The sequence below is a fragment of the Streptomyces sp. NBC_00464 genome (genome assembly GCF_036013915.1).
Lineage (GTDB): Bacteria > Actinomycetota > Actinomycetes > Streptomycetales > Streptomycetaceae > Streptomyces.
Window position 1 is genome coordinate 2977151 of the sequence record NZ_CP107899.1, and the last position, 226383, is coordinate 3203533.

Annotated in this window: 217 protein-coding genes (2 of these 217 only partly in view); 109 read left to right on the forward strand and 108 right to left on the reverse strand. The window is 71.5% G+C overall.

The window, feature by feature from the left end; genetic code table 11:
* The 3 genes from mqnC to OG912_RS13090 form a co-directional block, all read right to left on the reverse strand.
* Nucleotides 1-115, reverse strand: partial view of a cyclic dehypoxanthinyl futalosine synthase gene (mqnC, locus tag OG912_RS13080; protein WP_326738017.1) — the start only. It extends 1085 nt beyond the left edge of the window; the window shows 115 of its 1200 coding nt (coding positions 1-115); the start codon lies at nt 113-115; its stop codon lies off the left edge, out of view.
* Between the two features lie 72 nt (nt 116-187).
* On the reverse strand, nt 188-1879 hold the full coding sequence (locus tag OG912_RS13085) for a serine/threonine-protein kinase (RefSeq protein WP_327709474.1): 1692 nt from the start codon (nt 1877-1879) through the stop codon (nt 188-190).
* 383 nt (nt 1880-2262) lie between these two features.
* Nucleotides 2263-3141, reverse strand: a complete 879-nt coding sequence (locus OG912_RS13090; protein ID WP_327709475.1) for a menaquinone biosynthetic enzyme MqnA/MqnD family protein — start codon at nt 3139-3141, stop codon at nt 2263-2265.
* Between the two features lie 376 nt (nt 3142-3517).
* Here OG912_RS13090 and OG912_RS13095 point away from each other — a divergent pair, with 376 nt between their 5' ends.
* Complete coding sequence (locus OG912_RS13095; protein WP_003967102.1) at nt 3518-3721, forward strand: cold-shock protein; 204 nt, start codon at nt 3518-3520, stop codon at nt 3719-3721.
* A gap of 175 nt (nt 3722-3896) precedes the next feature.
* Here OG912_RS13095 and OG912_RS13100 read toward each other — a convergent pair whose 3' ends face one another.
* Nucleotides 3897-4925 carry a CU044_5270 family protein gene (locus OG912_RS13100; RefSeq protein ID WP_327709476.1) on the reverse strand — a complete coding sequence of 343 codons (1029 nt, stop codon included), beginning with the start codon at nt 4923-4925 and terminating at the stop codon, nt 3897-3899.
* The gene (locus tag OG912_RS13105; protein ID WP_327709477.1) at nt 4922-5560 is read right to left on the reverse strand and encodes an RNA polymerase sigma factor; all 639 of its coding nucleotides are present in this window, start codon (nt 5558-5560) and stop codon (nt 4922-4924) included. Before OG912_RS13105 ends, OG912_RS13100 begins: the two co-directional genes overlap by 4 nt.
* Before the next feature lie 125 nt (nt 5561-5685).
* On the opposite strand from OG912_RS13105, the gene OG912_RS13110 reads away from it, so the two are divergent.
* Nucleotides 5686-6513, forward strand: coding sequence for a MerR family transcriptional regulator (locus OG912_RS13110; protein WP_327709478.1), 828 nt, complete (start codon nt 5686-5688; stop codon nt 6511-6513).
* 52 nt (nt 6514-6565) lie between these two features.
* Here OG912_RS13110 and OG912_RS13115 read toward each other — a convergent pair whose 3' ends face one another.
* Nucleotides 6566-7798, reverse strand: coding sequence for an amidohydrolase family protein (locus OG912_RS13115; protein WP_326738011.1), 1233 nt, complete (start codon nt 7796-7798; stop codon nt 6566-6568).
* A gap of 233 nt (nt 7799-8031) precedes the next feature.
* On the opposite strand from OG912_RS13115, the gene OG912_RS13120 reads away from it, so the two are divergent.
* The 3 genes from OG912_RS13120 (at nt 8032) to OG912_RS13130 (ending at nt 11764) form a co-directional block, all read left to right on the forward strand.
* On the forward strand, nt 8032-10992 hold the full coding sequence (locus OG912_RS13120) for an AfsR/SARP family transcriptional regulator (protein ID WP_327709479.1): 2961 nt from the start codon (nt 8032-8034) through the stop codon (nt 10990-10992).
* 210 nt (nt 10993-11202) lie between these two features.
* Entirely contained in the window at nt 11203-11391 is a 189-nt protein-coding gene (locus tag OG912_RS13125) for a hypothetical protein (protein ID WP_327709480.1), read from the forward strand.
* A 205-nt stretch (nt 11392-11596) separates the two neighbouring features.
* The gene (locus OG912_RS13130; RefSeq protein WP_327709481.1) at nt 11597-11764 is read left to right on the forward strand and encodes a hypothetical protein; all 168 of its coding nucleotides are present in this window, start codon (nt 11597-11599) and stop codon (nt 11762-11764) included.
* Between the two features lie 60 nt (nt 11765-11824).
* On the opposite strand, the gene OG912_RS13135 is transcribed toward OG912_RS13130, so the two are convergent.
* Complete coding sequence (locus tag OG912_RS13135) at nt 11825-12220, reverse strand: PIN domain-containing protein (protein ID WP_326738007.1); 396 nt, start codon at nt 12218-12220, stop codon at nt 11825-11827.
* Nucleotides 12220-12495: a hypothetical protein gene (locus OG912_RS13140; RefSeq protein ID WP_327709482.1), complete on the reverse strand. Its 276-nt coding sequence runs from the start codon at nt 12493-12495 to the stop codon at nt 12220-12222. Before OG912_RS13140 ends, OG912_RS13135 begins: the two co-directional genes overlap by 1 nt.
* Before the next feature lie 123 nt (nt 12496-12618).
* Between OG912_RS13140 and OG912_RS13145 the strand changes: the two genes are divergently transcribed.
* A complete protein-coding gene (locus tag OG912_RS13145; protein ID WP_327709483.1) occupies nt 12619-12954 on the forward strand; it encodes a type II toxin-antitoxin system Phd/YefM family antitoxin in 336 nt (111 codons plus the stop codon).
* Nucleotides 12954-13367, forward strand: a complete 414-nt coding sequence (locus tag OG912_RS13150) for a type II toxin-antitoxin system VapC family toxin (RefSeq protein WP_327709484.1) — start codon at nt 12954-12956, stop codon at nt 13365-13367. The genes OG912_RS13145 and OG912_RS13150 overlap by 1 nt, the downstream gene beginning before the upstream one ends.
* Before the next feature lie 5 nt (nt 13368-13372).
* On the opposite strand, the gene OG912_RS13155 is transcribed toward OG912_RS13150, so the two are convergent.
* Nucleotides 13373-14932: a FadD3 family acyl-CoA ligase gene (locus OG912_RS13155; protein WP_327709485.1), complete on the reverse strand. Its 1560-nt coding sequence runs from the start codon at nt 14930-14932 to the stop codon at nt 13373-13375.
* Between the two features lie 116 nt (nt 14933-15048).
* On the opposite strand from OG912_RS13155, the gene OG912_RS13160 reads away from it, so the two are divergent.
* From OG912_RS13160 to OG912_RS13170, 3 genes are read left to right on the forward strand one after another with little or no spacing between them, the layout of a single operon-like run.
* On the forward strand, nt 15049-16197 hold the full coding sequence (locus tag OG912_RS13160) for a lipid-transfer protein (protein ID WP_327709486.1): 1149 nt from the start codon (nt 15049-15051) through the stop codon (nt 16195-16197).
* Between the two features lie 13 nt (nt 16198-16210).
* Nucleotides 16211-16651 carry a Zn-ribbon domain-containing OB-fold protein gene (locus OG912_RS13165; protein ID WP_326738001.1) on the forward strand — a complete coding sequence of 147 codons (441 nt, stop codon included), beginning with the start codon at nt 16211-16213 and terminating at the stop codon, nt 16649-16651.
* 6 nt (nt 16652-16657) lie between these two features.
* The gene (locus OG912_RS13170; protein ID WP_327709487.1) at nt 16658-17440 is read left to right on the forward strand and encodes an enoyl-CoA hydratase/isomerase family protein; all 783 of its coding nucleotides are present in this window, start codon (nt 16658-16660) and stop codon (nt 17438-17440) included.
* A gap of 15 nt (nt 17441-17455) precedes the next feature.
* Here the strand turns inward: OG912_RS13170 and OG912_RS13175 are convergent, their stop codons facing one another.
* On the reverse strand, nt 17456-18010 hold the full coding sequence (locus OG912_RS13175) for a hypothetical protein (protein ID WP_327709488.1): 555 nt from the start codon (nt 18008-18010) through the stop codon (nt 17456-17458).
* Nucleotides 18011-18262: 252 nt separating this feature from the next.
* On the opposite strand from OG912_RS13175, the gene OG912_RS13180 reads away from it, so the two are divergent.
* A complete protein-coding gene (locus tag OG912_RS13180) occupies nt 18263-18925 on the forward strand; it encodes a hypothetical protein (RefSeq protein WP_327709489.1) in 663 nt (220 codons plus the stop codon).
* Nucleotides 18926-19237: 312 nt separating this feature from the next.
* On the opposite strand, the gene OG912_RS13185 is transcribed toward OG912_RS13180, so the two are convergent.
* Nucleotides 19238-21619 carry an outer membrane protein assembly factor BamB family protein gene (locus tag OG912_RS13185; protein WP_327709490.1) on the reverse strand — a complete coding sequence of 794 codons (2382 nt, stop codon included), beginning with the start codon at nt 21617-21619 and terminating at the stop codon, nt 19238-19240.
* A gap of 179 nt (nt 21620-21798) precedes the next feature.
* Nucleotides 21799-22599 (reverse strand): VOC family protein, encoded by an 801-nt coding sequence (locus OG912_RS13190; protein WP_327709491.1) that lies wholly within the window; start codon nt 22597-22599, stop codon nt 21799-21801.
* A gap of 357 nt (nt 22600-22956) precedes the next feature.
* On the opposite strand from OG912_RS13190, the gene OG912_RS13195 reads away from it, so the two are divergent.
* On the forward strand, nt 22957-23604 hold the full coding sequence (locus OG912_RS13195) for a TetR family transcriptional regulator (RefSeq protein WP_327709492.1): 648 nt from the start codon (nt 22957-22959) through the stop codon (nt 23602-23604).
* 216 nt (nt 23605-23820) lie between these two features.
* Here OG912_RS13195 and OG912_RS13200 read toward each other — a convergent pair whose 3' ends face one another.
* A complete protein-coding gene (locus OG912_RS13200) occupies nt 23821-24327 on the reverse strand; it encodes a nitroreductase/quinone reductase family protein (RefSeq protein ID WP_327709493.1) in 507 nt (168 codons plus the stop codon).
* Nucleotides 24327-25574, reverse strand: a complete 1248-nt coding sequence (locus OG912_RS13205; protein ID WP_327709494.1) for an acyl-CoA dehydrogenase family protein — start codon at nt 25572-25574, stop codon at nt 24327-24329. Before OG912_RS13205 ends, OG912_RS13200 begins: the two co-directional genes overlap by 1 nt.
* Before the next feature lie 165 nt (nt 25575-25739).
* Here OG912_RS13205 and OG912_RS13210 point away from each other — a divergent pair, with 165 nt between their 5' ends.
* Nucleotides 25740-26918: a thiolase C-terminal domain-containing protein gene (locus tag OG912_RS13210; RefSeq protein ID WP_327709495.1), complete on the forward strand. Its 1179-nt coding sequence runs from the start codon at nt 25740-25742 to the stop codon at nt 26916-26918.
* Nucleotides 26919-26967: 49 nt separating this feature from the next.
* Nucleotides 26968-27642, forward strand: coding sequence for a pyridoxine/pyridoxamine 5'-phosphate oxidase (locus OG912_RS13215; RefSeq protein ID WP_327709496.1), 675 nt, complete (start codon nt 26968-26970; stop codon nt 27640-27642).
* Between the two features lie 24 nt (nt 27643-27666).
* On the opposite strand, the gene OG912_RS13220 is transcribed toward OG912_RS13215, so the two are convergent.
* Nucleotides 27667-27846: a ferredoxin gene (locus OG912_RS13220; RefSeq protein ID WP_326737991.1), complete on the reverse strand. Its 180-nt coding sequence runs from the start codon at nt 27844-27846 to the stop codon at nt 27667-27669.
* 29 nt (nt 27847-27875) lie between these two features.
* Nucleotides 27876-29075: a cytochrome P450 gene (locus tag OG912_RS13225; RefSeq protein ID WP_327709497.1), complete on the reverse strand. Its 1200-nt coding sequence runs from the start codon at nt 29073-29075 to the stop codon at nt 27876-27878.
* 179 nt (nt 29076-29254) lie between these two features.
* Between OG912_RS13225 and htpX the strand changes: the two genes are divergently transcribed.
* Together htpX and pspAB are read left to right on the forward strand one after the other, a co-directional pair.
* Nucleotides 29255-30166, forward strand: coding sequence for a zinc metalloprotease HtpX (gene htpX / locus OG912_RS13230; RefSeq protein WP_327709498.1), 912 nt, complete (start codon nt 29255-29257; stop codon nt 30164-30166).
* A gap of 11 nt (nt 30167-30177) precedes the next feature.
* On the forward strand, nt 30178-30762 hold the full coding sequence (pspAB, locus tag OG912_RS13235) for a PspA-associated protein PspAB (protein ID WP_327709499.1): 585 nt from the start codon (nt 30178-30180) through the stop codon (nt 30760-30762).
* A 29-nt stretch (nt 30763-30791) separates the two neighbouring features.
* On the opposite strand, the gene OG912_RS13240 is transcribed toward pspAB, so the two are convergent.
* Nucleotides 30792-31838: a Gfo/Idh/MocA family protein gene (locus OG912_RS13240; RefSeq protein WP_327709500.1), complete on the reverse strand. Its 1047-nt coding sequence runs from the start codon at nt 31836-31838 to the stop codon at nt 30792-30794.
* A 1-nt stretch (nt 31839) separates the two neighbouring features.
* Nucleotides 31840-32889, reverse strand: coding sequence for a Gfo/Idh/MocA family protein (locus tag OG912_RS13245; RefSeq protein ID WP_327709501.1), 1050 nt, complete (start codon nt 32887-32889; stop codon nt 31840-31842).
* 187 nt (nt 32890-33076) lie between these two features.
* Between OG912_RS13245 and OG912_RS13250 the strand changes: the two genes are divergently transcribed.
* Nucleotides 33077-33460 carry a hypothetical protein gene (locus OG912_RS13250; RefSeq protein WP_327709502.1) on the forward strand — a complete coding sequence of 128 codons (384 nt, stop codon included), beginning with the start codon at nt 33077-33079 and terminating at the stop codon, nt 33458-33460.
* Nucleotides 33461-33471: 11 nt separating this feature from the next.
* Here the strand turns inward: OG912_RS13250 and OG912_RS13255 are convergent, their stop codons facing one another.
* From OG912_RS13255 to OG912_RS13265, 3 genes are read right to left on the reverse strand one after another with little or no spacing between them, the layout of a single operon-like run.
* Nucleotides 33472-33906: a GNAT family N-acetyltransferase gene (locus OG912_RS13255; protein ID WP_327709503.1), complete on the reverse strand. Its 435-nt coding sequence runs from the start codon at nt 33904-33906 to the stop codon at nt 33472-33474.
* A gap of 26 nt (nt 33907-33932) precedes the next feature.
* A complete protein-coding gene (locus OG912_RS13260; protein WP_327709504.1) occupies nt 33933-34181 on the reverse strand; it encodes a DUF397 domain-containing protein in 249 nt (82 codons plus the stop codon).
* On the reverse strand, nt 34178-34993 hold the full coding sequence (locus OG912_RS13265) for a helix-turn-helix domain-containing protein (RefSeq protein WP_327709505.1): 816 nt from the start codon (nt 34991-34993) through the stop codon (nt 34178-34180). Before OG912_RS13265 ends, OG912_RS13260 begins: the two co-directional genes overlap by 4 nt.
* Before the next feature lie 84 nt (nt 34994-35077).
* Here OG912_RS13265 and OG912_RS13270 point away from each other — a divergent pair, with 84 nt between their 5' ends.
* Complete coding sequence (locus OG912_RS13270; protein ID WP_327709506.1) at nt 35078-35482, forward strand: hypothetical protein; 405 nt, start codon at nt 35078-35080, stop codon at nt 35480-35482.
* Between the two features lie 27 nt (nt 35483-35509).
* Here OG912_RS13270 and OG912_RS13275 read toward each other — a convergent pair whose 3' ends face one another.
* Nucleotides 35510-36169, reverse strand: coding sequence for a TetR/AcrR family transcriptional regulator (locus OG912_RS13275; protein ID WP_327713413.1), 660 nt, complete (start codon nt 36167-36169; stop codon nt 35510-35512).
* A 178-nt stretch (nt 36170-36347) separates the two neighbouring features.
* Between OG912_RS13275 and OG912_RS13280 the strand changes: the two genes are divergently transcribed.
* Entirely contained in the window at nt 36348-37805 is a 1458-nt protein-coding gene (locus OG912_RS13280; protein WP_327709507.1) for an MFS transporter, read from the forward strand.
* Between the two features lie 163 nt (nt 37806-37968).
* On the opposite strand, the gene OG912_RS13285 is transcribed toward OG912_RS13280, so the two are convergent.
* Complete coding sequence (locus tag OG912_RS13285; RefSeq protein WP_327709508.1) at nt 37969-38877, reverse strand: IS5 family transposase; 909 nt, start codon at nt 38875-38877, stop codon at nt 37969-37971.
* 80 nt (nt 38878-38957) lie between these two features.
* Here OG912_RS13285 and OG912_RS13290 point away from each other — a divergent pair, with 80 nt between their 5' ends.
* Nucleotides 38958-40415, forward strand: a complete 1458-nt coding sequence (locus OG912_RS13290) for a membrane-associated oxidoreductase (RefSeq protein ID WP_327709509.1) — start codon at nt 38958-38960, stop codon at nt 40413-40415.
* A 108-nt stretch (nt 40416-40523) separates the two neighbouring features.
* On the opposite strand, the gene OG912_RS13295 is transcribed toward OG912_RS13290, so the two are convergent.
* From OG912_RS13295 to OG912_RS13360, 14 genes are all read right to left on the reverse strand, one after another.
* Complete coding sequence (locus tag OG912_RS13295; protein ID WP_327709510.1) at nt 40524-41711, reverse strand: NADase-type glycan-binding domain-containing protein; 1188 nt, start codon at nt 41709-41711, stop codon at nt 40524-40526.
* A 1-nt stretch (nt 41712) separates the two neighbouring features.
* Nucleotides 41713-42276 carry a phage tail protein gene (locus tag OG912_RS13300; protein ID WP_327709511.1) on the reverse strand — a complete coding sequence of 188 codons (564 nt, stop codon included), beginning with the start codon at nt 42274-42276 and terminating at the stop codon, nt 41713-41715.
* Nucleotides 42273-44234, reverse strand: coding sequence for a putative baseplate assembly protein (locus OG912_RS13305; RefSeq protein ID WP_327709512.1), 1962 nt, complete (start codon nt 44232-44234; stop codon nt 42273-42275). The genes OG912_RS13300 and OG912_RS13305 overlap by 4 nt, the downstream gene beginning before the upstream one ends.
* Complete coding sequence (locus tag OG912_RS13310) at nt 44234-44671, reverse strand: GPW/gp25 family protein (protein ID WP_327709513.1); 438 nt, start codon at nt 44669-44671, stop codon at nt 44234-44236. The genes OG912_RS13305 and OG912_RS13310 overlap by 1 nt, the downstream gene beginning before the upstream one ends.
* Nucleotides 44668-44985: a PAAR domain-containing protein gene (locus OG912_RS13315; protein WP_326737974.1), complete on the reverse strand. Its 318-nt coding sequence runs from the start codon at nt 44983-44985 to the stop codon at nt 44668-44670. The genes OG912_RS13310 and OG912_RS13315 overlap by 4 nt, the downstream gene beginning before the upstream one ends.
* A gap of 80 nt (nt 44986-45065) precedes the next feature.
* Nucleotides 45066-46838, reverse strand: a complete 1773-nt coding sequence (locus tag OG912_RS13320) for a VgrG-related protein (protein WP_326737973.1) — start codon at nt 46836-46838, stop codon at nt 45066-45068.
* Complete coding sequence (locus tag OG912_RS13325; RefSeq protein ID WP_327709514.1) at nt 46835-47557, reverse strand: CIS tube protein; 723 nt, start codon at nt 47555-47557, stop codon at nt 46835-46837. The genes OG912_RS13320 and OG912_RS13325 overlap by 4 nt, the downstream gene beginning before the upstream one ends.
* 61 nt (nt 47558-47618) lie before the next feature.
* Entirely contained in the window at nt 47619-48044 is a 426-nt protein-coding gene (locus OG912_RS13330; protein ID WP_326737971.1) for a phage tail protein, read from the reverse strand.
* An 86-nt stretch (nt 48045-48130) separates the two neighbouring features.
* On the reverse strand, nt 48131-51073 hold the full coding sequence (locus OG912_RS13335; protein WP_327709515.1) for a hypothetical protein: 2943 nt from the start codon (nt 51071-51073) through the stop codon (nt 48131-48133).
* A 4-nt stretch (nt 51074-51077) separates the two neighbouring features.
* On the reverse strand, nt 51078-51236 hold the full coding sequence (locus tag OG912_RS13340) for a DUF6760 family protein (RefSeq protein ID WP_326737969.1): 159 nt from the start codon (nt 51234-51236) through the stop codon (nt 51078-51080).
* Complete coding sequence (locus OG912_RS13345) at nt 51236-51727, reverse strand: hypothetical protein (RefSeq protein ID WP_327709516.1); 492 nt, start codon at nt 51725-51727, stop codon at nt 51236-51238. Before OG912_RS13345 ends, OG912_RS13340 begins: the two co-directional genes overlap by 1 nt.
* Entirely contained in the window at nt 51724-52164 is a 441-nt protein-coding gene (locus OG912_RS13350) for a phage tail protein (RefSeq protein ID WP_124720830.1), read from the reverse strand. The genes OG912_RS13345 and OG912_RS13350 overlap by 4 nt, the downstream gene beginning before the upstream one ends.
* 59 nt (nt 52165-52223) lie before the next feature.
* Complete coding sequence (locus OG912_RS13355; RefSeq protein ID WP_327709517.1) at nt 52224-53750, reverse strand: phage tail sheath family protein; 1527 nt, start codon at nt 53748-53750, stop codon at nt 52224-52226.
* Nucleotides 53751-54254: 504 nt separating this feature from the next.
* A complete protein-coding gene (locus tag OG912_RS13360) occupies nt 54255-55562 on the reverse strand; it encodes a COG1470 family protein (protein ID WP_327713414.1) in 1308 nt (435 codons plus the stop codon).
* 232 nt (nt 55563-55794) lie between these two features.
* On the opposite strand from OG912_RS13360, the gene OG912_RS13365 reads away from it, so the two are divergent.
* The 5 genes from OG912_RS13365 (at nt 55795) to OG912_RS13385 (ending at nt 63624) form a co-directional block, all read left to right on the forward strand.
* The gene (locus OG912_RS13365; protein WP_327713415.1) at nt 55795-56538 is read left to right on the forward strand and encodes a helix-turn-helix transcriptional regulator; all 744 of its coding nucleotides are present in this window, start codon (nt 55795-55797) and stop codon (nt 56536-56538) included.
* A 303-nt stretch (nt 56539-56841) separates the two neighbouring features.
* Nucleotides 56842-60039, forward strand: coding sequence for a hypothetical protein (locus tag OG912_RS13370; protein WP_327709518.1), 3198 nt, complete (start codon nt 56842-56844; stop codon nt 60037-60039).
* Nucleotides 60036-60743, forward strand: coding sequence for a DUF4255 domain-containing protein (locus tag OG912_RS13375; protein WP_327709519.1), 708 nt, complete (start codon nt 60036-60038; stop codon nt 60741-60743). The genes OG912_RS13370 and OG912_RS13375 overlap by 4 nt, the downstream gene beginning before the upstream one ends.
* 65 nt (nt 60744-60808) lie before the next feature.
* Nucleotides 60809-62962: an ATP-binding protein gene (locus tag OG912_RS13380; protein ID WP_327713416.1), complete on the forward strand. Its 2154-nt coding sequence runs from the start codon at nt 60809-60811 to the stop codon at nt 62960-62962.
* Between the two features lie 71 nt (nt 62963-63033).
* Nucleotides 63034-63624, forward strand: coding sequence for a DUF1707 SHOCT-like domain-containing protein (locus tag OG912_RS13385; protein WP_327709520.1), 591 nt, complete (start codon nt 63034-63036; stop codon nt 63622-63624).
* 30 nt (nt 63625-63654) lie between these two features.
* On the opposite strand, the gene OG912_RS13390 is transcribed toward OG912_RS13385, so the two are convergent.
* A complete protein-coding gene (locus OG912_RS13390; protein ID WP_327709521.1) occupies nt 63655-64110 on the reverse strand; it encodes a Zn-ribbon domain-containing OB-fold protein in 456 nt (151 codons plus the stop codon).
* Nucleotides 64107-64559, reverse strand: coding sequence for a DoxX family protein (locus tag OG912_RS13395; RefSeq protein WP_327709522.1), 453 nt, complete (start codon nt 64557-64559; stop codon nt 64107-64109). Before OG912_RS13395 ends, OG912_RS13390 begins: the two co-directional genes overlap by 4 nt.
* Nucleotides 64560-64707: 148 nt before the next feature.
* On the opposite strand from OG912_RS13395, the gene OG912_RS13400 reads away from it, so the two are divergent.
* The 4 genes from OG912_RS13400 (at nt 64708) to OG912_RS13415 (ending at nt 70893) form a co-directional block, all read left to right on the forward strand.
* Nucleotides 64708-65895 carry a flavin-containing monooxygenase gene (locus OG912_RS13400; RefSeq protein ID WP_327709523.1) on the forward strand — a complete coding sequence of 396 codons (1188 nt, stop codon included), beginning with the start codon at nt 64708-64710 and terminating at the stop codon, nt 65893-65895.
* Nucleotides 65896-66076: 181 nt separating this feature from the next.
* Entirely contained in the window at nt 66077-67549 is a 1473-nt protein-coding gene (locus tag OG912_RS13405) for a flavin monoamine oxidase family protein (protein WP_327713417.1), read from the forward strand.
* A 184-nt stretch (nt 67550-67733) separates the two neighbouring features.
* Entirely contained in the window at nt 67734-69962 is a 2229-nt protein-coding gene (locus OG912_RS13410; protein ID WP_327709524.1) for an acetate--CoA ligase family protein, read from the forward strand.
* Nucleotides 69963-70020: 58 nt separating this feature from the next.
* A complete protein-coding gene (locus OG912_RS13415) occupies nt 70021-70893 on the forward strand; it encodes an enoyl-CoA hydratase/isomerase family protein (RefSeq protein ID WP_327709525.1) in 873 nt (290 codons plus the stop codon).
* Nucleotides 70894-71013: 120 nt separating this feature from the next.
* On the opposite strand, the gene OG912_RS13420 is transcribed toward OG912_RS13415, so the two are convergent.
* Nucleotides 71014-71301 (reverse strand): zinc-binding dehydrogenase, encoded by a 288-nt coding sequence (locus tag OG912_RS13420; RefSeq protein ID WP_327709526.1) that lies wholly within the window; start codon nt 71299-71301, stop codon nt 71014-71016.
* 4 nt (nt 71302-71305) lie between these two features.
* Here OG912_RS13420 and OG912_RS13425 point away from each other — a divergent pair, with 4 nt between their 5' ends.
* A complete protein-coding gene (locus OG912_RS13425) occupies nt 71306-71623 on the forward strand; it encodes a hypothetical protein (RefSeq protein ID WP_327709527.1) in 318 nt (105 codons plus the stop codon).
* Between the two features lie 42 nt (nt 71624-71665).
* Nucleotides 71666-72280, forward strand: coding sequence for a flavin reductase family protein (locus OG912_RS13430; protein ID WP_327713418.1), 615 nt, complete (start codon nt 71666-71668; stop codon nt 72278-72280).
* A 4-nt stretch (nt 72281-72284) separates the two neighbouring features.
* Here OG912_RS13430 and OG912_RS13435 read toward each other — a convergent pair whose 3' ends face one another.
* Entirely contained in the window at nt 72285-73601 is a 1317-nt protein-coding gene (locus tag OG912_RS13435) for an MFS transporter (RefSeq protein ID WP_327709528.1), read from the reverse strand.
* Between the two features lie 215 nt (nt 73602-73816).
* Between OG912_RS13435 and OG912_RS13440 the strand changes: the two genes are divergently transcribed.
* Nucleotides 73817-74149, forward strand: a complete 333-nt coding sequence (locus OG912_RS13440; RefSeq protein ID WP_326737954.1) for a hypothetical protein — start codon at nt 73817-73819, stop codon at nt 74147-74149.
* On the opposite strand, the gene OG912_RS13445 is transcribed toward OG912_RS13440, so the two are convergent.
* Together OG912_RS13445 and OG912_RS13450 are read right to left on the reverse strand one after the other, a co-directional pair.
* Complete coding sequence (locus tag OG912_RS13445; RefSeq protein ID WP_327709529.1) at nt 74106-74525, reverse strand: ribosomal maturation YjgA family protein; 420 nt, start codon at nt 74523-74525, stop codon at nt 74106-74108. The two genes, OG912_RS13440 and OG912_RS13445, sit on opposite strands and share 44 nt — an antisense overlap.
* On the reverse strand, nt 74522-75727 hold the full coding sequence (locus OG912_RS13450) for an MFS transporter (protein WP_327709530.1): 1206 nt from the start codon (nt 75725-75727) through the stop codon (nt 74522-74524). The genes OG912_RS13445 and OG912_RS13450 overlap by 4 nt, the downstream gene beginning before the upstream one ends.
* Before the next feature lie 143 nt (nt 75728-75870).
* Between OG912_RS13450 and OG912_RS13455 the strand changes: the two genes are divergently transcribed.
* Entirely contained in the window at nt 75871-76869 is a 999-nt protein-coding gene (locus OG912_RS13455; protein WP_327709531.1) for a GlxA family transcriptional regulator, read from the forward strand.
* Here the strand turns inward: OG912_RS13455 and OG912_RS13460 are convergent.
* Nucleotides 76866-77915: a Zn-dependent alcohol dehydrogenase gene (locus OG912_RS13460; protein WP_327709532.1), complete on the reverse strand. Its 1050-nt coding sequence runs from the start codon at nt 77913-77915 to the stop codon at nt 76866-76868. The genes OG912_RS13455 and OG912_RS13460 overlap by 4 nt on opposite strands.
* Before the next feature lie 703 nt (nt 77916-78618).
* Nucleotides 78619-79536 (reverse strand): SDR family oxidoreductase, encoded by a 918-nt coding sequence (locus tag OG912_RS13465; protein WP_326737949.1) that lies wholly within the window; start codon nt 79534-79536, stop codon nt 78619-78621.
* Between the two features lie 83 nt (nt 79537-79619).
* Between OG912_RS13465 and OG912_RS13470 the strand changes: the two genes are divergently transcribed.
* Entirely contained in the window at nt 79620-80546 is a 927-nt protein-coding gene (locus OG912_RS13470; RefSeq protein ID WP_327709533.1) for a cyclase family protein, read from the forward strand.
* Nucleotides 80547-80562: 16 nt separating this feature from the next.
* Here OG912_RS13470 and OG912_RS13475 read toward each other — a convergent pair whose 3' ends face one another.
* The 4 genes from OG912_RS13475 to OG912_RS13490 all read right to left on the reverse strand — a co-directional run bounded on the left by OG912_RS13475 (nt 80563) and on the right by OG912_RS13490 (nt 84885).
* On the reverse strand, nt 80563-81081 hold the full coding sequence (locus OG912_RS13475; RefSeq protein WP_327709534.1) for an ATP-binding protein: 519 nt from the start codon (nt 81079-81081) through the stop codon (nt 80563-80565).
* A 486-nt stretch (nt 81082-81567) separates the two neighbouring features.
* The gene (locus OG912_RS13480; RefSeq protein WP_327709535.1) at nt 81568-82515 is read right to left on the reverse strand and encodes an acyl-CoA dehydrogenase family protein; all 948 of its coding nucleotides are present in this window, start codon (nt 82513-82515) and stop codon (nt 81568-81570) included.
* Nucleotides 82516-82522: 7 nt separating this feature from the next.
* Nucleotides 82523-83680: an acyl-CoA dehydrogenase gene (locus OG912_RS13485; RefSeq protein WP_327709536.1), complete on the reverse strand. Its 1158-nt coding sequence runs from the start codon at nt 83678-83680 to the stop codon at nt 82523-82525.
* Nucleotides 83681-83691: 11 nt separating this feature from the next.
* Nucleotides 83692-84885: an amidohydrolase family protein gene (locus tag OG912_RS13490; protein WP_327709537.1), complete on the reverse strand. Its 1194-nt coding sequence runs from the start codon at nt 84883-84885 to the stop codon at nt 83692-83694.
* 144 nt (nt 84886-85029) lie between these two features.
* Between OG912_RS13490 and OG912_RS13495 the strand changes: the two genes are divergently transcribed.
* Complete coding sequence (locus OG912_RS13495) at nt 85030-86565, forward strand: class I adenylate-forming enzyme family protein (protein WP_327709538.1); 1536 nt, start codon at nt 85030-85032, stop codon at nt 86563-86565.
* 489 nt (nt 86566-87054) lie between these two features.
* Here the strand turns inward: OG912_RS13495 and OG912_RS13500 are convergent, their stop codons facing one another.
* Nucleotides 87055-87576, reverse strand: a complete 522-nt coding sequence (locus OG912_RS13500; RefSeq protein ID WP_326737943.1) for an EF-hand domain-containing protein — start codon at nt 87574-87576, stop codon at nt 87055-87057.
* 103 nt (nt 87577-87679) lie between these two features.
* The gene (locus OG912_RS13505) at nt 87680-88054 is read right to left on the reverse strand and encodes an STAS domain-containing protein (RefSeq protein ID WP_326737942.1); all 375 of its coding nucleotides are present in this window, start codon (nt 88052-88054) and stop codon (nt 87680-87682) included.
* A gap of 312 nt (nt 88055-88366) precedes the next feature.
* On the opposite strand from OG912_RS13505, the gene OG912_RS13510 reads away from it, so the two are divergent.
* Together OG912_RS13510 and OG912_RS13515 are read left to right on the forward strand one after the other, a co-directional pair.
* On the forward strand, nt 88367-88990 hold the full coding sequence (locus OG912_RS13510; protein WP_327709539.1) for an RNA polymerase sigma factor: 624 nt from the start codon (nt 88367-88369) through the stop codon (nt 88988-88990).
* Nucleotides 88991-88998: 8 nt separating this feature from the next.
* A complete protein-coding gene (locus OG912_RS13515; protein ID WP_327713419.1) occupies nt 88999-90333 on the forward strand; it encodes a zf-HC2 domain-containing protein in 1335 nt (444 codons plus the stop codon).
* A 9-nt stretch (nt 90334-90342) separates the two neighbouring features.
* Here the strand turns inward: OG912_RS13515 and purU are convergent, their stop codons facing one another.
* Nucleotides 90343-91221 (reverse strand): formyltetrahydrofolate deformylase, encoded by an 879-nt coding sequence (gene purU, locus OG912_RS13520; RefSeq protein ID WP_327709540.1) that lies wholly within the window; start codon nt 91219-91221, stop codon nt 90343-90345.
* A 28-nt stretch (nt 91222-91249) separates the two neighbouring features.
* Complete coding sequence (locus tag OG912_RS13525; RefSeq protein WP_326740718.1) at nt 91250-91696, reverse strand: SCO4402 family protein; 447 nt, start codon at nt 91694-91696, stop codon at nt 91250-91252.
* A 174-nt stretch (nt 91697-91870) separates the two neighbouring features.
* Here OG912_RS13525 and OG912_RS13530 point away from each other — a divergent pair, with 174 nt between their 5' ends.
* A complete protein-coding gene (locus OG912_RS13530; protein ID WP_327709541.1) occupies nt 91871-93151 on the forward strand; it encodes an ABC transporter substrate-binding protein in 1281 nt (426 codons plus the stop codon).
* A gap of 43 nt (nt 93152-93194) precedes the next feature.
* On the opposite strand, the gene OG912_RS13535 is transcribed toward OG912_RS13530, so the two are convergent.
* Together OG912_RS13535 and OG912_RS13540 are read right to left on the reverse strand one after the other, a co-directional pair.
* Nucleotides 93195-94703, reverse strand: coding sequence for a hypothetical protein (locus tag OG912_RS13535; RefSeq protein ID WP_443061087.1), 1509 nt, complete (start codon nt 94701-94703; stop codon nt 93195-93197).
* A 241-nt stretch (nt 94704-94944) separates the two neighbouring features.
* The gene (locus tag OG912_RS13540) at nt 94945-96327 is read right to left on the reverse strand and encodes a transcriptional regulator (protein ID WP_327709543.1); all 1383 of its coding nucleotides are present in this window, start codon (nt 96325-96327) and stop codon (nt 94945-94947) included.
* 322 nt (nt 96328-96649) lie between these two features.
* Here OG912_RS13540 and OG912_RS13545 point away from each other — a divergent pair, with 322 nt between their 5' ends.
* The 3 genes from OG912_RS13545 to OG912_RS13555 are packed head-to-tail and all read left to right on the forward strand — an operon-like array spanning nt 96650 to nt 99826.
* A complete protein-coding gene (locus tag OG912_RS13545) occupies nt 96650-97306 on the forward strand; it encodes a bifunctional DNA primase/polymerase (protein ID WP_327713420.1) in 657 nt (218 codons plus the stop codon).
* Nucleotides 97307-97346: 40 nt separating this feature from the next.
* The gene (locus tag OG912_RS13550; RefSeq protein ID WP_327709544.1) at nt 97347-98177 is read left to right on the forward strand and encodes an ABC transporter ATP-binding protein; all 831 of its coding nucleotides are present in this window, start codon (nt 97347-97349) and stop codon (nt 98175-98177) included.
* The gene (locus tag OG912_RS13555) at nt 98174-99826 is read left to right on the forward strand and encodes a transporter (protein WP_327709545.1); all 1653 of its coding nucleotides are present in this window, start codon (nt 98174-98176) and stop codon (nt 99824-99826) included. Before OG912_RS13550 ends, OG912_RS13555 begins: the two co-directional genes overlap by 4 nt.
* Before the next feature lie 33 nt (nt 99827-99859).
* Here OG912_RS13555 and OG912_RS13560 read toward each other — a convergent pair whose 3' ends face one another.
* Nucleotides 99860-100753, reverse strand: coding sequence for an alpha/beta fold hydrolase (locus tag OG912_RS13560; RefSeq protein ID WP_326740716.1), 894 nt, complete (start codon nt 100751-100753; stop codon nt 99860-99862).
* Nucleotides 100754-101548: 795 nt separating this feature from the next.
* Complete coding sequence (locus OG912_RS13565) at nt 101549-102241, reverse strand: metal-dependent transcriptional regulator (protein WP_326737933.1); 693 nt, start codon at nt 102239-102241, stop codon at nt 101549-101551.
* 205 nt (nt 102242-102446) lie between these two features.
* Here OG912_RS13565 and OG912_RS13570 point away from each other — a divergent pair, with 205 nt between their 5' ends.
* A complete protein-coding gene (locus tag OG912_RS13570) occupies nt 102447-103202 on the forward strand; it encodes an SIS domain-containing protein (RefSeq protein WP_327709546.1) in 756 nt (251 codons plus the stop codon).
* Nucleotides 103203-103267: 65 nt separating this feature from the next.
* Here the strand turns inward: OG912_RS13570 and OG912_RS13575 are convergent, their stop codons facing one another.
* Both OG912_RS13575 and pdxH read right to left on the reverse strand, forming a co-directional pair.
* Nucleotides 103268-104629, reverse strand: coding sequence for a PAS domain-containing protein (locus OG912_RS13575; protein ID WP_327709547.1), 1362 nt, complete (start codon nt 104627-104629; stop codon nt 103268-103270).
* Nucleotides 104630-105000: 371 nt separating this feature from the next.
* Nucleotides 105001-105627 carry a pyridoxamine 5'-phosphate oxidase gene (gene pdxH / locus OG912_RS13580; RefSeq protein ID WP_327713421.1) on the reverse strand — a complete coding sequence of 209 codons (627 nt, stop codon included), beginning with the start codon at nt 105625-105627 and terminating at the stop codon, nt 105001-105003.
* Nucleotides 105628-105851: 224 nt separating this feature from the next.
* Between pdxH and OG912_RS13585 the strand changes: the two genes are divergently transcribed.
* The 4 genes from OG912_RS13585 (at nt 105852) to OG912_RS13600 (ending at nt 108536) form a co-directional block, all read left to right on the forward strand.
* Nucleotides 105852-106961: a citrate synthase 2 gene (locus OG912_RS13585; protein WP_326737930.1), complete on the forward strand. Its 1110-nt coding sequence runs from the start codon at nt 105852-105854 to the stop codon at nt 106959-106961.
* Between the two features lie 55 nt (nt 106962-107016).
* Nucleotides 107017-107253 (forward strand): FitA-like ribbon-helix-helix domain-containing protein, encoded by a 237-nt coding sequence (locus OG912_RS13590; RefSeq protein WP_327709548.1) that lies wholly within the window; start codon nt 107017-107019, stop codon nt 107251-107253.
* Nucleotides 107250-107654, forward strand: coding sequence for a type II toxin-antitoxin system VapC family toxin (locus tag OG912_RS13595; protein WP_327709549.1), 405 nt, complete (start codon nt 107250-107252; stop codon nt 107652-107654). Before OG912_RS13590 ends, OG912_RS13595 begins: the two co-directional genes overlap by 4 nt.
* 222 nt (nt 107655-107876) lie before the next feature.
* Nucleotides 107877-108536 (forward strand): hypothetical protein, encoded by a 660-nt coding sequence (locus tag OG912_RS13600; protein WP_327709550.1) that lies wholly within the window; start codon nt 107877-107879, stop codon nt 108534-108536.
* A 76-nt stretch (nt 108537-108612) separates the two neighbouring features.
* On the opposite strand, the gene OG912_RS13605 is transcribed toward OG912_RS13600, so the two are convergent.
* From OG912_RS13605 to OG912_RS13615, 3 genes are read right to left on the reverse strand one after another with little or no spacing between them, the layout of a single operon-like run.
* Nucleotides 108613-109200, reverse strand: a complete 588-nt coding sequence (locus OG912_RS13605; protein ID WP_327709551.1) for a hypothetical protein — start codon at nt 109198-109200, stop codon at nt 108613-108615.
* A gap of 15 nt (nt 109201-109215) precedes the next feature.
* Nucleotides 109216-109455 carry a DUF397 domain-containing protein gene (locus OG912_RS13610; RefSeq protein WP_327709552.1) on the reverse strand — a complete coding sequence of 80 codons (240 nt, stop codon included), beginning with the start codon at nt 109453-109455 and terminating at the stop codon, nt 109216-109218.
* Nucleotides 109452-110237 carry a helix-turn-helix domain-containing protein gene (locus tag OG912_RS13615; protein ID WP_327709553.1) on the reverse strand — a complete coding sequence of 262 codons (786 nt, stop codon included), beginning with the start codon at nt 110235-110237 and terminating at the stop codon, nt 109452-109454. The genes OG912_RS13610 and OG912_RS13615 overlap by 4 nt, the downstream gene beginning before the upstream one ends.
* 498 nt (nt 110238-110735) lie before the next feature.
* Here OG912_RS13615 and OG912_RS13620 point away from each other — a divergent pair, with 498 nt between their 5' ends.
* Nucleotides 110736-111695 carry a MarR family transcriptional regulator gene (locus tag OG912_RS13620; protein WP_327709554.1) on the forward strand — a complete coding sequence of 320 codons (960 nt, stop codon included), beginning with the start codon at nt 110736-110738 and terminating at the stop codon, nt 111693-111695.
* Between the two features lie 30 nt (nt 111696-111725).
* On the opposite strand, the gene OG912_RS13625 is transcribed toward OG912_RS13620, so the two are convergent.
* Together OG912_RS13625 and OG912_RS13630 are read right to left on the reverse strand one after the other, a co-directional pair.
* Nucleotides 111726-112229: a GNAT family N-acetyltransferase gene (locus OG912_RS13625; RefSeq protein WP_327709555.1), complete on the reverse strand. Its 504-nt coding sequence runs from the start codon at nt 112227-112229 to the stop codon at nt 111726-111728.
* Nucleotides 112230-112281: 52 nt separating this feature from the next.
* On the reverse strand, nt 112282-112824 hold the full coding sequence (locus tag OG912_RS13630; protein ID WP_327709556.1) for a GNAT family N-acetyltransferase: 543 nt from the start codon (nt 112822-112824) through the stop codon (nt 112282-112284).
* A 152-nt stretch (nt 112825-112976) separates the two neighbouring features.
* On the opposite strand from OG912_RS13630, the gene OG912_RS13635 reads away from it, so the two are divergent.
* Together OG912_RS13635 and OG912_RS13640 are read left to right on the forward strand one after the other, a co-directional pair.
* A complete protein-coding gene (locus OG912_RS13635; protein WP_327709557.1) occupies nt 112977-114257 on the forward strand; it encodes an AAA family ATPase in 1281 nt (426 codons plus the stop codon).
* Nucleotides 114241-114861: an RloB family protein gene (locus OG912_RS13640; RefSeq protein ID WP_327709558.1), complete on the forward strand. Its 621-nt coding sequence runs from the start codon at nt 114241-114243 to the stop codon at nt 114859-114861. Before OG912_RS13635 ends, OG912_RS13640 begins: the two co-directional genes overlap by 17 nt.
* Before the next feature lie 9 nt (nt 114862-114870).
* Here the strand turns inward: OG912_RS13640 and OG912_RS13645 are convergent, their stop codons facing one another.
* The 10 genes from OG912_RS13645 to OG912_RS13690 form a co-directional block, all read right to left on the reverse strand.
* Nucleotides 114871-115449: a TetR/AcrR family transcriptional regulator gene (locus tag OG912_RS13645; protein ID WP_327709559.1), complete on the reverse strand. Its 579-nt coding sequence runs from the start codon at nt 115447-115449 to the stop codon at nt 114871-114873.
* A complete protein-coding gene (locus OG912_RS13650) occupies nt 115437-116171 on the reverse strand; it encodes an enoyl-CoA hydratase family protein (RefSeq protein WP_327709560.1) in 735 nt (244 codons plus the stop codon). Before OG912_RS13650 ends, OG912_RS13645 begins: the two co-directional genes overlap by 13 nt.
* A complete protein-coding gene (locus OG912_RS13655; protein WP_327713422.1) occupies nt 116168-117742 on the reverse strand; it encodes a 4-coumarate--CoA ligase family protein in 1575 nt (524 codons plus the stop codon). The genes OG912_RS13650 and OG912_RS13655 overlap by 4 nt, the downstream gene beginning before the upstream one ends.
* A gap of 348 nt (nt 117743-118090) precedes the next feature.
* Nucleotides 118091-119251: an acyl-CoA dehydrogenase family protein gene (locus OG912_RS13660; RefSeq protein WP_327709561.1), complete on the reverse strand. Its 1161-nt coding sequence runs from the start codon at nt 119249-119251 to the stop codon at nt 118091-118093.
* Nucleotides 119248-121191, reverse strand: coding sequence for an acetyl/propionyl/methylcrotonyl-CoA carboxylase subunit alpha (locus OG912_RS13665; RefSeq protein WP_327709562.1), 1944 nt, complete (start codon nt 121189-121191; stop codon nt 119248-119250). The genes OG912_RS13660 and OG912_RS13665 overlap by 4 nt, the downstream gene beginning before the upstream one ends.
* An 11-nt stretch (nt 121192-121202) precedes the next feature.
* Nucleotides 121203-122801, reverse strand: coding sequence for an acyl-CoA carboxylase subunit beta (locus OG912_RS13670; protein ID WP_327709563.1), 1599 nt, complete (start codon nt 122799-122801; stop codon nt 121203-121205).
* Nucleotides 122798-124510: an acyclic terpene utilization AtuA family protein gene (locus tag OG912_RS13675; RefSeq protein ID WP_327709564.1), complete on the reverse strand. Its 1713-nt coding sequence runs from the start codon at nt 124508-124510 to the stop codon at nt 122798-122800. Before OG912_RS13675 ends, OG912_RS13670 begins: the two co-directional genes overlap by 4 nt.
* Nucleotides 124507-125301, reverse strand: coding sequence for a TIGR03084 family metal-binding protein (locus OG912_RS13680; RefSeq protein ID WP_327709565.1), 795 nt, complete (start codon nt 125299-125301; stop codon nt 124507-124509). Before OG912_RS13680 ends, OG912_RS13675 begins: the two co-directional genes overlap by 4 nt.
* Nucleotides 125302-125476: 175 nt before the next feature.
* Nucleotides 125477-125995 carry a DinB family protein gene (locus OG912_RS13685; RefSeq protein ID WP_327709566.1) on the reverse strand — a complete coding sequence of 173 codons (519 nt, stop codon included), beginning with the start codon at nt 125993-125995 and terminating at the stop codon, nt 125477-125479.
* An 88-nt stretch (nt 125996-126083) separates the two neighbouring features.
* Nucleotides 126084-127037, reverse strand: coding sequence for an EamA family transporter (locus OG912_RS13690; protein ID WP_327709567.1), 954 nt, complete (start codon nt 127035-127037; stop codon nt 126084-126086).
* A 262-nt stretch (nt 127038-127299) separates the two neighbouring features.
* Here OG912_RS13690 and OG912_RS13695 point away from each other — a divergent pair, with 262 nt between their 5' ends.
* From OG912_RS13695 to OG912_RS13710, 4 genes are all read left to right on the forward strand, one after another.
* On the forward strand, nt 127300-128160 hold the full coding sequence (locus tag OG912_RS13695; protein ID WP_327713423.1) for a LysR family transcriptional regulator: 861 nt from the start codon (nt 127300-127302) through the stop codon (nt 128158-128160).
* 77 nt (nt 128161-128237) lie between these two features.
* Nucleotides 128238-129389, forward strand: coding sequence for a serine hydrolase domain-containing protein (locus OG912_RS13700; protein WP_327709568.1), 1152 nt, complete (start codon nt 128238-128240; stop codon nt 129387-129389).
* 85 nt (nt 129390-129474) lie between these two features.
* Nucleotides 129475-129756, forward strand: a complete 282-nt coding sequence (locus OG912_RS13705) for a type II toxin-antitoxin system Phd/YefM family antitoxin (RefSeq protein ID WP_327709569.1) — start codon at nt 129475-129477, stop codon at nt 129754-129756.
* A complete protein-coding gene (locus OG912_RS13710) occupies nt 129753-130157 on the forward strand; it encodes a type II toxin-antitoxin system VapC family toxin (protein ID WP_326737905.1) in 405 nt (134 codons plus the stop codon). The genes OG912_RS13705 and OG912_RS13710 overlap by 4 nt, the downstream gene beginning before the upstream one ends.
* Here the strand turns inward: OG912_RS13710 and OG912_RS13715 are convergent.
* Nucleotides 130154-132916, reverse strand: a complete 2763-nt coding sequence (locus tag OG912_RS13715) for an FAD-binding and (Fe-S)-binding domain-containing protein (RefSeq protein ID WP_327713424.1) — start codon at nt 132914-132916, stop codon at nt 130154-130156. The two genes, OG912_RS13710 and OG912_RS13715, sit on opposite strands and share 4 nt — an antisense overlap.
* Nucleotides 132917-133368: 452 nt before the next feature.
* On the opposite strand from OG912_RS13715, the gene OG912_RS13720 reads away from it, so the two are divergent.
* The 8 genes from OG912_RS13720 to OG912_RS13755 all read left to right on the forward strand — a co-directional run bounded on the left by OG912_RS13720 (nt 133369) and on the right by OG912_RS13755 (nt 140807).
* Nucleotides 133369-134865, forward strand: coding sequence for an ATP-binding protein (locus OG912_RS13720; RefSeq protein ID WP_327709570.1), 1497 nt, complete (start codon nt 133369-133371; stop codon nt 134863-134865).
* Complete coding sequence (locus OG912_RS13725; RefSeq protein WP_326737903.1) at nt 134862-135290, forward strand: roadblock/LC7 domain-containing protein; 429 nt, start codon at nt 134862-134864, stop codon at nt 135288-135290. Before OG912_RS13720 ends, OG912_RS13725 begins: the two co-directional genes overlap by 4 nt.
* Entirely contained in the window at nt 135287-135652 is a 366-nt protein-coding gene (locus tag OG912_RS13730; RefSeq protein WP_219573777.1) for a DUF742 domain-containing protein, read from the forward strand. Before OG912_RS13725 ends, OG912_RS13730 begins: the two co-directional genes overlap by 4 nt.
* A complete protein-coding gene (locus tag OG912_RS13735; protein WP_327709571.1) occupies nt 135633-136289 on the forward strand; it encodes a GTP-binding protein in 657 nt (218 codons plus the stop codon). Before OG912_RS13730 ends, OG912_RS13735 begins: the two co-directional genes overlap by 20 nt.
* Nucleotides 136286-137551 carry a cytochrome P450 gene (locus OG912_RS13740; RefSeq protein ID WP_327709572.1) on the forward strand — a complete coding sequence of 422 codons (1266 nt, stop codon included), beginning with the start codon at nt 136286-136288 and terminating at the stop codon, nt 137549-137551. The genes OG912_RS13735 and OG912_RS13740 overlap by 4 nt, the downstream gene beginning before the upstream one ends.
* Entirely contained in the window at nt 137548-138756 is a 1209-nt protein-coding gene (locus OG912_RS13745) for a cytochrome P450 family protein (protein WP_327709573.1), read from the forward strand. Before OG912_RS13740 ends, OG912_RS13745 begins: the two co-directional genes overlap by 4 nt.
* Nucleotides 138757-138885: 129 nt before the next feature.
* Complete coding sequence (gene serC / locus OG912_RS13750) at nt 138886-140004, forward strand: phosphoserine transaminase (RefSeq protein ID WP_326737899.1); 1119 nt, start codon at nt 138886-138888, stop codon at nt 140002-140004.
* A gap of 173 nt (nt 140005-140177) precedes the next feature.
* Nucleotides 140178-140807: a Uma2 family endonuclease gene (locus OG912_RS13755; RefSeq protein WP_327709574.1), complete on the forward strand. Its 630-nt coding sequence runs from the start codon at nt 140178-140180 to the stop codon at nt 140805-140807.
* A gap of 11 nt (nt 140808-140818) precedes the next feature.
* Here the strand turns inward: OG912_RS13755 and OG912_RS13760 are convergent, their stop codons facing one another.
* Nucleotides 140819-141334 carry a GNAT family N-acetyltransferase gene (locus OG912_RS13760; protein ID WP_327709575.1) on the reverse strand — a complete coding sequence of 172 codons (516 nt, stop codon included), beginning with the start codon at nt 141332-141334 and terminating at the stop codon, nt 140819-140821.
* A 100-nt stretch (nt 141335-141434) separates the two neighbouring features.
* Here OG912_RS13760 and OG912_RS13765 point away from each other — a divergent pair, with 100 nt between their 5' ends.
* A complete protein-coding gene (locus OG912_RS13765) occupies nt 141435-141830 on the forward strand; it encodes a PPOX class F420-dependent oxidoreductase (RefSeq protein ID WP_326737895.1) in 396 nt (131 codons plus the stop codon).
* 165 nt (nt 141831-141995) lie between these two features.
* Nucleotides 141996-146807: a CHAT domain-containing protein gene (locus OG912_RS13770; RefSeq protein WP_327709576.1), complete on the forward strand. Its 4812-nt coding sequence runs from the start codon at nt 141996-141998 to the stop codon at nt 146805-146807.
* Between the two features lie 11 nt (nt 146808-146818).
* On the opposite strand, the gene OG912_RS13775 is transcribed toward OG912_RS13770, so the two are convergent.
* From OG912_RS13775 to OG912_RS13785, 3 genes are all read right to left on the reverse strand, one after another.
* Nucleotides 146819-147037, reverse strand: coding sequence for a hypothetical protein (locus tag OG912_RS13775; protein ID WP_327709577.1), 219 nt, complete (start codon nt 147035-147037; stop codon nt 146819-146821).
* A complete protein-coding gene (locus tag OG912_RS13780) occupies nt 147037-147687 on the reverse strand; it encodes a DUF6338 family protein (protein WP_327709578.1) in 651 nt (216 codons plus the stop codon). Before OG912_RS13780 ends, OG912_RS13775 begins: the two co-directional genes overlap by 1 nt.
* A 138-nt stretch (nt 147688-147825) precedes the next feature.
* Nucleotides 147826-148827 carry a WD40 repeat domain-containing protein gene (locus tag OG912_RS13785; RefSeq protein WP_327709579.1) on the reverse strand — a complete coding sequence of 334 codons (1002 nt, stop codon included), beginning with the start codon at nt 148825-148827 and terminating at the stop codon, nt 147826-147828.
* 58 nt (nt 148828-148885) lie between these two features.
* Here OG912_RS13785 and OG912_RS13790 point away from each other — a divergent pair, with 58 nt between their 5' ends.
* A complete protein-coding gene (locus OG912_RS13790) occupies nt 148886-149641 on the forward strand; it encodes a GDSL-type esterase/lipase family protein (protein ID WP_327709580.1) in 756 nt (251 codons plus the stop codon).
* On the opposite strand, the gene OG912_RS13795 is transcribed toward OG912_RS13790, so the two are convergent.
* From OG912_RS13795 to OG912_RS13810, 4 genes are all read right to left on the reverse strand, one after another.
* The gene (locus OG912_RS13795; protein WP_327713425.1) at nt 149577-150170 is read right to left on the reverse strand and encodes a helix-turn-helix domain-containing protein; all 594 of its coding nucleotides are present in this window, start codon (nt 150168-150170) and stop codon (nt 149577-149579) included. The two genes, OG912_RS13790 and OG912_RS13795, sit on opposite strands and share 65 nt — an antisense overlap.
* Before the next feature lie 68 nt (nt 150171-150238).
* Nucleotides 150239-150898, reverse strand: a complete 660-nt coding sequence (locus tag OG912_RS13800) for a TetR/AcrR family transcriptional regulator (protein WP_327709581.1) — start codon at nt 150896-150898, stop codon at nt 150239-150241.
* Between the two features lie 93 nt (nt 150899-150991).
* Nucleotides 150992-151996 (reverse strand): hypothetical protein, encoded by a 1005-nt coding sequence (locus OG912_RS13805; RefSeq protein WP_327709582.1) that lies wholly within the window; start codon nt 151994-151996, stop codon nt 150992-150994.
* A 109-nt stretch (nt 151997-152105) separates the two neighbouring features.
* Nucleotides 152106-152531, reverse strand: a complete 426-nt coding sequence (locus OG912_RS13810) for a hypothetical protein (RefSeq protein WP_327709583.1) — start codon at nt 152529-152531, stop codon at nt 152106-152108.
* 81 nt (nt 152532-152612) lie between these two features.
* On the opposite strand from OG912_RS13810, the gene OG912_RS13815 reads away from it, so the two are divergent.
* The 7 genes from OG912_RS13815 to OG912_RS13845 all read left to right on the forward strand — a co-directional run bounded on the left by OG912_RS13815 (nt 152613) and on the right by OG912_RS13845 (nt 157943).
* Nucleotides 152613-153425, forward strand: a complete 813-nt coding sequence (locus OG912_RS13815; RefSeq protein ID WP_443060968.1) for a helix-turn-helix domain-containing protein — start codon at nt 152613-152615, stop codon at nt 153423-153425.
* Nucleotides 153422-153661, forward strand: a complete 240-nt coding sequence (locus tag OG912_RS13820; protein ID WP_327709584.1) for a DUF397 domain-containing protein — start codon at nt 153422-153424, stop codon at nt 153659-153661. The genes OG912_RS13815 and OG912_RS13820 overlap by 4 nt, the downstream gene beginning before the upstream one ends.
* Nucleotides 153662-153665: 4 nt before the next feature.
* The gene (locus OG912_RS13825; RefSeq protein ID WP_327709585.1) at nt 153666-154286 is read left to right on the forward strand and encodes a hypothetical protein; all 621 of its coding nucleotides are present in this window, start codon (nt 153666-153668) and stop codon (nt 154284-154286) included.
* A gap of 95 nt (nt 154287-154381) precedes the next feature.
* A complete protein-coding gene (locus OG912_RS13830; protein ID WP_327709586.1) occupies nt 154382-155650 on the forward strand; it encodes a DUF6357 family protein in 1269 nt (422 codons plus the stop codon).
* 129 nt (nt 155651-155779) lie between these two features.
* Nucleotides 155780-156253: a hypothetical protein gene (locus OG912_RS13835; RefSeq protein ID WP_327709587.1), complete on the forward strand. Its 474-nt coding sequence runs from the start codon at nt 155780-155782 to the stop codon at nt 156251-156253.
* A 219-nt stretch (nt 156254-156472) separates the two neighbouring features.
* Nucleotides 156473-157213: an alpha/beta hydrolase gene (locus tag OG912_RS13840; protein ID WP_327709588.1), complete on the forward strand. Its 741-nt coding sequence runs from the start codon at nt 156473-156475 to the stop codon at nt 157211-157213.
* Between the two features lie 160 nt (nt 157214-157373).
* Nucleotides 157374-157943, forward strand: coding sequence for a hypothetical protein (locus OG912_RS13845; protein ID WP_327709589.1), 570 nt, complete (start codon nt 157374-157376; stop codon nt 157941-157943).
* A 190-nt stretch (nt 157944-158133) separates the two neighbouring features.
* Here the strand turns inward: OG912_RS13845 and OG912_RS13850 are convergent, their stop codons facing one another.
* The gene (locus OG912_RS13850; protein ID WP_443061088.1) at nt 158134-159147 is read right to left on the reverse strand and encodes a DUF3533 domain-containing protein; all 1014 of its coding nucleotides are present in this window, start codon (nt 159145-159147) and stop codon (nt 158134-158136) included.
* A 421-nt stretch (nt 159148-159568) separates the two neighbouring features.
* On the opposite strand from OG912_RS13850, the gene OG912_RS13855 reads away from it, so the two are divergent.
* Complete coding sequence (locus OG912_RS13855) at nt 159569-160117, forward strand: DUF1062 domain-containing protein (protein ID WP_327709591.1); 549 nt, start codon at nt 159569-159571, stop codon at nt 160115-160117.
* Nucleotides 160118-160240: 123 nt separating this feature from the next.
* On the opposite strand, the gene OG912_RS13860 is transcribed toward OG912_RS13855, so the two are convergent.
* Nucleotides 160241-160606: a hypothetical protein gene (locus OG912_RS13860; RefSeq protein ID WP_327709592.1), complete on the reverse strand. Its 366-nt coding sequence runs from the start codon at nt 160604-160606 to the stop codon at nt 160241-160243.
* A gap of 102 nt (nt 160607-160708) precedes the next feature.
* Between OG912_RS13860 and sigJ the strand changes: the two genes are divergently transcribed.
* On the forward strand, nt 160709-161623 hold the full coding sequence (gene sigJ, locus OG912_RS13865) for an RNA polymerase sigma factor SigJ (protein WP_327709593.1): 915 nt from the start codon (nt 160709-160711) through the stop codon (nt 161621-161623).
* A gap of 111 nt (nt 161624-161734) precedes the next feature.
* The gene (locus OG912_RS13870; RefSeq protein ID WP_327709594.1) at nt 161735-162085 is read left to right on the forward strand and encodes a hypothetical protein; all 351 of its coding nucleotides are present in this window, start codon (nt 161735-161737) and stop codon (nt 162083-162085) included.
* A gap of 131 nt (nt 162086-162216) precedes the next feature.
* On the opposite strand, the gene OG912_RS13875 is transcribed toward OG912_RS13870, so the two are convergent.
* A complete protein-coding gene (locus OG912_RS13875) occupies nt 162217-162795 on the reverse strand; it encodes a dihydrofolate reductase family protein (protein WP_327709595.1) in 579 nt (192 codons plus the stop codon).
* A gap of 109 nt (nt 162796-162904) precedes the next feature.
* Nucleotides 162905-163504: a TetR-like C-terminal domain-containing protein gene (locus OG912_RS13880; protein ID WP_327709596.1), complete on the reverse strand. Its 600-nt coding sequence runs from the start codon at nt 163502-163504 to the stop codon at nt 162905-162907.
* A 102-nt stretch (nt 163505-163606) separates the two neighbouring features.
* On the opposite strand from OG912_RS13880, the gene OG912_RS13885 reads away from it, so the two are divergent.
* Nucleotides 163607-164434, forward strand: coding sequence for an SDR family oxidoreductase (locus tag OG912_RS13885; RefSeq protein ID WP_327709598.1), 828 nt, complete (start codon nt 163607-163609; stop codon nt 164432-164434).
* A gap of 100 nt (nt 164435-164534) precedes the next feature.
* Nucleotides 164535-165176 (forward strand): GNAT family N-acetyltransferase, encoded by a 642-nt coding sequence (locus OG912_RS13890; RefSeq protein WP_327709599.1) that lies wholly within the window; start codon nt 164535-164537, stop codon nt 165174-165176.
* 130 nt (nt 165177-165306) lie between these two features.
* On the opposite strand, the gene OG912_RS13895 is transcribed toward OG912_RS13890, so the two are convergent.
* Nucleotides 165307-166365: a hypothetical protein gene (locus tag OG912_RS13895; protein WP_327713427.1), complete on the reverse strand. Its 1059-nt coding sequence runs from the start codon at nt 166363-166365 to the stop codon at nt 165307-165309.
* Nucleotides 166366-166471: 106 nt separating this feature from the next.
* Nucleotides 166472-167473 carry an endonuclease/exonuclease/phosphatase family protein gene (locus tag OG912_RS13900; protein ID WP_327709600.1) on the reverse strand — a complete coding sequence of 334 codons (1002 nt, stop codon included), beginning with the start codon at nt 167471-167473 and terminating at the stop codon, nt 166472-166474.
* Nucleotides 167474-167663: 190 nt separating this feature from the next.
* On the opposite strand from OG912_RS13900, the gene OG912_RS13905 reads away from it, so the two are divergent.
* On the forward strand, nt 167664-167864 hold the full coding sequence (locus tag OG912_RS13905) for a hypothetical protein (RefSeq protein WP_327713656.1): 201 nt from the start codon (nt 167664-167666) through the stop codon (nt 167862-167864).
* 175 nt (nt 167865-168039) lie between these two features.
* The gene (locus OG912_RS13910) at nt 168040-169425 is read left to right on the forward strand and encodes a choice-of-anchor A family protein (RefSeq protein WP_327709601.1); all 1386 of its coding nucleotides are present in this window, start codon (nt 168040-168042) and stop codon (nt 169423-169425) included.
* Nucleotides 169426-169476: 51 nt separating this feature from the next.
* Here OG912_RS13910 and OG912_RS13915 read toward each other — a convergent pair whose 3' ends face one another.
* Entirely contained in the window at nt 169477-169977 is a 501-nt protein-coding gene (locus tag OG912_RS13915; RefSeq protein WP_327709602.1) for a hypothetical protein, read from the reverse strand.
* Nucleotides 169978-170165: 188 nt separating this feature from the next.
* On the opposite strand from OG912_RS13915, the gene pip reads away from it, so the two are divergent.
* The 4 genes from pip to OG912_RS13935 all read left to right on the forward strand — a co-directional run bounded on the left by pip (nt 170166) and on the right by OG912_RS13935 (nt 174338).
* Nucleotides 170166-171143, forward strand: a complete 978-nt coding sequence (gene pip / locus OG912_RS13920; RefSeq protein WP_327709603.1) for a prolyl aminopeptidase — start codon at nt 170166-170168, stop codon at nt 171141-171143.
* Between the two features lie 92 nt (nt 171144-171235).
* On the forward strand, nt 171236-171469 hold the full coding sequence (locus tag OG912_RS13925; RefSeq protein WP_443060969.1) for a peptidoglycan-binding domain-containing protein: 234 nt from the start codon (nt 171236-171238) through the stop codon (nt 171467-171469).
* A 125-nt stretch (nt 171470-171594) separates the two neighbouring features.
* A complete protein-coding gene (locus OG912_RS13930; RefSeq protein ID WP_327709604.1) occupies nt 171595-173277 on the forward strand; it encodes a serine/threonine-protein kinase in 1683 nt (560 codons plus the stop codon).
* A gap of 65 nt (nt 173278-173342) precedes the next feature.
* Nucleotides 173343-174338, forward strand: coding sequence for an aldo/keto reductase (locus OG912_RS13935; protein WP_327709606.1), 996 nt, complete (start codon nt 173343-173345; stop codon nt 174336-174338).
* A 145-nt stretch (nt 174339-174483) separates the two neighbouring features.
* Here the strand turns inward: OG912_RS13935 and thpR are convergent, their stop codons facing one another.
* Entirely contained in the window at nt 174484-175047 is a 564-nt protein-coding gene (gene thpR / locus OG912_RS13940) for an RNA 2',3'-cyclic phosphodiesterase (RefSeq protein ID WP_327709607.1), read from the reverse strand.
* Nucleotides 175048-175147: 100 nt separating this feature from the next.
* Between thpR and OG912_RS13945 the strand changes: the two genes are divergently transcribed.
* Complete coding sequence (locus OG912_RS13945; protein ID WP_327709608.1) at nt 175148-175732, forward strand: Uma2 family endonuclease; 585 nt, start codon at nt 175148-175150, stop codon at nt 175730-175732.
* An 88-nt stretch (nt 175733-175820) separates the two neighbouring features.
* Here the strand turns inward: OG912_RS13945 and OG912_RS13950 are convergent, their stop codons facing one another.
* Nucleotides 175821-177155, reverse strand: a complete 1335-nt coding sequence (locus OG912_RS13950; RefSeq protein ID WP_327709609.1) for an MFS transporter — start codon at nt 177153-177155, stop codon at nt 175821-175823.
* 95 nt (nt 177156-177250) lie between these two features.
* Nucleotides 177251-177691 carry a MarR family winged helix-turn-helix transcriptional regulator gene (locus tag OG912_RS13955; protein ID WP_219573152.1) on the reverse strand — a complete coding sequence of 147 codons (441 nt, stop codon included), beginning with the start codon at nt 177689-177691 and terminating at the stop codon, nt 177251-177253.
* A 145-nt stretch (nt 177692-177836) separates the two neighbouring features.
* Here OG912_RS13955 and OG912_RS13960 point away from each other — a divergent pair, with 145 nt between their 5' ends.
* Nucleotides 177837-178043, forward strand: coding sequence for a ribbon-helix-helix protein, CopG family (locus OG912_RS13960; RefSeq protein WP_326737854.1), 207 nt, complete (start codon nt 177837-177839; stop codon nt 178041-178043).
* A gap of 45 nt (nt 178044-178088) precedes the next feature.
* On the opposite strand, the gene OG912_RS13965 is transcribed toward OG912_RS13960, so the two are convergent.
* A complete protein-coding gene (locus OG912_RS13965; protein ID WP_326737853.1) occupies nt 178089-179537 on the reverse strand; it encodes an NCS2 family permease in 1449 nt (482 codons plus the stop codon).
* Nucleotides 179538-179723: 186 nt separating this feature from the next.
* Between OG912_RS13965 and OG912_RS13970 the strand changes: the two genes are divergently transcribed.
* Together OG912_RS13970 and OG912_RS13975 are read left to right on the forward strand one after the other, a co-directional pair.
* Nucleotides 179724-180008 (forward strand): DUF2530 domain-containing protein, encoded by a 285-nt coding sequence (locus tag OG912_RS13970; RefSeq protein WP_326737852.1) that lies wholly within the window; start codon nt 179724-179726, stop codon nt 180006-180008.
* Between the two features lie 114 nt (nt 180009-180122).
* Entirely contained in the window at nt 180123-182600 is a 2478-nt protein-coding gene (locus OG912_RS13975; RefSeq protein ID WP_327709610.1) for an HAD-IC family P-type ATPase, read from the forward strand.
* A gap of 27 nt (nt 182601-182627) precedes the next feature.
* On the opposite strand, the gene OG912_RS13980 is transcribed toward OG912_RS13975, so the two are convergent.
* The 3 genes from OG912_RS13980 to OG912_RS13990 all read right to left on the reverse strand — a co-directional run bounded on the left by OG912_RS13980 (nt 182628) and on the right by OG912_RS13990 (nt 188208).
* Nucleotides 182628-183311 (reverse strand): calcium-binding protein, encoded by a 684-nt coding sequence (locus OG912_RS13980; RefSeq protein WP_443061089.1) that lies wholly within the window; start codon nt 183309-183311, stop codon nt 182628-182630.
* 223 nt (nt 183312-183534) lie between these two features.
* Nucleotides 183535-186741 carry a sacsin N-terminal ATP-binding-like domain-containing protein gene (locus OG912_RS13985; protein ID WP_327713428.1) on the reverse strand — a complete coding sequence of 1069 codons (3207 nt, stop codon included), beginning with the start codon at nt 186739-186741 and terminating at the stop codon, nt 183535-183537.
* 531 nt (nt 186742-187272) lie between these two features.
* Nucleotides 187273-188208, reverse strand: a complete 936-nt coding sequence (locus OG912_RS13990; RefSeq protein ID WP_326737849.1) for a DUF3027 domain-containing protein — start codon at nt 188206-188208, stop codon at nt 187273-187275.
* Between the two features lie 419 nt (nt 188209-188627).
* Here OG912_RS13990 and OG912_RS13995 point away from each other — a divergent pair, with 419 nt between their 5' ends.
* From OG912_RS13995 to OG912_RS14010, 4 genes are read left to right on the forward strand one after another with little or no spacing between them, the layout of a single operon-like run.
* Nucleotides 188628-190067, forward strand: a complete 1440-nt coding sequence (locus tag OG912_RS13995; RefSeq protein WP_327709612.1) for an MFS transporter — start codon at nt 188628-188630, stop codon at nt 190065-190067.
* A gap of 27 nt (nt 190068-190094) precedes the next feature.
* A complete protein-coding gene (locus OG912_RS14000) occupies nt 190095-190574 on the forward strand; it encodes a DUF2771 domain-containing protein (protein ID WP_326737847.1) in 480 nt (159 codons plus the stop codon).
* A gap of 29 nt (nt 190575-190603) precedes the next feature.
* The gene (locus tag OG912_RS14005) at nt 190604-191308 is read left to right on the forward strand and encodes a futalosine hydrolase (protein WP_327709613.1); all 705 of its coding nucleotides are present in this window, start codon (nt 190604-190606) and stop codon (nt 191306-191308) included.
* Nucleotides 191289-192164, forward strand: a complete 876-nt coding sequence (locus OG912_RS14010) for a 1,4-dihydroxy-6-naphthoate synthase (protein ID WP_327709614.1) — start codon at nt 191289-191291, stop codon at nt 192162-192164. The genes OG912_RS14005 and OG912_RS14010 overlap by 20 nt, the downstream gene beginning before the upstream one ends.
* Here OG912_RS14010 and OG912_RS14015 read toward each other — a convergent pair.
* From OG912_RS14015 to OG912_RS14025, 3 genes are all read right to left on the reverse strand, one after another.
* Nucleotides 192077-192670, reverse strand: a complete 594-nt coding sequence (locus tag OG912_RS14015; RefSeq protein WP_327709615.1) for a hypothetical protein — start codon at nt 192668-192670, stop codon at nt 192077-192079. The two genes, OG912_RS14010 and OG912_RS14015, sit on opposite strands and share 88 nt — an antisense overlap.
* A 69-nt stretch (nt 192671-192739) precedes the next feature.
* Nucleotides 192740-193660, reverse strand: a complete 921-nt coding sequence (locus tag OG912_RS14020) for a hypothetical protein (protein WP_327709616.1) — start codon at nt 193658-193660, stop codon at nt 192740-192742.
* Between the two features lie 4 nt (nt 193661-193664).
* Complete coding sequence (locus OG912_RS14025; protein WP_327709617.1) at nt 193665-194126, reverse strand: hypothetical protein; 462 nt, start codon at nt 194124-194126, stop codon at nt 193665-193667.
* Between the two features lie 282 nt (nt 194127-194408).
* Between OG912_RS14025 and OG912_RS14030 the strand changes: the two genes are divergently transcribed.
* The 4 genes from OG912_RS14030 to OG912_RS14045 are packed head-to-tail and all read left to right on the forward strand — an operon-like array spanning nt 194409 to nt 198082.
* Nucleotides 194409-194699, forward strand: a complete 291-nt coding sequence (locus OG912_RS14030; protein ID WP_327709618.1) for a LuxR C-terminal-related transcriptional regulator — start codon at nt 194409-194411, stop codon at nt 194697-194699.
* Nucleotides 194689-196038 (forward strand): efflux RND transporter periplasmic adaptor subunit, encoded by a 1350-nt coding sequence (locus tag OG912_RS14035; RefSeq protein ID WP_327709619.1) that lies wholly within the window; start codon nt 194689-194691, stop codon nt 196036-196038. The genes OG912_RS14030 and OG912_RS14035 overlap by 11 nt, the downstream gene beginning before the upstream one ends.
* Nucleotides 196035-196802 (forward strand): ABC transporter ATP-binding protein, encoded by a 768-nt coding sequence (locus tag OG912_RS14040; RefSeq protein WP_443060970.1) that lies wholly within the window; start codon nt 196035-196037, stop codon nt 196800-196802. Before OG912_RS14035 ends, OG912_RS14040 begins: the two co-directional genes overlap by 4 nt.
* Nucleotides 196802-198082 (forward strand): ABC transporter permease, encoded by a 1281-nt coding sequence (locus OG912_RS14045; protein ID WP_327709621.1) that lies wholly within the window; start codon nt 196802-196804, stop codon nt 198080-198082. The genes OG912_RS14040 and OG912_RS14045 overlap by 1 nt, the downstream gene beginning before the upstream one ends.
* An 80-nt stretch (nt 198083-198162) precedes the next feature.
* Here OG912_RS14045 and OG912_RS14050 read toward each other — a convergent pair whose 3' ends face one another.
* Nucleotides 198163-198546: a cold-shock protein gene (locus OG912_RS14050; RefSeq protein WP_285574602.1), complete on the reverse strand. Its 384-nt coding sequence runs from the start codon at nt 198544-198546 to the stop codon at nt 198163-198165.
* A gap of 210 nt (nt 198547-198756) precedes the next feature.
* Between OG912_RS14050 and OG912_RS14055 the strand changes: the two genes are divergently transcribed.
* On the forward strand, nt 198757-198981 hold the full coding sequence (locus tag OG912_RS14055) for a hypothetical protein (RefSeq protein ID WP_326737837.1): 225 nt from the start codon (nt 198757-198759) through the stop codon (nt 198979-198981).
* A gap of 495 nt (nt 198982-199476) precedes the next feature.
* Here OG912_RS14055 and OG912_RS14060 read toward each other — a convergent pair whose 3' ends face one another.
* On the reverse strand, nt 199477-200088 hold the full coding sequence (locus OG912_RS14060) for an HAD family hydrolase (RefSeq protein ID WP_443060971.1): 612 nt from the start codon (nt 200086-200088) through the stop codon (nt 199477-199479).
* A 133-nt stretch (nt 200089-200221) separates the two neighbouring features.
* On the opposite strand from OG912_RS14060, the gene OG912_RS14065 reads away from it, so the two are divergent.
* Genes OG912_RS14065 through OG912_RS14080 form a run of 4 tightly spaced genes read left to right on the forward strand, consistent with a single transcriptional unit; the run spans nt 200222 to nt 204135 of the window.
* Entirely contained in the window at nt 200222-201232 is a 1011-nt protein-coding gene (locus OG912_RS14065) for a FecCD family ABC transporter permease (protein WP_327709622.1), read from the forward strand.
* On the forward strand, nt 201229-202299 hold the full coding sequence (locus OG912_RS14070) for a FecCD family ABC transporter permease (RefSeq protein ID WP_327709623.1): 1071 nt from the start codon (nt 201229-201231) through the stop codon (nt 202297-202299). Before OG912_RS14065 ends, OG912_RS14070 begins: the two co-directional genes overlap by 4 nt.
* Entirely contained in the window at nt 202296-203141 is an 846-nt protein-coding gene (locus OG912_RS14075; protein WP_327709624.1) for an ABC transporter ATP-binding protein, read from the forward strand. The genes OG912_RS14070 and OG912_RS14075 overlap by 4 nt, the downstream gene beginning before the upstream one ends.
* 22 nt (nt 203142-203163) lie before the next feature.
* Complete coding sequence (locus tag OG912_RS14080; protein ID WP_327709625.1) at nt 203164-204135, forward strand: ABC transporter substrate-binding protein; 972 nt, start codon at nt 203164-203166, stop codon at nt 204133-204135.
* Nucleotides 204136-204629: 494 nt separating this feature from the next.
* Here OG912_RS14080 and OG912_RS14085 read toward each other — a convergent pair whose 3' ends face one another.
* Nucleotides 204630-205691, reverse strand: coding sequence for a hypothetical protein (locus OG912_RS14085; protein WP_327709627.1), 1062 nt, complete (start codon nt 205689-205691; stop codon nt 204630-204632).
* Between the two features lie 75 nt (nt 205692-205766).
* On the opposite strand from OG912_RS14085, the gene OG912_RS14090 reads away from it, so the two are divergent.
* Both OG912_RS14090 and OG912_RS14095 read left to right on the forward strand, forming a co-directional pair.
* Complete coding sequence (locus OG912_RS14090; RefSeq protein ID WP_327709628.1) at nt 205767-208220, forward strand: helicase C-terminal domain-containing protein; 2454 nt, start codon at nt 205767-205769, stop codon at nt 208218-208220.
* 540 nt (nt 208221-208760) lie between these two features.
* Nucleotides 208761-210404, forward strand: a complete 1644-nt coding sequence (locus OG912_RS14095) for a DNA repair helicase XPB (protein ID WP_327709629.1) — start codon at nt 208761-208763, stop codon at nt 210402-210404.
* Nucleotides 210405-210431: 27 nt separating this feature from the next.
* Here OG912_RS14095 and OG912_RS14100 read toward each other — a convergent pair whose 3' ends face one another.
* Nucleotides 210432-210620: a hypothetical protein gene (locus OG912_RS14100; RefSeq protein WP_326737828.1), complete on the reverse strand. Its 189-nt coding sequence runs from the start codon at nt 210618-210620 to the stop codon at nt 210432-210434.
* Nucleotides 210621-210968: 348 nt separating this feature from the next.
* On the opposite strand from OG912_RS14100, the gene OG912_RS14105 reads away from it, so the two are divergent.
* Nucleotides 210969-213041: a HelD family protein gene (locus OG912_RS14105; protein WP_327709630.1), complete on the forward strand. Its 2073-nt coding sequence runs from the start codon at nt 210969-210971 to the stop codon at nt 213039-213041.
* Nucleotides 213042-213086: 45 nt separating this feature from the next.
* Here OG912_RS14105 and OG912_RS14110 read toward each other — a convergent pair whose 3' ends face one another.
* Both OG912_RS14110 and OG912_RS14115 read right to left on the reverse strand, forming a co-directional pair.
* The gene (locus OG912_RS14110; protein ID WP_443060972.1) at nt 213087-215738 is read right to left on the reverse strand and encodes a glycoside hydrolase family 9 protein; all 2652 of its coding nucleotides are present in this window, start codon (nt 215736-215738) and stop codon (nt 213087-213089) included.
* A 275-nt stretch (nt 215739-216013) separates the two neighbouring features.
* Entirely contained in the window at nt 216014-216703 is a 690-nt protein-coding gene (locus OG912_RS14115) for a copper homeostasis protein CutC (RefSeq protein ID WP_327709631.1), read from the reverse strand.
* A 225-nt stretch (nt 216704-216928) separates the two neighbouring features.
* Between OG912_RS14115 and OG912_RS14120 the strand changes: the two genes are divergently transcribed.
* The gene (locus tag OG912_RS14120) at nt 216929-219253 is read left to right on the forward strand and encodes a heavy metal translocating P-type ATPase (protein ID WP_443061090.1); all 2325 of its coding nucleotides are present in this window, start codon (nt 216929-216931) and stop codon (nt 219251-219253) included.
* Between the two features lie 77 nt (nt 219254-219330).
* On the opposite strand, the gene OG912_RS14125 is transcribed toward OG912_RS14120, so the two are convergent.
* Nucleotides 219331-219984: a GNAT family N-acetyltransferase gene (locus tag OG912_RS14125; RefSeq protein ID WP_327709632.1), complete on the reverse strand. Its 654-nt coding sequence runs from the start codon at nt 219982-219984 to the stop codon at nt 219331-219333.
* Between the two features lie 149 nt (nt 219985-220133).
* On the opposite strand from OG912_RS14125, the gene OG912_RS14130 reads away from it, so the two are divergent.
* Nucleotides 220134-221294, forward strand: coding sequence for a hypothetical protein (locus OG912_RS14130; RefSeq protein WP_327709634.1), 1161 nt, complete (start codon nt 220134-220136; stop codon nt 221292-221294).
* 60 nt (nt 221295-221354) lie between these two features.
* Here the strand turns inward: OG912_RS14130 and OG912_RS14135 are convergent, their stop codons facing one another.
* Nucleotides 221355-222011: a maleylpyruvate isomerase family mycothiol-dependent enzyme gene (locus OG912_RS14135; protein ID WP_327709635.1), complete on the reverse strand. Its 657-nt coding sequence runs from the start codon at nt 222009-222011 to the stop codon at nt 221355-221357.
* Between the two features lie 119 nt (nt 222012-222130).
* On the opposite strand from OG912_RS14135, the gene OG912_RS14140 reads away from it, so the two are divergent.
* The 5 genes from OG912_RS14140 to OG912_RS14160 all read left to right on the forward strand — a co-directional run.
* Entirely contained in the window at nt 222131-222589 is a 459-nt protein-coding gene (locus tag OG912_RS14140; RefSeq protein ID WP_327709636.1) for a hypothetical protein, read from the forward strand.
* Complete coding sequence (locus OG912_RS14145) at nt 222586-223374, forward strand: hypothetical protein (RefSeq protein WP_327709637.1); 789 nt, start codon at nt 222586-222588, stop codon at nt 223372-223374. The genes OG912_RS14140 and OG912_RS14145 overlap by 4 nt, the downstream gene beginning before the upstream one ends.
* 52 nt (nt 223375-223426) lie before the next feature.
* The gene (locus OG912_RS14150; RefSeq protein ID WP_327709638.1) at nt 223427-224332 is read left to right on the forward strand and encodes a transporter substrate-binding domain-containing protein; all 906 of its coding nucleotides are present in this window, start codon (nt 223427-223429) and stop codon (nt 224330-224332) included.
* 97 nt (nt 224333-224429) lie between these two features.
* Nucleotides 224430-225077, forward strand: a complete 648-nt coding sequence (locus OG912_RS14155; RefSeq protein WP_327709639.1) for an HD domain-containing protein — start codon at nt 224430-224432, stop codon at nt 225075-225077.
* 187 nt (nt 225078-225264) lie between these two features.
* Nucleotides 225265-226383, forward strand: partial view of a Cmx/CmrA family chloramphenicol efflux MFS transporter gene (locus OG912_RS14160; RefSeq protein WP_327713432.1) — the 5' portion only. Its footprint extends 123 nt past the window's final position; the window shows 1119 of its 1242 coding nt (coding positions 1-1119); it begins with the start codon at nt 225265-225267; the stop codon falls past the right edge of the window.

The window sequence follows — 226383 nt, forward strand, 5'->3', positions numbered from 1 at the left end:
CGCCCAACGCGTGCAGGGGCGCCGACCGGTAGAGGTCGAGGGCCTCCGCCGGAGTGATCCGGCCGCCTTCGGCGGCTCGGTCGAGGATGGGCTGGAGGTCGGCCTTCTCGGTCACCGGGCTGTCACCTTTCGGCGGTTTTTCAACGGATCTACGGACCGGTTCAGCGTACGCCAGCGCCGGTACGGGTCAGCGGCCGGACCGGGTCAGCGTGCCGTACGGGAGTCCGGCACCCCGCTCGTCGGACCGGAACCGCAGGGTTCCGTCGGCCGCACGGGTGAAGTGGAGGTCGGCGGGCGTGGTGGTGCACAGCCCGGCCGTGCCGGGGCGTTCGGGATCGGCGCGTTCCCTGAGCTTCAGCTCCTTGTCCGTCCCGGAGGTGAGGGTGGCGATGCTGTAGCAGCTGACGTCCACGCCGAGTCCGGTGATCGTCGTCGTCATGTGGACGACCTCGGCACCCTTCTTCCCCTTCTCGAACACCGCGGTGAGTGTGCCGTGCGGCGCCCCGGTCGTCTTCTCGGTGAGCGGCCCCCGCCACGTACCGACGAAGGCGTCCGGGACCGCGTCCACCCGGTCCGGTGAGCCGGTGGCGGAGTCCGCGGGCGCGGACGGATCGGCGGAGGCGGTGCCGCTCGGAGAGGTGGCCGCCGGGGTGTTGCCGTGCTCGGCGCTGTCGGCGCCGCTCCCGCCCGGCATCAGGTCGAAGAGGAACGCGCTGCCCACCGTCACCGCGGCAAGCGCACCGGCCACCGCGAGGGCGACGGTGCAGCTGAGCCTGCGTCCCCGGTGCTCGCCGGGTCGCGAGTCCGCGCTCATGGTGACGGCGAACCGGGGATCGGGCGTGCGCTGCCCGGGCAGTGGGGCCGGTCCGGACGCCGGGGGCGGTTCGACCGGCGGGCCGAAGACACCGAGCGGGGCGTTCGTCCCGGACGTCCCGAACGACGCGTTGGTGAACGGCACCGGCCCCGACTGCACCGGCGCCTCCTGCGGTTCCAGGTCCAGCAGGGCGACCGCCGACCGGCTGACCTCACGCACCAGCACACCGGGCAGCCAGCCCGCGGCCACCGATGACGCCGCACCGCCGGGCACCAACTGCCGGGCGAGTTCTGCCGGGGTGGGCCGGCGGGCCGGGTCCTTCGCGAGGCAGGAGGCGATGGCGTCGCGCAGCCCGCCCTCCAGGTCGCCCAGCTCGGGTTCCTCGTGCACCACCTTGTAGAGGAGTACGGCGGAGGAGTCGCCGAGGAAGGGGGCGGCCCCGGTCGCCGCGTACGCCAGCACCGCGCCCAGCGAGAAGATGTCGGCCGCGCCCGAGATGTCCAGGCCGCGGATCTGCTCCGGCGCCATGTAGCCGGGCGAGCCGACCGAGACACCGGTGGAGGTGAGGGAGGCGGTGGCGTCGATGGCCCGCGCGATGCCGAAGTCGATCAGCCGGGGGCCGTCGAGGGCGAGCAGGACGTTGGACGGCTTCACGTCCCGGTGGATCAGGCCCTGCCCGTGGACCGCGGCCAGCGCCTCGGCGAGCCCGGCGCCCAGGGTGCGTACCGCAGGCTCGGGCAGCGGCCCGTGTTCGGTGACGGCCTCCGAGAGCGGCGGCCCGGCCACGTACCCATGGGCCACCCACGGAACGGGGGCGTCCGGGTCGGCGTCCAGGACGGGTGCGGTCCACTGCCCACCGATCCGCCGCGCCGCGTCCACCTCCAGCCGGAACCGGGCACGGAACTGCTCGTCGAGTGCGAAGTGCGGGTGGACGACCTTGACCGCGACGGTCCGGCCGCCCGCACTGCGCCCCAGGTAGACGCGGCCCATGCCTCCGGCACCGAGCCGGCCGAGCAGCCGGTAGGCACCGATGCTCAGCGGTTCGCCGGCTTCGAGCGGCTGCATATACGGACTCCCCCTGTGGACCGGCCGGACCTCCGACCGAAGCCTAGGGGCGAAGGTCATCGGGTCACAGGGGAAACCATCCGCCGATTTCACCCCCAAGGGAACGAACGGCGCCATTCACCACAACAAAAGGCGTGAATGCGTCGTTCCGCGGGTCCATTGCGGAAGGGATCCGGGGGATCGGTTCGGGTGCGGTCCGGACGCCTTCCGTCAATCGGCCAATTCAGCTCGAATTCACCCGAATCGATATCCGCCTACCATCCGCGCCAGGTTCCGCACAAGGCCCCGCACAAGGGAACTGCGGGACGTCCCCGGCGGGAATGGCCGGGCATTCCCGCCGGGCCGGTACGAGTCGCACGCGGCGGGAGAGCCGGGCCCGTCTCTCAGCCGCCGAGAAGCTCGACGTTCACATCCGCCGGGAAGCCCGTCGTCGGACCGGTCCGGCGCGCGAACTCCTTGACGCCCGCCAGCTGGGCGGGCCCGAAGCGGAAGTCGAGCGTCGTGAAGTAGCGCTCCAGGACCTCCGCGTCGAAGGCCTCCCAGCGCGCGGCCTGCTCCGCGACCTTGGTGACCTCTTCCAGGGACACGTCCCGCGAGGCCAGGAACGCCTCGTGCACCTTCTGTACGGCGGTGGGCTCGGCAGCCAGGTAGTCCTTGCGCGCGGCCCAGACGGCGAAGACGAACGGCAGCCCCGTCCACTCCTTCCACATCGCACCCAGGTCATGGACCTGGAGCCCGAGCCGGGGAGCGTCGTGCAGGTTGGCGCGCAGCGCGGCGTCACCGATGAGGACGGCGGCGTCCGCCTCCTGCATCATCAGGCCGAGGTCGGGCGGGCAGGTGTAGTAGTCGGGCGTGACACCGAACCGCTCGGCGAGCAGCAGCTGCGCCAGCCGTACGGAGGTGCGGGAGGTCGAACCGAGCGCCACCCGGGCCCGGTCGAGGTCCTCCAGGGGCCGCTGCGACACGATCACGCACGACATGACGGGCCCGTCGCAGCCGACCGCGATATCGGGGAAGGCAACCAGGTCGTCGGCGTTGCGCAGGAACTCCACGAGGGTGACGGGGCCGATGTCCAGATCGCCCCTGATCAGCTGCTCGCTGAGCTTCTCCGGGGTGTCCTTCGAGAGCTCCAGGTCGAGCAGGGTTCCGGTCCGTGCGAGCCCCCAGTAGAGGGGAAGGCAGTTCAGGAACTGGATGTGGCCGACGCGCGGCCGGCTGCGACGGTCGTCGCCTGCGACGGTTGAGACGGTTGAATTGTCCACATCGCGAGGCTAGACCCGTGCCCGGCCGACGGCCTCACCGGGGCCGCGCGGCGTCGCGCCGACCCCTCTTCCGGGGGCACCGGAATGGATACGGAAGGCCTCTCGGGAAGGCTCCCCGAAGCCGCCCGGAAGCCGCTTGGAGGCCACCCGGAAGGGCCTCTCGGCGGGCTCATCCGCACGACAATCAAACATCCGGGTGAAGTGATCTTTCCCTCTACCCTTCGGCACATGCTGCGTGCTAGGCTCAACGCCAAGTTGCAGTTTGGTTTCCCTTGCAGTACAGAGCCTGCGGAGCATGTAACCCGCAGGCTTTTGTAGTTTTCAGACTTCTTTGCAGGTTCTGGAGCAGGGCAACCCTTTGGCCCAAGGAGGGCTTATGGCTACCGGAACCGTCAAGTGGTTCAACGCTGAAAAGGGCTTCGGCTTCATCGCCCAGGACGGCGGCGGCCCGGATGTCTTCGTCCACTATTCCGCGATCAACGCGTCCGGGTTCCGCTCCCTCGAGGAGAACCAGGTCGTGAACTTCGACGTCACTCAGGGACCCAAGGGTCCGCAGGCTGAGAACGTCACCCCGGCCTAGTTGCCCGGGTCGGCCGATCGCGGCCGGTAACGCAGTACCCAAGGAGCCCCGCTCCTCCGCCTCGGCGGAGGAGCGGGGCTCCTGCCTGTATACGACAGGCGCCCCCTACTTCTTGAGAGTCACTTCCCGGGCATCACTTCTTGGGTGTCACTTCTCGGGCGTCACTTCTCGGGCGTCACTTCTCGGGCGTCTCGTCGCGGCTGTCCACGACGCCGCGGTCGAGCACGGCCTGGAGCTCGGTGACGGTGCCCTTCCTGCCCAGCTCGGTGTCCTGGACCAGATACGAACGCAGCCCCAGGTAGTCGTAGCTGTTGGCGTCGAAGACCAACTCCTTGCGCTCGTGCGTCCGCTCGTCCGTACGGGCCAGCGCCACACCGGGCCGGCCGTCGCCGTCCTGCGCCTTCTCCACCATGACGACGCCGGGAATCTTCGCGGCGGCACGGTAGATCGCGGCGCCCGTCTCGGGCGGCAGGATGTTCTCGCGGATCAGGCCGCCCACGTACTCGAAGAGCCACTGGTCGGACGAGCCGGAGTACGCGGCGTCCGCACGGAGCTTCGTCAGCAGCGCGTCGGGGTCGGTGGGCAGGGCCAGGAGCGCGGCGTAGGTCTGGTTCTGCAGGTGCTCCAGGTACCCCTCCTCCCCAGCGCGCGGCGCCGACCAGATGATGTCGTCGCCCGGCTGCTTGAGCCGGCTCTGCACCTTCTCCGGGTTCTGGGACGTCCACGTCTCGCGGTAGTACGTCTTCAGCTTGAGGGGGTTGCCGACGTCGGCCTGCATGTGGGAGTAGTGCGAACGCACGTAGACGAACTGGTTCTTGCCGACGCGGGTCGCGGGGCCTTCCGCGGCGTGCTGGGCGACGTTCTCCATCAGCGCTCCGACGCCGTCCGCCGAGGCGACCTCGACCTTGACGACGGGGGCCGCGCTGAAGTGGTACCCGGTGTCGCCGCTGCCGCTCTGCCCCGGACCGGCCAGGAAGGTGAAGGCCAGCGCTCCGGCGGCGACCATGCCGACGGGCACGGCGTACCAGCCGCGGTGGCGGCGCGGCCGCGCGGACTTCGGCGCCTTTGCGGCCTGGACCTGGTGGATCTCGTTCATCAAGTGCTCCCTGAGCAGCCGTTGACGGTCGCTCGGCAGGACCGGTCCGTGCGGCTCGGGCAGCTGCGCCCGCAGCTCCTCCGCAACCTTCTTCGCGTCGGCACTCATCGGTTCCCCTCCCTTTCGTTCGACCGGACCGCGGTGGCGCGGTCACTTCGGTACTGTCCGGCTGATCCGGGTAGTTCCCTGTTTGTTGTGTTTTTTTCGAGTTTCTCTCTTTCGTCTTCGGTGAGGTCCCTCAACCGCTTCCGGGCCCGGGAGAGCCGCGAGCGGACCGTCCCGACGGGGACGCCGAGCGCGCGTGCGGCGTCCCGGTACTCCAGGCCGTCCCAGACGCAGAGCAGGAACACCTCCCGCTCCTTCGGTCTCAGCCGTCCCAGCGCGGCCTGCGCGGCGGCGAGTTGTTCCGCGTCATGGATGCGGCCCACCAGCTCGTCGGCGAAGTCCGGCACGGCGGGTCTGACCGGCATCCGGGTCAGTGCCGCGTCGTGCCTGCGGGCGGCGCGGCGGGTGTTGCGCAGGACGTTGGTCGCGATGCCGAGCAGCCAGGGCTTCAACTCCTCGTCCGATTCCCGCAGGGTCGCGCGCAGCCGCCACGCCTCCAGGAAGGTCAGCGACACGACGTCCTCCGCACCGGCCCAGTCGCCGGTCGAGCGGACCGCGTACCGGAAGACCGTCTGGGCGTAGTCGTCGAAGAGGCCGCCGAACGCGTCCGGGTCACCTGCCCGTATCCGGGCTCTCAAGGAATGCTCCACATCAGGTCCTGTCCGCAGCGGGCAGGGAGTTCCCATGACCTGGATCACATCCTCGTCCGGCCACTGCGATGCTTGACCTTGACGCCGTGTGAGGCCTTGCACTGGGAGACATCATGTTCACCATCGGAGACTTCGCCCGGTACGGGCGGGTGTCGGCCCGGATGCTGCGTCACTACGACGCGGTCGGGCTGCTGCATCCCGACCGTACCGACCCGGCCACCGGCTACCGCTACTACGGTGCCGCCCAGCTCGCCCGCCTCAACCGGATCATCGCCCTCAAGGACCTCGGCTTCACGCTCCAGCAGGTGCGGGCCGTCCTCGACGAGGAGGTGGGCCCGGAAGAGCTGCGCGGGATGCTGCGGCTGCGGCGGGCGGAGCTGGAGGCGGCGATGGCGGCGGCGGCCGCCCGGCTGGTCCAGGTCGAGGCGAGGCTCCGGTCGATCGAGAGCGAGGGACACATGTCCGTGGAAGATGTCGTGATCAAGAGCGTTCCCGCAGTACGGGTCGCGGAGCTGACCGGTGTGGCAGCCGGATACGAGCCGGAGGACATCACTCCGGTGATCGGCCCGCTGTACGAGCGGCTGTTCCCGCTGCTGGGCGAGGCCGAGGTCTCCCCGACCGGCCCCGGGATCGCCCGTTACGAGGACGCCCCGGAGGGCGGCGGCGCGATCGTCGTCCACGCCGGGGTGACGGTCTCGGCCCCGGTGGGGCCGCTGGGTGACACCGGGGTCACGGTGGTCGAGCTGCCGCCCTTCGAGGCGGCGACCATCGTCCACCGGGGCTCGATGGCCGGCATCCTGCCGACCGCCCAGGCCCTGGCCCGGGGGATCGAGGCGGGCGGCTACCGCTCGGCGGGGTACGCGCGCGAGGTCAATCTGGAGTGCCCCGCGGACGAGGACAAGTGGGTGACGGAGCTCCAGGAGCCGGTGACCCGGGCCTGACCGGAAGGGGTCGGGGCGGTCCACGCAAGGACCACCCCGGCCCCTCCCCTCTTCACGCCCCCGTGCCGGGTCCCGCCCACAGCCCGTCGTCGGTCAGCCCGAGCAGGTCGATCGCGTTACGGCGCACGATCCGGTCCACGACATCGGCGTCCAGGTGCCCCATCTGCGCCTCACCGACCTCGCGGGACTTGGGCCAAGTCGAGTCGGAGTGCGGGTAGTCCGTCTCGTACAGGACGTTCCCCACTCCGATCGAATCCAGGTTCTTCAGCCCGAAGGCGTCGTCGAAGAAGCAGCCGTAGACATGGTCGGTGAAGAGCTCCGACGGCGGCCGGTGGACCTTGTCGGCCACCCCGCCCCAGGCGCGGTTCTCCTCCCAGACGACGTCGGCGCGTTCCAGGATGTACGGAATCCAGCCGATCTGGCCCTCCGCGTACATGATCCGCAGGTTCGGGAAACGTTCGAACTTGCCGCTCATCAGCCAGTCGACCATCGAGAAGCAGCAGTTGGCGAAGGTGATGGTGGAGCCGACGGCCGGCGGGGCGTCGGCCGAGGTGGACGGCATCTTCGAGGACGAGCCGATGTGCATGGCGATCACCGTCCCCGTCTCGTCGCAGGCCCGGAGGAACGGATCCCACTCGTCCGTATGAATGGACGGCAGTCCGAGATGGGGAGGTATTTCGGAGAACGCCACGGCTCGCACCCCGCGCGCGGCGTTGCGCCGGACCTCGTCGGCGGCCAGCTGTGCGTCCCAGAGCGGGACGAGGGTGAGCGGGATGAGCCGGCCGTGCGCGTCGGGCCCGCACCACTCCTCGACCATCCAGTCGTTGTACGCGCGCACCCCCAGCAGGCCGAGTTCGCGGTCCTTCGCCTCGGTGAAGGTCTGACCGCAGAAGCGGGGGAAGGTCGGGAAACAGAGGGCGGACTGGACGTGGTTGACGTCCATGTCGGCGAGCCGCTCGGGCACCGAGAACGAACCGGGACGCATCTGCTCGTATGTGATGACTTCGAGCTTGATCTCGTCCCGGTCGTAGCCGACGGCGGTGTCGAGCCGGGTGAGCGGGCGGTGCAGGTCCTCGTACACCCACCAGTCGCCTATCGGCCCGTCGTCCCCCTTCGCACCCATCACAGGCGCGAACTTGCCGCCCATGAACGTCATTTCCTTGAGCGGCGCCCGGACGATGCGCGGTCCGGAGTCCGCGTACTTGGACGGGAGCCGGTCCCGCCAGACATGAGCGGGCTCCACCGTGTGGTCGTCCACCGAGATGATCTTCGGGAAGGTCTCCATGCGTACCACGGTAGCGTCGATCTGACGAACCGTCAGCTATCTGGACGCGACCTCGTTCCATAATCGTTGTCGAGGGCTTGTGCAGAGACTCACCCACTGCTGACGCGCCCCCCTTTCACAAGGCAGACTGTTGACGGCGATACCAACGGTATGGAGCAATCCGGATAGCCCCGACGGGATCCGGACATGTGCGACCGTGCCGGGCAGCGCACAGAGCAGGACAGGAGGCGGCAATGGGCCGTGACGACGGGCCACGGGTACGCGTTCCGGAGCAGCGCGCCCCGGAGCAGCGGCCGGCGGAGGAAGCCGGGCTGTATTTCTCCCTGCTCGGTCCGGTACGGGCCCGGCGGGGCGGCGAGACGCTGCCGTCCGGATCGCCGCAGCAGCGCGCCCTGCTGACGGCTCTGCTCCTGAGGGGCGGGCGCACCGCCACGGCTGCCGAGCTCATCGACGCCATCTGGGGCGAGGACCCGCCCTCCCAGGCCCTGGCCGCGGTACGCACCTACGCCTCGCGCCTCCGCAAGACGCTGGGCCCGCTCACCCTGGCGAGCGATTCGGGCGGGTACGCGATGCGGATCGGGCCCGAGGCGCTGGACCTGTCCGTGGCCCAGGACCGGGCGGCCGATGCGGAGAAGGCGCGGGCCTCCGGCGACCGCTGCCGGGCCCGGACCCTGCTGAACGAGGCGCTGGCCCTCTGGGACGGCGAGGCCCTGGCCTCCGTGCCGGGCCCGTACGCCGATTACCAGCGCAGCCGGCTGGAGGAGTGGCGGCTCCAGCTCACCGAGACCCGTCTCGATCTTGACCTGGAGGTCGGCTGCCACGCGGAGGCGGTCTCCGAACTGACCGCGCTCACCGCCGCGCACCCCCTGCGCGAACGGCTGCGCGAGCTCCTGATGGTGGCCCTGTACCGCAGCGGCCGCCAGGCGGAGGCCCTCGCCGTCTACGCCGACACCCGCCGACTGCTCGCCGAGGAACTGGGCGTCGACCCGCGCCCCGAACTCGCCGCGCTCCAGCAGCGGATCCTCCAGGCGGACGAGGACCTGGCCCGCCCGGCCGACGAACCCGCCCCGGCCACCGCACCGGTCCGCCCGGCGCAACTTCCGGCCACGGTCTCCGACTTCACCGGCCGCACCTCCTTCGTCCGCGAACTGGGCAACCGCCTCGCCACCGCGGAGGGCTCGGTCATGGCCGTCTCCGCCCTCGCGGGCATCGGCGGCGTCGGCAAGACGACCCTCGCCGTGCACGTCGCGCACCAGGCCCGCCCGCACTTCCCGGACGGCCAACTGTACGTCGACCTCCAGGGCGCGGGCGCCCGCGCCGCGGAGCCGGAGACGGTCCTCGGCGCGTTCCTGCGCGCCCTGGGCACGGCGGACTCGGCGATCCCCGACTCCCTCGACGAACGCGCCGCGCTCTACCGCTCCACGCTCGACGGCCGCCGCATCCTGGTCCTCCTGGACAACGCCCACGACGCGGCCCAGATCCGCCCCCTGCTCCCCGGCACGGCGGGCTGCGCGGCCCTGGTCACCAGCCGGGTCCGGATGGTCGACCTGGCGGGCGCGCACCTGGTCGACCTGGACGTGATGTCGCCCGAGGAGGCGCTCCAGCTCTTCACCCGGATCGTGGGCGACGAGCGCATCAACTCCGAGCGCGAGGCGGCCCTCGACGTGGTGGCCGCCTGCGGCTTCCTCCCCCTCGCCATCCGCATCGCGGCCTCCCGCCTGGCGGCCCGCCGCACCTGGACGGTCTCGGTCCTGGCCGCGAAGCTCGCGGACGAACGCCGCCGGCTGGACGAGCTCCAGGCGGGCGACCTGGCGGTGAAGGCCACCTTCGAACTCGGCTACGGCCAGCTGGAACCGGCCCAGGCCCGCGCCTTCCGCCTCCTGGGCCTCGCGGACGGCCCGGACATCTCCCTGGCGGCAGCGGCGGCCCTGCTGAACCTGGAGGCGCACGCGGCGGAGGACCTCCTGGAGGCCCTGGTCGACACGTCCCTCGTGGAGTCGGCGGCCCCGGGGCGCTACCGATATCACGACCTGGTGCGCCTGTACGCGCGTTCGTGCGCGGAGCGGGACGAGCGGTTGCCGGAGGAGAAGGAGCGGGCGCTGTCGCGGCTGCTGGACTTCTATCTGGCCACGGTCGCGTGCGTCAGCGCCATGGAGAAGCCGGGCGACACTCTCGTCGATCACCTCGCACCCACCTCCTACGACGGCCTGACCTTCTCCAGCCGGCGTGAAGCCCAGGACTGGCTCTACGCCGAGGCCGGAACGCTGTTGGCCTGCGCCCGCCAGTCCGCATCCGGGCCGACGCTGGCCCACGCCGTCGACCTGCTCTGGGTGGCGATCGAGCTCGCGGAGTCCGGGGCGAACTCCAAGGAGTACGAGGCAACCGTCACCACAGCCTGCAAGGCTGCGGAACTGGCCGGTGACGCCAAATCCGAGGGCAGGGCCCTCATCACTCTGGCCAATGTGCATCACGTCTCCGGCCGCTTCGACCTGGTTGACCGCGAGTGCCGACGGGCCCTGCACCTGTCGGCCGTGGCTCACGATCCCCTCCCTGCCTGCTGGGCATCGAACCTGCTGGGCATCATCGCGCTCTACGAGAACCGGCATCTGGAGGGCGAAGAGCACCTGACCCGCGCCATAGCTCACTTCCGGGATATAGAGGACCGCCCGGGGCAAGCCGCTGCTCTGTGCAATCTGTCGCGCGTTCACCTGGCCATGGGGCGAACGGACACTGCCGTATCGCTCGCCGAGCAGGGCACGGCGATGTACGACGAGATGAATCACGCGCTCAAGGGTGCCAACGGCCGCTATGCGCTGGGGCTCGCCCTTACCCAGAGCGGCCAGCTGGAGGCTGCGGCGAACAGCCTGCGGGAGGCGTACGAGGTCTTCAAGGAGAGCCGGCAGCGCCTTTACGAAGGCATGGCTCTGTTCCGTCTCGCCGAGGTCGACATCGCGGCCCGGCGCCCGGCGCAGGCCGCCGCCAACTCCGAGATCGCGCTCACCGTCCTCCGGGGCATAGGCGGGGAATGGCGGCGCGGCAACGTGCTCACGGTCCTGGGGAGGTCACTGTCCGGGATCGGGCAGACCGACCGTGCGAAGGTCTGCTGGCGCGAGGCCCTGGGCATCTTCGAGACGCTCGACTCCCCGGAGGCCGCAGATGTACGAAGCCTGCTCAATCCAGCAGAAGTCGCCTGACCGCTTCCGGTCGGGACGTTCATCGTTCGTTTATCGCCACACGGCACTCTCTGTCTAGTCGATCCGTCGCGTCGGGGGGCAGGCGGGGCGACAGACGGCCGTACCACTAATGTGAGCGGCCCCGACAGGCCCGTCCGGCAGTCCACGGGGGAACAGCCGGACGGGTCTTGCCGACCCAGCACGCCGAATCACTAACGGGAGTAGACGATCATGGCCGACGCACAGAGCAACGAGCCGATCATCAAGCCGCTCAACACCCACGCCACGAGCGAGCCTGCGAACATCCTGGGCACGGATGGTGCGCTGAAGCCGCTCAACACCCACGCCACCACGGCGCCGGAGGGTGAGGCGGAAGACAAGACCGACAACACCCACGCCACGAGCGAGCCGGCCAACTAGAGCTGCAATTCGGCGGGGTACGGGGGGAGTGGCCGCGGCGGCGCGGAGGGGGAGCCGTCGCGGCCGCTGCATGTCCGCGCCCGAACGGCCGACGCGATCGCGTCAACGTTCGATCACTTCCCGCCAGAGGGCTACCGCCATCGCCCCCCCCCTGTCACTAGCGTCACTTCACGTCCGGAAGCTCGCTCCCATCACAGGAGTCGGAATGACCCGCACGAAGAAGACGCTCGTCGCCGCCGCGTTCGCCGTGGCCCTCGGCATCGGCGGCGCGTCACCCGCACTGGCTGACACCCACGCCACCGGCGACACCCCCGTCACCACGCAGGACACCCACGCCACCGTGGTGACCCCGCAGGAGAACCACGTCGGCTGAGCCAGACAAGGCCCGAGCAGAGGGGCCCGAGCCACCCGGCTCGGGCCCCTCTGCCGTCCCCTACAGCCCTCGGACCTGAACCCCCGCCCCACACAGCTTCCCCATGTCGTCCTCGTCCGAGGTGAACACCACCACCCGCCCCCGCTGCCGCCCCGCGATCACCGCGAGCGCCGCGTCGATGGCGTACTTGTGGCCGTGCAGACCGGTGGACCTGAGGAGGCGGATCGCCTCGTCGGCGACCTCCTTGGTCACGGACTCGACCACAATCCGGGACATCGCCCAGTCCCATACGGGCTGCCGGATCCTGCCGTGATAGGCCTCGACGAGCGTCATGGAACTCGTCAGCACACGGATTCCGGACTGGTGGGCCTTGGTGAGCGTGACGGTCATCGCCCGGTCACTCAGCGCCGTCCTGGACAGTGCCTCACTGTCCAGGACATATGTCATGTCTGACATCAGGCGGCTTCCGCCCGCCCCTGAGCGCCTTGCTCCCGATCCTCGAACCACCGCTCGATATCACGCAGCTCTTTGGCCGCCGCAGCCTGCTCCTGCTCGGTGAGCGGGCCGCCATCCTTCAGCATCCGCTCCACCAGCTCCCCCAGCCGATCATGCTCGCGCTGACGCTCTATGGCGCGGGTGACATACGCGCTGAACGCCCCGGGGCCCACCTCGCTCCGGATCTCCTCCGCCAGCTCCTCCGGCAGGGTGACCGTGTACTTCTTCGTTGCCATACACATCACCATACCGAGACCAAAAAGGGCCTGCCACCAGCTTCACCCCGTGGGGTGACAAGACTCCAGCACCGTTGACGCACAACATCGCCCCCTGCCGCACATCCCCCTAACCTGTACGACATGGACAGCGAGCCGCACAGCCACGACACCCGGATCACCGTCCGCGATCTCCAGCGGAACGCCGCGGCCGTCCTCGTGCGGCTGGAACACGGGGAGACGTTCACCGTCACCCGGCACGGCCGGACCGTGGCGCGGATAGTGCCTCCGGATCCTGCCGAGGAAGCGGTCAATCAGGCCGTCGCCGACGGGCTGATCGATCTCACGGAGCTCAGCCGCGCCCGCACCGCCGCCCAGACGGCGCGCATCCGGACCGCTCCCTCGACCGCCGCCGACGTGCCGCTCACTCAAGCACTGGAAGAACTGCGTGACGCGCAGGACGACGGGGCGGGGCGCTGATGCGATTCATCTATCTGGACACCTCCGCAGCGCTCAAGCTGTTCAAGGAGGAGTCCGAGTCCGCCGCCCTCAAGGCATGGCTCTCCACTCAGGGATCCGCCACCGTCCTGACCTGCGATCTCACGCGCACGGAGGTCCGGCGCGCACTGCACGCCGCCGGTGCCGGGCCCGATGTCGCCGCGGAAGCCGAGGAATGGCTCGACGAGAGCGCCCTCGTCCGGATGCCGCCGCTTCTCTTCGACCGCGCGGGGCAGCTGTCACCCGGCAACCGGCTCCGCCCCCTGGACGCCCTGCACCTGGCCGCCGCGCAGGGGCTGGGCAAGGCGCTCCTCTCGTTCGTCGTGTACGACAAGCGGCTCGTCGAGTCCGCACGGGAACTGGGCCTGCCCGTCGCGTGCCCCGGGGCGGGCTGAGCGCGTCAGCGCCCTCGCAGCTCCCCCTTCACCACCTTGCCGCTCGCATTGCGCGGGAGCTCGCTGACGAACTCCACCGCCCTCGGCACCTTGTAGTTCGCCATCTCCCGCCGCGACCAGGCGATCAGGTCGTCCGCCGTCACCGTCGCGCCCGGCCGGCGCACCGCGTACGCCTTGCCGACCTCGCCGAGGCGGGGGTCGGGGATGCCGATCACCGCGACGTCGGCGACATCCGGGTGCAGGCCCAGGAGCTGTTCGATCTCCGCGGGGTAGGCGTTGAAGCCGCCGACGATGAACATGTCCTTGATCCGGTCCGTGATCCGGAGGTTGCCCTCCTCGTCGAGGAAGCCGACGTCGCCCGTGTGCAGCCAGCCGTCCGAGGTGACCGTGGCCGCCGTGGTCTCCGGGTCCTCGAAGTAGCCGCTCATCACGTGGAAGCCGCGGACCATGATCTCGCCGGGGGTGCCGGCGGCGGCCAGGACGCGGAGCTCCGTGCCGGGGATCGCTCGGCCCGAGGTGGAGGCGATCACCTCCGCCGGGTCGCCGCGGCGGCACATCGTGACGATGCCGCTCGCCTCGGAGAGGCCGTAGGCGGTCAGGACCGTGGCGATGTTCAGCTCCGAGCGCAGGCGTTCGACCAGTTGGAGGGGGACCACTGCCGCACCCGTCACCACCAGCCGCAACGCCGAGAGGTCGTGGGACGCGCGGGCCGGGTGGTCCAGGAGGGACTGGTGGAGTGTGGGCGGGCCGGGCAGGACCGAGATGCGTTCGGCGGCGATGTTGGCGAGGACCGTGTCGACGTTGAAGACCGGCTGCGGGACCATCGTCGCGCCCCGCATCAGGCACGCGATGATGCCCGCCTTGTAGCCGAAGGTGTGGAAGAACGGGTTCACGATCAGATAGCGGTCGCCCTCGCGCAGACCCGCGAGCTCGCTCCAGATCGCGTAGCAGCGCAGGGTCTGGGCGTGGCTGATGACGGCGCCCTTGGGGCGGCCCGTGGTGCCCGAGGTGTAGATGATGTCGGAGGGGGCGGATGAGGGAATGACGTCGGCCCGTGTCCGTACCTGCTCAGCCGATATCCCCTCCCCCGCCGCCAGGAAGTCCTTCCAGGTCATGTAGTCGTCGGCCTCGGGGGCGGTGTCGGCGAGGACCACCACCCGCTCCAGGTGCGGGAGTTCGACATCGGACCGGCGCAGGGACGCCACGTACGACGTACCGAGGAAGGTGCCCGTGACGAAGAGCAGCTTCGCGCGGCTCCGCTCCAGGACGTACGCCGCCTCCGTGCCCTTGAAGCGGGTGTTGAGCGGGACCAGGACCGCGCCGGCGGTCACCGCTCCCAGCGCGGAGACGATCCAGTCCAGGGTGTTGGGCGCCCAGACCGCGACCCGGTCCCCCGCCTCCACGCCCGATGCCATGCACGCGGCGGCGGCCCGCTCCACGCGTTCGCCGAGTTCCGTGTACGTGATCCGGGTGCGGCCCTCGACCACCGCCTCCCGGCCCCCGTACCGTTGCGCCGCCGCCCGTACCAGGTTCGGGACGGTGGACCATTCCTCGTCGCCGCGCATCTCGTGCCCTCCCGTCGAACCGGAAAACCGCAGTAGCCACCTCGTAGCTGACTATCCGTCAGATTAGCTGTAGCCTCCTCCGCTGTCAGCAGTCATGACGCTCTCGGAGGTGGCGGGTGGCGACGCTCAAGGACAAGGCAGCGATAGCCGGTATCGGGCAGACGGAGTTCGCGAAACATCTGCCCGAGTCCGAGAAGACCCTGGCGTGCCGGGCGATCACCGCGGCGCTCGACGACGCGGGAATCGCCGCGTCGGAGGTGGACGCGTTCGCCTCGTACACGATGGAGGAGACCGACGAGGTCGAGATCGCCAAGGCGATCGGGGCCGGTGACGTCACCTTCTTCAGCAAGGTGGGGTACGGGGGTGGCGGCTCCTGCGCGACCCTTGCGCATCTCGCCTCCGCCGTCGCGACCGGGCAGGCGAGCGTGGGCGTCGCCTGGCGGTCACGTAAGCGCGGGTCGGGGCCGCGGCCCTGGAAGAACACCGCTGTGCAGCTGCCCACCCCCGCCCAGTGGACCCGGCCGTACGGGCTGCTGCGGCCCGCCGACGAGATCGGGATGCTCGCCCGGCGGTACATGCACGAGTACGGGGCGACCCGCGACCACCTCTTCAACGTCGCGCTCGCCTGCCGCAACCGCGCCAACCAGAACCCCGACGCGGTGATGTACGAACGCCCGCTGACCCGCGACATGTATATGACCTCGCGCTGGATCAGCGAGCCGCTCTGCCTCTTCGACAACTGCCTGGAGACGGACGGGGCGCTGGCCTGCGTCATCGTCTCCGCCGAACGGGCCCGCGACTGCCGGCAGAAGCCCGTCTATCTCCACTCCGTCGCCCAGGGACTGCCCGCCCAGCACCACGGGATGGTCAACTACTGGAACGACGACCCGCTCACCGGCCCCGCCTGGACGGCGGCCCGACAGCTGTGGAAACAGGCCGACTTCGGGCCACAGGACGTCGATGTGGCGCAGATCTACGACGCGTTCACCCCGCTCATCCCGCTCTCCCTCGAGGGGTACGGATTCTGCGGTCGCGGCGAGGGCGCCGCGTTCACCGAGGGCGGGGCGCTGGAGAGCGGCGGGCGGCTGCCGATCAACACCGGCGGCGGCGGGCTCAGCGAGGGATACGTGCACGGCTTCAACCTCATCAACGAGGGCGTGAAGCAGCTGCGCGGCATCTCCACCGCCCAGGTCCCGGATGCGTCGACCTGCCTGGTCACCGCCGGGGAGGGCGTCCCCACGTCCGCCGTACTGCTGAGGAACTGAGGAGCTGACCGAGATGGATGGACTGCTGCTGCCCGTCGTGGACGAGGACGGCGCCCCCTTCTGGGAGTACACGGCGCGCGGAGAACTGCGCGTCCAGGCGTGCGCCGCCCCGGACTGCGGAAAGCTCCGCTTCCCGCCCCGGCCGTGCTGCCCGCACTGCCAGTCGTTCGAGAGCGAGTGGCGGGTGATGAGCGGACGCGGCCGCATCTGGTCGTACGTGCTGCCGCATCCGCCGCTGCTGCCCGCGTACGCCGACCAGGCCCCGTACAACGCCGTGATCGTCGAACTGGCCGACGCCCCGGAGATCCGGCTGGTCGGGAACGTGGTCAGCGGCCCCGACGCCCCGCTGAACTCCGTCGATCCGGCACGGCTGCGGATCGGGGCGGCGGTCAAGGCGGTCTTCTGCCCCGCCTCCCCCGACGTCACCATGGTCCGCTGGCTGCTGGAGCGGTGAGCGGACATGGCGCTGCGCACGGAGACGGACAAGGAGACCGGGGTGGCGCTGCTCACCCTGGACCGGCCGGAGAAGCACAACGCGATCGACCTGGCGACGGCCGCTGAACTGACGGCGGCCTGGCGGGCGTTCCGGTACGACGACGAAGTGCGGGCCGTCGTGATCACGGGGGCGGGAGGCCGGGCGTTCTGCACGGGTATCGACCGGGGTGTGGACGTCCCGCAGCCCTCGTCCCCGTACACGATCGACGATCCGCTGCTCGCGATCGGGCCGAAGGCCAACGACCTGTGGAAGCCGGTGATCGCGGCCGTGGAGGGGATGGCCTGCGGCGGGGCGTTCTATCTGCTGGGCGAGGCGGAGTTCGTCATCGCTTCCGAGGAGGCGACCTTCTTCGACCCGCACACCACGTACGGCATGGTCAGCGCGTACGAGGCGATCGCCATGGCGCAGCGGATGCCGTTCGGCGAGGTGGCCCGGATGTCCCTGATGGGCACGGCGGAACGGGTCACGGCCCGTCGTGCGTACGAGACCGGGCTGGTCAGCGAGGTGACCCCGCCCGGCGGCGCGGTGGCCGCGGCGCTGCGGGCGGCGGCGGTCATCGCCTCGTACCCGACGGGTGGGGTCCAGGGGACGGTACGGGCGCTCTGGTCCGCGAAGGAGTCGGCCCGGACGCAGGCCTTCGCCCATGCCCCGCACCTGATCGCGCTCGGGAACCTGGCGCCGGAGCAGCAGGCGGAGCTGTTCAGGGGGCGGGGCCGGGGAGGCGGCGGAACGTTCCGACTTCGGTGAGGGCGGTGTCGACCGTCAGTAGCTGAGCTCGGCGGTGACCGTGCACTTCTTCACGCGGGAGACCTTGCTCGGGCTGTCCATCCGGACGGAGACGGTCTTCGTCTCGCCGCTGTCCGCGTCCACGGTCGCCTCACCCGTGTCGACGGTGTTGCCGACCGCGTCGAGGAACGTCACGTCGACCTCGTACGTGTGGCTGCCGAGCGCGTTCGCGGTGAGCCGCACGGTGGAGCTGGTGACGGCCCTGCGCTTGCCCTTGCGGGGTGTCACGCAGCGGACGACGTACGCCTGCGGGGCGTCCGTCGCGGTGGCGGTGGGGGTCGGGGTGCCGTACGTGGAGCCGGAGGAGCTGCTCGACGAGCTGTAGTCGTCATCGTCGTAGTCGGAGTCGGTGTCGTGGTACGTGCCGTTGCTCTTCTTGGAGTTGGAGCACCCGCCGCCGCTGCTGCTGCTGCTCGACTTGCTCTTTCCGCTCCGGCTCTTGCCACCGCCCTTGCTGCCGCTGCTGAATCCGGTGAGCGCGAGTACCACTGCCACCAGGACCACTGTCAGCTTCACGTGTTGCCGCACCATCGGTACGTCCCCCTTGTGTTGTCCCTCTTACGTGCTGCGGGCCGGCCGGGCTGTCGGACGGCCGCGCGACACCGTAGCGCACAGCATGGCGGGCCCGGCCCGGCAGTACGGTCATGACCCTGTCACGGTCTCGTCATCATCTGTCTGGTGGCGAGGGTCATGGCCCCGGCGTAGCGTCGAGTCGAGAGCGGTGAGGATCCGCGTTGCCGGCCGGTGGCGCGTGCCTCGCACGCCCCGCGGGAGGTACCGGACATGATCCGTAACGTCCTCGGCTCGATCGTCGCTCTCCTTGGAGCGGCGGCCGCCGTGCTGAGCCCCTTCCGTGACTGGTACGACGGCCGCCTCGGGCGGTACTACGGGGTCGACGACCTGTTCACCGGCGTCACCGCGGCCCACCCCGGCGTTCTCGGATCGATCCTGCTGCCCTTCCTGTTCGCCGCGGTCCTGGCGGTCGTGGGCGTGGTGCTCCGTTTCCGGCCGCTGGTCGCGCTCGCGGGCGTGCTGGTGCTCGGGTTCACGGTGTTGTGGATGGTGCGCCAGGGGCAGGCGGAGGGAAGCCTGACGGTCGCGGGAGACGGTTCCGGGCTGCAACAGGGGGTGGCGGGCGCGGCAGGCGGTGGCGTGCTGCTTCTGCTGGGCGCGGCGCTGATGTCGGGGCGGGGGCGGCGTGACCGGCGCCCCCGGGTCGCGCAGCCGTACGCGGCGCCGGGGTCGGCGGATCCGGACACGTGGCCGCCTACGCGGGAGCCGGGGCCTTCGGTGCAGACGAGTCCGTGGCCGGAGCCGGAGGCGGACCCGTACGTGGGGCCGTCGCCCGGGTCGTCGGCGTCGTCGCGCGACACGGAGCCGACCGCGACGTACCCGGTCCAGGACCCACCGGACCGGCCGGGCAGACCGGGCCCGTCCGGAGATTGACCCCATCACCGGTTGCGTCCTCAAACGGCGACCCCTTCAAGCCCGTCCGGCGATTGAGGACAAAGCGGCAACCCACCCAAGCCCGTCCGGCGATTGAGGACAAAGCGGCAACCCACCCAAGCCCGTCCGGCGATTGAGGACAAAGCGGCAACCCACCCAAGCCCGTCCGGCGATTGAGGACAAAGCGGCAACCCGGGCGCACCCGGCCCCATCTGTACCGGCCACCCCATCACCGGTTCCGTCCTCAAACGCCGGACGGGCTGGGGTGGTCGGCCAAGCCCGAACCGCCCGCGGAACCCCGGCCGGGAAAGCCTACGCGCGGGCCCTGTTGCCCGTGCCCGTGCCCTTCAGCGCGTCCAGCGCGTACACGCAGCGGTCCTTGCTGCACGCGTAGACCACCCCGCCCTGCGCCACCGGCGAACCCGTGATCTCGCCGCCCGTGGCGAGCTTCCAGCGGAGCTGGCCGCCCACCGCGTCCAGCGTGTACAGGACGTGGTCGGCCGAGCCGAAGTGGACGCGGCCGTCGGCGACGACCGGTGCGCCCACGACCTCGCCACCCGCGGCGAAGCGCCACTTCGGGGTGCCCGTGACCGCGTCCAGCGTGTACAGCGCGCTGCCGCTGCCGACGTGCACGTTGCCCGCCACCACCAGCACCGGTTCGATCGACTGGCGGGACTCCGTGGCGATGCGCCAGCGGTCCTTGCCGGTCGAGGCGTCCAGCGCGTACACCGTGCCGAGGTAGTCCGCGAGGTACACCCCGCCACCGGTGACGGCCGGGCCGGGGGCGAAGGCGGGCGGCGAGAGGAAGACCGCCGGGGACTCGAAGTGCCAGCGCACATGGCCGGAGACGATGTCCACCGCGAGGACCCGGGTGCCGGCGGAGACGTACACATAGCCGTCCGGCGCCGGGGTCACCCGGACCGGCACCCCGCCGCAGGAGGCCGCGTCGCCGACCGGGTAGGACCAGCGTTCGGTGCCGGTACGGGCGTCGACGGCCCGCAGCCGGGCGTCCTGCCAGAGGTAGACCGTGCCGTCGTGGAGGGCCGGCCCGGCCTCCGACGTCTCGAAGTCCGTCTGCGCGCCGGTGATCTCCCAGAGCCTCTCGCCCGTGGACGCCTCCCACGCCTGGACGCCGCCGCCCCGCGTACCGGTGACGACCGTGCCGCGCTCGGCCTTCAGGGAGTACACCCACGCGTCGGTCTGCAGCCGCCACCGCTCGCTGCCGCTCGTCGCGTCCAGGGCGTAGAGCGACGGCCCGTCGGAGGCGAGGATGCTGCCGCCGTCCACCGCCATCGCCCAGGCCACGTCACGGGTCTTGAACTGGCGCCGCCCGTTGCCGGTGTCCAGCGCGTGCACCTCGAAGGAGGTGACGTACAGCAGGTCACCGACGACGACGGGGGTCCCCCACACGTCGTTCGACATCCGGAACCGCCAGGGCCGCCAGCGTCCCGGGCCTGCGGGCGCGCTGTCGGGCGCGTGCGCCGGGGCGGGCACGGGGGCGGTCGGGGCGGTGACCGCACCGTTCACCCCGACGGGCGGGCGCACCCAGCCGGTCGCCGGACCGGCCTCGGCGCCGGCAGCCGAGGCGCGTACGTCCTGGGCGCGCGGGCCCGGACCGATCGGCACGTGCACACCGGACAGCCGCACCGGACCGCCCGCCTCGGATGCCTGCGCGGGCCGGGCGGCCGTCGGGCGCCCTTCGGCGCCGCCGCGCCAGGCGTTGTCCCAGTCGGCGGCCGGCGACTGCGGGGGCGGCGCCACGGGCGCGGGCGGAGCGGGCGGCGCCACGGCGACCGCGCGTCCGCCGCCGCGGCGCTGCTCGATCATCGCGGTCGCGGAGGCCGGCAGCCAGGCCGACGCCGTACCGCTGTCGTCGCTGCCGGAGGCGAAGAGGTGCGGGGAGAGCTGGGCCTGCAGTTCGGCGGGGGTGGGCCGCATCGAGGCGTCCATCTGCATGCAGGACTCGATCAGCGACCGCAGATCGTCGGGCAGCCCGCTCACGTCCGGGCCCTCGCGCAGCAGCATGAAGACCGTCTCGACCGGGTTGGCCCCGTGGAACGGGGCATGCCCGGTCGCGGCGAAGACGAGGGTCGAGCCGAGCGAGAAGATGTCGCTCGCGCCGGTGACACTGCGCGAGTCCCGTGCCTGCTCGGGCGACATGTAGGCGGGCGTGCCCACGGCGACGTTCGTCATGGTGAGCCGGGTGTTGGAGACACCGGACGCGATCCCGAAGTCGATCACCCGGGGGCCGTCCTCGACGACGAGCACGTTGGACGGCTTCATGTCGCGGTGGACGAGCTTCGCCCCGTGGATGGACTGCAGGGCCTCCGCGATGCCCGCCGCCAGCCAGCGCACGGCCTGCGTCGGCATCGGCCCGCACTCATTCACTATCTCTTCGAGAGAAGGAGCGGGCACGTAGGCGGTGGCGAGCCAGGGCACGGCAGCCCGGGGATCGGCGTCGACCACGGCGGCCGTGTAGAAACCGCTGACGGCGCGGGCGGCCTCCACCTCGCGCGTGAAACGGACCCGGAACAGCTGGTCCTCGGCCAGTTCCGTACGGACCGTCTTGATCGCCACCCGCCGGCCGGACGCCGACCGGGCGAGATAGACCAGCCCCATGCCGCCGGCCCCGAGCCGTCCCAGCACCTCGAACGGGCCGATCCGCCTCGGGTCGTGCTGCGTCAGCTGCTCCACCACTTGCCTGCCACCTCCCCGTACGGACCTCCGTGAGGAGTGGTCCGCGAAAAACCCGCCGTGTGCAGCGTCTCATCACTGGGCACCACCCGGCGGTGCGCACCCCGATTCTTCCTGGCCGAGGCCCGGGTGGCGAACCCGGGGGCGGATCGGGGTGTCCTGTGCCACTCCGGGTCGTATCAGGACACCGGCGGCTGAAGTACGGCGAACACGGCGCCCTGGTCGTCCTGGAGGACCGACATCCGCCCGTAGGGGATGTCGAAGGGCGGCTCGGAGACCCGGCCGCCGAGCCGCTTGACGGTCTCGGCCGAGGCGTCGCAGTCCGCCACGGCGAAGTAGGTGAGGAAGTAGCTGGGCATCACGGCAGGGAACGCGTCCGTGATGACACTGCGCCCGCCGACCGCGGTGTCGGGGCCCGGTTCGGTGCCGGCCGGGGACCACATGCGGAAGTCGACGCCGGACTCCGCGGTCCCCGGATCGCCGGTGCCCGGCTCGTCGAGGTCCGCGGAGCGGAAGCCGAAGACCTCCTCGTAGAAGGCGTCGACCTTGTCCTTCTGCCGGGTGTAGACCTCGGTCCAGCAGAAGGAGCCGGGCTCGTTCTGCTTCTGGAAGCCCTTGCGCTCACCGGCCTGCCAGAGGCCGAACACCGCACCGCCGGGGTCGGCGGCCTGGGCGAGCACCCCGGCCCGGCCGGCCCGGACGGGGTCGGTGATCACCTGACCGCCGGACTCGCGGATCCGGGCGGCGGAGGCGGTGATGTCGTCGGTGGCGAAGTAGACACCCCAGGCGGTCGGCATCCGGCCGTCCTGCTTGGCGGCGAGGGCGGCGACGAGAGCGCCGTCGCTGAGCGCGTCGGCGGACGGCCCGTCGCCCGCCCGGAAGGTCCACCCGAAGAGCTCACCGTAGAAGCGCTTGCCCGCTTCCAGGTCGGGGAGCTGCACATCCACCCAGCACGGCGCGGACTGCGCGAATGCGGCCATGGGCCCGGATCCTTCCGTCGCGATGACGCTCATCCATGGAGACGCTCACCCCTGGACACTCATCTCTGGTGACGCTCGTCACACCCAACGTAGCCGCGCACGGGCACGCCCGCGCTTCAGCCCCCTTTGATACGAACATATTCTCGATACACGAGCCATGGACACGGCTGTCACGGAAAGTTATCCACCGAAGTTGTCCACAGGCTGTTGATAACACTAATCAAGCTGTGGGGAACCGGAAGGGAGACCGTGGGGCGCATCCCCTGAAATCCCCCCACTCCCCCCGCCGCGCCTGCCGCACTCCCCATTTGCAGTCGGCCGAATCGCGCTCCGATCACCCGTCGGTAAGCTGACGGCATGACAGGACAAGTACGCACCGTCGACGGCCGCGTGGCCGGTCGACGCGGACAGGCGACGCGGCAGAAGCTGCTCGACTGCCTCAGCGAGATGCTCAGCTCCTCGCCGTACCGGGACGTCAAAGTCATCGACGTCGCCCGGAAGGCGGGGACTTCACCCGCAACCTTCTACCAGTACTTCCCCGACGTCGAGGGCGCCGTCCTCGAAATCGCCGAGGAAATGGCCAAGGAGGGTGCCGGACTGACCGAACTGGTCGCCGGACGCTCCTGGGTCGGCAAAGCCGGATGGCAGACAGCCGAAGAACTCGTCGACGGATTCCTCGACTTCTGGCGGCGCAACGACGCCATCCTGCGCGTGGTCGACCTCGGCGCGGCCGAGGGCGACAAGCGGTTCTACAAGATCCGCATGAAGATCCTGAATTCCGTCACCAACTCCCTTACGGATTCGGTGAAGGAGCTCCAGGCCAAGGGCAAGGTCGACAAGGACGTCAGTCCCGCGGCCATGGCGGGCTCCCTGGTCGCGATGCTGGCCGCCGTCGCCTCGCACCAGAAGGGCTTCACCACCTGGGGCGTCAAGCAGGCCGAACTCAGGCCGAACCTCGCGCTGTTGGTGCATCTGGGCATCACCGGCAAGAAGCCGACGAAGTAGCGCCCACGCCGGAACCCCGTACTGGGTGACGCGCGGTGATCCCGGGCGCCCCAGGTCCTGTCTCACCGACGGCGGACCACGCATGTGGTCCGCCGTCGGTGTACCCGGACGGGAGACAACCGGCCCTCCGCGTCACGCGCGAAACGTCAGGCGCGAAACGTCAGGCGCGATTCGTCACGCACGATTCGTCACGCACGATTCGTCAGGCGCGATTCGTCATGCGTGCCCGTCGCGCAGCTCCGCCGGATCCAGCCGGAACAGCCGGATCTCCCGGTCGATCCGGGCCTGGTACGCGGCATAGGGCGGCCAGAACTTCAGCGCGCTCTCCCACACCCGGGCCCGCTCCTCCCCTGCCAGCAGCCGTGCCCGTACGGGAATGTCGCGACCCTTCCAGTTGATGACGGCAGCCTCCGGATGGGCCAGCAGATTCGCCGTCCAGGCCGGATGACCCGGACGGCCGAAGTTGCTGCCGACCAGGATCCAGCTGCCCGGCCCCCCGTCACCCGGCTGCGGCATGCAGGCCAGCGGGGTGGTCCTCAGCTGCCCGCTGCGCGCCCCCGGCACCGTCAGCACCACCCCCGGCAGCATCTGCGCGCTGAGCAGCACCCGGCCGCGGGTCAGCCGGTGCACCGTACGGTCCATGGCGGGCACGACATGCGGGGCGATCCGCGCGAAGACGCGGGTCGAGGACACCTTCTGGACGAGCCGGACCCCGACCGCCATCAGACCGCCACCTGTCCGGCCGGCCCACGCCCGGCCGGGCCACCGTGCGCTGCTGGGCCTTCGTGCGCCTCCTGGCCGAACAGCCCGGCCCGCTGCGCCGCGTGGTCGCGGAGCCGGTGGACGGGGCCGAGGAGCAGCTCGTCGGACGCGGCCCGCTTGAAGAACAGCTGCGCCTCGTCCTCCCAGGTGTAGCCCATGCCCCCGTGCAGCTGCACCGCCTCGGCGGTGGTGATCCGCAGCGCCTCCAGCGCCTGGGCGAGGGCGAGCCCGCCGGACTCCGGGTCCCAGGCCGCGTAGTACGCGGCGGAGCGGGCCGACCGCACGCGTACGTACAGATCCGCCAGCCGGAGTTTCACGGCCTGGAAGGAGCCGACCGCCAGGCCGGACTTCTCGCGCTCCCCGACGTAGTCGACCGTCCGCTCCAGGGCGCTCGCCGCCGCCCCGGCCGCCTCGGCGGCGAGTGCGACCGCGGCCGTGCGCCCGGTGGCCGCGAGCGCGGCGGTCACGTCCACGGTGTCGTCGGCGCCGAGGAGTTCGGCCTCGGTGTCACGCAGCTGGATCCGGGCGATCGGCCGGGTCCCGTCGAGTGAGGTCTGCCGGGTGCGGACGAGCCCTGCGGGCGGCTGCGGCCCGTCGGCCCGGACCAGGAACAGCAGGGTGCGGCTGCGCGGGAAGCCGCCCGCGTGGGCGGCGACCAGGAGCAGTCCGGCGCTGTGCCCGTCGAGCACCTGGGCGGCCTCCCCGTACAGCCGCCACCCGCCGTCGCCGCCGGCCGGCCGGGCCTGCACACCGCCCGCCCGTCCGCCGCCCGCCCAGGCTCCGCCGGTGAGATCGCCGGTGAGGCCGAGCGCGGTGGAGAGCGAGCCGCCGGGGACGGCCAGGGCCGCGGTGAGCTCGCCCGCTGCGAGGGCCGGCAGCAGGGCGGCGCGCTGCTCCCCGGTGCCGAGGGCGAGGATCAGGGGGGCGGCGAGCACGGCGGTGGCGAGCAGCGGGGACGGCAGCAGGGCGCGGCCGGTCTCCTCCAGGGCGACGGCGAGCTCGGCGGGCCCGTGGCCTCCGCCTCCGTACTCCTTCGGGAGGGCGAGTCCGGGCAGTCCGAGGTCCCGGGAGAGCCGGTGCCACAGTGCGGTGTCGTACCCGTCCGGTGTCGCCGGGGTGCCCCCGGTGTGGCCGGGGTCGTGTTCGGCCAGCAGTTCGCGCAGGGTGCGGCGGATCTCGTCCTGTTCCGCGGTGAAGGCGGCATCCATCGGCGGGCTCCTTCTCCTCGGAGGCCGACGGCCTCCGATCTGACGGGCCGTCATGCTAGGGGTGAAGCAGCGAGATTCCCAGAGTCGCGCAGGGCGACGCGGACCACAGGATCCGCGCACGGCCGCATGGTTCACCTCCCGCAGATCTGATGTACCGTCAGATTCATGCCTGCCACGCCCTCTTCCCGCCGCAAGGTCGCTGTCGTCGGCATATCCCTCGCCGACTGCGGACGCGTCGACACGGCCACGCCGTACGCCCTGCACGCCCAGGCCGCCCGCCGGGCGCTGGCCGACTCGGGACTGGAGCGGTCCGTCGTCGACGGCTTCGCCTCCGCCGGGCTCGGCACGCTCGCCCCGGTCGAGGTCGCCGAGTACCTGGGCCTGAAACCCACCTGGGTGGACTCCACCTCGGTCGGCGGATCGACCTGGGAGGTGATGGCGGCCCATGCCGCCGACGCCATCGCGGCGGGCCGCGCCAACGCCGTACTGCTGGTGTACGGGTCGACGGCCCGAGCGGACATCAAGGCGGGCCGCCGCACGTCGAACCTCTCCTTCGGGGCCCGGGGCCCGCTCCAGTTCGAGGTGCCGTACGGGCACTCGCTGATCGCCAAGTACGCGATGGCCGCCCGCCGTCACATGCACGAGTACGGCACCACCCTGGAGCAGCTCGCCGAGGTGGCGGTGCAGGCGCGGGCGAACGCGGCGGCCAACCCGGACGCGATGTTCCGCACCCCGGTCACGGTCGACGAGGTGCTGTCGGGCCCGATGATCGCCGACCCGTTCACCAAGCTGCACTGCTGCATCCGCAGCGACGGGGGCTGCGCGGTGCTGCTGGCGGCGGAGGAGTACGTACCGGACACGGCGAAGGCGCCCGTCTGGATCCTCGGCACCGGCGAGCACGTATCGCACTCCACCATGTCGGAGTGGGACGACTTCACGGTCTCCCCCGCCGCCGTCTCGGGCCGCCTCGCCTTCGAGCGGGCGGGGGTGCGGCCGGCGGACATCGACCTGGCCGAGATCTACGACGCGTTCACCTATATGACGCTGGTGACGCTGGAGGACCTGGGTTTCTGCGCGAAGGGCGAGGGCGGCTCCTTCGTGGAGAAGGGCCGCACGGGCCTCACCGGCGAGCTCCCGGTCAACACGGACGGCGGCGGCCTGTCGGCCTGCCACCCCGGGATGCGCGGACTGTTCCTGCTGGTGGAGGCGGTACGCCAGCTGCGCGGCGAGGCGGGGGCCCGGCAGGTGCGCAAGGCGGGGGGCCGGCTGCCGGAACTGGCGGTGGCGTCGGGGACGGGCGGCTGGTTCTGCTCGTCGGGGACGGTGGTGCTGGGACGGGGGTGAGGGGGGCGGGGGCTACGTTCCGTCGGCGTCCGTCCTGTGCAATGGGTCCATGAGCGACGCACAGAAGCCCTTCCTCGACCTCCTCCACGCCCAGCGTGTCTGGGACATCGAGCTCCCCGTCTTCGACCCGGCCGCGGCACCCCCCGCCCCGCTCCCCCTCTTCCACGCCTGGTTCGCCGAGGCCGTCGCCGCCGGGCAGCCCGAGCCACACACGATGACGCTGGCCACCGTCGACACGGAGGGCCTGCCCGACGTGCGCACGCTGATGCTGCACGACGCCGACGAGCGCGGCTGGCACTTCGCCACACACGCCACCAGCGCGAAGGGCCGCGAGCTCGCCGCCCTCCCGTACGCCGCCCTCGGCTTCTACTGGCCCTCGCAGGGGCGGCAGGTGCGGGTGCGGGGCCCCGTCATCGTCTGCTCCCCCGCCGAGAGCAGCGCCGATCTGCACGCCCGCTCGACCGGGGCCCTGGCCTCGGCGCTGGTGGGGCGGCAGAGCGAGGTGCTGGGCTCGACGGGGGAGCTCGACCGGGCCTCGGACGCCGCGTGGCAGCGGGCACAGGAGGAGCCGGAGACGGAGGTGGCGAGCTGGACGCGGTACGTGGTCGAGCCGCGCCAGGTCGAGTTCTTCCAGGGCGACGCCCGGCGGCGGCACGTACGGCTGCGCTACCGCCGGGCGGGTGCGGACCGTGCGGACTGGACGCGGGAGCTGCTCTGGCCCTGATATGCCCAGCGTCCGGCCCCCGGATCAGGTGATCGTGATGGCCTGTACGGGGCAGGCGCGGGCGGCCTCGCCGACCATGGGGCCGGGCTCGGCCTCCGCCAGGAGTTCGCTGAGCCCGTCGTCGTCCTGGGTGAACACCTTCGGGGCGGCGAGTGCGCACTGCCCGGCCCCGATGCACACGTCCCTGTCGATATCGATCCGCATGTCCGTCCGTCCTTCCGCTCGGGTTCCGGTCACCACGTCACGGGCAGTTCGAGGAGCCCCTGCACCGTGTCCCCCGGTTTGAACGGGATCTCCTCGACGGGCACCGCCAGCCGCAGGCCGGGCAGGCGGCTGAAGAGCGCGGGCAGCGCGATCTCCAGTTCGGCCCGCGCGAGGTTCTGGCCCAGGCACTGATGGATGCCGAACCCGAACGCGACGTGGTTGCGCGCACCGCGGCCGAGGTCCAGCTCGTCCGGCGCCGGGTAGACGGACTCGTCCCGGTTGATCACCGCGGCGGACAGCAGGACACCGTCGCCCGCCCGGAACGTCGCCCCGCCCACCTCGATGTCCTCGACGGCCACCCGTGAGAGCCCGTCGGCGATGGACAGGAAGCGGAGCAGTTCCTCGACGGCGGCCGGAATCCCGGCGCCCGAGCCGTCACGCATCAGGGCCAGCTGGTCCGGGTGCTGGAGCAGGGTGAGGGTGCCGAGCGAGATCATGTTCGCGGTCGTCTCGTGGCCGGCCACGAGCAGGATCTGGGCCAGCCGCACCAGCTCCTCCAGGTCCACCGCCCCGGTCTCCAGCTGCTTGGCGATGAGCTCGTCGAGCAGTCCCTCGCCCGGGTCGCGCCGCTTCCGCTCGATCAGGGTGCGGAAGTACTCGTTGAGCGCCTCCCGCGCCGCGTCGACGTCGGAACCCGCCGGGCCGCGCAGCAGCTTGCGGGACTGCGCCTCGAAGAACTCGTGGTCCGCGTAGGGCACGCCGAGCAGCGCGCAGATGACCATGGAGGGCACGGGCAGCGCGAAGGCGTTGACCAGCTCGGCCGGCGGCCCCTGCTCGGCCACCGCGTCGAGCAGCCGGTCGACGATCTCCTGGATGCTCGGCCGCAGCGCCGCCGCCCGCCTGACCGTGAAGCTCGGGATCAGCATCCGGCGCTGCACGTTGTGCTCCGGATCGTCGACGCCGAGCAGTTCGACGCGCCGCTGGGCCGTCGCCGCCAGCCGCGGGGCGAAGATCGGGAAGGCGGGATTCTCCCGGTCGGACGACAGCCTCGGGTCCACCAGCAGCGCCCGCGCCTCGGCGTGGCCGGTCACCAGCCACACCGTACGGCCGTCGAAGAGCCGGACGCGGGACACGGACTGCTGACCGCGGCTCGCGCTCGGATAGCCGGCCGGCGGGTGATAGGGGCAGGTGCGGTTCTGCGGGAAGGAGACGGTCTCGGTCTCTGTCATGGCGGACCTCACGAGGAGAGGGGGTGTCCTACCGATCACCCACCACTAGATGCCTCAGGCATCTAAATGGCTAGGTGATGTTCGGCCAGATCCCCCGAACCCCACCCGACTGCCCGCCCTTATCCGCTTTCGACAGCCGAGGAGCACTATGGGAGGCAGGCGAGGACTGGAGGTCACCCATGACCAAAACCCGTAGCCGGTACGCCCCCGACCACGGTCTGACCACACGCATGGTCACCACCATGTTCCTGATCGGCCTGCTGTACGTGGTCCTGGTCGGCGTCCTGCTGGCCGTGCTGCGCGGAGCCTGGCCGATCATCCTGATCATCACCGGGGGCATGTTCGTCGCCCAGTTCTGGTTCAGCGACCGCATCGCGGCCTTCAGCATGGGCGCCCGCGAGGTCACGCACGAACAGGCACCGGAGCTGCACGGCGCGATCGACCGGATCTGTGCGCTCGCCGACATGCCCAAGCCCCGGGTCGCCATCGCCGAGAGCGACGTACCGAACGCCTTCGCGACCGGCCGCAGCGAGAAGACCGCCCTCGTCTGCGCCACGACGGGTCTGCTGCGAAGACTGGAGCCGGAGGAGCTGGAGGGCGTCCTCGCCCACGAGATGTCGCACGTCGCCCACCGCGATGTCGCCGTCATGACGATCGCCTCGTTCCTCGGCGTGCTCGCGGGCATCATCACCCGCGTGGCCCTGTGGGGCGGCTTCTCCCGCAACAGCCGCAGCAACGACCCCATGGGCATCGCGATCATGCTGATCCCGCTGATCAGCGCGGTCGTCTACGCCCTGAGCTTCCTGCTGACCCGGCTCCTGTCGCGCTACCGCGAACTCTCCGCCGACCGCACGGCCGCGCTGCTCACCGGAAAGCCCTCGGCCCTCGCCTCCGCCCTCACGAAGGTGAGCGGGCAGATGGCCCGCATCCCGACGGAGGACCTGCGGAAGGCGGAGCCGTACAACGCCTTCTACTTCGCCCCCGCCTTCTCCTCCAAGGAGAGCCTGAGCCGGCTGCTCTCCTCGCACCCGACGCTGGAGCAGCGTCTGGACCAGCTGGCCCGCATCTCCGCCGACCTGTCCCGCCCGTAAGGAGTCGTCCCGTGGGTCTGCTCGACACCATCCTGGGCCGCAGCAAGCCGGTCCGCCCCGACCTCGACCAGCTCTTCGCCGTCCCGTCAGCCGCCCTCACCCTCCAGGCGGCGACCGGCTTCGTGCCGACGGGCCTGGGCTCGGTGTGCTTCGCGGGCGTGGAGGGTGCCGGTTTCGCCCGTATCCAGCAGGACGTACGAGAGCTGCTCGACGCGGACACCGTGCACGGCGGCATCCCGGTGGAGTTCAGCCGGGACACGTACGGCTACACCTGGCTGCTCGCCCGTCAGCCTCCCGACGACCTCGCCGCCCTGGTCAATGACCTGCACGCGGTCAACACCCTGCTCCAGGACGGCGGCTTCGGCCCGCAGCTGCTCTGCTCGCTGATCGGCTTCCGGGACGGGGAGGGGCGGTCGCTGGCGCTGGTCTACCTTTTCAAACGGGGAACGTTCTACCCGTTCGCCCCATTGCCGGGTGGTGGCGAGAAGCGGGACAACCAGCTGGAGTTGCAGGTCCGCGCCGCTCTCGGGGACGACCTGCGGGTGGAAAAGGACCTGGCGCGGTGGTTTCCGGTGTGGGGGGCGCCGGGGCTGTGAGACCCGGCGGCGCCCCCACTACGAAATCGTCAGGCCGCCGCCGGGGCGACCGGGGCGCCGTCCTCGCGGGCGGAGGACTGCGCGGCCTCGACCACCGCGACCGCCGCGTGGATGTCGGCCGCCGTCACGAGCGGCGTACGCCCGTAACGGATGTCGTCCCGGAACTCCTCGAACAGCCGCCGCAGCGCCGTCGTCCCGGCGGGCCCGCCGACCTGCCGGGGCACGCTGACGCCGTCCGCCCCGCGCACCGCGAAGGCCGGGGCGTCCTCGTCGGCGAGGACATGACCGTGCGAGCCGAGCACGCGCAGGCTGGACGAGACGGGGGCGGGGCCGACACCGGCGGGCGTACGGGCCACGGTGACGGTGGCCACCACCCCGTTGCGCAGCCGCAGCGAGAGGACCGCCGCGTCCTCGACGCCGTACGCGCCGTGCGGGCCGTCGAAGAGCGGCGCGTGGGGCGCGGCGCTGCTGAAGGCGACGACCTCCTCCACATCGAGGCCGGTGAGGTGGCGGATCGCCAAGGCGGGATACCACCCGAAGTTCATCAGCTCACCGCCGCCGGACAGGGCGGGGTCGCAGACGAGTTCGGGGCGCTCGACGGTGGCTCCTTCGAGTCCGCCGGCCGCCAGCCACTCCACGTCGACGGCCAGGGGCAGGCCGATCGCACCGGAGTCCACGATCCGCCGGGCCCGGACGATCTGCGGGGAGTAGAGGCGGTGCACGGCGGTGAGCAGCCCGCGTGAGCGCTCGGCGGCATCCCGCAGCCGCCGCGCGTCGCGCGAGTCGGTCGCCGCGGGCTTGTCGACGATGACGTGGCAGCCGGCGTCGAGCGCGCGCACCGCGAGGTCGACATGGCGCGTGGGCTCGCTGCACACGAGGGCGATGTCGCAGGCGGCGAGGCCCTCGTCCAGGTCGAGCAGCGGGATGCCCGTCGCCTGCGCGAGGGCCGCACTGTCCTCGGCGAAGGGGCTGTCGGCGGTGTCGGCACAGCCGATGACCTCGAACCCGGGCATGGACTTCAGCATCGGTACGTAGTCACGGGCGTGCCGGACCCCGGATGCGATGAGGACCCTCATGTCAGCAGACCTCCTTGACGTCGACGGGCCGGCCTTCGTCGGCACTGAGCTGCGCCGCGAGGGCGGCGGCGAGGGCGGCGCGTATCTGGTGGGGCGCGGTCAACGGGGCGGCGGCACCGTCGAGTACGTCGCGCAGGTGCCGGGTCTGCTCGGCCATCGCGCCGTCGATCGAGGCCGGGGCGACGGGGGACGCGGTGTGCACGCGCGGCTCGTCCTCGCTGCTGTGGTGCAGGGTGCCGGACGTGCCGGAGAGCATGAGGCGGCGGACGAAGGTGCCGCGCTGGACGAGTGCGTAACAGAGCTCGATGGTGGCGAGGGCGCCGCCGGCGAAGCGTACGAGGATCTGGAAGCTGTCGGGGGTCGGCATCCCGGCGGCCCAGGTGTTGGTGGGGCGGGCGAACACCCGGACCGGTTCGTCGTCCATGAGCCAGGTCAGCAGGTCGAGGGCGTGCACGCCGTTGTGGGCGACGTGGCCTCCGGACCGGGCCGAGTCCAGCTGCCAACCGCGCCAGCCGCCGGACCAGACGTGCCCGGTGTACCAGGTGAGGTGGGCCAGGCGGGGCGTGCCGATCGCGCCTTCGGAGACCGCCTTGGCGATCTCCAGGTGGACGGGCTGGAAGCGGGCCGTCTGGGCGACGAGCAGCGGCCGGTCCGCGGCCTTCGCGGCGGCGAGGATCCGGTCGGCGTCGGCCACGTTCAGCGCGGCGGGCTTCTCCAGCAGGACCGCCCGCCCGGCCCGGAGCGCGGCCACGGAGAGGTCGGCGTGCGACTCGGGCGAGGTGCACACGGCGGTGACGTCGACGTCGTCGGACCAGGCGGTGGCCGGGTCGGTGGACCAGGTGGCGCCCTCGGCGAGAGCGGCCAGCGCGGCGGCCCGCTCGGGGTGCCGGTCGACCACATGGGCCAGCCGGAGTCCCGGGACGCCCGCGAATGCGGTGACGTGATCCCTGGCGATGGCGCCCGCCCCGATGACGGCCACGCGGTGCTCGCCGCCTTGCCGTCCGGGGCCGCGCGGCCTCTGGTCGTCTCCGGTCACTGGGTCGGGGGACATCCGGCTCCTCGCTGCGCTTCCTGAGCTACTAGGACATCGGACATCTTATGTCTGATGTCCTGCGCTGAACACCCGGCCCTTGCTCGATGCCCGGAGGGCGCGTGGGTGACGAGGTGGCGAGGGCGCGTCGGCCTCGGGCAGGGGTAAGTGGGCCTCGCACGTTGCGAGGCCGTGCAAGGGTGCTCGGGTGTTCAATCGCCTTGAGATCAACGTGTTGCCACCGGGCCCCCGATGGGCTGCCCAGCTGTCTTTCCGGATCGACGGCGAGGAAGTGGTGGCAGCGGCGATCGGAGTGGGAGGCCGCAGCCCGTTTGCCGAGGAGGCATTGCCGGCCGCCGGCCAGGGCCCCCTCTGGGCAACCGACGAGGGACGACGTGTGGTGCTGGGTGAGCCCGAGTGCACGGGCGGATGCTGTGGCTACCTGTCCGTGTTCGTGCAGCGTCACGGCGGGATCGTGGAGTGGTCCGACTGGCAGGTGCCCGTTGATGACGCGCGCCCTCCGGCTTTTCACTTCGACGCCGATCAATACGACGCCGAACTGACGCGCGCGCGGGCAGCGTTCACCTCGTGACAGCCCGCATTTCACTGGCGGGCGGCGGCCGGCTCCTGCGGGCAGAGGTAGAACAGCTCCGGGTCGCCCTCGTCCAGGCCGTGGAGCAGGCCGGCCGGGCTCCATCCCGCGCGTTGCAGCAGCCGCTGCATCGGCTGGTTGGAGACGTTCGTCGAGGTGAACAGCTTCGGGGCACTGCACGAGGCCGCGGCGTCCGCCAACAGGCGCTCACCCACACCTCGGCCACGGGCGGCGGGCGCCACCATCAGCATCGTGACGAAGCCCTGCTCGAAGAACGTGTACTCCACCACGACGTAGCCCAACGGCCCGGACGCGTCCTCGACCACGGCCGCGAGGCCCTGCCGACACCAGTCCCGGATGTTCCGGCGCCGCGCCTCGTCGCCTTCCGCCGCAACCGAGTCGATCCGGGCCAGCGCGTCGGCATCCGCCTCGCTCGCGCGCCGCACGGCGAACGCCCCCGCGTCCACGCGCGTCAGCCGTTCGCGGCGTGGCCCAGGAACGCGGTCCAGGCGGCGGGGGCGACGGCGAAGGTGGGGCCGTCGGTGACCTTGGAGTCGCGGACGTGGACGGTGTGGGGGCAGGTGGCTACCTCCACGCAGAAGCTGTCCTCGTTGAGGCTGTAGCTGGACTTGTGCCAGTTGTAGGCGACTTCGATGCAGGCTTCGCCCTCGTTGCCGCTGTAGCTGGACTTGAACCAGGTCAGTGCGGGTCGGTGGCTCACAGTTGTCTCACCTTCGTCTCGATAATCTCTGCGGACTTCCAGGGGTTGAGCGCCTGGGCCCGCAAGATGCCGAAGAGATCGAACATGTCGCCCACCTGCTCCGGCTTCGAGATCAACTTACCGCCGCCCTGCGCCTCCACGTACAGCAGACTGCGGCCTTCCGCCGTGGACATCAACTGCATGGGTCCCATCAACCCCGCATGCGTGTGCTGAGCCGATGGCATCACCTGCACCGTCAGGTGGTTGAACCGCTCAACGCAGTCGAGTACGTGCCGCAGTTGCTCCTTCAACACCTCCGGTCCGCCAAGCGTACGGTCCAGGACCGACTCCTCGATGACGTATCCGATGCGCGGCGGCGGCGTGCGCGACAGCACCGCTTGCCGTTCCAGCCTCGCTCCGACGTGCCGGGCGATCTCGTCCTCCGTGTACGCCGGTACGCGCGACCGGTACAGCGCATGCACGTACCCCTCCGTCTGGAGCAGACCCGGGATCAGCATCGTCTCGTACGCACTGATGACCCGCGCGTTCCGTTCCAGCTTCGCCCAGTCCAGGAACTTCGCCGGGTACTTCTCCTCATCCACCAACTCGCAGCACGCCGCCAGCGCCCCGCCCGCCCCGAACACCCGGTCCGCATCGATCAGCAGGTCGCGCGAAGGGATGCGCTCCGCCCGCTCCACCGCGCCCATCAGCGACTCCGAGATCAGCAGCTGCTCCGCCGCCTCCTTCTGCGTGAGCCCCGCCCGCACCCGGTGGATTCGGATCAACTCCCCCACCAGCCGCCGCCCGTGCGTCGTCTCGCTACTCGTCCCCACAGCCGTCACCGCCCTCCCCACATCCCACCGATGTGGATCGCGTCCTCCTGGTCACGCTACGCAGTCGCCGGAATGCTCGTAGCCATGACGCAGAAGAAGCACCCCGAATGGGTACCCGCCACGGGGCTCCAACTCCACCTGACCGGGATCCACTTCGACGCGATCCGGTTGCGCGGCGTACGGGGCGAGGCGGTGCTGCACCACCTCGCCACCCTCACGGACGACGATCCGGGGCCCGTCGTGCGGGAGATCGCGGGAGGGCGGTGGACGTACTTTCTGCTCGAACCCGGCGCGAGCCAGGATTTCGACTGGCCGCCCGGCGCGACGTGCTTCGGCCCGACGGCCCGCGACCAGTACGTGGGGATTCCGGCCGCCCACGGCAACACGTACCCACTCACCTGGCGGTGCGGGCCGCCCGAGGACGGGGACTTCGTGGACGCGGAACTGCTGCACGGCGTCGTGACCGCGCAACTCGTGCCCGGGGAGTAGGCCCCGGGCCGGCGCGGGTCGGTCGGGTCAGGCTCCGGCGCCGGGTCCGGCCTGGAGGCGGAGGCCCGCCAGGGTCAGCTCCAGGCCCGCGAGGAACTGTTCCTTGTCGTCATGGCCGTCGAACTCGTCGACGATGTCGTGCATGAACGGAAACTCCTCGGCGTCGAGCTCGCGCCACATCTCGGCGTAGCGGCCGAGGAACTCCTCCCGGTTCACGGCGCCGTCGAGCACCTCCTCGGGCGGCTCCTGCCCCATGTCGGCGGCGCTGCCGACCACATCGCCCACGATCGCCGACACGGCGTGGAACCGCTGCCGCGGCGTGAGGTCGAGTCGGAGGGTCTGCTGCCCCAGCGCCTCGTAGAGCCGCAACGAGTTGCCCCGGTCGACGAGGTCCCGCATGAAGTGCGGACCCAGCCACGGCCGGTCCACGATCGCGTCGAACAGCGTGACGGCCATCACGCGCAGGTCATCGATCGGGTCGTCACTGGCGGCCTGCCCGTCGATCTCGGCCAGCACCCCGCCCAGCACATGGTCGATGGCGCGGTCGAGCAGTTCGTCCTTGCCCGAGACGTACCAGTAGATGCTGCCGACGCCGGTGCCGAGCCGGGCGGCGAGGGCGCGGAGGGTCAGTGCCGACGCGCCCGCCTCGTCGAGCAGGGCCACGGCCGCGGCGAGAACGGCCTCGATGGAGTGCGAAGCCCGCTGACGTCCTCGGGAAGGGCGATCGGCGGGTCGGGGTCGCGGGCCTGTCATGGCACTCATCCAATCACAGCTTGCCCATTTATCGAACCGTGTTCTATGCTCGAACCATGTTCCATTGTCGAACGTCGTTCGATGTTCGACACCGTCCGAGAGGAGGCCCGCTATGACTACGACCGCCACCGAGCCCGCCGCATCGCGCACCTATCCGTCGCTGCGCGCGGCATGGATCCCCCTGGCCGCGCTCTGCCTGGCCTTCTTCGTCGAGATGGTCGACAACACACTGCTCTCGATCGCACTGCCCACGATCGGCCGGGACCTCGACAGCGGCACGACGTCGTTGCAGTGGGTCACCGGCGCGTACTCGCTGACGTTCGGCGGTCTGCTGCTGACGGCAGGATCGATGGCCGACCGGCTCGGGCGCCGGCGTGTGCTGCTGGTCGGCCTCGCGGTGTTCGGTCTGCTGAGCCTGGCCGTCGTCGCGGTCAGCACCGCAGGGGAGCTCATCACCCTGCGGGCCGGCCTCGGCATAGCCGCAGCGGCGATGGCCCCCATCACCAACTCGCTGGTCTTCCGACTGTTCGACGACAAGGCGCTGCGGATGCGCGCCATGACGCTGATGATCGTCGTCGGCATGTCCGGCTTCGTCCTCGGCCCGCTGCTGGGCGGCACCGCCCTGGCTCATGTGCGGTGGCAGTGGCTCCTGCTCGTCAACGCCCCGATCGCGCTGATCGCGGCCATCGGCGTCCGTCTCGGCGTCCCGGCCGACCGGCCGCAGGACCTGACCCGCGACAGGCTCGATCTGCCGGGCGCCGCACTGAGCGTCACCACCATCGGCCTCGCCTGCTACTCGCTGACGAGCGGCGTCGAGCACGGCTGGCTCTCCACGATCACGCTCGCCTCGGTCATCGGCGCCCTCGCCGCGGGCATCGCGTTCGTATGGCACGAGCGCCGCAGTGCGGCGCCCATGCTGGATCTCCGCCTCTTCTCCAACGGCACCGTCCGTGGCGCCGCCATCGCCCAGATAGGCACGGCCATCGCGATGGCCGCCGTGATGTTCGGGCTGATCCTCCACTTCCAGTACGCCTACGGGTGGAGCCCGGTGCGGGCCGGCCTGGCGAACCTGCCGCTCATCGTGACCATGATCCTCGCGACGCCCCTCTCGGAGTGGCTCGCGAAGAGGTTCGGCCACCGCATCGCCTGCCTCGTCGGCGCGGCCTGCCTGGCCGGCTCGCTGGCCGGCCTGTCCTGGGGCGTCGACCACGGGTACGGCGCCATCGCGGCCTGCATGGTCCTGATGACCGTCGGGCTGCGCACCGTCATGACGATCTGCGCCATCGCACTCGTCGACGCGATGCCGGGCAACCGCACGTCGATCGGCACGGCGCTCAACGACACCGCCCAGGAGGTCGGAAGCAGCATCGGCACCGCGGTGGTCGGCACCCTGATCGCCGCGCTGGTCACCACCCAGCTGCCCGCAGGCACCTGGAGCGACGCCCTGGTGGCGTCGTTCTTCCACGGCGAGCGGATCACCTACGCGGTGCTGGCGGTCATCGTCGGCCTGGTCGCGGCCGGCGGTGCACTCACCCTCACCGACTCCCGCGCCACCGAGGAGCACGCCTGAGGGCTGTCCCGTAAATGATCTCCAGGTTGGTGTGCCTGTAGTCCGTCCGGCAGTGGGCCACCTGGCTATCCGGCGAGGGCGAGGTTGTACAGACGGGCGATACCGGCAAGTTCAGTCGAGCTGCCCATGGACAGCCCACACCATGGCAGTTACGGGACAACCCTTACGAGCTCGTGCACGATAAGAATCGCTGCAGGTCAGCGGCCTGCACCGGTTCGGCGTCCGAACCGTTGACCTGTGCGGATGTGGCAGCCGCTCCTATCGTGCACGAGGTCGTTAGGGTGGCGCTTGAGGCGATTGATCCCGCACTCGACCGCATGGCGCTCGCGGTAGTCGGTCGTGCCGAACGTCGGCGGGCGGCCGCCGCGGGAGCCGAGGTTCTCGCGGTTGCGGATCCGATCCGAAGGGACCGGGATCGTCGCCTTGATGCTGTGCCTGCGTAGGAAGGCTCAATTCTTACGGGAGTCGTGGCTTTGTCGGCACGGACCCGGTCCGGTCGTTTGCGTGGCCGACCTGGTCCGAGCCGGGGCACACGAATCGCCTCCAGGACCGGCTCGAACTGCGGGGAGTCACCCCGCTGACCAGTCGTGATCACAAAGGACAGCGGCTTTTGCCCCTGTTCAACTGCGCGGTGGATCTTGGTGGTCAGTCCGCCCCTGGAGCGTCCGAGCCCGTGGTCGGCCGGCTCGACGGCGATCCCTCCGGGCGGCGCCTTCTGGAGATCCCCCATGGTCGCTGCCCCAGCCGCGTGCTGGTGGGCACGGCAGACGGTGGAGTCGATGTTCACCTCCCAGGCGATCAGGCACTTCGCGTCCGCCTGCGCCTGGAGCTGGGTGACGATCCGGGCCCAGGTGCCGTCCCGCTGCCAGCGCCGGAACAGGTCATAACCTCGGTCCCACGGGCCGTACCGCTCGGGCACATCGCGCCACGGTGCACCAGTCCGGGTCCGCCACCGTATGCCGTCTATCAGCTGCCGCCGGGTCCACACCGGCGGACGGCCCGTCTTGATGCCGTGCGGCAGTAACGGCTCAAGCGGGGGCCACTGGTTGTTCGTCAGGTCACCACGATCCACAGCACGTGATCATTCACAACCAAGATCCACTTTCGCAATGGATCCCTATGCCCTCGCCCCTACGGGGTAATGTCCCGCAGGTGGAGATCGTGGAAATGACCTCGCTGGAACGTCGCCTCTGTCAGGCATTCCCTCGCGGCGAACCGATCGACCTCCGCCAGTCCCAGGACGAGAACCCCGAACAACCCAGCGCCTGGGGTCCCGAACGGACCGTCCGCGCCGAGGTCATCCGCACCCTCCTCCTCAATGGTCCGTCCGAACCCGGCGAGGTGCCCGCCCTCTACCTCACTGGTGCGCGGATCACCGGCCTCCTGAACCTTCAGCACGCAGAGATACCGCACCCCATCCGCCTGAACAACTGTCACTTCGAGCATCCGCCAGACTTCCGCGGAGCGCAGACCCGTCAGCTGGACCTCAGTGCGTCCTGCCTCCCCACCCTCATGGCCACCGCCATACGCGTCGACGACGACCTCCGGCTCACTGGCTGCTGCATTCCCGGAAGCGTGCAGTTGGGCAGCGCACAAGTCTCCGGCGGAATCTTCCTCGACCGCGCCCGCATCGGCGTCGACGGCGGGTGCGTCCTCCAGCTCAGCCATGCCTCCATTGGCAACGACATCTGGGCACCCCAACTGGTGGCCCACGGCGAGATCCGCATCGGAGCCGCCCGCATAGAAGGCGCCCTTGATCTCGAAGACGCCCACATCACTAACTCGGGAGGTGATGCCCTCAACGCCGCCCACCTGACGGTCGGAACCAGACTCAACGCGGGCGGCCTCGTGGCCGAAGGCCGCGTCAGACTCACCGCCACCAAGGTCACCGGCTGGCTCACCTTCATTGAGGCCCGGCTCCGCAACCCGGGCGGGGTCGCACTGGGCATCAGTAGCTGTGAGGCAGCAGGGTTCTCGCTCTGGGACGCGGCCCCAGTCTCAGGCCACGTCAAAATGCACTACGCCAACTTCAAGGTCATCCACGCCAAGCCCGAAGTCTGGCCCGTCACGGTACGTCTGGAGGGCCTGACATACGAGACTCTCGCCCCGCGCCTGCCGGCCGCACAACGGCTCGCCCTGCTCGAGCGGGACGAAGACGGCTTCGTGCAGCACGCCTACGAGCAACTCGCTGCCTCGTACCGCCGCGTCGGTGACGACGCCGAAGCCCGTGCAGTGCAACTCGCCAAGCAACGCCGGCACCGGACCACGCTGCCCTGGTACGGAAAACTCTGGGGCTACCTCCAGGACTCCACTGTTGGCTACGGTTTCCGCCCCATTCGTGCTGTGGCCTGGCTCCTGGCTCTTCTGCTCCTCGGCTCAGTCGCCTACGGACTGGACCATCCACCCGCGGCCGAGCGGGGCAAAGGCCCGGAGTTCAACCCGGTCATCTACGCTCTCGACCTCCTCCTGCCCATCATCGATTTCGGCCAGGAAAAGGCATTCACTCCGACCGGCCCTTACCAGTGGCTGTCGTATCTCCTGATCGCAGCAGGTTGGATCCTCGCCACAACCATTGCCGCCGGAGTGACGCGCAATCTGAACCGCCAATAGCCCGTCCTGCCTGCAAGTGAGGAGACCGTGCTGGTCGAAGTCCACAGTGATGGGCTGTGACCAGCACTTTCGCAACAGGCCCCAGGGCCCTGGACGGCGTCCAGGGCCTCAGGTGCGCTTGAAGTACTCGATCTCCCCGAGGGCGATCGGCCGTCCACCCCCCTGACCTGCCGCTTCGCGCACGACGAACTCGATGGAGACGACGTCGCTGATGCCGGTCCGTACCGTCTGCTCGCCGGGCTTGTCGGTGAGTGACCAGGCCTTCTCGTGGATCTTCCCGTCCTTCGTCCTGATGCGGAGGTCCGCCTGTGTCGGCCTGGCGCCCTTCTGGAACGCCTCGGGCTTCGTCGACACCCCGGTGTGGACCGTGACGCCGACCAGCCGGAACGGCTTCTCGAACTCGGCGGTCAGCGAGGCTCCGGCCTTCGGGGCGCCCCAGTAGGTGTTCGTCACCCCGTCCGTGGCCAGTTTCGCCGGGTGCCCGGCGGTGGCGGCGCTCGCCGTGACGCCGGTGGGGCTGATCTCCCCCGTGTCGCCGAGCTTGTCCCGTACGTCCTCGATGACATAGCGCCCGGCCGGCACGAGCAGGAAGCCCGCGATCAGGAGCCCGACGATCAGCAGGGCCAGCACGCTCCCCCGCACCAGACGCCCCGACCCTGCCCGCACCTTGCGGTCGAACGGCCACCTGGTACGCCACCAGGGCAGCGGTTCGGCCTGCTCGCCCGGGTGGAGCGGCGTCGCGCAGCGGCCGCAGAACTTGCGTCCCGGCCGGTTGAGGGCCCCGCACGACGGGCAGGGGAAGCCGTTCGTCTCCTCCTGGGCCGCCACCGGCCTGACGACGGGGCGCTGGGCGATCGGCACGCCGGGCTGTACGGCCACCACGGGCTCGGCCTCCACCGGCGGTTCCGGCCGAGCCGGTCGTACGGGGGCGGGCGCGGCCGGTCGTACGGGAGCCGGCGGGGCCGGTGGTGGTACGGGGGTCGGCGCGGGCTCGGGGTCGGGGGCCGGCTCAGGCTCGGGCGTCGCGCGGCTCGGCGGCTCCTCCGCGACCGGTGCGGGAGTGGGTGCGGCGACCGGCGTCGGGGCCGGCGCGGGGCGTGGGGACGGCACCGGGGGTGCGTCATCGCCCTCGGGCGGCCCCGTCTCCTCCGCCGGACGCGCCGGCGCATCGACCTCCGGCGCCGGGGCCGCCGTTCGGGCACGGCGCGAGGACCACCCCAGGTACGTACCGCAACTTCCGCAGAAGTCCTCGTCCTCCTCGTTGGCGGCTCCGCACGCCGGGCACGAGCGCGTCACGTCAGTCTCCTGTCTCGTCCGGTGCGCCTGGGAGGATCTCCACCCGGCAGGTGAGGTGAGCGGGGCACGATGCCTGGACGACGGCCAGGAAGCGGGCCGCGTCCACCGGCCGTCCCGCCGATGCCCGGACCCGTACCAGCAGTTCGCCGGTCGGGGCGGGAGGGAGTTGTCCCCCGGGCTCCGACGACCAAGCGGCGCCGCCGCCGTCATGGATGACGGCCTCCACGCCGAAGCAGAGCCGGAGGTGTTCGGTGAGGCCGCGGCGGGTGCCGCGCCACCGGTGGAGCTCCACGGCGCGGGCGACGGCGGCCCGGCGCAGTTCCACCGGCCAGGCGGGGTCGATGTCGGCGCCGACCCAGGACGACAGCCAGGGCAGGAAGTCGTCCGGGGTGAGCGCCGGGTCGAAGTAGGCCGGGAGGTTGTCCAGGGTGGACAGGACGGGTGCCAGGACGGTGTCCAGGCCCGCCGTGAAGCGCTGGGCGAGGTCGTCGTCCGCGTACAGCGCGGGCAGCAGCCCGCCGATCGGGTAGCGGCTGGGGAGCCCGGGGACCGCGGCCCTGGTCATGGGCGCTCACCGGCCCCGGCCGCGGTGACGACGACCTGGTGCTGGTGGGAGAAGACGAGGGCGTTCGCGGCGACGTCGATCCGTTCGGCGGCCGCTCCCCGTCGTCCTGTGAGCGGGTCGGCGGGGAACAGCCGTACCTCGTCCACCAGCCGGACTCCGCGCACGCTCTGGAGTACGGCGAAGATCTCCCCGTACTGCACGGGCCTGCCGAAGGGCCAGCCGGTGCGGTCCGCGCCGCCCCGCAGCGGGTCGATGTGGCGGAACAGCGCGTCGAGCGCCTCGGCGCGGACGCGGTCCACGTCGCCGTCGGCCGCCACCAGTTCGGCGACGACGGTGACGCCCTGGTAGGCGGGCGGTTCGACGATCAGCCGGGTGCCGACCAGCCTCCGTTCGTCGAGCCGTTCGGCGACCGCCGCCAGCACCGAGTCCGGCGGGATCAGCTGCTCGAACCGCAGCCGGCCGCCTTCGTCGGGGACCGCGTCGGGCACCACGAGAACGCGCACCGCACCGGCCTCGCCCGCGACGGCGGGCAGGCAGCGGACCCGGTGCAGCGAGGGTGCCGCCTCGCGGGCGATGACCTCGTAGTCCTCGGCCGTGACCGCCCGTTCCTGGACGCGGAGGATGTTCGGCGCGCGCACCTTGGCGTTCTCGACGCTCTCGCCGTCGACCCCGCCGCGGGCCGCCTCGCGGTTGTCGACGCCGGCGACGTACGGCACCGAGCTGCGCAGCACCCGGATGGCGCCCCGGGCCACGTTCCCGGCGGCGCCGCCGCCCGTCCGGTAGCGCGGGATGCGGAGCTGGGCGCCCTTCGGGGGCACCGCCCCGTACACGCGCATCGTGCCGTCCGCCTCGCGGACCTCCGGCGGGAAGGCGAACCGGCCGTTGACGGCGTCGATCCGCACGTGGCGGTCGCCCGGTGAGGAGGCGCCGAAGTGCTCGACCGGTGTCCAGACCTGCCAGCCCTCGGCGGAGGACACCTGGACGACCGGCGGGTCCCCGTCCAGCAGGAGCGGCACCCTGCGTACGGAGAACGTCTGGCCGGCGACGCCTTCGGAGGTGCCGAGCGGTACGTCGAGGACGGTCTCCGCGTGTTCGACGCCGGTGGTGCCGCCGACGGTGAACACCTCGGCCTCCCGGATCGTCGGCGACTCCGAGTAGAAGGGCTGTCCCGGTTCGGGCGGGGTGACCCGGCAGCGCAGCCATCCGGCCCGGACTCCGGCCGTCACCGATGCCGTGTGCCCGGCGGGGACGAACACGGTCACCTCACCGGGCTTGTTGAGCCCGCCGGTGCTGTCGGTCCCCGTCAGGCAGGGCACCCAGCGGGCGCCGTCCCACGCCTCCCACACCAGCGGCGGCTGCCGGGGGTCGACACCCACGCCCTCGACGCGGCTGTCGAGGCGTATGGCGACGATGCACCGGGGTACGGCGGTGGGCAGCCCGAACAGCAGGGCGTCGCCCGGCTCCGGGCGGGACTGGAAGCAGGGGATGTCCTTGCCCGCGCCGAGCGGTGCGGTGCGGTCGGTCTGGTCGCCGGAGGCGGGGGCGGTGACCAGCCTGATCAGTGAACTCGGCACGATCGCCAGGTCATCGGCGGTCGAGAAGACCACGGCCTCCTCGGTCTCACCGCGGGCGGTGGCGACCTCCGTACCGGCCGGGAGCCGCACCAGGTCCGGCTGGGGGGCGGACAGCCAGAAGTCGACGTCGGCGCGGGCGACCGTCGGCGGGAACAGCTGCACGCCGAGCAGGTCGAGGAAGGCGGAGTAGTTCCGGTCGGGCACCCGGTTGAGCCGGTACAGCAGCTGGTCGACCATGTACGCGAACGTCTCGATGAGCGTGACCCCGGGGTCCGACACGTTGTGGTCGGTCCACTCGGGAGAGCGCTGCTGGACGTACCGCTTGGCCTCGTCGACGAGCTGCTGGAAGCGCCGGTCGTCCAGGTTGGGGGAAGGCAGGGACATCAGGCCGCACCCGCTTCTTCGGAACTCGCCTCGGGACTACCGGAGTTCGGGATGGTGTAGAAGGGGAAGACGAGGTTGCGCAGGTCGTTGGTGGACCGCACGGTGTAGTGCACGTCGATGTAGAGGGTTCCCTCGTCGACGGTGTCGAAAGCGATCACCACGTCCCTCACCTCGATGCGGGGCTCCCAGCGCTCCAGCGACGTACGCACCTCGTGGGCTATGCGCCCGGCCGTGGCACCGTCACCCGGCGCGAAGACGTAGTCGTGGATGCCGCAGCCGAACTCGGGCCGCATCGGCCGCTCCCCCGGTGCGGTGCCGAGCACCAGACCGATGGCCTCCTCGATCTCCTGGTCCCGCTCGACCATGCCGATGCCGCCCGTGGCGCCGACCCGCAGCGGGAAGCCCCAGCCGCGGCCGATGAATCCGGACCCGCTCATACCGGGCCTCCGATCAGGACGTTCGGCGCACCCATGATGATCTTGGCGCCGCAGCTGGTGGTGTCGCCCATGCGGGCGGCCGGCAGTCCGCCGATCAGGACCGCACCACCGGCCAGGGCGGCCGGGTTCGGCATGACGACGTTGCCCGGCCCGAGCAGGGCGTGCGGCGGGATGGCACACACGTGCAGGCTGCCGGTGACGGCGGCCGGCTTGCCGCCGATCAGCACGGTGACGACAGCCACCGCACCCGGTGGCGGGGTGCCGATGACGCCGCCGTGGACGGTGGGGTCGCCCGAGCGGGCTGCGGGGGGCATGGCTGCTGTTCTCCTTGCTGGGCCGGGGAGTTGTGTCGGGGAGTTGTGTCGGGGAGTTGTGTCGATGAGGGGTTCGGGTGTCAGTTGATCCGGATGAGCCTGGCCTTGAGCACGGCGAGCAGTCCGCCGTCCACGGTTACCCCGGTCTTGCCGTTGATGGTCACCGAGGCCCCCTTCACGTTCACGTTCCCCGTACCGGCGTCGAGCGTGATCCCGGACCGGCCCAGGGAGAGGGAGCTCAGCACCCGGGAGGTGCCGCGGGCGAACACCTTCAGCGCGATCTCCCCCTTCCGCTCGTCCAGGGTGACCTCCAGCTGCTTGTCACCGGTGGCCAGCCGCACTCCGGACGGGCCGCGCGGGGCGTCGAGCAGTTCGATCCGGTTGCCCGAACGGGACACCAGGGAGCGGCGGTTGACCTTGCCGCTGGTCGCATCGACGAGCGGGACGTCATGGGGCGAGGGCTTGTCGACGCCGTTGTAGAGGCCGCCCAGCACATAGGGGCTGTCCAGCAGGCCCTGCTCGAAGCCGACCAGTACCTCGTCGTTGACCTCGGGGCTGAACACCCCGCCGCCGCCCTGGCCGCCCCACTGCACCGTACGGACCCAGTCGGACACATAGGTGTCGTCGAGCCAGGGGAACTTCAGCTTGACCGAGCCGCGTTCGCCCTTGCCCTTGCCCTCGCGGATGTCGGTGACCACGCCGATCGCGAGGCCCGGGATGCGGGGGCCGCGCGGGGGCGCGTCGCCGCCGCCCGTGAGCCCGGTCAGGGAGCGGTCGGGGGCGGCGCTGACCAGCACGGTCGTGCGGTATCCGCCGTGCGGGTCGAGGACGTGGTGGGCCGCCGTCGCCGTGTAGCGGCCGGCGAACGCCGGTCCGACGTTGCCGAGGGCGACGGGTTCACCGGCCCGCAGCCGGGGGTTGCCCTCGGCGACCGCCTCGATCTCCCCGAAGCCGGAGCTGACCCGTGCGGCCACCGCCCCGGCGACCGAACCGGCCTCGGCCTGGGTCCGGTACGGGGTGTCGGCGACCGTCATCCTGGCCTTCGGGCCGAACGCCCCGGCCGCGACGGACGGGCTCATCCCGGGGACCACCGTGGTGGAGCGGACGGACGGCTCGCGTGCCACGAGACGGGTCTTGGTCTCCACGTCCCAGCCGCGCACCTCGACGCTGTCCGCCCCGTCCGCGCCGGTCAGCACGGCACGCAGGGCCAGCAGATTGCGTCCGTACTCCAGCACCATCGGATGACGGGTGGCGGAGGTCGAGGGAGAGGGCGCCGAGGCCGCCGGCTTCGGCTTCACGAACTGCAACAGCCCCTTCTCGTCCACCCGCACGTGTGCGCCGCTCTCGCCCGCGAGGTACTGGAGGAAGTCCCAGTCCGAGACGTTGGGCTGGGTGAGCTGCTTGTACATGACGGGCGCCGCCTCGACCTTCCCGCAGGTGAGTCCGGCACCGGCGGCGACCTTGCGGACGATGTCGGCGGCCTTCATGTTGCGGAACGCCACCACTTTCCGCCCGCGCTGGAGCCGGTGGGCCTTGGAGAAGGCGCGGACGACGGTGAAGGAGCCGGTGGTGTCGCTGTCGAGTTCGAGCGCGGTGACCTCACCGGTGAACAGCCGCTCGCGGGCCCGCTCCTGGACCGTGACCACCGAGATCTTCAACGGTGTGCCGATGGTGATCCCGGTGGCGGTGAGCAGCGTGTGGTACGGATCCCGGTACGTCAGCACGGCGGTGTCCGGCAGGCCGACGTTCTCGTCGACCGCGCAGCTCACCAGCTGGGCGGCCCAGGCCTGGGGGAGTTCGGCGGGCGCCTCGACGATCGGGTCGGCGGCGAAGGAACGGGCGGGTGCGGTCACCGGGTGCCCTCCGGGGCGTGGTCTTCGAGGCCGGGCACGAGGAGTTCGGTACCGGGGGCCAGTTGCATGGGGTCGTCGATGTCGTTGGCCTCGGCGATCGTGCGCCACGCGGTGGCGTCACCGTATTCGCGCCAGGCGAGCAGCGGCAGGCTGTCACCGGCCACGACCCGGTGGGTACGGCGTGCCTCCCGCGAGCCGGACGTGGGGTTCTGTCCGGCCGGGTCGACGCTCGCCTCCTCGATCGAGAGGGAGCAGGTGGCGCGCAGCGGCTTCCCGTCGACGTCGAACAGCGTGTACGAGACGGAGAGGCTGGACAGCACCCCGTCGAATGACGTCGTCTTCGACGTTCCCCAGTCGAAGCGCACCCAGGGGCTCGACGGCTTCTTGCGGCCGAGGCTGCTCGGGGTGGGTACACAGGCCGTCATCAGCTGCTCGACGGCTTTCTCCACCGAGTTGTCGTGGGTGGCGGTGGCGTCCAGGAAGACGTCGAGGGACAGCGACCGGGGCCCGCTGCCCACGAATTCGGGCAGCGCGGAGGCGCCGGCCGTCCGGGAGGGCGTACGCCGCCACTCGGTGCTCTTGGACAGGGAGAGCGTCGCCGGGTTGAACTGCAGCGTGAGCCGGGCGAGGGTGCCGGCCGGTTTGGCGCCCACGTCCGACGGCGGCTCCATGATGGTCAGCTGGGCACGGGCACGGCTCGTGCGGGCGGCTGATGGCATGGTGTCCCTCCTTCCTGCTCGTCTGTCTCCTGGGCTCGGGCGCGGGTGGACGGGCGGTCCATCAGGACGGCACCAGGCCCTCGTGCGCGATCTCCAGGGTCTCGATCGCCGCCTCGGAGCTGGACGGGTCGAAGGAGGGTCCCTGCCAGCGCACCGGGACGATGCCCTGGACCTGCCAGCTGATGATCCGGCTGAGGTCCGGACGGAGTGCGACGATCTCGCCGTCCTTGCGTTCCACCCGCTGCGTCGTCTCGTTCAGCCAGCGCGCGATCTTCAGCGTGTCGGCGGTGACGGGGCGGGTCAGCGTGATGTTGGTCCAGGTGATCCGCCCCGGCAGCTGCCAGGTGAAGCCGTTGTTGCCGCCCTCGGCGTACTGCTCCAACTCCACCTCGGCGCCCAGCCCCGAGCAGGTGTGGAAGGCCCCGAGGTCGCTTCCTCCGATGGCGAGTTTGAAGAACACGCTCGTCGCGAAGATGTTGTCCGTCATGTGCTTCTCGTCTTCTCTGCTGTCCGTGGGGTGGCGCGTCTTCTTCTCTGCTGTCTGCGGGTGGCCTGGCGGGCGGGGTGCCGGCTTCAGCGGCGGCCGTCGTGCGGCCGTCCGGAGCGTTCCCGGCCTCTGCGCAGGTCCGCCCGGATGAGCCTGCTGACCGGGTCGAGCAGCCGGCGGGCGAGGTCCTCGATGTCCACGCCACCGGCCCCCTCGTTCGTTCGCGGCGCACCGGCGGCGGCCGGTGCCGCTTCGGCGGGGGTACGGGAGGGCTTCGGCTGGACCACCCGCACGGGGACTCCGGCGAGCCCCGCTTCGGCCACCGCACGCTGGACCGCCTGGGCCCGTGCGTCCGGGGCGCGGTGGCCGGGGGCGGGGCTCCGGGGCACGGGTGCGGGACCTCCCTGGGCTCCGCCGGGCCGGACCGGTGCGGGGCGTGACACGCGCACGGCGAGGTCCTGCGGTGCGCCGGACGGGGCGTCGGTGGCCGGCGCCGGGCCGGTGGCGGGTGCGCCGGTCTCGGGCGCCACCGGCATCTGGAGGCGCTGCACGGGCACGGCGACGCCCCCGGGCCGGGCGGACCCGGGCGGGTGCGGGCGCACCACCGGGACGGGCGGGGCGGGCGTGGCGGGCGTGCGCGTGGCAGATGGGGCGGACGGTGCGGGCATGACGGACTGCTGTGCGGGCGAAGGCAGTTCAGGGGTACGCGCGCCGGGTTGACCGGGTCGTTCCCGTCCGGGCAGGGGCGGCCCGGACGGGGTGGCGCCGCGTGCCGAGCGCTGGACCAGCCGCGTGAGGGAGCGTGCGGCGGGCCCTCCGGTGTTCCCGGCCTTCGCACCTTCTCCCGGTACGTCTCCTTGCGGGGCAGCACGGCGGGCGGGGGACCCGGCCACCTGCGCTCGGACTCCCGTGGAGGGTGCGCCGGACGGCGAGGAGCCGGGCACGGACCGCTGGACGGTGGCGGGGTGGGCCGGGGCGGCCTGCCGACTTTCCGGCCGGGCGCCGCCACCGGCCGGGGGCTGCCCGTCGGAGACCTGCGGCCGGGCATCCCGCCGCCAGGTCGCCGCCACGACGGGCCGTGTGGTGGTGGCCGATACCGGCGCCGTGAAGCCCTCGGCCGCTCCGGTACGCACGGTCAGCGTCCGCCCGGCGAGCAGGGCGCGCGACCGCTGGACCGCCACCTTCCCTGATTCACCGACCGGCCCCGGTGCCTGCCCCTGGGGGCCGCGCGAGGTGATCCGCCGGACGCGTACGGGGGCGGGCGGAGTGGCCGGGGCCGTGGAGGAGGGCGGGGTGACGGTGGTCGTGGAGGAGGGCGGGGTGACGGTGGTCGTGGACGTGCGGGTGGGGTCCGCGGCGCGTTGGACGGCTGCCGGCTGCGCGGAGGGCGATGCGGGTCCGGCGCCCGGGTGGGCCGGTGCGCGCAGGGGCATCGCGGAGGGCGGCGGCGAGGAGGGCGTGGACGCCCTGCGCTCTCCGGCAGGCGGGCCGCCCGGCAGCGGGCCCGTGGTTCCGGGCCGCGCGCGACGGGGGTCGCCGAGCAGCGGGGCGTCGTTCGCGGTGCCCGCGGTGCCCGCGGTCGGCGGGAGCGAGGAGAGGGGCGCACCGAGCCCGCCCCTGGTGCGGGCCTGCGAACCCGGGCCGCGGGGCGCGGAGGCGGGCGGCCGGGGCGCGGAGGCGGGGCCGTCGCCGGATGCGGGCGTCTCCGTGCGGCGCGTGGAGGGTGCGGGTGCGCGCTGGACGGCGGGCGGAGGACCGGGTGTGCCGGGCCGGGGGGCGGCGGGCCCGGATGCCGGGGCGGCACCGGGGAACGGACGCTGACGATCCGCCGGCTGCCCGCTCTGTCGCCGCTGCCCCGGCTGTCGGCCCACCTCGGTCGAAGGCTTCGGCGGGGCAGGGAAAGCGGTCGCGGGGGAAGCGGTGGCCGGGGAAGCGGGCGCGGCCGTTTCCGGTGTCTGCCGCTGGACCACGGGCAGGGCCGGGTCCTGCGGCGCGGTCGATCCGGAGGGCGCGCCCGACGCCGGGCCGGGTGCGACGAACGGAGCCGCACCGGGGGGCAGTTGCCGCAGGGGCCTGCCCAGGGCGGGGCGTACGGGAGGCGCGGCAGGCGCCTCCGGGGCACGCTCGGGCGCGACGGTGGGCAGGCGCTCACCGGGGGCCGCGCGGCCGGTGTCCGTCCGGCCGGGCGTGGCCGCTTCCCCGACCGGAGTGGCCGGGGTGGGCGGCGCGGGCGGGGCGAAGGCGGCGAGGCGGCGCGGGGCCGTCACCGGCCGGCGGGCGACGATCAGGGGTGGCGCGGTGCGCCGGGGACGGACCGGGGCGGGCCGGGCGGCCGTGGTGGCCCCGCTGCCCGTGGACGTGGACTGGCCCGTGGACGTGGACGCACCGGCCCCCCGAGCCGCGGACGGCCGAGGTCCGGCCACGGGGCCCACTCCGGTCCCCGCAGTCGCCGCAGCCCCCGCCGTCGCTTCGTCCGAGCCGGGCTGCCGGCTCGCCGGTTCACGCCCGGCGGCGCTCCGGGGCTGCGTGCCGCTCGGGCGCCGGCCGGCGGCGGGGGTCCGCTGAACGGCGGGCGTACGGCCCGCGGAACCCGAAGGCGGGGCCTGGACCGGCTCCTCCTGTCCGCCGGTGGTGGCGGCGCGCAGCAGCAGGGGCGTTCCGGGTGCGGTGGTGGGACGGGCGGTGCCCGGCCGCGTCACACCGTGGATGAGGCCCACCGGTGCGGAGGGCAGGACCGCGTGGCCGAGTTCGCCTCCGTACGCGATGTTCTGCCACGAGGCGAGCCGGGACCTGAAGCGCAGCCCGTCGCTCACCCCGATCGAGGACCGGGCGACGGTCACGGCCGGTGGCGCGACCCGCCGCCAGCCGCCGTCCCAGTCCCGGTCCGCCTCCGGACGCGCGGGCCGGACGGCCTCCGGCGCGGCCTCGGGTTCCGTACCGTCTCCGGCGTCGGTCTCCGCGGGCGCCGAGCCGGGTGGGCCGGCGGCCTGCCGCCGGCTCCCCCTGCCGAACCAGTCCCTGAACTCCACGCCCTCACCCGCTCTCGTTGACGCGGGTGTTGATCCGCGCTATCTCCTTCACCCACTCCTGCCGCTCACCATGGGTGAGGTCGAGAATGTCCTCACGCTGCCAGTGGAAGTGGTAGGCGATGTACGCGAGCTCCTCCCGCAGCCGGGCAGGCGCGTACGTCACTATTCCCCCAGGCGTTCACCCGAGAGGTCCACCTCGAACGACCCGTGGCACAGCGGGCACGTCACCGCGGCGTGGGTGTGGCCCTCGCTGTTGATGCGGCGGTAGAAGTCCTGGAGGAACGCCACGTCCGTGGCGTACATCCGCTCGACAACCCCGGCGTGCACATCCGTGATGGAGCCGAGCCGGGTGATCACCTGGCTGAGCAGCACCACGCTCAGGTACGCGGGGTTCTCCTTGACCCGGAGGTCGATCTGCGGCCGCAGCTCGTCCCGTGCCGTGGCGAGCCGCATCGACCCGCTCCGGTGGACCTGGCCCTCGTCGTCGACGTAACCGCGCGGGAGCTCGAACTCGAACTCCGTACGCAGGTCCTGACGGTCCCGGTCCCGGGCGGGAGGAGGCGTCGGGGCTTCCTCCCGCGGGGCGGGCGCGGCGGCGGCGAGGGTGTCGAGGACCTCGTCGAGGCCGCCGCCGGAAACGGTCCTGCGCCTCATTCGACGACGATCTCCTCGAAGGTGATGGTGACCGTCTCCGTCGCCGCGCTGGACTCGCCGGCCTTCAGGGAGGGGCCCTCCCACTTGCTGGCCCAGCCCTGCATCAGCTGAATGCGGCGGACGGTCTCACCCTTCGAGTCCTTGATCTCGATGGTGAGGTTCTGGCGAGCGGTGTCGACGGCTCCGTTGTTGAGCGTCTCCTTGATCCACTTGGTGAACTCGCTGCTCTTGTCGAGCCCGCGGGTGATCGTCACCTCACCGGCCTGGCGCGCGCCGGGCTGCTTGCGGATGATCTGCTTGCCCTCGGCGGTCACCTGACGGACCTCGACGACTTCCTCCTCGACGGTCAGACCGCTGATCTCCTGGATCGACTCCACGAGATAGCCGCCGAGCTGCACGCCGAAGACGTGGGTGGAAAGAGCATCGCCCTCTGCCATGACTGTGTGTCACCTGTTCCGTTCGTTTGCCTGCGGGGTCACTCCTCGACGAGGACGGGTCACTCGTCGACGAGGCTGGTGCTGTCGGAGAACTGCGAGAGGCGGAAGATCACGAACTCCGCGGGCTTCACCGGGGAGACGCCGATCTCGCAGACGACCTGACCGAGGTCGATGGACTCCTGCGGGTTGTTGTCCCGGTCGCACTTCACGTAGAAGGCCTCTTCCGCCGTCCGGCCGAAGAGCGCGCCCCGGCGCCATTCCTCGGTGAGGAAGGCGGTGACGTTGCGCCGGATGCTCGACCAGAGGCGGTCGTCGTTCGGCTCGAAGACCACCCACTGGGTGCCCAGGAGGATGGACTCCTCCAGGTAGTTGAAGAGCCGGCGCACGTTGAGGTAGCGCCAGGCGGGGTCGGACGAGAGCGTCCGTGCGCCCCAGATGCGGATGCCCCGGCCGGGGAAGGCGCGGACGCAGTTGACGCCGATCGGGTTGAGCAGGTCCTGCTCGCCCTTGCTCAGGCGGAGTTCCAGGTCCAGCGCGCCGCGGATGACCTCGTTGGCGGGCGCCTTGTGCACCCCGCGCTCGGCGTCGCTGCGCGCCCAGACGCCGGCGACGTGGCCGCTCGGCGGGATCAGGGTCTGCTGGCCGGTCGCCGGGTCGAGGACCTTGAGCCACGGGTAGTACACGGTGGCGTAGCGCGAGTCGTACCCGGCGTCGTCGTTGCGCCAGGTGCGGACGCGCTGGGCGTTCATTCCCGGCGGGGTGTCCAGGACGGCGACCCGGTCGCCCATCTGCTCGCAGTGCGCGATGACGGCCAGCTGTACGGCCCTGACGCCCTCGTCGTCGATGTCGCCGCGACGGTGCGCGCTCATCAGGTCCGGGACGGCGACCATGGTGATCTCGTCGATCGCCTCAAGGGCCGCGATGCCCGTACGGGCCGATGCGTCGCCGACGTACTCGGTGGGGCCGGTCCGGGCGGTGGTGCCCGCGTCGGGGCCGGCCGGTGCGAGGGTGAGGCTCTGCTTCTCGGGACGGGTCTGCGCCGCACCGGGCTGCTCGGTGACCTCGATGAGCTTGGACTGGCGGGCCTGGGTGACCAGGTAGCCCTTGACGTTCTTGCGTACGGAGGTGTCGTACGTCTCCGCCACCTTGCCGCCCTGGCGCACCAGTAGCCGGAAGCGGTCCTCCGGAGGGTTCTCGCCCTCGGGGTCGGCGACTTCGATGGAGAGGCCGTCACCGGCGCCCGGCCGGGCGGAGACCAGGAAGCCGCCGATCGCGACGGACGGGGCAGCCGCGGGCGCGGAGCCCTGCGAAGCGTCCTCGGCCGGGCCGCCGATGCGCACGATGTAGGCGGCACCGCCGCCGTTGCTGAAGTAGCCGTGGACGGCGAGCGTCAGGTACGTGTCGGGAGTGAAGGTGCCGAAGGCCGCTACGTACTGGTCCCAGCTCGTCACCAGCGTCGGCCGGTGGAAGGGTCCGGTCTCCGCGAACCCGACGAAGGCTGCGACCGCGGTGCCGACTCCCTCGATGGGCCGTGCTCCGGACTGCACCTCCTCCACGTATACACCTGGGGTGAGGTACGACGGCATGCTCGCTCCTTCGGGTGGTCAGTCGTTCGCCTGTCCAGTCTTGCCCGGGGATGTCCGCGCTCGGTAGGCCTCGGAGTCCTGGCCATGGGGCAGGGCGACTGCCTTCCCAGGCACCCTGGGCGCACAGCGGGGCCCCTCCCCGGCGGCCGCGACACAACTGCGGCGCAGCACAAGGGGTTAGTTTCAGCCAGAAACTAAGGCGATTACGCGACCGGCCCGGCCGGGTATCCACGGTCGCCGCAGATACCCGGAGATCCCGATCCGCTCCGGTGAGCGGGAGGGTTCACCGTGCGAGCGGATCCCCCCGCCGACGAAAGGCCGGTAATCACCCGCGAAATACCGGTATTCACCCGTCGATGGCCGCTGCGGCGATTTGGTTGCGCGCACCGAACGATGTGTGAAGAAGCACACCCTGATGAACGGTCACACCGAGGTTTCCGCAGGCAGCAGCACTGTTTGTTCACGCTCCCGGAACGAGCGGGCAGGAATCCGGCGCTATCGTTCCTACGGTGCGATATCGCTCAGCACACCACTGACATTGAGTACTTGGTGGCACTTGGAGGCCTGTTTCCCGGTCGCCGGAGTGCCAGGCTTTGAACAGGTCACGGATGCGGTGACCTTGGCGTTTTCCTGAATCCGAATGGGGGTGACCCAGTGATAGTCCTGGTTGCGGAACGTCTCCAGAGCGATGGTCGTGATCTTCCGCTCACCGAAGGAGATGGTCAACACCCCTTCGTCTCCCTGGAAGTTCGCCACCACGATGTCGGTGACGCCGAACACCTTTCCTGCCGGGACCTGATACGTCTTGTCCTGCTTGGAGCCGGCACCCGTCTGCACGTCGATGGTCTCGGAGCTCTGCTGGGCGTTCAACTCGCCGACGCCGCCGGTCGATCCGGAACCGCCCGTGCCGGCACCGCCGGTACCGCCCGCCCCCGCCGTGGCGCCCTGGCCCTTCTCCTGGCCCTGCGCGCCGGCCGTGGCCTCGCCACCGGTCCCGCCGCCGGTCGCCGCACCGCCCTGCGGCCGCTCCCGGTTCTCCTCCTGGGCCGCCTTGGTCCCCGCCTCCTTCGCGGTGCTCCGGATCTCCGGCCGCACCAGCGCGAACCACGCCACCAGCAACGCGATCAGCGCCGCGAGGACGATCAGCAACCACTTCGGAAGCAGCGGGAGTTGCGCGAACTCGCCGGGCAGGGGATCGGCCCGGCCGGGCTGCTCGACCTCCTTGTCGGCCCCCTCGCTGTCCACGGCCCTGACCTCGAACGGCCAGGTGGCCGGAGCTCCGAACCAGATCAGCTTCCGGGCCCGCACCCGCAGACCCGCCTCGGCGGACTCCCCCGGCTGCAGGCTCCGGCGTTCCGGTGTGAAGGCGAGGCGGAGCTCCTCCCCCTCCTGCTTTCCGCTGAACACGACGTCGACGGGGGTGTTGCCCCGGTTCTGCACGGACGTACGGAAGCGTGCGCCCAGCCAGCCCCTGCGGCGGCCCGGCTCCAGCCGCGCCCGGAGTTCACGGAACGGCTCGACGGTCACCGTCGCCTCGGGAACGGCCACCGACTCGGGGTGCTCCGCCGGCAGAACACGTACGCCCAGCGGGACTTCGCCCGCCTTGACCTCATGGGACCGGGGCGGCGCGAGCCGCACCGTCACGGTCTCCGAGGTGCCGGGGTAGAGGGAGACCCGCTGCGGATCCACCGTGGTCCATGCCGCACAGTCACCGACCACTTCGAGGGTGTACGCCTCGACGATGTCGCCGTCGTTACGGACGGTCAGCGTGGTCGTCGCTTCGGCGCCGGGCGACACCGTCACCGTGGGTATGTCGAATTCGGCAGATGTGGTCACCCTGCGAAGTTACGCCGCGCACCCGCCCCGCCAGCAGAGGCGGGAGGGCAATGTCAGGGCAGCGCGGCTGCCCTGACGGCACATCGGCTCCGGATCATCGCACCCCGTCCCCGGGCCAGGTCCCCCTGTTCCGGCACCGAAGGAGCGAGGACGAGGTCTGACGTATCGGGTACCGACGGAAGCGGCTGAGAAGGACGAGTACATGACCATGACCACGACCACGACAGATACGACGAGCACAGGGACGGTAGGCAGCCGCAGCCACAGACCGTCCACGCCCGAACTCCCCGCCCAGCGCACGCCGACCGCATACCCGGTGGGCACCCAGGCGGGCAGGATCTCCGTGGCGGTGTACGCGGAGGACCTGATCCTGCAGACCGGCGTGGTGCACCAGCTGCGCCTGCGCCCGGAGATAGAGCTGATACCGGAGGAGGAGGCCGACCGCGCCCAGGTCTCCTTGGTCGTGGTCGACGTGGTGAACGACCCCACCATCCAGCTCCTGCACCGCCTCCAGCGCAACACCTCCACCCGCACCGGACTCGTCGTCGGCTTCTTCGAGGCCGGGGCTCTCCAGACCCTGATCGAGTACGGCGTCGCCGCCGTGCTGAGGCGCGGGGAGGCCGACCAGGACCGCCTCGTCCACCTGGTCACGGCGATCGCGAAGGGCGAAGGAGTGCTGCCCGGGGACGTCCTGGGGAAGCTCCTCGACCACGTCAGCAGCCTTCACCGCACGGTGCTGGACCCCCGGGGGCTCTCCCTCTCCACCCTCACGGCACGGGAGGCGGAGATGATCAGGCTGGTGTCGGAGGGGTACGGCACCGCGGAGATAGCGCAGAAGACGTCGTACTCCGAACGGACCGTCAAGAACGTGCTGCACGAGGTCGCGACGCGACTTGATCTGCGCAACCGGGCGCACGCGGTGGGCTACGCCATGCGGCACGGCCTCATCTGAACCCGCCGGTCGTCGACGGGCCCGTGACCTCCGCCGGTCGTCGCCGGGCCGTTGGCCTCCCGTACCGACGGGCCCGCGGGGGCAAAGGCTGTTGCCCCCGCGGGGCCCAAGTGCCGCGCGGGGGCTCGGGGATCACCGGGGTGTGGGGGCCGGACCCTGCGCGCTCGGGGCACTGTCCGGCGGTCGGCAGCCGCAAAGGGCACCGGGTCTTCCCCCGCTCCGGGTACTCCGGGCCCTGTCCCCGCTCCCTCTCGGGCCCGATGCTTGAGGTGGAGAACCATCGACCAGACTGTGAGGTGGACCGTGGCCGGTCCTGCTGTCCCGGCACGCCGTATCCGGTTGCGCCGGCTGAGCGGTGTCGTGGTGTTGCTGACTCCGCTGCTCGTGGCGGGCTCCGTGTCCGCCCCGCACGGTGCGACCCAGGCGCTCGCCGCCGAGGAGGCGGCGCCGGCCGACACCGGCCGGATCGCCTTCGCCGGCACCGGCCACCGCAGCCTCGGGCTGCGCACCTCCGAAACGGCCTCCAAGGACCTGTTCAGCACCGGCCCGGCCCACTACGACCAGGACGCCTTCGGGCTCGGTAGGACGCTGGTCTTCACCAGCCTCCGCGACGAGGCGAAGCCCCAGGTCTACCTGCGGGATGCGGACGGCAACGTACGCAAGCTCACCGACGGCCTCGACGCCGCGCACCCCGAACTCTCCCCCGACGGCAAGACCGTGGTGTTCGACGCGGCCGAGCCGGGGCCCGGGGAATCGACCCAGCGTGACCTCTGGTCGATCGGCGTCGACGGCCTTGGCCTGCGGCGGCTGACCAATTCGCCCGCCGACGAGACGCACCCGACACTCTCCCCGAACGGCACCCGGATCGCGTACGCGAGTGACGGCGGCCCCGAACAGGGCACGCAGGTCTACGCACGGGACCTGTCCGGCGGGGTGGTGACCTGCATCAGCAACCCCGCCGAGGGCGACGCGAGCGAGCCGGAGTGGAACCCGGTGAACGACGACGCCCACCGGGACACCGTCGTGTACACCCTGCGCCAGACGCCGGAGTCGAGCACGGACACCGGGCACCGGCTGCGGATCACCCGAGGACAGGGGACCGGCCGCCCCCTGCTGACGGGCGCCTACGCCGGCTGGGGCAGCCGCTCGGCCGCCTGGGCACCGGACGGGAACGATCTGGTCTTCCTCAGCCCCAACACGGTCTGCGGATGCTCCGTCTACGACCACGTGTACCGGATCGGCTCCCTCGACAACCCGGTTCCGGTGATGAAGCTCTCCGAGGACCGTCAGGTGGAGTCCCCTGCCGTGATCGACTGGGGGAACACCTGGAACGTGGTCGTCACCCACCGGACGACCGTGGAGCCCGACCTCGTCACGCTCCAGGACATGCGGCAGGACGGTTCGGACCCCCGCGATCTCCGGGTCGACGTGCTGCGTGAGGACCCGCGGGCCCGCACCAACACCAGTGAGGATCCCGCCGACGATCCGCTGTTCCACCCGGCGGCCGGCTACGACCCCTGGACCGAGCGCCAGACCTACACGCCGGACGGCCGGAACATCGCCGTGACGCGGTTCGAAACCATCGACAACGTGCGTGTCCAGCGGATCTGGCTGGCCCCCACCGACGGGACGAACCCGGTGGCCATGGACCTGGAAGGACGGGGTGCCGGTGACTGGGACACCGACCCCTCCTACTCCCCGGACGGCACCAAGCTGGCCTTCACCCGGACGTCTCCCCCCGCTGCCGGCGGCACGGCGCGGCCCAGCCGGGTCCTCATCGCCGACGTCGCCACGAAGAAGATCATCGGCGAGGTCGTCCCGCCCGCCGGAGAGGTGGTGGGCGGCGACGCCCAGCCCGCCTGGTCGTCGGACGGCACCACGCTGGCCTTCACCCGCAACCAGGTGATCCGGGGCCTCGGCGGGATCAAGCACGTCTGGACCGCCCCGGTGGACGCCCTCGAACAGCAGGAGGACCTCAGCACCACCGGCTGCCCCGGCGAGTGCAAGGTGATCGACGACAGCCCCGCCTTCTCCCCCGACGGCACGTCCATCGCCTTCAACCGCAAGGACCGCGCCGACCAGATCAACCACCGGGCCAGCGTCGTCGTCACCTCGCCGGACGGTACGGGCTGCCGGGTCGTGCTGCCGTCCTCCCGTCGCAACGATCCCACCGCGTGCCGCGCGCTGATCCCCGACGTCACGGCGACCGGGCCCTACCAGCCGCGTGACGTGGCCTGGTCGGCGGACGCGAAGCGGCTGGTGCTCAGCTCCCGCCGGGACATCGCGCCGAACTCCCCCGAGCAGCTGTCCGAACTCGTCCTCGCCACGGGCACGCTGACCCCGTTGACCGCACAGCTGCCGGGCCGCCAGAAGGAACCCGCCTTCCAGCAGAAGGTCGACCTGGCGGTGACCGCGCCGCCCGTCGGCCCGTCGGTGGAGGCCGGTTCCTCGGTGACGATGACGGTCACCGTCACCAACCACGGCCCCGCCCCGTCCCCCGGCACCACCTTCGTCGCCGACGTACCGCCGGGCGTCCGCCTGGAGGAGCTCACCACCGACTCCGGTTCCTGCGGAGCCGGTTCACCGGCCTGCGACCTGGGCGTGCTCGCACCGGGCGCCGAGGTGGAGGTCACCGCACGGCTCACGGGCGTCACGACGGGGCCCTGGCAGATCGGCTGGTCGGTCACCGGAGCCGTCGTCGACCCGAACCCCACCGACAACGCCACCGGGACGGCCGTCCAGGTCAACGACGTCCCCCCGGAGCCCAGCCCGTCCCCCTCGGCGCCCACTCCGGCCCCGCCGACCCCTTCTCCCGCACCGCCCGCACAGCCGCCGGCCCCGCTGCCGCCCGAACCCGAGGCGGGACCGGGAGTCGTCGTGCGGGCCCAGCCCAGCCCCGGATACGTGGGCGGGCGGGTCGTGGTGACGTACACCGTGCGCAACGGGAAGAACGCGCTCGCCACCGGCCTGCGGCTACGGCTCGGGCTGCCCGCCGGGATCCCGGTGACCACCCTCCCGGCAGGGTGCAGGGCCGGGGTGTGCACGCTGCCCGACCTGGCGCCGGGTGCCTCGTCGGTCCTGCGCGTGGTGCTCGCCCCGGACCGGGCCCTGCGGACGAAGGTCACCGGAACGCTGACCACGAGCGGCACCGACGCGGACCGCGGTGACAACGTCTCCCGGATCCCGCTGCGCATCCTCCAGCCGCGCATCGTCTCGGTGCCCGAGGTCGGCAAACCCGGGTTCGTCACCTCGGTACGCGGCAAGGACTTCCCGCCCGGCGTACCGGTGAAGCTCACCTGGAAGCCGGGGATCACCGCGACCGCGCCGCCGACCCGTCCGGGCGGTGACGGCACCTTCATCGCGCAGCTGCTGATCCTGGTCAAGGACCGGACGGGTCCGCGCACGATCACGGCCTCGGGGCCGGGGTTCAGCCCCGTCACCACCGACTTCCTGGTGGTGACCGGCACCATCGTCCCGCCGGACGAGGTGGGGCGCAGGTGATCCACGAAGTCGACGAGGGCCTGCGCCTGTTGCTGGTCGACGCCGGTCTCCAGGAGAGCGGCGTCGAGCTGGTCTTCGACGCCCCGACGAGGGACTGGTCCGCGCGGCGCAACGCTCCCACGGTCAGCGTCTTCCTCTACGGCATCCGCGAGGACGCCACCCGGCGCCGTACCGGCACGGCCGAGGAGTTCGACGACGAGGGCGTGGTCACGGGGCGGCGGAACCCTCCGCGCTGGTTCGAACTGACCTATCTGCTCACCGCGTGGACCAACCGTCCCCAGGACGAACACCGGCTGCTCTCCGAGGTGTTGCGCTGCGTGATCCGCACGGACGTGCTGCCCGACCGGATGCTCACGGGCAGCCTGGCCATGCTCGGGCTGCCCGTCGAGGTGGAGGCGGCGTCCGCCGGTTCCGGCGACCGTCCGTCCACCGTGGACGTGTGGTCCGCACTCGGCGGCGAGCTGAAGGCCGCGATCGACCTGCGGGTGTGGGCGCCGCTGGCCGGCGAGGTGACGGCCGTCGGACCGCCGGTCACCGAAGGCCTGTTGGTGCGTACGGCGCCCGAGCGCGACGGCGAGGCGACGGAGCCGGGGCGCCGGCTGCGCTACGACGGGGCGTCGGACCCTGCCGGGCAGGGCTTCGCCGCGGAACGTGAACGACAGCTTCCGCCGGGCCGGCGCAGGCGTGGAGGTCCGGCCCGGTGACGACGGCGTACGAGGCCCCGGCCGAAGTCCGGGAGCCGGGCGGCGGTACCCCGTCGGCTTCCGGTATCCCGCCGACTTCCGGTATCCCGCCGACGGACCTGGAGGACCTCTGGGAGCGGCTCGGCCGCATCGAGCGGCGGGTACGGCACGCGGTCGCGCTGCGCCGGGACACCGACCCGCAACCGGACGATCCGTTCCGGGGGCAGTACCTCACCCCCGCCGCGGCCGAGCGCATCCTGGACTCCCGGGACGCGTTCCTCCCGGTGCCGGTCCCCGCGTCGGCCCAAGGTCCCGGCGCCACGCCCGATTCCCCGGCCGGGGGCCGGATAGCCGCCCTCGCGGAACGCTTCGGTCTGGTCGAGCCGGACGTGGATCTCCTGCTGGTCGCGATGGCCCCGGACATCGACGCACGGTTCGAGCGGCTGTACGGCTATCTCAACGACGACCTCACCCGGCGCCGAGCCACGATCGACCTGGCCCTCGAACTCTGCGGACTGCCCGCCGCGGGCTCCGGCCGCTTCCGGTTCTCGCCGTCCGCCCCGCTGGTCGCGGCCGGTCTCGTGGAGGTGCTGGAGGCCGACCGCCCGCTGCTCTCACGGGTGTTGCGCGTACCGGACCGGGTCACCGCCCATCTGCTCGGCGACGACGAGGTGGACGGACGACTGCACGGTCTGGTCCGGGTGGCCGGGCCGGAGGAGGAACCGGAAAAGGCACCGGCAAAGGCGCCGGAGGACGGGCCGGACCTGTGCCGGACGACGCTGCGGGTCGTGGCGGCGCTGGGTACCGGCAGCGGCCTGGTGCATCTGCTGGACCGCGGCGGCGACCCCGGCCGGCTCGCGGCCGACGCACTCCTCGCGGCCGGGCTCCGCCCGCTGGTGGTGGACGTCGCGGCCCTGGCCACCGCGCCGGACCCGGTGCGGACGGCGCAGATCCTGGCGACCGAGGCGCGGCTGAGCGGCGGCGGTCTCGTCCTCGGGCCGCTGGAGGCGCTCGCCCCCGAGCAGCCCAAGGGCGCCGGCGTGATCGAAGGGCTCTGCGAGGCGGTCGGCGGCGGCTCCCCGCTGATCATGTACGGGAAGAAGCACTGGGACCCGTTGTGGGCCGCCGAGAGCCCCGTGACGGTCCACGTCCTGCCTCCGGACCCGGCGGACGCGGCCCGCAGGTGGCACCGGGAACTCACCGCGGCAGGCTCCTCGACGGGCCTCGCCGCCGGGACCGCGGCGGCCGGCGCACGCCTCACCGACGCCACCCGCGCCTACCGGCTCGACTCCGGCCAGATCCGCAGGGCCGCCGCCGTCGCCTCCCGGCTGGCCGCCCTGGAGAGCCGCCCGGTGGAGGCGCAGGACCTGCGGACCGCCGTCCGGGCCCAGAACGGGGCGGGGCTGGCCCGGCTCGCCCGCCGCATCGAGCCCACCGTCGGCTGGGACGACCTCGTACTGCCCCCGTCGACTCGCCACCAGCTGTCCGACCTGGCCCTGCGCGCACGCCACCGGGAGCAGGTGCTCGGCCGGTGGCGGATGCGGCCGGGCGGTGGAAGGGGCCGGGGCATCGTCGCGCTGTTCGCCGGGGAGTCCGGCACCGGCAAGACCATGTCGGCGGAGGTGGTCGCGGCCGACCTGGGCATGGAGCTCTACGTCGTGGACCTGTCGTCCGTGGTGGACAAGTACATCGGTGAGACCGAGAAGAACCTGGAGCGGATCTTCGTCGAGGCGTCCGACGTCAACGCGGTGCTGCTGTTCGACGAGGCGGACGCCGTCTTCGGGAAGCGTTCGCAGGTCAAGGACGCGCAGGACCGGCACGCCAACGTGGAGTCGGCCTACCTGCTCCAGCGGATCGAGTCCTTCGACGGCATCGCCGTACTCACCACCAATCTGCGGGCCAACCTCGACGAGGCGTTCACCCGCCGCCTCGACGTGGTCGCCGACTTCCCCGTACCGGACGCACAGCAGCGCCTCGCCCTGTGGGAACGCTGCCTGGGCACGGAGATCCCCCGCGCCTCCGGACTGGACCTGCGGACCTGCGCGGATCGGTTCGAGCTGACGGGCGGGTCCATCCGCGCCTGCGCGGTCACCGCCGCCTACCAGGCGGCGGAGTCGGGCCGCCCGCTGGACACGGAGCAGCTCGTGTCGGCGGTCCTCGCCGAGTACCGCAAACTCGGACGACTGGTCCTGGACAGCGAGTTCGGCCCCTGGCTGGAGCGCACCCGGCGCGGGGACTGACCGGCGGATCAGGGCCGGGAACGCGGTCGCCGGCCCTGGTCCCGCGTCCCGGCGTCCGTATCATCTGCTGCATGACTGCAGAGCCCTCGCGATCCGCCGGCCGTATGCGCGCCTCCGACGCCGACCGCGAGGCGGTGGTGGAGCAGCTGCGGGAGGCGGCGGCCGACGGGCGCATCGATCTCGAAGAACTGGACGAGCGCCTGGAGCTGGCGCTCACGGCCAGAACCCACGCCGAACTCGCGCCGCTCACCGACGACCTGGTGCCGGTGATGCTCGAATCGGACGAACCGCTGACCCTGAAGGGCGGCATCCACGGTGTGACCCGGACGGGCCGCTGGAAGGTGCCGCCGCGGATTGTCGCGTACGGGGGCCTGGGCGGCGTGCGCCTCGACTTCACGCGGGCCGAGTGCCGGCTGCGCGAGATCGAGGTGGTGGTGGACGCGCAGATGGCCGGGGTGGTGTTCGTGGTCCCGGTGGGCTGGAGGGCGGAGACGGACGCGCTGGATCCCGGCTTCGGCGGTCTGAAGGACAAGACCTCGGGCGAACGGCTGCCGGGCACACCGGTGCTCCGGATCTCGGGTACGTGCGGTGCGGGAGGCGTGGTCGTCCGCTACCCGAACCTCCTGGAACGCCGCAGACAGCGCAAGGAGCTGTCGCGCTGAGCCCGTACGCCAGCCCGTTCACCAGCCCGTTCACCGCTCCGGGATCTGCACCCCTGGCGCCGGCCCGAAGACAGCCACCGCCTCACACCCCTCCTCCTGCCGGAACGTCACCCGCAGCTCCATCCCGATGGCGAGCGCGGACTCCTCGCACTCCACGATCTCCGTCATCATCCGCGGCCCCTCCGCCAGGTCGACGACCGCGGCAACGTACGGGACCCGGCCACCGAACGGGGGCAGGTCGTTGCGGTGGACGACGGACCAGGTGTAGAGGGTGGCCCGGCCGCTCGCCCGTTCCCACTCGACGTCCTCGCTCCAGCAGTGCGGGCAGAACTCGCGCGGGTAGTGGTGCGCCCGGCCGCAGTCACGGCAGCCGCGGAGCAGCAGGTGCCCCTCGGCGGCCGCGTCCCAGTAGGGGCGGGTGAAGGCGTCGGGCTCCGGGATGTCGTAGCGGGGGGCCGGCGCGGGAGCCGGAGGCGGCGTCGTCACAGGAAGAGTCCCATCGCGTCGTCGAGGGACCAGGTCTGCCAGGACATGGCGAACAGCGCGACGAGGGAGATCAGCGCCATCATCGCGTTCTGCCCCTGCTCGGCCCAGTCGTGGATCATCAGCACCAGGTAGAGCAGGTTGAGCAGGAGCCCCGCGACCAGCGCGACCGGGGTCAGGAATCCGGTCACCAGGCCGAGGCCCAGGGCGAGTTCCGCGTACACGACGACATACGCCATGGCCTTCGGGCGCGGCGCGACGATCCTCTCGAAGCCGGTCCGGACCACCGGCCAGCGGTGTTTGCCCGCGACGTCCGCCGCCCAGGCGATGCCGGTGCCGCGCTCGAACCAGCCCTTCTTGTCCTTGTGGCGCCAGCTCTCCAGCCACCACAGGCCGAGGCCTATTCGGAGCACGGCGAGCCACTGTGCTCCGTCGAGCCAGATCGTCCGCATGGGGCCCTCCCGTTCACCTAATCTGACGGTACGTCAGTTCACCTGATGGCGGCGAGCTGCGCAAGAGGCGTGCACCCGTGATCAATTCGCAATCGATTCCGGTCTTGACCGAGACCCATCAAGGAGTCGCGCGATTACGCTCCGAAGCATGTCCGACAGCACACCTACCGCCGGTAGCAGCACCCCGGCCCCCACCGACATCACCGAGGACCGCCCCGTCTACGTCATCGGCGGTGGCCCGGGCGGCCTCGCCGCCGCGGCGGCCCTGCGCGAGCAGGGGGTGCGGGCCGTCGTCCTGGAGAAGTCCGGGGACGTCGGCGCGTCCTGGCGCGGCCACTACGACCGGCTGCATCTGCACACCACCCGGCGCTGGTCCGCCCTCCCGGGGCTGGCCATGCCCCGCAGGTTCGGCCGCTGGGTCTCCCGGGACGACGTGGTGCGCTACTTGGAGAAGTACGTCGAGCACCACGGCCTCGAAGTGGTGACGGGCGTCGAGGTCTCCCGCATCGACCGGGCGGCCGACGGCTCCGGGTGGCGGCTGACCGCGACCGGCGGACGCGAGCTGACCGGCCGGGCCGTCGTCGTGGCCACCGGCTACAACCACACCCCGCGGATCCCCGACTGGTCCGGGCGCGACACCTTCACCGGCGCGCTGCTGCACGCCTCCGAGTACCGCAACCCGGCCCCGTACGCGGGCCAGGACGTCCTCGTCGTGGGCGTCGGCAACACGGGAGCGGAGATCGCCGTCGACCTGGTGGAGGGCGGGGCGTCACGCGTACGCCTCGCAGTGCGCACCGTCCCGCACATCGTGCGCCGCTCCACGGCGGGCTGGCCCGCGCAGGCGACCGGCATCCTGGTGCGCCGGCTGCCGGTCGCGCTCGTGGACCGGGCCGGCGGTCTGATGGCCCGCGTCGCGGTGCCGGACCTCGCCGAACAGGGGCTGCCCCGGCCGGACACGGGCCTGTACTCCCGGGTCAAGGACGGGGCCATCCCGGTCCAGGACGTGGGGCTGATCGACGCGGTGAAGGGCGGCCGGGTGGTGCCGGTGTCGGCCGTCGAGTCGTTCGACAAGGACGCGGTGGTGCTGGCGGACGGGACCCGGATCACGCCGGACGCGGTGATCGCCGCGACCGGCTATCTGCGGGCCCTGGAGCCGCTGGTCGGCCACCTCGGGGTGCTGGACGCCCGGGGCCGGCCGGTGGCACACGGCGGCCGGACGCCGAAGCAGGCGCCCGGCCTGTACTTCACCGGGTTCACCAACCCGATCAGCGGCATGTTCCGCGAAATGGCCCTGGACGCGCAGAAGATCGCGAAGCGGCTGGCGCGCACCGTCTGAGCCGCGCCGCCCTTGAGCAGGCTCTCCGCGTCACCCCGGGACGACCACGCCGTTCGCACAGCACAGCCCCCGCCGGGCACTCCCGGCGGGGCATCCCACCCTGGTACGGAGGATGCACGTGGCACGTCAACGAACAGGTCAGACCCAGCAGCCGGCCCACGGACCGGTGACCCGGCGCGCGATGCTGGGAGGTGCGGCGGCCGCCGGGGTCTCGGCGCTCGGCGTGGCCGGAACCGGCACCGCGCAGGCCGCGCCGGCGGCGGGCACCGCACCGCGCGAGGTGGACGTCGCGGTGGTCGGCGGCGGGCTGGCCGGCCTGACCGCCGCCCGCGATCTGGCCGCCGCCGGAAAGTCCGTCCTGGTCCTGGAGGCACGCGACCGGGTCGGCGGCCGGGTGCTCAATCTGGCCCTGCCGAACGGCGGGATCAGCGAGGGCGGCGGCGAGTTCATCGGCCCGACGCAGGACCGGATGAAGGCCCTCGCCGACTCGCTGGGGGTGGCGACCTTCCCCACGTACAACACCGGCAAGAACGTCCTGTTCAAGGACGGCAAGCGCACCCCCTACGCCACCGACGGGCTGCTCGGATCCGTCCCGCCGATCGATGTGGCGGGGCTCGCCAACGCGGCGGCGGTGCAGGCGATGCTGAACGACCTGGCCAAGCAGGTGCCGGTCGACGCCCCGTGGACGGCCGCGAAGGCGGACGAGTGGGACAGCCAGACCTTCGAGACCTGGCTGAAGCACAACGCCGTGATCCCGTCCGCGAAGTTCCTCTTCGACGTGGCGTGCACCTCGGTCTTCTCGGCCGAGCCGAGTGAGCTCTCGCTCCTGTTCGTGCTGTTCTACATCCGGGCGGCGGGCAACGAGTCGACCCCCGGCACCTTCGAGCGCCTCACCGAGACGGGTACGGGCGCCCAGGCGACCCGGTTCGTCGGCGGCTCCGCGCAGGTGCCGCTGCGCCTCGCACAGTCCCTCGGTGACCGGGTCGTCCTGAACGCCCCCGTCACCCGGATCGCACAGGGCGGCACCGGCCGGCTGACCGTGGAGGCCGAGGGCCTCACCGTCTCCGCCCGCCGGGTCGTGATCGCCGTCCCGCCTTCGCTCACCAACCGCATCACCTTCTCCCCCGGCCTGCCCGCCACCCGCGACCAGCTCGGCCAGCGGCTGCCGATGGGGTCGGTCGGCAAGGCGATCGCGGTGTACGACACCCCGTTCTGGCGCGCCGACGGCCTCAACGGCCAGGTGGTCAGCGACTCCGGCGCCATCCGCTCCACCTTCGACAACTCGCCTCCGGACGGCTCGTACGGAGCGCTGATGGGCTTCATCGAGTCCGACGAGATGCGCCGGCTCAACGACGCTTCTCAGGCCGAGGTGAAGGCGGTCGTCCTGAAGGACTTCGCCACGTACTTCGGCGACCGTGCGAAGACCCCGACCGGGTTCGTGCTCCAGCGCTGGGACAACGAGACCTACTCCCGCGGCGGCCCGGTCGCCTACGCCCCGCCCGGCGTCCTGACCCGCTACGGCGCCGCGCTGCGCGCACCCGTCGGAGCGATCCACTGGGCGGGCACGGAGACGTCGACGTACTGGAACGGGTACATGGACGGCGCCGTCCGCTCGGGCGAGCGCGTCGCCAAGGAGGTCGTCGCCGCGCTCTGACGCCCGTGAGGGCACTCCTGCGGTTGAGAGCGGTGGTCCGGGGAAGGTCCCGGGCCACCGCTCTCAACCTTTCCCTGCACACCCATTCCTGACGGGCCGTCAGTTCAGTAACCTGACAGAGCGTCAGTTTTGTGCCCGGGCACCACAAGTGCCGACGGACTTTCGAGCAGGAGTGGGCGGAACGATGCTTGGATCGACTCACGGCACCCTCACCACCGACTTCCGCGCCAGGGTGGTGGCCTGCGGCGAGGAGCCGCACGCCGCCGTCCACAGCATGGCGGCCGCCGCCGCGGAGGGCGACCTCGACGTCAGCGGCCGCCCGCTGCACGCGACCGTGCCGGACCTGGACCGGTTCTTCCGGCCGGAGTCCGTCGCCGTCATCGGCGCGTCCGACACCGACGGACGGCCCAACACCGGGATCACCCGTCAGCTGATCGCCTGGGCCGAGCGCGTCGGGGCACGGCTGTATCCCGTGCACCCCACGCGCGAGACCGTCTTCGGACGGGCCTGCGCCGCCTCCGTCGCCGATCTGCCGGAACAGGTGGACCTGGCGGTGCTGCTGGTCGGCGACCCGCTCCCCGTCATCGAGGAACTCGCGCAGGCCAAGGTGAAATTCGCCGTCGCCTTCGCCTCCGGCTTCGCGGAGACCGGTGCGGAGGGCGCCGCCGCGCAGGCCCGGCTGGCGGCCGCCGTGGAGCGGTCGGGGCTGCGGCTGCTCGGCCCGAACACCAACCTCAACGCCTTCGAGGAGTTCCGCGACGACCTGGACGGGCCGGCGATCGCGCTGATCACCCAGTCCGGCCACCAGGGGCGCCCCGTCTACACGCTCCAGGAACTGGGCGTGCGCCTGTCGCACTGGGCCCCCACGGGCAACGAGGCGGATCTGGAGACCTCCGACTTCATCGCGTACTTCTCCCAGCGCCCCGAGGTCGGGGCCATCGCCTGCTACGTCGAAGGGCTCAAGGACGGGCGCTCCTTCCTGCTCGCCGCGGACCGGGCGGCACGGGCGGGTGTGCCGGTGGTGGCGGTCAAGGTGGGACGCACGGAGACGGGGGCCAGGATGGCCGCGTCACACACCGGCAAGCTGACCGGCGCCGACCAGGTCGTCGACGCGGCGATGCGGCAGTTCGGCGTGATCCGGGTGGACGGACTCGACGAACTCCAGGACACCGCAGCCCTCCTGGCCCGGGCCCGCAAGCCGCTCGCCGACGGCGTCGTGGTGTATTCGATCTCGGGCGGCACGGGCGCGCACTTCTCGGACCTGGCCACCGGGGCGGGCCTGTCCCTCCCCGTGCTCTCCGAGGAGAAGCAGGCCGAACTGCACACCTGGATACCCGGCTACCTGAACGTGGCGAACCCGGTCGACAACGGCGGCCACCCGGTCGGCGACTGGCGCGGCCGGAAGATCATCGACGCGATCCTCGCCGACCCGGAGGTGGGGGTCCTGATCTGTCCGATCACCGGCCCCTTCCCCCCGATGAGCGACAAGCTCGCGCAGGACCTGGTGGACGCGGCCGAGGCCACGGACAAGCTGGTGTGCGTGATCTGGGGATCGCCGGTCGGCACCGAGGACGCCTACCGCACGACGCTGCTCGGCTCGTCCCGCGTCGCCACCTTCCGTACCTTCGGCAACTGCATCACCGCGGTGAAGGCCTATCTGGACCACCACCGCTTCGCCGCCTCCTACCGCTCCCCGTTCGACGAGGCGCCGCGCACGCCGTCCCCCTCCTTCCGCAAGGCGCAGGCACTGATGCGACCGGGCCACCAGCTGAGCGAGCACGCGGCGAAGCAGCTGCTGCGGGCGTACGGAATCCGGGTGCCCCGGGAGCAGTTGGTGACCAGCGCCGCGGCGTCCGTCCGGGCGGCGGGGCTCGTCGGCTACCCCGTCGTCATGAAGGCGTCCGGCGCGCAGCTGGCCCACAAGACGGAGCTGGGCCTGGTCAAGGTCGGGCTCACCTCGGCCAGCCAGGTGCGGGACGCCTACCGCGAACTCACCGACATCGCACGCTACGAGGGCATCGACCTGGACGGCATCCTGGTCTGCCAGATGGTCGAGCGCGGCGTCGAGATGATGGTCGGCGTCACGCAGGACGCCCTGTTCGGACCGACGGTGACGGTCGGCCTCGGTGGCGTACTCGTCGAGGTGCTGCACGATGCGGCGGTGCGGGTGCCGCCGTTCGGCGAGGACCAGGCGCGGGCGATGCTCGGCGAACTGCGCGGCCGGGCGCTGCTGGAAGGCGTGCGGGGCGGCCCGCCCGTGGATGTGGACGCCCTCGTCGAAGTCGTCCTGCGGGTGCAGCGGATGGCCCTGGAACTCGGCGACGACCTCAGTGAACTCGACATCAACCCGCTGATGGTGCTGGGTCGCGGACAGGGCGCGGTGGCGCTGGACGCACTCGCGGTCTGCCGCTGACCTGCCGCCCCGCCGCCCCGGCCGCCATCGGTCCCACCACCCGCTCAGGAGCTGCCTCATGCCGTCCTCCCCCGAAGACACCACTGATCACACCAGCCGCACCGACCGCGCCGACCCGTCCGGATCGCCTGAATCATTGATACTCCACACCACTGACAACGGCGTCTCCTGGATCACGCTCAACCGCCCCGAGGCGATGAACGCCGTCACCTGGGACCAGCGCGAACGCATCATCGCCCTGCTCGGCGAGGCCTCGGCCGACCCCGCCGTCCGGGCCGTCGTCCTCACCGCCACCGGCCGCGGCTTCTGCGCGGGCGCCGACCTGCGCGGCGCCCCGGCCACCGCCTCCCCGGCTGCCGGAGACCGGGTGCCGGGCGATGTGGCGCGTACGATCCGGCTCGGCGCGCAGCGGCTGATCGCCGCGGTCCTGGACTGCGAGAAGCCGGTCCTCGCGGCGGTCAACGGCACGGCGGCGGGCATCGGCGCCCATCTCGCGTTCGCCTGCGACCTGGTGCTGGCGGCCGAATCGGCGAAGTTCATCGAGGTGTTCGTGCGCCGCGGGCTCGTACCGGACGGCGGCGGCGCCTATCTGCTGCCGCGCCTGATCGGCCCGCAGCGCGCCAAGGAGCTGATGTTCTTCGGCGACTCGCTCCCGGCGCGGGACGCGGAACGCCTGGGCCTCGTCAACCGGATCGTTCCGGACGAGGAGCTGACGGCGACGGCACGGGCCTGGGCCCAGCGGCTGGCCGAGGGGCCGACCCGCGCGATCGCCCTCACCAAGCAGCTCGTCAACGCGTCGATGGACGCGGACCGGGCCACGGCGTTCGCCGCCGAGGCCATGGCCCAGGAGATCAACATGACGACTCAGGACGCCAACGAGGGCGTGGCGAGCTTCGTGGAGCGGCGGGTGCCGAAGTACCGGGGGGTCTAGACGGCGCATCGGGGGCAGGGCCAGTCGGTGCCGGCGGGTCGCGGCCGCATCCGGCCGGGCCGCCCGCCGGTGCACGGGTGCGCACAGCAGGCGGCCCGGCCGGATGCGGTCAGGCGGCGGTCAGGGAACAAGCAGGACCGTCTTGCCGGACAGCCGCCCGGCACCGGCGTCCTCGTGCACGGCGGCCAGCTCGGCCACCGGGCGACGTGCGGCGACGTGGACCCGGAGCTCGCCGGCGTCCACCTTGGCGACCAGCTCGGCCAGCTGGGCCCCGTCGCTGCGGACCCACAGGCTCGCGCTGCGCACGCCCCGGGCGGGGTCTTCGGGAACCGGTCCGGCCGAGCTGGCGGCGACCCCGCCGTCGGCGACGTACCCCGTCAGCTGCGCGAGCTCCTCGGGGGGAGACACGCACATGGTTCACCACGACCTGGAACGGACCGCCCACGGCGGCCGGGCCCGCGGCGAGGTCGAGGGGGCCGACGAACCGGTCCGCGCCGTAGCCCCGAAGGCGGTCGGCGTGGTGGGGCGCGTCCACCGCGGTCACCTGCGCCCCCGCGTCGACGGCGAGCTGCACCACAAGACTGCCCACCGCGCCCCCGGCCCCGTTGACCAGGACGGTCTGGCCGGGCTTCAGCTCGGCGAGCTCGAACACCGTCTGCGAGCACGGCCCTCCGACAGGGCCGAACCCAACCCCGACGAAGGCCGGAGACCACCACCCCTTCCCATCTGACGCATCGTCAGCTCTAATCGAAGGATGATGGGTCACGCAGGCATGGCCGCAACCGCCGTCCGCTACCTCAGGTCCGTCGGCGCCGTGACGGCCGTCGGCCCTCAGCCGGTGGATCCACTGCCGCGCCCGGTTCTGCGGGCCGTCGCCGAGGACGAGCGGCTGCCGCTCGACCGGGGCGAATTCCGGCGCGTGCTGGGTCATTTCGCAAGTGGCGTCACGGTCGTCACGGCACACGACCCGGCCGACCCCGACGGTCCGGCGGGCTTCGCCTGCCAGTCGTTCGCCTCGCTGTCACTCGACCCGCCGCTGGTCACGTTCATGGTCGCCCGTACGTCGACGACCTGGCCGCGCATCGCCCGCGCCGGGGCCTTCTGCGTCAACATCCTGGGCGCGGACCAGGGCGCGCTGTGCCGGGGCTTCGCGGTCAGCGGGGCCGACAAGTTCGCCGGGGTCGCGCACTCCCCCGCCCCCGCGACCGGTTCGCCGCTGCTGGACGCCGTGCCCGCCTGGGTCGACTGCCGTATCCAGGCCGTCCACACCGGCGGCGACCATCTGATCGTGGTCGGCCGGGTGGAGGCGCTGGGGGCGACGGCGGACGGGGACGGAGAGGGTCCGCTGCTCTTCCACCGAGGGGTGTTCGGGCGCTTCAGCGGCTGAGCGGTCACCCCGCGACGCCCGCCGGCAGCCCCTTCACCCGGCGGATCATCAGCGCCATCAGCGCCGCCATGGCGCACAGTGCCCCCGCCGAGTACCAGACCACGTCGTACGAGCCGAAGTGGTCGCGCGCCACCCCGCCCAGGAACGCCACCAGTGCCGCACCCACCTGGTGGGAGGCGAGGACCCAGCCGAAGACGATCGCACTGTCCTCGCCGTACTGCTCCCGGCACAGGGCCAGGGTCGGCGGGACGGTGGCGACCCAGTCGAGGCCGTAGAACACGATGAAGAAGACCATCGGCGGCTCCACCGTGGCCTGCATCAGGAGCGGCAGGAACAGCAGCGAGATCCCCCGCAGCGCGTAGTAGACGGCGAGCAGCCGGCGGGCGTCGAAGCGGTCGGTGAGCCAGCCCGAGAAGATCGTGCCGATGATGTCGAAGATCCCGATGACGGCGAGCAGCGAGGCCGCCGCGGTGATGGGCATGTGATGGTCGTGCGCCGAGGGCACGAAGTGGGTGCGGATGAGGCCGTTGGTCGAGGCGCCGCAGATCGCGAAGGACCCGGCCAGCAGCCAGAACGGTCCGGTGCGGGCCGCGTCGACCAGGACGCGTACGGTGCGCCGCGCCGCCCCGCGCGCGGGCGCGGGCTTGGCCACGTACTCCCCGCCGTACGGGGCGAGGCCCACGTCGGCCGGGTGGTCGCGCATCAGGAGCCAGACGAACGGGACGACGACCAGGGCGGCCAGGGCGACGGTCACCGAGGCGGGCCGCCAGCCGTGCCGGTCGACGATCCAGGCGCAGAGGGGCAGGAAGACGAGCTGCCCCGAGGCGCCGGCCGCCGTGAGGATGCCGGTGACCAGGCCCCGGCGGGCGACGAACCAGCGGTTGGTGACCGTCGCGGAGAAGGACATCGCCATCGCGCCGGTGCCGAGGCCGACGAGCAGCCCCCAATAGATCATCAGCTGCCAGGAAGCCGTCATCCAGTAGCTGGCCAGCGCACCGGCGGCAACCGCGCTGAGCGCGACGACCACCACCCGCCGGATGCCGAACCGGTCCATCAGCGCCGCGGCGAACGGCGCGGTGAGCCCGTACAGCGCCATGTCGAGGGAGACGGCCAGGCCGATCTCCCCGCGCGACCAGAGGAACTGCTCGTGGAGAGGGTCGATGAGCAGCCCGGGCAGGGCGTTGAACGCGGCGCCGCCGATGATCGTCACGAAGGTGACGGCGGCGACGATCCAGGCGCGGTGGACGCGGCGGCGCCGGGGGGCCTCGTAGCCGGTCGGCAGGCTGTCCTCGCGGGCGGCGGGTTCGGTTGTCCGGTTCACGCCGCCCAGCATCCGGCCTCCGCGACCCCTCCCACGAGTGGCCCGAAGGACATGGTTCGCAGGGATCGGGCCACACCCCGCCACTCGGCCCGCCGCCCGGCCCGGGACCGCCGAACCGTATGCGCGTACGATCTGCGTCGATCAGCGGCCGGGCTCACCGCGCACGGGCGGGCCCACGCGTCCACGCCGCTTCGTCCACGTCCCGGGGGTCTTTCATGCAGTGGGTCGAACGTCAGCACTTCCACCACAGGTCAGCGCTGATGCAGGGCTGGGGGGCCGTTCTGCTGCTCGTCGCCTGCGTGTTGTGGGTGTGGCTGGGCTTCCTGATGTGGGATCAGGACGACTCGCTGTACTGCTTCCGCGCGTCGTCGATCTGCGAGCTGGACAGCACCATGCCCAAGCAGCTGGTCCTCCTGGCCGTCTCCGCGCCCCTCTCGGTGGCCGGCTCGGCGCTGCTCGTCGCGGGCAGTGTGCGCCGGCAGACCAGCGCACACGTCCTGCGCGTCATCGAGATGCAGCAGTCCGAGGAGCGGTCGCGCCGGAAGTAGCCACCGCACCCACGGCCCAGGCGGCTGCCGCCCCCACCGCGTACCAGAACAGGTCGGGCGCGTTGAACGTCGAGCCGAGCACCAGCCGTGCCACCGTGCTGTGTTCGGACAGTTCGGCGGGCACCCCGGTGAGCTGGAGCAGTTCGACCGCCCAGCTGATCCCCAGCCCGGCACCGGCCACGGCGAGCGGCCGGGCGCGGGGTGCGCACAGGGCGACGAGGGCGCAGATCAGGACGGTGTAGAGCGCGTCACCCGCGTACTTGGCGACAGCGCCGTCCGCCACGGTACGCACCCCGAGCCCGGCCGCGACGGTCAGCACGGCCGTCCCCGCCGCAACGGCTCGGGCCCGGTGGGCACTTCGTCCGCGCTCCCTCACCCGATCCGCTCCAGGCGCCGGATCGGCCGGGCCGCCAGCAGCACGCCGACCGCCAGCATGTTGATCACCGCCCCGGCCAGCAGCACCTCAGGGGCGCCCACCCGGTCCGCGACCGGTCCGGCCAGTGCGCGGCCCGCCGCCAGCATCAGCAACGAGCCGGCCACGTCGTAGGCGTGCAGCCGGTTCAGCGCCTCCGGCGGCACATGCGTCTGGACGGTCGTCGACCACATCACCAGCCAGAACGCGAACGCCGCGCCCGCCACGAACTGCCCTGCCCCCAGCGCGAGCACCGGCAGCCCGAGTCCCAGCACCACCAGGTTCACGCAGACCCCGGTCAGGGCGACGGCGCCCGCCGCCAGCGGGCGGCGGGGCCGCAGCCGCAGGGCCAGCAGGCCGCCGACGACGCTGCCCGCGCCGTTCACCGCCATCATCGCGCCGTACGTCCCCGAACCGTGGGCCTCGGTGACCTCGACGGCGGTGAGCGGGAGCATCGGGCCGAGCACGGCGAAGCCGTACACCGTCCAGATCGCGATGACCCCCCACAGCCAACTGCGCGCCCTGAACTCGCGCCACCCGTCGACCAGTTCGGCGACGAACGTGCCGCGCGCCACCTCATCCGACGGGGCGGGCGCGAGCCTCAGCAGGAAGAGGCAGATGCCGGAGACGAGGAACGTCGACGCGTTCGCCGCATAGACCGCCCCGGCGCTCGCCAGCCCGACGAGCATGCCCGCGAACGCCGGGCCCGCCATGGTCATCAGCGCCTCGGAGACCCGCAGCACCGCATTGCCGCGCTGCACGTCCGAGGCCACTCGCGGCACGGTCGAGGCGACGCCCGGCTGGAAGAGCGCCGCGCCCACACCGGCGACCGCGCTCAGCGCGTACACCGCCCACAGCGGCGGGTTGCCGACGGCGAAGGAGACGGCGAGCACGGAGGCGCCGATCAGCCGCAGCGCATCGGCGATGATCATCATCCGGCGCGGCGTGAACCGATCGGCCAGGACGCCGCCGAAGAGGACGAACAGGGCCAGCGGTCCCATCCAGGCCGCCAGCGCGAACCCCACCGAGGAGTGCGGCCGGCCGGCACCCAGCAGGCCCGCGGTGAGCGCCACCGGAATCATTCCGTCACCGAAGAGCGCCGCGGTCCGGGCGACGAAGAAGAGCCGGAAGTTCCGGTTCCAGAGCGGGTCCGCCCCAAGAGACAAAGACGACAAGGGTGGCGAATCGCGCAGAGCGGCTTCGTGGTCCACGGCGGGAATGCCCGCGAGGTCTACTGACTTTTCCTTCACACCGATGACATGTATCAGCTTATGGTCTATACCAGCTAGTGCCGAAGGGAGTTCGTATCGTGCCACACCGGATCGTCGTTCTCGCCCTCGATGGGCTGCTCCCCTTCGAACTGGGCATCCCCCAAAGGATCTTCGGGCGTTCCATCGGCTCCGAGCCGCTGAACCGGGGCCAGAAACTCTATGAAGTCGTGACCTGCTCGGTCCGCCCACCCGGCCCGGTGAGCACCGACGCGGACTTCACGATCACCGTCGAGAACGGCCCGGAGACCCTCGCCACAGCCGACACCGTGGTCATCCCGGCCAGTCACGAACTCGGCCCCGTCTACACCGAGGGCCGGCTGACCGACGAGCTCGCCGCCGCGTTCGCGTACATCAGGCCGGGCACCCGGATGGTCTCCATCTGCACCGGCAGCTACGTCCTCGCCGCAGCCGGCTACCTCGACGGACGCCCGGCCACCACCCACTGGTCATCCGCCGAGCACTTCCAGAACCTGTTCCCCGCCGTCAAGGTCGACCCCGACGTCCTGTTCGTCGACGACGGCGACGTCCTGACGTCCGCCGGAGTGGCCGCCGGCATCGATCTCTGCCTCCACATCGTGCGCCGCGACCACGGCACCGCCGTCGCCAACGACGTCGCCCGGCGCACGGTCGTACCGCCGCACCGCGACGGCGGCCAGGCGCAGTACATCCAGCGTCCGGTCCCCGACCCGGGGGTCTCGGCCACCACCACCGCCCGCGCCTGGGCGCTCGGGCGGCTGGAATCGCCGATCCTGCTGCGCGACATGGCGCAGCAGGAGTCGATGAGCGTACGGACGTTCACCCGGCGGTTCCGCGAGGAGGCCGGGATCAGCCCGGTCCAGTGGCTGACCCGGCAGCGGGTCGAACGGGCCCGCCAACTGCTGGAGTCCACCGACCTGTCGATCGACCGGATCGCCCGGGACGCCGGCTTCGGCACCCCCACCTCGTTGCGGCAGCATCTGCAGGCGGCGCTGGGGGTGTCGCCGACGGTGTACCGGCGGACGTTCCGGGCGACGGCGGCCGGGGCCCGGCCGCGCTAGAAGACCAGCACGCCCCGGGCCACCCGCCCGTGGTGTGCGTCGTCCGCCGCCTTGGCGAAGTCCTCCACCGGGTAGGTCTCGGTGACGAGTTCGTCCAGCAGCAGCCGGCCCTCCCGGTACAGCTCCGCGTACAGCGCGATGTCGCGCTGCGGGCGCGAGGAGCCGTAGCGGCAGCCCAGGATCGACTTGTCCAGGTACATCGACGAGACCAGGAACGACGCCTCGGCCGTCGCCGCCGGCACGCCGAGCAGGATCGCCTGTCCGTGCCGGTCCAGCAGATCGATCGCGGTACGGATCAGCTCGGTGCGGCCCACGCACTCGAAGGCGTGGTCGGCGCCGTGCGGAAGGATCTCCTTGACCCCCTCGGCCGAGGTGAGGAAGTGCGTGGCGCCGAACTGCCGGGCCACGGACTCCTTGTCGGGGTTGGAGTCGACCGCGACGATGGTCAGCGCACCGGCGATCCGCGCGCCCTGGATCACGTTGAGCCCGATGCCGCCGGTGCCGATGACGACGACGCTCTCGCCGCGGTCGACCTTGGCCCGGTTCAGTACGGCTCCGACCCCTGTCAGCACCCCGCAGCCGATCAGGGCGGCCGAGGTCAGGGGCAGGTCGGCGGGGATCTTCACCGCCTGCACGGCCTTGACCAGGGTCCGTTCGGCGAAGGCCGAGTTGGACGCGAACTGGTACAGCGGCTTCCCGCCGCGCGAGAACGGCTGCCCCGGCATCCCGATCGCCTTGCGGCACATCGTCGGCCGGCCCCGGTCGCACTGGGCGCAGGCGCCGCAGCTGGCCAGCGTGGACAGGGACACGTGGTCGCCGGGCGCGACATGGCTCACGCCCGCGCCGACCGCCTCGACGACGCCGGCGCCCTCGTGCCCCAGCACGACCGGCAGCGGGAACGGGATCGTTCCGTCGATCACCGACAGGTCGCTGTGGCAGAGCCCGGCCGCGGCCACGGCCACCAGCACCTCGCCGGGGCCGGGGTCGCGTATCTCCAGGTCGTCGACGACCTCGGTCCGTTTGCCGTCGAAGACGACGCCTCTCATCTCGGCTCCCTCGGTAGGCCGAGCACGCGCTCGGCGGTGGTGTTCCTTGAATCCCGGGGCGCGTCTCGCACTTGTGCGCGTACGGGGCGATTTCAAGCCCCTCCGGCTTGCCCGGCCGCGCCATGCCGCACGCGTACGGGCGAAGTCGAGCCCTGCCGCCCCATTCCGCACTCGTACGGGGCCAAATCAAGCCCGTCCCGCAGCTCCGGCTTGCCCGACCGCCCCACTCCGCACGCGTACGGGGCCAAATCAAGCCCGTCCCGCAGCTCCGGCTTGCCCGACCGCCCCATGCCGCACTCGTACGGGGCCAAATCAAGCCCGTCCGGCGATTGAGGACCGGGGTCCGGGGCAGCGCCCCGGCGACGCGCCCGCGCCGGGCAACCGGGGCTCGGCCCCAACCGGGGGCTCCGCCCCCGCACCCCCGCTCCTCAATCGCCGGAGGGGCTGAATTTGCGCCTCGTACCCCGCAGGGGAAAGGCCGCACACCCCCAGGGGGAAGGTGTACGCCCCCAGGGGGAAGGTGTACGCCCCGCCCCGCAGGGGAAGTGGCGCACGCCCCGACCCACCCCGCAGGGGAAGTGGCGCACGCCCCGACCCCCGAGGGGAAGAGGTGCACGCCCCACCCCACAAGGAGAGGAGATGCACCCACCCCCAAGGGGAAGAAGCGCGCACCCCACCCCGCAGGGTGGCCGGGCACACGCGCCTACGCGTTCGGGCGCGCCGCGGCCTTCGCCGCCGCCGCCATCTCCTCCAGCTGCGCCAGCATCGGCATCGGATCCGTGCCCACCGTCCCCGGCAGGAAGTCCGCGATGCGTTCCGGCGTCCACGCCGCCCCCTCCGCGTACCCCGCGCGCAGCTCCCTCGGCTGGGCCCAGACCGCGATCTTCGGGCCCGCGATCGTGTACACCTGGCCGGTGATCTTCTCCGCGCGGGCGCGCTCGCTGAGCAGGTAGACGACGAGCGCCGCCACGTCCTCCGGCTCGCCGATCTCCTTGAGCTCCATGGGGACGTTCGCGGACATCCGGGTACGCGCCACCGGCGCGACCGCGTTCGCCGTGACGCCGTACTTGTGCAGGCCGAGCGCCGCGCTGCGGACCAGCGAGATGATGCCGCCCTTGGCCGCGCTGTAGTTCGCCTGGGCCACACTGCCCTGGTGGTTGCCGCTCGTGAAGCCGATCAGCGTGCCGGCGCCCTCCTGCTTGCGCATCACCGCCGAGGCCGCCCGGAACACGGTGAACGTGCCCTTGAGGTGGGTGGCGACCACGGGGTCCCACTCCGCCTCGGACATGTTGAAGAGCATGCGTTCCCGCAGGATCCCTGCCACGCAGACGACCCCGTCGATCCGGCCGAACTGCGCGAGCGCGGTGTCCACGACCCGCTGCCCGCCCGCCATGGTGGAGATGTCGTCCGCCACCGCGACCGCCTCGCCGCCCGCCGCCACGATCTCCTTGACGACGGACTCGGCTATCTCGCTGGCGGGTTCGCCGCCCTCGATGGAGACGCCGTAGTCGTTGACCACGACTCTCGCCCCCTCGGCCGCCGCGGCGAGCGCGACGGCCCGCCCGATGCCGCGACCGGCACCCGTGACGGCCACCACTTTGCCTGCCAAGAAGTTCCCCATGCCCGGCCCCTTCCCGCGGTTTCTGACGGACCGTTAGATTCTATGGGTCATCAGGTCCACCGGCACAAGCCCCAGGAGGCGCCATGTCTTTGCCGGCCGAGTTCCACGACCTCGCCAAGCGCGTGAACAACTGGGGTCGCTGGGGGGCAGACGACGAGATCGGGACGCTCAACCTCATCACCGACGAGGTCGTGCGCGAGGCGGCGGCCACCGTCCACAGCGGGCAGCGCGTCCCGCTGGCGCTGCCGCTCCAGCAGGACGGCGTACAGAGCGGGCTGATCCCGGGGCGGGTCAATCCGCTGCACACCATGGTCCAGATCAACCAGGAGCTCTTCGGCCCCGGCACCGTCGCCACCAGCGACGACACCGCGGTCCTGGGGCTCCAGGCCGCCACCCACTGGGACGCGCTCACCCACGCCTCGCACTCGGGGAAGATCTACAACGGCCGCCCGGCGGACACGATCACCGCCCACGGCGGCGCGCAGTTCAGCGGCATCGACAAGGCCCCGCACATCGTCTCGCGCGGCGTCCTCCTCGACGTCGCCCGCGCCCACGGCGTGGACCGGCTGCCGGGCGGGCACGCGGTCACCCCCGAGGACCTGGAGGCGGCCGAGGAGCTGGCCGGGGTCCGGGTGCGGTCAGGGGACATCGTGCTCGTACGGACGGGACAGGTGCAGGTGTACCTCTCCGGGGACAAGAACGCCTACGGGTATCCGTCACCGGGGCTTTCGATCCGTACGCCGGAGTGGTTCCGGGCCCGGGACGTGGCCGCGGTCGCCAATGACACGCTGACCTTCGAGATCTTCCCGCCGGAGATCGAGGACCTGTGGCTGGGGGTGCACGCGCTCGACCTGGTCGAGATGGGCATGCTCCAGGGCCAGAACTGGAACCTGGAGGGCTTGTCCACAGCCTGTGCGGACGCGGGGCGCTACGCCTTCCTGCTCTCCGCCATGCCGGAGCCCTTCGTCGGCGCGACCGGCACCCCGGTCGCCCCGGTCGCGATCCTCTGAGCCCCGGCCGGCAGCCCTACGCGCGACGGAGGGCGGCGTGCGAGGACTCGTACGCCCCACCCGCACCGCACCCGTCGGCACCCTCGCGCTCAGGAGGGCCCGGCTGCAACTGCACCTGGATCAGCGGAATGCCCCGGTCGACCTCGCACCAGATGCGCTTGCCCGCACCCTCCGGCTGCCAGCCCCAGCGGTCGGCCAGTCCGTCGACCAGCTCCAGGCCCCGGCCGCCGGTGTCCTCGCCCTCCGCATGCCGCTGCTGCGGCGGGCGGCAGCTGGCGTCGGCCACCTCGACCCGGACGGTCCCGGCGTTGCCCGGGGCCCCCGTCGAGCCGAACAGCATGCGCAGCACGGCCGGACAGCCGGTGTGCACGACCGCGTTGGTGACGAGCTCCGAGATGAGCAGGATGAGCGTCTCGGCCAGCGGCTCGTCGTCTCCTATCCCGGACCCGACGAGCCTCGAACGCGCCCATCTGCGAGCCCGTCCGACCTCCGCGGGGTCGGGCCCGACCTCCAACTGAACCTGAAGCACCTGCACCGCTCACACCATCCGAACCGGCGGACACATCGCCTCGCGCCTCCTCAGGGTCACGGAACGTGATTCCCTTACGAGACAGCATGGTTGACGTACAGTCACCGCAACAAGCGCTTCGGGCATATTCCAACGCGAAGGAGTACGCGTGGTGCATACTGTGCGACGCGCTCTGCGGGGAGTCGAACAGAGGCGCGTCACAGCCCCGGGAATCGCTTCCCCGGCAGGCCCGGCGCTTCCGTGTGGATCACGAGCAGGGCACCTCTCGCGGACCGGAGTCGCCGCACAGGCCACATCCGGATCGCCAGGTTCCAGAACCACTCGCATCCAACGGAGCGTACCTGAGCCCGGTGCCGACTCCACCCCGTGACGAATCACGCAACGGACACAAGCCGGTATCGGTGCATACCGACTGCGCTGCGTCACTCCGCAGCGTGAACCTCAGGGGTCCGTCGCGTCACGTGCATGCGCCGGGCACCCACCCGCCCCGGATCAGCCCAGATCGGCAGCCAGCGCCTCCTCCGCGTCCGTCGTCGTCACCCACTGCCCGGCCCGCAGCCAGGCCCGCTTGAGACGCAGATGAACGTCCGCTTCCCAGGTGAAGCCCATACCGCCGTGCACCTGGAGGCAGTCGCGGGCGTTACCGACGGCAGCCTCGTCGGCGAGGAGCTTGGCCCCGGCGGCCTCCACCGGGTCCCCGGTCACGGCCGCCGCGTAGACGGCGCTACGGGCCGGCTCGGCCCGCACCAGCATTCCGGCGCACAGATGCTTGACCGCCTGGAACGCCCCGATCGGCGCTCCGAACTGTTCCCGCTCACCGGCGTGTTGGACCGCCGCCTCCAGGCTGCGGCTCGAACTGCCGAGCTGTTCGGCCGCGGTGAGCAGGGCACCCTCGCGCCGCAGCCGCGCCCCGTCGGGGAGCGCCTCACCCTCGTACGCGGACAGGTCCGGCACCCGCCACAGCGGCGTACCCGGGTCGAGCGACCGCACGGGCCGGGCCCCGTCCACCACCTGCCGCAGTGCCGCGCCGGTCACCACCCGTGCCCGGTCACCGTCCAGGACCAGCAGCGCATCGGCCCCCTCCAGGTGCCCCACGGGCCGCCCCGCCTCCGCCAGAGCCACCACGGCCTCGCCCTCGGCGGCCCCCTTCACCGCGCCCGCGGCGAGCTGGGTGGCGGCCAACGGGCCGGGCAGCAGCGCCCGCCCAATTTCCTCGAACAACAGTACGGATTCAGGCAGTCCCAGACCGACCCCGCCCTCAGCCTCCGGCAGCCGCAGCGCGAAGAACCCGGCCGCACCGAGCTCCCGCCACAGCGCCCGGTCCACGCCCCCTCCCCCCTCGTGCGCCGCCCGCATCCGGTCCCTGTCGAACCGGCCGGCGAGCAGGTCCCGTATCCCTGCGCGCAGGGCCCGCTGGTCCTCCGAGAGCTGGAAGTCCACCCTCCGCTCACCGCCCCTTCGGCAGGCCGAGAATCCGCTCGGCGACGATGTTCCGCTGAATCTGCGAGGTACCGGCCGCGATCGTGTACGAGAGCGAGGACAGCCGGTCCAGCACCCACTCCCGGTCCAGATCGAGGTCGTCGCCCGCGCCGAGCACCTCGGCCGCCGCCTCGTACAGCTCCTGGCGGGCGTGCGAGTACCGCAGCTTGAAGACCGAGCCGCCGATCCCGGGGACTCCCCCACCGGCCTGCGCCTCACTGACGTTCCACTGGGTGAGCCGCCACAGCGCCCGGAACTCGGCATTGAGCCTGCCCAGCCTCCGCCGCAGCACCGCGTCGTCCCAGCGCCCGCTCCTGCGCGCATCGGCGGCCAGCGCGTCCAGGGTCCGACGGCAGGCGACGACCTCGCCGACGAAGGCCGTGCCGCGCTCGAAGGAGAGCGTGACCATGGTGACGCGCCAGCCGTCGTTCTCCGCGCCGACCCGGTTCGAGACGGGCACCCGCACCTCGTCCAGGAACATCTCGGCGAACTCGGTGGACCCGGCCAGCGTCCGCAGCGGCCGGACCGTGACGCCCGGACTGTCCATCCGCATGGCGAGCCAGCTGATGCCCCGGTGCTTAGGCGCCTCCGCATCCGTCCTGACCAGCAGCTCGCACCAGTCGGCGACCTCCGCGTGCGAGGTCCAGATCTTCTGCCCGCTCACCACGTAGTCGTCGCCGTCGCGCACCGCACGGGTCCGCAGCGAGGCCAGGTCGGAACCCGCGTCCGGCTCGCTGAACCCCTGGCACCACATCTCCTCGCCCCGCAGCACCGGCGGCAGCCAGCGGGCCCGCTGCTCGGCGGTGCCTTCGGCCGCGACGGTGGGCCCGGCGTGCAGCAGCCCGACGAAGTTCGCCCCGACATAGGGCGCCCCGGCCCGCTCCGTCTCCTCCAGGAAGATCAGGTGCTGGGTGGGTGTGGCACCCCGGCCGCCGGCGTCGGCGGGCCAGTGCAGGCCCGCGTACCCGGCGTCGTACAACAGCTTCTGCCAGCCGCTGTCGTACGCCCGCCGCCCCGGCCAGTCACCGGGATCCGGCTTCCCGGGCAGTCCGGGGAGCACCGAGCCCAGCCACTCCCGCAGCCGCGCCCGAAAGGCTTCCTCTTCCTCCGTGTACGCAAGGTCCATGACGCACGCGCCTACTTGTCGAGGTCGAGGCCGAGCATCCGGATCGCGTTCCCGCGCATCAGTTTGTAGACGGTCTCGTCGTCCAGTCCCTTGACGTGGTCGAGCGCGACCTCCTTGGTGTGCGGGAAGGTCGAGTCGACGTGCGGGTAGTCCGTCTCGAACGTCGCGTTGTCGCGCCCCACCACATCGAGCGACGCGACACCGTGCTTGTCGCGGAAGAAGCAGCAGAACATCTGCCGGTAGTAGTACGTCGACGGCGGCTCGGGGATCAGATCGCGCACCCCGCCCCAGGCCCGGTGCTCCTCCCAGACGTCGTCGGCGCGCTCCAGGGCGTACGGGATCCACCCCATCTGGCCCTCGCTGTAAGCGAGCTTGAGCTGCGGGAACTTCACCAGCACGCCACTGAACAGAAAGTCCATCATCGAGGCCATCGCGTTGTTGAACGAGAGCGAGGCCTGGACGGCGGGCGGGGCGTCCGGTGAGGCGGCGGGCATCTGCGAGCTGGACCCGATGTGCATGTTCACGACCGTGCCGGTCTCCTGGCAGACCGCGAAGAACGGGTCCCAGTAGCCGGTGTGGATCGACGGCAGCCCCAGATACGTCGGAATCTCCGAGAAGGTCACCGCCCGCACCCCGCGCGCCGCGTTCCGCCTGATCTCCGCGACAGCCAGATCGATGTCCCAGAGCGGGATGATGCACAGCGGGATCAGCCGGCCGCCGCTGTCGCCGCACCACTCCTCGACCATCCAGTCGTTGTACGCACGCACACAGGCGAGCGCGACCTCCTTGTCGTGGGCCTCTGCGAAGGTCTGCCCGCAGAAGCGCGGGAAGGTGGGGAAGCAGAGACTCGCCTCGACATGGTTGAGGTCCATGTCCTTCAGCCGCTCGACGGGGTCCCAGCACCCACGCCGCATCTCGGCCCGGGTGATCCCCTCCAGCGTCATGTCGTCACGGTCGAATCCCACGGCGGCGATGTTCCGCTTGTACGGGAACTTGAGGTCCTCGTAGATCCACCAGTCGGTGGGCGGCCCGTCCGGGTCCATGGTGATGACGTACTTGCCGCCGGTGTACGCCAGCTCCCCGATCCCCGCGGTCAGCGGCTGCGGACCGCGCTCGCGGTACTTGGCCGGCAGCCAGGTCGAGAAGAGGTGCGGCGGCTCGATCACATGGTCGTCGACGCTGACGATCCGAGGCAGTTCCGTCATGGTGTCCCCTTCGGCGCACGCATTTCTGATGACCCGTCAGATTGACGTCGTCCACAGGCTAGCCCCGCACCCCTGGACCGACAAGGCACAGCGCTCTACGCTCTCCGCACGATCTGACTACCCGTCAGCTGTGAGGGGTTCGCCGTGAACGAGACCGCACACACCCTGGGTGCCTCACGCACCTTCTGGGAGCTCATCGAACGCCGGGCCGCCCTGACCCCGGACCGCCCCGTCCTGATCCAGGACGACCGCACACTCACCTTCGGCGAGCTGCACACCCGGGCCGAACGCGTGGCTGCGGGCCTGTACGCCATGGGCGTCCGCCCCGGCACCGTCGTCGCCTGGCAGCTGCCGACCCGGCTGGAAACGGTCCTGCTGTCCTTCGCCCTGACCCGGATCGGCGCAGTACAGACCCCTGTCATCCCCTTCTACCGCGACCGCGAGGTCGGCTTCGCCCTGCGCGAGTCGAAGGCGGAGTACTTCGCGGTACCCGGCACCTGGCGCGGCTTCGACCACACCGCGATGGCCGCCCGGCTCTCCGCACACCTGCCGCACCCGCCCCAGATCTTCGAGGCGTACGACACCCTCCCGGACGGCGACCCGTCGACCCTGCCCCCACCCCCCACCGACGGCACCTCGGTGCGCTGGATCTACTGGACCTCGGGCACCACGTCCGACCCGAAGGGCGTCCTGCACACCGACCGCAGCCTGCTCGCGGGCGGCTCCTGCCTGGCCCACGCGCTGCACCTGTCGGCGGACGACGTCGGCTCGATGGCCTTCCCGTTCGCCCACGTCGCCGGCCCGGACTACTCGGTGATGCTGCTCCTCTACGGCTTCCCCGCAGTCCTCTTCGAGCACTTCGCGATGCCGGACGCCCTTGCGGGCTACCGGCGCCACGGGGTGACGGTCGCCGGAGGCTCGACGGCCTTCTACTCGATGTTCCTGATGGAACAACGCAAGGCCCCGTCCACCCCGCTCATCCCCACCCTCCGCCTGCTGGCGGGCGGCGGCGCCCCGAAGCCGCCCGAGATCTACCACGCGGTGGTACGCGAGATGGGCGTCCAGCTCACCCACGGCTACGGCATGACCGAGGTCCCCATGATCACGATGGGCGCCCCCGACGACACGGTGGAACACCTCGCCGAAACGGAGGGCCGCCCGCCCGAGGGCATGGAGATCCGGATCACCGACGAGGACGGCAAGCCGCTCCCGTACGACACGGACGGCGAGGTCCGCCTGCGCGGCGAGGCGGTCTGCCAGGGCTACCTGGCCTCCACCAGCCCCTTCGACGCCGAGGGCTTCCTGATCACGGGCGACGTCGGGCACGTCCGGCCGAGCGGGCACCTCGTCCTCACCGGCCGGCTGAAGGACATCATCATCCGCAAGGGCGAGAACATCTCGGCGAAGGAGATAGAGGACCTCCTCGCCCGCCACCCCGGCGTGGGCGACGCGGCGGTGATCGGCCTCCCCGACCAGTCGCGCGGCGAACGCGTCTGCGCGGTGGTGGAGCAGCCGCCCGGCGCCGCCGCACTCACCCTCCCCGAGCTGACGGCCTACCTGCGGGGCGAGGGCCTGTCCGTCCACAAGCTCCCGGAGCAACTGGAACTGGTCGACGCGCTGCCCCGCAACGAGGCGCTCCGCAAGGTCCTGAAGTACCAGTTGCGTGCGCGGTTCGCTTGAGGCGGGGTTCCGTCCTCAATCGCCGGACGGGCTTGGTGGTGCGGGGGCCCCGCGGGGTTCGCCGTGGCCCGGTGGGTGGGGGTCCGGGGCCCCTCCGGGGCGTCTCCTCGGACGACGAACGTTCCGCGGGTACGCGATGGACCCGGGTCGATGTTCGTCGTCCTGCGGGGACTCCCCTGCACGGCCCCGAACCCGGCCGTCTTGCGTCTGCGGCAGTCATCAGGGCCGGTGTTCAGACGCAGGGGCGGCCGGGTGGGGGCGTGCAGGGGAGTCCCCGCAGAAAATGGCGTACGACCCGGGTGTCTGTTCGTCGTCGGGTGCACACGCCATTTTTGAGGAGTCTCCCCGGAGGGCCCCCACCCCCACCCACGGTGGGGGTGCGCACCCCACGGGGCACCCGCACCAACTCAAGCCCGTCCGGCGATTGAGGACGGAACCCCGCGCCCCGGACCGGGGCAAGGTCAGGCCCCCCTGCCGCCCGCCAAAGGGCTACGCGTCGGGCTCGATCACCGTGAAATACGCGGCGAACGCCGCCACCGCCTCCGCCTCCGCGATCCGCCCGTCGCGGTCCGCGTCCAGGCTCTGCGCGGCGAACGCCGCCGTGTCCGGGCTGGCGCCCAGGACCCGCAGGGCCTGCTCGACCGCCGGTACCGCCGCCGCGCCGTCGTTGTCCGGGTCGGCCACCGCGATCGCCGCCCGCAGGAAGGGGCGGGCGATCTCCGCGAAGCGCTCGGGGCTGTCGCGGAGCCGTTTCACCGCGCCGCCCACGAACTCCTCACGGGTGACCCGCTGGTCCCCGTCGACGTCGGCGATGCCCGCCATGCCCTGCCAGAACGCCTCGGCCCCGCTGTAGAGCGCCTGGCCCTTGTCGCAGCGGGCCGTCGTACCGAACTCGGTGAGCAGACGGGCCGCGGCGGCGTTGAAATCCGCGCGATCGATGTAGCCGTTGCCGTCCTGGTCGAAGGCGGCGAAGCGGAAGGCGATCTTGCGCTCATACTCTGCGCTGTCCATGCGGGGAGCGTACGACGCCCGCAGGCGTCACGTGTCACTTACGCGCGTCACCAGTGTGACAACCCGGTATTAATGTCCGCCGCGGGCGGACTGCCGCGGCCGTTCAGGCCGAGAGCGGCTGGGCTTCCTCGTCGACGGCGGCGTCCCAGTCCGGGTAGACCTCGAACAGCCGGCGTACGCCCAGCGCGGCAAGCACCCGGTTGACGTGGGAGCCCTCCTCGGCACCCCGGGCGGGCAGGATGAGCCGCAGCCGGCCGCCGCAGGAGCGCATCAGACGGCGGGAGGCGATCAGGACGCCCACACCGCTGGAGTCACAGAAGAAGACCTCGGAGAGGTCGAGCACGACGTTGTGACAGCCCACCGCCACCGCGTCGTGGACGGACTGGCGGACCAGGGGTGAGGTCACCAGGTCCAGTTCGCCGCGCATGTGCAGAACGGTCCACACGCCCTGCTCGGTCTCGGCCACTTTCAGTGTCACGCGACTGGGCCTCTCGTTCCGGGGATTCCGGGGGTTCCAGTGATCCGGAAGTTTGCGTTCCTCCTCGCGGCTGCCCCGGCGCACTCCCCATGAAACACCGCCTCCCGAAGGAAGGCCCAGAACGGTTTCGGGCAGAAATGATCACGTCAAGTCCGATTCCGTCGTTGCGAGGTGCCGCATTCTCTACCATCCGGGGCGATCGCGGGGACGTACTTGCCGTAAAGGGGCATGCTCGGTCAGCCTTGCCGACTACATTCGATGTGACGAGGGGTACAGGGCGAGCGGCCCTGACGGCACAGGTCTGGGGGTCGCATGGCCAAAAACGCACCACCCCGCTGGGACCGCAGGATGCAGCAGCGGCTGGCACGCGGTGAGGCGGCCGCCCTCGGCGAGCTCTACGACCGGTTCGCCTCTCTCGTCCACAGCCAGGCCAACCGGATGCTCGACGACGAGAGCGCCGCGGACCTCGTCACCCGCGAGGTCTTCGGTTACGTGTGGGAGAACCCCGACGCCTACGACCCCAAGCAGGGCTCGATGCGCTCCTGGGTCGCCCGGCTCACCCACCGCGAATCCGTGCAGCGGCTGCGCAGGACCGCCGCCGCCCGGCAGGCGGACGACGAGTACGGCGCATACGGCGAGGAGGGCGAGGGTTACGGCGGGGCCGGCGTCGACCCGGCCGACCTGGAGGAACGGGTGCGCCTGGCCACCGCCGCGGCCCGCGCCGACTACATCGTCGCGTCCATGCCCGCACCGCTGCGGGCCGCGCTGGAGCTCGCGTACATCCAGCGCCGCGACTACCGGCAGACCGCGACCGACCTCGGGGTCACCGAGGACGAGGCGCGCCGCCGGCTGCGGCTGGGGCTGCAACTGCTGTCCACCGCGCACACCCGGCCGCTGGAGGGCTCCTCACCGCCCGGATACGGGCGGCCGCTGTGACCGACGACATGGACGGCCGCGACGAGGAGGGCCGCGAGGGAGAGGGACGGGACGACGTGGCGCGGGGCGCCCGGCGCATACCGGGCCCACGGGCCGCCGCGGACGACCTCGACCCGAGCCGGTTCGTCCCGCCGCCGCCCGCGGTCGTACCCGTGCCCGTATCTCAGGAGCCCGTGCCGGAACAGGCGCCGCCCGCCGACGATCCGCCCGCCCCGGTGCTCCCGCACCGCGTCCTGAAGGCCCTTCTCGGAGCCTGGGCGCTGACCGCGTGCTCGGCCGAGGAGGCCGAGGCCGTCGAGGCGCACCTCACGGAGTGCGCCCCCTGCGCGGACGAGGCCCTGCGGCTGCGCGACGCGGTCGGCCTGCTGCACACCGACCGCAGCCTGGACCTGGATCCGATGCTCCGGACCCGGGTGCTGGAGAACTGCCTGAACCGGCGGCCGGCCGACATCCCGGTTCCGGTGTGGGCCGCCCCGTACGACGCCGAGACGGCCCGGCTCGACGCGCTGCTGCGCGACATCGGCGACTCGGAGTGGCACGCCCCGGTGCGGCTGAAGTGGTTCGAGGACGAGCGCGGGGTGAACCGGAAGACGACGGTCGCCGGTGTCATCGGTCATCTGATGACCGTCGACGGCCTGGTCAGCACCGCCCTCGGCCTCGACGACCCGCTCGCCGAGAGCGTCCCCGGCACCCCGCGCCGGGGCTCCGGGCTGCCGCTCACACCCACCTCGCGCACCGAGACGTACTGGTCCGCCGCCCGGCGCCCGCCGACCCGCAGCGTCCGCGAGCCGTGGCGCGACCAGAGCCACACCCTCATCCGCACCGTGTCCTTCGCGGGGCGCGGCGTCTCGGATCGCTCCGTCTCCTACGGCGACTTCGCTCTGCCGTTGCAGGACGCCCTGCTGGACCGGGCGTTCGAGTGCTGGGTGCACGCGGGTGACATCGCGGACGCGGTGGACTATCCGTACGAGCCACCCTCCGCCGCCCACCTGCACCGGATGATCGACCTGGCGGCGCGGCTCCTGCCGGCCGCCCTGGCCGTGCGGCGCCGGGCGGGGCTCGCCGGTCCGGCCCGCCGTCTGGTGACGGCCGGGTCCCCGGGCCGCTCGCTCCATCTGGAGGTCGAGGGTTCGGGCGGCGGCAACTGGTACATCGCGCTGGACTCCCCCGCAGCCCTCGGCTCCCCCGACCACACCGTGGCGCAGGTCGCGCTGGACGGCGTGGAGTTCTGCCAGCTGGTGGCGGGGCATGTGCCGCCCGTGGAGGCGGCTGCCGGGCAGCGCGGGGACCGCGAAGCGATCCGGGACGTGCTCTTCGCGGCGGCCTCGCTCAGCAGGCTGTAGGCCGCCGGACTAGGCGAAGATCACCGTGCGGCGGCCGTTCAGCAGGATGCGCCGCTCCGCGTGCCACTTCACCGCGCGCGCCAGCGCCTGGCACTCCACATCGCGCCCGATGGCCACCAGCTGGTCCGGCGTCACACCGTGGCCCACCCGCTCGACCTCCTGCTCGATGATCGGTCCCTCGTCGAGGTCGGCCGTGACGTAGTGCGCGGTCGCGCCGATGAGCTTCACCCCGCGGGTGTGCGCCTGGTGGTACGGCTTGGCGCCCTTGAAGCTCGGCAGGAACGAGTGGTGGATGTTGATGATCCGGCCGCTGAGCTGCTTGCACAGATCGTCCGAGAGGACCTGCATGTAGCGGGCCAGGACGACCAGCTCCACGTTCTCCTCGCGGACCAGCTCCAGCAGCTGCGCCTCCGCCTCCGCCTTGTTCTCCCTGTTCACGGGGATGTGACGGAAGGGGATGTCGTACGAGGCGACCAGCTCGGCGAAGTCTGTGTGGTTGGAGACGACCGCCGCGATGTCGACCGGCAGGGCCCCGATCCGGGAACGGAACAGCAGGTCGTTGAGGCAGTGGCCGAACTTGCTGACCATCAGCACGATCCGCATCCGGTCCGAGGACCGGTGGATCTGCCAGTCCATCCGGAAGGAGTCACCGATCGCCGCGAAGCTCGCCCGCAGCTTCTCCGGCGTCACCGGGCTGTCCGCCGAGAAGTGGACGCGCATGAAGAACAGACCCGTGTCGTGGTCCCCGAACTGCTGGCTGTCCTCGATGTTGCAGCCGGTCATGAAGAGATAGCTCGACACGGCGTGCACGATGCCCTGTTTGTCGGGGCACGAGAGGGTGAGGACGTACTGCTCGGGGGCGGTGTCAGCAGGCTGCGGCGCGGTCATCCCCGTAGCGTGCCACACCGTCCTCGGATCAGGCGGTCCTGGTCATGATGCGGAGCACGTCGAGTGAGCGGGGCGGGACGTCGGGGTCCTCGCCGTCGTTCGTGGCGAGCAGCACATGGGCGTCGCGGGCGGCCCGGACGGCCTCCGGCCAGCCGTGGTGCTCCAGATAGGCGGAGACGGGGGCGTCCGCGCCGACCTGGTGCATGATGCGCAGCACCCGCAGCACGGCGACATCGACGAGGGCGGCCTCACCGGAGTCCCGGAAGACCGTGCCGACGTACTTCTCGGCGGACCAGTTGTCCAGCCAGGTGTCCTCGACCAGGCGGTACACGGCGTCGGTGACGTCGCCGTATCCCTCCCGGCCGGCCAGCCAGCACTCGTGGTGGAAGACGGGGTCGGAGAGCATGTGCAGCGCCGAGCGCACGTTGCTGCGCCAGCGCCACCAAGGAATGTCATTGAGCGGCATGCCGCCCATGGTGGAGGAGTGACGGCCGCGACGGGAAGAGTTCTCGGAACCTTGCTGCACGGTTGTCGATCGTACGTTCCCTTTCCGGCTTCCCCCACGGGCCCCTGCAATTCACCTGTACGTCACCGAGCGTTGAGCACAGCACACTGTGGCGTTACCCGGGGGCGGGAAGTGTCTGTGCCCATGACCGGACGGCGACGCCCCACCTTCCCCCGCCCCTTCAGGTTGCTCACCGGTGCGGTGGCGGCAGGGGCTCTGCTGATGACCGGTTGCGGCGCGCTCCCTGGGGCATCGGGGGACTCCAGGGAGCCCGTCACCGTCGTGACCTGGGCGCCCAGCGGCGCCTCGGGACCGGACGCCGCCAACATGGCGGGCATGACCGCGATGGCGCAGGCGTACGCCCGCTGGATCAACGGCGAGGGCGGGATCGACGGACACGAGCTGCGCGTGATCACCTGCGACGAGCAGGACACCTCGATCGGCGCGGGCAACTGCGCCCGCCGGGCCGTCAAGGAGAAGGCCGTCGCGGTCCTCGGCTCCTACAGCCGGCACGGACGGGCGTTCATGGCACCGCTCGAAGTCGCCGGGATCCCGTACATCGGCGGCTACGGCGCCTCCGAGGAGGAGTTCCGGAGCTATATGTCCTACCCGGTCACCGGCGGCCAGTCTGCGCTCCTGGCAGGCAACGCGAAGCAGCTGGCCGCCACCTGCGACCGGGTTTCCCTGGTGCGTCCCGAAACCCTGGGCGGCGACAGCCAGGCATGGCTCCTCAGCACCGGTCTCACCGAGGCCCACCGGCCCGCACCGGTCGACATCCAGGCCGCCGAGGAAACCACGTCGTACGACGAGGCGGCCGGGCGCGCACTGGCGGGAGCGGGCACCGGCGGCGGCTGTGTGACGGCCGTGCTCGGTGACCGCACGGAGACGTTCTTCGACTCCTTCAGGCGGCTGGAGCCGACCGGCGGATCGGTGCGGATCTCCTCGGTCCTCGGCAGCATCGGACAGCCGCTCATCGACCGCACCGGCGGCCGTGAGAGCCCGTTCGAGGGTGCGTACGTCACCGGGTGGTACCCGGCCCCCGGCGACAGCCGCTGGGACCGGATGCGGCAGGTGATCAGCAAGTACGCCTTCAGCGACAACCGCATCGACCCCGACGACACCGGCGTGCAGACGACATGGATCGCCTACACCGCCCTGAAGTCGATCGTCGAGTCGCTGAACGAGGCGGAGATCACGTCCCGGAAGGTCACCAAGGCCCTCACCCACGGCACCCGGGTGGACACCGGCGGCCTCACTCCCGCACTGCGCTGGCGCTACGAGGACATGATCGGCTCGTCCTCGTACCCGCGCATCGTGAACAGCAAGGTGACGTTCCAGGTCGTGCGCGACGGCCGGCTGGTCGCCGACAGGAAGGGCTTCGTGGATGTGACGAAGACCCTGTCGGACGCCAGCGCGACCGGCTGAGACCCCGGCGCCCGCACCCGGGGTCTCCTGGCGTCCACCGCGCTCAGAGTGCGGTGGACGCGCGCTTCGTCAGGCCGTACTTCGTCGCGATGGCGTTCCACAGCTTGGACGCCTGCTTCTTGGCCTTGGTCGCCTCACCGCTCTGGACGTTGGCCTGCTGCGTCTGCGTCGTCGTACGGGCCTTGCCGTGCTTGCACACCTTCTTGCTCTTGGCCTGCGTCGCCCAGGCGGCGTAGTGGTCGTCCGCCGAGGCGGAGGCCTGCCAGGCCCTGGTGAGCGATGCGGTCAACTGGGCGTTGTCCGGCAGCTTGTCGACCGAAAGGTCCTTGAGCCGGGTCACCAGATCGCGACGCTGCTGGGCGGCGCCCTTGAGGTCCGCCACGGCCTTGTCGAGGTCGGCGCAGTTCTTGGTCTTCTCCACCGCGCCGATCACCGCGGACCGGCTGTTGTTGCTGTCCGCGAGCAGCTTGTCGAGCGCCTCCGCCTGCGGCTTCGCCGGGTCCACCGGGGCCTCGGCGGAGGGCTGGGCGGCAGGTGAACTCGCCGCCGCCACCGGCTGTTTGCCGTCTTCGGCCTTCTTGTCGTCGCCACCGCTCAACAGGGCGCCGGCGCCGAGCCCGATCACGGCACAGCCGACGACGACCGCGGCGATCAGCGGGACGTGCGCGGACTTCTTCCGCCGCCCGTCCTGCCCGTCGTACGGCAGCCCGTCCTCGGGGCCGGTGTACGGGGGCGCCTGCTGGTACGCCTGCGGGGGCGGCCCGCCCTGGTACTGCTGCTGCCCGCCCTGCGGCGGGTACGGCTGCTGCTGGTGCGGCGGCTGCTGGTGCTGCGAGGGGTCGAACCGGGGCATCTGCTGGGTGGCGCCCGCGGGTTCGTCGTTGCGGAAGAGGTTGTCGAACTCGGCGGGCGGCTGCCGCTCACCGGGTGCTCCCGGCCGGATGCCGTACGGGGCACCTCCTGGCACGGGGGGTATGTACTGGGTGGCGTCGGCGTCCTGGCCGCCCTGCGCGGGCGGCGGAGCGGCGTGACCGCCGGGCTGCTGGTACGCCTGCTGCTGGGCGCGTCCCAGGAACTGCGTGGACTCCGCGGGGTTCTCCGGCGGCAGGCCGCCCGGCCCGGGTCCGCCCGGTGCCGGTCCGCCCGGAACCGGGGCGATGAACTGCGTGGCGTCCGCGTCGCCGCCCCCGCCGGGCACCGCCTCGGGCGGCAACGGCTGGGCGTACGGCGACGGCTGGGGCTGCTGGTGTTGGGGCTGCTGGTGCGCCTGGTGTTGGGGCTGCTGGTGCTGCTGCTGAGCGGGCAGCTGCGGCTGGGCCTGCTGCCCCTGGCCGTACTGCCCGTGCTGCGCCTGCTGCCCGTACTGCTGCCCGTACGCGCCCTGCTGGTCCTGCCCGTACGCACCCTGGCCGCCCTGCGGCTGCCCCTGTGCGGGGTTCTGCTGGGGCGCCTGCGGCCCCCAGGGCTGCCCCCACGGCCGGCCGCCTGCCGGGGCGGCCTGGTCCGCTGGTCCTCCCGGCGTCCAGGGCTCTCCGCCGCCCGCGGGCAGCACGACGCCCTCGTGCGCGGGTCGTACAGCAGGGAGCTGCTGCTCGTCACCCTGTCCGCTCTGTGTCACCGGGACTCCTACGTGTGAACCTATGGAATCGTCGGCTCACGCTATCGGGTGGTCCCCGCCGTTCGCCAAGCGCGTGTTGTCGCTCACCTCCCCTTCACACGGGCTGTAACACTCAGCGGCCTCAGGACGCAGTTAAGGGGAACCGGCGCCCGGCCGACCCGGGCCCGCCCTCCCCTCAGGCCGCCTGGAGCTCCAGGCGGGCGCCGAACTCCCGCACCGCGGGCTCGTCCCCGTACGGCAGCAGACGCTGTTGCAGATCGTCCAGATACTCCACCCCCCGGCTGGAACGCACCGTGCCCAGCAGCTCCATCGCCCGCGTCCCGGTGTGGCAGGCCTGCTCCACCTCACGCAGCTGCACCTGCGCCGCGGCCAGCAGGGCCAGACCGATGCCCCGGCGGCGGGCACGGGACTCCGGAAGGCCGCCCAGGGCCTCCTTCGCCCGGCGCGCGGCCGCCTCCGCCTGGCCGAGGTCGCGGTGGCAGTGCGCCAACTCGTCGGCCAGATACGCGTGATCGAAGTGCCTGATCCAGTCGGGATCGTCACCGCTGTCCGGGTCGGCCTGCTCCAGCGCGGCCAGCGCCCGGCCCGCCACCGCCTGCGTGGTCCGGGCGTCCCCGAGCAGCGCGTGGCCCCGGGCCTCCGCCGCGTAGAACATCGCCTCCGCCCGCGGGGTGACCCGCCCGCGCGCCCCTTCCTGCGCCGCCCTGGCCAGCTGGGCGATCTCCCGCGGATTGCCGAGCTGCGCCGCGAGATGGCTCATCGAGGCAGCCAGCACATAGCCGCCGTAGGCGCGGTCGCCCGCCGCCTGGGCGAGGCGCAGCGCCTGGATGTAGTAGCGCTGGGCGAGGCCCGGCTGGCCCGTGTCGATCGCCATGTACCCGGCGAGCTCGGTGAGCCGTGCGACCGCCCCGAACAGCTGCCGTCCGGTCGACTCGCGGTACGCCCCCGAGAGCAGCCCGGAGACCACGCTGTTCAGGTAGTGCACCAGGACCGGCCGCACATGACCGCTGCCGAACCGGTGGTCCAGGTCGACCAGCGCCGCCGTCGTCGCCCGCACCGCCTCCACGTCCGGCATCCCGACCCGGGCCCCGGCCGCCCGTGCCACCTGCTGGTCCGCACCGGTGATCAGCCAGTCCCGGCTGGGCTCGACCAGCGCCGACGACGCGACCGCGGAACCGGACAGGAAGTCCCGGCGGCCGACGTCGCTGCGCCACAGCTCGCAGACCTGCTCGATCGCCCCGGTCACCGTCGGGGCGAACTGCAGGCCGACGCCGGAGGCCAGGTTCTTGCCGTTGGCCATCCCGATCTCGTCGATCGTGACCGTACGGCCGAGCTTGCGGCCGAGCGCCTCGGCGATGATTCCCGGCGCCCTGCCGCGTGGCTGCTGTCCGCGCAGCCAGCGGGCCACGGAGGTCTTGTCGTAACGGAGGTCGAGCCCGCGCTCCGCCCCGACCATGTTGACGCGGCGGGCGAGGCCCGCGTTGGAGCATCCGGCTTCCTGAATGAGCGCCTGGAGCCGTTCGTTCGGCTGGCGTGCGACGAGAGGCCTGGCTGCCATGTTTCTCCCCCTGAGGCCGCAGTGATCTTTGAAGGAATCACTGCCCGACATATGCCTGATAAATTCGCTGATTCATCGTGTTGGTCACTTTTGACGCGTCTCCGCCTTTTTCTCCCGGCACGCACCCTAAGATGCCGAACGAACTGTGCCGGATCTCCGGTATGTGGCTACCCGCCCACCGTCGCCGTCCCTCTCGCGCGCCCCCTCACGTGCATCGATGCGCCCCGCATGCGGGCGCGAGGGACCGTAACCGCGCTCGCCGCGCCCGTAACCCCAGGTGGCGGCGGGAGTTGTGCTGGGCGTGGAAGAGCCCATCGGAGTCATGGAAGCCGCACAGATCCCCCAGCAGCGAGCCGAGCAGCTGCTCGACGCGGCCGTGCGGTACGCGGAGGAGCGGCACTGGGACGTGTGTCCCGGCACCTGGCTGGAGCCGGCCAATGGCGTGGAACGGTGCTCCTGCGGCGAGGCCGGCTGCGCGGCGCCCGGCGCCCACCCGACCCGGGCCGACTGGGCGGGCCGGGCCACCGGCAGCGGCGCGGCGGCCCGCCGGATGTGGTCGCAGCAGCCGCACGCCTCGATCCTGCTGCCGACCGGCCGCGGCTTCGACGCGATCGACGTACCGGAGTCGGCGGGCTTCCTGGCGCTGGCCCGGATGGAGCGGATGAGCCTGCCGCTCGGACCGGTCATCCGCACCGCGGACCGCCGGATGCAGTTCTTCGTCCTGCCGGGCGCCGCCACCAAAGCCGATGCCCTGGTCCGGAGGATCGGCTGGGACGCCGCGGCGATCGGACTGCGCGGACTCGGCGAGGGCCACTGCATCGCCGCCCCGCCGACCCGCGTCGGCGGGGCCGGAGCGGTGCAGTGGGCCCGCAGCCCCTCCACCGCCAACCGCTGGCTGCCCGAGGTGGACGAGCTCATCAGCCCGCTCGCCTACGCCTGCGGGCGCGAAGCCGCGGACGCGCGGGGGCGCGTTTCGTAGGGTGGCCCCCACAGCACGGGGACTTCGAAGGGCGCTTGCGATGGCGGACCGGACAGACAGCGACACAGCCGACCGGGCCGTCGAGCCCGACGTACCGCGGGCGACGCCGCCCGCGGTACGCGTGGAAGGGCTGTGGAAACGTTTCGGCGATCAGACGGCGGTCGCCGGAATCGATCTGGTGCTGCCCGCAGGCAAGTTCATCGGCCTGGTGGGCCCCAACGGGGCCGGCAAGACCACCACCCTCTCCATGGTCACCGGCCTGCTCCGCCCCGATAGGGGACGGATCGAGATCGGCGGCCGTGACGTCTGGCGCGACCCGGTCGAGGTGAAGTCCCGCATCGGCGTCCTGCCCGAGGGCCTGCGGCTCTTCGAACGGCTCTCGGGGCGCGAACTCCTCGCCTATACGGGCCGGTTGCGCGGCCTTCCCGGTGGCGAGGTGGACAGCAGGGCCACCCAGCTGCTCGACGTCCTGGACCTGGCGGGCGCCCAGCACAAACTCGTCATCGACTACTCGACGGGCATGCGGAAGAAGATCGGGCTCGCCGCCGCCCTGCTGCACAACCCCGAAGTGCTCTTCCTGGACGAACCGTTCGAGGGCGTCGACCCCGTCTCGGCACAGACCATCCGCGGGGTGCTTGAGCGCTACACCGGCTCGGGGGCCACCGTCGTCTTCTCCAGCCATGTGATGGAACTCGTCGAGTCCCTCTGCGACTGGGTGGCCGTCATGGCGGCGGGCACCATCCGCGCCCAGGGCACCCTCGACCAGGTCCGCGGCGACGCGCCCTCGCTGCAGAACGCCTTCCTGGAGCTCGTCGGCGCGGGCGACCGCGACCACGGCGACGCCCTGGACTGGCTCGGCGGTGCCCGATGAGCGTGCTCGACGCCCCGGCCGCCTCCGGAACCCCGGCCTACCGCCCGGCGGGTGGTACGGAACTGATCCCCGTCCTCGTACGCCTCAAGCTCGCCCTGCTCCGCAACGGGCTGCGGCAGTCGGCCGGCCGCCGGGCCGTGTACATCGCCTCCGTCGTCGCCACCCTGCTGATCGCCCTGGGCCAGCTGATCGCGCTGATCGCGCTGCGCGGCCACGCCCACGCGGGCTCCCTCGTCGTGCTGCTGGCCGCGGTTCTGGCGGCCGGCTGGGCCGTGATGCCGCTCTTCTTCGCCGCCGGCGACGAGACCCTCGACCCGAGCCGCCTCGTGATGCTGCCGCTGCGGCCCCGGCCGCTGATCGCCGCACTCCTGGCGTCCTCGCTGGTCGGCATCGGTCCGCTGTTCACGCTCTGCCTGGCGGCCGGTTCCGTGATCGCGCTGGCGCACGGGGCGGGTGCGGTGGTGTTCGCCGTCCTGGCGGCCCCGCTGACCCTGCTGGTCTGCGTCGCGCTGGCACGGGCCGTGGCCACGGCCAACACCCGGCTGCTGACCTCCCGCAAGGGCCGCGATCTGGCGGTGCTCAGCGGGCTGGTGATCGCGGTCGGGATCCAGGGCGTCAACTTCGGCGTGCAGCGGCTCGGCCGGGCCGGCGGCCTCTCCGCACTCGACCCGGCGGCGGACGTGGTGCGCTGGCTGCCGCCCGCCTCGGCGATCGGCTCCGTGGACTCGGCGTCCCAGGGGGCGTACGGACGGGCCACCGTGCAACTGCTCCTCGCCGCGGCCGCGCTGGTCCTGCTGCTGGTGCTGTGGCGGCGCAGCCTGGAGAAGCTGATGACGGCGCCGGACGGCTCGACGCTCTCCGCCGCCGAACCGGCCCGCACGAAGTCCGGCGGGGAAGGATCCGGCTTCTGGGGACTGTTCCCCGAGGGACGCACGGGCACGGTGATGCAGCGCAGCCTGCGGTACGTCGCACGGGACCCGAAGACCAAGGCCGCCTGGGTGACGGCGCTGGCGATCGGGCTGATCGTGCCGCTGCTCAACGCCCTGCAGGGCACGGGGTCGGTCTACTTCGCGTGCTTCGGCGCCGGGATGCTCGGCATCCAGATGTACAACCAGTTCGGTCAGGACACCTCGGCGTTCTGGATGGTGGCGCTGACGATCTCCTCGACCCGTGACGCGTACCTCGAACTGCGGGCGCGGGCACTGGCTCTGCTGCTGATCACCCTCCCGTACACGGTCCTGGTCACGGTGCTGACCGCGGCGGTGCTCGGTGACTGGGGGGCGCTGCCCGGGGTCATGGGGCTCTCGCTCGCCCTGCTGGGCGCGATGCTGGCGACGGGTGCGGTGGCCTCGGCGAACTTCCCGTACTCGATCCCGCAGGACGGCGCGTTCAAGAACGTGGCGCCCGGACAGGCCGGGCTCGCCTGGATCTCCATCCTCGGCGGCATGGTCTCGGCCGCACTGCTGTGCGCCCCCGTGATCGCTCTGACGGTCTGGCTGCATCTCGCCGACGCCGAGGGCCCGCTGTGGCTCCTGGTGCCGGTGGGTGCCGCGTACGGGACGCTGGTCGCCTGGGCCGGGCTGCGGGTCGCCGCGCCGCGCACGGCGGACCGGCTGCCCGAGATCCTGACGGCGGTCAGCAAGGGGTGACGGGCGGGCGCCGGCGGGGGCCGGGACCGCCCGTTACGGAGCCACCGGCTCCCGGTCGTCCTCGGCGTCCTCGGCGAGCTGCTCCAGGAAGGGTTCGACCGCGGCGCGCCAGCCCTCGGGCCGGTCGTAGTGGACGAGATGGCCGGCGTCGGCCACCTCCGCATACTGCCCGCGGGGCAGCACCCGGACCATCTCCTGGGCCTCCGCCCGGCCCAGCTCTCCGTCCAGACCGCGGAGCACCAGGGTCGGGCACCTGACCTGCGCCAGCTCCTCCCAGTGCGCGTCGAAGACCCAGGTGGCGCGGGAGGTGAGCATCTGCCGGCGGGAGAAGACGGGCCGCCAGCCGTCTGCGCGCTCGGCCATCACCTCGGCGAAGAACTCGCCGCGGGCCGGGTTGGGGCGCTCCACCCAGGGGTCGTCCTCGCCGAACCACTTCCGTACGTCGGACAGGGTGGCGAACGGAACCGGCCAGGAGTTGAACCAGTCCTCCCACTCCCGCTGCGAGGCCGCCCCGAGCGCGGAGGCCCGCATGTCGCAGATGACCAGGGCCCGGACGAGATCGGGGCGCTTCGCGGCGAGCTGCCAGGCGGTGAGCGCTCCCATCGAGTGCCCGACGAGGGTGACGGGGGCGAGGCCGAGCTGTTCGATCGCGGCCTCGGCGTCGGCGACGTACGCCTCGCGGGTGTACGGCCCGTCGGCCGGCTTCTCGCTGCGGCCGTGCCCGCGCTGGTCGAGGCCGACCGCCCGGTGCCGCTCGGCGAGCCAGCGGGTGGTGGAGGCCCAGTGCGAGGCCCGGCCCATCAGTCCGTGGAGCAGTAAGACGCCCCCCGCGCGGTCGGTCTCCGCGCGCCCCTTGGGCGGGTCGGCGAACTCCCAGGCCGCGAGGCGTACGCCGTCGGTTCCGGTCACATCGATGCGCCGCACCATCGTTTCTGGCACCCCCTTCTGGTCCCTCGATCACCATGTGGTCGCGTCGGCCAGACTATCGAACCTTTATTCGAAAACCGGGTTCCGGCGCACAACACCGCTCGTTCGAGTGACCGCCTCTCAGGATTGACGTCGGCCACGGAGGGGAGATCTTCTCCGGGAGGCGGGCCACTCGGGGATGAGGGCTCGCGGGAGCCGACCTCGAGAGCTCGGGGCTCCAGGTCGGAACAGGGGAGGACAGGCCCCGGCGCCTTGCGGCGCCGGGGCCATCCATCGTTCCCGGGCCGCCCATCGTTCCCGGGCCATCCATGGCTACCGGGCCATCCGCCGCTCCCGGGCCATCCACTGCTCCGGAGCGACCGGTCCGGGGGCGCGGCCCGGATTCCGAGGGGCGCGTCACAGGCGCGTGCGCCGGGGCGCCCTGCGGGACCGCGACAGCCTTCTCCCGCTGCGCAGGCCGGACATGCCAGTACGACGGGCGCATTCCCTGCTCCCCTCCCCGACCGCGCGGCCAGACGGCCGGCACTCTCAGGTATCCCTCCGCGACAGCCTGGCACGCGATCCGTCCGGGCGCTGCAATTCCGGACGGAAAACGGAAAACGGACGTCAGCACCCGCTGATCGTCCGCTGCCCGCACTGTGGCGCTTGCTCACATTCGGAGCATCGCCTGTTTCAGAGCTTCGCCCTGCCCACCACGCGCCCGAGTCCGGCGCGCGTCAAATCCCGGCGCTCGCCCTGGGCTCGCCGCCTGCCCGATACCCGAGGCTCGCCGCTTGCCCAGCACTCGCGCAGGGCTCAGCGCTTCGCCACGAACACGTGCGAAGCGACCTCCGCGTTCAGCTCCGCCGCCTCGCCGCTGCTGCCGACCAGCACCCCGCCGGCCGACTGGGTCACGCTGACCACGGAACCGGGCTGCACGCCCGCCCGACGCAGCGTGTACATCAGCTGGGCGTCCGTCTGGATCGGCTCACCGATCCGCCGGACCACCACCGTCTTGCCGTCGGCGCCCGGGTCGAGCTCCGACAGGCTGACCATGCCCTCGTCGAGGAACGGGTCGGCCTCGGCCTTCTCGCCCAGCTCCTCCAGGCCCGGGATGGGATTCCCGTACGGAGACTCCGTCGGGTGGCGCAGCAGCTCCAGCACCCGCCGCTCCACGGCCTCGCTCATCACATGTTCCCAACGGCACGCCTCGGCGTGGACCTGCTCCCACTCCAGGCCGATCACGTCGACGAGCAGGCACTCGGCGAGCCGGTGCTTGCGCATCACGCGGGTCGCCAGCCGGCGCCCCTCCTCCGTCAGCTCCAGGTGCCGGTCCCCGGCGACCTGTACCAGGCCGTCGCGCTCCATCCGCGCCACCGTCTGGCTGACGGTCGGACCGCTCTGGTCCAGCCGTTCAGCGATCCGGGCGCGCATGGGGACCACGCCTTCCTCTTCGAGTTCGAGGATGGTGCGGAGATACATCTCCGTTGTGTCGATCAGTCCGGACATTCGTGCCCCTCGATGCAGTCGTGCGCTGGCCCTCGTCCAATTCTGACGCATAGCGCCGACAACCGTGCCTCGCCGTCCGAACGAGCTCTGCCGGAAAGGCCGGAACGACCTGTGCGGTATTGACATGTCACTGGTCCAGACCGCACCGTGATCGGCGGCACGGACGCCCCTTGGACACCCCACTCCGCCGGAAAGGCCCTCCTCGATGAGCGAAAGCAAGCTGGCCGGTCAGTTCCTCGACGCAGCGATCGGCCTGCTGGAGCGCGTGCGCGACGAGGAGTCGGGCTCCATCGCGGCGGCCGGTGACGCGATCGCCGACACCGTCGTCGCGGGCGGCAGGCTCTTCGCCTTCGGCGCCGGGCACTCCTCGCTGGCCGCCCAGGACGTCGTCTACCGCGCCGGCGGACTCGCCCTCATGAACGTGCTGGCCGTCCCCGGCACCCTCGGCGTCGACGTCATGCCGGCGACCCTCGGCTCGGCCCTGGAGCGGGTCGACGGCCTCGCGGGCGCGGTGCTCGACTCCAGCCCCGCGAAGGCGGGCGACGTCCTCGTGATCATCTCGCTCTCCGGGCGCAACGCCCTGCCGGTGGAGATGGCGCTGAACGCGCGTGCGCTCGGCCTGAAGGTCATCGGCGTCACCTCGGTCGCGTACGCGGAAGGCACCCGGTCCCGGCACGTCTCGGGCGGATTCCTGCGGGACCACTGCGACATCGTCCTGGACAGCAAGATCTCCATCGGCGACGCGGAGCTGGACGTCGACGGCATCGAGGCACCGTTCGCCCCCGCGTCGACGGTGGTCACCAGCGCGATCATGCAGGCGATGATGGCCGCCGCGGCGGAACGGCTGCTGGAGCTTGGCGTCGAGCCGCCGCTGCTGCGGTCGGGCAACGTCGACGGGGGCCACGAGTGGAACGGCCGCGTGATGGCGGAGTACGCGGACCGGATCTTCTACCGGCACTGAGCGCCCGGCCGGCGGGCGGCGGCGCCGCGTGGGGTGAGCGCCCGCCCCCGGCGGGGGTTCCGTCCTCAATCGCCGGGCGGGCCGGCGTTCACCGCCTGCCCCAGGTCCACCGACGCCGCCACCCGGTCCGCCACGCTCTCCGCATACGCCGCGTCCGGGCGCTCGAACGCGGCCCGGTGCGACGAGCGCAGGAACGTCACCACGCCCAGCGTCCGCCCCCGGCTCCGCAGCACCACGCACAGCGCGTGCACCGAATCGGCCGGCCACCGGCGCTCCGCAGCCCACTCCCCCGCCGCCTGCGCCGAACCGGCCCCTGCCGAGGCCCGCACCGACCCCGTACGGTCCACCGCCTGCAGGGCCGGGTGCCCCGGCGCGTACCGCAACGGGATGCCGCCCCCGGCCACCGGCAGGCAGGGACCCGGCTCGTCGGACGGCGTTCCCGCGGCGCGCACCAGCCGCCCGCCCACCACCAGGTCGATCAGCGCATGGTCGGCGAACCCCGCGAGCGCGTAGTCCAGCGACGACGTGGCCGCCTCCATCGGGTCCTCGCACTCGGCGGCCGAGCGTGAGGCCCGGTGCAGCTGGTTCGACCGGAAGCGCACCCGGTCCGCGTCCTGGGCCGCCAGCTTCGCCGCCGTCACGTCCTGGAACAGCCAGCCGACACCCAGCGGCACCGGCTCCTCCGCGAGCGGCGAGGCCAGCCGGAGGAATCCACTGCGCCAGCAGCGCCGCCGGTCGCCGTCGCCCGTGCGCAGCGTCACCCACAGCTCGGCGGGGGCGGACGGCGCGCCCTCGGCCAGCACGTGCTGGAGGGCGCCCTCCAGGTCCTCGACGCCCTGCACGATCAGCTCCCCGAGGGGCCGGCCCAGCAGCGTCGTACGACCGCCGCCCAGCGCGCGGGCCGCGTGCGCGTTGACGACGGTCGGCCGCAGGTCCACGTCCACGAGGACCACGCCCCACGACGCGTCCTCGAACAGCGCCTCGCTCAGCGCGATGGACCGCTCCAGATCGATCTGCGCATGGACCTCGCTGAACGCGCAGTACACCCCGGCGGGCTTCCCCTCCGCGCTCCGCACCCCGGCCGACTGGGTCCGCACGAGCACCCGCCCGCCGTCCTTGCGCAGCAGCGCGAACTCGTGCACCTGCCGGCCGGCCCCGTCCATGACGGCCATCAGCCGCCCCTGCACCTCACCCGCGTCCGCCCGCCGCACGGCCCACCCGGCGAACCCGGGCCGGCCGACGGCCTCCTCGGCCGACCAGCCGAGGATCCGCTCGGCCTCGCGGTTCCAGTGGGTGACGGTGCCGTCGGCGTCGAAGGCGCACAGCGCGGCGTCCATCCCGTCGAGGAGAGCCGCCAGCAGCTCCGCCCCGGGAATCGGCTCGGGACCGAGAGCATCGGTCGTTCCGCTGGTCGTGGAAGCACTCATCCCGGGACCCCCTGCAGGACGTGTCCGCCATTGCCGCACGTCAGCCCATTGAACTCGAACGTGACGCAGCACACAGCGACTTCCCGGAAATCACCGGAAAACAATGGCTCCGATAATTCGGTTGTGTGGCGCCGGAGACCTTCCTAGGCTGCTGCTACACGCAGAAAGGAGGTGTTCCGGAAGTGATTTCTTCTCGGACTCGTGAGGTGACTGCGGGCTGACGCCCGTTGTCGCGCTCTTTGCAGTGCAGGCCGGTCATCGGCCAATCCCAAGCAGTCACCGACCCGCAGGCTCGCCGGTAAGTCCGGCCGGCTCCTCCGCAAGGAGGGACCAGAGCCTGCGGGTTTCTGCATGTCAGCGGCAGTGCCGCCCTATGGGCACAGCCGCTCCACACCCCACACGCCGTCCTCCCGCACGTACCGCAGCCGGTCGTGGAGCCGGTTCTCGTGGCCCTGCCAGAACTCGATCGTGTCGGGGACGACGCGGAATCCGCCCCAGTGCGGGGGCGCCGGCACCTTCTCGCCCTCCGGGTAACGGGCCGCGAGGTCCTCGTAGCGGTGGGTCAGCTCCTCGCGGGAGCCGATCACCGTGGACTGGTCGCTGGCCCAGGCACCGAGCTGGGAGCCGTGGGGGCGGGTACGGAAGTAGGCGACCGTCTCCTCGCGGGGGACCCGGGTCGCGGTGCCGGTGACGATGACCTGGCGGGCCAGCGGATGCCAGGGGAAGAGCAGCGCGACGTGCGGGTTGGCGGCCAGTTCGCGGCCCTTGCGGGAGCCGTAGTTGGTGAAGAAGACGAAGCCCCGCTCGTCGTACATCTTCAGCAGCACCGTGCGGGAGGACGGCAGGCCCTCGGGGGTGGCCGTGGAGACCACCATGGCGTTCGGCTCGTGGAGCATGCCGCCCGCGGCGATCTGCCGGAACCAGCGGGCGAACTGCTGCATCGGATCGGCGGCGAGACCGGCCTCGGTGAAGGCCTCGGAACGGTACTGCTCGCGCATCGCGGCCGGATCGGTGGTGGAATCGGAGGAGGAGTCTGCGGTGGGCACGGTGTCATCCTGCCGCAGCGGCCGCGCCCACCGGGCAAGGAGGTCCGCCACCGCCGTTTCGGGTACGACGGAGGAAGCTGTGCCGGATGTCACGCTTCCCGGTCACGTCGGAACCCGCCAGTATCTGGGGTGGGCCCTGGGGCCCGCCCGCAGCCGCCGACCGAGGGAGCCGCCTGATGTCCGACTTCGTACCCGGACTCGAAGGAGTCGTCGCGTTCGAAACGGAGATCGCCGAACCCGACAAGGAAGGCGGTTCGCTGCGGTACCGAGGCGTCGACATCGAGGATCTCGTCGGCCAGGTGTCGTTCGGCAACGTGTGGGGCCTGCTGGTCGACGGGGCGTTCAGTCCCGGCCTGCCGCCCGCCGAGCCGTTCCCGATCCCGGTGCACTCCGGTGACATCAGGGTCGACGTCCAGTCCGCCCTGGCGATGCTCGCACCCGTGTGGGGCCTGAAGCCGCTGCTGGACATCGACGAGGAGACCGCCCGCAACAACCTGGCGCGGGCCGCCGTCATGGCGCTGTCCTACGTCGCGCAGTCCGCGCGCGGACAGGGCCGGCCGATGGTCCCGCAGAGCGAGATCGACAAGGCCGGATCCGTGGTCGAACGGTTCATGATCCGCTGGCGCGGCGAGCCGGACCCCCGGCATGTGAAGGCCGTCGACGCGTACTGGACCTCGGCCGCCGAGCACGGCATGAACGCCTCGACGTTCACCGCCCGCGTCATCGCCTCCACCGGCGCCGACGTGGCCGCCGCACTGTCCGGCGCGGTGGGCGCCATGTCCGGCCCGCTGCACGGCGGTGCGCCGTCCCGCGTCCTCGGCATGATCGAGGAGATCGAACGGACCGGGGACGCCACCGCATACGTGAAGAAGGCCCTGGACAAGGGCGAGCGGCTGATGGGCTTCGGCCACCGCGTCTACCGCGCCGAGGACCCCCGCGCACGGGTGCTGCGCCGCACGGCGGAGGAGCTGGGCGCACCCCGGTTCGAGGTGGCGCAGGCGCTGGAGAAGGCCGCTCTGGAGGAGCTGCACGCACGGCGCCCGGACCGCGTGCTGGCGACGAACGTGGAGTTCTGGGCGGCGATCATGCTGGACTTCGCGGAGGTCCCGGCGCACATGTTCACGTCGATGTTCACGTGTGCGCGTACGGCGGGCTGGTCGGCGCACATCCTGGAGCAGAAGCGGACGGGCCGCCTGGTGCGGCCGTCGGCGAAGTACATCGGCCCGGGGACGCGCAGCCCGCGGGAGATCCCGGGATTCGATCAGCTGGCGGACCTGGGGAACTGACCGAACCGGGACGGAAGCGGATCCGAACCGCTTGCGATGGGACTAAAATGCTTGCATGGCAGTCATTCATGTACGCGAGGTTCCGGACGAAACAGTCACCACGCTCAAGGTCCGCGCAGCCCGGTCCGGCCAGTCGCTACAGGCGTACCTCCTCCAGCTGCTGACAGGTGAGGCCGCACTGTTGACCCCCGAGGAGGCCGCCGAGCAGGCCCGCGCCATAGCCGCGCGTGGGCAGGTCACCGCCGACGACATCTCGGAGGCCATCGGCCAAATGCGCGAGGCCCGTGGATGACCGTCCTGGTACTGGACACATCCGCCCTGGTGGAGTTCCTCGTGGGCTCGGACGCTCTTGCCGAGCGCGTCCGAGCCCACACGACAGGGTGCCGCCTGGCAGCACCGCACGCGGTGGACCTGGAATGCGTGTCGGTGCTGCGCAGGCTGGCCCACGCCAAGAAACTCCCCGAGGACGAAGCGGCCCGTGCGATCGACCTGCTCGGCCGCATGCAACTGCACCGGTACGACCACGCGCCGCTGCTCCCGCGCATCTGGCAGCTACGTCACAACATGTGGCCCTATGACGCTGCCTACGTAGCCCTCGCCGAGACCCTCGGCGCCGAACTGGTCACGGTTGACCGCAAGTTCGCCCAAACCCCCGGCCCTTATTGCGCGGTGCGCAACCTGCGCGACGACTGACACCCGACGGACCGAACGGGTGCGCCCGGCTGACGGCCGGCACCGTCGCGCGGCCCGTCCGAGGGCATGAAGGCCGCCGTAACCAGGAGCCACGCCCCGCCGAGCCGTGCCGCACCCGTCGCATTCCTGTGGCACGCCTGTGTCATTCCCGCCTCAACCTGAGATGCGTCATGAACGTTCCGGCTGTCGCACGAGACAGCCCTCACTGCCAGTTAGGTCAAAATGACGCACAAGGGACGCATCATCTCCGCCGTCGCCCTCACCGCCCTCGGGCTCGGGCTCACGGCCTGCAATGACGGCGAGGACTCGTCATCGGCGCAGGAGTCGCCCTCGGCCTCCGCCCCGGCATCGTCCGACCCGGCATCGGCCGACCCGACCAGCGAGAGCCCGTCCGCGGACCCCAGCGACGACGCCCCCGCTCCGGCCGGAGGCGACGTCGCCACACCGGGCACGGAGCTCAAGATCGGTGACCGGGCGATTCTGCCGTTCAAGTACGGGACCGAGAAGAAGGGCACCGTCGCCGTGACCGTCACGGCGATCGAGAAGGGCGCCGAGGCCGACATGGCCGCGTTCGGCGCGAAGGCCAAGGGCATGACGCCGTACTACATCCGGATGAAGGTCGAGAACGTCGGCGGCACCGACCTGGCGTACTCGTCGCTGCGGCTGCGCGGCAAGCTGGAAGGCGGCGCCCCCACGGGCGTCATCCTGATCGGCGACCTCCCGGGCAAGTGCGACAACGAGTCGGCACCGCGCGAGTTCACCACCAAGGGCGCCTCGTACGAGACCTGCTCGCTCAGCGCCACGAAGACCGACCCCATCGCGGCCGCCTCGTTCGAGGAGGGTGACGCGTACAGCGACAGCCCGGTCATCTGGACCAACTGACCCCCGTTCCCGTGTCCGCGCGCCGGGCATCTCGTCCTTGACGACATGCCCGGCCGACGGCCGGCCGCTTGCGGGTCTACAACTTTCCGGCGAGGAGCACGGTGCGGTGGCCGCCGAGTCTGCGGCCGACCTCCCGGGTGAAGCCGGAGGTGAGCTCCGCCCAGCCCCAGAACGTGAAGCCGAGCTGCCCGCACGCGTAGTAGTCGTCCTCCCAGCTCCACCGGTCGATACCGGAGGAGCCTCCGCAGGACGGGCAGTGCACGATCCCTTCGCCACCGCCCTCGGCCCAGTCCTGGAACCGCCCCTTGAAGGGATCCCAGGCGGACTCGATCGGCTCCCACACCTCGTCGACCAGCCGGATCTCGGTCCGGCAGAGCGGGCAGGTGGCCGCGCCCGCGTCTCCCTGGCCGCTGTCGAAGACCGTACGGCCGGTCTGGACGTGGAGCCCGTTGGACCACAGGTCGACCGGGTCCGGGTCCTCGACGGCCTTGGTGAAGTGCGGGCCGGGGGCGTGACCGTACCCGTCACCGCCGAGGACGCAGTCGGTGCGCTCGGCGGCCACGATGCCTTCCGCGATCAGCCACTCCAGGACCCGGGCCCCGAGCTCCTGTGCGTCCCGCTCGGTGGCGTCGAGGTCGACGATCGTCTGGAAGTAGTCGCCCACGATTCCCCCGGCGCCTCAGCGGCCCACGTGCGCGGTGAAGGCGGCCCAGGCGGCGGGCGGCAGAGCAAGCGCCGGGCCCTCGGGGTTCTTGGAGTCACGGACGTGTACGGCGGCGGCGTGCGCGGCGACTTCGACGCACTGGCCGCCCTCGCTGCCGCTGTAGCTGGACTTCCGCCACTCGTAGGCGACTTCGAGGCACTGGCCGCCTTCGTCGCCGCTGTAGCTGGACTTGAACCACGCGCGTGCAGTGCTCATTGCTCTCCCAGCAGACGGTCCAACAGGCCCAAGGTGTCTTCGGGGCTGAGGGCCTGAGCTCGCAGCATCGCATATTTCTGGGACAGGATGCTGATCTCATCCGGGTCGGCGACGAGCAGGCTGCCGCGCTGCGTCTCGGAGTACGCGACGTGCTGATAGTCCGATGTTTCCAGCAGCGTGAACGGGCCGTCGAGCCCAGCATGGACCCGGTGGTTCAGCGGGAGAATCTGAAGGCTGACGCCGGAAAGCGTGGCGCACGTACGCAGATGACGGATCTGCTCCCTGTGCGCTTCCTCGTCGGTGAGTTGAAGTCTCACCACCGGCTCCCAGATGACGAAGCTGATCGTCGGCGGTTCGCTGCGGTGCAGGATCTCCTGGCGTTCCAGCCGGGAGGCGGTCTGGATCGCGATCTTCTCCTCGCTGAACACGGGAACCCTGTTACGGAAGACCGCCCGTGCGTAGACCTCGGTCTGGAGCAGTCCGGGCAGGACCTGGTTGTCGTACCAGGACAGGGCCAGGGCCGTCCGCTCCAGTTCCATGTACTGCTCGGCCCACGCCGGTACGAGATCGACCTCCGGCATGTGTTCCACCGCCGTGGCCAACGCGCCCTTCGTCTCCAGGAGTTCGTCCATCCGGCGCGCCAGATCGGGGAGGAGCGAGCGACGCCCCTGCTCGATGGAGGCGATCGTCTCCACCTGCACGTTCGTCAGGTCCGCGAGTTGCGCCTGGGTCAGACCTGCGGCCACGCGGAACACGCTGACCAGCTTGCCTACGAGCTTCATGGCCGACGCGTTCCTGCGCTGCCGATTCCTGGTGTGCATACGGTCCCCACTCCCCACCTGGAGCCGCACTTCACGCCTCGACGACCCGTACAAGAAATATGTACGAGCGGACGGGCGGCGCGACCGGCTCCCTTCCCGAAGCTCGGGGCTCGGGGCTCGGGGCTCGGGGCTCGGGGCTCGGGACCCGAGCTTCGAGAGGGTCCCGTCACTCATTCGAGGGATGGTGGGGCAGGCTCGGCCCGAGGCTTGAGACCCGAGACACGAGCGTCGAGATGCGAGCCCCGAGATTCGAGCGCCTTCTTTTAACCGGCCACGAAATACAGGGGGTTGGGAAATCCTCCCCGACCTCCCTGCCCCGTAACGGCGAGCAAGTACGACTAATGGTGACGGCTTGCGACGGAGCGTCGCGAGTGTTTACGGTGCGAGAACGCATCGACCCCGACGCGGTGTTGAACCACCGAGCCGGGGTCTGACCTCAAGATCGAAAAGAGCGATCCCGTGGCTGCCCAGCACTTTAGTCCCGCCCTGCCCGCGCCCGCAGTGGCGGCCCCGTACCCGATGGCCCAGCCCGGTTACGGCAAGCGTTCCACCCCGGACCAACTACCCGCCCGGCCCGATGACTTTGCCTTGCTCCCCCTGCGTGAGCGGTACATCGCCGGGTTCATCGAGCACCTCCCCGAGGGCGCGTCGATGAGCGTGAAGTGCCTCGCCAAGCAAATCCCGCTGTACGGCCAGCAGGCCATCGCCTCCGCCCTGACCGCCCTGTCCGTGGCCGGGCACCTGCGGCGCGTCCGGTGCGCGATCGGCGTCGGCGACGAGACGCGATGGGTGTTCCGCACCTTCTGGTCCCGTACCGCCCGCGACAACGAATGGTGGGCGAACCGCCTCACTCCGGGGGTGCCCCAGCCGGTGCAGACGCCCATGCCCGCCCCCGTACCGGAACCCACACCGCCTGCTGCCGTGCCCCCTCAGCGCCCGGCAGCGGCGCCCGCGCCCGCGCCGGAGGTTTCCACGCCCGCATACCTCGCCCTCGCCCGACTCGGCCACCTCGACGCGCGTCTCGCGCTCTCCGCAGACGACTGCACGGCCCTCGCAGAGCTGGCCGAGCGGTGGTTCGCGCGCGGCGTCAACGCCGACTACCTCACCAGCGCGCTCACCGCCGGACTGCCCGCCCAGGTCGACTCGCCCGTCGGCTTCGTCCGCTGCCGCCTCATCGACAAGCTCCCGCCCGCCCTGCCCACCGCGCCCACGCCGCCTCCCGTCGGAGCCGCCGTCCCGCACGTGATGATGGAGTGCACCGACTGCGGCGCCCCCGGCCCCGCCGAGGCGCTCCCCGACGGCCTCTGCCGCCCCTGTCGCCGGCCGAAGCCCCTCACCGGGCCCATGCCCGAGCCGCCCGTCGAGCGGGACATCACCGCACTCGTCGCCGGACTCCGTGACCTGCTCAAAGCGCCCTGAGGCAACCTCTCGACCCTGCCGTCCCCGACGTCACGGCAACGAGCGCTTGAGCCAGACCACTTCGCCGCTCTCCTCCGCGGAAACGCGGTCGCGGGCGAACCCGAGCTTCTCAAGTACACGGAACGACGGAGTGTTCCCTGCGTCGACGGTCGCCCCGAGCCGCTCCCGCCCGGTCGCCGCAGCGGCGTCGAGCACCGCACGGGCCGCCTCGGTGGCGTAGCCGTGGCCATGGACCCGCTGGAACAGCTCGTACGCGATCTCGGGCTCCTCCAGGGTGGAGCGGCCGATGATCAGTCCGCAGTAGCCGATGAAGTCGCCCTCGTCGCGGCGCTGGATGGGCAGGAGGGCGATCCCCGTCGTCTCCGTCGCGGTGAGCAGCTTCGCGATGAGTGCCCGGGTGTACTCAAGCGTGGACGTCCCCTCACCGCGTTCGGCGCGAAGGGCGCGGAGTTCAACGGCGTCCGACTCGGCCCACGGGCGCAGGATCAGCCGCTCGGTCTCCAGGTGGAACGGCATCGTCTCGTACACGGTCATGCCCCGCCCCAATCCCCTTCACGGACTCTCACGAACCACGCGTCCATTTCCGTCAGGGGCGGTTCAGCCCCCACGTCTGCAGGACGTACGGCCGCCCCTTCTCCTCCCCCTCGATCAGCGGCACGTCGAGAAGCCGGAAGCCCGTCTTCGTGGCCACCGCGACGCTGGACGCGTTCTCGGCCTCCAGCTCCAGGATCACCTGCTCCACACCCAGCTCCTCGAAGGCGTACGCCGCCATCACCCGCACCGCCCGCGCGGCCAGGCCCTGGCCCCGGTGGGCCGGGCCGACGGCGTAACCGAGCTCCGTGCCCTCGGGGGCGCGCCGCAGCATCACCTCGCCCAGTGCCGCGCCGCCGTCGGTGGTGATGGCGAGCAGGATGCTCGTGCCCTCTGCCCGCAGCTTCCGGGCCTTGTCCAGCCGGGCGCGGGAGGCGGCCTCGTCGAAGGGGGAGACGAGCGGTGTCCAGTACGCGGTGTCGGGGTGGTCGAACAGATCCGGCATCGCGGCCACGTCCGCCTCGGTCCAGTCGCGCAGGACCAGGCCCTCCCCCGTGAGCTCGATGCGGTCGGGAAAGGGTGACGTGGTGCTGGTCATGGTGCGGGGCCTCCCTGGCATGTGTTCGGGCGGAGAAAGCGTATCCGGGACACGCCTGAAGTCGATGAAATCGACCAGTATCGGTTGCCATCCCCAACATCGCGCGATTCACTTGCTCACATAAGCCTGAAATCACCGAGGGGAGGTCGCACATGCTGCTGAATTTCCGGGTGGCCAATCATCGTTCGATCCGCGAGGAACAGGAGCTCCAGCTCCACCCCGCCTACGACACCGACCGTCCTCCGGGTACGGACTGGGCCGCAGTTCCCGTGGTGGGTCTCTTCGGCGCCAACGCCGCCGGCAAGTCGAACCTTGTCGGAGCGCTGGAGTACATGGCCTCCATGGTCCTGAATTCGCATCGCGACGCGGAGCCCGGCGACGGCCTCACCCGTAGCGTGTTCCGCCTGGATGCCGCCGCATCCGACGAACCGTCCTGGTATGTGGTGGACCTCCTGTTGGACGGCGTCCGCTACACGTACGGCTTCAGCGTCGATGACGAGCGCGTGCTCGACGAATGGCTCTACAGCTACCCGCTCGGCAAGAAGCGCAAGATCTTCGAGCGCCCGGACGGCGAAGTGCAGCCGGGAGATTCGCAGGCCAAGCGCGAACTCGAACTGGTCGAGAACATCACCGAGCCCAACGTGCTGTTCCTGACCATGGCCGCACGTTCCAAGCAGGAGGACTTCCGCCCGGTCTACGACTGGTTCGCGACGGGTCTGCGGTTCGCCGAGGGCAGGACACGGATGCCACTGGGAGTCCCGACGGGGTCGAGCCGGGACGCTGCCGCCCTCCTGGCGCTCCTGCGCTCTGCCGACCTGGGGATCGAGGAGTACGGCATCGAGCGTCAGGTCATGGACGAGGACGCCCTGCACAGAATGTTCGGCGGGCCGCTGCTCCAGCAGGAACTCGCCAGACTGGAGGCAAGCGGGCCACGCGAGTTGTCGCGGACGTGGATCGGCCATCGCGGTCGCTCCGGCGTGGTCCGCATGGAACTGCATGAGGAGTCCGCCGGCACCAGAGCGCTACTGCGACAGGCTCCGCGGTTCCTGTCCGTGCTGCGCCAAGGGGGCACATTCATCGTCGACGAGATCGACTCCAGCCTTCACCCGCTGCTGACCACCCAGCTCATCGGGCTCTTCCAGGACCCGGAGACGAATCCGCGTGCCGCACAACTGATCTTCACCTCCCACGATGCCAGCCTGCTCGGCCGTGCGGACGGCGAGGACATTCTCAAGCGGGACCAGGTGTGGTTCGTGGAGAAGGACCGGTACGGGGAGACCCGTCTGATCGCCTTGTCGGAGTTCAAGCCCCGTACCGGAGAGAACCACGAGCGCCGGTATCTGGGCGGCAGCTACGGCGGGGTGCCCTTCATCGACGAGAGCTTCACCAAGGCGTTGGCGGCTCGGGGGGACGAACGTGGCGCGACAGCCTAAGCCTGGCGGCCGCAAGCGCCCCTCCTTCGAGTCCCGGCTCGATAGGAGATCGGGACTCCGCGCCGCCCGGCTGCGATTACTGGTCGTATGCGGCGCCGAAGTGACCGAGCACGCGTATGTGCAAGGGCTCAAGAACGCTGCCCGGAATCCGGCCGTTTCGGTCAAGATCGTCAAGCATCCGAAAGCGCCGTCCCAAGTCGTCGCGCATGCGGCGAAGCTCCTCGCCTCAGCCGCCGACGAGTACGACGAGGCGTGGTGCGTCCTGGACGTCGACGAGTTCACCGACCTCGATGAGGCCTTGCGCGAGGCCGGACGCCATGGCATTGGCGTCGCTCTGTCGAACCCGTGTTTCGAGGTGTGGTTGCTGCTGCACTTCACCGATCACCGCAAGCACGCAGGCTCCTACGACCAGCTCGTGCCGATCCTGAACAGACACACACCGGGCGGATACTCCAAGACGGGACTCGTCTTCCGCCACTACGAAGACGGCTGGCGCGAGGCGGTCCGCCGTGCGAAGAAGCTGGCTCCGGAGGGCAAGGAGCGCGAGGTCAACCCGTCCACAGGCATGTGGAAACTCGCGCTCGCCATCGGTGGTCCGGCGTAGCGGCAGCCCTCACCCCAGCGCCTCGTCGACCATCGCCGCCCACTGCGCCACGACCCTCCCCCGGCGCGCCCTGTCGTCGGTGAGGACGTTGGCGAGGCCCAGGCCGCGGGCCATGTCGAGGAGGCCCTGGACCGTTTCCCGTACGCCGGGGCGGGTTTCGTCGGCGTGCAGGAGGCCGACCGCGATGTGGTGGGTCTCGCGGCCCACTCGGGCTTCGAGTTCGGTGACGCGGGGGCGGAGCTGTTCCTCGTTGGAGGCGGCGACCCAGAGCTGGAGTGCGGCGCGGAACAGCGGGCCCGTGTAGAGGTCGACGAGGGCGGCGACGACGGCGGCGCGGTCCTGGTCGGGGACGGCGCGCAGGGCGGCGGAGCGTTCCTCGGCGACGTACTCGACGGCTGCGGTGAACAGGTCCTCGCGGGTGGGGAAGTGGTGCTGGGCCGCGCCGCGCGAGACACCGGCGCGTATCGCGACGACGGAGACGGTGGAGCCTGCCCAGCCGTGATCTGCGAGGCAGGCCACCGCGGCTTCCAGCAGCCGTTGGCGGGTGGCGCGGCTGCGGTCCTGCTTGGGTGGGGTCAGAGCCGCCATGCGGGGTCCCGTCGTTCCAGGAAGGCCGTCATCCCCTCCCGTGCCTCGTCGGAGGCGAAGAGCGCGGCGGAGCGGGCGATGAGGTCTTCGGCGTACTGGTCGAAAGTCTCCCGCACAGTAACCGTGACCAGCTCCTTCGATGCGGCCAGCCCCTGGGGCGAGGCCCTGCGCAGTCCGTCGAGTACCGGTAGGAGTGCCTTGTCCACGTCCTCGGCGGCGAGGGTGACCAGGCCGGTTCTGGCGGCTTCGGCCGCGTCGAAGCGTTCGCCCGTGAGGTAGTAGCGGGAGGCCGCGCGCGGGTCCAGGCGGGGCAGCAGGGGCAGGGAGATGACGGCGGGGGCCAGGCCGAGGCGGGATTCGGTGAGGGCGAAGGAGGAGTCGGGGCCCGCGGCCGAGATGTCGCAGGCCCCGAGGAGGCCGAGGCCGCCGGCCCGGACGTGGCCGGTGACCCGGGCGACGACCGGTTTGGGGAGCGTGATGATCTGCCGCAGGAGGGCGACGAAGGCGTGCGGGTCGGCCGGTGCCCTGAGGTCGGCGCCCGCGCAGAACGTGTTGCCGGTGTGGGTGAGGACCACCGCCCGCACGGTGTCGTCCGCCGCGCAGGCGTCGAGGGCAGCGGTCAACCCGGCCACGAGTGGTGCGCTCAGGGCGTTGCGGTTGGCCGGGGAGTCGAGCGTCAGGGTGGTGACGCCCCGGTCGTGGGTGGGTGGGGCGAGGGTCATGGCTGCTTCTCCCTGTCGCGCAGTTCGCGGCGCAGGATCTTGCCGGATGCGGCGCGCGGTACGGCGTCGATGAATTCGGCCTGACGGATCTTCTTGTACGGCGCTACGCGCTCGGCGACGTACGTCATGACGGCGTCGGCGGTGAGGTCCCGGGCGGCCGGCTGTCGTACGAGGAAGGCCTTCGGGATCTCGTTGCCGTCGGCGTCGTACACGCCGATGACCGCGGCGTCGGCGATCGAGGCGTGGGTGAGGAGGAGTGCTTCGAGTTCGGCGGGGGCGACCTGGTAGCCCTTGTACTTGATGAGTTCCTTGACCCGGTCGACTACGAAGAGCCAGCCGTCCGCGTCGACGCGTCCGACGTCGCCGGTGTGCACCCAGCCGTCGCCGTCGATCATGGCGTCGGTGTCTTCGGGGCGGCCCAGGTAGCCCTTCATCGTCTGGGGGCCGCGGATGAGGATCTCGCCGTCGGTGTCGATGCCGAGGTCCGTCCCCGGGTCCTCGATGGACGTGATGCGCATCTCGGTGCTGGGCAGCAGCTTCCCTACGGCGCCGGGGGGCGGGTTCTCGGCTTCGAGGGGTACGACGTGGGTGCCGGGCGAGAGTTCCGTCATGCCGTACGCCTGCCGTACGGGGGGCAGGCCGAGGCGGGCGGAGCAGGCGGCGGCCAGGTCGGCGTCCAGAGGCGCGGCGGCGCTGACGATGTACTCCAGCGAGGACAGGTCGTACTGGCCGACGGCCGGGTGCTTGGCGAGGGCCAGGACGATCGGCGGGGCCACGTACAGCCCGCCGATGCGGTGTTCCTGGATCACGCCGAGGAACTGGTCGAGGTCGAAGCGGGGCAGCACGACGACGGTGGCCCCGTAGCGCAGCGGGGCGTTCATCAGGGCGGTCAGCCCGTATATGTGGAAGAAGGGCAGGACGGCCAGGATGCTGTGGCCGGGCTCCATGGGGATGAAGGGGCGCAGCTGCTCCAGGTTGGTGCCGATGGAGCGGTGGGTGAGCATGACGCCCTTGGGGGCGCCGGTGGTCCCGGAGGAGTACGGGAGGGCGGCGATGTCCTCGGGGTCGAACTCGATCTCGGGTTCCGGGGCGGTGGAGCCCAGCATGTCGAGCACGGAGGTGTGGCCCTCGGCCTGGTCGCAGACGAAGATCTCCCGGATGCCGCCCGCGAGTTCGGCCGCCTGTCGGGCGACGTCGAGGAACAGGGACACGGTGACGATCCAGCGGGCGCCACTGTCCCCCAGCTGTTTGGCGAACTCCTCGGCGGTGGCCAGCGGGTGCACGGTGGTGACCGAGGCTCCGGCGCGGGTGGCCCCGTAGAAGACGGCGGGATAGGCGATCGTGTTGGGGCTGTGCAGGGCGAGGACGTCGCCCTTGCGCAGTCCCGCCTCGGCGAGGTGGGCGGCGATGCGGCGGTGGAAGGTGTCGAGCTGGGCGTACGTGACGGAGAGACCGTTGGTGCCGTCGATCAGGGCGACGGTGTCGCCGAAGGCCGCGGCGCCGCCGAGGACCGTTTCGTGGATGGGTGTGCCGAGGGCCGGAACGTCTTCGTACTCGCTGTGGAACACCATGGCGGTTCCCTTCGACGCGGGTACGGCCTGTCCGGCGTCCCGCCCTGGAGCAGCGGGGTCGCCGAGGGGCCGTGCGGTGGTGGGGAGGGTCAGCATCGCCTCTGCCGGCGGGGCGTGGGAAGGCCCGGAACGCCTCGGAATGCCTCGGAACGCCCCGGACGGCCTAGGGCGTGCTTTGAAAGTAGCGCCGTCCGCCCGAAGGGCGGGCCCGGCGGCGTCTGGTGCGTGCGATCGCAAGGCGCGGAAGTGGTCTCGTAGCGGAGCTACCAGGGCATTTCCGCAACGCCGCGAGCGTGCGTGCCAGGCGTCGCCGGGCAGGCGGGACTTTCAGAACACGCCCTGGCCCGGTCAGTACGACTTCGGCAGCCCCAGGGACTGGTGGGACACGTAGTTCAGGATCATCTCCCGGCTGACGGGCGCGATCCGCGCCACCCGGGACGCGGTGATCAGGGACCCGAGGCCGTACTCGCGGGTGAGGCCGTTGCCGCCGAGGGTGTGCACGGCCTGGTCGACGGCCCTGACGCAGGCCTCTCCGGCGGCGTACTTCGCCATGTTGGCGGCCTCGCCCGCGCCGATGTCGTCGCCGTCGTCGTAGAGCCGGGCGGCCTTCTGCATCATCAGGCGGGCGAGTTCGAGTTCGATGTGGGCCTGGGCCAGGGGGTGGGCGATGGCCTGGTGGGCGCCGATGGGCTCCTTCCACACCTGGCGGGTCTTCGCGTACTCCACCGCGCGGGCGAGGGCGTAGCGGCCCATGCCGATGCCGAAGGCCGCGGTCATGATGCGTTCGGGGTTGAGTCCGGCGAAGAGCTGGAGGAGTCCGGCGTCCTCCTCGCCCACGAGTGCGTCGGCGGGCAGGCGTACGTCGTCGAGGACGAGTTCGAACTGCTTCTCCGGGGCCTGGAGTTCCATGTCGATCTGCGACCGCTGGAAGCCGGGGGCCTCGCGCGGGACGATGAACAGGCAGGGCTTCAGCTTGCCGGTCCTGGCGTCCTCGGTGCGGCCGACGATGAGGGTGGCGTCGGCGATGTCGACGCCGGAGACGAAGACCTTGCGTCCGGTGAGGACCCATTCCTCGCCGTCGCGGCGGGCGGTGGTGGTGATCCGGTGGGAGTTGGAACCGGCGTCGGGCTCGGTGATGCCGAAGGCCATGGTGAGGCTGCCGTCGGCGAGGCCGGGGAGCCACTGCCTCTTCTGGTCGTCGGTGCCGAAACGGGCTATGACGGTGCCGCAGATGGCGGGTGAGACGACCATCATGAGGAGCGGGGAGCCCGCGGCCCCCAACTCCTCCAGAACGATGGAGAGTTCAGCCATCCCGCCGCCTCCGCCGCCGTGCTCCTCGGGCAGGTTCACGCCGAGGTAGCCGAGCTTGGCGGCTTCGGTCCACAGTTCCCGGGGGTGGGCTCCGTCGCGGATCACGGAGGTCATGTAGTCGCGCCCGTAACGCTTTCCGAGTGCGGCGACGGCGGCACGCAGGGCCTGGTGCTCTTCGGTTTCGAGGACGGTGCTCATGCGTTCGGTTCCTCCTGTGCGTCAGTGACGACGGCGAGCAGGGCGCCGACCTCCACCTGGAGGCCGGGTGCGGCATGCAGGGCGGTGAGGGTGCCGGAAGCCGGGGCGAGGATGCGGTGCTCCATCTTCATCGCCTCCAGCCAGATCAGCGGCTGCCCCGCCTCGACGGCCGCCCCGGCCGCGAGGCCGTCCGCGAGGCGGACGACGGTGCCGGGCATCGGGGCGAGCAGCGAGCCGGGCTCGGTGCGATCGGCGGGGTCGGTGAAGCGGGGCAGCGCGGTGAACGTGTACGAGCCGGTGGCGGTGTCCACGTACACCCGGTCGGCGCGGGCGGCGATGGCGAAGTGCCGGGTGACGCCGCCTGTTTCGAGGGTGACGCGGTCGGGGTGTGCGGTGACGAGCCGGGCGCCCTCGGCGGGCAGGAGGCCGTCGCGGGTGGTGCGGTAGGTGATGTCGTACTCGCGGCCGTCGGGTTCGCCGCGGTAGCACCTGAGCTGGGGCTGCGAGGCGATGTTGCGCCAGGCGCCGAAGCGGGCGACGCCGCCGGCGGTGGTGCGGCGGGCCGCTTCGGCGAGGGCCGCGGCGGTGGCCGCCAGCCGCTGGTCCGCCTCGTCCGCCTCGGTGGTCAGGGCTGCCAGGTGCCGGTCGTAGAAGCCGGTGTCGAGGCGGGCGGCGGCGAAGTCCGGGTGGCGCAGGGAGCGTACGAGCAGGTCGCGGTTGGTGACGGGGCCGTGGATGCGGGCGCGTTCCAGGGCGCGGGCCAGCAGGCGTACGGCTTCGGCGCGGGTGGGGGCGTGGGCGATGACCTTGGCGAGCATCGGGTCGTAGTGCACGCCGATGGTGTCGCCGCCGGTGTATCCGCTGTCCAGGCGCAGTCCCGGCTCGTCCGGTACGTCGAGTGCGAGCAGTGCTCCGGTCTGCGGCTGCCAGTCGCGGGCGGGGTCCTCGGCGTAGAGCCGGGCCTCGACTGCGTGTCCGGTGGGCTGCGGGGGTACGGGGGCGGGCAGGGGTTCGCCCTCCGCGGCCCGTAGTTGCAGGGCGACGAGATCGAGCCCGAACACGGCCTCGGTGACGGGGTGTTCGACCTGGAGGCGGGTGTTCATCTCCAGGAAGTACGGGCGGCCGTCGGCGGTGACCAGGAATTCGACGGTACCGGCGCCCCGGTAGCCGACGGCCCGCGCGGCGGCCGTCGCGGCATCGTGCAGCCCGTCCCGCAGTCCGTCGTCGAGGCCGGGCGCGGGGGCCTCCTCGATGACCTTCTGGTGGCGACGCTGGAGCGAGCAGTCGCGGGTGCCGAGCGCCCAGACGCCGTCATGCTCGTCGGCCATGATCTGGACCTCGACGTGCCGGCCGCGCTCCACGTACGGCTCGGCGAAGACCTCGCCGTCCCCGAAGGCGGACAGCGCCTCGGCCGCGGCTGCCGTCAACTCGCCCGGCAGATCAGCCAGTTCCCGTACGATCCGCATGCCACGCCCGCCGCCCCCGGCAGCCGCCTTCAGCAGCAGCGGCAGGTCCTCGGCGGTGGCGGTCGCCGGGTCGACGGGGGCGAGCAGCGGGACCCCGGCGGCGGCCATCAGCTGCTTGGCGCGGGTCTTGGACGCCATCAGTTCGATGGCCTTGACCGGCGGGCCGACCCAGACGAGTCCGGCGTCCTGCACGGCGGCGGCAAAGCCCGCGTTCTCGGAGAGGAAGCCGTACCCGGGGTGGACGGCGTCGGCACCGGACGCGAGGGCGGCGGCGACCACGAGATCGCCGCGCAGGTACGTGTCGGAGGGCGCAGCCCCCGGCAGCCGTACGGCGGTGTCGGCCTCCCGTACGTGCAGGGCGTCGGCGTCCGCGTCGGAGTACACGGCGACGGTGGCGATGCCGAGCGCGCGGCAGGTGCGGAAGATCCGGCAGGCGATCTCGCCCCGGTTGGCGACAAGGAGGGTGCTGATCATGTCGGTTCCTCTCACATCCGGAAGACGCCGAAGCCGCCGCGGGCGCCCTCGACCGGTGCGGTGTGGATGGCGGACAGGCACATCCCGAGGACGGTCCTGGTGTCGCGCGGGTCGATGACCCCGTCGTCGTACAGCCGCCCGGACAGGAACATCGGCAGGGACTCGGCCTCGATCTGCTGCTCGACCATGGCGCGCAGTCCGGCGTCCGCCTCGTCGTCGTACGGCCGGCCCTTCGCGGCGGCCGAGGCGCGGGCGACGATCGACAGCACCCCGGCCAGCTGCTGCGGCCCCATGACGGCGGACTTGCTGCTGGGCCAGGCGAACAGGAAGCGCGGGTCGTAGGCCCTGCCGCACATGCCGTAGTGACCTGCGCCGTAGGAGGCGCCCATCAGGACGGACAGGTGCGGGACCCTGGAGTTCGAGACCGCGTTGATCATCATCGCGCCGTGCTTGATGATGCCGCCCTGCTCGTATTCCTTGCCGACCATGTAGCCGGTGGTGTTGTGGAGGAAGAGCAGCGGGATGTCGCGCTGGTTGGCGAGCTGGATGAACTGGGCGGCCTTCTGCGACTCCTCGCTGAACAGCACGCCCTGGGCGTTGGCGAGGATGCCGACGGGGTAGCCGTGCAGCCGCGCCCAGCCGGTGACCAGGCTCGTCCCGTACAGCGGTTTGAACGCGTCGAAGTCCGAGCCGTCGACCAGCCGGGCGATGACCTCGCGCGGGTCGAAGGGCACCTTCAGATCGCCGGGCACGATGCCGATCAACTCGTCCTCGTCGTACTTGGGCGGCTCGGCGGGGCCAGGATCGGTGTGCGCCTTGCGCCAGTTGAGGCGGGCGACGATGCGGCGGGCCTGGAGCAGGGCGTCGTGCTCGTCGACGGCGAAGTGGTCGGCGAGACCGGAGGTGCGGGCGTGCATCTCGGCGCCGCCCAGCGATTCGTCGTCGCTCTCCTCGCCGGTGGCCATCTTCACCAGGGGCGGGCCGCCGAGGAAGACCTTGGACTGCTCCTTGATCATGACGGTGTGGTCGGACATTCCCGGGACGTACGCGCCTCCGGCGGTGGAGTTGCCGAAGACGACGGCCACGGTCGGGATACCGGCGGCCGACAGCCGGGTGATGTCACGGAAGAGCGCCCCGCCCGGGATGAAGATCTCCTTCTGGGACGGGAGATCGGCGCCGCCCGACTCCACCAGGCTGATGCATGGCAGCCGGTTGGCGAAGGCGATCTCGTTGGCCCGCAGGGCCTTCTTCAGCGTCCAGGGGTTGGAGGCGCCGCCGCGTACGGTCGGGTCGTTGGCGGTGATCAGGCACTCGACGCCCTCCACCACCCCGATCCCGGTGACCAGCGAGGCGCCGACCGCGTAGTCGCTGCCCCAGGCGGCGAGCGGCGACAGCTCCAGGAACGGGCTGTCCTCGTCGATCAGCAGCTCGATCCGTTCACGGGCGAGGAGCTTGCCGCGCTTGCGGTGCCGTTCGACGTACTTCTCACCGCCGCCTCCCAGCGCCGCCGTGTGCGCGGCGTCCAGCTCGGCGAGCTTGTCGAGCATGGCGGCCCGGTGGGCGGCGTATTCGGGGCTCGCGGTGTCGAGCCCGGTGGGCAGGACGGTCATGCGTGCACCTCCGGTGCGTCGGCACTGTCCAGCAGGGCCACGGGTATCTCCAGCCGGCGCGAGCGCAGCCACTCCCCCACGGCCTTGGCCTGCGGGTCGAAGCGGTGCTGGGCGGCGACGCCTTCGCCGAGGAGCCCGTGGACCGTGAAGTTCAGGGCGCGCAGGTTCGGCAGGACATGGCGTACGACGGTGAGGCCGGCGGTCTCCGGGAGGAGTGCGCGGAAGCGCTCGACGGTCAGCTCATGGGCCAGCCACCGCCAGGCCTCGTCGCTGCGGACCCACACCCCGACATTGGCGTCGCCGCCCTTGTCGCCGCTGCGGGCCCCCGCGACAAGCCCGAGGGGTGCGGTCCGGGTGGGTCCGGCGGCCAACGGCTCGGGCAGCTCGGGCTGTTCGACCTCGGCCAGGACCTGCGTACGCGCGGCCGGCTCCTGCGCCTCACGCCGCCCGTCGGGCAGCACGGCCACCTGCTCCACGTCCCCGGCCGGTACGTACCGCGCCTCGAACACCCCGTAGGGCGCGCCCTTTCCGGGCGGGGCGGTGACATGGAAGCCCGGGTAGCTGCCGAGCGCCAGCTCGATCGCGGCACCGGACAGGGCGCGCCCCACGGCGTCGGGATCCTGGTCGCGGACGACGAGCCGCAGCAGGGCGCTCGCGGTCTCCTCGGTGGCGGCATCGGCCCGGTCGGTACGGGCGAGCTCCCAGCGCACCTCGTCCGGCTGCCGCCCGGCCCGTGCGAAGGCGTCCGCGAACTGGTCCTGTACAAGCCGCGCTTTGGCCTCGATGTCGAGTCCGGTGACGACGAAGACGACCTCGTTCCGCCAGCCGCCGAGGCGGGTGAGCCCGGCCTTGAGCGTGGGCGGCCGGGCCTCGCCCTTCACCCCGGAGATCCTGACCCGGTCGGGGCCGTCGGGGGTCAGCCGTACGGTGTCGAGCCGGGCGGTGACGTCGGGGCCCGCGTACCGGGCGCCGCCGGTCTCGTACAGCAGCTGGGCGGTGACGGTGCCGAGGTCGACGACGCCGCCGGTGCCGTCGTGCTTGGTGATGACGCTCGCGCCGTCGGCGTGGATCTCGGCGACGGGAAAGCCGGGGCGGCGGATGTCGTGGCCGCGGAAGAAGGAGTAGTTCCCGCCGGTGGCCTGGGTGCCGCACTCCAGTACGTGCCCGGCGACGACGGCCCCGGCGAGCGCGTCGTGGTCCTCGGGCCCCCAGCCGAAGTGTGCGGCGGCGGGTCCGGTGACGAGGGCGGCGTCGGTGACCCTGCCGGTGACGACGACGTCGGCGCCGGCCCGCAGGCAGGCGGCGATGCCCGCCCCGCCGAGGTAGGCGTTGGCGGTGAGGTATCCGTCGGGGACGGGGAGGCTGTCGCCCTCGACGTGGGCGACGCGCACGGGCACGCCCACCTTCCCGGCCAGCTCGCGTACGGCGTCGGCCAGTCCTGCAGGGTTGAGGCCGCCCGCGTTGGCGACGATCTTCACCCCGCGCTCGTGGGCGAGGCCGAGGCCTTCCTCCAGCTGGCGCAGGAAGGTGGTGGCGTAGCCGCGTGCGGGGTCCTTGAGCCGGCTGCGGCCGAGGATGAGCATGGTCAGCTCGGCGAGGTAGTCGCCGGTGAGGACGTCGAGGGGGCCGCCGGTGAGCATCTCGCGCATGGCGTCGAAGCGGTCGCCGTAGAACCCGGAGGCGTTGCCGATCCGCAGCGGCGCGGTCACCGGCCCGCCTTCGGGGCGCGTCCCGCCCCGGCGGGCCCGGCGAAGGCCTGCGCGATGTCCAGCCAGGCGTCGGCGTCGGCGCCCTCGGCCCGGACGGCGAGGTCGTCGCGGTGGGCGCGCTGGGTGACCAGCAGGCAGAAGTCGTGCAGCGGGCCGGTGACACGCTGCGCGGCACCCTCGGGGCCGTAGGCGATCAACTCACCGTCCGGCCCGTCCAGTTCCACCCGGAACTCCTCTCCCGGCACCTGGATCCCCCGTACGAGGAAGGCGTAGTCCCGGGCCCGGACCCCGATCCGCGCGACGTGCCGCAGCCGGGCGGTGGGGGCGCGGGTCACCCCGAGGGCGTCGGCGACGTCCTGGCCGTGGGCCCAGGTCTCCATGAGCCGCCCGGTCGCCATGGAGGCCACGCTCATCGGCGGCCCGTACCAGGGGAACCGGGTCCCGGCGGGCGCCGCCCGCAGGGCTTCCTGGAGGCGCTCCCGGCCGGTGCGCCAGCGGACGAGGAGGGCTTCCGGGGCGTACGCGGTGACGACCTCCTCGGCGGCCCGGTCGACGAAGCCCTCGGGGTCCTTCATCGCCCTGGCGACCTCGTCGCCGAACCGCTCGGGCTCCGTGACGGAGAGCAGCGCGACCTCGTCGGTCCAGGAGAGATGGGCCACCTGATGGGCGACCGTCCAGCCGTCGGCGGGGGTCGCACCCGCCCATTGCGCGGCGTTGAGCCCGGCGACGAGCAGATCGAGCTCCCCGCTCTCGCTGCGCAGGTCGTCGAGCACGGCTGAGGCATCGGACACGGTGCGCTCCCCTCGGGGCGTGGCGGTGTGTCCCGGAGCCTGCCAGGGGAACAGAAAACAATCAAGCGTGCTTGCATTGTTCTCCGGCTTCTTCCGCCGGGCCCTGCGGCATGTGCGCAGCCGACTCCGGGGCACCGCGTCGACCGCCGATGGGCCGACGCCCCGCCCAACCCCGCTACTGCCCCTTCGACGCAGCCTCCGCCATCTTCGCCGTCGTGCTGGAGCCGTCCAGCGCCTCGCGGATGATGTCGGCGTGGCCGCTGTGGTGGGCGATCTCGCGGAAGATGTGCCACAGGACGCGGCGGACCGTCCACAGGACGGGCTCCGGGGGCGACCACGGGTACGCCGGCAGCGTGACCTCACGGTCGAGGTCGGTCTCCTCGCGTGCCGTACGGTCGAACGCCTCCGCCGCGGCGTGGAAGGCTTCCAGCAGCTCGGGCAACGTCTCGTCGTCGGTCATCCGGTTGCCGTCGGGGTCGAGGTCCGCCCAGTCGACCTTGGCGGGGGCGGTGCCCTCGACGACGTCCAGCCAGCTGCGCTGCACGAGCCCGAGGTGCTTCAGCAGTCCGCCGAGCGTCAGCTCGCTGACGGTCGTGCGGGTGCGTGCCTGTGCGTCGTCGAGGTTCGCGACGGTGTAGAGAAAATTGGTGCGCTGGTCGGTCGCGAGCGCGATCAGATCGTCGCTTTCCGGCATGTTTTCCTCCAGGTCGGATATCGCGCCCACCCTAAGATCGAACTCCCGGGCGTGCAGCCGGAACCGCGGCATCCGTCCTCTCGGCTTCTCAGCGCTTTCCGGCGCCCCGCACCTGACTGCGTACCGCACCCATGCTCGCGCCGATGACGAGCGCGATGGCCAGGGCGTCCGTCGTGGAGAGGGCCTGGTCGAGGATGAGGAATCCGGCGGCGGCGGCGATCGCGGGTTCCAGGCTCATCAGGATCGCGAAGGTGGGTGCGGGCAGTCTGCGCAGCGCCATGAGTTCGAGGGTGTACGGGAGGACCGAGCTCAGCAGCGCGACGGCGGCGCCGAGGCCGAGTGTGGACGGGACCAGGAGTTTCGAGCCCGACTCCATGATGCCGAGCGGCAGGGAGAGGACCGCGGCCACCACCATCGCCATGGCCAGCCCGTCGGCCTGTGGGAAGCGGCGGCCGGTGCGGGCGCTGAAGACGATGTATGCCGCCCACATGACACCCGCCCCGAGGGCGTACGCGGCACCGACCGGATCGAGCCGGTCGAAGCCCCCGCCGCTCAGCAGCAGCACGCCGCCCAGCGCGAGCGCGGCCCAGAGCACGTTGACGAGGCGGCGTGAGGCGAACACCGAGAGGGCGAGCGGGCCCAGCACCTCCAGGGTCACGGCGGCACCGAGCGGGATGCGGTCGGCGGCCTGGTAGAAGAGCGTGTTCATGCCCGCCATCGCGATGCCGAAGGCCACCACCGTGCCCCAGTCGGCGCGCGAGTGGCCACGCAGCTTCGGGCGGCAGACCACGAGCAGGACGAGGGCCGCGACGGCGAGCCGCAGCGTGACCACACCGAGCGCGCCGGCCTTCGGCATCAGCAGCACCGCGACCGCCGAGCCGAACTGGACGGAGAGCCCGCCCGCGACCACCAGCGCGACCGGGGCGAGCGCCGCCCTGCGCCCTCCGGCGCGGGTGGGACCGCCCTGCTCACCGAGGGCGGCGACCGCCTCGGGGACGGCGACTGCTGCGGCCGGTTCTGCGGCGGTGCCCTGGTTGTTCACCTGTGGCCTGACTTTCTGACGTTTCGCGCGTACGGGTCGCGAGGAGCGACAGTGCAACACAATGCACTGGTGAATTGAAGATACTGCACTCACTTCGTGCGGCACATCTCTCCACCGTAGGGACCTGAGCGCGGCACGTGAAATGCGATGGAGGCTCCCGTTATGCTTCCCGCGCATGAGCATGGGACAGGGTGGTGCGGGCCACGACCCGGCCGAGAACGCGGGCAGAAGCACGGGGCACACCGGGAGCGCCGGCCGTGGCATCGAGATCCGCCACCTGCGCGCCTTCCTCGCCGTCGCGGACGAGGCGAGCATCACCCGCGCCGCCGCCCGACTCCGGCTCACCCAGCCCGCCGTGTCCCGGACCCTGGCAGCCCTGGAGTCACGCCTCGGCATCCGGCTCGTCGACCGCTCCACCCACCATCTGGAGCTCACCCCCGAAGGCGTCGCCTTCCGCGACAAGGCCGCCGCCGCGGTGGCCGCGTTCGACGAGGCGCTCGACCCCGGCGGACTGCGCCGCCGGCCGATCCGGCTCGGGCACGCCTGGTCCGCGTTCGGCCGGTACACCACCCCGCTGCTCCGCAACTGGCAGGAGCGCCATCCGCAGACCCCGCTGGAGCTCCGCCGGATCGACGACCGCACCGCCGGGCTGACCCGCGGCGAGGTCGATGCCGCACTGCTGCGCGGCCCCGTCGAGGCGCCGGGGCTGGTCACGGAGGTGCTGTACGAGGAGGAGCGGGTGGCCGCCGTGGCGGCGGACGGCCCCCTCGCCTCCCGCACCACGCTCCGGCTGGCCGATCTGGCGACCGGCACCGTCGTCCTGAACACCGTCTCCGGCACCACCACCCCCGAACTGTGGCCGCCCGACGCCCGCCCCGCCGCCACCCTGACCGTGGCCAACACCGACGACTGGCTGGCCGCCATCGCGGCGGGGCGCGGCACCGGGGTCTCGGCCGCGTCGACCGCCGGCATGCACCCGCACGCCGGGGTCGCCTACCGACCGCTCGTGGACGCCCCGGCCCTCCCGGTCCTGCTCGCCCGCCGCGACGCCCCCGGCCATCCGGCCCTCGCCGACCTCGCCTCGCTGGCCCGCGAGATCGTGGCGCGGGACGGCGGGCGATAAGGGAATTTACGCGTACGGACGTGCAGTTGAGGCCCTGTGAAGGAGGCGCGAAACACGCGCCCACCACAGGGGGAACCATGTCGGACCGCAACGCAGGCAACGTCACCGTGCACGGCACCGTGGCCCCCGGATACGAGGCGGTGCGGGACGAGTTCGCCGCCGTACTCACCGAGGAGCACAACGAGCCGGGCGCGCAGCTCGCCGTGTACCGGGAGGGCCTGCCGGTCGTCGATCTCTGGGCCGGTGACGGGATCGACGGCGACTCGCTGCCCGCCGTCTTCTCGTCCACCAAGGGCGCGGCCCACCTCGTCGTCGCCCTGCTCGTGCAGGACGGCACCCTCGACCTGGACCGTACGGTCGCCTCGTACTGGCCGGAGTTCGCGGCCGAGGGCAAGGGCGCACTGACCCTGCGGGAGCTGCTGGGCCACCGCGCCGGGCTGATCGGCATCGAGGGCGGCTTCCCCGAGGCGGACCTGGCCGACGACCGGGTGCTCGCCGCCCGGCTGGCGGAGCGGGCCCCGTTCTGGGAGCCGGGCAAGGAGTACGGCTACCACGCGCTCGTGATCGGCGCGCTCACCGGTGAGGTGGTGCGGCGGGCCACGGGGCGTTCGATCCAGGAGCTGTTCGAGGAGCGCGTCCGCGCCCCGTACGGCCTGGACCTCTACATGGGGCAGCCCGCCGGGCTGGAGCCGCGCTACGTCCCCATCCGGCCCATGAACCCGACGCCGGAGCAGAAGGCAGAGCTCGCCGCCCGCCCCTTCGACCCGAAGAGCCTGCGGGCGATGGCCTTCAACGTGCCGACGGACCTGGTCGCGTGGATCAACACCCCGTCCGTGCGGGCGCTCGGCCCGGCCTCGGTGGGCGGCATCGGCTCGGCGCGCGCCCTGGCCGGGATGTACGCGGCCACGCTCTCGGAGTTCGCGGGCCGTCCCGCACTGCTCAAGCCGGAGACCCGCGCCGAGTTCGCCCGCGTCGGGCTCGCCGGCACCGACCGGGTGACCGAGGAGACGGACCACTTCGGCCTCGGCTTCGAGCGCCCGCAGGAGGTCTACCCGTCCCTGGGCGATGACGCCTACGGCCACTGCGGCGCGGCGGGCTCGCAGGCGTTCGCGGACCCGGCGAGCGGGATCGCGTACGGGTACACACGACGGCGTTTCGCGTTCCCGGGCGGGGCGGCTCCGGAGAACGAGCGGCTGGTGGCGGCGGTGGTGAAGGCCGCGCGGCACTGAGCCGATGAGGCGGGGCGGCTCCCGCCCCGCCCGTGCCCGGCCACCCCTGTTGCTGTACCTACATTATGTAGCTACATTCAATGGCATGGAGACGATCGGGCTGCGTGAACTCAACCAGAACCCGTCCAAGGCCGTGGCGCTGGTGCGCTCGGGCGTGCCCATACTCGTCACCGACCGCGGCGTACCGGTCCTGCGCATGGTCCCCGAGGCCGAGACGCCGGACCCGCTCCGCCGCATAATCGAGTCCGGCGACGCCACTCCGCCGGCCGAGCAGGGCATGCCGGATCTGGCACCCGAACTCGCGCCGGACCTGCCGAGCCTGTCCGGCCTTCTGCTGTCGGAGCGCGACGAGGAGCGCCGGCGTTGATCTACCTCGACTCCTGCGCACTCCTGAAGTTCATCAAGCCCGAACCCGAGTCCGAGGCCCTGCGTGCCTGGCGCGCGGCGCTTCCGGAGGGGACGGAACTGCTCACGAGCGACCTGGCCCGGCTGGAGATCACCCGCACGCTGCACCGGGCCGGCGTCGACCCTCAGCGCATCGCGTACTTCGTCGCCCAGGCCGTCCGCGGCGTCTACCTGATCGACCTCACCAGCACCGTACTGGCGCGCGCGACCGCCTATCAGACCCGCAGGCTCGGCACCCTGGACTCCCTCCACCTGGCGACCGCCGATCCTTTCCGGGTGGGGCTCACCGCCTTCGTCACGTATGACAGCGAACTGGCCAGGGCCGCCACCGACTTCGGGCTTCCGGTGCACGCGCCCGCTTAGCGAGTACCGGGGGGTGGCGCCCCCGGCTCCAGCCCCTCCGCAAGCACCTGGGCCAGGTGCCGCGCCCGCACGCCCCCCACCTGGCCCAGTTGCATCCGGCAGGAGAACCCGTCCGCCAGGATCACCGCGTCCAGGGACGCGCCCCGTACCGCCGGCAGCAGCTGGTCCTCCGCGCAGGCCACCGACACCTCCCAGTGGCCCTGCTCGAAGCCGAAGTTCCCGGCCAGTCCACAACAGCCGCCCGCCAACTCACCCTTCAGCCCTGCCCGTTCACGTAGCCGGCGGTCCGCATCGTCGCCCAGGACCGCGTGCTGGTGGCAGTGCGTCTGGCCGGTGACCGGGCGGGCCAGGTGCGGGGGCTGCCAGTCGGGGGCGTACTTCTCCAGGTACTGGGCCAGGGTGTGGACGGAGGCGGCCAGTTCGGCCGCACGCGGGTCGTCCGGGAGGAGTTCCGGGAGGTCCGTGCGGAGCGTTGCCGCGCAGCTCGGTTCGAGGACGACGACGGGGGCGCCGAGCATGCCGCCCAGCCGGTCCAGGGTGCGGCGCATCACCTTGCGGGCCCGGGTCAGCTGGCCGGTCGAGACGTACGTGAGGCCGCAGCACAGGCCGCTCCCGGGCGCCATCGCCGTCCGTCCCGCCGCCTCCAGCACGCGGACCGCCGCCCGGCCCACCTCGGGCGAGAGATGTTCGGTGAAGGTGTCGGGCCACAGGAACGCCACCTGGTCGTTGGAGTGGATGAACGTCCCCTTGCCCTGCCGCCGCAGGAGCCACCGGGTGAACCGTTCCCGTGCCAGGACCGGGATCCCGCGCTCCGGGGCGATGCCGCCCAGGCGCTTGGCCAGGGACGCCAGCGGCCGGACCCGGGCCAGGGCGTTCAGCGGGCCCGCGAAGGGCGCGGCAAGTCGAAGCCACCTCGGCAGCCACCCCATCGCGTAGTGCGCCGCCGGGCGCAGCCGCCCTTTGTAGTGCTGGTGCAGGAACTCCGCCTTGTACGTGGCCATGTCGACGCCCGCCGGGCAGTCGCTGCGGCAGCCCTTGCAGGACAGGCAGAGATCGAGCGCGTCCCGTACCTCCGTCGAGCGCCAGCCGTCCGTGATCACTCCGCCCGCGGTGCCGGCCAGCATCTCGTGGAGCAGCCGGGCCCGGCCGCGCGTGGAGTGGGCCTCCTCGCCCGTCGCGCGGAACGAGGGGCACATCACGGACGGGCCGGATGCCTTCTCCGTACGGCACTTGGCGACTCCGACGCATCTGCGCACGGCCGCGGTGAAGTCGCCGCCGTCGTGCGGGTAGCCGAAGGCGACGTCGACCGGTTCGCGCGGCAGGACGTCGAAGCGGAGGTTCTCGTCCAGGCGGGCCGGGCGGGCGAGGATGCCCGGGTTCATGCCGCCGTCGGGGTCCCACAGGTCCTTGAACCGGCCGAAGAGGGCGACGAGTTCGTCCCCGTACATCCGGGGCAGCAGTTCGGCGCGTGCCTGGCCGTCGCCGTGTTCGCCGGACAGGGAGCCGCCGTGGGCGACGACGAGCGAGGCCACGTCCTCGGAGAAGCGGCGGAACCGGGCCACGCCGGCGGCGGTCAGCAGATCGAAGTCGATACGGACGTGGATGCAGCCGTCGCCGAAGTGGCCGTACGGGGTGCCGCGCAGGCCGTGTTCGGCGAGCAGGGCGCGGAAGTCGCGGAGGTAGGGGCCGAGCCGGGCTGGTGGCACGGCGCAGTCCTCCCAGCCGGGCCAGGCCTCGGTGCCGCCCTCGGAGACTCCGTCCTGGGGGGACCCCCACATCCGGGTCGCCGTTCCCGCCGCGTCCTCGCGGATCCGCCACAGGGCCCGCTGTCCGGCCGGGTCGGTGACGACGACGGCGTCCACCGCGTCCGCGGACGCGGCCCGCGTGATCCGCTCGGCGTGCGCCCGCGCCTCGGCCGGGGTGGCGCCGCCCGTCTCGACGAAGAGCCAGGCGGCGCCGCGGGGCAGTCCGGCCGGTTCGCGTACGAGGTCGGCGGCCATGCCCTCGACGGTCAGCGGGTGGTACGGGAGGAGGCCGGGGGCGGCTTCGGCGGCGGCGGACTCGTCGGCGTAGCCGAGTACGGCGAGCGCGCGGGCGGCGGGGGCCTCGACGAGGTGCAGGGTCGCCTGCGTCACCACGCCGAGCGTGCCCTCGCTGCCGCAGAACGCGCGGGCGGGGTCGGGTCCGTTCTCGGGCAGCAGGGCGTCCAGCGCGTATCCGGAGATGCGGCGCGGGAGTTCGGGGAATCCGGTACGCAGGAGGGCGAGGTGGGCGGCGACGAGTTCGCGGAGCCCGGCGGGGCCTTCGGCGCCCCGCTCCAGGTGGAGGGTGTCGCCGCCGTAGCGGGCGACGGTGAGGGCGTGGACGTTGTCGGCGGTGGTGCCCCAGGCGACGGAGTGGGAGCCGCAGGAGTTGTTGCCGATCATGCCGCCGATGGTGCAGCGGCTGTGTGTGGAGGGGTCGGGGCCGAAGGTGAGCCCGTGCGGGGCGGCGGCGGCCCGCAGCTCGTCCAGGACGACGCCCGGCTGGACCACGGCGGTACGGGAGGCGGGGTCCAGTTCGACGATCGACCGGAGGTGACGGGTGAGGTCGAGGACGACTCCGGTACCGGTGGCCTGCCCGGCGATGGATGTGCCGCCGCCGCGGGGCACGACGGGCACCTGGTGCGAGCGGCAGACGGCGAGTGCGGCGGCGATGTCGTCGGCGTCGCGCGGGGCGACGACACCGAGGGGCACCCGCCGGTAGTTGGAGGCGTCCATCGTCGTCAGGGCCCGTGCGGTGGCGTCGAACGCGACCTCGCCCCGGACGGACGCGCGCAGTTCGCGAAGGAGCGCGGTGTGGGCGGGGGCGGGGGCGGGGGTGCTGCCGTCCGGAACGCTCCCGCCCGGGGTGCTGCCGTGCGGAACCTGCGGAGCCTTGCCAGTTGCCATCCGGCCAGGATGCCGTCGGCGAGCCCGCTCTGCCGGGTGACGCCGCGCGTTTGCACCGATTACGTCAAGCCGATCGCGTCAATACGTCGGAATATGCCGGGCTCACGAACACAAACGGAACAAAGAGCACCACAAGTTCTTCCCAAACAGATCGTCAATTCTCATATAGTGACCCAGACTTGTCTGGGAATCATCTGCTCCAGTTGTCGCATTTGGTCACCGCAGTCACGACTCGCCCGAACCGTCCCATCCGTCACCGTCCGCGCCCCCAAGGACTCCGCTTGCGCCCCTCAACCCGGCCGACCGCACTGGCCCTGCTGGTCACCGTGGCCCTCTCCGGATCCCTGAGCGTGTGGGCGGCCTTCGTCGCTCCCGACTCAGCCAGGACAGCAGTGGTCTGGGGGGCCGGCACCGCCACGGTGCTGCTCGCCGTCGCCGTCGCCACCGCCGTCCACGCCCGCACCACCGCACACCGGCTGCGCGAGATGCTCGCGGCCGAGAGCGGCCGGTTCACCGCCGAGACCTCGCGCATGGTGTCGGCCTCGGCCGCCGACGCCCAGCGGTTCACCGCCGAGACCGCCCGGATCAAGGCCGCGGCAGCCGCCGAGACGGCCCGTGTCGTCAAGGAGGCGGCGGCCGGCTCCGAGCAGCTCACCGCCGACAACGCGCGCCTCAAGGCCCGCGCCGCCCGCAGCGAGACCGAGCGCTCCGCCGCCGTCGCCGCCTGCGCCAACGCCGCGGGCCGGATGCAGGCCCTGGCCACCAGCATGCTCGCCGACCTGCGCGACATGGAACACCGGCACTCCGCCGAGGACGTCCTGGGCGACCTGCTGCACCTGGACCACCGCACCGCCCAGGCGGGCCGGCTGGCCGACTCCATCGCCGTGCTGACCGGCGCCCGCTCCGGGCGGCGCTGGGCGAAGCCGATCGTGATGGAGTCCATCCTGCGCGGCGCGATGGGCCGGATCAGCGGATACCAGCGCATCCGCCTCCACTCGACCAGCGATGTCGCCATCGCCGGTCACGCCGCCGAGGGCGTCATGCACGCCCTGGCCGAACTCCTCGACAACGCCGCGAACTTCTCGCCGCCCACGGCCGAGGTCCATGTGTACGTGGAGGAGGTCCCGGCCGGCATCGTGCTGACCGTCGAGGACAGCGGCCTGGTCATGAGCGACGTGCAGCTGCGCCGTGCCGAAAGCGCCGTCTCCGCGACCGACCAGGACCTGACCGGCCTCTCCGGCACCCGCCTCGGCCTCGCCGTCGTCGGCCGCCTCGCCCGCAAGCACGGACTGACCGTCTCGTTCCGGCCGTCGGCACGCGGCGGCACGGGCGCGCTGATGATGCTCCCCCAGGAGATCATCACCCGCGCCCCGGCACCCGCCCCCGAGCCCGCCGCCGATCCGGTGGTCCCCGCACCGCGTGCGAGCGAGCCCGAGCCGGTCCACGCCTCGGGCGCCGACCGCACCAGCACCACCGACACCTCCCCCGCCGCCCGCACGGAGGAACCCCTGCGCTCCGACTCCGGCTCGGAGACCACCGGCGGCCTCCCCCGGTTCGGCGAGAGCGGCCTGCCCAAGCGCTCGCGCGGCCGCACCCTGGCCGCCGCCGAGTCCCGCGCCCGTGCCACGGCCGCCCCCGACGCGTCGGACTCCGATACGGCCGACGGCACCGCCCCCCGGCCCCGTACCGCCGACCCGAAGGTCCAGGCAGCCCGCTTCAGCAGCTTCCGCCAGGCCGTACGGCCCAACTCCCCGCACCCGGAAGGCAACACCCCATGACCGCGACCACCGACGAGAAGCTCAACTGGCTGCTGGAGGGGCTCCTTGAGCGCACCCCCGGCGCCCGCCACGCCCTCGTGCTGTCCAGGGACGGCCTCAAGCTGTGCCGCACCCCCGAGCTCTCCGTCGACCAGGCCGACCAGCTGGCCGCGATCTCGGCCGGAATCCAGAGCCTCTCGCACGGCGCGTCCGTCGAGTTCGGTGACGGCACCGGCGGCGTACGGTCCGCGATGGCCGAGTTCTACGGCGGGGTGCTGTTCATCGTGGAGGCGGGGGCAGGCGCCCACCTCGCGGTCGTCGCATCCGACACCGCCGACGTCGGCCTCGTCGGCCACAACATGAGCGAACTCGTCGAGCAGCTCGGCGAGCACCTCGTCGCCCCGCCGCGCGAGTCCGTCCAGGCCTCCGAGACCGCGAGCGTATGACTCCCCGCCCCCGCCCCGGCCGGGACGACGACCCGGACCGGCTCTACACCCTCACCGGTGGCCGCAGCCGGTCCGATTCGGCCGCCTTCGACCTGGTGACGCTGGTCGTCTCCGAATGCGAGCCGGCCCCCGGCATGCAGTCGGAGCACGTCACGATCCTGCGGATGTGCGAACGGCCCACCGCGGTCGTCGAACTCGCCGCCGGACTGAACCTGCCCGTCAGCATCGTGCGCATCCTGCTGTGCGACCTGCTCGACACCGGCCGGATCAGCGCCCGCCACCCCCGTACCGCACGTGTCGCGGACCGGCTCCCCGACCCCGACATCCTGGAACAGGTGCTCGTTGGACTCCGCAACCTCTGACCGTGCCGCCCTGCAGGCCACGGCCGACAACGGACTGAAGATAGTCGTCGTCGGTGGCTTCGGGGTCGGCAAGACCACCATGGTCCGATCCGTGAGCGAGATCCGTCCGCTCAACACGGAGGAGACGATGACCCGCGCGGGCGAGGCCGTCGACCACCTCGACGGGGTGCAGTCGAAGACGTCCACCACCGTCGCCTTCGACTTCGGCCGGATCACGCTCGACGCCCGATCCGTGCTGTACCTCTTCGGCGCACCCGGCCAGGAGCGCTTCTGGTTCCTGTGGGACCGGCTGTTCTCCGGGACCCTCGGCGCGGTCGTCCTCGTCGACACCCGGCGCCTCGCCGACTCCTGGTACGCCATCGACCGGCTGGAGCACCACGGCACGCCGTTCATCGTGGCGTGCAACGACTTCGGCGGCCCGCTCCACACCGAGCAGCAGATCCGCGAGGCTCTCGCCCTCTCGGACGACGTACCGCTCGTGGAGTGCGACGCCCGGGACCGGTCCTCCAGCAAGTACGTCCTGATCACACTGGTGGAGCACCTCTACGCCCTCTCGCGGGGCACGGCCGGCTCCGCCTCCACCGCCGCCGCCCGTCCGGAAACCGCTCCGGAGAAGACCCCGGAGCCCACCCCGTGACCCAGCCGCCAGAACCACCCCCGGGCTGCCCCGCACACGGCCGCGTACCGCTGTCCGGTCCGCGGTTCCAGACCGAACCCACCCAGCTGTACCGGGAGATGCGCCGCGACCACGGCGCCGTGGCACCCATCTCCCTGGACGGTGACGTCCCGGCCTGGCTCGTCGTCGGCTACCGCGAACTGCACCAGGTCACCAGCGACCCGGTGCTGTTCAGCCGCGACTCCGGCCTCTGGAGCCAGTGGGAGCACATCCCCGCCGACTGGCCGCTGCTCCCGATGATCGGCCGCAACCAGCCGTCGATCCTCTACACGGTCGGCCCCCGGCACGTCGAACGCGCCCGCATGATCAGCAACGCCCTGGAGGCGGTCGACCCGTTCGCCCTCAAGCGGTACGCGGAGGAGTTCGCCGACGAACTGGTCGACCGGTTCTGCTCCAAGGGCTCGGTCGACATCATCGCCGATTTCGCGATGCTGCTCCCCGCCCGGATCCTGGCCAGGATCTACGGCTTCAGCGACGAGGTCGGCGACGCGCTCGTCGGCTCGATCAACGACATGATCGACGGCCGCGAACGCGCCCTGGCCGGCCAGCAGCACCTCGCCACGTCGATGTTCCAGCTGCTGGCCGACAAGCACGCCGAGCCCGGCGACGACGTCGCCACCCGGATGCTGGCCGACCCGGGCGGTTTCACGGACGAGGAGGTCGCCCAGGACCTCATGGTCATGATGGCCGCGGGCCACCAGCCGACCGCCGACTGGATGGGCAACTCGCTGCGGCTGATGCTCACCGACGACCGGTTCGCCGCCTCGCTCTCCGGGGGCCGGCACAGCGTCGCCGAGGCCATGAACGAGGTCCTGTGGGAGGACACCCCGACGCAGAACATCGCGGGCCGCTGGGCCTCGCGCGACACCCACCTCGGCGGGCGGCACATCCAGGCGGGCGACCTGCTGGTCCTGGGCTTCGCCGCCGCCAACGCCGACCCGCAGGTGCGCACCGACGGCTCCTCGCTGACCGGTGGCAACAACGCGTTCCTCTCCTTCGGCCACGGCGAGCACCGCTGCCCGTTCCCGGCCCAGGAGACCGCCGAGGTCATCGCCCGTACCGGCATCGAGGTCCTGCTGGACCGCCTCCCGGACATCGACCTGGACGTCCCCGCCGAGCAGCTCACCCGGCGCCCCTCCCCGTGGCTGCGGGGCCTGACGGACCTGCCCGTCGCCTTCACACCCACACCTGCCACAGGACCCGCCACCGGAGGCCAGAGATGACCCGCATCGCCCTCGACCCGTTCGTCGCCGACCTCGACGGCGAGAGCGCCGCCCTGCGCGCCGCCGGCCCGCTCGCCGAGGTGGAGCTGCCCGGCGGGGTGCACTGCTACGCGGTCACGCACCACGCGGCGGCGCGGCAGCTGCTGACCGACTCCCGGGTCGTGAAGGACATCAACGTCTGGGGTGCCTGGCAGCGCGGCGAGATCCCGATGGACTGGCCGCTGATCGGTCTGGCCAACCCGGGCCGCTCGATGCTGACCGTCGACGGCGCCGACCACCGCCGGCTGCGCACCCTGGTGGCGCAGGCCCTCACCGTGAAGCGGGTGGAGCGGCTGCGCGCGGGCATCGAGGCGCTGACGACCGCGAGCCTGGACCGGCTCGCGGCTCTGCCCAAGGGCGAGAAGGTCGACCTGAAGGCCGAGTTCGCCTACCCGCTGCCGATGAACGTGATCAGCGAGCTGATGGGCGTGGACGGCGCCGACCACCCGCGCCTCAAGGAGCTCTTCGAGAAGTTCTTCTCGACGCAGACGCCGCCGGAGGAGGTTCCCCAGATGATGGCGGACCTCGGCACGCTCTTCACGAAGATCGTCGACGCGAAGCGGGCCGAACCGGGCGACGACCTGACCAGCGCCCTGATCGCGGCCTCCGAGGACGGCGACCACCTCACCAACGAGGAGATCGTCAACACCCTCCAGCTGATCATCGCGGCCGGTCACGAGACGACGATCAGCCTGATCGTGAACGCCGTGGTCGCACTCCAGACCCACCCCGAGCAGCGCAAGCAGGTCCTGTCGGGCGAGCTGCCGTGGGAGAACGTGATCGAGGAGACCCTGCGCTGGAACACCCCGACCTCGCACGTCCTGATCCGTTTCGCGACGGAGGACGTCACGGTCGGCGACAAGGTCCTCCCCAAGGGCGAGGCCCTGATCGTGTCGTTCGGCGCGCTGGGCCGGGACGAGGAGCAGTACGGCCCCACCGCCGGCGAGTTCGACGCGACCCGCTCCCCCAACCGCCACATCGCCTTCGGTCACGGCCCGCACGTCTGCCCGGGTGCCGCGCTGTCCCGCCTGGAAGCGGGGGTCGCGCTGCCCGCCCTGTACGAGCGCTTCCCCGAGCTGGAGCTCGCCGTACCGGCCTCCGAGCTGCGCAACAAGCCGATCGTCACCCAGAACGACCTGTTCGACCTGCCGGTCGAACTGGGCTGATCCGGGCGTACGGGGACGGGCCGCCCCGGCCCCGTACGGACATACCTCCAACATCCACGAGTCGGACCCCCTGTCTCATCCGACGGACAGGATGCGTGGCCGCCGCAGCGAGCGGCTACGCTCCGACTCGTGGCCGACATCCAGATTCCCGCTGACATCAAGCCCGCCGACGGACGCTTCGGCGCCGGTCCTTCCAAGGTGCGGACGGAGGCGCTCGACGCGCTGGCCGCCACCGGTACGTCTCTTCTCGGTACGTCCCACCGCCAGGCCCCGGTGAAGAACCTGGTCGGCGCGGTACGTGACGGCGTGCGCGACCTCTTCTCCCTCCCCGAGGGCTACGAGGTGATCCTGGGCAACGGCGGCTCCACCGCCTTCTGGGACATCGCGACGCACGGTCTGATCGAGTCGAAGTCCCAGCACCTCAACTTCGGTGAGTTCTCGTCGAAGTTCGCGAAGGCCGCCAAGCTCGCCCCGTGGCTGGCCGACCCGACCGTCATCGCCTCCGACCCGGGCACCCACCCGGACCCGAAGGCCGAGGCGGGCGTCGACGTCTACGCCTTCACCCACAACGAGACCTCCACCGGTGTCGCCGCGCCGATCAAGCGCGTCGCGGGCGCCGACGAGGGCTCCCTGGTCCTGGTGGACGCCACCTCGGGCGCGGGCGGCCTGCCGGTCGACATCGCCGAGACGGACGTCTACTACTTCGCCCCGCAGAAGTCCTTCGCCTCCGACGGCGGCCTGTGGATCGGCGTCTTCTCCCCGGCGGCCCTGGAGCGCGCGGCGCGCGTCCACGCCTCCGGCCGGCACATCCCGGAGTTCTTCTCGCTGCCGACGGCGATCGACAACTCCCTGAAGAACCAGACGTACAACACCCCGGCGCTCGCCACGCTGTTCCTCCTGAACGAGCAGCTGACCTGGATGAACACCCAGGGCGGCCTGGAGTTCACCACCGGCCGCACGGCCGCCTCCTCCGGCCACCTGTACGGCTGGGCCGAGGAGTCGAAGTACGCGACCCCGTTCGTCACGGACGCGGCCAAGCGCTCGCAGGTCATCGGCACGATCGACTTCGCGGACGAGATCGACGCCGCCGCGATCGCCAAGGTGCTCCGCGCCAACGGCATCGTCGACACGGAGCCGTACCGCAAGCTGGGCCGCAACCAGCTGCGCGTGGCGATGTTCCCGGCGATCGACCCGTCGGACGTCCAGGCGCTGACGGCGTGCATCGACTACGTGATCGAGAAGCTGTAACGCCTCCTCACCTGAGAACGGCCTGCTCCTGAGAAACGGCCCTGCGCACACGCCCGTGTGTACGCAGGGCCGTTTCTGCTTCACTCGGCGAGTGGCATATGCCAGAACCATGCTCTGCGGCTGTTCCGCCCTACGATGATGGTCTCGACACCAGCCGTTCCAGGAGGCCCGCAATGTCTGCAGCAGCAGTCGAGCACCCCTGTGAAGACGAGCCGGAACTGTCGTTGCTCGAAGAAGCCAACAAGCTCGCGGAGCAGCTTCCCGGTCGTCGCGTCGAGATCATCGGAGGCGTCATCACCGTGGCCCCACCCCGGGACGGCCCGCACGCCCGCGCCCTGACCAAGCTCATGCGGCCGTTCATCGCGGCCGGACTCGACGACGGGGACTCGGCAGTCCTCCAGGGCATCGGCCTCTGGCTGCCGGGCGGCCCCGAGGACTACGCCATCCCCGACCTCGCGATCGTCGACGCCGATCTCGACGAGCACAGGATCGAGAACAACTGCTACGACCCGGCCGTCTTCCGCCTCGTCCTGGAGGTCACCTCCAGCAACTACAAAAGCGACCTACGGCACAAGGTCGCCGTGTACGCCGAGGCCAAGATCCCCGTCTACGTGATCCTCGACCGCAAGCACGGCCGGGTCCACGTCCTGACCGAGCCCGTAGGCGGCACGTACGACCGCCACGAGGTCTACGCCCCCGGCCAGGAAGCCCCGCTCCCCGACTCGATCGGCGCCGAGGTGGCCCTCGACGTCGCCGGACTGATCAAGGCCGGCCGGGCAGGATCAAGCCCGTCCGACGATTGAGGACACGCACCTCACGGTGCCCCCAGCCGCCACCGCTCCTCCCCGTCCTCCCACTCACCGGTCGGTACGAACCCCGCAGCGCCCGCCACCGCGGCCGACGCCGCATGGTCGGGGTGGATGTGGGCGATGACCGTACGGACCGCTCCCCCGTCCAGCAGGTGCGCGACCAGGCCCTTCGCCGCCTCCTTGGCGTACCCCCGCCCCTGCCACTCCGTCCCGGTCACCCAGGCGATCTCCGCCCGGGCGCCGGTCACGTTCACCGTGGCCTGCACATAGCCCGCCAGGCGGTCCTCGCCCCGCACCCGCAGCACCCAGTTCCACCAGCGCTCGTCCGGGTCCGGGGATCCCGCGGTCTGCCGTTCGTAGCGGGCGCGCAGTTCGTCGGCCGACTCCGGGGCGCCGCCGGTGAAGGTGTGGAGGCCGGGATCGTTCAGCACCGCGGCCATCTCGTCCGCGTGTGCCACCCGCAGGGGCACGGCGTCGAGACGGTCGGTCGAGAAGGGCACAGGCCCGTTGTTCGTCGTCATAGACCGCCAACCCTATGCCGGGCTCGCCGACGCCTTCGAAACACCCGTTCGACAGCGCCCGCGCGGATGACACGGCGCCGGGGCGGCGGACCATGGAGGTATGGAGACGACCCCTGAGCTGAAGCCGTTCGTGAAGCAGTACGCCGTCCTGCTCAGCACGCGGCGCCAGGACGGGACGCACGCGGACACCCCCGTGAACATCGCCGTCGAGGGCGACCACGCCTACATCCGTACGTTCTCCTCGGCGTGGAAGGTCGAGCGGATGCGCAACCACCCCGTCGTGAGGATCGGCCCGTGCACACTGCGCGGCCGGCCGACCGGACCGCAGATCACCGCGCACGCCCGCCTCCTCCAGGCCGGATCGAAGGAGAACACGCACGCCGCCCGGATGCTCTCCCGCAAGTACCCGGCCATGCACGGCGTGCTCGTCCCGCTCGCGCACCGGATCAAGCGCGACAGGACCCTGCACTACGAGATCCGGCCACTCGACTCCTGACCACCGCCACCGGGCCCGCGAACCCGCTCAAGTCGCCGCAGCAATCGGTAGGTTGATCCTGTTGCCGGCCGACGGGGGAGCGATGGAGCAGCAGGGGAACACGACCCGGTGTGACGTGGGTACGGCACCGACCGCCAGGGTGCGGCGCGGCCGGCGGTTCCCCGCATGACGCCGGAGACCGCCGCGGACCGCATCCTCCAGCAGGCCGAACGCACGGACACCGATCCCACCGCCCTGGAATGGTTCCTCGGGGCGGAAGCCGCGGAGGCGGCCGACGACGTGCGCGGCGGCCTCGTCCTGCCCGACGGGAACGTGTGGGGCCTCGGGGCCCTGGCTCTCGGCTACGCCGACTGGTGCCGCTACCTCGCGGGGGACGAAGCCGATCCGGGGGCGCTCGGCTCCGCTCTGCTCGGGTTCGTCGCGGTGCACGAGCAGAACCCGGAGCACGTCCCGCACGGGCTGCGCCCGCTGTTCGCCACGCTGTCCGGCGATCCGGCCGGCGCCGCGACGGAGCCCGGCTTCGCGTACCACGCCGGCATCGGGCTGACGCTGCTGTTCCAGCAGAGCCGCCACCCCGGAAGCCTGCCCCTCGCCGAAACCCTGCTGCGGCACGCCGCCACCGCCTTCGGCGAGGGCAGCCTTGAGCAGGGCACCTGTCTGTCGGACCTCGGACTCATCCTCTTCTACGGATTCCAGGACGGCGCCGGCCTCCAGGCACTCGCCGACGCCGTCCGCACACACCGCGCCGCCGTGGTCTGCGCACCGGGCGTCCGCGACGAACAGGCCCGCAGGCACGGCAACCTGGGGTACGTCCTCCGGCACTGGTCCGAGGCGAACGCGGACCAGGACCGGATGCGGGAGGCCGTCGCCGAACTGCGCAAGGCGGTGGAGCTCACCACCTGGAACAACCCGAACCGCCCCCAGCACAGCGCCGTCCTCGGCTCCGCGCTGTGCAGCGCCGCCCTGACCCTGGACGATCCGGCGCTGCGCTCCGAGGGCATCGCGCTGCTGCGCACCACCCTTGCGGAGCCGGACGTCATGCTGCCCGGCCGGGCCTCGTTCCTCTCCGACCTGGGCATCTCCCTGCTCCAGGGGGCCGCGGAGGGCGGTGGCGGCGCTGCGGCGTACGAGGAGGGCATCGCCGCCTGCCGCACGGCCGCGGACACGGCCCCCAATCCCTTCGAGCACACCATGTACCTCAGCAACCTCGCCCTGCTGCTGACCGGGCACGCCATGCGCACCGATGACCCGGGCGCCCTGGGCGACGCGTACGAAGCCGCCCGCGACGCCCTCGACGCCGCACCGGCCGGGCATCCCGTGCGCGCCCAGGCACACTTGACCCTCTCCCAGGTACTGAACGCCCGGCACACGGCGACGGGCAGCACGGAAGACCTGGAGGAGGCCGTTGCCCAAGCCCGCCGGGGGACGGAGTGCGTACCGGCCGACGACCTCGTCCGACGGGTGCTCCACACCACCGCGTTCGCCGACCTGCTGTTCAAGCGCACCTTCCGGCACCTGTGGACCGCCGGGGAACTCGGTGACCCGGGAGAACTCCACCACGCGATCACCCTGCTGCGCGCCCTTGCCGGCGAGGTTCCGGCGCGCTCGGCCGAGCGCGCCCGCGTCCTCCTGGCACTCGGGCGCTGCCTACAGGTCTCGGGCGGCGCCGACAGCGTCGACGAGGCCATCGACTGCTTCCGCAAGTGCCTCGTACTGCCGTCCCCCAACAGCCACTTCGAGGCGATCACGCGCTTCGGACTCGGGGCGGCGCTGGCCCACCGCGCCGGTGCGGACGACCACACCTGGCGGCAGGGCGCCGACGAGATGCTCCGGGCCCTCGGCCTGCTCCCGGCCGGCGACCCGCTGTACTGGGAATGCCATGCGGAGTACGCCTACGCCCTCATGGAACGGGGCGATGCGACGAGTGGCGTCGACCTGTACGAGGAAGCGGTGCGCCTCATCCGCGAGGAGCTGGAGCACGCCCCGCTCTCCCGCGCCGACAAGGCCGTGCACTGGTCGAACATCGGCCACGGCCTGATGAACATCGCCATGCGCACCGGCCGCTCCGAGCTCTTCACCGAAGTGGTGGCCACCCACCGCACAGCCGTGGCCCTGTCATCGGCGGAGGACTTCCTCCACGCGCACCAGCTCATGGGCCTCGGCGAGGCCCTGCTGACTCTCGCCGAATTCTGCTCGGCCACCGAGGCCTGGCAGGAGGGCATCGAGGTGCTGCGCGCAGCCGTGGCCGCCTCGGACGAGGACACCTACGGCGGGGCCGACTGCCGCACGGCCCTCGGGGACGCCCTGCGCAACCTCGCCCGTCTCGCCTCCGACCCCGCTCCGCTGGAGGAGGCCGTCCGATGGCACCGGGAAGCGCTCGTGATGGCTCCGGGGCGCCCCTCGCCCGTGGCGCTGCTGGGCCTCGCGAACAGTCTGGGGGCGCTCTACCGCTACACCCGCGACGCACGGCAGAGCGACGAAGCCGTCCACCACTTCCGCGCCGCTCTGGCCGACCTGGGCGCCCCGCAGCCGGCAACGGCCGAACTGCGGGGCTCCGTCCTCACCAGCCTGGGCTACCTCCAGTGGAGCCGGGCCCGTAACACCGGCGACGAACTCCTCATGGACGCCGCCGTCGACACCCTGCGCGAGGCCGTGACCCACGCTTCCCGGACGCGCGTCAGCATGGCGCTCACCAACCTGGGAAGCGCGCTCATGGACCGCAGTCGGCGCACCGGGAACCGCGCCTGGATGGCCGAAGCGGTGACGGTGCTGCGCCGCGCGGTGAAGGACAGCCTGCCGTCGGCCATGGACCGTCCCCTGCACCTGAACAATCTCGCCGAAGCGCTGCGCCACTGGGCCAAGCTCGTCGGCGACGCGTCCGCCACCGACGAGGCGATCACACTCCTGCGTGCGGCGATGGCGGTGGAACACGGCGACGTCGGGGGCCCCGAGACGGCCGCGATCAACCTGGGGGACCTGCTGGTCGACCGCGCCCAGACGAACAAGGACCCCCAGGCGATCGATGAAGCCCGGCAGGTCCTCGAAGAGGCCGTGCAACGGCTCGGGAAGGAGCATCCCTCACGCTTCTTCGCCCTGCAGAAACTGACGATGGCCTGCGTCTTCGCCGCCGACCTGACGGAGGATCCCACAGGGGCGACGGCCCGGCAGGCGCGGCAGCGGGCGGCCGCTGCCGCCCGGGAATCGCTCGCCTGCACACCAGAGGGAGACCCGAGTCACTCCTTGTCCCAACTCATGCTGGCCATAGCGCAGTTGGACCGCTCCAAGGCAGGGGAACAGGTCGACCTGGCGGAGGTGGTCCGGCTCACCCGCAGCTGCGCGCAGAATCCGGTCGCCCACAGCGCGTCCCGGCTCCAGGCCGCCCGCGGCTGGGGGCTGGCGTCGATAAGGGCGGGTGACCGCACGGAGGCCCTGGAGGGATACGCGTACGCCGTCGGCCTGCTGCCCGGCATGGCACCCCGCAGCCTCGCCCGCGTCGATCAGGAGGCACGGCTGAGCGGCAGCGACGGTGTGGCGAGCGACGCCGCCGCGCTCGCGATCGAGGCGGGCCGGAACGAACACGCCCTCGCCCTGCTCGAACAGGGGCGGGGAGTACTGCTGGCCCAGGGCCTGGAGAACCGGGCCGACGTGTCACGGCTGCGCGACCTCGACCCCGCCCGCGCAGCCGAGTTCGAGCAGATCCGCGACGGGTTGAGCACCCCTCCCCCGCTCTCCCCGGCCCAGGACGACCACGAGGCGAGCGCGAGCGCCGAGGCCCGCCACGTCATGGCCCAGCGCTGGAAACAACTCCTGGCGGAGGTAAGGGAACTGCCCGGCCTGGAGGGCTTCCTGAACCCGCCCTCCGTACCGGAACTGATCGCAGCCGCCGCCTGCGGCCCCGTCGTGGTCGTCAACGTCAGCACCTACCGCTGCGACGCCCTGGTCGTGACCGCCGACGCCGGGATCGACGTGGTCCCGCTGCCCGATCTCACCCTGGGCGCCACGATGGAGCGGGCGGCGGAGTTCATCGACGGGATGGAGACGGCGTACGGCGCGAACGGCGTCGACAACGCCGTCGCCATGATGCACACCCTCTCCGGAACCCTGGGCTGGCTCTGGGACACGGTCGCCGCCCCGGTCCTCGACCACCTCGGCCTGGACGCGGAACCGGGCGACGGGGACCCCTGGCCCCGCCTGTGGTGGTGCCCCACCGGCTGGATGTCCTTCCTGCCGCTGCACGCGGCCGGGCGGGGCAGGCCGGACTCCGGCACCTGGGTCATCGACCGCGTCATCTCCTCGTACACCCCGACCCTGCGCGCCCTGGTCCGGGCCCGAAGCGGTCTCGCCACCGGCACCCGCGCCGGAACCCCCACCGGCGCCCCCGCCCAGCCGTCACCGCTGGTCGTCGCCCTCGCCGATACGCCGGGGGCGCCATCCCTGCCCGGCGTCGCGCGCGAGGCGGAACTGCTCGCGGAGCTGTTCCCCGCGAGGCGCCTGCTGGCCGGCCCCGACGCCACGGTCGAAGCGGTCGGCGGGGCGCTCGAAGCCCACCCCTGGGTCCACTTCAGCTGCCACGGCATCAGCGAACTGCTCAACCCCTCACAGAGCGGTCTCGCCCTGTACGACGGCCGGCTCACCGTGTCCGACGTCGCCACCCGGCGCCCGAGGAACCCGGAACTCGCCATGCTGTCCGCCTGCTCCGCGTCCCAGGGCGGCATCAAGATGTCCGACGAGGCGATCCAGCTGACCGCGTCCTTCCAACTGGCCGGATATCCGCATGTGATCGGGACCCTGTGGCCCATCGCCGACAAGCTGGCGACGCACCTCACCGAGGAGTTCTACACCGCGCTCGCCGAGGACGTCGCCCGGGGCCGTCCCATCGATCCGGCCGCCGCCCTGCACCACCCGGTCAGGGCCCTGCGCGACCGCTACGCGCGGGCGCCGCACCTATGGGCGGCGCACATCCACACCGGCCCGTAGGACGGAACCGCTCAGGGCGCCTCCGGCTCCGAGAGTCCCTGGAGGGGCGGTGCGGCTTCCCCCATCGCCGAGCCCGAAGGCCCCTGCGGCACCTCGTCCGGCTCGGCCATGCCGTCGGCGGGCCGATAGGTCTTACGGAACGAGAACTCCACGACCAGGGACGCCAGTTCGGCGTCACCGCCCGTCTCCTCATCGGCGGCGTCGCCGCCGCCCGTCTTCTCATCACTCATCATCCGCCACCCTCTCCGGCCGCCCCCGCGGACGGCGCGAGCAGCACCTCCAGCACTTCTATGTCACTCGCCCGCACATACACACCCGCGGTGCCGGGCACCTTCCCGAGGAAACCGCCGTCGGGCCCCACACGGTACTGAGCCTGCAGATAGAGATCCCCGCTCTGCGGATACGCGGAGACGGCCGACCGCGATCCCAGCCAACCCCCCACCCACAGACCGCTCTTGAGGCGTACGCGCACGAAGCACGACCCCCGGTCACGGAAGAGGGCGTCCCAGGCGGTCGGCGTCGGCTCGTACTGCGCCCGCGCGTGCCGCCTGCGCCACACCGCCTCCGCCCAGGCCAGTGCGGACGGCACGGCGACGATCAGGAGCAGCGCGGCGAATCCCGCCTCGCGGGGCCGCCGCAGCACCCCGGCGAGTGGCCCCTCCCCGTCCCCGGCCAGCAGCCGCACCAGCCACGGCCCCGCGACCACCGCGTAGAGGGTGTCGAGCAGGGCCCCCGCGGCAATGGCGCGCACGAGACGGTTCTGCGGCTCCTGCTCGGTGGCGAGGGGACCGCGCAGCCGTTCCCGTACGGCCTGGTAGAAGACGCCGGGCAGCACGAGGATCAGCAGGATGGTCAGCTGCTGCACTGTTCCCGGAACCATCGCGGTACCGCACCCCCGTGCTCTGTTCCGTGCCTCGGCCGTATCCCTGCCGCCTCAGGATGACGCAGGGAGAAGGCCCGCGTCCCGGCCTGAGGAAAACCGGCGCCGTCCGAGAGCTCCGACCGGGTACCCGACCGCTCACCTCTTCCGGCGTCGCGTGCTCACGAACAGCACCAGCGCCAACGAGGCGAGAACGATGCCGCCGGTCAGCGTGGTGCCCTTCACCGGCACACCGTCCTCGCCCGTTCCGCTGCCCGCGCCGGCGGACGCGGGCGACGTGCCGCCCGCCCGCGCGGGCTCGTCGCCCTCCCCCTCCTTCAGGTCCACCCGCACCACATCGCTCTGCGCCCCCTCGGAGCCGTACATCAGCGCCGAACCGTCCGCCGTGTACGTCACCGACTCGGCCTGCCCGAGCAGCGGGGACTCGACCGGGTAGTCCTTGCCGAGCCGCCCGTTCGCGAAGGGGTAGCCACGGGCGCTGAAGTACGAGCGCAGCACCAGCTCCTTGCCGTCCGGCGAGAACGCCCCGTCCGTCACCCACGGCACCTCCCCGACCCGCCGGAACACGTTGTCCCCGCCGGTCGTGAGCTTCGCGGGGCCTTCGTACAGCCCGCCGCCGTCCTCGTTCTTCGACGCGATGTACACGCGGCCGGTCTTCGGGTGGACCATGAGCGCCTCCGCGTTGCGCGGCCCGTCGGCGTACTTCACGTCGAACTGCGTGGCCCGGACCGTCGCGTCCCGGAGCTCCTTCGGCTCGGGGAAGCGGTAGATCCAGACGTGGTCCCAGCTGCCGTTCAGGTTGTCGCCGATGTCACCGACGTACAGATTCCCGTCGGGACCCATCGAGATCGCCTCGACGTCCCGGGGCGCTCCGACCCCCTTCATGGTGATGCGCGCGACGGTTTTCCCGGTGCGGGAGTCGACGGCGAAGACGTACGGCCCGTCGTCGCTGTCGTTGTGCGTCCAGTAGATCCCCGGGTGGGCGCGGCTGGCGGCGAGGCCGCTGGACTCGGTGATCCGCGGGTCCTCGATCGTGAAGCTCCGGTCGGCATCCCCGTCATCGGCAAGGGCAGGCCCTGCCACGGCGAGGGAAAGCAGCACGGCGGCGGCGCCGAAGGCAGTCAGTCGATACGAACGCATGGCACAAGTGTCCATCGTCACGTCGCAGGCCGGAGCCATGATCGGCCATGATGGCGCCATGCGTTTCATGTGCGTCGGCGATTCCATGACCATCGGACGCGCCGGTGACTTCACATGGCGCTACCGCATGTGGCAGCACCTCGAAGCGGCCTTCGACGGCCCGTACGCCCTAGTCGGCCCGCGCACCGAGCTGTACGACACCGACACGGGGACACCCGTCTCGACCGCGTACGCCGCCCCCGGCTTCCCCGCCGAGGCCCGCCGCCACCTGGCCGGCTGGGGCGAGGGCTGGCTCCACATGGCCCCGGTGATCGCGGACACGGTCGCCGAGCACCGGGCGGACGTCCTGCTCGTCTCCCTCGGCCTGATAGACCTCGGCTTCTACACGGACAGCGAGCAGACCGCGCTGAACGCCCGCACCTTCCTCACCGCCGCCCGCACGGCGAACCCGCACATCAGATGCGTGCTGCTCCCCGTCATACCGAACATCCGGGCGGAGTCCGACGCCCCCTTCGCCGCCGAGTGCGCCCGCTTCAACGAGCTCCTCGCCAAGACGGTCGCCGACCTCGACACCGCGACGTCCCCGCTCCTCCTGGCCTCGCACCCGCCGGGCTACGACATCCACACGGACACGTACGACGGCACCCACCCGGGCCCGTCCGGCGAACACCGCCTCGCGGCGGCCTACGCCGACGCGATGCACCAGGCGTGGGGGGTGGGCGGGGCGTATCGCGCCGCGCAGGCCCCCCTCATCCCTTCCCCGTCGGCTTCGCCCGTACGTGCATCCGCTCCCCCTGCGGTCCGAACAGGCTGAGGAACTCCACCGGCTCCGGCCCGGCGGCGCCCCACCAGTGCGGGGTGTGCGTGTCGAACTCGGCCACCTCCCCCGCCGTCAGCACCAGGTCGTGATCCCCGAGCACGAGCCGCAGCCGCCCCGAGAGCACGTACAGCCACTCGTAGCCCTCGTGCACCCGCTGCTCCACCGGCCCCTCCATGCCCGTCGCACCGGGCATGACCTGCTTGTACGCGTTCACCCCGCTGAGGTGCCGGGTCAGCGGCACGAACGTCATGCCGTGGCGCTTGAAGGGCCGGAAGGTGACGCGCGGGTCCCCGGTCTCCGGGGCGCCCACCAGCTCGTCCAGCTGCACCCCGTACGCCTTCGCCAGCGGAAGCAGCAGCTCCAGAGTCGGCTTGCGGCCACCCGACTCCAGCCGGGACAGCGTGCTCAGCGAGATCCCCGTCGTCTCGCTCAGCTGCGCCAGCGTCGTCCCCCGCTCGGTCCGCAGCGCGCGCAGCCGAGGCCCGACCCCCGTCAGGACGGACGACAGTTCGTCGTCCCCCATCGCGCCGCCCTCTGCTCCCGCCTTGTCTTCTGCCATACCTCCATTTGCCGACCCGGCAAGCGGTGTTGTCAACCGGAGGCGGCCGAAGACCCGCCCACCGGCCCGATCATGGCCATGGACAGTCGGGTGAACTCGCTGGTCAGCCAGGCGGGCGGCACCTGGCGCGGGCGGCGGCCATGGTGCGCGAGGAGCTCGTCGACGGAACGGGTCAGCACCTTCACCACCACGGCGAGGTTGCCGTCGACACAGTGGCCGCGCCCCCGCGCGCGCTCGGCCTCCTGGGTCAGGAACTCCACCCACACCGACCGCCACCTCGTGAGGTGCTCGTCCATCTCCCGGCTCACCCCGAGCACCTCGACGAACGCCACCCTCGCCTCCCGCGGGTCCCGCGTGACGGCCTTCACATAAGCGTCGAAGAGCCTGCGGACCCGTTCCTCGGTCGGACAGGTCTCCATCCCCTCGGCGGACAACTCCACCTCGGACGCCCGCATGCCCCGCGTCGCCACCTCGTCGTACAGATCGACGAGCAGGGCCTCGCGCGACTCGAACTCACGGTGGAAGTGAGGCACTTCCACCTGCGCCGAGGCGCACAGATCCTCCACGGAGGTACGGGCATAGCCGTACACGGCGAACAAGGTCCGCCCGGCCGTCATGAGTTGCGCCCGCACCCACACAGGGTCCCGCGCCGCCCGCGATCCGCTCCACAGTTCCATCACGGCATCCGTCATCGGTCCTCCTCGGTCCGTCCAGGCCCCCGCGCCCACTTTGCTCGCTCCACCGCGCGGACGGTGCTACCGCCACACGGTGAACAGCCGTACGCCTCAATCGGCGGCGTTCGCATCCGCCGCCTGCAACGCCGCGACCCGCTCCCGCCAGGGCAACGACTCGCGCACCTCGAAGTCGTCGTCCAGGGGCGGCGGATCCCACCTGACCGTGTGCGCCTCCCAGGCGGCCTGCTGCGTACACGGCCGGCACACGGTCTCGGTCCCCCTGGGCCGGAAGACGTGCTCAGCACCCCCCTCCTGCGCCTCGCACGCGATGAACTCCCTGACGGCGGCAGGGACGGGAGCGGGCTCCTCCACGCGTACCGGCGACGGCATCATGGTTTCGAGCCGCTTGCCCAGGAACCCGAACGGATACCTCACTCCATCCTTGGGCAGCCCCCTGGTGAGCGCGAGCCGCAGCCCGGCAACATCGACCCCGCGCCGCAGCCATTCGGCGGCCGTCCCGGCCAGCCCCCGGGCCTCACGGGCCCCGAGGCGCAGCTGGTCGTCGACGCGTTTGAGAGAGAGCAACACGCGCTCGGCCTGGATGACTTGCGGGTCCGTGGGTTCGGGCTCCACGGCTTCGTCCGCAGGCTTCGGCTCTTCGGTGGGTGGGTGGGAGGAGTTCTTCTCCTGTTCTTCACCCTTGGGTAGGTAACCACCGACGGACCGAGTACTCGGATGACCGACCGTCGGATAGTGCTCACTCGGTCCCACCTGCAGTGATCCAGCTCTTTTGTCATGGATGCGCCGAGCCTCGTGGTCCGTGAGCGAAACATTGGACAGGAGCTGATCGGTCACCCAGAGCCCGCCGCCGTCCTGGCGCCGCCACTCGTGGACGAACCCGTTCTCCTTGAGCTGCCCCTTGGCCTTCTGGTAGGCGCGCCCTTTCAGACCGAGCCTCTTGGCGTGCTCACCGAGGGGCTTGTCGGCCCACTTCTCGGGGAGGCCCTGCACGTAGGCGATCAGGATCTTCGCGTCGCTGTTGAGTTTCGGATGACGGACGACATCGTGCGACGCCTTCACGTACCCGTAGGACGGCGAGATAGCATGACAAAGCATTCTCGGTGGACCTCTGTCTCCATCGTGGGGTGAAGGCCCTCGGATTGGTGTTGGTAGCACCGCCGGGGGCCGCCCCATGCGCTGAAGCGCACGGAGCGTAATGACGCGATCACCGTACCGCAGGAATCTCGCCGTCGACCACCTCTCGCAGCAGCTCGAACAGCAGTTCCGCATCCACGAACGGGACTTGGGGTGTGGGAAGAGAACGCCAGTCCAGCGGGTACGTCAGCCCGTGCACGGCAGGCACCCCGACGAAGGCCGCCCCCTCCCGAACCAACGCCTCGGCCCCGACAGGCCATCGGTACGCACGGGCGCTCCCGGGCGGCAGCAGGAAGTACATGCTCCGCTCGCCGATCCGCGAGCGGACGATGGGCCCGGCCTGGAAGTCCGTGAACTGCATGACCTCGTATGCCACTTGCTCGCCCAGGATGCCGATGATCCGTACGGCGTCGAAGTGGATCCCGGCGTGGCGGAGGGCGTGGCCTGTCGCGGGGATCCAGGAGGGCATCAGGTCCGGTGAACTTTTCTGATCCATACGGAAAGCGTCGGCACTCGCACGTACCGTGACCAGGGACACAAGGCGTCTGTGCACTGTTGTGCACTTGGGGGTCAGGCTGTGCACACCAGTAATAACGGGGGCGGCAACGCCGAGATGTTCGGGGAGTTGCTGCGCTTCTTCCGCCTGCGCGCCGGCCTTTCTCAGGAGGCATTGGGGTTGAAGATCGGATTCTCCAAGTCGCAGGTGGCGATGGTGGAGCGAGGGGCCCGGCCGCCGAAGGGGGATTTCGTCGCGCGCGCGGACGACGTTCTTGGTGCACAAGGTGCACTTATGGCAGCTGCGCGGAAGCTGGACACCACCCACCTGGCCTCCTGGTTTGCAGAGTTCGCCGAGGAGGAAGCGAAGGCTGCGGCCCTCCACACGTACGAGACCCATGTGATGCCGGGGCTACTCCAGACGGAGGCGTACGCACACGCGGTCTTCGCGAGCCGCCACCCCGCGTACGACGACGAGGACATCGCAGGGAAGGTAGCCGCCCGGCTGGGCAGGCAGAGCCTTCTGGTCAGGAAGCCGCTGCCGGACATCACCTTCGTCGTGGAACTAATCACCCTCAGCCGCCCAATCGGTGGGCAGGCCGTGCAGAGGGAGCAGTTGCAACACGTACTCGAAGTCGCGCAGCTACGACACGTACAGATCCAGGTGATGCCACCGGAACGAGTGAGCCATGCCGGACTGGACGGCCCCTTCGTCCTGCTGGAGACAGAGCAGCGGCGCCAACTCGCTTACATCGAAGGTCAGGGCGGCAGCTTCTTCGTCGACAAACAACCTGACCTGGCCAACCTGTTCGGCAAGTATGGGACTCTGCGAGCGCAGGCTCTCAGCCCGGAAGAGTCGCTGGAACTGATCGAACAGGTGGCACAGAAAATATGAGCACCGGTCTCCGCTGGTCCAAGAGCACTTACAGCGGCAACGACAGTGGCAACTGCATCGAGGTTGCCGTGACGTGGACCAAATCCAGCCACAGCGGTAGCGAGGGCGGCAACTGCGTACAGGTGGCCACCTGCCCCCACGCCATCCACGTCCGCGACTCCAAGGACCTCACCGTCCCCGCGCTCACCCTCTCCCCCGCCGCCTGGGCGGCCTTCCTCAAGCACACGGTGGTATAGCTCGATGACGACCTGGTTCGACGAACTGCCCGAGGTCATCACCCGGGCCGACTTCGGCGCCCTGGTGGGACGCCCGCCGCGCAGCATCGAGCTGCTGGCGTACAGAGGCCTGGTCGCAGATCCCGCGTTCCGCAATCGCAACAAGCTCGTGTGGAACGAAGAGGCCGCGACCGGCTGGTTCCGCTCCCTGCACAACCACGCGGTGATCGTGCCGGCGAACGAGCAGGCCATGCTGGACCTCGCCACGCACCGCGCGTACATCTGCCCGCTCGACAGCAAACACGTGGCCCTCGCCCGCCCCCGGATGCTCGTGATGTACCAACGGGGCGGCAGCGGCACGGTCTTCGGGGTCGACGCGGTGGAGACCCTCAACCAGGAGATCGACGGAACCCGCAGCCCGAGCGCGCAGACGCGGCAGATCCTGCGTGACGGGGAGCCCCTGGACGGGGTCCCGTTCCCGGGCCGATGGACCGTGTTCCACCTCAGGGAGGCCGGCACGATCGGCCGGATCACACCGGCGATCCAGCAGGGCCGCTACCTGCGGGTGGACGACGTCCTGGACGCGATGACGTCCGACCACCTCGCGGTGCCCACGCTCGACGAGGCGTTCCCTTCCCGGAAGTAGGCCCGAACCGTGGTCTCGTCTGCCGTGCCCGCTGGTTCGGCGAACCAAGGGCGGCCGGCTCTCGCCGGTCTCGTCCGATGGTGAAGACTGAGCCCATGAGAGACGTCGTTTTCACCCGCCGGAGCGGCTGGATACCGAACGTGGTCCGCGAGGACGGCGAGCTGAAGCTGATGCTCGGCGCCGGGGCCGACGCCAACCACGACCCCCGCACGTTCACGTTCTCGATCGGGGAAGCCCATCTTGCGGTGATCCGGGAGGACCTGGCCCGCCACCTGCTGCTGTGGAGCGCGGTCCTTCCGCTGTGCGACGCGGCCGGAACCCGGGGCCCGCTCGACGAGGACGCCGCCGTCGCGCTCCTGGACCCGATCCTCCTTGCCGCGCCGGCGGACGTCGACGCGACCTTCCGACGGATCCAGTGGGCCAAGGGCCCGCTCATCTCCCACGGAGCCGACATCAAACTGCTGGAGCGCGGCCAGGTCTGCGCGGCGATGCGATCGGCGACGGAGACGTCGGACGCGAAGCGAACGCAGACGTACGACGCGGACCGCCGTCGCGCCGAGCGCGGGCAGGTACTCGGTCCGCTCGACACCGCGCTTCTGATGTACACGGGCCAGTACCTGCACGGCGCGACGATTCCGAAGCGGCTGCCCGATGCCGTCGACCCCGCGCTGCTGCCCGAGGTCATGCGGGTGATCGCCACCGCGGAGCAGGCGTGCGCCGGCATGCGGATCGGCCGCGACCCGCGACGGGGAAAGCGCGGCACGGACAAACGCGACTGGAAGCGGATGGAGGCGACGGTCGACGCGGCCGTGCGCCGGGCGCACCCCGAGCTCGTCGACGACGCGGTACGGACGGTGAGCTTCCTGATGTGCTCGGAGGCCGTCGACCGCACCAGGAGCACGCCCATGGACGATGACGAGGAGACGGCCGGCGACAGCGCCACGTCCGGCGAGAGCGCGAGGAAGACGAGCCTGTTGTTCACCGACGACAAGGACGGCGAGAAGAGGTGGCTCCGGAGCCACCCCCGCACCGCCACCGCGGAGTTCTGGGAGTTCGTCGCCGACCGCTACGGCTCGGGAAACCAGGTGTTCACCATCGAGGACGAGGAGGTGGGCGAGGGGCTCCAGTTCCATTTCTACGCGGACTCGCTCGCCCGGATCACGACAGCGCGCAAGGGCGAGAACGGGGCGGATCCGGAGTACCGGGTCGAGTACAGCCTGGTCGACGGGATGAGCGGATACCGGAAGGTGCTGGGCGCCTTCGTCCGGGGCGGCTGCGCCGCGCTCGACGAGCACGGCTCCTGGATGTCGGACGCCGCCGATCTCGAACGCGCGCGCCGACGACGCGACGCCGCCGCCGAGTAGCGCCGCCACCGTCACGTACCGCGCCCGTACGACATGTGCTCAGCGGGCCTCGTACCGGTCCTGCGCGTCGAGCAGCTGCGCTACGTAGCATGTGCATGACCATGCACGCGACCTTGGAGGCGGTCCGCGATGACCGGTGAGATCTGGGCACCCGTTCTGTCGCTCGCCGGTGTCCTGCTCGGCGGCGGTCTGACCGCCTTTGCCCAGCGTGCGACGCAGCGGTCCGCCGAGCGCACCGAGCGGCACAGGCTGGCGGCGGCCACGGCGGAGAGCCGTCGGGCGGAACAGCTCGCGGTGCTCAAGGAGTTCGTCGCGCGAGCGCAGCAGGCCGAACAGGTCGCGTACAGCCGTCCTGAGCCGTGGGGTGACGACGAGCAAGGCTGGATGACCGGCGCCAAGCCCGTCATGACCGCACTGTGGACCGCATCGGGCAATGTGATGCTGATGTGCGACCAGCGGCTGCACGAGCCCGTTCGCGCATACGGGCACGCGCTCAACCAGGCGGTGTGGCGGGAGATCGGCGATACCGAGGTGAACGAGCACCTTGAGACGCACAAGGCCGCGTTCATGGCCGCAGCGCACAGCAGTCTGGCTTCCGGTTGACGGGACCGGTCGGGCCGGCCGGGCCGGCCACCGGAGAGCCTCCGCGAAAACCCGTTGGCCTCCCATCGCTGCCGCTGCTAGCCTCCCGGAGGCCGTGCGAGAGAACGAGGAGGTGGTACCCGTGAACGCAGTATCGACATGGGTGCTCCCCTCTGGAGTCATGGTCGGGCGATAGGTCGTCCGGGAGCGCCTTCAGCAGCACTCCCGAAAGGCACGACCATGCAGTTCACCTCTGAACAACGCTTCGACGACGGCGTCCTCGAACGCGAATTCACCCTCGGCGAGATCCCCGGCATCCTGTGGACGCCCGCGTCCGCGTCCGCATCCGCTCCGGTGCCGCTGATCCTGCTCGGCCACCCTCCCCTCGGGCTGCGCAGGATGCACCCCCGGCTGTTGGGCCGGGCCCGGCAGGCTGCGGCGGATGGCTTCGCCGCAGCGACCATCGAGCTTCCGGGAAGCGGGGACCGGCCCCGTATGCCCGCCGTCGAGCAGGCCCGCGCCGACATGCGCCGGGCGATGGAGGCCGGTGAGCCGGTCAGCGACGAGATCGTCGACGCCCTCGTCCTCCCGCTGGTCGACGCGGCGGTCCCGGAGTGGCAGGCCGCCCTGGACGCCCTCCTCGCGATGCCCGAGATCGACGGCCCGGTCGGGTACTCGGGGGGCGTGATGTCGATCGGTGTCCGGCTGACGGTGGTCGAGCCGCGCATCGTGGCCGCCTGTCTGTTCGCCGGTAGTTTCGTGCCCCGCGCCATGTTCGAGGAGGCCCGCCGGATCACCGTTCCGCTGCACGTCCTGCTCCAGTGGGACGACGAGGGGAACGACCGGCAGACGGCCCTGGACCTGTTCGACGCCTTCGGCTCCGAGGAGAAGACGCTGAACGCCAATATGGGCGGTCACACCGGCGTCCCGCAGTTCGCCGGGGACGCCGCGGGTCAGTTCTTCGCCCGGCACCTGAGGTGAGACCGGGCCGGCGGGAGGCGGGCCGACAGCTCCTCCCGCCGGCCCGCCTCCCGCCGGGCCTCACGCCTCAGGCCTCAGGGGCTTCTCAGGGCCATACCTCCGGGCGGCGTCGGGGATCGTCCCGATAGCCCGCGCGCCGCCCGTCCGCGACCGTGGTCGTATGACCGAGACAACGCGCTCAACTCGACTGTTCGCACTCCTCGTTCCGCTGTTCCTGCTCCTCTACGGCGTGTTCCGCCTCATCGACGGCAGGGACGGCGACCACGGTCCCGGACTTGCCTGGAACATCGGCCACACCTTCTTCTTCGCCGCCTTCCTCCTGCTCGGCGCCCTTGTCGTGGAGCTGCGCACCCTGGTCCCCGTCCATACGGCTCGAAGAGCGGCGGTGGCCGGTGCGGCCATGGTCGCCGGGGTGTTCGGCGCCGGGTGCTTCCTCTGGGTGATCCTCGGCGACCTGTTCCCCCGCTTCGACGACGCCGCCCCGCTGCCCGAGCCGCTGGAGATCGCGGGGCCCCTGGCCTTCCAGCTCGGGCTCCTGACCCTGCTGGTCATGCTGGTCGCGTCCCGGCCCGCGCGGCTCCCCGTGTGGAGCCCCGTGCTGGTCCTGGCCGCGTTCGTCGTCATCGCGGTCAACCTCGACCTGCTCCCGCTCGCCGCCGTCCTCCTCATGGCGGGCCTCGCGCCCCTGGTCCGTACCCGCAGCCTCCGCGCACCCGCGAGCGCTTCCTGATGCCTCGGCCGTACCGAGGTGAACGCCCGCCTTGAGATGCCCGGGGCCCCGTTCATGGCCGCAGCGCGCAGCAGTCCGGATTCCGGGTGAAGGGACGGCCCCGATCGGCGGGAGGACCCGGACTCGGTGCACACGGCGGCATGGCCGGGGCGAATGTCACCCGAGCCATGTCCGCCGCGCTCGTCCACCGTCAGGCCGTGGTTTCGGCGGGCTCGGCGCGTGCGGGCCGCCGCCGACCGTGCAGGGCGGCGGACAGGATGGCTACGGCGAGTCCCGCGAAGGCCCACGCACCAAGGATCCACAGGGCGGCGGTGGTGGCGTTCCCGTCGAAGTAGACGGTGTTGCGCACCACGGTCGTGCCGGCCCCGGGAGGGAGAGCCTGTCCGATCGCGCGCCAGAACGGCGGCAGCAACGACGCCGGGTACACCCCGCCCGAGCTGGGGTTGCCGAGAATGGTGAAGATGAGAATGGTCAGGCCCAGACCGATCGTGCCCGCCAGCGACTGGAGTGCCACACCCACGACTCCTGAGGCGAACACCACCAGTGTGCCGATGCCGACGAGCTCCCAGAAGGCGCCCGGCAGGCAGTTCAGCACGGGGCCGACGATGATCGCGCCCCCGATGCCGGAGACGAAGGCGTAGGGCACCATGGCCGCCAGCCGTACGAGGACGCGGTGGAGGGTGGGACGCTTGGAACCGGCCGCCATGTTCAGGGCCGATGCGGCGAGGTAGCCGCCGATCGTCCAGCTGAGGACCAGGTAGAAGGACGAGAGGCCCCGCGAGTCGCCCGCCGCGGGCGGCCGGATGTCACGCACGACGATCTTGCGGCCCTGCGCGGTGTCCACCACCTGCAGGACCTTCGTGGCGGCGTCCCCTGCCGACGGCCCGCCCGCCGAGGCGACGAGCAGCGCGTCGGTGCGTCCTACCGCGGCGACGACAAGGGCGGCGTCCGCCCGTCGGTCAAGGAGCCGGGCCCTGGCCTGAGCCACGTCCGCGACCGCACTGACGTGCAAGGGGTCGCCCTCCAACGCGTTGAGCCGGGCCACCAGTTCCTTCTCCACCGGCTCCGGCGCGACGACCACCATCGGGATCCGATGAGGCTTCGGCGCGTGAAAGGCGCCCATGTAGGAAAGCGCAAATCCGAGTTGGAGCAGAAGCACGCCCAGCATGATGAGCACGGCTCGCGTCGAGATCGCGTCGCGCAACTCCGCCAGGACGCCAACTCCCGGAGTTTCCGGACGACTCACTTCATGGCTCATCTGTACACCGCACTCCACCACAGTCGTCCGTTTATGGGTTCCCCCCGCAACCGCCTCATCCTCGGCCGGAGCCGCTTCCGGGCCGAAGGGCCACGCAACGCGGGCGCTTTCCATCCTCCGTTCGGCTCAATGCCACCCCGATCACCCAGGGGCACGCGATCGCCGACGTTTCGGCGGGCGAGGCGCGCAAAACCGGTGGAACAGCACGGCTGCGCGCCCCTATCGTGCTGCCGAGCCATGTCGTCCTCGGAAGGGCGTTCCGTTGTATACCGCGTGAGACCTCCCCACTGCTGATCTGTCGCACGTCGCGCCTGCGCGACGCGCTGATTTCTGCTGCGGTCTTCTCACCCGAAATCGGTGTACCTCTGTGCTCAACACCTGGTTTGTCATGCCCACTTGTCTGCCACTCGTCGTTCGCCGTTGCCACACGTGCGCGTCCGAGAGCTTCCGGGCGAACGGCAAGTTCCGCGTCAACGCGAACCACAAACTGCTCGACGCCTGGCTTCTCGCGCTCTGCACCTCATGCGGGGAGACCACCAAGCTCACGATCCTGGAGCGGACGCATGTGCGCTCCGTACGACCTGAGTTGCTGGACCGGATGCACGACAACGACCCCGGCCTGGCGGCCGAACTGCTCCAGGATCCGGTCGTGCGGCGGCGTAATCACATCGCTCTCGACTGGGACGACGCCTGGCGCCTCGACACGGGCGGAACGGATCACCTGGACCGCGAGGCGATCGACGTCGAGGTCCGCTTCGCGGCGCGGATCCCTGTCCGGCCGGCGCGGCTGATCGCCGAAGGCTGCGGTCTTTCGCGGTCCGAGGTCGAGCGACTGATCACGGAGGGGAAGCTCGTCTCGGCGGTCCGGCTGAGCGGCAAGCTCTCCGGCGACTTCACCTTCACGCTCAAGCGCTGATCCGTCCCCGGGGCCGGGGCCTGTCCGGCACGATCCGCCGGACAGGCCCGCCCGGCCTTCCTGAACCTCGCCCCCGCGGGATCTTGCGCACCGCCGCCCCCGACGCGCCCCGCCCGTACGGCTTCAGCGCCGGGCCAGTGCCAGGAGGCTCAGGCCGAACATCAGGACACCCAGCGGGAGATGGACCGACGGTACGTGCGCGATGCCGAGTACGACCTGGACCGAGGCGAGTACGAGGAAGCCGGACGCGTACCAGATCGGCCGGGGAGAGCCGCCGCCCGGCTTCCAGGCCAGGACCGCCGCGAGTACGTACAGCATCGACGCCCCGTACATGACGCGGGCTCCCGCGCTGTGCAACGTCTCCCCGTAGGACGAGGTCAGCAGCAGTCCCGCGGAGATCGCCTGGAGGAAGATGGTCAGAGTCTGCAGGGCGATCGCGATCTGAAGGAATGAGAAGCGGCGCTGAGCTGCCGTTGCCTGGGTTGCCATGCCTCGGTCCCCGTTTCCGCCCGGAGGGCAGTAGATCGATAGGGTCTTACCAGCCCGACGACGCGGGCCCGCGAAAGGTAAGGCGAGGGGGCGTTCGGGAGCATGGGGACGGCGGGGGCGGCGGGAACAGGTGCCGACGCGATAGCCGGTGAGCGGCGCCAACTGCTGAATGTGGCTTACCGGTTGCTGGGTTCACTGGCCGAGGCCGAGGACGCCGTGCAGGAGGCCTACGCGCGCTGGTACGCACTGCCCCGAAGCCGGCAGGACGAGATCGTGTCCCCGGGCGCCTGGCTGTCGACCGTGACCGGCCGCATCTGTCTGGACGTGCTCGGCTCGGCGCGGGCCCGGCGTGAACGGTATGTCGGCGCGTGGCTGCCCGAGCCGCTGCCCGACCGCACCGAGTGGCAGCACGGGCGTGGCACCGATCTCTCCGACCCGGCCGACCAGATGGTCCTGGACGAATCGGTGACCATGGCCTTCCTCGTCGTACTGGAGTCGATGACGCCCGCCGAGCGGGTGGCGTTCGTCCTGCACGACGTCTTCCGGTATCCCTTCGCCGAGATCGCCGACGTCCTCGGCCGGACCTCCGCGGCGTGCAAGCAGCTCGCGGCCTCCGCCCGTCGGCGCGTACGCGTCGCGCAGGCCCCGGTGACGGCGGCCGGGCAGGCCGACGCGGTGCGGCACGTCAAGGAGGCGTGGGAGAGCAAGAACATCGCGGCCCTCGTCGACCTCCTCGACCCGGCCGCCGTGATGACCGCCGACGGCGGCGGCCTGGTCGGCACCGCGCTGCGCCCGGTCGAGGGCGGGGCACTCATCGCCCAGTACATGGTCGCCATCGCCGACCGGGCCCCCGGGCTCGAACTCCTGGAGCGGTCGGTCAACGGGGCGCCGGGACTGGTGGCTCAGCGGGGCGGCGTCGTCATGACCGTCGCCTCGTTCGAGGTCGTCGACGGGCGCGTCAGCCGGATCTGGGTGGTCCGCAATCCGGAGAAGCTGCGGCCTTGGCTGGAGGCGTAACCGGTCCGGCCCGCCCAGGGGCCGGTGTCAGGGACCTGGGTGCCTGGTACGAGGGTTGAACCCGGGGGCTGTGGGCAGGCGGTGAGGCAGAGCCGCGCCACAGGCAGGCACGTGGCCCGCGCCACCCTTCCGCGCTCCGCCCGGCCCGTTCCGGCGACGGGCACCGCCACCCGCCTCATGACCTGGAGTACGACCTTGGCGCACGACGAACGCGACCGGCCCGACGACCACCCTCAGGCGCCGTGGTGGTGGGGCATCGGCCCGGTCGGGGCCGCGCTCCTGATCGTCATCGGAATCGCCTGGGTGCTCTGGGAGTTCGTGAGGTCCGGCGCCGGACACGACCCGGTCATCGGCTACCAGGGAGGGAAGGTCGTCGCCATCGGGCTCGTACTCCTCGGCACAGCCGTCCTGGAACGCTTCCGTAGCCGTCGTTCACATACGCACGGGCCTGACGCCGACTGACGTCCGGAGGGCGCGGATCGAATCCCGTACGCCCGTTGTCAGACCCACGTCTGCCCCGACTCCCCGGACCATCCGCACATCGAGCTGATGCCGTGAGGCAGAGGGAGACGCCCGATGCCTACGCGGTCGGCTCAGGCATGCAGCGTGGGGCGGTAGGTGAGCTCCTGGATGTCACCGTCGAGCGTGCGCTGCTCGATCAGTTCGAGGTCGAAGTCGGCCGCTCCCTTGAAGATCGGGTCCGCCCCCGTCCGTCCCGTGATCACGGGGAAGAGCGTCACCTGGACGCGATCGACCAGGCCGGCCGCCATCAGCGCCCGGTTCATCGACAGGCTGCCGTGCGAGCGCAACGGAACGTCGGACTCCTTCTTGAGCCGGGCGACGACGTCGAGGGCGTCGCCGTGCGCGACGGTCGCGTCCGGCCAGTCGAGAGGGCCTTCCAGCGTGGTCGACACCACCGTGGCCGGCAGGCTCCTCATCCGGGTCACCCAAGGGTCGCGTACGTCGGAATCCTCGGTGCTCTCCGCCAGCATCTGCGCGAACAGCCGGTACGTGTTGGCGCCGAAGACCATCCGCTGCTCGTCCCGGTACAGGCCGAGGCGGTGGTCGAGGAGCTCCGGGCCCTGCTTGCCCCAGTAACCCGTCCAGTCGCCGCTGGCGCCGCCGAAGCCGTCGAGGCTGGAGAAGACGTCGAACGTGTAGGTGGTGGTCATGATGCTCTCCTCACGTGCGGTGGATCGCGTGCTGTAGGCCGCGCGCCGTAAACCGTTCCGTAAGTACAGACTGGCCACCTCGACCGGACTCATCGCCCGCCGCGCCGCCTCACCCCCGGATGCCGCGCAGAAGGTTGTCGATCAGGGCGTCGGCGAAGGCGGTGTCGAGCGGCTCGTCCGGCAGCAGCAGCCGGTGGTAGCAGGCGCCCCAGAGCTGGTCCACGACCACCTGGGGATCGACCTCGGCGCGGATCTGGCCCGCGCGCTGCGCGCGGGTGAGCCGGTCCACCGCCAGGCGGCGGCGCGGGTGGGTGTAGTGCTGTGCGAGGGCGTCGGCCAGGGCGGGGTCGGTCTGCGACGCACCGGCGAGCTGGGCGATCACATGGCCGGTGGCCGGGGCGGTGAGCAGACCGACGAAGGAGTGGAGCTGGGCCGTGAGGTCGCGCTCGACGTCACCCGTGTCCGCGAACGCGAGGGTGTCCTCGACGGCCGTGTAGTAGGCCTCGAAGGCCAGGGCCCCCGGTGAGGGCCACCACTTGTAGAGCGTCATCTTGCTCGCGCCGGCGCGGGCGGCCACCTTCTCGAAGGTGATCCCGGTCAGCCCCGTCTCGAACAGCATCGCGCCGGCCGTCTCCAGGACGGTCTCCCGCACTTCCGCGGCCGGGCGGCGGCCGCGGCCGCGCCTGCCGGACTCCTTCGGTTCGTCCACCTGTGCTCGACCTCCGGGCTTGCCGTATATGGACAATCAGTCTACATTTATTTTATGGACGAGTCGTCCATAAAAGTTGAATGTTGAGGGAGGCCGCACCCCATGAACCCCACCGCAGAATCCGCAGAATCCGCAGGAACCGCAGAATCCGCAGGAACCACAGAGCCCGCGGCAACCGCAGAAGCCTCATCCGCCGCCGCGTCCGCGCCCCGCGTCGCGGTCGTCGTCGGCGCCTCCGGCGGCATCGGCCGCGCCGTCGCCGAGCGCCTCGCGTCGGACGGGCTCGCCGTGGTGGTGCACTACGGCCGGGACAAGTCCCGCGCCGACGAGGTCGTCGCCGCCGTCGAGGCGGCCGGCGGGGTCGCGACCGCGGTCGGCGGCGATGTCGCCGACGAGGACGCGATGGCCGCACTCTTCGCGACGGCCGAGCAGCGGTACGGCGGCGTCGACGTGGTCGTGAACACGGCCGGAATCATGCTCCTGGCCCCGATCGCCGAGCTCGCTCTCTCCGACTTCGACCGCATGCACCGCATCAACGTCCGCGGCACCTTCGTCGTGTCCCAGCTCGCCGCCCGCACGCTCCGGCCCGGCGGCGCCCTCATCAACTTCTCGACGTCGGTGACCCGGCTGCAGCAGCCCACCTACGGGGCCTACGCCGCCACGAAGGGCGCCGTCGAGGCGATGACGCTGATCCTGGCCCGCGAGCTGAAGGGCCGCGACGTCACGGTGAACGCGGTCGCGCCCGGCCCGACCGCAACCCCCCTCTTCCTGGAGGGGAAGCCGGAGGAGGTCGTCGACGCGATCGCTTCCCGTACCCCGCTGGAGCGCCTCGGGACCCCCGCCGACATCGCCGAAGCCGTCGCGTTCCTCGCCGGTCCGGGCCGCTGGATCAACGGGCAGGTCCTGTACGCGAACGGCGGGATCGCCTGAATCCACGCGGCCGTGCGGCGGTGAGGGCGGGCGCCGTATCGTTTCCAGGTCGAAGGCGCCCCCGGCCCTCGTCTCCCCGTCCGCTCCCCGAGAGGCGCCCGTGAACGACCGTCCGCAATCAGCCGCAGAGTTCGAGATTCGCGCCGCCCGCACCGATGACGCGGCGGAGACCGACCGGCTCTACGACATCTGCCTGCGCACCGCGGCATCGGGCAAGGACGCGACGGGCTCCTTCGAGGACCCACGCCTCCCCGGCGACATCTTCACCGGCCCCTATCTCCGTTACGCCCCCGATCTCGCCTGGGTTCTCGCCCGCGCGGGCGAGCCCGCCTCCGGATACGTCCTCGGCGTCGCCGACACCGTCGCGTTCGAGGAGACCCTCGAACGGGAGTGGTGGCCCGCACTCCGCGCCCGGCACAGCGGCGCACCGAGCCGCGAAGGGTCGGCCGACGCCTTCGCCCGGAAGTGGATCGACCGTCCCCCTACCGCGTCGGCCGATGTGGTGGCCGCGTACCCCGCCCATCTGCACATCGACCTCCTGCCCGAGGCGCAGGGCGGCGGCAACGGGTCCCGTCTGATACACACCCTGCTCGGAGCCCTGCGCACCCGTGGCGTCCCCGGCGTCCACCTCGGCGTGGGCAAGGCGAACGCCGCTGCGGTCGGCTTCTACCGGCACCTCGGCTTCGAGGAACTCGTGGAGGAACCGGGCGCGTTCGTCCTGGGCATGAACCTTCAGGGATGAGCTCGATGAGCTCTGAGAGCGTGAACCTTCAGGGCGTGAACCCTCAGGGCGCGAGCCTTCAGGTCGCGGGCCGGGGCTGATCGCACCGCGCCGTTCACGCCCCGCTCCCCGCTCACGATCCGCGCCCCGATCACAGCCGGGTGGCGGTTCCGCATTTCCCCTGGCCCTCGTCCGGCACCAGCGTGTCCATCGACGGGTTCCGGTCGTACGGGTCGACGACGGCGCCGTCGTTCAAGCCGTCGTCGACGGCACGTTCGGCCGCGAACACGGGGATGAAGTAGCCGGTGTGGTTCGTGCAGCCGCCGTTGGCGGTGTCCGACCGGTAGGAGATCATGGTGAACGTCCCCGGCTCCGTCACGATCTTCGCCGGGTTGTCCCAACCCATCACGATCTCGCGGCGCACGATCGTGCGCGTGACCTCGTCACTGCCCTCGGCAGCGCGTACCACCGGGTACACGTACGTGACATCGGTCGTCACCTCGACCGCACCCCGCTTGCCCTCGCGGTACGTGATCCGGCCGCGGGTCTTCACCACGTCCCCGACGACCCGCAGCTTCGACGGCGCGAAGCGACTGAAGAGGAGCAGCGGATCGTGCTCGGCGCTCGGCTCGCGGAGCGCGGCGGTCATATACGCCTGCACGTCCTTCTGATGCGGATTGATCAGCGCGAGCGCCCGGTCGGGCCGTTCCCCGCGCAGCACGCCGTGATCGAGGCTGGACGCGACGAGAAAGTCCCGGGACTGTTCGAGCGCCCGGGCGACCTGTGCCTTGCTCATCCAGCCCGTGGCGCGCGCCTCGGGCAGGGCGAGCGCGGACCCTCCGTCTCCCCACCCGACTGCGGGCGAGCCTCTGAACGGCTCGTCGAGGGTGGGGAGTTCCTCGGCGGCGACGGACGCGGGGTCGCCGCCGGCCCATCCGAACCAGCCGGTCACCCGTCCGGGATCCAGCGAGACGACGAGCAGCGCGACGACCACGACGAATCCGACGACGTACCAGGCCTTGCCCTTCGACCGCGGAGGCGGCTGATGCGTACGCCATCCCACCGGCGGGCCGGGCTTCTCCGCCAGACGGCGTGCCACCGTCCGGGCCCGCGCCGACGGCTCCTCGGGCGCACCGGAGGTCTCCGCCTCCGCGTCCCGCAGGAAGCGCTCCCACTCCTCGTCCGGTATGGACGTCCCGCCCTTGCCCATGCTGCTCTCCCACCCCGGTTGCACGCCCGGCCCTCCCCAGGACCGGCCAAATATCGCGTGCATCATCACACAGGCCGGCAGGCCGACAACATGCGGGCCGGGGCGTTCAGCGCAGCGAGACGCGGGCGGTGACCGGCAGGTGGTCGCTGCCCGTGGCGGGCAGGGTGAGGATGCGGCCGACCGTCGCCGCGCGGGCCAGGACCTGGTCGATCCGGGCCAGGGGGAAGGACGCGGGGTAGCTGAACGCGAAGCCGCGCTCCGATGCGTTCAGCTGTGAGGTCAGGGGGGAGAGTCCGCGGTCGTCGACCGTGCTGTTGAGGTCGCCCAGCACGATCACCTTGCCGACCGTCTCGGCGGCGACTGCCCGGCCCAGCAGGTGGGCGCTCTCGTCCCGCCAGGCGGAGGCGAATCCGCTCGCGCCGACGCGGATCGAGGGCAAGTGGGCGACATAGGCGGCGACTTCACCGTACGGAGTGTGAACCACGGTGCGCAGTCCGCGGCTCCAGCCCTCCGCGATCCCCTTGGGCTTGATGTCCACCGCACGCGTGTCGGAGAGCGGGTGCTTCGACCAGATCCCGACCGTGCCCCGGACCTCGTGGAACCGGAAGTCCGGGGCGAGGGCCTTCTCGTACGCCGGAAGGGCGGCCGGGACCAGTTCCTCCAGCGCGATCAGGTCCGGCTCGGCATCGGCCAGGGTGCGGGCCGTGCCCGCCGGGTCCGTGTTCACGTCGCTCACGTTGTGCTGCACCACGACCAGGTCGCGCTCACCGGGCTCCGGCGCGGCGAGGAACAGCCCGCCGAACGCGTACGCCCACGCGGCGAGCGGCAGGAGCAGGGCGAGCAGTGCGGTGGCCGAGCGGCGCAGCAGGGCGGCGGCGAGCAGGGGGACGACCGCGAGGCCGAGCCACGGCAGGAACGCCTCCAGCAGACTGCCGAGGTGGCCGGGCCTGTTGGGCATCGCCCGGGGAAATGCGAGCAGGAGCGCCGTGACCAGGGCGAGCCCCGCGATCACCCGGCCCCGCGTCCAGCGCCCCGGGCGCTCCCACGCCCACCGGGAGACGCCGGCCTTCGCCGTCGTGGTCACTCCGTCGTCCGTCCGCTCCGCCATGATGTTCCGTGATTCCCGTCTGCTTGACCTTGCTGTCCAGGACGGATGGCGGGGGCATGCAGTTCCGGACGCGTCCGCGCGCCCCTCTCGACGCCCGCACGAGAGGGCCCCGAAAAGGGCGTCAACGTGCTGCATCCGCACCGGGTTCGGGCGTACGGCCGGACCTCGGGGGCTCCGCTCCCCTATGGCCATGCACGGGGGACCAGAACACAATTCCAGTTCGAGCGGCAGTGGCGCCAAGCCGCTGGAGTCGCGGGATCCGCGCCGGATCGGCTCGTTCCGGCTACGCGGAGTACTCGGCGCCGGAGGCATGGGCCGGGTCTGTCTCGGTGTCGTACCGGAGGAGTCGAAGCAGGCGGGGCAGATTACGGGGCACAACGCCGCTCCCTGACGACCGTGGCCTGCGATGCGCAGGACAGGTCCCGGCTCTGGTCGGACATCGCCCCGTCCTGAACCGGAACCTGGGGAGGGCGCAGCCGCCAATGGAAGGAGTGCGGCAGCCGTGCGAGTGACCCCGCGGCCTCGTCGCCTCGTACGGGCCGACCAGCACCCCTACGGTCCCCGGCATGAAACGCACCAGTCTTGCCGCCGCAACCGTCTGCGTCCTGTGTCTGACCCCCGCCGTCCCCGCCGCGGCCGACTACTCGGGCAATCCACTGGCGGGGGACAACGGCTTCGGCGTGATCGTCCAGAACGACGCCACGCTGGGCAGCACCGAGACCGAGGGCTCGGTGGCCATCGGCGGAAACCTCACCTACGGACCCGGGTACAACGTCGCGCTGCAGACCCCCGGCACCTTCACCGCACCCGGTGACGACCGGCCGACCGCCCTGCTCGTGGGCGGCAGGGCGGATCATGCCGGCAGCTCGCCGCTGGGCGTGCTGAAGGTACTCAGCAACGGCTACCTGAAGATCGGCGACCCGACCGGCACGGACGTCCTGAACCAGGACAGCAACAACGCCGACGTCGCCACGCAGGCGGTGGCATCCGGCACGGGCTACAACTCGACGCCCCGGATCGAGACGACGGTCCACCAGCCCCTCGACTCCGTCACCGACACCACCGGCCTGCCCGACCTCGACGCGCTCTTCACGACCTACCGGGACCGCTCGGACGCGATCGCCACCTGCGACACCAACGTCGTCCTGCGCGACGACGCCGGCAACCCGCTGCCCGAGCAGACCGGTTTCCCGGCCGGAACGACCGCTCACGTCAGCCTCACCGAAGGCGAGACGAACGTCCTCGACCTGACCGGCGAGGATCTCGACAACCTCGCCGAGATCACGTTCGACACGCCTCCGTCGGCGACGACACCGTTCGTGGTCAACGTCGACACGACGGGGACGGACAGTGCGTACGTCTGGCACGTCCCCAACCTCGCCGGGGTCTCGGGCGACCAGGCCCCGTACATGCTGTGGAACTTCCCCGACGCCACCGACATCACGCTGGCGGACGGCGACTCCCTGGAGGGCACGATCTTCGCGCCCAGGGCCGACCTCACCGACCTCGATCCCTCCAACATCGAGGGCACGGTCGTGGCGAGGGAGTTCACCGCGGGCCCTCTCGGGGACGACGGTTCGTCCGTCACCGCCGGTGAGATCCACCAGTTCCCCTTCGCCGCCGAGATCGACTGCACCGGGGACGAGTCCCCCTCCCCCACGCCGTCGCCCACCGGCATGACGCCGAGCCCCACCCCCACGGAACCGACGCCGACGCCGACCGATCTGTCCCCCACCCCCACCGAGCCGACCCCGACCCCGACCCGCACGCACTCCCGCCCCACACCGCCGCCGGGCCACCACGGCGACCACGGCGACCACGGCAACCACCACAACGGCGGCGGGCTCGCCGACACCGGCGCCTCCACCACGCTCATCGCGGCGAGCGGAAGCCTCCTCCTCGTCGCCGCCGGCCTCTTCCTCCTGGGGCGTCGCCGTCGGCCTCAGCACTGACATCCGCACCGGCAACACCGGTCAGCCGTCACGAAGCGGACAGGCCCGGGGTCAGCGCCCCGGGAAACGCTCCCCGCACTCGCCGCAGTACTTCGGCGCGGACTCCTGCGACATGCGGCCGCACTCGGGACAGACCCGGTCCAGGGCGCAGGGCGCCTCGCCTCCCTCGTACGACACCGCAGCGGCCGGCGCGCTCCTGATCGAGAGGCCCGGACGGCGGCGGTGCACCGTGAGGTAGGCGAGGCCGTCCGGGCCCGCGGCCAGCGAGCGGCGCGAGGTGCGCGGGAGCCACATGGCCGTGGTGGGACTCAGAGTGAGGGCCTCGCCGCCGTCGCCCGGGGTGAGGCGGCCGCCGCCTTCGAGGACCACGAGAAGCACGTCCAGGACGTCCTCCTGATGCTCCCCCACGTCGGCACCCGGCGGCAGACGGACCAGATTGGCGTCCAACTCCCTTCCCTGCCTGTCCAGTTGCCAGAGAGCTCCGCGGGCTTCGGGAGCTGCGGAGGCGAGCAGGTCGCCGAGTACGGCGAGTACCTCGGGAGTGGAGTTCACGATTCCCAGGCTACGCCGCAGAGCGGTACGCCTTCCGGCCCCCGCTCCGGCCCCCCGGAGACCCGACAGCCGGCCGGACGGCCGGACAGCCGGACAGCCGGACAGCCGGACAGCACGATCGCTGTAGTCTCCGCGCAACGCCGAGCGCAAGGGCCGGAGGCAGAGAGCTGAGAGCAGGGAGAACGGTCATGCAACGTCGCCCCGACGACAAGTACCCGCCGATCGAACCGTACGACCACGGCATGCTCGACATCGGCGACGGCAACCTCGTGTACTGGGAGGCGTGCGGCAACCCGGCCGGGAAGCCCGCCCTGGTCGTGCACGGCGGCCCCGGCTCCGGGTGCACACCGCGCCCCCGGCAGGACTTCGACCCGGACCACTACCGCGTGATCCTCTTCGACCAGCGCAACTGCGGCCGTTCCACCCCGCACGCGAGCGACCCGGCCACCGACCTGCGGCACAACACGACGGACCACCTGATCGCCGACATGGAGCGGCTGCGCGTCCACCTCGGCATCGACAAGTGGCTGCTGTACGGGTGGTCCTGGGGCTCCACACTGATCCTCGCGTACGCCGAACGGCACCCGGAGCGGGTCAGCGAGATCGTGATCCCGGCCGTCACCACGACCCGCCGCTCCGAGATCGACTGGCTGTACCGGGGCGCCGGGCACTTCTTCCCCGAAGCCTGGGACGTGTTCCGGGCCGGGGTGCCGGAGGCGGCGAGCGACGCGACCCCGGACGTGCTCGCCGCCTACGCCCGGCGGACGGAGAGCCCCGACCCGGAGGTACGGGCACGGGCCACGGCCGACTGGTGTGCCTGGGAGGACGCGGTGCTCTCCACGGAGGCGTACACCGGACCGCCCCCGTACAGCGGCCGCCCCGGCAGGGCGCAGCTGGCCCTGGTCCGGATCTGCGCGCACTACTTCTCCCGCGGCGGCTGGCTGGAGGAGGGGCAACTCATCCGGGACGCGGGGCGGTTGGCGGGCATTCCGGGCGTGCTGGTGCACGGGCGCCTGGACATGGGCGGTCCGCTGACCACCGCGTGGGAGCTGGCCAAGGCGTGGCCGGACGCGGAACTGACGGTGATCGAGGACGCGGGGCATCTGGGCGGGGCGGCGACGAGCCGGGCGGTGCGGGCGGCGCTGGACCGGTTCGCCGGGGCGTAGCGGCCGCGGGGGCCGGGAGGGGAGGCCGTATACACCCGCACCGCATCCGGGACTCGGAAGGGCTCGGCGTCACCACCAACCCGGTCGCCTTCATGGCTGCCCGGGGTGTGGACCTGGGCGGCGGCCGGCCCAGGATCGATCCCGGCGCGAGCGGAAGGACGGTCGTCGTCATTCCGTACCTGATGACGCGGCGCGGCTACGGCCTGGTCGCCGACGGGCAGTACGGCTCGGTCTCGTCCGATGCCGTCAAGCGCTTCCAGAAGGCCAAGGGCCTGGTGGCCGACGGCCAGGTGGGCCCGGTGACCTGGCAGGCACTGGTCGGCTGACGCGCGCCGGTGGGGGACCACCCTGCGGCCCCCCACCGTTCGGTACGGAGTTCCGCTGGGCCGCGTACCGTCTGTCGGGTCATCATGTACGGGGCAGACAACGCACGTTGAGCGGGGGGCGACCGATGCGTGGTGAGATTCTCGACGGACGGTACCGGCTGACGGAACCGGTGGGTTCCGGCGGAATGGGCCGGGTCTGGCTGGCCGAGGACGAACGCATCGGGCGGAAGGTCGCGGTCAAGGTCCTCTCCCGTATCGACGAGGACACCTCGGCGAGCCGCTTCGCCCGTGAGGCCCGGGTCGTCGGCGGGTTATCGAGCCCGCACATCGTCACCCTGCACGACTTCGGCGAGGCGCAGGTGGCGGGGGAACGCGTGCTCTACCTCGTCATGGAGCACCTCCAGGGGCGGGATCTCGGGTCGGTGATGGCGAGCCGCAAACCGGAACTCCCCTCGCCCGACGAGGTGATGGGCTGGGCCGTCGAGATCTGCGCGGGGCTGGAGACGGCGCACCGGGCGGGCATCGTGCACCGCGACATCAAGCCGGCCAACATCCTGCTCACCGCCTCCGGCACCATCAAGATCCTGGACTTCGGGATCGCCCGGATGCTGTCGACGGCCGCCGCGATGACCCGGACCGATCTGACCGCCGCCGGCTTCGTGATCGGCACCCCGCTGTACATGTCGCCGGAGCAGATCAAGGCGCCCGACGTCCTGGACAGCCGCAGCGATCTGTACTCCCTCGGCTGTCTGCTCCACACGCTGCTCACGGGCGAGCCGCCGTTCACCGGTGCCGGCACGGCCGTCCTGGCGCAGCACCTGGGCGACATCCCCGAACCGCCGAGCGCCCGGCGTACGGAGCTTGCGGGCTTCGGCGAACTCGACGCGATCGTCCTGCGGTTGCTGGCCAAGGAGCCGGGCGACCGTCCCGGGGGTGCGGCGGAGACCGCCGCGCTGTTGCGGGCCGCGCTGGCGGCCGGGCTGTCCCCCGCCGGGCCCGTCCCCACCGCCCTGGGCTCGGTCCCGCACTCCGCGACGCCGGTCCCGGTCGAGCCCGCCCCTCCGGTCCCCCGGCCCACGGTCCCGCCCACGATCCCCTTCCCGCAGCCGGCGCACGGGCCGACGCCCCAGCCCCAGCCCCAGCCCCAGCCGATGCCGGCGTACCCCTTCCCGCTGCCCAACAGCCCGCAGCCCGGCAGCGGGCCCCCTCGTCTGCGCATAGCCGGACGGGGGGCGCGCAGCGGGGAGGTCTCCACCCGGACCGTGGCCGCCACCTGGCTCGCCGGGATGGGTACGGCGCTGGTCACGGCTCTCCTGGTGGCGCTCTGCACACCGGCCGGTCCGGAAGGGGCGCTCGCCGGCGCCGGCCTCGGCTGCATGCTGGGCATGGCGGGAGCCCAGGGGTTCACCAACATGTTCGACCCGCAGGACAAGTCGCTCTTCAACCGGATCGTCTCCGCGCTCCTGCTCTCCCTCCCCCTCGGGGTGGGCGCTGCGGCCATCAACAGCGCGGCCACGGACGAGGTCTCGGGGCGCTTCATCGTGATCGCGTTCGCGGCCTGCCTCGCCGCGCTGACGGTGGGCGTGCTGATCGCGGACCAGCTCATCGCCCGGCTCCGCCTCTCGCCGCGCGCGGCGCTGATCCTGTCCATGAGCGGCTGGATCAACGGCTTCACCGCCTGGGCGGTACTCGCCTACCGCACCCCGCTCCAGTCGATCGGCGCGCTGCCGGTCGCCTTCGCTGTCTGGCTCCTCACCGCCGCACTGCTGGGGCAGATCCTGGCCCCCGCCCGCCGCCGGACGGGGTGAGCCGGCGTCCTGCCACGGAAATCCGCCCTTGCTTCGAGCGGACTCCAAGGCGTTGGCTTGTCCTCATGAAGTACACGCAGCTCGGACGCACCGGACTCAAGGTCAGCCGCCTCGTCCTGGGGACGATGAACTTCGGCCCCCAGACCAACGAGAGCGACAGCCACACACTCATGGACGCCGCCCTGGACGCGGGCGTCAATTTCTTCGACACCGCGAACGTCTACGGGTGGGGCGAGAACAAGGGCCGCACCGAGGAGATCCTCGGCACCTGGTTCGCGCAGGGCGGCGACCGCCGCGACAAGGTCGTGCTCGCCACCAAGGTCTACGGCAACATGGGCGCCGACGGCGAGGCGTGGCCCAACCACGACAAGCTGTCCGCCCTCAACATCCGCCGGGCCGTCGACGCCAGCCTGAAGCGGCTGCAGACGGACCACATCGACCTGTACCAGTTCCACCACGTCGACCGGTCCACCCCGATCGACGAGATCTGGCAGGCCATCGACGTACTGATCCAGCAGGGCAAGATCCTCTACGCGGGCTCGTCCAACTTCTCCGGCTACAAGATCGCCCAGGCCAACGAGCGGGCCCGGCAGCGGGGCAGCTACGGGCTGGTCAGCGAGCAGTGCATCTACAACCTGATGGAGCGCGGGGCCGAGATGGAGGTCATCCCGGCCGCCCAGGAGTACGGCCTCGGCGTCATCCCCTGGTCCCCGCTGCACGGCGGGCTGCTCGGCGGCGCGATCCGCAAGGAGCGCGAGGGCAGCGGCGCCCGGTCCGTCACGGGCCGCTCCGCGGAGGCGCTGGCCGACCCGAAGGTGCGGGAGCGGGTCCAGGCGTACGAGGACCTGCTGGACAAGCACGGCCTTGAGCCCGGCGAGGTGGGCCTGGCCTGGCTGCTGACCCGGCCCGGCGTCACCGGCCCGATCTCGGGTCCGCGGACGCGGGAACAGCTCGACTCCGCGCTGCGCGCGGTGGAGCTGGAGCTCTCGGACGAGGTGCTGGGCGCGCTGGACGAGATCTTCCCCGGTCCGGGCCCGTCGCCGGAGAACTTCGCCTGGTAGGCCGGTCCGGGTGCGGCCGTCCTCGGCGCGGGCTCAGCTCCCGAGGGCGGCCGCCGCTGCCACGACGACGAACATCAGCACGAGCACGGCCGCCATAACGCGGTTTCTTGTCTTCGGGTCCACCCGACGAGCGTAACCGTCCCGGTCACCGTCCCAGCGGCCAGGCCCGCACCACTTCGTACCTGGGCTGCTCCCCGGGCACCCCGTCCACCGGCAGATTGCTGCGTACGAGGCTGAGCTCACCGGCCTCCCAGTGCAGCCCCTCGAAGCCCTCCAGCGCCGTGGTGAACGGGGTCAGGTCCGCCGGGACACGGCTGCGGGCGAGGGTCAGGTGCGGGGTGTAGCGGCGGTGCTCCTCCATCGCGATCCCGGCCCGCCGGGCGGCGGCATGGGTGCGCTCGGAGAGCAGCCGCAGGGTGTCGAGCGCGCCCGCGGCCCCCGCCCACAGCGCCCGCCCGTCGAAACGGCCGCTGCCATGGACGCGCATCCCGAAATCCTCGGTCCGGTGCGCGGCCCGCTCCATCCGGCTGTACAGGTCCGGCAGCAGGTCCTCGTCGACCTCCCCGAGGAAGGCCAGCGTGTAGTGCCAGCCCGGGGTCCCGGTCCAGCGCAGGGTGTCGGCGCCGGGCAGGGAGCGCAGCGGGACCACGGCACGGCGCAGCTCCTCGACCGCGGGGGCCGGTGGCAGGACGGCGGCGAAGAGTCTCATGCGGCGAGTCTGGCAGCCCCCGGCGCGTCCTGGTCTCCGTGCGTATCGTTGTACTACGCGGCTGCCCGCGCCCGTGCGGCAGCGGGGAGGAGCGGGCACGATGACCGTCGTGGACACCGACAGGATCGAGATGCCCGACACCAGCGACGAGCGCACTCTGGACATGATGTTCGAGTGGCTTGAGCCCACCCCCGAGGGATTCAAGGTAGAGATCGTCGAGGGGAACATCTACACGTCGCCGCAGCGGCGCACGCACTGGCAGATCATTCTCGACCTCGTCGAGCAGTTGCGTGCCCGGTATCCCCGGGAACAGCTGATGTCCGACGTACGCATCGACTTTCCCGGGCGTCTCAACGGCTTCGCCTCCGACGTCGTCGCTCTGGCAGAGGGCGCCGAGCTGGACGCCAACGGCCACTGCCGCTACCAGGACATCGAGTTCGTGGCCGAGGTGATCTCCAAACAGACCGCGGCCAACGACTACGGCTCGAAGCTGGCCACGTACGCCACCGCAGGCGTCCCGGTGTACGTCATCGTCGACCCGTACACCGGCAAGTGGCACCTCCACACGCTGCCGAAGGACGACGAGTTCCGAGGCCTGCTGAGCTTCGACTTCGGCACACCGATCGACCTCACCGCGACCGTCGTCGGCCTGACGCTGGAGACCGGCGGCTTCCCCCGCGACTGACGCCCCGCCCCACAACGCCCCACGACGCGATACGGCCCCGTACCGGAGAAACCCGGTCGGGGCCGTATCGCATCCGTGTCTGCGGCTCTCAGGCCGCCGTCGCCAGCTGCTCGCGCGGGACGAACCGCACGTGCGGGCGGCCCGGTCGCAGGTCGACCTTGAGGCGCAGGCCGCCGACGCGGGCCAGCATGAAGCCGACTGCGAGTGCGGCCACCAGGGAGAAGGCGCCGCCGACCGCCATGCCGGTCCGGACGCCGTACGCGTCGCTGATCCAGCCGACGATCGGGGCGCCCACCGGCGTACCTCCGGCGAAGACCATCATGTAGAGGCTCATCACCCGGCCGCGCATGGCCGGGTCGGCCGCCATCTGGACGCTGGTGTTCGCGCTGATGTTGGTCGTCAGTCCGATCATGCCGATCGGGACCAGCAGGATCGCGAAGAGCCAGACGGACGGGGCCATGGAGGCGATGATCTCCAGCAGGCCGAACGCCGTACCGGCGGCCACCAGCATCCGCAGCCGCGAGGAGCGGCGGCGGGCGGCGAGGAGTGCTCCGACGAGGGAGCCGGCCGCCATGAGGATGTTGAAGAACGAGTACATCCCGGCGCCGCCGTGGAAGATCTCGTCCGCGAAGGCCGTCAGCCAGATCGGGAAGTTGAAGCCGAACGTGCCGACGAAGCCGACGAGGACGATCGGCCAGATCAGCTCGGGGCGTCCGGAGACGTAACGCAGCCCCTCGCGGAGCTGTCCCTTGGCGCGTGGGATGACGACGGCCTTGTGCAGTTCGCTCGTACGCATCATCAGCAGGCCGACGAGGGGGGCGACGAACGACAGGCCGTTGAACATGAAGGCCCAGCCGCTGCCGACCGTGGTGATCAGCACACCCGCGACGGCGGGACCGATGAGCCGGGCGGACTGGAAGTTCGCCGAGTTCAGGCTGACCGCGTTCCGCAGCTGGGCGGGGCCGACCATCTCGGAGACGAACGCCTGGCGGGCCGGGTTGTCCACGACCGTGACCATGCCGAGCAGGAAGGCGATCAGGTAGACGTGCCACACCTGGACCACACCGGAGAGCGTGAGCACGGCGAGCGCGATCCCGCACAGGCCGAGTGCCGCCTGGCTGAAGAGGAGGAGCTTGCGCTTCGGGAGCCGGTCGGCGATGACGCCGCCGTACAGACCGAAGAGCAGCATCGGGAGGAACTGGAGTGCCGTGGTGATACCGACGGCGGTGGCGGACCCGGTGAGGCTCAGGACGAGCCAGTCCTGCGTGATGCGGGACATCCAGGTACCGGTGTTGGAGATCACGGCGCCGGTTGCGAACAGGCGGTAGTTGCGGATCTTCAGCGACGAGAAGGTCCCGCCGGGCTTGCTCTCGTGGGTGGAAGTCGGTGCGGGGGCGGAGTCTGCTCCGGATCCCGTACTCAAAAGGGTTCGCCTCCTCGGGCGTGGACATTGCGCTGACTGACGGGGATGCGGCGGTGGGGGCGGTGCGCCGGTTCTGTCCGGCGCGGCCCGCTCCGCTACAGGTGGGCGAGCTTCTCCAGCACGGGCGCCGCGTTGCGCAGCGTCTCCCACTCGTCCTCGTCCAGGCCTTCGGCGAGGGTGGTCAGCCAGGCGTTCCGCTTGGAGCGGCTCTCGGCGAGCATGGCTTCGGCCTGCTCGGTCTGGCTGACCATCTTCTGACGACGGTCATCGGGGTGCGGTTCCAGTCTGACCAGTCCCTTGGCTTCCAGCAGCGCGACGATGCGGGTCATCGACGGCGGCTGCACATGCTCCTTGCGGGCCAGCTCACCGGGGGTGGCCGAGCCGCAACGCGCGAGTGTGCCGAGCACCGACATCTCGGTGGGGCTCAGCGACTCGTCGACGCGCTGGTGCTTGAGGCGCCGGCCGAGCAGCATGACGGCGGAACGAAGGGAGCTCACGGCGGCGGCACTGTCGCTGTCGTGGATCAGGTCAGGCATGTTTGTTAGCGTAACTCATTACCTACCCTAAAGACCACTCGGTGGTACACGCGCGAGAGCCGAATCACCAATCGATCACCCAAACGAGTGAGTCCGCTCCGGAAAGTCACGCGCGTCGGGCCCCGGGGACGTAACCCTGCATGCCATGGGATCGACAGTGCTCAGCCTGCGGATAGACGGTGAGCTGCTCGACCGGCTCAAGCAGCACGCCGCCAAACGCGGAATGAGCGTCCAGGACTATGTGGTCCGGACGCTCATTCGCGACGACTTCGACGAACGCTTTCAGGCGGCCGTCGACGAGACGGAGAAGTTCTACGGGGCGGAGGGGGTCGCGGCCGAGGAGGTCACCTGACGGAGACCTCCGGGCCGCGAGCCCGCTCCCGCATCCCCTTCGGGATCACGTGAGGCCGAGCGCCGGCATCGCGTAGTAGAAGACGAAGACCGCCGACACCACATACATGGCCACCGGCACCTCACGACCGCGCCCGGCGGCCAGCCGCAGCACACAGAACGTGATGAAGCCGATCCCGATGCCGTTGGTGATCGAGTACGTGAACGGCATCATCACCATGGCCAGGAAGGCCGGGATCGCGAGCGTGTAGTCGCTCCAGTCGATGTCCCGTACCGAGCCCGCGATGATCAGGAAGCCGACCGCCAGCAGCGCCGGAGTGGCCGCCTGCGAGGGGACCATGGTCGCCAGCGGTGTGAGGAACAGCGCCGCCGTGAACAGCAGACCCGTCACGATGCTCGCGAAGCCGGTGCGGGCCCCCTCGCCGACACCCGCGGTGGACTCCACGAAGCAGGTGCCCGCCGAGGCGGAGCTCGCACCGCCTGCGGCGACCGCGATGCCGTCGACGAACAGCACCTTGTTGATGCCCGGGAAGTTGCCGTCCTTGTCGGTCAGCTTCGCCTCGTCGCCGACGCCGAGGATGGTGCCCATCGCGTCGAAGAAGCAGGACAGCAGCACGGTGAAGACGAACAGGATGCCGGTGAGGACACCGACCTTGTCGAAGCCGCCGAACAGGCTGACATCGCCGATCAGCCCGAAGTCGGGCGAGGCGACCGGATTGCCCGGCCACTCGGGCACGGTCAGGCCCCAGGCCTCGCCCGGCAGGTCGGCGACCGCGTCGATGATCAGCGCGACGACCGTCATCGCCACGATGGAGATCAGGATCGCGCCCGGCACCTTGCGGACGATCAGCGCGAGGGTCAGCAGCGCGCCGAGGATGAAGACCAGGACCGGCCAGCCGTTGAGGTGACCGTCGTTGCCCAGCTGGAGCGGCACAGTGGTGTGCGCGAGGTCCGGGATACGGGAGACGAAGCCCGAGTCGACCAGACCGATGAGCAGGATGAACAGACCGATGCCGATCGCGATGCCCTTGCGGAGCGAGGTCGGTACGGCGTTCATCACGCGTTCCCGCAGCCCGGTCGCGACGAGCAGCATGACCACGATGCCCGCGAGGACGACCATGCCCATCGCGTCGGGCCAGCTCATCCGGGGGGCGAGCTGGAGGGCCACGACGGTGTTGACGCCGAGGCCCGCGGCCAGCGCGATCGGCACGTTGCCGATGACGCCCATGAGCAGGGTGGAGAACGCCGCGGTCAGCACCGTCGCGGTGACCAGCTGGCCACTGTCGAGCTGGTGGCCGTACATGTCCTTCGCGCTGCCCAGGATGATCGGGTTCAGCACGATGATGTACGCCATCGCGAAGAACGTGGCGAAGCCACCGCGGATCTCACGCGCGACCGACGACCCCCGCTCGGAGATCTTGAAGAAACCGTCCAGGCCGCCGGTGGGCGACGGGGGCGGGGTGGAGTCGACCGGAGCGGTGGCCGAGGGGGACATGTATGACCTCAGTCGTACGTAGAGGGGGTAAAAAATGGTCAGCTTTGGACTTTCATACGAATAATTCGAGACAGCCGTAAGCAGATTCAGTATGAATACATAAGGCGAAGATCGCTATCTCCGCGCGTAGACCCTTGCGCCGACTGGCCCGACGGCCTTTGTACGTACGCCGCCTACACTGAGCTCATGGCGAAGTGGACACCGAAGCACGAGGCACCCGAGCCCCTGGAGGGGCCCGTCGTCGCGACCATCACCGGCGGCACGATCCTCTGGTTCGTCCTCTTCCTGGTCCAGCTCCCCTTCTACGGCTGGTTCGACGACCACGGACACCTGTGGTGGATCTGGACCTGTCTGGCCGGTGCCGGGCTCGGACTGATCGGTATCTGGTACGTGCGGGGCCGCGACGCGGCACTCAAGCGGGCCGCCGCGGCAGGCGACGAGGCCGGGGACACCCCGGGCGCCACCGCCTGAGAGCGGACAATCCCGCCGGGCCCGTACTACCACGGGACCATCCCCCTCCTCCCCTGGTCCGATCTTCCGACCCCCGATGGGTAAACCGGACGTTCCGCCCGTACCGTCGGAACCATGACTCAGCGGGCACCCGAACCTTCAGGGGACGAGCCGGACGGCTCGTCCGGCCCTCCCGGCACCGACCGGCCGGTGATGATCGACGCCGGTTCCGAGCTCGACCCGGTCCACCCGGTCGGGCTGCCCGCCGCCGGACGCGGGCTCACCGCCGCCGAGGTCGCCGAGCGGATCGCCCGCGGCGAGGTCAACGACGTACCCGTGCGCTCCTCCCGGTCCGTGACCGAGATCGTCCGCGCCAACGTCTTCACCCGGTTCAACCTGATCATCGGCGTGCTCTGGGTGATCATGCTGTTCGTCGCGCCGATCCAGGACAGCCTCTTCGGCTTCGTGATCATCGCCAACACCGGCATCGGCATCGTGCAGGAGTGGCGGGCCAAGAAGACCCTGGACAGCCTCGCGGTCATCGGCGAGGCGAAACCCACGGTCCGCCGGGACGGGATCGCCGCCGAGATCTCCACCTCCGAGATCGTCCTCGGCGACCTCGTCGAGCTCGGCCCCGGCGACAAGGTCGTCGTGGACGGCACCGTCGCCGAGGCCGACAGCCTGGAGATCGACGAGTCACTGCTCACCGGCGAGGCCGACCCGGTGATCAAGCGGGCCGGTGACCCCGTCATGTCCGGCAGCTTCGTCGTCGCCGGCGGCGGGGCCTTCGCCGCCACCAAGGTCGGCCGCGAGGCCTATGCCGCACAGCTCGCCGAGGAGGCCTCCCGCTTCACGCTCGTCCAGTCCGAGCTGCGCAGCGGCATCTCGACCATCCTCAAGTACGTCACCTGGATGATGATCCCGACCGCGATCGGCCTGATCATCAGCCAGCTCGTCGTCAAGGACAACAACTTCAAGGAATCGGTCGCCCGGACCGTCGGCGGCATCGTCCCGATGATCCCCGAGGGCCTGGTCCTGCTCACGTCGGTCGCCTTCGCGATCGGTGTCGTACGACTGGGGCGCAAGCAGTGCCTCGTCCAGGAGCTCCCCGCCATCGAGGGCCTGGCCCGGGTCGACGTCGTCTGCCTGGACAAGACCGGCACCCTCACCGAGGGCGGCATGGACGTCGCCGAGGTCCGCGCGCTGAACGGGACCGACGAGCCGTACCTGCACCGCGTGCTGGGCGCCCTCGGCGCCTCCGACCCGCGCCCCAACGCCAGCCTCCAGGCCATCATCGACGCCTACCCGGTCCCCGCCGGGCAGGGCTGGCGCGTCACCCAGGCCCTGCCGTTCTCCTCGGCCCGCAAGTACAGCGGCGCCGAGTTCGACGAGGGCGGCGGGCGCGAGTCGGCCTGGCTGCTCGGCGCCCCCGACGTACTGCTGCCCGAGGCCGACCCGGCGCTCACCGAGATCGAGCAGCTCAACGAGCAGGGTCTGCGGGTGCTGCTGCTGGCCCGGGTGCGGGGCGAGCTGGATGCCCCGGACATCGCCGCCGGGGCCGCGCCGAGCGCGCTGATCGTCCTGGAACAGCGGCTGCGGCCCGACGCCGGGGAGACCCTCGCCTACTTCGCCGACCAGCGGGTCGCCACGAAGGTGATCTCCGGCGACAACGCCGTCTCGGTCGGAGCCGTCGCCGCGAAGCTCGGGCTGCCGGGCGCCGAGCACACCATGGACGCGCGCAAGCTGCCCACCGACCCCGACGCGATGGCCACCGCCATGGAGGAGAACACGGTCTTCGGGCGCGTCACCCCGCAGCAGAAGCGGGACATGGTCGCCGCCCTCCAGTCCCGCGGCCACACCGTCGCGATGACGGGCGACGGCGTCAACGACGTCCTCGCCCTCAAGGACGCCGACATCGGCGTCTCGATGGGCTCGGGCTCGGAGGCGACCCGGGCGGTCGCCCAGATCGTGCTGCTGAACAACAGCTTCGCGACCCTGCCGTCCGTCGTCGCCGAGGGCCGCCGGGTCATCGGCAACATCACCCGGGTCGCCACCCTGTTCCTGACGAAGACCGTCTACTCGGTGCTGCTGGCCGTCCTGGTCGTCTGCTTCCAGGTGGAGTACCCGTTCCTGCCCCGCCACCTGACCCTGCTGTCGACGCTGACGATCGGCGTCCCGGCGTTCTTCCTCGCCCTGGCCCCCAACAAGGAGCGGGCCCATCCGCACTTCGTGCGCCGCGTCATGCGGTACGCGATCCCGTCGGGCACCATCGCGGCCGCCGCCACCTTCACGATGTACCTGATCGCCCGGAGCCACTACTCCGGTACGGGTGCGCTGGACGCGGAGACGAGCGCGGCGACGCTCACGCTGTTCCTGGTCTCGATGTGGGTCCTGGCGATCATCGCCCGCCCCTACACGTGGTGGCGGATCTGTCTGGTGGCGGCGATGGGCCTGGCGTTCCTGATCGTGCTCGTGGTGCCGTGGCTCCAGGACTTCTTCGCCCTGAAGCTGGTGGGGACGACGATGCCGTGGACGGCGGTGGGCATCGCCGTGGTGGCCTCGGTCGCCCTGGAGTACACCTGGCGCCTGGTGGGCCGCCGCTTCCCGGTGTAGGGAGAGCGCCGGCCCACCGCGCGAGGGTTACTGCACGTCGACGAAGTCACCCGTGGAGTTGACGGCCGGAGTGGAGGCCGTACCGGCGAAGCTGTAGCGCCAGTAGCCGTCGACCGAGGCCGTGACCGTGGCCTTCAGGGTGCCGATGCTGCTCGTCTTGGCGGTCTTCACCGTCGTCCAGGCCGTGCCGCCCTTCTTGAGGAACTGCAGCTTGACCGGCTGGTTGGTGTAGCCGTGGTACTTGAAGTCGTCCCAGTTGGCGCGCGCCAGCTTGCCGGTGACCGTGATGGTCTTGCCCTTCTTCACCGGCTCGGGGGCGGCGTTGACGGTCTGCGAAGCCGCCCGCTGGAACTTGAAGGTGCCCGCCTTGTCCTTCCAGTTGTAGTCGCCGTCCTTGGCGTCCACCCACGCGTTGACGTACCAGGTACCGGCGACGTCATTGGAGTACGGCAGGTCGACCTTGGGGTCGACGGTGAACGACGCGGTGCAGGTGCTCCCGGAGCACTTGGTGCTGTCCGGCGACAGGTAGCCGAACGCCGGGCCCTCCAGGTCGATGTCGATGCCCTTGATGCCCGAGTTGTCCTTGGCGGTCACCGAGACCGTGAACTTCTTGACGAGGCTGGTGCCGACCACCACGTTCTTGCCACCGTTGACCGACACCTTGGTGATGGTGGTGTCGCCGTAGGAGCCGTTGGCCTGGGCGGCCGGCACGGCGAGGGCCAGCAGGCCCAGAGCGCCGACGGCAACGGTCGCGGAGGTACGCATGCGCATGTGTTTCCCCGTGGGAAAGGGCCCCTGGTGCGCCAGCGCACCGGTGGGGCCGATCGGTCTGTTGAGTCCGTTGACTCAACAGACCAGACAGGCAACGCATGTGAAGGGTTGTACGGGAATCTGAAGATTCCGCGAAGATCACGTTTTGGTGAACTCCGTCACCTCAGTCGAACCAGCGGTCCCGGGCCAGTTCCTCCGTACGGGACGGGTCCTCCAGCAGGGCCGCGACCTCGAAGCGACGCGGCCACTGGCCCGCCGCCCACGCCAGGCCCGCCGCGACACCCTCCAGGGTCGAGGCGTGCACGACACCGTCCGGGGTGCGTCGCCAGTCCAGCTCGACGCCGCCCGCCCGGAGTTCACCGTGCTCGATGTACGTGTCCGGGGTCCCCGGGCCGAGCAGGATGCGGACCGGGTCCGGGACCTGGTGCTCCTCGCCCTCGGACGTCACCTCCGCCTCGACGCTCTCGCCGAGCCGCCGCACCTGGAACAGCTCGGCCAGCTCCGCCGCGCTGGCCGGGGCGACGGGCAGAAGCGCCACTCCCCCGGTCAGCGGCAGCAGGTCCGGGGCGTCCGCGATCATCGCGTCCGCCGCGTCGACGACCCTCACCTCGCCGTCGACGACGGCCCGCAGCTCGTCCGGCAGCGTCACCTGCTCCGGGTCGAGCTCGGCCAGCGCCGTGTACAGGGAGTGCAGTTGTACGGGACCGACCGGGCGGTCCTCGTCCGCGAGCCGGCCGAGGAGTTCGGCCGCACCGCCGGGCTCGTCCAGCAGGGCGGCGACCGAGGTCCGCACGCCGAGGGCGCGCAGCACCTGAGCGTCGTCGAAGCCGGTCGCGTCGGCGGAGTCGTACAGGCCCGCCAGCCGGGGGTCACCGCCGTGGGAGCGCAATCCGGCAGGGCGGCGGCCGCCGAGCACCGGGTGGTCGCGCAGCCACCAGGCGGTGTACGGGCGTACGGACTGCGTGGTGCCGTCCGGGAGCAGCACGCGCACCGGCTGGGTCAGGGCGTCCCGCAGCGGCGGCCTGGCGAGGATCGCGAGCGCCTGGGGCCAGGCGTCGTCGTCGACGAGATCGAGGTCGCGGACGGCGACGATCTCGGTCGCGACCGGCGGTACGGGAGTGTCCGGGAGCTGGTCGAGGATGTCCTCGCACCACACGTCGACGGCGTCCAGGAGCCCGGCGTCGTCGGGTTCGGCGAAGTCGCTGTCCCGGGGCTCCAGTTCGTCCGGGTCCAGGACCACGTCGGTGGCCCGGACGAGCGCGAACGTGGCGAGCACCCCGCAGGCGGTGAGGGGCTGTTCGCCCCAGCGGCCGGCCAGTTCCGCGTCGCAGAAGGCCAGTTCGCCCTCGCGCATGACGGCGGCGAACGGACTGCCGGGCAGCACCAGTTCCCCGGCCGGTGCGAGTTCGCCGTCCTCGTCGGGCACGGCTAGCGCCCCGAGCCACGGCTCGTCGCCCGGGGCCAGATCGGCGTCCCGGACCAGGGTGAGGACGGTGTCCACGAGCTCGTCGCCGTCCAGCGCGTCCTCGTCCCAGATCTCGCCCGCGTCCAGCGAACCGGCGACGGCGGCCCGCACCTGCGGGGTCGTCAGCACGGCGCGCGGCGTGGCGGGCAGGGCGCCCAGCTTCTCCAGGAGCGGGTGCGCGGCGTCCGGATGCGCGACCTTCAGCCCGAGCCGGCCGAGCCGGTCCAGGACCGGGCCGGTCAGCGCGTCGGGCAGCGGGAGCAGGACCTGGCGGGGGCCGATCGTCGTACGCGGGACGGCCGGGGTCTCGGGGTCCGCACCCTGGGACACCGCACCGGCGAGCGGCACCGGAAGCCCGGAGAGCCGGTCCGGATCGACACCGGCCAGGCTGTCGTACAGCCGCCGCCACCAGCCGGGGTCGCGCTCCAGGCCCGCGAGCCGGTCGATCGCCTCGGTCAGCGGTACGCGGGCGACGCCGAGCGTGCGCAGTTCGACGCGGCGCTCAAGTCCGGCGGGCAGCAGACAGGGCAGCACCTCGGCCAGCACGGCGACCGTCTCGGCGCCCACGCCCTCCAGCACCTCGGCCTCGATGGGCCGCAGCGCGGTGGTGGCCTTGCGGGCGCTCTCCGTCCCCGCGTCCCAGTTGTCCCACCGGTCGGGTTCGGCGGCGGGGTCGCGGGGTGCGGCCGGTTCCAGGAACGCGACGCGCGGCAGCCGCTCCAGGATCGCGCCCCGCAGTGCGCCGTCCACCTCGCCCGTGCCGAGCGGTCCGGGCACGAGCCCGATCGTGGCGACGGACACCGGCTGCCAGTCGGCGAGCAGTTCCGCGTACGCGTCGGCCGCGCGCTGCACCAGGAAGTCGGTGAGCGGGCCGGGCGCGGGGTGCCGGCGGGTGGTGTCCAGCGGCAGCGAGGCGATGAGCAGCGCCGGGATGCCGAGGGGTTCGTCGGTGGGCGTCGGGGCGTGCACGACGGGGGCGGTACGGGGGCTGAGCGGGGCGCCCTCCGCGTCCACGGGGACGGCCCAGGTCACCGACCAGTGCGGGCGCAGCCGTTCCTCCAGCGGGCGGTCGGCGAGCAGGGCGGGCTCGACGGGGCCGTGGCGAGTGACGGTGCGCCAGCGGTTCGTGCCGTGCGCGGAGTCCTCGACGTGGGTGTACGGGCCCTGCTGCGAGCGCCGCAACGTCCTTACGGTGTCCGGGGTTTCGACGACGATCTCGTCCAGGCCGGTGAGCGTGAGCAGCAGCGCGTCGTCCACGGCGGCGAGCAGCCGGCCCACCAGGTCCTCGGCGACACCGTCGCGCAGGGGCAGGACGACGACGGTGTCGTAGCCGTCGGGGGCGGTGCCCTCGGCGGGCAGCGGGAGGCGCAGCACGGGGACGTGTCCGTCGCGGCGGCGGAGCTCGTCGCCGAGGCCGGGGCTGCCGACGGCCGCCTCGCGGGCGAGGTCCCGTGCCTCGGCGAGGGACCAGCGCACGCCTCCGTGCCGGCCGACGACGGCCGGCTCGTCGCTCACCGCGAGCACGGCGGCGAACCCGACGCCGAACCTGCCGACGGCCCCGTCGTGGCCCTCGCGCTTGGCGGAGGCCCGCAGGGTGGACAGCGACTCCACGCCGGTGGCGTCCAGGGGTGCGCCGGTGTTCGCGGCGGCGAGGACCGCCGGGGCGGTCGCGGTCGCGGGATGCAGGGTCAGCCGGAGGCGGCCGGGCACGTGGGCGCGGGCGGCGGCGTCGGCGGCGTTCTGGGCCAGCTCGACGACGAGGCGGTCGCGGTAGCCGCCGAGCGCGAGGTCCTCCTCGGCGTTGGCGTCCTCACGGAAGCGGGCCGGGCCCGCGCCCCAGGCGTCGAGCACGCCGCGTCGCAGCCGCGCGGTTCCGAATGGGTCGGCCCCCTCGGTCGCCATGATGCTCACGCTGTGACTCCCTCTTCCGGTGACGCCTGTGCGGCCAAGTGTGCGCCCCGAAGCTACCGGGTCCTCGCGAAGCCCGAGCTGTTGCAGCGTGTGGGCAGCCCGAAACCGGCCGCACCGCGCACCACGTCCTGGGTTCCGTCCTCAAACGCCGGACGGGCTGGGTGGGCTGACCGGTCACGGCAAGCAGATCGAACCGGACCCGCACAACCAGCCCGTCCGCCGCCCGAGGCGAACCGGCACAAACCAGCCCGTCCGCCACCCGAGGCGAACCCGCACAACCAGCCCGTCCGGCGCTTGAGGACGGAACCGGTGCACCGCGGCACACCCGCACAAACCAGCCCGTCCAGCGCTTGAGGCGAACCGGCACAAACCAGCCCGTCCGGCGTTTGAGGACGGAACCGGTGCGCCGCGGAACACCGGCACAAACCAGCCCGTCCGGCGTTTGAGGACGGAACCGGCCCGCCGGGGCAACCCGTGCCCCACGGGGAGCGGCCCCGCGGAGAACCGACCCCCGCGGCCGCCGCCTCAGGAGTGGCCGAGGTCCTCCGTCGGCCCATCCGTCTCCACCGGCACGGAGCCGGAATCCCGCGCCGGACGCAGCGGGTACTCGTCCACCTGCATCGTGTCCAGCGCATGCGGCGCCGGCTTCGGCGGCTTCGGCATCACCGCGGCCTCGGAGTGCCCACCGCAGCCGTACGACAGGGACACCACGTGCCCGTCCGCCGGACCGAACTCGTTCGCGCACACCCCGAAGGCCTGCTTCAGCGACCCCGTGAGCGGCACCAGGAAGGCGCACGACACGCAGGTGGCCGGGGCCGCCTGCGCCATGGGCGTCTTCGCGCCGAACTCCTCGTCCCAGCGGTCGGCCGCCGCATGGAGCCCGTACCGGGACAGCACCCGCGCACGCCGCATACCGAGCTCGTCCGCGACCGCCGCGATCGAACCGCGGCGCGGCGGCTCCGGGCGCGTCGTCAGTTCCGCGTCCTCGGACTCGACGAGATCGGCCAGCTCGCCCGAGACCGCGGCGACCGCGGAGTTCGGCGGCAGCTCGTCCTCGCCGGTGTAGCCCGGCTCCAGGCGCAGGTCGTCCGCCTCGGTGGGCAGCAGATCGCCCGGCCCCATGTCGCCCGGCCGCAGCCGCTCGCTCCACGGCACCCATTCCGGCGCAAGCAGCGCGTCGGTGCCCGGCAGCAGGACCGTCTCGTCCAGCGTGACGTTCTTCGCGCGGGAGGCCCTGGCGACCGTCACCGCCCAGCGCCAGCCCCGGTAAGCCGGGTCCTTGCACTCGAAGTAGTGCGTGACGACCCGGTCCCCCTCGGGGACCACCGCCACATGCTCACCCACAACCCCTGGCGCGGCCGCTTCCTCGGCCGCCGCGCGGGCGAGGTCTACGGCCTCGGCGCACAGACGGTCGGGAACGGGGGTACGGGCCGTACGGCTTCGCGTCGTCGCAGCACTCACAGGTCTCGCTTCTCTCCTACGCCAGTCTCACGAGCGCGCCAGCACATCCATCGATTTCGGCCATACGGTTGCGGGCGGAGCGGACCTGGGGGCCGCGTCGACGTCCACACCCGTTGTGCCTGCCTCGGGCGCACCTTCTGCAACCCATTCTGCGGGATCGCCGAGAGGCGCGCGGCCAAGAACAACCGCCGGTGGCGCGCTACGCACGCTACCCTCTCCGCCGCTCCCCGCCCACCTGCCCGTCCCAAACGACGCCGTATCCGACGCCGTGTCCCGTGTGAAGAGTGCACTCCGGCCATCCGGATCAACCTCGTCGCACCCCCTGCGACCTGCCCGATCACTGACCCGACGGGGCGGTTCGCACCGCGCCCCGCCCCGATCCCGGTTCGTGACGCCGGGGACTGGGGCACTATGACCAAGTGGCTTCTGCCCGGTCGCACGACGAATCCGGCCCGCTCCGCAGAACGGGCCGGTCGATCGGTCATGCCCTTCACACCCCGTTCACCGGAACCGCCCGAGGCATCCGGAAGGCGACACACGCCCATGGGGCCGGTGAGTCGGGCCTGGGCAAACTGATCGAGCTGCACGCGGTCAACGGCGCGGGCGACGTGATGATCACCATCGCGCTCGCGTCGACGGTGTTCTTCTCCGTACCGACGGACCAGGCCCGCGGCCGGGTCGCGCTGTACCTCGCCGTCACCATGGCGCCGTTCATCCTCCTCGCCCCGGTCATCGGCCCGCTCCTGGACCACCTGCCGCACGGCCGCCGCGCCGCCATGGCGGGCTCCATGCTGGCGCGGGCGTTGCTGGCGCTCACCATGTCCGGCGCGGTCGCCACCGGCGGCCTGGAGCTGTATCCGGCCGCCCTGGGCGTGCTGGTGTGCTCGAAGGCGTACGGAGTGGTGCGCAGCGCCGTCGTACCGCGTCTGCTGCCACCCCGCTTCTCGCTGGTGAAGGCAAATTCACGGGTCACCCTCGCCGGCCTCCTGGCGACCGGAGCCGCCGCGCCGATCGGGGCGGGGCTCCAGACCATCGGACCGCCGTGGCCGCTGTACGGCGCCTGCGCGATCTTCGTCGGCGGCGCCGTCCTCGCCTTCACGCTCCCACCCAAGGTGGACTCGGCGAAGGGTGAGCGGAAGGCGCATCTGGTGCCGCCGCACGGCGAGGGCGCCGACCGGCCCGAACCGCTCCGGAAGTCCGCCACGCCCAAGAACGGGAAGAAGCCGGCCAAGGAGAAGAAGGAGAAGAACGGCGAGAGGCGGCCGGGGCTGCGCTCGGTCGGCCCGTCCGTCCTGCACGGGCTCCAGGCCAACGCCTCGCACCGGGCGCTGTCCGGCTTCCTGATCTTCTTCCTGGCGTTCCTGCTGCGTGAGCACCCACTGGCCGGGCAGAGCGCCGCGATCTCGCTCGGCATCGTCGGGGTGGCGGCCGGGGTGGGCAACGCGCTGGGCACGGCGGTCGGCTCCTGGCTCAGGGCCCGCGGCCCCGAGATCATCATCGCCTCGGTGCTGGGCCTGGCCCTGGGCGTCGCCGTGCTGGCCGCCGTCTTCTTCAGCACGGTCATGGTCGCCGCGCTCGCGGCCATGGCGGGCTTCACCCAGGCCCTGTCGAAGCTGTCGCTGGACGCGATGATCCAGCGCGACGTGCCGGAGGAGGTGCGGACGTCCGCGTTCGCCCGCTCGGAGACGCTGCTCCAGATGGCGTGGGTGGCCGGCGGGGCGATCGGGATCGCCCTCCCCCTCAACGGAGTACTCGGCATGTCGGTCGCCGCCGGCATCCTCGCGCTCGGTGCCGCCACGTCCGTACGGGGGCTGCTGGGCGCCGCGCGGCGCGGCTCGCCGCACCCCCGCGTGGCGTGAGCCGGAGCGACCGATAGCCTTCGGCCCATGACCGTTGCGTTCTTCTCCGGTAAGGGCCGTCGAATCGGCGTCGCTCTTGGTGCCGTGTCCGCGGGACTCCTTGTCCTCTCCGCCTGCGACAAGCCGACGCCGCTCGCCACCGTGACGGTCGGCGACAACTCGGTGAGTGCCGAGGCGTCCTGCTACAACGACGGCAAGGCTCTCAAGCAATCCGAAATCGAGGGCTGCCTCAACAAGAAGGCGGAGAAGACCGTCAAGGTCTCGATGGAGGACCAGGTCCACTTCGGTGTCGACCCCGAGGTCGCGGACAACGGCTGGACCATCTTCATCAACGGCCAGCAGGCCGAGCAGGAGCCGAACAAGAAGACCTACCGCTCCATCGCGGGCAGCGCCTTCTTCTCCAGCCAGACCGGCGAGACCACGAACAGCACGGAGCTCAGCATCGTGGAGACCAAGGGCAAGGAGCTGCTGGGCATCTGGCACTTCAAGCTTGAGAAGACCAGCTGATCCCCTCCTGACCTCGGAGGACTCCTCCCGTGCGTGTGCTTGTCGTGACCGCTGTCCCGGTGGAACGGGACGCGGTCACGCGTGCGTCCGGGGCCGCTGACGAAGTCTCCGTGCACCGGGTGCCGGGCGCGGAGATCCATCGCGCGGGCCCCTTCGACGTCCTGGCGGGCGGCGCGGGGCCGGCGGCGGCAGCGGCCTCCGCCGCGTTCGCCCTGGCCGCGGACCGCTACGACCTGGTGATCTCGGCGGGCATCGGCGGCGGTTTCTCCGGTGTCGCCCCGGTCGGCTCGCTCGTCGTGGCCGGCCGGATCGGTGTGGCGGACCTGGGTGCCGAAACCTCTGCGGGCTTCGCGCCCGTCACCGAACTCGGCTTCGGCCGGGTCTGGCACTTCCCGCCCCGCTCGCTGGTGAAGGCGGTGGTCGCGGCGACCCGTGCGGCGACCGGCGACATCCTCACCGTCTCCACCGTGACCGGCAGCGCCGGGCGCGCCGCCGCCCTTCTCGCCGCACACCCCGGCGCCGTGGCCGAGGCCATGGAGGGCTTCGGGGTCGCGGAGGCGGCCGAGCGGCTCGGCGTGCCCGTCCTGGAGATCAGGGCCGTCTCGAACGCCGTCGGCCCGCGCGACCGCGACGCCTGGCGCATCGGCGACGCGCTGGCCGCGCTCACCGAAGCGTTCGGGAAGCTCACCCCCGTACTGGAAGGCTGGATCCACCATGACCGACACGACGCCTGACCCGCTGTCGACCCACGACCCACTGCGGATCGCCTTCTCGCCGTGCCCGAACGACACGTTCGTCTTCGACGCCTGGGCCCACGGACGGGTCCCCGACGCGCCCGCGCTCGATGTCACCTTCGCCGACATCGACATCACCAACGGCATGGCCGAACGCGGCGAACTGGACGTGCTCAAGGTGTCGTACGCGGTGCTGCCCTGGGTCCTTCAGGAGTACGCGCTGCTGCCGTGCGGCGGAGCGCTGGGCCGGGGCTGCGGGCCGCTCGTCCTCACGAAGGAGCCGGGCACGGACCTGACGGGCAAGACCGTCGCCGTGCCGAGCGAGCGCTCCACCGCGTATCTGCTGTTCCGCCTCTGGGCGGCCGAAGTGGTGCCGGGCGGGGTCGGCGAGATCGTCGTCATGCCGTTCGACGAGATCATGCCGGCGGTGCGGGACGGGAAGGTCGACGCCGGTCTCGTCATCCACGAGGCACGCTTCACGTACCAGAACTACGGCCTGCACAACCTGGCCGACATGGGACGGCACTGGGAGGACACGACCGGGCTGCCGATCCCGCTCGGCGCGATCATCGCCAAGCGCTCGCTGGGCGCGGACACGCTGAAGCGGCTCGCGGAGTCGGTGCGGGCGTCGGTCCGGATGGCGTGGGACGCCCCGGAGGCCTCGCGGCCGTACGTGCTGGAGCACGCGCAGGAGATGGACCCGTCCGTCGCCGACCAGCACATCGGTCTGTACGTGAACGAGTTCACCGCGGACCTCGGTGAGGACGGTTACGCGGCGATCCGCGGCCTGCTGACGCGCGCCGCGGCCGAGGGACTGGTTCCGCCCCTCGGCCCGGAGGCGCTGTCGTTCGTCTGAGCGCCCCGTGGGCCCGTGCCCCGCGTCCGGACGTGTGCGAAACAGGCCGAGTCGGCCTCCTGCTTCAGGTTGGGGTGGGCGAGCCTCCTGACCAGTTCGACCCGGTAGCAGGCCATCGTCTCCTTGAGGTCGCCGGGGCGGCCGTAGAGCGCGTGCGTGGAGAAGGTCACGACCGTGATCTCGCCGTCCCGGGAGAGCCTGACGGCTTTGACGGCCCCCTCGGCCGGCAGCGGAACGGCGGCGAGTCCCGCCTCGGTGAGCGGGCCGCCGCGAGACGCGTCGAAGAGGGCGTGGGCGTACTCCCCGGCACCGCGCTCCATGCCGTAGTGCATCTGCTTCTCGTCCTTGGTGCCGCGCGGCGGCGGGCTGGGCCGGGTGACCACCGCCACGACGAGGCCGAGGACCGTGACGGCCAGGGCGATCCCGCCGACGGTGGCGATGGTGCGGTAGGTCGCGGACTGGCGCGCCGGAAGGCGGCCGGCCGAGTGGGGCGGGCCTGATCTCATGGCGGTTCCTCCGTCTCCGGGGGTGACCTCCGCAGTGCGGAGGGCACCCCCGGAGCACAGGCGGCGGAGTCAGTAGTCATTCGCGCCGGATGCGGTCTTCAGTACCGCATCGTTCTTCTTCCGCTCCTCGTCGAGTGCGAGCTGGTTCTCCTCGATACGCCGCTTCTGGATCTTCTCCTCGGCACCGAACCAGACGTCCACCAGACGGGATGTCTTCTTGCAGCCGACATCGGCCACCGCCAGCGCCGTCTCCGCCGCGGACGGATTCTCGGAGCCGAGGTTCGAGATGAGGTCAGGAGCCTTGTACGGGTGTTCCACCCGGTAGCCGTGCGACTTCATGCACGACGACCACGCCGCTACCGCGGAACGAACCGCGGGAACGTTCCGCGACTCCTCCATTGACGCGAACTCGACCTTGCTCGCCAGCGCGTAGGAGATCCTTCCGAGCTTGCCCTTCACCTCGCCCTGGCAGCCGTTCTCCGGAACCTTGTCCCCCTTGTACGACCCACTCCGCACCTGCACGCCCGATCCGGAGAAGACCGCCCTCTCGGCACCCTCACCCGGTTCCCACACGGGCGGCTCACCGGCACCTCCCGGCAGGTGGTACCCGTAACGGGCCGCTTCCTTGGAGTCCGATATCCCGTAGCGGCGAGCCATGTTCGCGTCGTCGTATCCGGGCGGTGGGAACATTCCGGGCTCAGGAGGATCGAACGAGGTGAATCCGTACCTCTGCATACATCTCTTCCAGAGGCTCTGCTGGGCACGCTGCCAGGCGACCGTCTCCGGATAGGAGATCAAGTACCCCTCAATCGGCAGAACCATCCCCTTGGTCAGGCCACTGACCGGCGTACGAGCGGGCCAGGCCCGCTCGTCCACCTTCGAACCGCCCGCCGGCCCGCCGTCCGCCTTCAACGCCTGGGACTGGCCCGCAGAACACCCCGACACCAGGACCGCAGCAAGCAGGACGACTCCCGCGACTGCTCCGCGCATTCGGTCAGACCCGCTTGTGCGAAGCATTTTCATTCTTCAGCGTCGACTTCAGATTGGTGGACGGCCAATCGTCTCCGCAGCCCGGCGTAATGGTCTGGGACGTACCCTGATAGCCGGAGTTGTAGTACACGATATTGTTGACGCCGCACTCATTGTTCACGGCCGATGCCGCCGCGTTCTTCAATCCGATACCGTCACCCGACGCACCCGTGCATCCCGGGTTCGCGCCCGTTATTCTCCCGGTGCCGCCTTCGAACATGTACCGCACGAGCGAGGCCCCGTTCGGAGAATATCCGAGGTGATCGGGAACGCTCTGATTCGCCAGGAAGCAGGAGCTGTACGAGTATCCGGTCGTGGAGCCGGCGCTGTCGTAGTAGATCTCGAAGCAGTACTGATTCCCGCTGGAGCTGCACACATCCGATACGTACGAGATCGGAACCGCCTGGGCCGGCGCGCCGTTCTGCATGGCGATAAGGAAACCGGCACCCAATACCGCAACTCCACGCGTCCAACGTGCAAACATAAGAGAACCTCCCAGAGTGAACCGACATGACAGTCACCGGACACTAATCACTCCCCACACGCCTTACCACCCACCTCGTGGACCGTGACGTAAATACGTCAGCCGGCATGCACCTTTGTGTCACCTTGGGGCGATTCGCGGGGCTATCTCGACATTCAATCAATGCGCTAGCCTGGTCCGGACCACGGAACTCACGATTTCGTGGATGATTCCCCGGGGGGGGATATGATCAAGTCGGACATAATTCATAGAGTCGACGAAAGGGAGCTACGGCTCCTGCAATTGCTCTATGCCGGATATGAGGACGCCCGGGCGGCTCGCGCCATGGGGCTGAGCCACCGCACCGTGCAACGTCACGTGAAGGGGCTGATGCTCAGACTCGGCGTGAACAGCAGGCTGGCACTCGGCGCACGAGCACAGGAACTCGGTTGGCTGGATCCGGCCCGTGACCGGACGGACGCCCAACCGTCCGAGGCATCCCGTGCGCAGCAAGCCGGGAGGCGCGATGCCGCGTAACCGACGGCACGCCCTCCTGACGGTGGCGGCCCTCGCGGTTGCCCTGACCGGCATCGGCCTCGTGTCGACCGCCTACATCTCCTCGCCCCAGCAGGCAGCCGCCGAGGTCGGCCCGCCCGCGCCGGACGTTCTCACGGCCCCGGTGGAGCGGCGGGTGCTGACCGACAGCGTTGTCCTGCGGGGCCGGGTCGCCGCCGGCCGGACCTTCGACGTCTCCTCCGCCGGACCGTCCGGAAAGGACTCCGGCTCCCCCGTGGTGACGAAGGTGATGGTCGAACCCGGCGCTTCGGTGAAGCCCGGCAAGGTGCTGCTGGAGATCTCCGGGCGCCCCCTGTTCGCCCTCGAAGGCGGTCTGCCCGTCTACCGCGACCTGCGGCCCGGGGCCCACGGGGACGACGTACGCCAGCTCCAACACGCCCTGTCCGCCATGGGATTCAGCAGTCAGGGCGATCAGGCCGGTTACTTCGGCGCCGGGACGAAGGCGGCGGTGACCCGGCTCTACGCGTCGCTCGGCTACGACCCCGTCCCCGCACAGGAGGACGGGCAGCGAAAGCTCCGGGACGCCCGGCGCGCGGTGACCGACATGGAGCGCGCATTCCAGGACGCGAAGGCCGGTACCGACAGACAACGCGCAGCCGAGGACCTGGCCGACGCCCGGACGGAGCTGCAGACCGTGGAGGGGGCGGACGGTCCCATGGTCCCCGCGTCCGAACTCGCCTTCTTCCCCGTGTTCCCGGCCCGCGTCGACACACTCGCCGCGCGGGTGGGCGGCCCCGCCGGGGACAAGCTCCTCACCGTTTCGGCCGGTGACCTGGTGGTCAAGGGGTCCCTCGGTTCGAGCGAGACGGGCCTGGTCAGGCCGGGCCAGAAGGTGCAGATGCTTTCCGAGCTCACCGGCGTCACCGCTTCGGGCGTCGTCGCCTCGGTGGCCGGCGCACTGTCCGCCGCCGACCCCGCCGAACAGGAGGAGGGCGCGGCGCAGGACACCGGCAAGGGCGCGGTGGGCCACGCCCTCGTGGTCACCCCCGACAAGGCGCTGCCCACCGAACTCGCCCACCAGGACGTACGACTGACGGTCGAGGCGGCAACATCGAAGGACAAGGTTCTCGTCGTTCCGATCTCCGCGGTGTCCGCGGGCGCGGACGCGCGCACCACCGTCACCGTCCTCCGGAAGGACGGCGGGCGGAGCCGGGTGGAGGTACGCCCCGGCATCTCGGGGGACGGGTATGTCGAAGTCACCCCGACCGGACCGAACGGCCTCGCTCCCGGCGACAAGGTCATCGTCGGCATCAGCCCGACCGGGAGCGGCTCGGCGGAACAGGGCGGCCTGCCTTCATGACGGTTCCCGCACCTCTCTCCCTCACCGGAAGCTCCGGACAACCCGATGCCACGCCCCTCGTCATGGAGTTCGACGACGTGGCTCTGACGTACCCGGGACCGCCACCGGTCGAGGCGCTCAAGCCGTGCCGCCTCGCGGTGAAACGGGGTGAGTACCTCGCCGTCGTAGGCCCTTCGGGGTCCGGGAAGTCCACGTTCCTCAACATCGCCGGACTGCTCGACGTGCCCACCCAGGGCCGCTATCTGCTCGACGGCACGGACACCACCGCCTTGCACGAGGCGGACCGCACGGCACTGCGAGGCCGGCGCATCGGCTTCGTCTTCCAGGCCTTCCACCTCGTACCGCATCGCAGCGCCGTCGAGAACGTGACCCTCTCCATGCTGTACACGGGAACGCCGCGCCGCGAACGAACGAAGCGCGCACTCGAAGCCCTGCACCGGGTGGGACTCGACCACCGGGCCGACGCGCTGCCGATCCGGATGTCCGGCGGCGAACGGCAGCGGGTCGCCATCGCCAGAGCCCTGGTCGCACGCCCCTCGCTGCTGCTCTGCGACGAACTCACCGGCAATCTGGACTCCACCACGGCCGAGTCCGTACTGACGCTCCTCGACGAACTCCACCACGACGGCATGACCCTCCTCGTCATCACGCACGACCCGGTCGTGGCAGCTCGCGCGGCCAGGACGGTGACGATCCGGGACGGCATCCTCACCGAATCCGGCACGCGCGCGGTCCACACCACCCCCGCAGCGGCGGGTATCTGATGAACCGTCCGCACTTCAGAGCCCTCGGGCCACGCTCCCGGCCACGGCAGGGCACCACCCGTGCGGCTCCCCGTACACGTCTGCGGACCCGGGATCTGCTCACCGAGGCCCACGCCGGAATGCTCCAGCGCCCCGGCCGCTCCGCCCTCACCGCACTGGGCACGGTGCTGGGCGTGGGCACGTTCGTCGCCATCCTCGGCCTCACCGCCACCGCGTCCTCGCAGATCGACTCACGCTTCAACACGCTCGTCGCGACCGAGGTGACGATCGAGGACATCGGCGACGACAGCGCCGAACACCTCGCCAACTCCTTCCCCGACGACGCGCCTTCCCGTATGGAGCGGCTGCACGGCGTCCAGCACGCAGGCGTGTACTGGCACGTCTCCGTCAGCGGCAGGAGCACGGTCACGGCGGCGCCCGTCGGCGACGGGGCAGGCGGCGAGGAAGCCCCGGTGGTCGCCGCGACCCCCGGAGTGCTGGCGGCGGCCGGCCCGACGCTGGCCCAGGGACGGCTCTTCGACGCCTTCCACCACCGTCGCGCCGAAGACGTGGTGGTCATCGGCTCCGGGCTGGCCAACCGGCTCGGCATCACCACCCTGGAGACCCAGCCCGCGGTCTTCGTCGGCGGTACCCCCCTCACCGTCATCGGCATCGTGGACGATGTGGACCGGCAGGAGGACCTGCTGCTCTCCGTCATCGTCCCGAGCACCACGGCCGAGAAGTACTGGGGCGGTCCCGCCCGCGGGGAACGCGCGAAGATGCTGGTGTCCACCCGGCTCGGCGCCGCCACCCAGGTCGCCCATGAGGCGGCTCTGGCCCTGGACCCGGCCCATCCCGAGCGGTTCAAGTCGATCCCGCCACCCGACCCGCGCACCCTGCGGGGCAATGTCAGCGGCGACCTCAACCAGCTCCTGCTGCTCCTCGCCGGCATCTGCCTGGTCATCGGCACGGTCGGCATCGCCAACACCACACTCGTCGCGGTGCTGGAGCGCACGGGAGAGATCGGACTGCGCCGCGCCCTCGGCGCACGAGCCCGGCACATCACCGCGCAGTTCCTCACGGAATCCGGTGCACTCGGCGCGCTGGGCGGGCTCGTGGGGACGAGTCTGGGCACGCTCACCGTGGTCGGCGTCGCCGTCGCCCGGGACTGGACACCCCTCATCCACCCCGCGACCGTGGCGGCGGCCCCGGTGATCGGTCTCGCCACCGGCCTTCTCGCCGGCCTCTACCCGGCCTGGCGTGCGTCCCGGATCCAGCCGGTCGAGGCGCTGCGGCGCTGAGCGGGCGGAAACGGTGCGGGACGGCCCTGCCCGGGTGCCGCACACCCGTGGGGCCGTCCCACACCTCCTCGTGCTGCCGCTCAGACGTCGAGCTGGTCCGCGACCGCGCGCAGCAGACCGGCGATCTTGGCGCCGGCCGCCTTGTCGGGGTAGCGGCCGCGCTCCAGCATCGGTGTGATGTTCTCCAGAACGGTCGTCAGATCCTGCACGATCGACGCCAGCTCGTCCGGCTTGCGGCGCTGGGCTGCCGCGACGGACGGGGTGGGGTCGAGGATCGCCACGGAAAGCGCCTGGTCACCGCGCTGTCCGGCAACCACGCCGAACTCGACGCGCTGGCCGGGCTTGAGTGCGTCGACTCCGTCGGGAAGCACGGACGAGTGCACGAAGACGTCACTGCCGTCGTCGCGGGAGAGGAAGCCGAAGCCCTTCTCACTGTTGAACCACTTGACCTTGCCAGTCGGCAAAGCACGCACCCCATCTCAACCCGTATGCCGGAACAAAGCCTCAGCAGGTCAGGCCGTCCTGTGGTCGCGCTTCCCCTGCTGGCAGAAGCCTCCACAGGTGAAGTACCCCTCGTCAAGCCTGGTCATCCGGACTCTGTCCGGAAACGGCACCTGCTTCTTCCGCAGGCCGCCCGGGGGTGATCCGCCGCCGCCGGGAACTACCCTGACGAAGTGAGTACTCCTTCTTCCGGCGCAGGCGACCGGCTGGTCCGTATCGGCGCGATCGTCTTCCTGATCGGCGCCCTGTCGACCCTCGCCACCATGGCCCCGCTCTTCCTCGGCACCCACCCGCTGCCGTCCATCGCCTGGTCCCTCTGCATGCTGATGGGCGTCGGCTTCCTGATCGCCGCGGCAGGCGTGATCCGGTCTGCGCGAGCGGGGGCGCCTCGGCGCTAGGGTTCCGTCCTCAATCGCCGGACGGGCTTTGGTGCGGGTCCCCCGCGGGGCGCTTCACCCGGTGGGTGGGGGTGGGTGCCCTCCGGGGAGACTCCTCAAAAATGGCGTGTGCACCCGACGACGAACAGACACCCGGGTCGTACGCCATTTTCTGCGGGGACTCCCCTGCACGCCCCCACCCTGCATCGTGTGCGTCTGCACGCTGGCGATAGTGCTGTCGCAGACGCACGACGGCCGGGTCCGGGGCCGTGCAGGGGAGTCCCCGCAGGACGACGAACATCGACCCGGGTCCGCTGCGTACCCGCGGAACGTTCGTCGTCCGAGGAGACGCCCCGGAGGGGCCCCGGACCCCCACCCACCGGGCAACAGCGAACCCCCGCGGGGCACCCGCACCACCAAGCCCGTCCGGCGATTGAGGACGGAACCCCGCACCCCGGACCGGGGCAACCGAAACGCCGCGCGCCCGCCCGGCAGAGGGCCCCGCCCGGCCGAGGGCTACACGTACGTCTCCAGCCACGCCGGGAACTCCGTCAGGGACGACAGGACGACATCCGCGCCCGCCGCGCGCAGCTCCGCCTCGTCGCACGGGCCCGTCGTCACGCCCACCGAGCAGGCGTCCGCCGCCCGTGCGCCGCGTACGTCGCCCGTGTGGTCGCCCACGTACACGCCCGCTCCGTGCTCGCGCAGCGCCTGGGCCTTCGCCTCGGCCCAGAGGTCGCCCACGGTCACGTCGGGTTCGATGCCGAGGTGGGCCAGGTGCAGCTTCGCGTTCGGCTCGTACTTGGCGGTGACGACCATCGTCCGGCCGCCCAGCGCGCGGATCGCCTCGATCGACTCCCGCGCTCCGGGCATCGCGAGCGTCGGGCCTATCGCGTAGTCGGGGTAGATCTCGCGGTAGCGGTCGGTCATCGCGGCCACATCGGCCGCCGGGAACCAGTGCGCGATCTCCTGCGCCAGCGGCGGGCCCAGCCGGCTCACCACCAGATCGGTGTCGATGAATGCCCCCGTCTCCTCGGAGAGCGCCACGAAGGCGGCCGCGATGCCGGGCCGGGAGTCGATGATCGTCATGTCCAGGTCGAAGCCGACCGTCAGTGCGTGCGTAGCCATGACGCCCATTGTGCCGACCGCCCGCCACTCCCGGCCCACCCCCGGAAAGCCCCGCACAGCCGACGCTTAGACTTAGCCAAGCCTTACTTTGCTTGGCTTTGTTTTGCTTTGTTTCGCTTGTCGATGGGGTCCGATGTCAGCCGCCGCACCACGCCGCTCCAGACGCGCTCTCGCGACGGCGGCGGCCGTCGTGGCGCTGCTGGTCGCCGTACTGCTCAGCCTCGCCGTCGGGGCGCGTTCCATACCCCCGTCCGAGGTGTTCGACGCCCTGCTCCACGGCGGGCACTCCGACGCCGCCGAGGTCATCCGGAACATGCGGGTGCCCCGCACCCTGATCGGCCTGATGGTCGGCGCCTCGCTCGCCCTCGCCGGCACGGTGCTCCAGGGCATCACCCGTAACCCCATCGCCGACCCCGGCATCCTCGGCATCAGCCAGGGCGCGTCGGTCGGAGTGGTGCTGGCCATCGCGTACGCGGGGATCCACACGCTCACCGGATACGTCTGGTTCGCCTTCGCGGGGGCGGCCATCGCCTCCGTCGCCGTGTACGCCATCGCCTCCAGCGGGCGCGGTGGTGCCACCCCGGTGAAGCTCGCACTCGGCGGCGCCGCGATCAACGCGCTGCTGGTGTCCGTGACCATGGCCGTACTGACCACGAAGGCGTCCGCACTGGACGAGTTCCGGTTCTGGCAGGTCGGCTCGATCGCCGGCCGCGAGGCCGAGGTGGCGCAGCAGATCTGGCCGTTCCTGCTCCTCGGCACGATTCTCGTGCTCTGCGTCGCCCGCGGGCTCGACGCACTCGCCCTCGGCGAGGACATGGCGAAGGGCCTGGGGCAGAAGATCGCGACCGTACGGATCGTGGGGGGCATCGGTGCCACCGTGCTCACCGGGGCCGGAGTCGCCGCGGCCGGGCCGATCGCGTTCATCGGTCTCGCGGTACCGCACATCGCCCGCGCCGTCGTCGGCAGCGACCACCGCTGGGTGCTCCCGATGGCCGCCCTGATCGGACCCGTGATGCTGCTCGTCTCCGATGTGATCGGCCGGATCCTCTTCCCGCCGAGCGAGGTGCCCGCCGGGGTCATGACGGCCCTGATCGGGGTGCCGTTCCTGGTCACGCTGGTGCGCCGGAAGGCGGTGCCCGCATGAGCGCCCCGACGGCCGCCGTGCGGCCCGCCGGGTACAGCCTCGTACGGATAGGGACCCGCGGACGGTTCCTGCTGCACCGCCGGGCCACGGTCGTCGCGGCCTCGCTCGTCGTCCTGCTGGCCGTCGTCTGCGTCGCGTACCTCTGCGTCGGCGAGAGCTTCGTCGCGCCGTCCGAGGTCCTGAACGTGATCCTGGGACGGCCCTCCCCCGACGAACTCGTCGTCGGCACGCTTCGGCTGCCGCGCATGCTCGTCGGGCTGCTCGTCGGCCTCGCGTTCGGGATCGCCGGCGCGCTGATCCAGACCGTGGCCCGCAACCCCCTCGCGAGCCCCGACATCATCGGCATCAGCCAGGGCGCGAGCGCGCTCACGGTCGGCGCGATGACGTTCGGCATCACCTCGTACACCGTCCTGCCGTACCTGTCGGTGATCGGCGGGGTCGCGGCCGCGGCGCTCGTCTACGCCTTCGCGTGGCGCGGCGGGCTGCACGCCACCCGCTTCGTCCTCATCGGCATCGGCTTCGCGATCGCGCTGCGCTCGGTCACGACCCTGTTCCTGACCAAGGGCGACTACCTCGTCGCCCAGCAGGCCCAGATCTGGATGACGGGCTCGCTCAACGGCCGCGGCTACGAAGAGGCCGCGCCCATCGGCTGGACCCTGCTGATCCTGCTGCCCGCCGTCCTGTGGGCCGCCCGCGCCCAGCGGTCCGTGTCCATGGACGACGACACGGCGACCGCGCTCGGGGTCCGACTGGGCCGGGTACGGCTGGGGCTCGTCGCCCTCGGTGTGATCCTGGCGTCCGTGGCCACGGGGACGGCCGGACCGGTCGACTTCGTCGCGCTGCTCGCCCCGCAGATCGCCCGCCGCATGACCCGCACCGCACAGATTCCGCTGCTCTGCTCGGCCCTGCTCGGCGCGGTGATCGTCGTCTTCGCGGACCTGCTGGCCCGCAGGCTCTTCTCCCCCACCGAACTGCCGGTGGGCGTCCTGACGGCGGCGGTCGGCGCCCCGTATCTGATCTGGCTGATCATCCGCGGTCACGGTGGCCGCTCGGGAGGCAACGCATGACCACGACCCGGCAGCAGGACACCGCGACCAGCCGGCTGACGGTGCGCGAGCTGACCCTCGCGTACGAGGACCGCACCGTCGTCCACGAACTCGACCTCGCCGTCCCCGACGGCAAGGTGACCGTCATCGTCGGGCCCAACGCCTGCGGCAAGTCGACGACGCTGCGCGCCCTCGGCCGGCTCCTCAAGCCGCGCGGCGGGGCGGTGTTCCTGGACGGCACCGAGCTGTCGAAGATCCCCACGAAGAAGATCGCCCAGTCGATCGGGCTGCTCCCCCAGACCCCCGTGGCCCCCGAGGCGATCACCGTCTCCGACCTCGTCGCCCGCGGCCGCCAGCCCCACCAGCACTGGTGGCAGCAGTGGTCCCAGGAGGACGAGCGGGCGGTGACCGAGGCCATGGAACGTACCGACATCACGGCTCTCGGCTCCCGTTCGGTGGACGAGCTCTCCGGCGGACAGCGTCAGCGCGTCTGGATCGCGATGGCCCTCGCCCAGGACACAGACCTGCTGCTGCTCGACGAGCCGACCACATACCTCGACATCGCCCACCAGGTGGAGGTCCTCGACCTGGTGCGCCGACTGGCCGCCCCGGCCTCGGACGGCACCCGCGGCCGGACCGTGGTGACGGTGCTGCACGACCTCAACCAGGCGGCCCGCTACGCCGACCATCTGGTCGCCATGAAGGCGGGCCGGATCGTCGCCGAGGGCCACCCGCAGGACGTCGTCACCGCCGAACTCGTCCGCGAGGTCTTCGGCCTCGAAGCCGTGATCGTCCCGGACCCGGTGACGGGATCGCCGCTCGTCGTACCGGGTGCGCCCTGGCAGCCCACACCGTCCTCCTGACACCGCCCACGAAAGGCACTTCATGTCCACCGCCCTGCGCCGCCGCGGTATCACCCTCGGCGCCCTCGCCCTGACCGGCACGCTCGCGCTGACCGCCTGCTCGTCCGACTCGGACTCCGACGGCGCCAAGACGGACGCCGCCGCGACCCACACCGTCAAGACGGCCATGGGCGACGTCAAGGTCCCCGTGGCGCCCAAGCGCGTCGTGGTCCTCGACACCGGCGAGCTGGACTCCGCGCTCACCCTGGGCGTGCAGCCCGTCGGCGCGACGCACTCGGCGACGGAGGACGGCTTCCCCACGTACCTGCCGGCGGACAGGACGAAGAAGCTCACCGAGGTCGGCGAGATCGCCAACCCCAACATGGAGACCGTCGCCTCCCTCAAGCCGGACCTGATCCTCACCAGCAAGGTCCGTGACGGCGACCGTTACGAGCAGCTCAGCGCCATCGCCCCCACCGTGATGACCGAGTCCACCGGCACCGCCTGGAAGGAGAACTTCCAGGTCCACGCCGAGGCGCTCGGCAAGCAGGCCGAGGCGAAGAAGATCGTCGCCGCGTACGACGCCCACGTCGCCGAGGTGACCGAGGCGATCGGCGGCAAGGCGAAGGCCGCGGCCACGGACGTCAACTTCGTCCGCTTCGTCGAGGGCGCCGACATCCGGATCTACGGCAAGCAGAACTACATCGGCTCGATCCTCGCCGACCTCGGCATGGGCCGCCCCGCCATCACCGACAAGGCCAAGGACGGCTTCTCGTACGACGTCTCCCCCGAGAAGATCGACCTCGCGGACGCGGACGTCGTCTTCACGTCCACGTACGGCGACCCGGACAAGGCGGGGACGACGAAGACGATGAAGAGCGGCCTGTGGAAGGGGCTGACCGCCGCCAAGAACGGCAAGGTCTTCAAGGTCGACGACCGCCTGTGGATCGCCGGCATCGGCTACACGGCAGCGGACCAGATCCTCGACGAGTTCCAGACGAAGCTGGCCGGCTGACGCCGGGGTTCCTGGGCGTTTCGGTTGCCCCGGCCCGGGGCGCGGGCTTCCGTCCTCAAGCGCCGGACGGGCTTGGTGGTGCGGGTGCCCCGCGGGGCGCTGTGCCCCGGTGGGTGGGGGTCCGGGGCCCCTCCGGGGCGTCTCCTCGGACGACGAACGTTCCGCGGGTACGCGATGGACCCGGGTATGTGTTCGTCGTCCTGCGGGGACTCCCCTGCACGGCCCCGAACCCGGCCGTCGCGCGTCTGCGACAGCACTACCGCCGGTGTGCAGACGCGACCGAGACCGGGTGGGGGCGTGCAGGGGAGTCCCCGCAGAAAATGGCGTACGACCCGGGTCCCTGTTCGTCGTCGGGTGCACACGCCATTTTTGAGGAGTCTCCCCGGAGGGCCCCCACCCCCACCCACCGGGCAGAGGCGCACCCGGCGGGGGACCCGCACACAAGCCCGTCCGGCGATTGAGGACGGAACCCCGCACCCAGGACCGGGGCAACCTCACCGCCCGCCCGGCCGAGGGCCCCGCGCACGCCACACCAGGTAGAGCGCGGAGGCCACGGCCGCACCCCGCACCACCCACGGCCACGTATCGCCGATCGCGGGGCCCATCCGGCCCTCCGCGATGGGTGCGCCCCACCGCCCGTCCATCCGGCCCCACAGCCAGACCAGGGCCCCCACCGCGACAACCCCGGGCAGCCCCATCACCGCCCACTTCGCCTCCGCGCGCGACAGTTTGCGGGAGCTGTACGCGAGCAGCCAGCCGCCCGCCAGGGCCAGCAGGGCCTGCGGGGTGTCGATCACCGCACCGGCCACCAGCAGCGCGGCGGCCAGCAGGAGCAGCGGGTGCGAGAAGCCGCGGGGAGCGACGTCCTCGGCTCGGGCGCGGCGCAGCCGCGGCAGCCGCCTCCGTCGGCGCGGCTCCTCGGCCTCCTCCTCGTACGCCTCGTCGTCCTCGTACGCGTCGTCCTCGTCGTCATCCGGCACCGGCGGCCTCAGCACGGCCGGGATCTCCACCCCGCCCCGGAAGCCCGGCACATCGGTGCCCGCGCCGAACTCACCGGTGTCGCCGAACCGGCCCGGAGCGACACTCCACCAGTCCGTGTCGTCGCGGGACGGGCCGAGTTCGTCCGAGCCCGCGCGGTGCGGCGGGGACGGCACCGGTCCGGGCGAGGTCCGCGCAGCCTCCCCCCGCACCTCCCCGAGGGCCTCCGACGCGCCCTTGCGCGAACTGTCTTTCCGCAGCCTCGCCCGGCGCGGGCGCGGGATCCCCGCCGCCTGCGCGCCGCCCCGGTCCGGCTCCTGCGGCACCGGCGGCGGCGGCGACACGTCGGCCGAACGGGCCGCCGCCGCGACGAGTTCGTCGGGGGTGCCGAGCTTGCCGATGATGCGGCGCACCGCCCCGGGTGTGTCCGCCGCCTGCGCCTCACGCTGCCGGTCTATCTCGCCCCGCAGCTCCGACACGAGCCTCATCCGGGTGCCCGAGGACAGCTGTTGTTGCTGCGCCAGGTCGCCGACCCGGCTCAGGTAGTCGTAGACCAGCTGGTCGCTCTCGATCCCCACGCGATGGTTCCCCTCTACGGCCCTGCACCGACGGTAGCGCCCTCGGGCCTGTCCGGAGCGACTACCGTGGGACGGATGGGGATGACCACACCACCGCGGACGCTCGCCGAGGCTCTGCGCGCCCGGGACGACGAGTCACTGGCCGGGCTGCTGCGTGCCCGGCCGGATCTCCTCACCCCCGTGCCCGGCGACATCACCCAGCTCGCGACGCGCGCCGGCACCCGTGCCTCCGTCGTTCGCGCCCTGGAACACCTCGACCGATTCGCCCTGCAGACCGCCGAGGCACTGGCCGTCGCACCCGACCCGGCCCCGTACGACATCCTGCTCGGCCTGCTCACCGGCGACGGCCGGGACGACGGGGAGCATCGGGACGACGCGGGCGCCGCGATCGTGGCCGCGCTGCCCGGCGCGCTCGCCACCCTGCGCGAACAGGCCCTCGTCTGGGGGGAGAACGACCGGCTGCGCCTGGTGCGCACCGCCCGCGAGCTGCTGTCGCCGTCACCGCAGCACCCCTCCCCCACCGGTCTCGGCCCGACCGTCGCCGAGGCCACCGCCGGCATGTCGCCCGGCCGGCTCCAGGAGATCCTCAGCGAGGCCGGGCTGCCCGCCACCTACGACCCGGTCTCCGCGGTGAGCGCCCTGTCCGCGCTGTTCACCGACCGCACCCGGATGGGCGAACTCCTCGACACCGCCCCGGTGGAGGCGCTGTCGGTACTGGACCGGCTGGTCTGGGGCCCGCCGTACGGCGAGGTCACCCCGAATCCCACCCCGCCCGTGAAGTGGCTGCGCGACCGCGGGCTCCTGCTGCCCGTGTCGACCCGCACCGTCGTGCTGCCGCGCGAGGCCGCGCTGCATCTGCGCGCCGGACGTGCCCACCGGGTGCCCGAGCCGCAGCCGCCCGCCGTCGTCGCCGTCGCCGAACGCGATCCACAGGCTGTGGACAGTGCGGCGGCGGGCCAGGCGTTCCTCGCGGTGTCCACCGTCGAGGAACTGCTCAAGAGCTGGAACGGCGGCGGCCCCGCCATACTGCGGGCCGGCGGCCTCAGTGTCCGCGAACTGAAGAAGACCGCCACCACGCTGGACGTGCCGGAACCCGTCGCCGCGTTCTGGATCGAACTCGCCTACGCGGCCGGGCTGCTGGCCTCCGACGGCGAAGCGGACGAACGGTACGCGCCGACTCCCGCGTACGACGACTGGTCGGAACTGTCCGCCCAGGACCGCTGGGTGGAGCTCGCCTCCGCCTGGCTCGCGGCCACCCGCACCTCGGGCCTGGTCGGCGGCCAGGACGCCAAGGGCCGCGCCCTGTCCACCCTCGGCCCCGAACTCGACCGATCCGCCGCGCCCGAGGTCCGCCACCGGGTCCTGGCCCTCCTCGCCGCCCTGCCGCCCGGCACCGCCCCCGACCCGGAGTCCCTGCTCGCCCGGCTCCGCTGGGAACGCCCGCTGCGCGGCGCCTCCGCGTCCGCCGGGGACACCACCGACCTGCGGTCCCGGATCGCCCTGTGGACGCTGAACGAGTCGGAGCTCCTCGGCATCACGGGCCGCGGCGCCCTCGCCTCGCAGACCCGCGCCCTGCTCTCCGGCGGGCCCGCCGAGGCCGCCGCCCAGCTCGCCCCGCTCATCCCGGAACCCCTGGACCACGTCCTGCTCCAGGCCGACCTGACGGCCGTCGCCCCCGGTCCGCTGGAACGCCCCCTCGCGGACATGCTCGGCGCCCTCGCGGACATCGAGTCGAAGGGCGGCGCGACGGTCTACCGCTTCACGCCCGGCTCCGTACGCCGCGCCCTGGACGCCGGGCAGTCCGCCGCCGACCTGCACGCCTTCCTCGCCGCTCACAGCCGTACGCCGGTGCCTCAGCCGCTCAGCTACCTCATCGACGACGTGGCCCGCCGCCACGGCCACCTGCGGATCGGCGCCGCCTCCGCGTACGTACGCTGCGACGACGAGGCCGTCCTCAACGAGATCCTCGCCGACAAGCGCTCCGCGACCCTGCGGCTGCGCCGCCTCGCCCCGACGGCCCTGGCCGCCCAGGTCGACCCGGCGTCCCTCCTCGACGGCCTGCGCGAGATGGGGTACGCGCCCGCCGCGGAGTCCGCCGACGGCGACGTCCTGATCACCCGCGCCGGTGCCGTCCGCACGCCGCCCCGCACGGCCCCCGTCCCCGTACCCGAGGGCCCGCCGGTGCCCGACCCCACGCTGCTGGGCGCGGCGGTCCGGGCGATCCGGGCCGGGGACACGGCGGCGACGGTCGTCCACAAGGAAACGGGCCCCTCCGCGCCCGCCGGCACCCTTCCCCGTACGACCTCCGCGGAGACCCTGGTCACCGTCCAGGCCGCTGCGATGACGGGCTCCGCGATCTGGATCGGCTACGTCAACGCGGACGGCGCGGCCAGCCAGCGCGTGATCGCCCCGGTCCGCGTGGAAGGCGGCTACGTGACGGGGTACGACCACACGGCGGACGAGGTCCGCACGTATCCCCTGCACCGGATCACGGGCGTGGCGGAACTGGCGGACGACCAGACGTCGTGACGGCCCCTGGGGTGCGGGGTTCCGTCCTCAATTGCCGGACGGGCTTGTGTGCGGGTCCCCCGCGGGCTCGCCTCTGCCCGGTGGGTGGGGGTGGGGGCCCTCCGGGGAGACTCCTCAAAAATGGCGTGTGCACCCGACAACGAACAGATACCCGGGTCGTACGCCATTTTCTGCGGGGACTCCCCTGCACGCCCCCACCCTGCATCGTGTGCGTCTGAACACCGGCTCCGAGACTGCCGCAGACGCAGGGCGGCCGGGTCCGGGGCCGTGCAGGGGAGTCCCCGCAGGACGACGAACATCGACCCGGGTCGTTCGCGTACCCGCGGAACGTTCGTCGTCTGAGGAGACGCCCCGGAGGGGCCCCGGACCCCCACCCACCGGGTGAAGCGCCCCGCGGGGCACCCGCACCCAAGCCCGTCCGGCGATTGAGGACGGAACCCCCAGCCCGGACCGGGGCACAAGAACACCCCGCCCCCACATACGGCACACTGGGAGTTTGGCCGGTACACGGCCACCCCGCCGCAGAAAGGGCCGAAGCGCGTGACCGGACCCCTCATCGTTCAGAGCGACAAGACGCTGCTCCTCGAAGTCGACCACGAGCAGGCCGACGCCTGCCGCCGTGTGATCGCCCCCTTCGCGGAGCTGGAGCGTGCGCCCGAGCACATCCACACCTACCGGCTGACCCCCCTCGGGCTGTGGAACGCCCGCGCCGCGGGGCACGACGCCGAGCAGGTCGTCGACGCGCTCGTGAAGTACTCGCGTTACCCCGTACCGCACGCGCTGCTCGTCGACATCGCCGAGACGATGGACCGGTACGGCCGCCTCACCCTCTCCAAGCACCCGGTCCACGGGCTGGTGCTGACCTCCACGGACCGGCCGGTCCTGGAGGAGATCCTCCGGTCGAAGAAGGTCCAGCCCCTGGTCGGGGCACGGATCGACCCGGACACCGTGGCCGTGCACCCGTCCGAGCGCGGGCAGGTCAAGCAGACGCTGCTGAAGCTGGGCTGGCCCGCCGAGGACCTCGCCGGGTACGTGGACGGCGAGGCGCACCCCATCGAGCTGGACGAGAACGGCTGGGCGCTGCGGCCCTACCAGCAGCAGGCCGTCGAGGGGTTCTGGCACGGCGGGTCCGGGGTCGTCGTGCTGCCCTGTGGCGCGGGCAAGACGCTGGTCGGGGCCGGCGCGATGGCGCAGGCCAAGGCGACCACGCTGATCCTGGTCACGAACACCGTCTCGGCCCGGCAGTGGAAGCACGAGCTGGTGAAGCGGACCTCGCTGACCGAGGAGGAGATCGGCGAGTACAGCGGTACGCGCAAGGAGATCCGGCCGGTCACCATCGCCACGTACCAGGTGCTGACGACCCGCCGTAAGGGCGTCTACGCGCACCTGGAGCTGTTCGATTCCCGCGACTGGGGGCTGGTGATCTACGACGAGGTGCATCTGCTGCCCGCGCCCGTCTTCAAGTTCACCGCCGATCTCCAGGCCCGGCGCCGGCTCGGCCTCACCGCGACGCTGGTGCGGGAGGACGGGCGTGAGTCGGACGTCTTCTCGCTGATCGGGCCGAAGCGGTTCGACGCCCCGTGGAAGGAGATCGAGGCGCAGGGCTACATCGCGCCCGCCGACTGCGTCGAGGTGCGGGTCAATCTGACGGACTCGGAGCGGCTCGCGTACGCGACCGCCGAGCCCGAGGAGAAGTACCGGTTCTGCGCGACGACCGCGACGAAGCGGAAGGTCACCGAGGCGCTGGTGCGCAAGCACCAGGGCGAGCAGACGCTGGTCATCGGGCAGTACATCGACCAGCTCGACGAGTTGGGCGAGCATCTGGACGCCCCGGTGATCAAGGGCGAGACCAGCAATGCCCAGCGCGAGAAGCTGTTCGGCGCCTTCAGGGAGGGTGAGATCAGCGTGCTGGTCGTGTCGAAGGTGGCGAACTTCTCGATCGACCTGCCGGAGGCCACCGTCGCCATTCAGGTGTCGGGCACCTTCGGCTCGCGCCAGGAGGAGGCCCAGCGGCTGGGCCGGGTGCTGCGGCCGAAGGCCGACGGGCACGAGGCGCGGTTCTACTCGGTGGTCGCGCGCGACACGATCGACCAGGACTTCGCGGCGCACCGCCAGCGCTTCCTGGCCGAGCAGGGCTACGCGTACCGGATCGTGGACGCGGACGAGCTGCTGTCGGACAGCTGACGGGCCGGGGAGGGGCGGGCGTCGTGCTCAGTGGGTGCGGCGGACGCCCGCCTCCTCCGCGTACTCGCCGAGGACGACGACGCCGAACGCGGCCCGTACGAAGACCTTGACGGCGCGCAGTGCTTCTCCGGCGCGGTGGTGGTGGGGGTGACCGGTGGCCGCGGTGGCGCCGTGCGCGGGGCCGGTCCTTCGGGGGTTCAGGGTGACGGTGCTCATGTCTTCCATGGTGCTCCGGACGAGTGCCTCGCGGCGTCGGCCCGCAGGCTGAAGCGCGGGGGCGTGCGTCTACCCCTGTGGTCGCATGCCGTCCCCTACGGGATGGACCCGGGCGATATTCGTTCGCGCCGAACAGGAGCGGTCGATACAATCGCCGGTCTGCCCGCCTCCCGCACCGTGGTACCGGCCGTCCGTAAGGGCCTGCCGGCAGCCGGGGGAGCGCCGCCGACCGGACGGAAACCGGCCGACAGCCAGTGATCGATTCCCGAGCGGACCGCATCGTCCCCCAGCAGTGACCGGGGACGGGGTGCGGTCCGCCGTCCTGCGTTGAATGCCGGAGGCAACACCGTGCCCGCGCACGAACACGAAAGCGACACCACCACCGATCCCCTCGCCCATGAGCGCGCCCATCTCGCCGCCTCGCGCGCCGCTCTGCGCGCCATGCGCGAGGACGCCCAGGCCCTGAACATCCGCGATGTCACGGCGAACTGGGTGAACGCCGCAGTACTGCAGGCCCAGATCGCCGACCGCATCAAGTCGCTCGCCGACCTGTCCCACACCCCGTTGTTCTTCGGGCGGCTGGACTACCTCCATGTCGTCGGTGCGGCGCAGGCCGAGGGCGCGGAGGGCGAGCAGTTCTACATCGGGCGCCGGCACGTCCACGACGCCGACGGCGATCCGATGGTCATCGATTGGCGTGCGCCGGTCTCCCAGCCGTTCTACCGGGCGTCCCGGAAGGACCCGCTGGACGTCGGTCAGCGGCGCCGCTTCGGTTACACGGGCGGTGAGCTGACCGCGTACGAGGACGAGCACCTCACCGACCCGTCCGAGGCGGCGCAGACGAGCAAGCTCCTCCAGGCGGAGATCGAGCGGCCCCGTGTCGGTCCGATGCGTGACATCGTCGCGACGATCCAGCCCGAGCAGGACGAGATCGTCCGCAGCGATCTCGGCGGCACCGTGTGTGTGCAGGGCGGGCCCGGCACCGGGAAGACGGCCGTCGGCCTGCACCGGGTCGCGTATCTGCTGTACGCGCACCGCGAGCGGCTCGCCCGCACCGGGACGCTCGTCATCGGGCCGAACAAGTCGTTCCTGCACTACATCGAGCAGGTGCTGCCGGCCCTCGGTGAGCTGGAGGTGAAGCAGGCGACGGTCGAGGACCTGGTGACGGCGCAGGTGGAGGTCCGGGGCGCGGACGAGGCGCGGGCCGCAGTCGTGAAGGGCGATGCCCGGATGGCGGAGGTGCTGCGGAGGGCGATCCGTTCGCATGTGACGATGCCGGCCGAGCCGGTGATGGTGGTGCGCGGTTCGCGGCGCTGGCGGGTGCCTGCGTACGAGATCGAGGAGATGGTCAAGGAGCTGCTGGCCCGCGACATGCGGTACGGGGCCGCGCACGAGGCCCTTCCGCTCCGCATCGCGCACGCCGTGCTGGTGCGGATGGAGGAGGCGGGCGAGGCTCCCGACGACCGGGTGCAGAACGCGGTGGCGCGTACCCCGGCGGTGAAGGCGGCCGTGAAGGCGATCTGGCCCGCGGTCGAACCGTCGAAGCTGGTGCTGCGGCTGCTGTCGGACCCGGAGTTCCTGGCCGAGCACGCGGACGGGCTGCTGAGCGAGGACGAGCAGAAGGCGATCGTCTGGACGAAGCCCGTTCGCAGTGTGAAGTCCGCGAAGTGGTCGGCGGCGGACGCGGTGCTGATCGACGAGGCGAACGATCTGGTGGCGCGTACGCACTCGCTCGGTCATGTCGTCATCGACGAGGCCCAGGACCTGTCCCCCATGCAGTACCGGGCGGTGGGCCGGCGCTGCTCGACAGGTTCGGCGACGGTGCTCGGTGACCTGGCGCAGGGCACGACGCCGTGGTCGACGCAGAGCTGGGATCAGGCGCTGCACCATCTGGGGAAGTCGGACGCTGTGGTGGAGGAGCTGACGGCGGGCTTCCGTGTGCCGCGCGAGGTGATCGCCTACGCCTCCCGGCTGCTGCCGGTGATCTCGCCCGGGCTCGCGGCGGTGGAGTCGGTGCGTGAGTCGCCCGGTTCGCTGTCGGTGAGGGAAGTGACGGGTGCGGACGCGCTGGACGCGGCTGTGGTCGCGGCGTGTGCGGAGTCCCTGGAGCAGGAGGGTTCGACCGGCCTGATCGCCGCCGACGCGCGCATTCCGGCGCTGGCCGAGGCGCTGACCGCGGCGGGCCACAGCTACCTCTCCCCCGGCCAGGAGACGACCGCCGAGTCCCGGCTGACGCTGGTCCCGGCGTCGCTGGCGAAGGGCCTGGAGTACGACTACGTGGTGCTGGACGAACCGGCCGCGGTGGTCGACGGCGAGCCCGACGAGCGGACGGGGCTTCGCCGGCTGTACGTCGCGCTGACCCGCGCCGTGTCGGGGCTGATCGTCCTTCACGCGGCGCCGCTGCCGGAGGAGCTGGGCTGACGTGCACGGGGTGGGGGCGGCGGGCCGCCCCCACCCCGTGTCCGGTCAGCCGGCCGTGCAGGCCCTCCCGTTCAGCTTGACCGTGCCCGGGTCGGCGGCGGCGCCCGAGACGCTGCTGTTGAACCCGAAGTCGATCGCCGCCCCCGGTGCGAGGGTGCGGTTCCAGGACAGCGGTGCGGCGGTCACCGTCCGCCCGTACTGGGTGAGTTCGGCGCTCCAGGTGTGGCTGAGCTTCTGGTCGCCCGGCAGCAGCCAGGTCAGGGACCAGGGGGTGAGCGCCTCGGTTCCGGTGTTCTTCACCGTGACCGTGGTGGTCGAGCCGGTGCTCCACGGGTGCGAGGAGTAGGTGACGGTGCAGGCGCGGGCCGGGCCCGCGCCGTCAGCGGCGTCGTCCAGGTAGGAGGCGATGAAGGCCAGCGGTGCGTTCCAGTTGATGGCGACCTCGTTGGTGGCGTACGAGCCGTTGTCGTCGAGGTAGCACATCGCCGCCGCACAGCCGGTGAGCTTGGCCGCTGCCTCCGGGTCACCGGAGGTGGGGGCGGTGAGGTTCGGTCCGCCCGCCAGGGAGCCGGCGGGCGGGTGGGGCAGGGACGGGTCGCTCTGGTGCGCCCAGACCCGGTGGTGCTGGTTCTCGGAGCTGCGCTCGCCGTACCCGGTGACGTACGACTGGTTCAGCGGGTTGCGTCCGAAGAGGTAGTCGGCGCCGCGCAGTACGGCGTTCCGGTACCCGGCCTTCCCGGTGAGGTCGGCGGCGGTGGCCAGCACGATCATGTTGTTGAGCACCTGGCTGTTGGATCCCCAGGCGTAGTTCTGGCCGGTGGGTGCGTACGGGACGCCGTACAGCTGGTTCTCGGTCTGGGCGGCGTAGCGGTCGGCGGCCGTGGTCACCACGGTGCGGACCTGTGCGAGCTGGTCGGCGGTGAGGTCGTTGGGGACGGTGGCGAGGGTCAGGACGCCGAGACCGGCGGTTCCGCCCCACCACATGCCGCCGTCGGCCGGGAAGACCTTGTCCGTGTCACCGTGCAGCGGCGATGCGAGGAGCGCCTGACGGTAGGCGTCGGCGCCGGTGGTGGTGAAGAGTTCGGCGGCGGCCCAGTAGAACTCGTCGGAGACGTCGTTGTCGCTGTAGGTGCCGCCACCCGTCCCGTCGTTGGGGTCGGCGAGCACGTCCGGGTGGGCCTTCGCCGCGGTCCACGCCGTCTCGGCGGCCGTACGGCACCGGTCGGCGAAGTCCGCGTCGTACGGAGCGAAGAGCCGGGCGCACTGGGCTGCCGTGGCGGCCAGGTTGAGGGTCGCGGCGGTCGACGGCGGGTGCAGCTCTCGCTGCTGCGGGTCGAGATGGGGAAGCAGCGGCAGGCCGGTCCACTGGGCGTCGTGCATCTTGTGGTGGACCATTCCGGCGAGCGGCTGCCCGGCCGGGACCTGCATGCGCATCATGAAGTCGAGCTCCCAGCGCGCCTCGTCGAGGATGTCCGGCACGTCGTTGCCGTGCTCGGGCACCCGCAGCGCACCGTCGCCGAGTTCGGCGGACTCGGCACCGTCGGCCGTGAGGGTCCGCTCGTAGGTGTCCATCAGCTCGGCGACGGCGATGCCACCGTTGACGACGTACTTGCCGTGGTCACCGGCGTCGTACCAGCCGCCCCGCACGTCGAGCCGGTAGTCGCAGACGCCCGGCTGGCAGGGCACGTCCGTGTCGCCCTTGTTGGGGGCGACGTCGAGGTGTCCGGCCGGGCGGGCGTACTGCTCGCCGACCAGGTCCGCGTCGATCTCGATGCCGCTGCGGTTCTGGTAGAAGTACGCGAGCGAGTCGCTGCGCAGGGTGTCGTACAGGTCGGACCCGATCGAGAACGGCTCGCTGACCTGCCCGTCCGCCTCGACGGTGTAGCCGTCGCCTGCCGTCGTGACGTCGCTGAAGTCGAAGGTGTGGACGTTCTGGCGGGAGGTCGGGTCGATGCCGCCCGGGGCGGTGGTGCCGGTGGCGGCGGCCGATCCGTCGGCTGCCCTGAGCGTCCAGGGCAGGGGCTCGGTCGCGTCGGTGACCAGGGTGCCGTTCTTGGGGCCCTGCGGGAGGTATCCGACCTGGTTGACGCGGACGCGCGAGCCGGTGTCGGGCACGTACACGGGCGGTTCGGCGCCGCCGCGCAGGGACACGTCGTCGAGACAGAAGGTGGCTGCCTCGTCGCTGCCGCCTATCTGGAAGGCGAGCTGGGCGGCGTCGCGGTCCGCGGTCGCGGTGAAGACGTGCGTGACGGGGACTGCCTCCGTGCCGATCTGGTCGGTCGCGGAGAGGTCCGTGGTCCACGGGTCGACGGCCAGCTGCACATTGGTGTGGATGGACAGCGGGGTGGTGGAGCTGGCGGTGTAGGTGAGGCTGTACGTCTCCCCCGCGACGAGCGGGATGTCGTTCTGACCGACGATCACGTCCCAGGGGTTGGCCGTTCCCGCCGGTACGTCGGTGCAGAGCCTGCCGTCCGTGACGGCGGCGGCGGTGTTGGCGGTCCACCACCAGGGCGCGGTGCCGGCGGCGAAGTCACCGTTGGTGATCTGCTCCGGGGCCGGGTCGGCGTCCTCGGCGGCGGCACCGGGCGCGGTGAGGACACCGCCGAACAGTGCGGTGAGAGCTAATGTCCCGAGCACACGGCGCCCGCGCCGGGCGCGGGCGCGACCGGTGGGGGACGGGGGCGGAGAGGCGTTCACCGGGGGCCTTTCGGTAGGGGCGAATACGGTCCGAGGCATGACGGAGAAGCGGTGGGAGCGCTCCCACGACAATGGGAAAAGCCGGGGAGGCACCGTGGGAGCGTTCCCATACCGTCGTCGCCATTGTGGAGCCGGGGGCGTTTGTTGCGCCAGGGTCGTGACAGCACGAGCCCTGCGGACGGTTCGGCCGGACGCCCTCGCACAGCGGGCGGGGCGGGCTGCCGTGTCCGGCAGCCCGCCCCGCCCGTTTCGCCGCGCGCGACCGCGCGACCGCGTTACGCGTCGAGAATCGTCCGCCACTCCCGTACCGCCGCCGCGTCCACCGGCCTCGACCAGCCGCCCGGCCGGGCGGCGCCGCCGATGTGGACGGCGTCGATGCCCGCGTCCAGCAGCTCCGGCAGGTGGTCGAGGCGCAGGCCGCCGCCGACGAGGATCTGCGGCTCGTACCCCGGCTCACCCTTGCGCGCCGCCTCGACGAGCAGGGTCGGAATGCCCTCGTCCACCCCGGCGGGCGAACCCGCGGTGAGGTACGTGTCCAGGCCCGGCAGATCCGCGAGCGCCTTGCGCAGCGCGTCCCGGTCGGCAGCGCGGTCGATCGCGCGGTGGAACGTCCAGTGACAGCCCTCCAGCTCGGCGACGATCCGCTCGACCGCGACGAGGTCGGGGTGGCCGTCCTCGTCCAGGAAGCCGAGCACGAACTCGTCCGCGCCCTCCTCCCGCAGCTCACGCGCCTTGCGTACGAGTACGCCGACGTCGCCGGCCGCGAAACCGTCCGCCACCCTGAGCATCACCCGCAGCGGAATGTCCACCGCGGCGCGGATCGCCGCGAACGTCGCGCAGGACGGGGTGAGGCCGTCCGCCGCCATGTCGGTGACCAGCTCAAGCCGGTCCGCACCACCCGCCTGGGCAGCGACCGCGTCCTCCGCGTCGAGAGCGATCACCTCCAGGACTGCACGGTTGCTCATGGGAACCCAATCCTCCAGGAAGCAGCTATAGGTCTAGTCCAATGCCAGCCTACGGGGCGGTAGGCCGAGGGCGCAGCCTCACCGCGAACGTGAAGATACGCGAGGTCGGACACGTGACAGGCGACCGGAGGCGCGCGGTCCGCGCTCCCGCAGCGGATCACCCTTGCGTTCTCATAGGGGTAGGGGGTATACCTGAGGCAGCAATACATACCCCCCAGGGGTATGATGACCCTCACAAGAGGAGGCCCCGTGTCCGCGCAGACCGCAGCCACCACCGGTACCACTGCCCTCAGCGGCCCCACCGGTACCGGCGTCGCCGCAGAGGTCGAGCTCGCGATCGGCGGCATGACCTGTGCCTCGTGCGCGGCCCGGATCGAGAAGAAGCTCAACCGGATGGACGGGGTCGAGGCCACCGTCAACTACGCCACCGAGAAGGCCAAGGTCAGCTACCGGGGCGAGGACGTCTCCGTACAGGACCTGATCGCCACGGTCGAGAAGACCGGCTACACCGCACAGGAGCCCGCCCCGCCGGTACGCGGCGGCGACGCCCCCGCCGGGCAGGCGGAGGCGGACGAGCTCCGCCCGTTGCGGCAGCGGCTGATCACTGCGGTCCTGCTCGCGGTGCCGGTCATCGCGATGTCGATGGTCCCGGCCCTCCAGTTCGACAACTGGCAGTGGCTCGCCCTCACCCTCACCGCCCCCGTCGTCACGTACGCCGCCTGGCCCTTCCACCGGGCCGCGTGGACCAACGCCCGGCACGGCGCGGCCACCATGGACACGCTGATCTCGGTCGGCACCTCGGCCGCGTTCCTGTGGTCGCTGTGGGCCCTGTTCTTCGGCACCGCCGGGATGACCGGCATGACGCACCCCTTCGAGCTGACCATCGGGCGCAGCGACGGCTCCGGGAACATCTACCTGGAGGCGGCCGCCGGCGTCACCGCGTTCATCCTGGCCGGGCGCTACTTCGAGGCCAGGTCCAAGCGGAAGGCGGGCGCCGCGCTGAAGGCGCTGCTGGAGCTCGGCGCGAAGGAGGTCACCGTTCTGCGTGACGGCCGCGAGGTCACCGTGGGCACGGAGGATCTCCAGGTCGGCGACCGGTTCCTGGTCCGCCCCGGCGAGAAGATCGCCACGGACGGCACCGTGGTGGAGGGCAGTTCGGCGGTGGACGCGTCGATGCTCACCGGTGAGTCGGTCCCGGTCGAGGTCTCGGCCGGCGACTCCGTGACCGGCGCGACGCTGAACGCGGGCGGCCGGCTCGTCGTCGAGGCGACCCGGATCGGCGCCGACACCCAGCTGGCCCGGATGGCGAAGCTGGTCGAGGACGCGCAGAACGGCAAGGCCGCGGCGCAGCGGCTGGCCGACCGGATCTCCGCGGTGTTCGTCCCCGTCGTGATCGCGCTCGCGCTCGGCACGCTCGGCTTCTGGCTGGGCAGCGGTGAGGGCCTGACGGCCGCGTTCACGGCCGCCGTCGCCGTACTGATCATCGCCTGCCCGTGCGCCCTGGGCCTCGCCACCCCGACCGCCCTCATGGTCGGCACCGGACGCGGCGCCCAGCTCGGCATCCTCATCAAGGGCCCCGAAGTCCTGGAGACCACCCGCCGCGTCGACACCATCGTCCTCGACAAGACCGGCACCGTCACCACCGGCAGGATGACCCTCCAGAACGTCCACACCGCCGACGGCACCACAGAGACCGACGTCCTGCGCCTCGCCGGCGCCCTGGAACACGCCTCCGAACACCCCATCGCCCAGGCCGTCGCCACCGGAGCCACCACACGCACCGGCGCACCCCTCCCCACCCCCGAGGACTTCACCAACGTCCCCGGACTCGGCGTCCAGGGCGTCATCGACGGCCACGCGGTCCTGGTGGGCCGCGAGCAGCTGTTGGCCGAGTGGGAGATCCACCTGCCCGTGGAACTGGCCCGCCGCAAGGCCGAGGCGGAGGCCGCGGGCCGCACCGCGATCGCGGTCGCCTGGGACGGCGAGGCGCGGGCGGTCCTGGAGGTGGCCGACGCGGTGAAGGACACCAGCGCGGAGGCGATCCGGCGGCTGCGCCGGCTCGGTCTGAAGCCGATCCTGCTGACCGGCGACAACCGGGCGGTCGCGGAGTCGGTCGCGGCCGAGGTCGGCATCGAGGAGGTGTACGCGGAGGTCATGCCCCAGGACAAGGTCGACGTCGTCAAGCGCCTTCAGGGCGAGGGGCGTTCGGTCGCGATGGTCGGTGACGGCGTGAACGACGCGGCCGCCCTCGCCCAGGCCGACCTGGGCCTCGCCATGGGTACGGGCACGGACGCGGCGATCGAGGCCGGCGACCTGACCCTGGTACGCGGAGACCTGCGGGCCGCCGCGGACGCGATCCGGCTGTCGCGCCGGACCCTCGGCACCATCCGTACGAACCTGTTCTGGGCCTTCGCCTACAACGTGGCGGCGCTTCCGCTGGCCGCGATGGGGCTGCTGAACCCGATGATCGCGGGCGCGGCGATGGCGTTCTCGTCGGTGTTCGTGGTCGGCAACTCACTGCGGCTGCGGGGGTTCCGGGCGAAGGCTTAGGGCCTTTCGTTCGGATCAGGTCGGGCTCGCATGGCCCTGGGGCGCGATTTGAAAGTCCCGCCCGCGGGCGGCCGGACTCAGCTTCCGACAGGAAGCCGGGCCTCCGGCCGCCCGCTGCCGCGTGCGATGCGCTCTTCGAGCCGTGCCCGGCACTCCGGCCACTCGTCCGCCGTGATCGAGAAGATCGCGGAGTCCCGCAGCGTCCCGTCCTCGCCGGGGGCCCACGACCGGGACCAGTTCCGCAGTACGCCCTCGAAGCACGCGCCCACCGCTTCGATCGCGGCCCGGGAGCGGCTGTTGCGGGCATCCGTCTTCAGGTCGACGCGTGCCACTCCCCACACCTCGAACGCGTGCCGGAACAGCAGGTACTTGGCCTCGGCGTTGATCCCCGAGCCCTGGGCGGAGGCGGCGAGCCAGGTGAAGCCGACCTCGATCGCGCTCAGCGTGTTCTCGTCCAGCCAGTACCGGGGCTCCCAGTACGCCGTGGCCCCGACCACCCGGCCGGACGCCCGGTCCACCTGGACGTACGGGCTCAGCTTTCCGGCGGCGGCGCGGGCGAGCTGGGCGTCGATGTACCCGTCGACCTCACCGGGGCCGGGCACCCACGTGAACCGGTACGAGCTCCGGTCCTCCTCGGCCGCCCTGAGCAGACCCTCGGCATGACGGTGCTCCAGCGGCTCCAGACGCACGCGCACGCCCTCCAGAACCGGCCCTTCCAGCGCGAAAGCCATCGCTTACCCATCCAGTCGCCGTACGGAATGTCCTGGGCAGTTTTCCAGAGGCCACACGGCCCTGTCGTGCGATTTCGGCCGGGCCGGAGGCGCGGCAACGGGGCTTGGGGGCAGCAGCGTTGTCAGTGCCCGCGCCTACGATCGGATCCATGACGACATGGCTGCACGACACGTTCCCCGGCCACGAGGTGAACCTTGCCTTCGCCCGGGGCCTGCCCGCCGACGCCTTCTTCGAAGGGCTGCGCGAGCAGAACCGCGAGCCGCTCGCCCGGGGCGAGGCAAACGGCTGGGCGTGGGCCGTGCACGACATGATCAACGAGGAGGACGACGACTACGAAGAGGTCGACTACGGGCGGCTCTGCCCGCGCGGGGCGGAAGTGGTCGTCTTCGTGACCGAGCCGTGCAGCGCGAAGGCGCACGGCCCCCACTTCGTGTACTACCGCGACGAGCGCACGACGCTCTTCTTCAGCTTCGAGGACTTCCGACAGCAGCGGGTGGGCGACAACCCCGACTATCTGTCGGCCGAGCTGTTCGCGGCGGGCGTGATAGGCCCTGCGGCGGAGTGCGAGGAGTGGAAGGACGGCGCGCACGACTGCTACGAGCACGAGGACGCCGACGAGCTGCGGCTGGTGCGGACGATAGCCGACGCCTTCGGCCTGCCCTCCCCGCCGCTGGCCGCCCTGCCGCTCGCTCCCTCGCCGCGCGGCGAGCCGCCCGTTGCCACGGGACCGGTGGGCGCGGAGCCGGTGGGCGCTGTCAGCGAGTCACGCCCGGTCGTCGCCCCGGGGACGTACGCCGTCCATGCCCGTGGCGTCGATGTGACCGAGCTGGCCGCCGCGTGCGCGGACGCCGGGTATCCGGCCCGTACGCAGGGCGAGTCGGGCAGCTGGGCGTGGGTGACGTGGGACGCGGCAGCCGTGCGCGGCGGAGAGGTCTCCCAGCTGGCGGGCTTCCTCACCGGATTCCGCTACGACGAGCGCTTCGGCGGGCCGGACCGGGTCGAGACGGTATTCCTGGCGGGCACACCCGCGTGCGCCTGTGCGAACGGGCAGAACTACGCCATTCAGCACTGCGAGGACCACCCCTTCCAGTTCCTGAACAGCCGGGGCGGATTCGGGCAGACGTACTTCAACGTCGGCCGGGGCCGTGAGACGCAACGCCACGGAGATCTGCTGATACGCGAACTGCTGGCCGCCGGGATCGTCGGCCGGGAGACCTCGGCGTACGACGCCGATCCCGACTTCAACGCAGACGGCGCCGTCACGATGCGGATCATCGCCGGCCACTTCGGGCTGCCCGCCACGACGTGACGGGGCGGGGCACGGCGGTGCGGGCAGGGCGCGGGCAAGAACCGCCTCGCGCGCCCCGCCTCAGCCGAAGAGGAAGAGTTCGCGCTCCGTGACGCCCTCCAGCTCGTACCGCGTCCCCACCAGCGACCGGCCAGCGCAGAGCCTGATCAGCGTCGCCCCGTCACCCCGGTAGCGTCCGGGTGCCCGGCCCTCCTGCTCCCTGCCGATGACCAGCTCCTCCTTGCTGTCCTCGAGCTCGGCGACCAGCAGCGGCATCTTCTGGTGGCGGGCGCGCGGGCCGAGGAGCCGGAGCGCGAGCGGCAGGCCCGGCCCCCGGTAGGCCCCTTCGAGCCCCCATGCCTCGCGTACGTCGCCCGCGTGCACCCACTCCCCCAGCGCCACCCCGTCCAGCACCCCGGGCCCGGCGGCGATCACGGCTCCGGCGTCGGTCATCCCCGCCTCCAGCTCGTCCACCACCTGCGCGTCGGTCCAGCCGGCGCGTTCGGCGATGTCCCGGTCGTTGCACTCGGGGCTGAACACATCCGGCCCGAACCGGCCCTCCACCACCCGGCTCAGCACCGAACCGCAGTGCGCGAGCACGTCCCGCACGGTCCAGCCGGGGCACGCGGTGCGCAGCGCGAAGTCGCTCGCGGCGGCGGACCGCAGCAGCGGTATCAGGAGGTCCCGCTCGGTGCGCAGGAGGAGACCGGGAAGTTCGGGATCACGTTCGTCAGCCATGCCCCCCAGGCAACCACTTTTTCCGGACAACCTTTGCGGATTCATGAACACGGCGCGCATCGGCAACTACCCTCAGTTCCCCACGTGTTACTGGAACTCCGGAAACTCATGGAGCCATCGTGTCGCTGCTGTTCGAACTCGTCGGCCAGCTTGCCCCTCACGCGTCGCTCTTCGCCGGGCGTATGGCGGACGGAGCGATGGAGGGCGTCATCCAGCGGATCACCGACCGGACCGTGGACGGCGGCGAGGGGGTCTTCCGCCGCCTCATCGGCCGGGGCGGGCAGGACCCGGACGGCCCGGCCGGGCTCGCAGAGCCGGATGCCGTCGAACTGGACGCCCTGCTTGCCCGGTTGAACGAAGCCGAGCGGGCGCAGCTCGCGGCGGCGCTCACCACCTGGCTGAACGGCTCGCCCGGCCGTCAGGACCTGAACGAACTGGTGGGGGCCCCGGCACCCGTCCCCGTCCCCGCCCCCGCCCCCGCCCCCGCCCAGTCCACCACGGTGAATTCCACGGGCGACAACAACATCGTGATCGGCAGCGTGGGCACCTTCACCCAGCATCTGCGGGACGAGAGGTGACGAGCCCGGGTAACTGGGGTCGCGGAGACCCGTCGCTCAGGTCGCAGGGCGACAACAACAACATCATCGGCAACGCCGGCACGTTCAATCAGTTCCAGATCCTCATCCGGCGTGCCTCCTTCGTCACCGGCTGGCTCTTCCTGATCCTCACCGTCCTCCTGGCCGGCTACGCCACCTGGAAGTGGCCGGGGGGCTCCCGCAGTCAGTACGTCGGCTTCTTCGCCTTCCTGCTGCTCGCCTTCCTCGCCTCCGTCGTCCACATCAGCCTGCGCCGCGCCGACCGCGCGGGTGCGACCGGGACGGGCGGTCCGGCCGGGCGGAAGGGCTCGGGGCTCCGCCTTCCCGACCTGCTGCTCATCGTCTCCCTCGTCTGCGCCCTCATCAGCTGGTGGTCGTTCCAGAACGTCGTGCGCAACGGCGAAGTGGATGTCCTGGTCCGGACGCAGGGCGCGCAGGCGCTGACCAACGAGCCCGACAGCGCGCTCGTCCTCACCGTGGCCCCGTCGAAGACCGCCGACCGGCGCGGCCGGCTGCGGCTCGCTCTGGAGCTCGGGGAGTACGACGCCGGGGCGCCTGCCTGCTCCCACCGGACCCGGGTCCGTCTCACGGCCCTCAGCGACAGCGTCACTCCGCTCGTATCGGATCTGCCCGCCCGCTCCACCACCGACTTCGACCTCGGCGGCCTCATGCAGCCGAACGGTGTGACGTTCGAACTCAAGGTGCAGACCCCCCAGGGCTGCACCCTGCGCCTGGTGAACAAGCAGGCCACCCTGCACAACGACTGACCCCACGACTCCCGCGCCCGGCGCACGGGATTCCCATGGAGCGAGGTAGCAGATGTCAGGAGCAGCTCTGCGCGGGTGGGCGGCCGTCACCGCGGCGATCCTACTCTGCGGCGCCGTGGCCGGGTGCGAGTCCGATCCTCCGTCGATCCTCTCGGACAGCACGGAAGTGGGAACCAAGGACGACCAGCCGGGCACGAGCTTCTCGCCGCACGGCGGCCAGTTCATCGGATTCGACGTCTCCGTGGTCGGCACGCTCATGAACAACCTCGGCTACAAAACCCCACGCTTCACCAGCGTCATGTCTCAGGACCGCATCCGGGTCCTGCACGAGGGGGGCGTGCAACTGGTGGCCGCCACCTTCTCGATCACCCCGGACCGCATGGCTCCCGAGGGCACGAGTCCGCAGGCCGGCGATCTCGACTTCGTCGGCCCGTACGCCACGACTCAGCAGGGCTTCCTGATCCGCAAGAAGGACGCCGCGAAGTTCAGGAAGAAGAGGGACTTCGACGGCGAGATCGTCTGTGTGTGGGCGGGCACCACGTCCGCCAATGAACTGTCCAAGGGCGGCTTCGAGAAGATCGTCCCGAGGATGGAGGACGACGCGAAGACCTGCGTGAAGAGGCTCGAGGCCGGAACCGTGGCGGCTGTCTCCACGGACGTGCTGATTCTTTACGGACTGACCCAGGAGCACCGCGGCCTCGAAGTCGTGCCAGGTCTCGAATTCGGGGAGGCTCCCAATCAGTACGGCATCGCGATGACCAAGGGGCACCGCGAGGACTGCATCAGGCTCCGCGACGAGCTGCTGAAGTACATCGGCAACGCGACCGCCTGGGAAACGAACTTCAAGTCCAGTCTCCCCGCTGTCCCCAAGGCCATCCGGGACGAGGCCAGGCCCCGGGAGGAAGACGTCATGGATCTGTCCTGCGTGGACAAGCCCGGAAACGGCTCCTCCGACTGACCGACGCCGCCCCGTCCGGCCCTCCCTGGCACTGCGCCGCCCGTCCGGCCCCTCACCGGCACTGCCCCGACCCGCCCGGTCCCTTTACAGTCGCCCCATGACCGACAGCGCCCAGAGTCTCCGCATCCGCTGGCAGGAAGCCCTCGTCGCCGCCCGGAGCGGCGACGAGGGCGCCGACCCGCTGCCGTACGCCGACAACCTCCTGGCACGGTGGGCCGAGCCCCAGCGGCGCTACCACACCACCGCCCACCTGGCGGCGGTCCTGGACCACGTCGACACGCTCGCCGGTCATGCCGCGGACCCGAACGCGGTCCGGCTGGCCGCCTGGTTCCACGACGCGGTCTACCGGCCCGACCGGTCCGAGAACGAGGAGCGCAGCGCCGTCCTCGCCGAGCGCGCCCTGCCCGAGGCGGGGGTGCCCGCCGCGACCACCGCCGAGGTCGCCCGCCTGGTCCGGCTCACCGTCTCGCACGACCCGGCGGACGGCGACACCAACGGCGAGGTCCTGTGCGACGCGGACCTCGCGATCCTCGCGGCACCGCCCAAGGAGTACGCGCAGTACGCGGCCCGGGTGCGCGAGGAGTACGGCTTCGTCCCCGCCGACGCGTTCCGCGAGGGCCGGGCGGCGGTGCTGCGGCAGCTTCTGGGGCTGCCGCGGCTGTTCCGTACCCCGTACGGGGCGGCCGAGTGGGAGGCGCGGGCCCGGCACAACCTGAGCACGGAGCTGGAGCTGCTCGCGCGCTGAGCGGCGGCAGTCACCTCTACCGCGGTAAAGCACGAGGCCGGAGCTCTTCGCACGAGGCTGGAGCCCCTCGCGCGCCAAACCCCGCCGGGGCCGGAAGCGAACCGGAGCGGCCAGGCCCGGGGGAATGCCACGGGCCATTCCGCTGTTGGCACCTGTCATGCCCGACTCTGCCACCAGCCGCTCCCGTATGCCCCTGGCCGTATACATCCTCGGCCTCTCGGTCTTCGCCCTCGGCACGAGCGAGTTCATGCTCTCCGGGCTGCTGCCACCCATCGCCGATGACATGAACGTGTCGATCCCGCGTGCCGGGCTCCTCATATCCGCGTTCGCGATCGGCATGGTGGTCGGCGCCCCGCTGCTCGCCGTGGCCACGCTCCGGCTGCCGCGCCGCACCACGCTCATCGCGCTGATCTCGGTCTTCGGCCTCGGCCAGGTCGCGGGTGCGCTCGCGCCGACGTACGAGGTGCTCTTCGCGTCCCGTGTGATCAGCGCGTTCGCGTGCGCCGGGTTCTGGGCGGTCGGGGCTGCCGTCGCCATCGCGATGGTGCCGGTGAACTCCCGTGCCCGCGCGATGGCCGTGATGATCGGCGGGCTGTCCATCGCGAACGTGCTGGGGGTGCCGCTGGGCGCCTTCCTCGGCGAGAACCTGGGCTGGCGGTCGGCGTTCTGGGCGGTCGGTGCGGCCTCCGCCGTGGCGCTGGCCGGGGTGGCGACGATGATCCCCCGGATCCCGCTCCCGGACAAGAAGCCGCAGCTCAAGCGGGAGCTGGGGATCTACCGCGACCGGCAGGTGTGGCTCTCCATCGTGCTCACCGCGCTCGCGGCGGGCGGGGTGTTCTGCGCGTTCAGCTATCTGGCGCCGCTGCTGACGGATGTCGCCGGGCTGGACTCGGGCTGGGTGCCGACCGTGCTCGCGCTGTTCGGGATCGGTGCGCTGATCGGCACGATGATCGGCGGCCGGGTCGCGGACGCGCACCTCTTCGGGGTGCTGCTGAGCGGTATCGCGGCGTCGACGGTGTTCCTGGCCGCGCTGGCACTGTTCGCGTCGAACCAGGCCGCCGTGATCGTGCTCTCGTTCCTGCTGGGCCTGTCGGCGTTCTATACGGCTCCGGCGCTGAACGCCCGCATGTTCAACGTCGCGGGCGCCGCCCCGACCCTGGCGGGCGCGACGACCACCGCCGCGTTCAACCTGGGCAACACCGGCGGCCCCTGGCTGGGCGGCACGGTGATCGACCTGGACTTCGGTTTCGAGGCCACCGCGTGGGCGGGGGCGGCGATGACCGTGCTGGCGCTGGTGACGGTGGTC

What these genes read in the sequence shown, in the direction of transcription:
- OG912_RS13085 (WP_327709474.1), bottom strand. Translation starts at nt 1,879, where the DNA reads ATGCAGCCGCTCGAAGCCGGCGAACCGCTGAGCATCGGTGCCTACCGG.
- OG912_RS13095 (WP_003967102.1), top strand. Translation starts at nt 3,518, where the DNA reads ATGGCTACCGGAACCGTCAAGTGGTTCAACGCTGAAAAGGGCTTCGGC.
- OG912_RS13100 (WP_327709476.1), bottom strand. Translation starts at nt 4,925, where the DNA reads ATGAGTGCCGACGCGAAGAAGGTTGCGGAGGAGCTGCGGGCGCAGCTG.
- OG912_RS13110 (WP_327709478.1), top strand. Translation starts at nt 5,686, where the DNA reads ATGTTCACCATCGGAGACTTCGCCCGGTACGGGCGGGTGTCGGCCCGG.
- OG912_RS13115 (WP_326738011.1), bottom strand. Translation starts at nt 7,798, where the DNA reads ATGGAGACCTTCCCGAAGATCATCTCGGTGGACGACCACACGGTGGAG.
- OG912_RS13120 (WP_327709479.1), top strand. Translation starts at nt 8,032, where the DNA reads ATGGGCCGTGACGACGGGCCACGGGTACGCGTTCCGGAGCAGCGCGCC.
- OG912_RS13125 (WP_327709480.1), top strand. Translation starts at nt 11,203, where the DNA reads ATGGCCGACGCACAGAGCAACGAGCCGATCATCAAGCCGCTCAACACC.
- OG912_RS13130 (WP_327709481.1), top strand. Translation starts at nt 11,597, where the DNA reads ATGACCCGCACGAAGAAGACGCTCGTCGCCGCCGCGTTCGCCGTGGCC.
- OG912_RS13135 (WP_326738007.1), bottom strand. Translation starts at nt 12,220, where the DNA reads ATGTCAGACATGACATATGTCCTGGACAGTGAGGCACTGTCCAGGACG.
- OG912_RS13140 (WP_327709482.1), bottom strand. Translation starts at nt 12,495, where the DNA reads ATGGCAACGAAGAAGTACACGGTCACCCTGCCGGAGGAGCTGGCGGAG.
- OG912_RS13145 (WP_327709483.1), top strand. Translation starts at nt 12,619, where the DNA reads ATGGACAGCGAGCCGCACAGCCACGACACCCGGATCACCGTCCGCGAT.
- OG912_RS13150 (WP_327709484.1), top strand. Translation starts at nt 12,954, where the DNA reads ATGCGATTCATCTATCTGGACACCTCCGCAGCGCTCAAGCTGTTCAAG.
- OG912_RS13155 (WP_327709485.1), bottom strand. Translation starts at nt 14,932, where the DNA reads ATGCGCGGCGACGAGGAATGGTCCACCGTCCCGAACCTGGTACGGGCG.
- OG912_RS13165 (WP_326738001.1), top strand. Translation starts at nt 16,211, where the DNA reads ATGGATGGACTGCTGCTGCCCGTCGTGGACGAGGACGGCGCCCCCTTC.
- OG912_RS13170 (WP_327709487.1), top strand. Translation starts at nt 16,658, where the DNA reads ATGGCGCTGCGCACGGAGACGGACAAGGAGACCGGGGTGGCGCTGCTC.
- OG912_RS13175 (WP_327709488.1), bottom strand. Translation starts at nt 18,010, where the DNA reads ATGGTGCGGCAACACGTGAAGCTGACAGTGGTCCTGGTGGCAGTGGTA.
- OG912_RS13180 (WP_327709489.1), top strand. Translation starts at nt 18,263, where the DNA reads ATGATCCGTAACGTCCTCGGCTCGATCGTCGCTCTCCTTGGAGCGGCG.
- OG912_RS13190 (WP_327709491.1), bottom strand. Translation starts at nt 22,599, where the DNA reads ATGGCCGCATTCGCGCAGTCCGCGCCGTGCTGGGTGGATGTGCAGCTC.
- OG912_RS13195 (WP_327709492.1), top strand. Translation starts at nt 22,957, where the DNA reads ATGACAGGACAAGTACGCACCGTCGACGGCCGCGTGGCCGGTCGACGC.
- OG912_RS13200 (WP_327709493.1), bottom strand. Translation starts at nt 24,327, where the DNA reads ATGGCGGTCGGGGTCCGGCTCGTCCAGAAGGTGTCCTCGACCCGCGTC.
- OG912_RS13205 (WP_327709494.1), bottom strand. Translation starts at nt 25,574, where the DNA reads ATGGATGCCGCCTTCACCGCGGAACAGGACGAGATCCGCCGCACCCTG.
- OG912_RS13210 (WP_327709495.1), top strand. Translation starts at nt 25,740, where the DNA reads ATGCCTGCCACGCCCTCTTCCCGCCGCAAGGTCGCTGTCGTCGGCATA.
- OG912_RS13215 (WP_327709496.1), top strand. Translation starts at nt 26,968, where the DNA reads ATGAGCGACGCACAGAAGCCCTTCCTCGACCTCCTCCACGCCCAGCGT.
- OG912_RS13220 (WP_326737991.1), bottom strand. Translation starts at nt 27,846, where the DNA reads ATGCGGATCGATATCGACAGGGACGTGTGCATCGGGGCCGGGCAGTGC.
- OG912_RS13225 (WP_327709497.1), bottom strand. Translation starts at nt 29,075, where the DNA reads ATGACAGAGACCGAGACCGTCTCCTTCCCGCAGAACCGCACCTGCCCC.
- htpX (WP_327709498.1), top strand. Translation starts at nt 29,255, where the DNA reads ATGACCAAAACCCGTAGCCGGTACGCCCCCGACCACGGTCTGACCACA.
- OG912_RS13240 (WP_327709500.1), bottom strand. Translation starts at nt 31,838, where the DNA reads ATGAGGGTCCTCATCGCATCCGGGGTCCGGCACGCCCGTGACTACGTA.
- OG912_RS13245 (WP_327709501.1), bottom strand. Translation starts at nt 32,889, where the DNA reads ATGTCCCCCGACCCAGTGACCGGAGACGACCAGAGGCCGCGCGGCCCC.
- OG912_RS13270 (WP_327709506.1), top strand. Translation starts at nt 35,078, where the DNA reads ATGACGCAGAAGAAGCACCCCGAATGGGTACCCGCCACGGGGCTCCAA.
- OG912_RS13280 (WP_327709507.1), top strand. Translation starts at nt 36,348, where the DNA reads ATGACTACGACCGCCACCGAGCCCGCCGCATCGCGCACCTATCCGTCG.
- OG912_RS13300 (WP_327709511.1), bottom strand. Translation starts at nt 42,276, where the DNA reads ATGACCAGGGCCGCGGTCCCCGGGCTCCCCAGCCGCTACCCGATCGGC.
- OG912_RS13305 (WP_327709512.1), bottom strand. Translation starts at nt 44,234, where the DNA reads ATGTCCCTGCCTTCCCCCAACCTGGACGACCGGCGCTTCCAGCAGCTC.
- OG912_RS13310 (WP_327709513.1), bottom strand. Translation starts at nt 44,671, where the DNA reads ATGAGCGGGTCCGGATTCATCGGCCGCGGCTGGGGCTTCCCGCTGCGG.
- OG912_RS13315 (WP_326737974.1), bottom strand. Translation starts at nt 44,985, where the DNA reads ATGCCCCCCGCAGCCCGCTCGGGCGACCCCACCGTCCACGGCGGCGTC.
- OG912_RS13325 (WP_327709514.1), bottom strand. Translation starts at nt 47,557, where the DNA reads ATGCCATCAGCCGCCCGCACGAGCCGTGCCCGTGCCCAGCTGACCATC.
- OG912_RS13330 (WP_326737971.1), bottom strand. Translation starts at nt 48,044, where the DNA reads ATGACGGACAACATCTTCGCGACGAGCGTGTTCTTCAAACTCGCCATC.
- OG912_RS13345 (WP_327709516.1), bottom strand. Translation starts at nt 51,727, where the DNA reads ATGAGGCGCAGGACCGTTTCCGGCGGCGGCCTCGACGAGGTCCTCGAC.
- OG912_RS13350 (WP_124720830.1), bottom strand. Translation starts at nt 52,164, where the DNA reads ATGGCAGAGGGCGATGCTCTTTCCACCCACGTCTTCGGCGTGCAGCTC.
- OG912_RS13355 (WP_327709517.1), bottom strand. Translation starts at nt 53,750, where the DNA reads ATGCCGTCGTACCTCACCCCAGGTGTATACGTGGAGGAGGTGCAGTCC.
- OG912_RS13365 (WP_327713415.1), top strand. Translation starts at nt 55,795, where the DNA reads ATGACCACGACCACGACAGATACGACGAGCACAGGGACGGTAGGCAGC.
- OG912_RS13385 (WP_327709520.1), top strand. Translation starts at nt 63,034, where the DNA reads ATGACTGCAGAGCCCTCGCGATCCGCCGGCCGTATGCGCGCCTCCGAC.
- OG912_RS13395 (WP_327709522.1), bottom strand. Translation starts at nt 64,559, where the DNA reads ATGCGGACGATCTGGCTCGACGGAGCACAGTGGCTCGCCGTGCTCCGA.
- OG912_RS13400 (WP_327709523.1), top strand. Translation starts at nt 64,708, where the DNA reads ATGTCCGACAGCACACCTACCGCCGGTAGCAGCACCCCGGCCCCCACC.
- OG912_RS13405 (WP_327713417.1), top strand. Translation starts at nt 66,077, where the DNA reads ATGCTGGGAGGTGCGGCGGCCGCCGGGGTCTCGGCGCTCGGCGTGGCC.
- OG912_RS13410 (WP_327709524.1), top strand. Translation starts at nt 67,734, where the DNA reads ATGCTTGGATCGACTCACGGCACCCTCACCACCGACTTCCGCGCCAGG.
- OG912_RS13415 (WP_327709525.1), top strand. Translation starts at nt 70,021, where the DNA reads ATGCCGTCCTCCCCCGAAGACACCACTGATCACACCAGCCGCACCGAC.
- OG912_RS13425 (WP_327709527.1), top strand. Translation starts at nt 71,306, where the DNA reads ATGGTTCACCACGACCTGGAACGGACCGCCCACGGCGGCCGGGCCCGC.
- OG912_RS13430 (WP_327713418.1), top strand. Translation starts at nt 71,666, where the DNA reads ATGGCCGCAACCGCCGTCCGCTACCTCAGGTCCGTCGGCGCCGTGACG.
- OG912_RS13440 (WP_326737954.1), top strand. Translation starts at nt 73,817, where the DNA reads ATGCAGTGGGTCGAACGTCAGCACTTCCACCACAGGTCAGCGCTGATG.
- OG912_RS13460 (WP_327709532.1), bottom strand. Translation starts at nt 77,915, where the DNA reads ATGAGAGGCGTCGTCTTCGACGGCAAACGGACCGAGGTCGTCGACGAC.
- OG912_RS13465 (WP_326737949.1), bottom strand. Translation starts at nt 79,536, where the DNA reads ATGGGGAACTTCTTGGCAGGCAAAGTGGTGGCCGTCACGGGTGCCGGT.
- OG912_RS13470 (WP_327709533.1), top strand. Translation starts at nt 79,620, where the DNA reads ATGTCTTTGCCGGCCGAGTTCCACGACCTCGCCAAGCGCGTGAACAAC.
- OG912_RS13485 (WP_327709536.1), bottom strand. Translation starts at nt 83,680, where the DNA reads ATGGACCTTGCGTACACGGAGGAAGAGGAAGCCTTTCGGGCGCGGCTG.
- OG912_RS13490 (WP_327709537.1), bottom strand. Translation starts at nt 84,885, where the DNA reads ATGACGGAACTGCCTCGGATCGTCAGCGTCGACGACCATGTGATCGAG.
- OG912_RS13500 (WP_326737943.1), bottom strand. Translation starts at nt 87,576, where the DNA reads ATGGACAGCGCAGAGTATGAGCGCAAGATCGCCTTCCGCTTCGCCGCC.
- OG912_RS13510 (WP_327709539.1), top strand. Translation starts at nt 88,367, where the DNA reads ATGGCCAAAAACGCACCACCCCGCTGGGACCGCAGGATGCAGCAGCGG.
- OG912_RS13515 (WP_327713419.1), top strand. Translation starts at nt 88,999, where the DNA reads ATGGACGGCCGCGACGAGGAGGGCCGCGAGGGAGAGGGACGGGACGAC.
- purU (WP_327709540.1), bottom strand. Translation starts at nt 91,221, where the DNA reads ATGACCGCGCCGCAGCCTGCTGACACCGCCCCCGAGCAGTACGTCCTC.
- OG912_RS13525 (WP_326740718.1), bottom strand. Translation starts at nt 91,696, where the DNA reads ATGGGCGGCATGCCGCTCAATGACATTCCTTGGTGGCGCTGGCGCAGC.
- OG912_RS13530 (WP_327709541.1), top strand. Translation starts at nt 91,871, where the DNA reads ATGACCGGACGGCGACGCCCCACCTTCCCCCGCCCCTTCAGGTTGCTC.
- OG912_RS13540 (WP_327709543.1), bottom strand. Translation starts at nt 96,327, where the DNA reads ATGGCAGCCAGGCCTCTCGTCGCACGCCAGCCGAACGAACGGCTCCAG.
- OG912_RS13545 (WP_327713420.1), top strand. Translation starts at nt 96,650, where the DNA reads ATGGAAGCCGCACAGATCCCCCAGCAGCGAGCCGAGCAGCTGCTCGAC.
- OG912_RS13550 (WP_327709544.1), top strand. Translation starts at nt 97,347, where the DNA reads ATGGCGGACCGGACAGACAGCGACACAGCCGACCGGGCCGTCGAGCCC.
- OG912_RS13555 (WP_327709545.1), top strand. Translation starts at nt 98,174, where the DNA reads ATGAGCGTGCTCGACGCCCCGGCCGCCTCCGGAACCCCGGCCTACCGC.
- OG912_RS13560 (WP_326740716.1), bottom strand. Translation starts at nt 100,753, where the DNA reads ATGGTGCGGCGCATCGATGTGACCGGAACCGACGGCGTACGCCTCGCG.
- OG912_RS13565 (WP_326737933.1), bottom strand. Translation starts at nt 102,241, where the DNA reads ATGTCCGGACTGATCGACACAACGGAGATGTATCTCCGCACCATCCTC.
- OG912_RS13570 (WP_327709546.1), top strand. Translation starts at nt 102,447, where the DNA reads ATGAGCGAAAGCAAGCTGGCCGGTCAGTTCCTCGACGCAGCGATCGGC.
- OG912_RS13575 (WP_327709547.1), bottom strand. Translation starts at nt 104,629, where the DNA reads ATGAGTGCTTCCACGACCAGCGGAACGACCGATGCTCTCGGTCCCGAG.
- pdxH (WP_327713421.1), bottom strand. Translation starts at nt 105,627, where the DNA reads ATGCGCGAGCAGTACCGTTCCGAGGCCTTCACCGAGGCCGGTCTCGCC.
- OG912_RS13585 (WP_326737930.1), top strand. Translation starts at nt 105,852, where the DNA reads ATGTCCGACTTCGTACCCGGACTCGAAGGAGTCGTCGCGTTCGAAACG.
- OG912_RS13590 (WP_327709548.1), top strand. Translation starts at nt 107,017, where the DNA reads ATGGCAGTCATTCATGTACGCGAGGTTCCGGACGAAACAGTCACCACG.
- OG912_RS13595 (WP_327709549.1), top strand. Translation starts at nt 107,250, where the DNA reads ATGACCGTCCTGGTACTGGACACATCCGCCCTGGTGGAGTTCCTCGTG.
- OG912_RS13600 (WP_327709550.1), top strand. Translation starts at nt 107,877, where the DNA reads ATGACGCACAAGGGACGCATCATCTCCGCCGTCGCCCTCACCGCCCTC.
- OG912_RS13610 (WP_327709552.1), bottom strand. Translation starts at nt 109,455, where the DNA reads ATGAGCACTGCACGCGCGTGGTTCAAGTCCAGCTACAGCGGCGACGAA.
- OG912_RS13615 (WP_327709553.1), bottom strand. Translation starts at nt 110,237, where the DNA reads ATGAAGCTCGTAGGCAAGCTGGTCAGCGTGTTCCGCGTGGCCGCAGGT.
- OG912_RS13625 (WP_327709555.1), bottom strand. Translation starts at nt 112,229, where the DNA reads ATGACCGTGTACGAGACGATGCCGTTCCACCTGGAGACCGAGCGGCTG.
- OG912_RS13630 (WP_327709556.1), bottom strand. Translation starts at nt 112,824, where the DNA reads ATGACCAGCACCACGTCACCCTTTCCCGACCGCATCGAGCTCACGGGG.
- OG912_RS13635 (WP_327709557.1), top strand. Translation starts at nt 112,977, where the DNA reads ATGCTGCTGAATTTCCGGGTGGCCAATCATCGTTCGATCCGCGAGGAA.
- OG912_RS13645 (WP_327709559.1), bottom strand. Translation starts at nt 115,449, where the DNA reads ATGGCGGCTCTGACCCCACCCAAGCAGGACCGCAGCCGCGCCACCCGC.
- OG912_RS13650 (WP_327709560.1), bottom strand. Translation starts at nt 116,171, where the DNA reads ATGACCCTCGCCCCACCCACCCACGACCGGGGCGTCACCACCCTGACG.
- OG912_RS13655 (WP_327713422.1), bottom strand. Translation starts at nt 117,742, where the DNA reads ATGGTGTTCCACAGCGAGTACGAAGACGTTCCGGCCCTCGGCACACCC.
- OG912_RS13660 (WP_327709561.1), bottom strand. Translation starts at nt 119,251, where the DNA reads ATGAGCACCGTCCTCGAAACCGAAGAGCACCAGGCCCTGCGTGCCGCC.
- OG912_RS13665 (WP_327709562.1), bottom strand. Translation starts at nt 121,191, where the DNA reads ATGATCAGCACCCTCCTTGTCGCCAACCGGGGCGAGATCGCCTGCCGG.
- OG912_RS13670 (WP_327709563.1), bottom strand. Translation starts at nt 122,801, where the DNA reads ATGACCGTCCTGCCCACCGGGCTCGACACCGCGAGCCCCGAATACGCC.
- OG912_RS13685 (WP_327709566.1), bottom strand. Translation starts at nt 125,995, where the DNA reads ATGCCGGAAAGCGACGATCTGATCGCGCTCGCGACCGACCAGCGCACC.
- OG912_RS13700 (WP_327709568.1), top strand. Translation starts at nt 128,238, where the DNA reads ATGTCGGACCGCAACGCAGGCAACGTCACCGTGCACGGCACCGTGGCC.
- OG912_RS13705 (WP_327709569.1), top strand. Translation starts at nt 129,475, where the DNA reads ATGGAGACGATCGGGCTGCGTGAACTCAACCAGAACCCGTCCAAGGCC.
- OG912_RS13715 (WP_327713424.1), bottom strand. Translation starts at nt 132,916, where the DNA reads ATGGACGCCTCCAACTACCGGCGGGTGCCCCTCGGTGTCGTCGCCCCG.
- OG912_RS13725 (WP_326737903.1), top strand. Translation starts at nt 134,862, where the DNA reads ATGACCGCGACCACCGACGAGAAGCTCAACTGGCTGCTGGAGGGGCTC.
- OG912_RS13730 (WP_219573777.1), top strand. Translation starts at nt 135,287, where the DNA reads ATGACTCCCCGCCCCCGCCCCGGCCGGGACGACGACCCGGACCGGCTC.
- OG912_RS13745 (WP_327709573.1), top strand. Translation starts at nt 137,548, where the DNA reads ATGACCCGCATCGCCCTCGACCCGTTCGTCGCCGACCTCGACGGCGAG.
- OG912_RS13755 (WP_327709574.1), top strand. Translation starts at nt 140,178, where the DNA reads ATGTCTGCAGCAGCAGTCGAGCACCCCTGTGAAGACGAGCCGGAACTG.
- OG912_RS13760 (WP_327709575.1), bottom strand. Translation starts at nt 141,334, where the DNA reads ATGACGACGAACAACGGGCCTGTGCCCTTCTCGACCGACCGTCTCGAC.
- OG912_RS13765 (WP_326737895.1), top strand. Translation starts at nt 141,435, where the DNA reads ATGGAGACGACCCCTGAGCTGAAGCCGTTCGTGAAGCAGTACGCCGTC.
- OG912_RS13770 (WP_327709576.1), top strand. Translation starts at nt 141,996, where the DNA reads ATGACGCCGGAGACCGCCGCGGACCGCATCCTCCAGCAGGCCGAACGC.
- OG912_RS13775 (WP_327709577.1), bottom strand. Translation starts at nt 147,037, where the DNA reads ATGAGTGATGAGAAGACGGGCGGCGGCGACGCCGCCGATGAGGAGACG.
- OG912_RS13780 (WP_327709578.1), bottom strand. Translation starts at nt 147,687, where the DNA reads ATGGTTCCGGGAACAGTGCAGCAGCTGACCATCCTGCTGATCCTCGTG.
- OG912_RS13785 (WP_327709579.1), bottom strand. Translation starts at nt 148,827, where the DNA reads ATGCGTTCGTATCGACTGACTGCCTTCGGCGCCGCCGCCGTGCTGCTT.
- OG912_RS13790 (WP_327709580.1), top strand. Translation starts at nt 148,886, where the DNA reads ATGCGTTTCATGTGCGTCGGCGATTCCATGACCATCGGACGCGCCGGT.
- OG912_RS13795 (WP_327713425.1), bottom strand. Translation starts at nt 150,170, where the DNA reads ATGGGGGACGACGAACTGTCGTCCGTCCTGACGGGGGTCGGGCCTCGG.
- OG912_RS13800 (WP_327709581.1), bottom strand. Translation starts at nt 150,898, where the DNA reads ATGACGGATGCCGTGATGGAACTGTGGAGCGGATCGCGGGCGGCGCGG.
- OG912_RS13805 (WP_327709582.1), bottom strand. Translation starts at nt 151,996, where the DNA reads ATGCTTTGTCATGCTATCTCGCCGTCCTACGGGTACGTGAAGGCGTCG.
- OG912_RS13810 (WP_327709583.1), bottom strand. Translation starts at nt 152,531, where the DNA reads ATGGATCAGAAAAGTTCACCGGACCTGATGCCCTCCTGGATCCCCGCG.
- OG912_RS13820 (WP_327709584.1), top strand. Translation starts at nt 153,422, where the DNA reads ATGAGCACCGGTCTCCGCTGGTCCAAGAGCACTTACAGCGGCAACGAC.
- OG912_RS13825 (WP_327709585.1), top strand. Translation starts at nt 153,666, where the DNA reads ATGACGACCTGGTTCGACGAACTGCCCGAGGTCATCACCCGGGCCGAC.
- OG912_RS13830 (WP_327709586.1), top strand. Translation starts at nt 154,382, where the DNA reads ATGAGAGACGTCGTTTTCACCCGCCGGAGCGGCTGGATACCGAACGTG.
- OG912_RS13835 (WP_327709587.1), top strand. Translation starts at nt 155,780, where the DNA reads ATGACCGGTGAGATCTGGGCACCCGTTCTGTCGCTCGCCGGTGTCCTG.
- OG912_RS13840 (WP_327709588.1), top strand. Translation starts at nt 156,473, where the DNA reads ATGCAGTTCACCTCTGAACAACGCTTCGACGACGGCGTCCTCGAACGC.
- OG912_RS13845 (WP_327709589.1), top strand. Translation starts at nt 157,374, where the DNA reads ATGACCGAGACAACGCGCTCAACTCGACTGTTCGCACTCCTCGTTCCG.
- OG912_RS13860 (WP_327709592.1), bottom strand. Translation starts at nt 160,606, where the DNA reads ATGGCAACCCAGGCAACGGCAGCTCAGCGCCGCTTCTCATTCCTTCAG.
- sigJ (WP_327709593.1), top strand. Translation starts at nt 160,709, where the DNA reads ATGGGGACGGCGGGGGCGGCGGGAACAGGTGCCGACGCGATAGCCGGT.
- OG912_RS13875 (WP_327709595.1), bottom strand. Translation starts at nt 162,795, where the DNA reads ATGACCACCACCTACACGTTCGACGTCTTCTCCAGCCTCGACGGCTTC.
- OG912_RS13885 (WP_327709598.1), top strand. Translation starts at nt 163,607, where the DNA reads ATGAACCCCACCGCAGAATCCGCAGAATCCGCAGGAACCGCAGAATCC.
- OG912_RS13895 (WP_327713427.1), bottom strand. Translation starts at nt 166,365, where the DNA reads ATGGGCAAGGGCGGGACGTCCATACCGGACGAGGAGTGGGAGCGCTTC.
- OG912_RS13900 (WP_327709600.1), bottom strand. Translation starts at nt 167,473, where the DNA reads ATGGCGGAGCGGACGGACGACGGAGTGACCACGACGGCGAAGGCCGGC.
- OG912_RS13905 (WP_327713656.1), top strand. Translation starts at nt 167,664, where the DNA reads ATGCACGGGGGACCAGAACACAATTCCAGTTCGAGCGGCAGTGGCGCC.
- OG912_RS13910 (WP_327709601.1), top strand. Translation starts at nt 168,040, where the DNA reads ATGAAACGCACCAGTCTTGCCGCCGCAACCGTCTGCGTCCTGTGTCTG.
- pip (WP_327709603.1), top strand. Translation starts at nt 170,166, where the DNA reads ATGCAACGTCGCCCCGACGACAAGTACCCGCCGATCGAACCGTACGAC.
- OG912_RS13925 (WP_443060969.1), top strand. Translation starts at nt 171,236, where the DNA reads ATGGCTGCCCGGGGTGTGGACCTGGGCGGCGGCCGGCCCAGGATCGAT.
- OG912_RS13930 (WP_327709604.1), top strand. Translation starts at nt 171,595, where the DNA reads ATGCGTGGTGAGATTCTCGACGGACGGTACCGGCTGACGGAACCGGTG.
- OG912_RS13935 (WP_327709606.1), top strand. Translation starts at nt 173,343, where the DNA reads ATGAAGTACACGCAGCTCGGACGCACCGGACTCAAGGTCAGCCGCCTC.
- thpR (WP_327709607.1), bottom strand. Translation starts at nt 175,047, where the DNA reads ATGAGACTCTTCGCCGCCGTCCTGCCACCGGCCCCCGCGGTCGAGGAG.
- OG912_RS13945 (WP_327709608.1), top strand. Translation starts at nt 175,148, where the DNA reads ATGACCGTCGTGGACACCGACAGGATCGAGATGCCCGACACCAGCGAC.
- OG912_RS13955 (WP_219573152.1), bottom strand. Translation starts at nt 177,691, where the DNA reads ATGCCTGACCTGATCCACGACAGCGACAGTGCCGCCGCCGTGAGCTCC.
- OG912_RS13960 (WP_326737854.1), top strand. Translation starts at nt 177,837, where the DNA reads ATGGGATCGACAGTGCTCAGCCTGCGGATAGACGGTGAGCTGCTCGAC.
- OG912_RS13965 (WP_326737853.1), bottom strand. Translation starts at nt 179,537, where the DNA reads ATGTCCCCCTCGGCCACCGCTCCGGTCGACTCCACCCCGCCCCCGTCG.
- OG912_RS13970 (WP_326737852.1), top strand. Translation starts at nt 179,724, where the DNA reads ATGGCGAAGTGGACACCGAAGCACGAGGCACCCGAGCCCCTGGAGGGG.
- OG912_RS13975 (WP_327709610.1), top strand. Translation starts at nt 180,123, where the DNA reads ATGACTCAGCGGGCACCCGAACCTTCAGGGGACGAGCCGGACGGCTCG.
- OG912_RS14000 (WP_326737847.1), top strand. Translation starts at nt 190,095, where the DNA reads ATGACCGTTGCGTTCTTCTCCGGTAAGGGCCGTCGAATCGGCGTCGCT.
- OG912_RS14010 (WP_327709614.1), top strand. Translation starts at nt 191,289, where the DNA reads ATGACCGACACGACGCCTGACCCGCTGTCGACCCACGACCCACTGCGG.
- OG912_RS14015 (WP_327709615.1), bottom strand. Translation starts at nt 192,670, where the DNA reads ATGAGATCAGGCCCGCCCCACTCGGCCGGCCGCCTTCCGGCGCGCCAG.
- OG912_RS14020 (WP_327709616.1), bottom strand. Translation starts at nt 193,660, where the DNA reads ATGCGCGGAGCAGTCGCGGGAGTCGTCCTGCTTGCTGCGGTCCTGGTG.
- OG912_RS14025 (WP_327709617.1), bottom strand. Translation starts at nt 194,126, where the DNA reads ATGCAGAACGGCGCGCCGGCCCAGGCGGTTCCGATCTCGTACGTATCG.
- OG912_RS14030 (WP_327709618.1), top strand. Translation starts at nt 194,409, where the DNA reads ATGATCAAGTCGGACATAATTCATAGAGTCGACGAAAGGGAGCTACGG.
- OG912_RS14035 (WP_327709619.1), top strand. Translation starts at nt 194,689, where the DNA reads ATGCCGCGTAACCGACGGCACGCCCTCCTGACGGTGGCGGCCCTCGCG.
- OG912_RS14040 (WP_443060970.1), top strand. Translation starts at nt 196,035, where the DNA reads ATGACGGTTCCCGCACCTCTCTCCCTCACCGGAAGCTCCGGACAACCC.
- OG912_RS14045 (WP_327709621.1), top strand. Translation starts at nt 196,802, where the DNA reads ATGAACCGTCCGCACTTCAGAGCCCTCGGGCCACGCTCCCGGCCACGG.
- OG912_RS14060 (WP_443060971.1), bottom strand. Translation starts at nt 200,088, where the DNA reads ATGGCTACGCACGCACTGACGGTCGGCTTCGACCTGGACATGACGATC.
- OG912_RS14065 (WP_327709622.1), top strand. Translation starts at nt 200,222, where the DNA reads ATGTCAGCCGCCGCACCACGCCGCTCCAGACGCGCTCTCGCGACGGCG.
- OG912_RS14070 (WP_327709623.1), top strand. Translation starts at nt 201,229, where the DNA reads ATGAGCGCCCCGACGGCCGCCGTGCGGCCCGCCGGGTACAGCCTCGTA.
- OG912_RS14075 (WP_327709624.1), top strand. Translation starts at nt 202,296, where the DNA reads ATGACCACGACCCGGCAGCAGGACACCGCGACCAGCCGGCTGACGGTG.
- OG912_RS14080 (WP_327709625.1), top strand. Translation starts at nt 203,164, where the DNA reads ATGTCCACCGCCCTGCGCCGCCGCGGTATCACCCTCGGCGCCCTCGCC.
- OG912_RS14090 (WP_327709628.1), top strand. Translation starts at nt 205,767, where the DNA reads ATGGGGATGACCACACCACCGCGGACGCTCGCCGAGGCTCTGCGCGCC.
- OG912_RS14100 (WP_326737828.1), bottom strand. Translation starts at nt 210,620, where the DNA reads ATGAGCACCGTCACCCTGAACCCCCGAAGGACCGGCCCCGCGCACGGC.
- OG912_RS14115 (WP_327709631.1), bottom strand. Translation starts at nt 216,703, where the DNA reads ATGAGCAACCGTGCAGTCCTGGAGGTGATCGCTCTCGACGCGGAGGAC.
- OG912_RS14120 (WP_443061090.1), top strand. Translation starts at nt 216,929, where the DNA reads ATGACCCTCACAAGAGGAGGCCCCGTGTCCGCGCAGACCGCAGCCACC.
- OG912_RS14125 (WP_327709632.1), bottom strand. Translation starts at nt 219,984, where the DNA reads ATGGCTTTCGCGCTGGAAGGGCCGGTTCTGGAGGGCGTGCGCGTGCGT.
- OG912_RS14130 (WP_327709634.1), top strand. Translation starts at nt 220,134, where the DNA reads ATGACGACATGGCTGCACGACACGTTCCCCGGCCACGAGGTGAACCTT.
- OG912_RS14135 (WP_327709635.1), bottom strand. Translation starts at nt 222,011, where the DNA reads ATGGCTGACGAACGTGATCCCGAACTTCCCGGTCTCCTCCTGCGCACC.
- OG912_RS14150 (WP_327709638.1), top strand. Translation starts at nt 223,427, where the DNA reads ATGTCAGGAGCAGCTCTGCGCGGGTGGGCGGCCGTCACCGCGGCGATC.
- OG912_RS14155 (WP_327709639.1), top strand. Translation starts at nt 224,430, where the DNA reads ATGACCGACAGCGCCCAGAGTCTCCGCATCCGCTGGCAGGAAGCCCTC.